Consider the following 230,686-nt stretch of genomic DNA (forward strand, 5'->3'; position numbering starts at 1 on the left):
CACCTAATAAGTATTTATGCCATATTTTCAATATCTATATCCCCCACGAGTATTAGTATGCATTAAAATCACATAATCAATTGTATATGAATTCTTCCCTAATACCAATCAATTACGTGTATATATAACTTTGTCATTTAAAAAATAACTTAACAAATCAAATTTATTATTAATATCACAGTGCCAATAGTGCCGAAAGTGCCACAGCTTCAGCCCAAAAACAATTCACATTCAATCGTCCAATTTGTGACCACCAGTGACCGATTAATCATCACAAATCGCCACATAGACACAAAAAATCCCTGACCTCAATTACTCGAGATCAGGGATTTTCTATTGGTTATATCAATTAAGATTAACCTAATTTGTTTTTGCTTTGTACTTCAAGCTTGTCATTGAAGTCGTAGACAACTGGTTGACCAGTAGCCATTTCAAGGTTGATGATATCTTCATCAGAAATACCTTCAATGTACTTGCTCAATGCACGTAATGAGTTACCGTGGGCAGCAATAATAACATTCTTGCCGTCTAGTAATTTAGGTGCGATTTCGTCTTCCCAGAAAGGCATAACTCTTTCAAGAGTTACCTTAAGGTTTTCACCACCAGGGATGATGTGTGGATCAAGGTTAGCGTAACGACGGTCGTTAGCAGCTGAACCTTCATCGCTTGCGTCCAAAAGTGGAGGCAAAACATCGTATGAACGACGCCAAATATGAACTTGGTCTTCACCAAATTTTTCAGCGGCTTCAGCTTTGTTTTGTCCTTGCAAAGCGCCATAATGACGTTCGTTTAAACGCCAAGTTTTAGTTTCTGGAATCCAGAGTTGGTCTGAGTATTCCAATGCATAATGTAAAGTCTTGATGGCACGAGTTAATACTGAAGTGAAGGCATAGTCGAATTCAATACCTGCTTCTTTGATTAACTTACCAGCGTTTTGAGCTTGCTTAACACCTTCATCACTTAAATCAACGTCAACCCAACCAGTAAATTGGTTAGATAAGTTCCATTCACTTTGACCGTGACGGATCAATACAAGTTTAGCCAAAATAATTACCTCTTTCTTTTATCTCTACCTTTGTAATTTTACACCAAACGACCGCATTTATCGACCTCGAATTCTAATTTACCTATTCAAGTAATTTTCTGTCTCTTCTGAATCCGTGGTGGTATTGCACACCTAGAATGTCCAAGAAGAAAGTAAATACAGGTACCCCACAAATTAATCCCCAAACACCAAAGAAATTTTCACCTATCAGTAAAACCACAAAGGTATAAAAGATTGGTAGATTAGTTCGTGACGACATGAATTTAGGATTCAAGACGTAAGCTTCTAATGCATGCACGATAATAATTGTCACAATTAGGTAAATAATATCAGTAAATCCACCAACTGAATATCCCACTAAGGAAAGTGGAATCAAAGAGATAATCACTCCTGCAACTGGAATTAAACTCAAGATAAATACCATGAGGGCAAGAACTGCCACTTGAGGAAGTCCCATGACGATCATCACAACTGTTGTGATGGCTGTGTTAACCAAAGCGATGAAGAATTGCGCTTCAATAACCACACCAAAAGTTGCGACGAACTTACGACCAAAGTATTCCAAATCTTCAAACAACCAACTTACATAACTGTTTTTGAATGATTGTGAGAATTGCACCATTTGTTTTTCTTCGATACTGAAGAAGAAACTTAGCATAAGTGATAGGAATAATGTCACTCCCATTGTTGTAACGGCAGTGATGGAATGCCAGATCAGTCCCACACCATTTTTGACCGAACTTAAAATATGACTCTGCTGAATCAACTGATTAATCCAGCCTAGTGTTTGATCATCAGGTAAATTCTTTGGATTAGAATAGAAATTAATGACATCTGAAGTCGATCTAACAGTTTGCACAGCTAACTGTGGAACGTACTTAGTAATTGCCGAGAATAAACCAACCACGACAATTAAAAAGACAATTGTGACAATCAAAGCAGATGGTAATTTAACGTATTTTTGGACAAACTTGGTAAGTTTAGTGACTAATAAACTAAAGATGAACGTCAATAAAATGATATTCATCATACTTCTGAGAACCACCAAAATGGCAATTGCTGCCAGTAAAACGACGATTCTCCTTAAAGGAACATTCTCTATAAAACGCTTATACATATGCAGTAAGGTTCTCCTTATTTAAGGGTTTGTTTAGCGTAATTAGTTACTGATTGGTTCTTTTCACTAGCACCTTTAATCAGGTTTTTAACATCTTGATCACTCATAGCACCAGTATCAAATCCAGCTTGTTGTAAATCTCTTCTAGCAGTATTAACTTGAGCGTTGGTGATTTCTTGACCATCAATTTCATTTTGGCTGGGACTAACTGTGAACTCATTGGAACCTTTGTAGTTATCAGCCTGTTTTTGCTCACTAGGAGTTAAGCTAGCACTTGATGAATCAGGGTTAGTGTTGGTATTTGATTGATTATTAGCATCAACATTAGGATCAGCAACCGAGCTACTTGAATCATCATTCTGGTTCAAAGTACTTGAGCTATTAGGTTCACCATTAATTGCCTTATTGTTATCATCCCGAAGCTTCTCAGCTTTCTTCAAGATGTCTTGGTAATAAGTTTGATGAATGTATTTATCATTAAAGATTTGATCCAAACTAGTATTAGACTCCATATACTGACCCTTACCTGCTTGGTCTAAAGCCTTATTGTAAACTTTGTTGTATATCTTAATGTTTCCTTGGACTATCTTGATTGTTGATAAATTAGACTTGGCCCGATCAATCAACTGTTCGTTACCATTATTGGTATCGCGAACCTCAGTAAATTGTTGTTTAGAAACACCAAATTTACGATCACTCATTGATTTTTGAGCTGAAACAAAGGTTTGTGTTTGATTAAGCAAAGTTGTTGCTTTCTTGTCATTTTGCTTACGTTTTAAAGCATTGGTAAATGCTGTTTCCGCATCAGTATAATTCTTGTTCGAGATGGCAGCATTTCCACGGGTCATTTGTTGATCATATAGCCGATTATTCTGAGAATGACGCGCATATGCGTATCCTCCAATTGAACCAGCCACAATGATTGCTACTATAATCCAAATCCATTTTTTCAAATCGATACCCTCCCATGTAAACCAATTTGAATTCATTATAACATTTTTAATTCAATCATTTGTTTAGAAGCGTATAATGTCTTTTGTATCGAAAAAGAAAGGAATAAGATCATGCTTGAAAAGAAATTTTACGAATCATTTTTAAAAAACTCCTTCAATATTCCAGTTAAGATTACTTACTGGGATGGCTCCACATCAACTTACGGAAGTGGTGAGCCACAAGTAGCAATCAAATTTAACGAACCTATTCCAATCAGACAGATTCTTAAGAATGCTTCAATTGCTCTTGGAGAAGGATACATGGATGGTAAGATCGAAATCGATGGTAGTATCGAAGATCTTATTACTTCTGCATATCAAAGCGCTGACAGCTTCTTGAAAAACAAGAAGTTCATCCGCTACTTACCTAAAGCATCCCATAATGAAGAAGCAAGTAAAAAAGATGTCCAGGACCATTACGACATCGGTAACGACTTCTACAAATTATGGCTTGATGACACAATGACTTATTCATGTGCTTACTTTGAGACTCCAGAAGATGACTTAAAGACAGCCCAAATGAATAAAGTACATCATATTTTGAAGAAACTTGATCCTAAACCAAGAAGAACTTTGCTTGATATTGGTTGTGGTTGGGGAACTTTGATGTTAACTGCTGCTCAAGAATACGACTTGCGAGTTGTTGGAGTAACCTTAAGTCAAGAACAATATGATTACGTTAATTCTGAAATCAAGCGTTTAGGTCTTGAAGATGTTGCTGAAGTTAAGCTAACTGACTACCGTGAATTAGGCGATGCTAAATTCGACTACATCACTTCAGTTGGTATGTTTGAACACGTTGGTAAAGAAAACCTTGGTGAATACTTCAAGTGCGTTAACCATTACTTAACTGATGATGGTGTTGCCTTGATTCACGGAATCACTCGTCAACAAGGTGGAGCTTACAATGGTTGGATCAACAAATGGATCTTCCCAGGTGGATATGTTCCAGGTTTAACTGAAAACATGGACCACATCATTGAAAATGGTCTTCAAATTTATGACATGGAATCACTTCGTCGTCATTACCAAAAGACTACTGAAATTTGGGACGAAAACTTCCTTGCTGTTAAGCCTCAAGTAGCAGAAATGTTTGATGATAATTTTGTTCGAATGTGGGACTTATATCTTCAAGCATGTGCCGCTTCATTCAAGGCTGGTAACATTGATGTTATCCAATACTTGATCACTAAAGGCGCTTCTGGTCACGACTTACCAATGACTAGAGAATACATGTACAAATAACATTTCAATAGTTAAATACGAAAAGGCGTTAGCTTAGCTGCTAACGTCTTTTTTGTATAAAAAAACAACCATGATAAATATCATGATTGCTATTAATTTTATTGGAACTGCATACCACCATCGACAATCAATGTTTGACCAGTAACATAATTTGAATCTGGTCCTGCTAAGAAAGCAACTGCATTGGCAACATCTTCTGGTTCAGATAATCTACCAAGCGCAATACCATCAGAGAATGTTGACATACCCCATTCGTCGCTCTTGCCGGCATTTTGGCCAACTTCATGAGCAATATCAAACATCATTGGTGTCTTAACGATTCCGGGTGCGAATGCGTTAACAGTAATGTCTTCATCAGCTAAATCACGAGCAGTTGTCTGAGTGATTCCACGAATTGCAAATTTAGTTCCCACATAAAGTGCCAAGTTAGGGTTACCAACAACCCCAGCTTGTGAAGTAGCATTGATAATTTTACCGCCATGACCTAGTTCTTTAAATGCTTTGTGGGCAGCTTGAGTTCCCCATAAAACACCACCAACATTAACTTTGTAAACCCAATCGAAATCTTCTGGAGTAATCGTGTCAATTGGAGTGGTTGGTCCTAAACCAGCGTTATTAACGATAACGTTAAAATCACCAAATTCTTTAACCGTTGCATCAACTGCAGCAAAAACTTGATCTCGTTCAGCAACATCGGCCTTGATAGCAATTGCCTTGCCACCATTACCATTAATTTCATCAGCTATTTTTTGAACCTTGTCCAAGTGACGACCTACTAAAGAAACTGCAAATCCATCATTAGCTAATCTTTCAGCGATTGCTTGACCAATTCCTTGGCCTGCACCAGTTACCATTGCTACTTTTTGTGCCATGAGAAAATCCTCCATTTGTTTGTGAACTTTTTAACTTGCTTTCAATAATATATTCTTTTCTATCATGAAAATCAATCCATAATATTTCGGAGGTCATTTTCATTTTTAAAAATACTAATTAAAAAAGCAAGTCCCCCTACTTAGGAAACTTGCTTTATCGTTATAATTTATTATTTAGAAAAACATTGCAAGAATAAATACGGCTGCAAGACCTAAGACAACAGAAATCGTCATTGATCTCGTCCAATAAGCAATTGCAATTACTAAAACAGCAGCAATTAACTCGGGGGTTTTATCCACAATTGAGATTTGGTAACTAGGATTAATAAACAGATCCTTTACAACCAGTGCGGTAAATAAAGATACCGGCACGTAAGTCATCCACTCATTAAACCAAACGGGAATTTCCCGTGTTCTGAAGAACAGCAATGGCAATAATCGTGGTAAAAAGGCAACTGCAAAACACGCAAGTATTAACCAAAAATGTTGAGTTGTACTCCATTCCATAACTCTGACTCCTAATCCTTAACGTCCTCAGGTGATCCTGCTGGATTCTTCATCGATCGAAGAATCTTACTTCTGGGATGATTTTTTCTGATTGTTGCTTCCAGAGCAAAACCGATGAAAGATGCAATCAATGTTGAAATCACTAATCCAAGAGTTGTTTTAGTGATAGCCATACAAATTGCTGCCAAAATTCCTGAAATAATACAGATGAAAATGATTAAGCCGTTCTTTAACTGCATCACAATCATATACAAGAATAAAGCTGTTAATGCAAAATGCACCACAGTCAAATTGATGGTAATTGCACTACCAATGATACTCCCAATAACGTTGCTGACAGTCCAAAACGCCAGTGTGTAATGCTCAACATTTAAAGCATCACGTGGCGTGAAGTTCTTATCAGTTGAAAACTTTAAGTAATTGATTGCGTAGTTCTCGTCGTTCATCGATGCCGCAAATATGGTCGTAAACCCTAGCGACTTTCCATGAAGATACTTCGATAAACTAGATCCCAGCAATGCATATCGCAATTCTAGGAAAAACAACATCAAGACAACCGAATACATAGGTGCATTCGTTGCCAATAGCGAAGCAATCAAAAATTGCGCTCCTCCTGAAAATACCAATACTGATACAAGAGCAGTCATATAAATATTAAACCCGGACGCGTGAAGTAAAATACCACACGCTAATCCGATGGGTATGTAACTTAAATCAACTGGTAATGAAACATTTAGTATCCGTCGCCAATAGGGCAACTGTTCATCAGATCTAGCCATATTCTTAGCCAATAGGATTCCTCCAATAAAAAATTGAAAATAGAGTCAACGTTAAAAAAATGAATCCAACTTACATTATATTGGAAAATTAAGAAATAATAAACCTCTTATCCAGAATTTGCACTTTAAAACAAGTTTGCAACCGCTCTAAACATTTGTACAAACACATTTGCTTTATCAACTTTTTTCGTTGGTGCTAAGGCAATTGTAGCAGTTTTAGGGCTTAAGTATGTGATTTTTCTTCCATTTATCAATAAATTTACTTTGGCAACCGCTGAGTTAACCGTAATTGGCGCTGAAAGTTGCTTATCTTTTTTCACAAACTTTCCCGTGACTTTAACTGATTGCTTGGGTACCCAAATCCATCGAGAATGCAACGTTCCAACTTTAACAGTTTGATCCTTAGCGTTTTTAACAAACACTGTTTTGGCATTGGCAATGGTAGCCTTGCTACTTAGTTTCATTGGTCTATTATTAGCCACAACCTCACGCAACAATTTCGCAGTTTGAATAAACCTTGCTGGATCTGTTGGTGAAGTGTTTCTGGCATGTAAGATGACAGTTACGATTCGGCGATGCCGATTAGTAGCAGAACTAACAAATGAAGCCCCTGCCTTATCTGATGTCCCAGTTTTAAGACCAGTAACCTTAATACTTGGAGATACTTTATCATTTCCGAGCAACTCATTGTGGCCCTCATACTGGGCACCAGCAAATGTATAACTAGTTTGCGAAGTAATCTTAGTTACGCTGGGAAACGTCTTCAATAATTTAGCAGCAATCTGACCTACACTTTGTGCCGACATCATGTTTTCGGCATTCGGTGAAACATTTTTTAATTCCAAATCACCCATCAGTTTATTAGGCAAACCAGCCGCATTGTAGAACTTGGCATCATTGATACCCATTGATCTAGCAGTATCTTGCATCACTTGATTAAATTGTTCTGGTGAGCCTGCAACAGCATTTCCTAACGTGATTGCTGCGGCGTTTGCTGATGAAATCAGGGCTGCTTTCACTAATTCTTTAACCGTATATGAATTACCAGCAACTAAAGGTACGTTGGTTAATTCTGCTCCAGTACTGAGTTTAGCCAACTTGGAATCGATTTTAACTCGAGTATTCCAACTCAATTTATGCTCAGCAATTCGCTGATGAACAATATAAACTGTCATCAATTTAGAAATGGAAGCAATGGCTAATGGTTGCTTGTCATTCTTAGCATATAAAATCTGACCTGTGTCAGCGTCAACAGCCAAAGCCGCCTTCGCTTGAATCGGTGACTTTGGGTCAATTGCTTGGCCGTTCGCCTGAACCATCCCTGGTATCAAGCCAATAAAAAAGATGGTCGCAATAACTGTTACCATCGATTTTAACGTTAATTTTTTATTCATTATTACTCCTTAACTACGAAAGCATTTTAGGTTTATCATACTTTAATTTTTCACCTGGCTTAATTGGCAAATGAATTGAAAAGATCGTAAATTCATCATCTGATGTGACATCAATATATCCACCATGTAGGTCAACAATGCTTTGAGCAATCGCCAATCCCAATCCTGAACCACCAGTGTCTTTGTTTCTAGATTCTTCAACTCGATAGAATCTTTCAAAAATTTGATTCAACGCTTTTGCTGGGATCTTAGGACCATCGTTTAAAACATCAATTTTAGCCTCTTTATCTGATACAAACTTCGCCCTTAAATAAATGTTTTTACCGCCAACACCGTATTTAATAGCATTGGAAATCAAATTATTAAAGACCCGCCCTAACTTCTCAGCATCAGCATCTATAAACATCGATTCCTGTGGATCATCTGTGGAAATCTTCAATCCATGTTTTCCAGCATCTAATTCAAATGCTGCCACCAACTGTTCCATCATCTGCGTCAAATCGATCCGAGTATAAGATAACTTAGTATCGGCCTGCCGAACTTTGGTGTACTCAAATAGATTATCAACCAACGACTTCATTTGTTTAGCCTTTAAATACGCAATTTCAGTGTACTTAAACACATCATCAGTGTTGCGGTACTGTTTATCTTGAATCAGTCCCAAGTACCCTAGAATCGACGTTAACGGCGTTCGTAAGTCATGACTAACGTTGGTTATCAAATCATCCTTAGACTTTTCAATAGCCCGTTCATCATTCAGTGACTCAATGACACTATCAACTAGCGCGTTGACACTATCAACCACGGACTGCGTATTTCCTGATAAATGAAAATTAATTCGGTGATCTAAATGACCATTTGCAATATAATGCAATTCCGAAATAATGTGACGCAATTCCATTTGATGGTATCGACGAATCAAACGCCAATAGACAACCGCCGCATCAAAAACCAGCATTAGGATAATGAAGATATTTTCCCAACTCCAAATTCGATAATGCGCAGGGCCAATCAAAATCGATCGCTTAATAATAAAGATTCCGTCTCTCAGACCTGGATTAGCTTCAATTGATTGGTTAATCACGATGATAATTGACAGGTTCAGTAACATTAGCAGGATGACCGTGGTAATTCCTTCGACGATCAATTCAGTTTTTTCACGAGCAGTCAATTTCATGACAGTTCCTCCCGGCTAATGGGCTTCAACTTTATAACCGACACCCCAAACAGTTTGAATAACCTTCTCACCGTTAGTAGCTTCTTCGATTTTATCCCGCAAATGACTCACGTGGACCATAACAGTCTTAGCCGAAACGATACTTTCTTGACGCCATACTCGTTCAAAAATTTCGTCAGCTGAAAAGACCCGGTTAGGATGACTAGCCAACAAGTATAAGATTCCGAACTCTAAGGCAGTTAACTGGATTGGTTCCCCAGTAATTGTCTTAACTTCGTGAGAATCCTTGTTGATAGTTAAAGGTCCGATGTCCAAAATATCTGGCGTATCATCAGTGACATGCTCTTCAGCTCTTCTAAGTAATGACTTAACTCTAGCCATCACTTCAAGAGGATTAAATGGCTTAGTAACATAATCATCCGCACCACTGATCAATCCTTGAATCTTATCCATATCTTCAGTCTTAGCTGACAAGATAATGATTGGAATCTGTGAATCTTTTCTAACTTCCTTAACGACTTCGATACCACTCATCCCCGGCATCATAACATCTAAAATCATTAAACCAATGTCAGATTCAGTCCTTAATCTAGTTAAAGCTTCTTCACCACTATTTGCGGATACTGGTTCATATCCTTCATTTCTAATATAGATTTCAAGCAATTGAGCGATTTCTTTGTCATCATCAACAACTAAAATTTTCATGTTTTTACCTCTCATTTGAGTTTAAACTCATATTCATGACGCTAATAACCATAGTTTACACTATTTAGAATAAGCAACAATGTTTATTCTAACAAGTAAAGGTAAATTTAAACAGGCAGTCGATCTTGTGTCAACATCTCTTGTATTATTTTGGCCACAGTTATCGTCAAATTCTCCTGGGCATTTGCTTTCGGATCACCTAATTCCGGGCTTACTTGAATTTCCTCAATCTGATTAAATCCTTGTTCATACAAGCCCTCAATACCTTCACCAACCCGACCGCCGATCCCTAAGATATAACTAGTGGATGCTTTTAACCGTGCTTGTTGAGCGACGATACTTGGTGCCTTACCGTATTGAGTTTGGGAGTCAATAGAGCCTTCACCAGTAATCACTAGATCGGCATCTTGTACGGCATCCTCAAATGACATTTCTGACAATATCAACTGAATGCCAGAAGTTAATCTTGCATGCAAACCAGCAACCAGCCCTGCGCCTAATCCGCCAGCTGCACCCGCACCGGAAACATCATTGATCTCGATTCCCAAATCCTTACGGATGACGGCACTATAATTGACCAGCGCTTGATCTAGTCGTGCGACCATCGTGTCATCAGCTCCCTTTTGTGGGCCAAAAACAACTGAAGCCCCTTCTGGACCAGTCAATGGGTTGGTTACATCTGTTGCTCCGACAATCTCCACATGCTCGAATCTTTGATCAATGTCACTGACATCAATCTTAGCTAATTGGGCTAATCCTAATCCACCCCTTGGGATTGGTTGTTGGTTACTATCCAATAATTTAACTCCCACCGCAGTTAACAGACCGGCACCACCATCATTAGTAGCACTACCGCCAAGTCCGATGATAATTTTAGTCACTCTATGATTCAAAGCATCAAGAATCAATTGACCGGTGCCATAAGTATCGGCCACACCGACTTGTGGATGCTGAAAATCAATGAACTCAAAACCACTAGCAGCCGCCATTTCGATCACAGCTGTTTGACCATTATCAATTAGACCATAGCTTGCAGAGACTATCTCGCCAAATGGATTCTCAACTTGAGCAGCCACTCTACGACCGTTTTTAGCTCTAATCAATGTGGCGACAGTCCCTTCTCCACCATCAGCCAGTGATAGTAAGCAATAGTCTGCATTGGAAAGGACTTGCTCACACCCTGCCTTAATCGCTTGTGCAGCTTCTTCAGCAGTTAAATACCCCTTGTAAGAATCTGGAGCAATCACAATTTTTAATGAATTTTTGTCTCGCTTAGCAGTGTCTTGATCCATGATCTTCTCCAATCAACACGATTTAAAGTTAACTATTCTTCTATAATTATAAACACTCTTTTTATAAAACAAAAATGGGTCCAATAAGCATCTGATCGATACTCACTAGTCCCATAGTTTATTAATGGTTAGTTTACTTTTTATAGTTTGGTGCGGCTTTAATAGCTGCTAAATCATGTGGATGAGATTCGATCAATCCGGCATTTGAAATTTCCACGAATTGAGCATGATCATTTAGGTACTGGATATTGTTTGCGCCAGTATATCCCATTCCTGAACGTAAGCCACCAATCATTTGGAATGTAATATCCTTCACGCTACCACGATATTCAATTTCGCCTTCAATACCTTCTGGAACTAACTTGTTAGCCTCATTGACGCCACCTTGGAAGTAACGGTCAGATGAACCATGTGATTGGCTCATTGCAGCAACAGAACCCATACCACGATAGGCTTTGAACTTCTTGCCATTTTCTTCAAATACTTTACCCGGTGCTTCATCAGTTCCGGCCAACATGCTACCAAGCATAACTGCGTTACCACCAGCAGCTAAGGCCTTAACGATATCTCCAGAATACTTGATACCACCATCAGCAATGATAGGTTTGTGCCATTTTCTAGCAACCTCAGCTGAATCATAAATAGCAGTTAGTTGGGGAACTCCAACTCCAGCGACTACTCGAGTAGTACAGATAGAGCCAGGGCCGATTCCTACTTTAACAACATCAACACCTGCTTGAAACAAAGCTTCTGTTCCTTCAGCAGTGGCTACGTTACCGGCAATCAAAGTAGTATCTGGATAATGTTCACGAATTTCAGCAATTTTTCTCAAGACACCAGCCGAATGACCATGCGCAGTATCAATGACAATGGCATCAACTCCGGCGGCTAAAATGGCTTCTGCACGATCAAATGTGTCAGAAGTAACTCCGACTGCTGCAGCTACTAAAAGTCGGCCTTGATCATCAACTGCAGCGTTTTCTGCAATATCATTAACTTGCTTAACTTTAGCAACTTCTTCAGCTTGAGCTTCAATACTTAAATTCTTGTGAATTACTCCTAATCCACCAAGGTTGGCCATAGTGGTGGCCATTGCAGATTCAGTGACTGTGTCCATTCCGGCACTAATAAACGGAATATTTAATTTAATGTTGTCTGCTAATTGGGTTGAAAGATCCACCTCATTAGGTAAAACATCACTAGCTGCGGGAACCAATAAAACGTCATCGAAAGTGTAACCCTTATTTCCAAACTTATCATTCCAACTAACCATTTAATTCGCTCCTTTAAAAATATAATTGTTTAAAAATATACCACCCTCAACCAGCCACAACAAGGACAATTCAAGAATTCTAATTGTTATCTAATAAAAAAGCATCCCAACGATAATTAATCGTCAGGACACCTTTACAAGAGCAATTTAATTTTTAGAACAAACCACCAGTAATGTTAAAGCGACGTTTTACATAAACACTACCACCGATTGAGATTACTCCAAGAGCAATATATACATATGAATTAAGAATTGGGTTGATAGCATGTGGAATCAATCCGGCAACGAAGAAGACTGCCATCCATAATACAAAGAATGCGGCAATGAAAATAATTCTGATTGGTAATGAGTATTTATGTTTAACACCTGGGGCAATCAAAACGGTCATCAATGGAATTCCTAATCCAGCAATAATTGAACTTAAGATAATTCCGCTGATTCCCATCGTAGTGGCTTGAGCACTCTTAGAGAAGAGCGCAGTTACACCATACAATAAAGTAAAGATGGTAAAGAATAATAGTGTGTTATATCCAGCATTTGGCCAGTAATCCGTAATTGGGTCAGCAGCTTTCTTAGGTGGATTAACCACACTATCAATCTTTTGGTCAACAGTTCCCCAAAGGTTACGGGCAGTCTTACCACTCTTTTGACCAGTAAGTAAATCCTGAACCATTTGATTGATCAATTCAGTCTTTTGTTCATCTTTTAGCTTAGTGTTTCCAAGTGCTTGGCTAAATTTGAACATGTACTCTGCATTCCGCTTGGTAAGTCCAATATTATCAAACTGAGAATGGACGTGTTCAGCAGTCCGGTTACGGTCTTGTTGAACGTGTGCATTTCGCTTTTCAGTATTTTCAGTCAATTAAATTCGCTCCTTAAAATCAATTATTAAACGTTGAATCTAAATTCAACAATGTCACCGTCTTGCATAACGTAGTCTTTACCTTCAAGACGGAGTCTACCAGCTTCCTTAACGGCAGCTTGAGTCTCATATTTATCCAAATCATCAAATGCCATAACTTCGGCACGGATAAATCCTCGTTCAAAGTCAGAATGGATAATTCCGGCAGCTTGTGGTGCTTTAGTACCAGACTTGAATGTCCAAGCCTTAGTTTCTTTACCACCAGCAGTGAAGAATGTTTCCAATCCTAATAATTTGTAAGATGCGCGGATCAATCTGTTCAATCCAGGTTCTTCAACACCTTCAGCAGCCAAGAAATCTGCTTTATCGGCATCGTCTAATTCAGCGATTTCTTCTTCAGCTTCGGCAGCAACAGCAATTGCTTCTGCACCTTCTGAAGCAGCGAAGTCTTTGATCAACTTAAAGTACTTAGAATTTTCAGGGTCAGCCATGTCATCTTCGGCAATGTTAGCCACGTAGAGAATTGGTTTTGATGTTAATAAGAATAATCCCTTAACGATTTTTTCTTCATCTTCATCAAATTCAATGGTTCGAACTGACTTACCGGCTTCAAGAACTGGTTTGATTTTTTCTAGAACTGCTAATTCAGCCTTAGCTTCTTTATCAGAACCCTTAGCAGCACGTTGAACTTTAGCCAATCGCTTATCAACGGCGTCCAAATCAGACATCCCTAATTCAAGGTTGATAGTATCAATATCATCAATCGGATCAATTTTACCTGAAACGTGAGTGATGTTGTCGTCATCAAATGCCCGTACTACGTGAACAATGGCATCAACTTGGCGAATGTTTTCCAAGAACTTGTTACCAAGTCCTTCACCTTTACTGGCACCCTTAACAATTCCAGCAATATCAGTAAATTCAAATGTTGTTGGCACCACTTTATCAGCTGGAATCAATTCTTGAATTCGGTCTAATCGGGCATCGGGAACTTCAACCATTCCCACATTAGGATCGATAGTGGCAAATGGATAGTTTGCCATTTCGGCTCCGGCTTTCGTAATCGCATTGAATAAGGTTGACTTACCAACGTTTGGTAATCCGACAATTCCTGCAGTTAATGACATATTAGTAAACTCTTCTTTCTAAATTTTAGTCTTCAGCTTTTTCCAAAATCTTTTTAAGCTTCTTATCAAATTCCCGACGAGGAAGCATAACAATGTGCTGACAACCAGTACATTGAATCTTAATATCGGCCCCCATCCGGATAATCTCCCAACGATTAGTTCCACATGGATGAGGCTTCTTCATTTCAACAATATCGTGCAATCCGTACATAAGGATCATCCTTTCATATCACTAATCTAAATTAACATCCATCATTTCAAGAATTCGATTTAAATCATCTTCTGATGTATAGGCAATCTCAATCTTACCGGCACCCTTTTTTCTCGGAGCGGCGTTGATAGCCACATTCGTGCCAAATCGATCTTGCAATTGATGCTCAGAAGCTTTAACAAACGGTGATTTACGGACCACCTTTTTCTTCTTCGCACCTTTTTTACCATTAAGTTTGTCAGCAGCTTGTTCTAATTGACGAACTGTCAAAGATTCACTAACTGCCCGCTTAGCTAACTCAATCATGTCTGGTTTGCTCTTAACTGACAACAATGTTCGAGCTTGACCCATTGATAACTTCTCGTCATCCAAAAATTCTTTGATAGGTTGAGGTAATCCCAAGATTCGCAAATAATTGGCAATGTATGGTCGACTCTTACCAAGACGCTTAGCAACTTGTGCTTGAGTTAAATCAAGTTGAGTCATCAAAGTCTCATAGGCTTGAGCTTCTTCCAAAGTAGTTAGATCTTCACGTTGCAAGTTCTCTAAAACTGCGATTTCCATCATTTCTTCTTCGTTCACATCACGAACGATTGCAGGAATGGTCTTTTGTTGAGCAATTTTAGAAGCACGGAGACGTCGTTCACCAGTTAGTAGCTCATACACTTCCTTATCAGGATTAGGTTGTCGAACGATGATTGGTTGAAAGACCCCGGAGTTTTTAATTGAAACTGCTAGATCTTCCAACGCTTTGGCATCGAATCGATGACGTGGTTGATAAGGATTGGGTTTGATGTTGTTGATGTTAATATCGATAACTTTTTCTTTACTTGTATCAACGTTATTATCTTCAAACAACGCTTCAATTCCTTTACCTAACCCACCCGTGATTTTCTTACTTGGCATGACGAGCAAGCACCTCCTCTACTAACTGCATATACGTTTGTGCTCCTTTTGACTTAGCATCGTAGTCAATGATTGGCAATCCGTAGCTAGGTGCTTCAGATAACCGGATGTTTCTCGGAATAACTGTCTCATATACTTCATCTTCGAAGTATTTTTGAACTTCATTCTTTACTTGAACTCCTAAGTTGGTTCTGGAATCATACATGGTCAATAATACACCCTCAATTTTTAGATCCTTATTGAAGTGCTTCTTAACCAATTCGACTGTGTTTAATAACTGACTTAACCCTTCCAAAGCATAGTACTCACTTTGAACTGGAATCAAGATCGAGTCACTCGCAGTAAATGCATTGATTGTGATCAATCCTAACGAAGGTGGACAATCAATCAAGACAAAATCATATTCAGACTTAACCTGGTTAAGGGCTTCTCGTAAACGAGTTTCCCGCGCCATTTGTGGTGTCAATTCAATTTCGGCACCCGATAATTGAATGGTGGCAGGCACAATATCTAGTCCCTCACGCTGAGTTTGAAGAATTGTTTCTTTCATTGGCACTTCATTGATCAAGACATCATAGACATCCTTTTCAATATCCGGCTTAGAAATACCTACTCCACTAGTAGCATTGCCTTGAGCATCAGCATCGATGATCAAGACCTTTTTACCTGCGGCTGCTAATCCAGCTCCCAAGTTAACAGCAGTAGTTGTCTTACCAACTCCACCCTTTTGATTCGCAAGCGCAATTACAATCGTCATTCCAAATTCCTCTTACTTTTTTCCTTGACCCAAAGGTTCTTTAGCAGGCGTACCCGCTTTTCGTGGATACTGCTTTGGGGTTGGTTTTACTTTATTAATTACAATAATATGGCGGGACTCATCAGTGTCAGCCAAATCAAATGAATGATCTGATGCCACTTGGCCACCTAACAATTGAATTGCTCGATCAGCATCACTCAACTCATCTTCTGCTTTGGCCGCCTTCATTGCGATCATCTGACCGCCAACTTTAACAAGGGGCAAGCAAAATTCGCTGAGGACCGATAAACGAGCAACTGCTCTGGCAGTTACAATATCATATTCTTCACGGTGTGGTGATTTTTTGCCACCAAATTCTTCCGCTCTGGCATGGAAAAGCTCCACTCCAGTCAATCCTAATTTCTCAACTAATTCAGTCAAAAAGTTGATTCGCTTATTCAATGAATCAACAATCGTAACTTTTAATTGTGGAAACAAGATTTTTAACGGAATACTAGGGAATCCTGCCCCCGCACCAACGTCACAAATAGAAAATGGCTCTGTCTGGATTTGTGAAACAAAAAAGGCCGGCGTGATCGAATCATAGAAATGCTTAAGATAAACGTCTGGCTCTTCAGTGATTGTCGTTAGATTTACATGTTCATTAACTGCTACTAATAGCTTGAAATAGGCTTCAAACTGGGATAACTGATCATCAGTTACCTCAATATTCTTTGCTAGCAGTGCTGCTTTAAATTGCTCAATATTCATAAATTATTTCTCCTGGAATTGTGAAACAAGTTTGTTTCACGACCTACTAATACTTTACCGTAAATTACGCTTTCATACAAGGTTTAGCGGTAAATTGAATAACAAAACGACAAATTAATAGTATACATTAATTTCGACGAAAATAAAAAGACAACTTCACTAATTACGCGATTTCGTAATCATTTTGAAGTTATCTTTTTATCTTATTTTACTAGTTGGTTATTTCGATGGCCAGTTTGTTTCACGTGCTCATCGTTTAACTGCACTAAGAAATTAGCAATTTCGGCCATTGATTCGGTAGTAACGTATTCATATTGGCCATGGAAATTATCACCACCATTAAATAAATTAGGTGTTGGAATGCCCTTTTGAGTTATGAAATTACCATCAGTCCCGCCTCTAAACGGAATTATATGAGAGTCAATATTGGCTCGTTTCATCGTATCTAATACCACATTAATGATATATGGATTAGCCTTGATGCGCTCCCAAATATTTTGATACTGCTCGGTGATCACCAACTGAACTCTTGTCCGATCTAACTCACTGTTTACATCGTTCACAATTTTCTTCAGTAAGTTTTCTTTTTCAACAAACTTGTCATTATCAAAGTCACGAATAATAATCTCAAAATGAGCTTTATCAATCGTTGCCTCAAGATTAGTCACTAAGAAGAATCCTTCATGACCTCGACTCTTTTCTGGGACTTCATCTTTAGGCAATTGACTAATGATCTCATTGGCAATAGTAATGGCATTAGTCAATAATCCGTAAGCATCCCCTGGATGTACCGCCGTTCCTTCCACATCAATTGCTGCCTGTGAGGCATTAAATGTCTCTGGCCTAATCTCACCTAAATCACCATTGTCTAGCGTATAGGCAAATTCAACTGGAAATCGCTCAACCGGAAACTGCTTAGCACCTTTGCCGATTTCCTCATCAGGACCAAAACCAACAAACACTGGACCATGTTTTACTTCTGGGTTGTCTTGATAGTACTTCAACATTCCAATGATTTCGGCGATTCCTGCTTTGTCATCAGCCCCTAATAAAGTTGTCCCATCTGTGGTAATTAAGGTCTCACCTATATGGCGCTTCAGCTTTGGAAATTGTTCAGAAGATAAAGTGATATTCTCTTCAGCATTTAACACAATTGGTTTGCCATCATAATTTTTGTGAACCTGAGGGTTGATATTTTCGGCATTAAAATCTGCAGTATCTAAATGTGCAATATAGCCGATGGGAGTCACGTCTGCATCCACATTGCTTGCAATGCTGGCGATCACATAGCCACTTGGCTCATCAAAAGCAACTTGGGATAGACCTAATTGTCTTAAGTCATCAACAATAGCTTTAGCTAATTCAACTTGACCAGGTGTTGTTGGCGTATCAGTAACGGCTGGATTCGAACGAGTATTTACTCTCGCATATTTGATAAATAATTCTTGAATATACTGTTGATCAATTTTCGTCATTCAAAATCATTCCTTAGTTTTTGATATAAGCTGTTTTCCAATCAAAAGGTACACCAGCTGGGTTATAAACAATTCCTTTCACATTTGAACGAATCAATTGTGGTTTAGCTTGTTGGAACAATGGCACAGTTCCTTGATCGTTCATCAACACTTTTTCAGCTGATACTAAGTTTTGCCAACGTTGTTCAGGCTTATTAGCATTTTGATTTTCTGATTCTGATATTTCCTTATCAAATTTTGCACTGACATAACCAGAAGTATTATAACTAGCACCCTTCTCGTAGACATCCAAGTAATTAATTGGGTCAGCAAAGACTGATTGCCAACTTTGAACAGTTAATTGATAATTCTTAGCTGCTTGGCGAGAAATCAATTGTACAAACGGAATTGATTGGATGGTTACTTTGACTCCTGGCAATTTCTCTAAGCTTGATTGTAAGAATTCGGCAACGTCCTTACTACTATCAGTATCTGAAACTAATAATGTCAAATTAAGCTTGTTAACACCAGTTTTAGCATATCCTTTTTTCAACAGTTGCTTAGCTTGAGTTAAGTTGTATGATACGGCGCTTGGAACTGATGCTTCTTCATCAAATGCTTGACCCGTCTTAGGGTTGTTACCCATGTTTGCTGGTACAAATCCTTTGGCTGGTTCTGAACCATCTTGAAGGACATCCTTAGTTAGTTGCTTACGATCAATGGCCAATGAGAACGCCTTACGAATATCAAGATTCTTAAAAGCCTTCACCTTATTTTGATTCAATTCCAATCTCGAAGTGGCAGTTGGAAGACGTTTTACAAAATCAGGATTATTTTGATTATTCTTCACTTGTTGGCCACTTAGTAATGTCTCGTCGACTTTCTTAGAGCTATAAAGGTTGTAACTAGTTGTGGTGCTTTCAGCTACTAACTCATTGATTTTGTCTAGCTTAACTGCTTTCTTATCCCAATAATCATTGTTCTTAACTAACGACCATGACTTGTTTGTACCATTCCACTTCTTTAAAACGAATGGTCCGTTGGAAACTGTATATTTGGCAGAAGTGCCGTATTTCTTACCATACTTATTAATCGCATTTTGGTTAACCGGGTAAAACAGTGGCCAAGCTAATAACTTTTTAAAGTATGTCACTGGTTTGCTGAGGTTCACTTGTAACTTGTAGTTTGACAAAGCCTTAATTCCTAGACTGCTAACTGGTTTTTTACCAGAATTAACAGCTTCGGCATTCTTAACTTGATATAAGTAAAAAGCATCCTGCGATTCAGTCCTAGGGTTAACCGTTCTACGCCAAGAATTAACAAAGTCCTTAGCTGTCACAGTTGAACCATCTGACCATTTAACACCCTTTCTTAAATTAAAAGTGTATGTCTTTCCACCATTAGTGATCTTAGTTTTAGTTGCTAATGCGTTTTGAGGAGTCCCAGACTTGTCTAGACGATAAAGGCCTTCCTGTGTATTCATCAATACATTAAATGATAGTGTATCGGTAGCTTTAGACAGATCAGCTGTTGCTAGCTCGCCATTTTCTGTCCAATTTAAAATTTGACTCTTACTTTTGGAATTATTTGATGCTGATTGACTACCACAGCCGGCCAGAACTAACGCTAATGTGGCAAATGACACCCCAAGTACCTGTTTTTTATTCATAATAACTTCCTCCCAAATTTTTTAGAAACAAAAAATCCCCTAGTCCAATGAAGGACTAAGGGACGTTATTAACGCGGTACCACCCAAATTCGTGTAGACAAACTACACCTCTAAGAAACCTATTGATTTCCGGCGATATAACGGTCGCACCCGAATTGTTAGCGATAACCAGCAACTAACTCCAAGCTCATTTTCATCAATAATGAATTCAAGACTTTCACCAAACGTCCCTCTCTAGGCAATTCGTTATTGATTACTATACTCTTCACAGTCGTTTCTAATCTATATTTAATGTTATAATCCAGTTCACAGATATTGTCAACGAATTTTTTATTAAAAAGTGCCACCCACATCATTACTAATCATTGAGATAATAAAAGCCCTTTAAATCAGCCATACTGATTTAAAGGGCTTAATAACATCTTATTTACGATTAATAATTAATTGCTGCGACTTCTTCTAAGAACCATTTGTTGAAGGCAGCTGAGTCAATATCAACACATACGTCAGCATTTGTTTCGCCATCATGGTAAGCACCACGAATGTCACCAACGGTTTCACCGATGGCTGGGCCATCAGTGATTACGTCGATCCACATTGCTTCAGTAGTAATTGCTTCTGGGTGAAGTAAATAGAAGATTGTATTCACATCATGCATGGCAATTCCGGCTTCACTGTTATCACCATCATTACTGATGATATCATGCAACATCTTACCGGTCTTGTTCATATGCTCTAACTTAGAAAGTGATTCAGGAGTTAATAACGCCTGCATCGTAATATCTAAGCCGACCATAACAATTGGAATACCTGATTGGTAAACAATCTTAGCAGCATCTGGATCAGTGAAGACATTGAACTCAGCAGCTGAGGTCATGTTACCTAAGCCAAGTGAACCACCCATTGCGACGATGCGTTCGATGTGGTCTTTAACTTCAGGATGTTCGCTAAATAGTAAAGCGATGTTCGTGTATGAGCCAGTTGGAACCAATGTAATTGGTTCATCACTACTCATAATTTCATCATGAAGTGCTTCAACAGCGGTTTTGTCTAAAGGCTTTGGCAAGTCTTCAGGAAAATCATAGCCGGGCATTCCTGATTCCCCGTGAATCCGAGCAGCGTCTTCAAATTCTTTGATCAAAGGTTGTTTAGCTCCAGCGGCAACTGGAACATCTTTGTTAAAGAACCGCAAAATCTTTTGCGCATTTTTAGTTGTTTTATCAACTGTAACGTTTCCGGCAACTGTGGTAACAAGTCTTAAATCAATCTCTGGATCATTTAATGCCATTGTCAATGCAGCAGCATCATCAATTCCAGGATCAGTATCCATAATAATCTTAATTGTCATCAGACAAATCCCCTTTGTAGATTATTTATTTAGTACTCAACTTTATTAAAGAATTGCGCTTAGCACTAAATCACACAGGAACAATATTCCTAAAAGGTATGTTGCCCCACTTAGTTCATCAGCTCGTTTAGCCGCAATCTTTAATAATGGATAAGCCACGAATCCGAATGCTAATCCTGTTGAGATACTAGTGGTGAATGGAATCAATACCACAATCAAGAACGCTGGAAACCAATCGGTAAAGTCATACATATTGATGACACTTAACTGATTCATCATTAAGGCACCAGTAATAATAATAACCGGAGCAATCGCAGCTTGTGGAACATATGATAGCAACGGAATGAAAAACATTGAGATTGCAAACATCGTTCCGGCTACGATTGCCGTGATACCTGTTCGTCCACCACTTTCAGTAGCTGAAGCACTTTCGGCCGCAGCAACGGTTGGACTAGTTCCCATAATTCCTGATAGGAAGGCAGTAATTGAACTAGCTTCAAAAGCCCGCTTAAATTTTCCATGATTAGGAATAATTCCTTCAAGCAAACCCATTGATTCAAACACCAAAATCATGGTCATCGAAAATACCGCTAAGATAAACGGCACCGTCAAGGCGTGACTAAAATCGCCCTTGGCAAGGATATGAGTGTACTTGTCAAGATCAATAATGGAGACTTTAGGGGTCGCCTGATCCTTAACCTTGAAGATAATACCTAAGATCGTTGTGATGGCAATTCCGATAAAGAAACCACCCGTCACTTTTCTCACGAATAAGAACAAGGTTAAAATCAAACCGAATAAGGCCAATAAAGCAACTGGTTTCGTTAAATCACCAACTGCTAAAATCGAATTACTTCCGGCGCGAATCAAGCCGGCTTTTTCCAGACCAATCTCAACTAAGAATAGCCCAATACCAGCCGTAATCCCCGCCTTCAGCGTCTCTGGAATCCCTTTAGCTAGGATTTCACTGACCTTAGTAAAAGCAATCAGGACATATATAATCGATGAAACCATCGAGATTGCCACGGCTTCTTGCCATGATAATCCCATGTTAACGACGACAGTGTAAGTAAAGAACGCGTTAACTCCCATTCCAGGAGTCAAAATTACTGGGGCATTCGCCCAGAATCCCATGATCCAACAACCAACAAAGGATGACAGAATCGTGGCGAACACACTTAGATTCGCGGGAATCCCCGCATCTTTTAAAATCATTGGATTAACAATGATGATATAAGAAATCGCAAAGAATCCAGTGATCCCAGCAATAATCTCTCGTCTCAACACTTGCTTATCAGAAAATGCTTCCCGTAAAGAAAGCTGATTAGCTCTCTCTAACTGTTGTTTGTTATCCAAAAATAAAACCTAACTTTCTAAAAATTAGCTATTACCAAACAAACAATCCAACAATTCCGGCAGACATCAATGAAACTAAGATACCTGAAAGTAACATCGTACCAACGTTCTTACTAATCAAGTTGTTCTTTTCACGATCAACGATTCCCTTGAAGGCACCGATGATCATACCAGTAGTTGAGAAGTTAGCAAATGATGTTAAGAATACTGTTAATTGTGCTTGGTAGTGAGGTGCAAAGATCTTCGTGTTGTTAATTGTTCCGGCAATCTTACCCATAACAACGAATTCGTTAGTAACTAACTTAGTTCCCATTAATTGAGCGAAGTCGAAGGCGTGAGAAACATCGAGACCCATTAACCATGCAAATGGGAACATGATGATACCTAAGATATGTTCCAAAGTTAACCATGGGTTGAATAGTTGCAATACTTTATCGATCAAAGCAGCTAAAGCAACGAAGGCAATAACATTGGCAGTGATGATTAAGATCAAACGACCGGCACCTAAGATAGAGTCACCTAAGAATGAGAAGAATGGTTCTTTGTGACCATCAGGAGTAACGTCACCTGCAGCTTCTGCAGCAGCATTTGAAGAACTCATGTTAGCAATAGTATCTTCTTCAGGAGTAACTTTAACTGGGTTAAGCATATTAGTAATAATAATTGCATTCATAACGTTCAAAGGAATCGCAGTCAAAACATATTGACCAGGAACCATTTGAGTATAAGCACCAATAATTGAAGCAGTAACACATGACATTGACATTAAGGCAATAGTCAAATTACGACGAGCACTCATTTGCTTTAATTGAAGAGTTGAAACGGCGATGGCTTCAGTGTTACCTAAGAACATCATTTCAACAGCAAAGAATGATTCGAATTTTGGTTGGCCAGTGATGAATGAAAGACCACGACCTACCCACTTGATGATCCATGGTAAAACGCCGATATAAGTTAAGATATCGAACAATGGAACAATCATCAAGATTGGAAGAAGCGCACTGGTAACAAAGTCCATTTGTTTAACGTTAACCCAACTAGGAAGGGCAAACGCAATACCTGTATATGAAACTTGAACTAACCAGTTGAACCCATCAGCAGCAGCCTTAACGGCATCACGTCCCCATGAGAAACTAGTAAGGATCCAGGCGAAAACCAAGTTGATTACTAAAACAACAATAATTGAGCGCCAGTTAATATTTTTCTTGTTTTGTGAAAATAGGAAGGCAATTCCCATATACACAAAAATACCAAGAATATTGACTAATAAATACATTTCATTATCCTCTTTTCGTTATAAATCAGTAATAAATAAGTGCAAAACCAGTTATCGCTATCCCCCTTATAATTGAATTGGTTTTTATTATTAAACCCAATAATTAGTGCGAGCTATAAAAGCTCACGAAGAAAACTGTGACCGATATTGTTATCAGCCACTTGGACATTGAATAATTCGGCAACAGTTGCCCCAATGTCACCCAGACTTCTACGGATACCCAGTGACTTTCCTGGTTGACCGCCAGGATTATATGCAATCAATGGAAGATATTCTCTAGTCACTGTTAGTGGTGATTGCATGTCGTTGGCAAATGATGATGTAATCAGCAGCAGGTCCGTGCTGTACATTTCATTCATCACCCGTTGAATATTTTGATCAATCATTTCTAGTTCATTCCGGTATTCTTCTTTCTTACCTTGATGAGCTAGTTGATCCAACGTCGACATTCGTGCATAAATCAGTCCTGGTCGCGGACTGATTGCCTCGCGATGCAATGCCCACCACACCGAAGTATCATCATTAACGTGCACGTTCTGTGCACGAAGCTGATTGGATAAGTAACTTTGATAATTTGCCAAAACCAACACAGTATTTTCGACTGCGTTAACTTCCACAACAGAATCCAATATACTGGTAGTTCTTTCTTCAGCTTGATAATCAAGCATCTCACGCAAACCGCTATTCACCTGATTGTTAGGTGCAGCGATTTGAATCTTGCCGTAGCTACCGAACGGATTATCAACTATTGGAATCTGTGAAATTGGATTTTGATACCGAATGTTACCTAAACCTAATTCAGTCAAAGCAGGAACTGTGATTTGTGTAGAATCATCTGCCAACAAATGGCCTAATGTATCAGCGCCGACTGAATCAAAACGGTTAGCATCCGCACTTTCTCCAATTCCCATTGAAGCCAAGTCTAGAATAATTACTCGCTTGATCTTCATAAATTAATCTTCCCCAATCATCTTCAAAATATGTACATGATACTTCAATCTTAAATATTAGAATACCTCATACTCTAACTCAATGTAAATAGAATAGTTTCTCTGAACTTGTTGAAAATACATCCATGCCAATAATGATTGCGTTTTCATAATACCAAAAAATAAAAGGGTTTACAACCCACCATAATGGATTTTAAACCCTCTTACTTTTAGCCCCTGCCAAGGACCTAAATTATATCATAATTTTTTTAATTATTTTTGAAGCGCCTTAATTTTGTCTAGGACATCATTAAAGTGATCAACTTTTTGCTTGTAGTCATCAATGCTGTTTGGGAACTCTGAATTAAATTCATCCAATCCACGCATTGCAAAGACTGATTCGTAAGCATAAACATCTTCATAAGCTTTAGCAAAGTCAGCAAGTAAACTATGATACTCTTCTCCAGCTAATTGCAAAGCCATTTGAATAGCACGGAAATCAGTATACGCTAGTTCAAATTGCACGGCCACTGCACGAATAAAATCATGTTGAGCTTGGATGTGTAAGAAATGATGATTTACTGACCAAGATAGCTTATCAATTGAGTCTTTAACGTCTAGCATTATTTGGCCCCCTCACCTAAGTCGAGGAAAATACCGCCTTCAAGCAATTCGTTAACAAACTTAGGAACTGTTTCAGTACGGCTCCAGTCACGTTGTAATTCGCAAGCTAATTGAGCGATTGAAGTAGGTTGAGCACCTGCTTGGGTAACACGTTGAATAGCAGTTTCGTGAGCAATCTTTGAAGTACCACCAACTGCATCAACAACTGGGAAGACTTCGTATCCTTCCTTTAAAGCATCCAAAGTTGGGAATGTTAAGCAAGCTTCAGTCCACAATGCTGCGATAATAATCTTGTGGCGACCAGTTGCTTTAACTGCATCGTTAAATTCTTGATCTTCCCAAGCATTAATTGAAGTTCTGTCGTAACTGGTTACCCCTTGTAGTTGTTCCTTAAGTTCTGGAACAGTTTCTTTGTTTCGTCCAGTCTTAACGTTAACCGTTGATAAAATTGTAGGAATGTTAAATGCATTGATCAACTTTTGAGTAACAACAATGTTTCTGATCAATGTTGCCCGATCGATTGAGTTAATTGATTCAATCTGAGTTGGTTGATAATCAATTACACAGAATACTGAGTCATCAGGATTAATTAAAATGTCACTTTTACCATCACGTTTTGCCATACTTGTCATAATAAAATCCCCCTATAAATTAATTGTTACATTTGCTACACCACTAAGATAATTTATATCATGTTGTAATGCAATTGAAAACGCTTATTAATTTTTTGGGGCACAAAAATAGACTTAAGTTCTACTGTTTTCAAACTTAAGTCTAGTCAATCTGTGGAAGGGTTATCTTTTGGGGTTACGACCTGCTTATAAATTAATGAAATGTTCTATCGCCTCTATTTTATATCTTATTGATCGGCTACCGATGCAAATTTTACGCGACACTGATGCTAATACATTCGCCGTTAAACAACCTTAATCGAACCATCGTACGAAACACCTAAACGACTTGGAAACGAAAGTTATTTTAACAATCTACTACAAGCGACTTCTGTGAATATATACTCTAATATTACTTCTTGTAAGTTTTCAATAGTAGATTTCCTGACCCAGCTAAGTGTAAGCGACCTCGGTAAATTGTATATTTGTAGTTTAATTATATCCAGGTATTAACGCTTAGCTTTGAAAATAACGCCATTTCAATCTCAAAAGTAAATCCAAACATGTTAAATTTTCAAATTACAATTTTGTTAGAAAACGTTCAAAGCTGGTTGTGAACCCCTGTTACTTTGAATCTATTTCCCTTCCTTGACTATATAATATCATACTTGTAAGCGTTCGCAAGTATGAAGCTCACTTTTTTAACAAGTTAATAATTAAAATTATCGTTCCTATCAAAACCCCTGCTAACAGTAGGATCCAGCCGATTACTAAAAACCACGGAAGTTGATGTAGAACCCCGACTCCATCAGAATATCGACTAACTTGACTGATAACAATACTGGCCACTCCAATGACTATTAAAATAGTTGGCATATATTTTGGCACTTCATCATCTCCAATTGTTTTTGATATTAAAAAAGCCTCAAGAAGCTAATCGCTTCCTGAAACTTCACTGTCTAATGGAAAATAAACCTTAGTGGATCAAATATTACAAAACCCACCACAACGATTCCAATGACAATCATTGATACAATAACTGGCATTGATTCTGAAACGGTAGTCGCACCTTTATCGGTAAAATTATAATTAACTTTTTTTGTAGGCGTTGTTATAACAGCTTTCTTGCCAGAGGCCGTGACAATTTTGCCTTCCTCTTTTTGATTAGTTTGAGCCTTTTTATAAAATGCGTTGTAAAAAGTGTTCATACTAACCATTTTAATTTTGTTGTTGGCAGCTGTTTTATCGTTACTGACTTTAAAGGCTGAACCTAGTGGGTTTCTAATACTCTTTTTAGAATTACCATTAACTTTTCCTAATCCTAGTTGTGATAAATATTGATTGGCAGAAAGTTGGCCAGCATTCCCTGTAGTTTGTTCAAAGGCTTGTGCTTGGCTTTCGCCCATAATCAATGACACAGAATAATTTGACGCTGTCTTGACGCCACTTACTGGCATCATTCGATTAACTGGTTCGTTACTGCCGGTTAGAGTACTACCAGATACTATCGGATTAGCTACTGGGTTAACAGCACCTTCTCCATTAGATCCTGTAGCAACTGACCCGGTGCTTCCAGTTCCATTAGCTGGTGTTTCTGTACTAGTACCTGCCGGTGTTTGATTACCAGTTTCAGTAGTATCACTATCGCTGTCGGACTGATTACTAGCATCATTTTTACCAGATGAACTACTATCCTGGGATACAGAGTTATCCGTAGTAGGCTTACTTGCAACAGTTGCATTCGTACTATTTGTGGTGCTTGTAGCTGTATCATTTTTCCCCTTGCTAACAACCCCCTGATTGCTAGCGTTAGTTGAACTAGAAGTAGAGTTACTATTTACTTGATTGTATTTCATTTTTTTTACTGCTGTGCTAGTGGTCCTGCTTGCTGTTGCATAAGCATTACTCACCATCTCCCCCGAGTTGACTGAGCAAAGTAATAATGCAGCGGTAGTAGAACCAATCAAAAGAAATTTTTTGAGATGATTCTTCATAACAATCCCCCCTCGGAACGTTATACCTGTCCAGTTGGATATTACAGTAAAATCAGGAAAAATTCAAGTAGTTACCGAAGTTTTAAAAGCATGTAACCCCAATGTTACATTTCAGTGATATCATTTTATTTGCAAACAGAATTTTGAGGGAGAATTTATATACTATGAGAAAATCAATTGTGTCGATAGCATCACTCGCTATCACATTAATGGCTGTGGGAACTGCCACTACGAGTGCAAAAGCAAAATCTACCACAAAGACTACTACTTCAACTAGTTCAAAGAAAAGCTCTACTACCGACAAAAGTAAGGCCAAGCCTGAAGTAAAGCCAGCTCAAATCGTTCAAACATATGATATTGATCAACCATTACCATATCATTTAAAAGCTGGGTATGTTTATACCAGTTCAACGTTACAAAAACAACTTGGTAATGTTAAAACTTTAGGCACCACTACCTGGTACGTCACTGGAGCTGCCAAAATTGATCGTTCTTCTCAAGGAAGTGGCTACTCAAAATTTTATCAAGTAAAAAGTGGTAATGGTTCTCAAACCGGTTGGGTCTGGAACGGTAACCTACAACCTATTTCGGAAGGAACATTTAACATTGCTATGAAAAACAGTGACTACTTTAACAAGCAAAACATCATCACCATGGGAGATTCAATTACCCGTGGATATGACGGTTACGAAACATTAGATGGTTTGGGTTACCCAAACTGGTTAGCTAGATACCTAAACACAAATGTAACCAACGTTGGTTATAACGGGGCTTTCTTAGTATCTACAGAAGATAACCAAACTACTGGTGATTTAACTACCACTGTTGACTCCACTAACTTTAAAAATTATGGAGTAGCAACTATCGCTTATGGTACTAACGATTATGGTCACACCGATTCAACACTCGATGCTATTCAAGATACATTAGCTCAAAACATTCAAAAAATGCAAAGTGAAAACAAGAACTTAATTATTTATGGAATTCTGCCATTAACTCGTTACGATAAATACGGAGCTAATTCTGATGAAGTTATTGCCCAAGGTGGTTACTCAATTAACCAGTTAAGAGATGCTGAGGCTGAAGTATACAAACGTTATAACATTCCATACCTTGACTGGCGCTCAGTTGATCCCAACTTAATCACTGATAGTAACCATGAAAGTCGCTTATGGGACGAAAGACTTCACCCATCAGCTAAGACATACCAATTAATGGGCCGCGATATTTCTAAGTTTATGATTGATAATTTTCCTAAGGATCGTATTCCAAAGAAAACCACAACTAAAAAGACAAGCAGTACTTCTAAAAAAACAACTAATAAGAAAACTGCCACCAAGAGCAGTGCTACTAAAACAGCTAACGTCGCTAAAAGTGCTAAGAAATAATATGATTAAATAAAAGGCCTTCATTATTAAATGAAGGTCTTTTATTATACAAAAAAATCACCAGTCAAATGACTGATGATTTTAATATATTATTCATTTGAAATTATTGAGTAATTTGGTTCAATAAGCTATCAATTGAAGTAGTTGATGAGGTGAATGATGAGTCTGCAAGTGCAGTACCGTTATCATCTGTTCCAGTTATTCCCTTTACGACTGAATAAAGGTTGCTTAAGTCATTTGGTTGATATGTGTTTTTATCAGTACCTTGATTCAAGAACACTTTGGCAGCAGCCTTGTCAGCCGCGCTAGCGTTATCTGAAGAGTCAAATTTAAAAGCTTTAGTGGATGTAACTGTGTAAGGAATGGTTACTGTACTGCCTAACTTAACGTTATTAGGCAATGCAGATGCTGAAGTAGAAATTTCAACCACTCTATAAGAAATAGTTCCACCAAGAATGCTATTAGCAAGATCGCCCAAAGCACCACCAACACCTGAAAGAATACTACTTAGTCCGGAACCAGTATCAGAACCACTTAACAATGAACCTGCAGAACCTAATAATGAGGTTAAATCACTTGAACCACCTAGAGAGTTGGTCCCACCAAACAAACCAGCGATATTAGGTTGGCCGGTAGCAGAGGCTGTTGAAACAGTTTGGTTAGTATTCAAGCCCGTGTATTCTAGAACATAAAAATCATCTAGACCGGCTGATTTAAGTGCATCAAAGATTTGTTGATTGGTAAATGTTGCACTTTGACTAGTAGCATTAGTTGTTGTAGCAGCAGCTAATTTTTGCAATTTAGCACTCATTTTTTCGGTAACTTTACCTGTTGTACTATTAAGTCCACCAGTGACCACAGCATCTTGTCCAACTGGATCACCTGGTAATGAATTGTAACTCTTAGTGTTTACAGTAACAGAGTATTGTGGAGCAACACTAAACAAGTTAGCTTGATTCTTAGTTACTGTAAAGTTCACTTCTCCACCATATTGTGCAGCAGCAATAGCAGCGTTGTTGGCTGAAGCATCGGAAGGTGCACTATATCCAGAAGGAATTGCACTAACAACTTGACCAGAAATGCTAGTACCTAGGTAGTTAGCAGCTGATTGAGTTTGATAGTTAGGGTTAGTAAATGTTTGTGATGACACAGTGTTACCGTCACCATCTACATAATTAACTTTAACTTGGTCTTTGTTGACTACTGATTGACCTGCTTTAACCACGTCAGAAGCCTTGATCCAACCATTAGCCGCTGGTGTATTAGCATCTTCAACGAAGTAGTATGTGGCATTACTGTCACGACCATTAGTCTTAGTACCAATTCCAGTTACTTTCAATGAATCGTTAGTAGAAGCTGATGTTGACTTGGTATTTCTACCGACTTTATACTGTGTCCAGTCTGGTTGAGTGTATGTTAAAGGTGTTGATTTGAAATTGTAAGTTGCACCAGAAACATCGCTAGATACTGATCCTTGTTTAAAAGTTTGAGTATAGTTCAAACCGCCGCTCACTGATTGAGTATTAGAAGCAGCATTGCTCTTACCAACGTAAATCCAGCCACGATAATGTTTATCAAAAGATACAACCTTCATGTAGTAAGATCCATTGCTTAATTTAGCAACACGGTATCCACGGAAGTAGCTTTGACCTGAATCTCCTTTAGTACGAAGTCCTGATAAAGTTGTTTTGCTGGCAACAACTCTAGCACCCTTCAATGCTCCGGCTTTGTTGTACAATGCATTGCTACCATTTGCTAAATAGTTACGTGAGTTGACGTTGTTGCTAAGGGCACGGTTAGATGTCACCTTAACACTAGCGGCATGCGCTGGTGTGTTTGTTGCAACAAATGCGCTTACCCCAAACGCAGCAGCACTAAATAAAAGAGCTTTTCCAAATTTGCTTTTCATATATAATTGCCTCCAATTTATTATGTAACTGTAACACCCCATATTATATAATACTTAGCAACTTATGAATGTTACGGTTGAATATCATTTGGATAAAATTACAAGTACAACTTAACACTATTGCAATCAAAAAATATGTACAAAAAAAGCATTCCCGAAGGAACGCTTTTTTCTACAAACTGTAAGTTAATCTTATAGTCCGTTAGTTGCGATGAAGTTAAGGATAGCTTGTGCAACATCGTTACGTACAGTGTATGCGTAGTAACCATCAGCATTAGCATTCTTGTCATCGATAAGTGAAGTCTTTGTAGCCTTAACATATACAGTGCTTGGTTCGATTGAGTATGATAAGGTCAACTTGTCACCGTAGTGAACAGTTGTAGGAAGAGCTTCAGTATCCAAGTTGAACTTCATGTAAACACCAGTTGGGTCAAGGTTATCGATCCAGTTACCAGCAATACGAGGAAGAACAGTTGGTGTGATCTTCATGTAAACAGTCTTAAGACCATCTTTGTCCAATGCGGCAATTAACTTGTCGTTTGAAAGAACATTAGCCTTGTCGCCCTTAACAGCAGCGTCACGGTTGAATGTGTTTACACCGTTAGTGTAGTTAACGTTTGAGTTAAGTAATAAACGAAGTCCTGAGTAGTTACTGAAGACTTTGTTCTTCTTTTGACCTGATTGGTCGTAAGTAGTGTAGTTAAATACAGAACTTACCATAGTTTGGTTAACACCAGTTGAAGTTTCAGGAGTTGCTGAAGCTTCCTTAAGTGATGATTCCATTACCCAACCATTAACTGAAGGGTTCTTAGCATCGTTAACGTATACCCAAGTGTCGCCTTCACGAGTACGCTTAGTAGCTTTGCTCAAAGTGAAAGTGTCGTCGGCGTATGCTGAAGTATCAGTAGTGTTACGGCCAACTTTGTATTGAGTGTATGCAGGTGCCTTGAATGTTTGTGATTCAAAGGCAGTACCTGGGTTAGCTAATTTGTATGTCTTAGCAGTTTGATCTGCAGTTAATGCAGTATCAGTAGTGGTGTCAACAGCCTTTAAGCCGCCAGCAACGTTCTTGTAGTTAGAACGAGGATCAGTCTTACCAACATAGATCCATCCACGGTAAGTCTTGTCAAAAGAAACAACCTTCATGTAGTATGAACCGTTGCTTAATTTAGCAACACGATATCCACGGAAGTAGTCGTTACCCTTTTTAGAGTTTGAAAGTGAGCTCATAGTTGCAGTAGAAGCAACTTGGCGAGCACCCTTCAATGCGCCTGCTTTAGTGTATAAAGCATTTGAACCAGTAGGTGCATAGTTACGAGTTGTAGCAGTTGAAGCTGATGAAGCTTGGTTGAAGTTAACTTTGACACTGGCAGCAGATGCGTTAGTAGCACCGGCAGCAGCAACAAAACCTAATGCAGCCAAACCTACGAATAATGAACGTTTAACGTTGTTTTTCATAATTCGGTTTTCCCCTCTCAATATATAAAGATTAAATTAGACGCGATATGTAATCATTCGCCCCTTCGAATAGTATATTAACATTGCTATTTCGAAATGTAAACAAAAAGCATAATCTTTTTGTCCCCAAAACTATTCGATATGGGATGAAATGCTACGGTAATACTTCATTAAATTCGGTATCTAAGCCTCTATATAAGTATTATGACTTATATGTTGGTCGAATCAACATGCCCTTTTAGTTTGATTTAGTCACAAAGCAGTAAATAAATTAACAAATCTGTAACACAAATGCCCAATGAATATTCACACAAAGTTAACTAAAAGTTCACAGCATGCCAATCCTGTTATAACGACTATCATACGTAGCTGCCATCGAATTTAATAAAGAAAAAACGTAGCACGATTCTGTGATCTAAATAATCACACTCACGTTCTACGTATAATATACACACACCGTTATCTAATCGTCAACTTTTATTCACAAAAAATTCACATTTAGATCTTATTTAGTATCGTGCAATTGATCAGCTGGTGCAGCTGCAGCTCTTCTAGCTAATACAGTTACAGTCGAACCATATTTAGCATTAGCAATCGCACTATAATTAGCACTTTGTTGTGTAGCAGTTAAAGACTTGTAAGTATATCCTGGTGCATATGCACCGAGTTTAGCTTCATCACTTGAACCATTACCTAATTCAGTAGTAACAAAGTCAGCAGGACTAGACAAGTTAGTCTTAGTATCAGTTAAAACTACATTAGCTGCTTCATAGCCTGAATCAGCATCTACAATTTTGGCATACACAATATTGTTCGCATTTTGATCTGGAACTGGAACTTCTTCAATCACAGAACCAGCATAAATCCATCCCTGAATCTTACTATCATTATTGTTAACAATGTAGTAGTAAGGTGTACCTTCACGCTTCATTTCCAAAGCTTTGGTAACAGTAAAGTCTTCGCCACCATAAGGTTCAGTATCTGTAACTACCTTTTCTGCTCTATATTGTGAACGATAAGGTGCATTCCAGATTACATTTTGAGTTCCAGGATTAGTTAAACGAACTGTTTTAGTGCCTGGTAAGCTGGTTTCTCTGGTAGTTTCAGTTTGTTCTAAACCACCGCCAACTTTTGACCAGTCAGAATCTGGGTTGCTCTTACCTACATAAATCCAGCCACGGTATTTGTAGTCAAATGATACAACCTTGGCGTACCATGAACCGCGATTTGTTTTGGCAACTTGGTAAGCTCTGAAGTAATCTTTAGAATTATTCGAATTCTTCAACTTGTTAAGAGTTGATGTTGAAGCAACTACTCTAGCCCCTTTGAGAGTCCCGGCTTTAGTATAGATTGCATTAGTTCCAGTTGGTACAAAATTTCGATCAGTTGCGGCAGCCTTAGCAGCTTTGTTGACAGTTACTTTTACTGCTGACTTAGCGCCGACAGTTTGTGTGGCAACGGCACTTGCAGCAGTCCCCATTGCAAAGACTGTTAGGCTAAGTAGTAAAGTGTTGCGTAGCTTAGTATTCATATAGTTTGTTCCCTCCCGTTATTTAATACAAAATTAATTATAACTCTATAAATATGAATAAGAAAATCTAAGATAATAATTTCACAATTATTTCACTTTAAATGCACAGTTTTTTTCTAACAAAAAGCGTCTACTAATTTTTATTAGTAGGCGCTTTGCTGTCATTCGTTGGTCCGGAATCTTTGCAGAATTGTAATAGCTACAACCACCAACACAGATCCAAATAGTTCAACGATATTAAATTCCAAATGCAAGAACATTAAGCTCAAAATGAATGTAACCACAGGCTGGACAGCATCTAAAATACTAACCACCGCAGAAGGAGCAAATTCCAAACTGTTCAATAGGAGCAAAAATGGTAAAATCGTTCCTACCACTATGACCGTGCTCATAGCTAGTACCGTGCTGGTATGAATTGGTGGCACGTTCGTCCAGAAAGGATGCCGAATATTAAAAAACAAACTTCCGATAATCAATGCCCAACCTAAGACAATAATTGGTGAATGATCCTTGGTGACTGGCTTAGGCAATACGACGTAAAAAGCAGCTGTCAACCCAGAAAAGATCCCCCAAATAAGTGCGTTGGTTGGAATTGACAATTCGTGGATATTCCCATGCGTAATGGCTAAAAATACTCCGATCATTGCAATAATAAACGCGATCACATCACTGCGTAATGGAACCTGTTTTTTAAAAATTAAACTTCCAAGGACAATAAACAATGGGCTGAGATATTGCAAGATTGTTGCAGCGGCGGCATTACCTGTTTGCACTGCGAAATAAAAAGTATACAAATTAGCCATCAGTCCAAAAATTGCATAGGCCAATAACCAACCTACCGTCTTCCAAGACTTAAACACATCAAAGATTTTCAAGCGGTACTTAGCAAAACTAATTATCAATAAAATTAGCCCGGCAAAGAATGTTCTGGTTGATAGATACCAATCTGCTGGAATGTTTTCACCCTGAGAAATAACTTGTAACACCGTCCCAGAAATTCCCCAAAAAGTTGAAGCCAACAGTGCCAGAGTAATTCCCTTACCAACATGATTCTCTAATATTTTATTTTCCATATTCATCACCATAAGATATGTAATTTTTCAAAGTATAAACTGCAACCAGCATATCATATCAAATAAAGATTAGAATTATGGTCTAAATTTCCTTACATTTTTTTAATATACAAAGTAAAAAGCTTTCTTCTATTATAAACAGAAGAAAGCTTTTGTGTTATAGATTAACCAACGTAGTTAGTATCACCTTGTGCAGGTGCAACTGGTGTAACTGGTGCTTTAATAACACTACGATCAAAAATCAACTTAATCGTATCGCCATACTTAGCATTTGCATTAGCCTTTTTGGTTTCTGTTGCATCGTATGTGTATGCATAAACGTTACCAGGAGTACCTGAATCTTTTCCGTAATAATAACGATTTGCTTCACCCGTAAATACAGAAGATAAGTTATCAGTATTGAATGCTTGGCCAACAGTACCAGTCAAAGCTTGTTGCTTAGCTGTAGTTAAGTTAGGATACCCATTTGCCAAGTCAGTACTCTTCAATGGTGAGTAACTAGTACTATTACCAACATTAAATGTAACTTTAGATGTGGCTGCTTGTTGAAGTTGTACTCGTAAAGTACCACCGTAAACTGCTGAACCAGCAACGTATGAGCCGGCATTGGCAAGCATGTATCCAGCAGGAACATTAGCTTTTACAAAATCAGTTAATGTTTGCTTATCAGTATTAGCAGCTGTGCTTGATACAGGATTGCCTTGCTTAGCTGTTGTATCAGTAGTAACAAATGTCTTATCAGCACCAGCAATATCATTGTTGCTACTATCAGTGTACTTAACTGTCACACTGTTATTAACAGTTGGAACATTACCATTATTGACTTGAGCAACATTGCCTTTGCTTACCCATGCGCCATTGATGTCTTGGTTAGATGAAGAAATTTGATACCAAGTGTCGCCTTCACGTGAACGTGTTGCGGCAGCATTAATAGTAAATTCAACATTCTTGTATTGATCAGAATTAGTGATTAATGAACCATTAGAATTCTTGGCACGACCTACTTTATATTGAGTACCGGCTGGTTGGCCGTACAATACTGTGTTAGCTGAAGCATTGGTATTAGTTAAAGTAAATTTAGCAGTTGCTGATGGTGCAGTTGCTGTCTTAGTAGTTGCGTATTGAACAATTCCACCTGCAAGGGTGCTAGTGCTCTTACCGCCATAGATCCAACCACGATATTGACCATTAAATGATACAACCTTGTAGTAAACTGATCCACGGTTAGTAGTAGCTACTTGATATGCACGGAAGTTATCATTAACAGAACTTGATCCATTAGCTAAACCTCTCAAAGTAGTTTTTGATGCAACAACGCGGGCACCCTTTAAAGTACCAGCTTTAGTATATAAAGCATTAGTACCATTAACGGCAACATTACGTAAATTAACATCACCAGTCATCTTGTGATTACTAGTAACTCTAGCATATGTCTTTGCAGATGCATTGGTAGCATTCATTGTTTCAGCAACAGCTACGAAACCAAGTGCAGCCATACCAACAAACAATGATTTTTTAAGTGTGTTTTTCAAAATAATCCCCCAAACTTTCTATATTAGGTTGTAGCAACCTCAAAGTTCGTAATAAGCATATCACTAAAAAAGAAGATTTTAATTACCAAACAACTACAATCATGATGTTTAATTACCCCAACATTACAAACCGAAAACAATCCCTTTAAAACCCAAATTTTTTCTAAAGGTATTTAACATTTAGTTATTACTATTACGATCATCTGGACAAAATAAAAAGAAGATGGTGCTTCAAGCCATCTTCTTTCGTCTAATTTATCTTTATATTGAGTTTTAAGATGATGCTTCAGGTCATCTTGATTGATCGTCTAATTTATCTTTATATTGAGTCTTAAGATGATGCTTCAAGTCATCTTAAGTATTACCTAATTTATCTTTATATTTAACTTCAAAATGGTGCTTCAAGCCATTTTGAAATATTTTTATACCAATTCTATTGAGAATTTTTCATGACTAGCTAATACTTGCAAATACATTCTTCCAACTGTTAGTTCCAGAAGCTGGTTGAATCCATTTTCCTAAAGGTACTTTCTTCTTCTGTACTGAATAATTAACATTCACATTTGTGCTTCCGACAGTTAAATCTCCAGTAACATCTTTGTAAGTGTAGTGCCAGATTTCATATTGACCATCAAATGCAGGAATTTTCAATCCCGAATCTGTGACAAATTGTCTGAATACAACTCCGTTTTGATAAACAACATAGAAATCAGTTAAACCTTGATCTGATAATGCATTTTTAATTGCAGATTCGGAAACCTTTTGACCACTATCACCCTTTATATTGCTTAAGGCATTGGATTTCAAGGTTGGTAAATTATTTGCAATAACGCTTGTACCATTATCTGAATATCCAAATGCATTCTTATCAATTGGGGCCTCGCCCGCTTCGGTATCAACTATTCCTCCAGGAGCTGCAGTTGAACTTGTGTTCAATGTAATATTACTAAAAGCTTGGTTTGACGACTCTGGTGTAACAGTCACATTAATCGTTCCACCCGTCGCAGCTTTAGAAAGATCAGTTTGTTGAGCTGGAGTTAACTTACCATCACTGTTTAACTGGTATCCCGTACCAGCTAATGTTGTAGCAGCTAGGCTTTCAATTCCTTTAATATGTTGTTCTGGCAACACTGTACCATTTCCCAATTGAGTATTCTTTGATGCGCCAGGTACTTGATAATTTGCGACCTTAATTTCGGTACCCGTATTAGTTACAAATCTAATTTGAACGCTATCGTTAGGAATTGGTGCCTCAGCATCTGTCAATCCAGATGCTAAGATCCAGCCGTTAGCAGCACTGTTCTTTGAATCAGTTGCCGTAATGTGAACCCAAGTATCGTTTTCACGAGTTCGAGTACCAACCTGATCAATCTTAAAGGTGGCGTCTTTATATGGAGTTGAGTCTGTAATTTGACGACCAACTTTATATTGAGTCCATGAAGGTTGTTTGTAAGTGACTGTCTTGTCATTATTAGCAGTTCCTACATTGGCAATCTTATAGGTACCGTTTCTTTGAATATCCGTCAAAGTACCATTTTTGAAAGTTTCATATTGGTTAATTCCACCGCTAAAGTTGCCAACTGTTTTACCACCATAGATCCAGCCACGATAAGATTTATCAAAAGCTACAATCTTGTAGTATACCGATCCTCGGTTAGTGGTTGCTACTCGATAAGCTCTAAAGTTCTTTTTAGAACTATTTGAATTAACCAAATTATTTAGAGTTGTTGTAGTAGCAACCTTTCTGGCACCTTTCAAAGTTCCAGCCTTGTTATACAAAGCATTTGAACCATTAAAGGTAACGTTTCTAGTAGTTGCATCTGTTGTTAATGTCTTGTTCGAAGTAACTTTTGCATAGGTTTTTGCACTTGCATTATCTGAGTTAACTGCGGCAATACCAGCTAGCATTCCTAATGATGCAGCTGAAATTAAAATTGTCTTTTTAATGTTCATGTAGTTAGCCTCCTAAAAGTTATTGAGTTTCATTTACGAGTATTAATTTACCACCTTAACTAATCATTATCAACTAAAACGAATTTGAAATAAAAACATTACTATTTAGTTCATACTTTATTCATATTTAGAATTCCATTTAATTATTTGGCATCCAAATCTACTATTATATACAACAAAACTGATTCTTTGTTTTCTGATAAATGCTCTTGTATGATATTAGTGTGATGCAATTAAATAACCAAATTGGAGGAATCTATATGGCAACTTATGATTATGATGTTTTATATCTAGGTAGTGGACACGGAACTTTCGATGGTGCCATTCCATTGGCCCAAACAGGTAAAAAGGTCGGAATCATTGAAAGTCGTTTGATTGGTGGAACTTGTCCTAACCGCGGCTGCAATGCCAAAATCATTCTAGATGCTCCCGTTGAACTACAACGAGCATCAGAAAGACTAAAAGGAATTGTGGATCCTGTGCCAACAATTAATTGGAAAGAAAATGTCGAACATAAACAAGAGGTTATTGATAAACTACCAGTAATGATCAGCGGTGCGATTGAATCAGCTGGTATCGATATCATTAAGGGATATGGTACTTTACTTGATGCTCATACTATTGAAGTCGATGGTCAGCCTCACACAGCTGAAAAACTAGTTATTTCCACTGGGTTAAGACCAAATAAACTAGATATCCCCGGCACTGAACTCTCTCACGATAGTGAAGACTTCATGAACCTAAAGAAATTACCAGAACGAATCGCGATTATTGGTTCTGGATATATTAGTCTGGAATTTGCTACCATCGCTAATGCTGCCGGATCTAAGGTTACTGTCTTCATGCATGGTGACCAAGCATTGCGTCAATTCAATCAAGATTATGTTACTGCTGTAGTCGATGATCTTGAACGACGAGGAGTAAAATTCGTTAAATTTGCAGGTGTCTCTGCATTTGAAAAACAGGATAAAGAATTTGTTGTTAAGTATGCTGATGGTCAACAAAAAGTTGATTGGATCCTTGACGCTACTGGTAGAATTCCAAACGTTGAAAACATAGGGTTAGATAAAGTTGGGGTCAAATACAACAAACACGGAATCGAAGTTAATGATTATCTACAAACAACAGTTGATAATATTTATGCTTCTGGTGACGTAATTGACAAAACTCAACCAAAATTGACTCCAACTGCAATCTTTGAATCAATGTACCTAACCAACCTATTATCGGGTCAGACTGACAAACCAATTGATTATCCTGTCATCCCTTCAGTAGTCTTCACATCCCCTAGAATTGCAAAAGCTGGGGTTTCAGTTGAAGAAGCCAAACAAAAGGGCTACAAGATTGTTGAAAATCATCTAACAGATGAATGGTATCGTCAGATCGACAAACAAGATTTAGTTGAAAATGCCTTCATTTATAATGAAGAAAACCAAATTGTTGGGGTAACTGAAGTCAGTGAAAGAGCTGATGATGTTATCAACGCAGTGTTACCACTTATTGAATTCGGCTTGAGTGATGAGCAAATTGGTCGACTAGTTTACCTATTCCCATCAATTACCGCATCCACCTTGTCTCATCGTAAATAGCACACCATCTAGTAGTGGGAAACTTGTTACAATACTATATCAAGTGTAGAATGAGTTAAGAGTCGTTCCCCCGATGACTCATCATAATTTCCCACATAATTATGAATTGCCACCAAATACCTTTTGTTTGGTGGCTTTTTTTGTTTCTTAACTCCTTCACAGTTAATTACGTAAAACATTTGATTTAACTATCCATGATATGAAATAATAATTGTAAACGGTTTAGGGGGCAACGCAATGGCCGAACAACGAATTGGACAATTAAATACTGGTCGCAAAACCGATGGGAATCTAAAAAAATTTAAACCAACTACTGGTTATGATTTAAATGGTAAACGAGTATTAATGGCAGGATATGGCGATCATAAAGCGGTCGCCGAAGAAGTTGTCCTTGCCCATAATGGTAATGAGCTATGTTTATATGATGAAAAAACTCGCGGTAAAGGAATTCAAACTAACTTAAGCAAAGCCATTACCCATGCCGACATTGTCTTAATCATGTTGAATTCAGTTAGTCACAACACAGCAAATCACGCGATTTCAATTGCGCGAGAACAACACAAGCTGGTTGCCGCAACCAACATGAACAGTCCACTAGCAATTGAGCAGGCTATCAGTCGTGCAATTAATCATCAACCAATTTATGTTCCATCACATCATATCGTTGAGTAACAATAAAGAAAAAGCAGTCACCATGAATATCATGGTGACTGCTTTTTTATGCTGATGTTATTTCCAAATAACGAACTTCTTGCTACCAGTTACATATTGACCATTTGATAATTGATAACGAGTAGTTAATTTGTAATTTTTGACAGCTTTAACCTTTAATACACTGCCCTTTTTATAGAGTTTCGACTTACCAGACAATTTTACGTTTCGATAAGTCTTCACGCCATTCTTATTAATCACAATAATTTTTTTATTTTTAGGGACTGATTGATAGTACGCTTTTACAACATACTTTTGATTAGCTGTAATGTAACCTGTAGTTCCTTTAATATACTTCCCAGTATATGGGTTGTATTGCTGAACATAGTATCTTAAGTTTCCTTTAGCATCACGCTTGTAATTCTTAACCACAAATTGTGGTCGATTAACACGCGTTGTTTTAGCATACCCTTTAATTCGTTGACCCTTACTAAAATTAGCACTCTTGTACAGATAAAATCCTTTAATACCGTACACTGATTGTCCTTTTACGGCAGCCCAATTTGGCATATCTCCGCTTTCTGCCGGTTTATTTGGATTGGTACTACCACCTATACCCGGATTACTTGAGTTAGTATTACCTCCACCTACACCTGGATTGCTTGGTTCCGTGGTACCGCCACCGTTACCTGGATTACTTGGTTCGGTACTTCCGCCACTGTTACCTGGGTTGCTTGGATTGGTACTTCCGCCACTGTTACCTGGATTACTTGGTTCGGTAGTGCCACCGCCAGTTCCTGGGTTACTTGGTTCGGTAGTGCCACCGCCAGTTCCTGGGTTACTTGGTTCGGTAGTGCCACCGCCAGTTCCTGGGTTACTTGGTTCGGTACTTCCACCGCTGTTACCCGGATTGCTTGGTCCGGTACTTCCGCCACCATTACCCGGATTACTTGGATCAGTATTGCCACCACCGGTTCCTGGATTACTTGGATCAGTATTGCCACCACCGGTGCCTGGTTCGCTTGGATCAGTGTTGCCACCGCCAGTTCCTGGATCTCCCGGTTCGGTACTTCCACCACCGGTTCCTGGATTACTTGGATCAGTGTTGCCACCACCGGTGCCTGGATTACCTGGTTCACTCGTTTCTACCTTCTTATAATAGAAAGTAATGTTTTGCAACAAGTCCCCATTTAATGTGGCTCCGTTTTTAATCGTCAATATATGAGTGGTTGAATCATATTCAGCTGGTCCTTCGACATGGTCCAATTCATAACCATCAATTGATTTAGGCTCAATAGTTGCCGTGGTATCACCTGTTGGATTAATTGGCGTATTCAACGTGCTTGTATCCGCTACCTTGTTCCCATCCGTATCCATGTAGTTAACATTGGTTACGGCCACTGGATGTAGTGTCAACGTGTTAAACCTAACATTAGCTGATGCTTGTGAAGCGTATGAATCACCAGATGAAATTGATAAGTTCATATAATTACCATATAGATTAATTCGATCTGAAAAATCATAGGTATCCGTGGCAATCACCTGGCCGCCACCATTTGTTTTCAATGTATAGGTTAATTTATGAGTACTGCCATCGTATAAGATGTCTAATGGTAACCAATCACTGTCGCCTAGATTATTCTTGCCGACTGCTTGTGCACCCTTGCCACCCGTATTAGTGTTATCGATCCACTGCTTAGCATATCCATTGGCAGGACCTGTTAGGGTATCACCACCACCAGAATTAACATTATCAAAGTCATGCTCATTACCGTCATAATTGTTCTGGAAAAATGAAATATATGGATCAGTAGACGGATCCTTGTAGCTTCGGGCAAATTGATTATCACTATTATGGTAAGTATCCAACGTCACTCCAAAGGCTCCCTGAATACCACCGATTCCCATCCCGGATCCTGGGTTACCAACCACCGTTGGATCGCCTGGACGAAAGGCAAAGATAATTCCGTCACTCTTAGTACCAAAAATCGGTCTTTTAGAAGCCAGGTTTACGTCAACTGATAGTTCAAAACTCTTTGACATGTCAATATTACCGTTTAGATATACTGAACCGGCTTCTGCACTACTAAATATTCCGGCATTTCCTGGCACCAAATTAACTTGTCCAGCTGTATTACTGATGCTTGCCTTACCAGTTGTAGTAAATAAGTTATTTAACTGATCTCCAGATAAAGTAACTGAACCTGCATCACTATCGCTTGAAGTAGCCGTGGTATCTGCCAAGACATGGTGCGTTGGTACAAAGCTTGTTCCAGTAACACCTACGAATAAGGCAGCAGACATCATCAAAGTTAATTTTAATTTTTTATTCACTTAATTACCCCCAATAAAATATGTCGGTGATTAACTCCTATCTAATCGCCCAAACAAAGAAACACTAAGCAGTCATATCCTTCTGACTGCTTAGTGGTATGAAATATTCAGCAAAAATTACTGATATTACTTACCGTTGAAAATTCGTTACATAAAAAAATCCCTGATTAATTAATCGTTAAACAAATTTACGCCATTAACTATTAATCACAATATGATATTTTACCAGATAGAAAAATATGTGCTACTACTTTGAACGTTTTGCAATTAAATTTCACACAACTAGAAGTAAAAGCAGGCATAAACGCTTGTTTATCAGCGTTTATGCCTGCTTTTGTGTTTTCATTTTAATTTAATTCTCTCATACTAATTGAGTTAAGACCTTCAAAACATTCGTTAATGAGACACGCCGTTAATTAATCACTTGAACATACTTACTGTTTCCAGTAATATACCCGCCCGATACTCGGTAACGGAGTGTGCCGTACTTCGAAACGTTTTGGTTATTTGAGTATTCATAACGAATTACCTTAAATACTTGGTTTCGTTTAAAACTACGATTCTTTCTCGTTAAATTAACGGTCTTGTATCGCTTAACACTAGTCTTTGCCTTAACTTTGGTTGGTTGTTTGTGACGGCCCATATTAACTAACTTTCGGTTAGCCGTGATGTATTGGCCATTACTTAAAACAAACCGAGTTGTTAAGTTGTGACGTTCAATACTCTTAACGTTCAAGACAGTTCCCTGCTTGTAATTTTTCACTTTACCAGTCAGGTTCTTGTTCTTATATGATTTGACTCCTTTGGCGCTGATGACAGTAATCGTGGAGTGCTTAGTCTGGTAATATACCGGACGAACATAATCCCACTTAGCAGTAATGTAGCCAGTCTTACCATCTGTCTTACTAAAGTGGTTCACATCTTTAACTTGGTAGCGTAGATTACCAGCCTTGGAACGGGCATAACCAGTAACCACAAACATTGGTCGGTCAATCCGGTCCTTAGCAACATGGTGAGCAGTTCGATCAACTTTTCTAAAGTTGGCATCCTTATATAGGTAGATATTCTTTAATGAATAAACTACAGTATTCTTAGGCGCAACTTCTCCGCCACCTGTATTGTTTTCATTCCCTGAATTGTTGGGATCACTAGGGTCACTTGGATTTGATGGATTGCCTGGTTGGGATGGATTGCTTGGATTGCTTGGATTTCCCGGGTTACTTGGGTTACCAGGATTTCCTGGATTAGTTGCCTTATCTTTAATGTGCAAGGTCACTACTTTTTCCTGTCCATCAGAAGCTTTCAAAGTAACCTTGTAGTCACCGGCCTTACTGAAATCAACTTGGCTATAATCTGGCGTTACAACGAGCCCCTTACCATCAGCGTCAGTAGCTACTGCCTTAAAGTCATTAGCAGTTGGCTCCGGATCGCCCACAGTCATAGTGAAGTCGTCCCCATTAATGCTCTTCTTGTTATCAAGGACCGTCAAAGTCACTAGTTTGTCTTGACCATCAACAGCGACCAAATCAACTTTGTACTGGCCAGCTTTGTTTAAATCTGCATCGCCAAAGTTAACAGTGACTTCCTCTTCATGCCCATTTTTATCAACAGCTTTGGCATGAAAATCATCCGCAGTTGGCTTAGGATCACCCACATGGATAGTTAAATCATCGCCATCAATACTAGCTTCACTTTCCAGTACTGTAACGTATACAGTTTCTTTTTGACCATCAGCCGTTGTTAAGTAAACTGGATATTTACCAGGCTTGGTGTTATCCACAGCGCTTTTATCAATAGTTACATCTTCTGACTTACCATTAACGTCCGTAGCTTTAGCATTGAACGCAGAATCTTCTGGTACCGGATCATTAACGTAAATCTGCACATCATCGCCAGTTAAAGTTGGTTGTTGACCCATAATATACGGAATAAAGATAGTCGCTACTGGGTTGCTGGTCTGGCCAGATGCAAAGTAGTTTGCAGCCATAAAGTATTCATAATGTTGTTTAAACACATTGTAAGTTGGATACGCACTACCTAGATTAGGATCAAATACCTGATTTTTCGTAATGGTATAGTTTAATCCCGTCGACCCGTCAGATACCGATGATCCGGCGTTATCCCAAATCATGATTCCTTGTTTCTGTCCAGTCGTAGCTTCCATTGTCACTCTACCAGCGATTCTAGCAGTGTTAAGAGCGACTAGCTTACCAGTTTCACCACCAGGAAGTTTAATTGGTGAATCCAGATGATAGTTGGTTGGCAAAGGCTTGCTTGGATCAATGTACACAGGTGGTAATGTTACCCGTTGATTTAATACTCCGTTACTAGTTACGGTTGGATCGATTTGTCCTGTAGAGTCACCTTTGGAGGGACCAGTTGGATATGTGTGATCACCAGTATACTGAGCAGTATTCAAAGGAGAAAAATCTGTAATCGAATTCCAAGCGATGTTCAGATAAGTAACTTTCTTCAAATTGACCAAAGGTTTAACATCTGAAATTTGATTACCTGCTAGTTCAATATATTCTAGGTTAGTTAAGTTAGCGATTGGCGAAATATCAGTGATATTGCCTTGAAAGGCACCATGACCCCCATTTAAGTTTTGCCGTAAAACTAGATCTTTCAAGTTAGTGGCATACTGCAATCCTTCAAGTGAATATTGTGATCCATCAGCGTTATATGTCTCATACTTAATAAATTCGGAACTTCCTAAGCCAAAAGGAACTTTCCAATAATTATCGACATATGTCAATTTTTGCATATCATCTTTAGTAATATCATTGACGCTGTTATAGGTCTTACTCTTGTCTTGAGCTTGTAACATCAATAACACTAAATTTTGTAGCTTGGTGTTAGGCATCCAATCAGAAATTGATTCATCCGCTTTAGACTCTTTATTGCTAGATGCAGTAACATCTTGACTATTTTGATTTTCTGTTTGTTGGGTTGCAGCCTGAGCAGTAGTAACCAATGATGATAACTGCTGCTGATTATCAATAATCGACCAGCCACCAAATCCTAAGGCCAGTCCAGCACCAAACAAGAATATTTTTTTCTTTGTATATGCAGTTTTCGCTTGCTTTTCAGTTGATAGCATAAGACATCTCCTATTAATTGTGTCGTAAGTAAAAGACGTAAACAGTTAATAACGTTAACCTTATTTCCAGAGATTATTCTATCATATTAAAAAATTAATACCACTAAGTTGAATGTTTATCATTAACGGACAATAATGAAAAAATAAAATCCGGTAGAATGCAGTTAAATCAGCATTCCCACCGGATTTTAATTATTAGTGTTTATTATTTATTGTATTCTTAACATGCTTGGTATGCGACCAGGTCGTTTGATCATAAAATGTAAATAGTCCTGCCATTTGAGATATGAAGTAAGTAAGTGAGAACCACATTAATGCAAACACGGCTTTGATAGTTTTGAGAATTCCTAAATGACCATCTACCATTATCCCGTAAATCATCGGAATAAACCCATAGATTACGACAAAGAAATTCAGGATAGTCAATGGAACGACATAAACCTTGGCCCATTTAAAAAACATTATCCCAATTGCATTATTCTTATAAACACTCATCATAATTAATCCATTGATAACCAGTGCGACGGCAACATTAACTTGCACGTTTAGTCGCATAGAAAATAAATAATTAAGTTGATCCAAAAATCTAAGCTTGCCTGTTTTGAAGAAATCAATTAGCAACTTAGAAAAGTTATGAAAGGCCACATACCAATGTCCTCTACTCCAACGATATCGCTGAATTAAAGATTGTCCCAGGCTTTCAGGCTTTTCGTCATAAATTCTCGTGAAATGATTCCATCCAACCATGCCACCAGATTCTACTATTCTAATTTCCATTTCCAAATCTTCTGTCAGACTATGAGAACGAAATCCGCCATTATTAGCTAACCATTCTGTTGAAACTACAAATCCTGTTCCACCAATACTATTTGGCAAGTGCAATCGATATTTCGACAATTGAAACATCCGGTTCATAGTCCAATATGAAGCGGCATACCCCAAAGGCTGAAACTTATCGGTGTTCTTACTATCTAAGTAAGTTTGTACAGCATCAAAATGATGTTCTAATAATTGTGAATTTAATTCTGTAAAGATATTATTATCCACAAAATTATCAGCATCAATTACCAATACATAATCATATTTTTTATAGTCATAATCATCAAGTGCATATTGTAATCCTGCGGGTTTACCGATTCCAATTCTGGGATGCTTATTAAGCGAAGTATCTATGACTTCGGCACCCTCTGCCTCGGCAATTTTAGTAGTTGCGTCCGATGATTGATCTGAAACAACCACAACTTGATAAAGATCCTTAGGATAGTCTACCCCATGCAAATGTTGGATAGTAGCACCTATAACATTTTCTTCGTTATGTGATGGAATTAGGATTAAAAACTTTAATTTTGGTTCATGAATCTGATAATTTCTGGTTGCTTTTTTGTATCCAAAAATAGATAAAAACATATAATAAAAAATCAGTGAATACGTCCATAAAGCTACCATTCCTGCCAGAATCTTGATTATGATGAGCATAATCTCCCCCAACAGACCTGGTTGTACCAGCAAATAAGTCGCAATCACTACCGCCAAAGCCATAATTACCAACGTCAACGTTACATAATGTCGCCGATTACTATGAATATTCATTTATTCCCCCAGAAGCATACTAAAGAAAAATTACTTCAATAAATCCCCCATTGATAATTAATCTTTATCTGCTTTATTGTACAAAACTTTCCCCTTATCAACTTTGAACAACGGTTTCTTACTCTTGTCCGTCCGAATCTTGATCTTGGAATATTTTTTATTACCATAAACACCGTCGAACTCTTTAGACTTCTTAACTGTCTTATTGACCAACCGCTTCCAATCCGGATTAGTCTTAATGTTCTTCAGTGCTGTACTCTTATATGAGATTTTAATAGTAGTGCCTTTTTTCTTGCTTACCGTAACTTTAGGATGCTTACCATAAGCTGTCTGCCCTTGAAACATATCCAAGTGCATTTCTTCTTCAATCTTGTGGTGACTAGGTCCATCTTTAAGCGTCGTGACTTTAGCAAATCCCACAACTAATAGGAAGGCAATCAGCATCCACATCAACTTTTTAGCTGATGATGGCCCTTTACCGTTATTATTATTTTGCTCACTTCGTGTTAGCGAATCATTTCCATCCATTATTGGCTGAGCTGCGCCACAGTATGGGCAAAATCGTGAATACCCAGGAATAGTGCGACCGCATTTTACACACACTTTATCTTCTACACTCATGGTTTCCCTCCAAAATTATCATCACTTATTATTATACCCAAGTTTTCCTATTTTGCAGATGATATTTGTGTGTCATTTAACATGTTTTACTAATCATTGAATTAAAATTTATTGAATAAATTGTTTTACTTTAATCCAAAATATGCTATTCTTTTATCTTCTTATTAAAAAATTGCTAATGATGATGATTAGCAATTAAAATAATTAATTTACATCTGGAGGATTTTTTTATATGAGATTTTCTCATTACTTGAGCCAGTTGGCCAAGCAATATCACGAAAACCACATAGTAGACATGAAACGCATCAAGCTGAACCACATTGAAGGTAAGGCCCGCGCCACCGATATCGATTGGCGTAATGTATGTATGCTTTGGCATCTAGGTAACTCACGCTACCCGACCGCAATTTTAGATCGGCAACAAGGACTGTACGCAGTTCCTGATAAGCCAAGTAATCTAATAAAGCAATTATTGGATAGAAGACCATTAGGATGTCGAAGAATCACGACAGCCATAACCAAGCACGCCGGCGTGAAGAATTACGTTCCGAATGTGCAAGGCAACTTCTGTATCTCACCGTTAAAATCGGAGGATGGCAAGGAGCAATCCTGGATTGCTTTACACCAAATCGATCAATATAAAGTTGGCAACCAAGTTGATACTTCATTAGTGCAATTTAAGGGTTGTAAAGAATTGGTATCATTACCAACTACCCACAACTTTATTCATAAACGGGAACAAGATTGGTTTGCCATTAAAGAATTCCAACAAACAATATTAAATACAGTTAAAGCATCGTTTGATGCCAAAGCAATTAGTAATTTTGAACTGGTTCAATATCAAGATATTACCGCCGAAGTTCGCAAATTCGAACAAGAAGCAATTGCAGAATGGACTGCTAAAGTCCTGAAATACGTTGGCTTTGATGAACAGACATTAGCTCCTAAATTAGACGAATTAATGAAAGAATTCGAAGCATAAAAAATCACCCTTACTGGTTAATCCCTTTAAGGGGATACATATTTAATAATAAATTGATTAACTTTAGAAAACAAAAAAGCATTCCTTATGGAATGCTTTTTAAAATTATTTATAAATCGCAACTAATTTCTTGTTAGCTGAAATGTAGGTTCCATTACTTAACTTGTAACGCATTGTTAAGTTATGAACTTTTTGGCTAACTACACGAACCTTGGTGCCGTACTTGTAATGTTTTGCTTTGCTAGTCAAATTAACGTTCTTGTAACCATTAATACCCTTCTTGTTAATTACCTTAAAGTATTTAACCTTCTTGGTTGAATAGTATGCAGGAACGACGTTCTTCGTAGCTTTAATATAACCAACCTTACCATTGGTTTTCTTGTTTGAGTTAACAAACTTAGCATTGGCATCACGCACTTGGTACAAGAGTCCATTCTTAGAATCAACGATCCTAGTTACCACAAACATTGGTCGTTGTTGACGTGTACCTGCTTTATAGTAGATGCGTCCAGACTTACCAAGACTAGTAGTCTTGTACAAGTAACCGCCCTTGTTCATAATCACTGCAATGTTCTTTTGAATAGTACCTGGGTTAGTTACGTTGCTGTTACCAGAATTATTTGATCCACTGCCCGGGTTTGATGGATTAGTCACATTACCATTTCCAGTGTTATTAGAACCAGTTCCTGGATTCGATGGATTAGTTACATTACCATTTCCTGGATTGCTACTGCTGCCACCACCAGGAGTAGTTACTTTAATAGTCTTCCGAATATCATTATAACCATCTTGTGAATAATGGTATGTCACATTATAAGTAGTACCTGGCTTAGTGTTAGTCAAATTACCATCTTTATCAATTGTAGCTCCACCATCAACGGTAACAGTTAAATTCCCCTTATTGTTATCCCCTGAGTTGAAAATGTCGCTATTAGTTAATTTCTTATCTTGATTTTCTTGATTTGGAGCATACACTACAAGATTATTTAATGCATTCCATTTGCCGTCAGCATCGTTAGTATTAACATTATCGGTATCAATTACTTGTAATGCTTGAAAGTTGATATCTCCTAATCCATTGTGATTAAGGAGTTGGTTAAATGATGTTTTATTACCATCACCATCAAGGACCGTTGTGGTATCAGTACCAGGGGTTGATGCTGAAGGCTGAGTGGTAAACGCAAAGTCTTTTCTCATAACACCATTTTCATCGGATGGCACAGTGTAGCCATTTGCTTGTAACATATCTTTAATTGATTCTTGGTTACTTGCATCTTTCATGGCATTAATATCTACATAATAACTGCCACCTTGATATAGGACTGGATCATTTGCCTTGCCGAAACCTTTGTTGGTGTTGTCAAATGTGATTTCATTTGCAGCACCAATCTCAGGCATTTGTGATTGGAGATCCTTAACCTGTTTAAAGGTCTGTGTCCCTTTGTCATAGGTAGTGATTAAATATTTACCATTTGCAAGGTCGTTAACACTCTTGTATAGAATATCCCTGAAATCAACTTGCAACATAGTTTGACCATATGTTGTGTAATCGATAATATTCCACTGGTCCTCTGGGTTACCTGCAGTTAATTTAGCAGTATCAACCTTCAATGGAATCGTCACTGTCAGGCTCGATTTAGGTTGAATTTTTGTCTGAACGGTTATTGTCTTTGCATCCCCACTAATGGTAACTCCATCCGGAGCTTGAAATTTACTAGTATCAACTGAAGTGGCATAAGTGTTCGGAGATTGATTTAACGGAGTAGATATAATATCAAAAACTGACCATTCCGTTGTCGAATTATTGGTTAATTTAAACTCGGCATTATAAGAATCTTTCTGTACCAAAGTCTTATCAACATTGGCAAAATCAACGAATACTTTAGCATCTTGCGCATTTGCTATAGCGGAACTGTCCCCAACGTTCACACTGAATGTTGCAAAATGGTCGCCATTTGAATTGGTAGGAAGAACTTGAGTTTCTCCCCCAGTAATTGCGTTATCAGTTGCTGTTGCATCAGCTCGACTGTTAGCACCTGAAATAGCAACCCCTGCGATAACTAATAGTAAAGTTAAAACAAAAGTCGCCAATCGCTTAACAAAGTAATTTGAATTCGTTGTTTTCATTTTGTTTCCCCCTATAATATTAAATTTCACAATCACACATATTCTTCCACTTTAAAAACGTCTTGGTATATTACTATCTAAGCATCCCCTTTGCTTGATAAAGTATACGGTATGTATCATTCAAATAAATAACCCCGTATCGCAATTTGACACTTCGTAACTATACCACCATTTAAACAAAGTAGGTTGGTAAATGCACATTAAATTTATTAAGGGTAAGTTTTAAGTATAATAAAGGGCCTTAATTTGCAATCAAATTAAGGCCCTTTATTTATTCATATAAACAATTTAAAACATATTGTTTTCACGTATTATACAAAGCATCTAAATCTTCGCATTCACAATCTTCACACCATGAACAGTGGAACGATTTGGTGAAATGTATTCTTTATTAGCAGTGATGTACTTACCATTAATAAACTTGTAACGGTAATTAATGGCACTATTCTTGTCGATTCCAACCACTGTGAACGTTGGTGCCTTAGTAATCGACTTCATAGCGTATCCCTTAATTCCGTTACTGGTATAAATATAACTTTAGAGCTACAAACTAAGATAATAAAAAATCTCGAACAACCAACACCACCGCTAGCCATTCGAGATTTTCTAATAAATATTAATTATTTAAATTGTTCATACAGTTGCTTAACATTCATTTTATCCGCACCCGCACTACCATTGATAGTAAATTGTTTACTTGGATCACCTGCATAGTACAAGAGTAAGAAGTTATCATCACCGAATTTGCTTTGAATAGCTGGAGCTGGCGCCGCATTATTTACTCCTGCATATGCTCCTGGAGCATAATTATCCCCGCTTGGTTGGGTATTAGAAATTTGATCTTGAGTCAATTCTGATTTGTATGCAATTAGAGATACACCAGCCAATGAACTCTTAATTGTCCCATCATCATTGAAATCACCCTTACCTAATAATGCACCAGTATCAGTTCTTTCAACATAGTAAAATTCATTTGCTCCGTTCTGTTGCAAAACATTGAATAATTGAGCAGCAGTTAAAGTAGTTCCTTTTTCACCACGAAGCTGATCAGCAATGTTTCCAGTAATTGTGGTTGCACTAACTAATTTATCACCAGAATAAACTGTATCTGCTGGAGCAACTGGATTCGTACCGTTCTGAACTGGTAATCCAAGTGCTATCTGATTAGCACTTGCAAAAGGTACAAGTACTGGTTGAGGAGTTGGCGCCACCGTGATTTCAGATGTCTTGCCATAATTGGCCATCCTTAGCGCCAGACTGTTGGCAACAATCTGTTGATCAGTTAAGCCAGATATTCCATAATTACCACTAATTCCGGCATCACTTAACATCTTTTGATAAGCCGCAGATAATCCCGTGTCATTGGCAGTATGACCATCAATAATAGTCTGACCGTATTTATTGGCAATCGTCTGAGATCCAGTCGATTCACTAGTCTGCTTAGGTAATGTTAGAATACCTAAAACCTGTCCTTCGGTACTCTTAATTCTAATTCTCACAACTTCCTCAGGAATTGGTAATACAGTCACATCACTCTTTTTAATCCACGCACCATTAATATCATGATTAGTTGGATTGCTAATCTGATACCAAGTCTCGCCTTCTCGGGTTGTTGTAACTGCATGAGATAAGGTAAATGTCGCATCATTGTACTTCGATGCATCAGTAATTATCGGTCCATCACCATTTTCTCGAGCCCGACCAATCTTATATTGTGACCATGCCGGTTCAGAATAGAAAGTTGTATTACTTCCGCTGGCCACATTACTCTTTAATTGATAGGCAGTCTTGTTATCAGCTTGACTATCATAAATTGCATTAGTCGTCGAATAAGCCTTCAATCCAGCATTAAACTGGTTAATTATCTTACCACCATAAATCCAGCCTCGATACTGCTTATCAAATGAAACCACTTTATAGTATACCGAACCACGATTAGTAGTGGCCACTCGATAGGCGCGCCAATTCTTTTGACCTTGCTGACTACTTTTTACAATATTCAACGTAGTTTTTGTAGCAACAAGCCGAGCACCCTTTAAAGTGCCAGCCTTAGTATATAAAGCATTGGTTCCAGTCACATTAACATTGCGCTCACTACCTGCCATGCTCATTACCTGGTTCGAAGTAACTTTTGCATATGTCTTTGCGGATACTGATTGATCACTAATCACACCTTGAACAGTAGCTAATCCAACTGTTGCAAGACTGATCAATAGAGTGTTTCTAAAATTATTTTTCATGTTCTTCACCCACTTTGTTATGAGGTTGTTATTTACCATTTTTAGTTTACAAAATAGCTCAATTTTTATCAATTTATTAGCATACATGGAATAATAACAAAAAAACACCTCACAATTATTTGCGAGATGTTTTTTATATTTATTTAAAATCCAGAGTTATTATAAATCCTATTTGAATATGCCAGCTAATCCTCCGGCAAGTGCTCCGGCTGCAGAAACTACATCGGTTATTCCTTCGGCTATACCACTGAATATTTTGTTGGTTGAATCATTTGGCTTAGTTGTATCGCCTGGTTTGGTTGTGTTACTGCCTGTATTTCCTGTGTTACTGCCTGTGTTGCCTGTGCTACTGCCTGTATTGCCTGTGCTACTGCCTGTATTTCCTGTGTTACTGCCTGTATTTCCTGTGTTACTGCCTGTATTTCCTGTGTTACTACCTGCATTTCCCGTGTTACTACCTGCATTTCCCGTGTTACTACCTGCATTTCCTGTGTTGCCTGTATCATCAGCCTCAGGGTGTGATTGTAAGTAAGTGAAGATTTGTTTCCAAGTAGCTCCTTGACTCTGACCCATGCTACTTGGATCGCCTTCATACTTAGTAACGTTGTAATGAATCTCAACGTTGATATTGTCAGCAGAAGTTCCAGTGATTGTCACACCAGAATATTCATAATGCCACATTTGAATACTCTTAGCAGGCAGTGCTTGGTCTTTAGTTAAGAATGAATAATGATTGACTGCATAAAAATCAGTTAATCCTTCATTATCAAGGGCAGCCTTAACATTATCATTAGTAACTGGAGTTCCTTTTGCTAGTTTGAAGTCACTGACAAATTTATTTTGGGCATCAACATAAGAATGACGTGCACCGTTTCCACTAGCGATATCCGCATTATCTGACTTCAAAACATCTCCAGTAGCACTTGGAACTGTCTGCCCATTGCTACCTTTACTTGATGTATCAAACGTTGCAGTCTTAACTGCTTGAACCGATGGAGCTGGTGTAGGTGTACTTGGTGTTGTTGGGTTGCTTGGTGTTGTTGGATTTGATTTTGATGTCGTTGGTGCTGCTAATAGATTAGATGCTTGAACCCAAGCACCATTGATATCAGCATTTGATGAATTAGTAATTTGATACCAAACTTCATGACTTCTTGAATTTTCAGCAGAGCCACCTAATGTAAAAGTAGCGTTCTTATAAGCTGTTGCATCAACAATGATACTGCCAACGCCGTTAACTTTGGCACGGCCAACTTTGTATTGAGTCCAAGCTGGAGCTTTGTACAATACGTTGTTTTCACCTGCAGCCAAACCAGTTAATTTGTAAACTGTCTTATTGTCAGCCTTACCATCATTATAAGTACCGGTAGTTGCAAAAGAAGTTAATCCCCCGTTAAAACGGTATGTGCTAGTTCCCCCATAAACCCAGCCACGGTATGATCCATCAAAAGAAACAATCTTATAGTAAACAGCACCTCGGTCAGTAGTGGCAATTCTGTATGCACGCCAGTTATCTTGGCCCAGGTTACTAGACTTCAAGTCAGCAAGTCTTGCAGGTGAAGCAAGTAATTTTGCGCCCTTGGTAGTTCCAATCTTGCTATATAGTCCATTATTACCAGTCACATTAACGTTTCTCGAACTAGCTGGAGTTACCATTGATCTGTTAAGCGTAACCTTTGCATAGGATTTTGCAGATGCTGATTGAGCATTCATAATACTTGGTAATGCAAGCGCACCAAAAGTCATTGAACTAATTAATAATGCGTTTTTGAAATTAATCTTCATATTGTTTCCCCCATCGGTAATACTTTCTTCTTTCAACACCCTAAGTTTACAAAAATATTACAAATTAATCAACATAATATTATAAAATTAGTTCTATTTAATTATAGTTAATATGATGAATCATCTTTTAAAGTCAGTGTTAACGCGTATTCACCGCATAAGTGATAATTCACTCATAAATTCATGTTTACAATAGTATTACAAATTAATCAACAGGTGGTTATACATTTAGTTATTTTTGATTATAATTAACGTTATTAAGTATTACGATTAATCAGCAATCTCGCGCTTTGATGAAACGATAGCTTAATTTTGCGCTAACCTTCGTCACAAGAAGACGAGGGTTAGTCAGACACTGCATGTAGGCGTGAAAAACACAGCAAGTTTGGCAAGGATAACTTCCGTGCTTACCGTGTTGCTACTACTAACCGTGGTTCAGTTTACTACAAGATCGTTTCATTCAACGGCCAATACCGTGGATGGATCTATGGTGGTAAGAGCACTTCAGCATTTGCATAACTGACAAGAAAACTTTTTTCATAAATAATATTAACCAAACGAATTATGTATTATCAGCTCAAGGCACGCAAAGTTTCTATGACATTTATGAATAGCGTTAGTGCATCAGGAACCACTCAAACCATTACTAGCGTTCCTTATTTTACAGAAATAAGGTAAAAATCAGTCATATTCATTAAAAAATTTGACTTTAACAGTGCCCTAATTTGCCAGAACTGTCGCCATAGCTTAATCGCAGCTAACTAACAATGAGACAGTTTTTTAATTATTTGATAACGATAACTTCAGATGACGCAAACAACTAGTTAATTATCATTTAAATATATAAAAAATAAAAAGGATTCGTGTATGTATTACCACGAATCCTTTTTAAATAATACTGTTAATATTAGTTAATAGTTTCTGTTGAGTTAGCAAATGCGGTTGCAACATCACTAACAGTTGTTGAAGTACTCTTCAAAGCACCAGCAGTTACTTGTCTAGTTGATAATGAGTAAGGAAGATTGATGCCCTTACTTGTATCAATTTTGAAACTGCCGTCGGTATTTTGAGTGTTACTGATAGGAGCAGCGTTCTTAGCAAAGTCAGTTGAATTGAAATCAAGTTTTTGAATGTAAAGAGCTTGTGTACTATCTAATTTTGAAAGATCGTTTAAGCTAGTTACGTATGGTCCACCAACTACTTGAATAATGTAGAACGAATCAGCGCCTTGAGCTTTAAGAGCAGCATTAATTGCACTTAGACTAACGCTTCCACCATTAGCTCCAACTGTATTTGCATCAGATGAAAGTGCAGATACTACTGAACTAAGTGACTGGTCTTTAACAGTATTAAATGAAAGAGCATCTTTATTTAATTTGTTATCGGCAGTATAGTCAGCATCCTTAGAACTCTTAAACATGAAAGCAGTTGATGAGTTCTTGAAGTAGTTTGCAGTACCAATGTTCTTAACATAGTAATTTACAGTATTACCATATTGAGCATTGCTAATAGCCAACTTATTAGCATTAGTTTGTGAATCGGTCAAACCATTAATTCCAGTTGAAACATTTGCATCAGTATAACCAGTAGGAAGTTGTGTAGATAATCCTAAGCTGTTCACAAAGCTAGGTGCAGATACAGTTAAGTATGAGTTATTAGTCTTAACTAAAGTTGAACCAACTTGCTTGCCAGTGTCAGCATCGATGAACTTAATACCAACTTGGTTTTGAGCGATTGGTGTTTCAGCAGGAGTAGCAGCAACTACGTCGCTAGCCTTAACGTAAGCACCGTTTAAATCAGCATTAGTTGAGCCGATTTGGTACCAAGTTTCGCCCTCACGTGAAGTAGTAACGGCTTTGTTAAGGGTGAAAGTAGCATCCTTGTAAGCAGCAGTTGAGCTGATTACTGAACCGTTAGCAGCTTTAGCGCGGCCAACTTTGTATTGTGACCAAGCTGGTTGTGCGAATAAAGTAGTGTTTTCAGTAGTGCTAGTTGAAGCAAGCTTGTATGCAGTCTTGCCATCAGCCTTAGCATCGTTAGCATCTTGAGTAGTAGCGTATGAAGCGATACCACCAGCAAATGCTGAAGTGCTCTTACCACCATAGATCCATCCACGGTATTGGCCGTTGAATGAAACGATCTTGTAGTAAACTGAACCACGGTTAGTAGTAGCAACACGGTAAGCACGGAAGTTATCCTTGCCTAACTTGCTGTCCTTAAGACCTGCAAGAGTAGTAGTTGTTGCTTTAACTTTAGCACCCTTCAAAGTACCAGCCTTTGTGTATAGTGCGTTTGTGCCGTTAACGTTTACGTTACGTGAAGTAGCGTTAGTAGTTAGGGCTTGGTTTGAAGTAACTTTAGCGTATGATTTTGCTGAAGCATTAACTGAACCAGCTGCTGCAACGAAACCTAAAGCTGCCAAACCGACGAATAATGATTTCTTTAAACTTGACTTCATTATTGTGTATCCTCCAATATAATTTTATTTACCGCTTTGTGTGAACGGTACAGTTGATTCAGTTAGTTAGAGGACAATCCTCTTACTTGAACCGAATCAACTTTACTCTTTGAAGTATATAGCTATATATCCAACGGCGCAATAAATACGGGTCAAATTCACGGATTTGTTATGATAGTAATCTTTATGTAATATTTCACAAAATGCCAAATCAGTTGACATATAAGGGTTCACGGACTAGTTTAAAGGTAAATTAGGATGCACTCGTTAATAGTTAACAGGCGCCATTAGTTTTGCGAAATCTATTAAAAATACCCTATTCAACCCCTTGTGGCAGGCACTTACTTTCATTTAGTTAATGCCGTTTTGGTTATAGGTACTATAAAAAATGCCTGCAAGGAATTAACCTCGCAGGCATTTCTATTTAGATATTTTTTTAAAACGAATTATAAATTTAAGGTAGTTACTTTGTCTTAAAGACGGTTATCAAAGATAGTGTTACGCATAGTTTCTGAATAACGGGCAGCCACTGGCTTAACGTACGGGTTAGTCCCATCCTTATCAAACATTTTCAAAGCTGCGATTTTGTTCATTTGTGCTAGGGCAACTTTATCAGTTAGACCATCCTTGGCATAGTTCAATTGCAAAGTCTTGATTTTATGGTCGCTTGATTCAAAGATTAATTCTAATTTACTCATTAATTATTCCTCCAGAATTCTTATTCAACACCAACGTGATCAGTAGTTGTAACAGTTGCATCAATAATGCGGTCGCCAGTCAATTCTTTTAAGACTCCGGCAAAGCCGACAACTTGTTCTGCTGATACGTTGCGAGTCAGGTTAGAGAATGAGCGCTTAACACCCTTCTCATATCCGTCTCCAACGAAAGTATAAGTTACGTTTGACTTCATCCAATCTCTATTTAACATTGTATGACTCTCCTTTATTAATTGATGTAAGTAATTGGCCAACCCTTACATCTACTAGTAACGAAATAAGGTGGCAAAAGTGTAAAGCTAAATTTCAATGTTTTTCGCTTTCTGCAATACACTGCGTTTCCACTTATATACAGTCGGTCGACTAACACCATATTGACTGGCAATCTCTGTGGCGTTTAATCCATATTTGTATGCTGATAATAGATATTGTTTTTCATCTTGAGTGCAGATGTCCATCAACTCGGCGAACATTGTCTGGGTCTCACACTCAACTTCATAACTGTGATTAGTTGGTAACTCGAACAGCTCTTCTTCATTTCTGGCTGAATCATCCGGAACATACTTATGGTCATTAACTGACGATTGCTTCCTTAAATAGTCCAGCATTGACCAGTACACCTTTTGATAGATAAAGACTAATTTTTGTTTTTCTGTAGTCGCTGATGTCTTCAGGTAGGCGTGCACAAATACTAATCTGCCTTCTTGCACCATATCATCGTAGTATTCTTGGTTTGGTTGAATGTGCAATCTGCGCAGCACACCAAAGATGACGACTTCATGGTCGCCCTCTGTTAAGAATTCAAAAGCTTCATTATATTGTTCGTTAGTTATCTCGTGATTCATCTTGGAATCTCCTCATTGAATGAATTGATCCAAGGGCCCTTGTCACAAGATATAAGTATGCCAACGAATTAGTGGGTGAACCACCGGGTAGTTTTTGATGAGATAATCGTTGATGTAGTAACGTTTGCGTGATTTTAGTGATCCAGAAGTCGGCTAGTTTTTCTCATAATGATAGAAATAATCAAGCGGGCTAACTAGTTCACTTATCTAAATTGTCGGGGTATCATAAAGAGCATCAGAATAATGTTTAGGGGGGATTATCGTGAGTGATTTACGGAAGAATCCGTGGCTGGGATTAACAGCCATTGGATTATTAACTGTCATGGAGAATATCGATGCATCGATCGTTAACATTGCGATGCCGATTATTTCCAAGTCATTGCACGTTCCATTAAGTCAAACAGCGTATATTTCAATTATTTATATGGTAGTTTTATCTGGTCTATTGATTTCCTTTGGTCGTCTAGGTGACATTATTGGCAAGACTAAGGTCTTTAAGTCAGGAACCTATATTTTTATTCTGGGTTCCTTAATGGCCAGTATCAATTTAGGATTCGAATTCTTACTTGTGGCCAGGGTCGTTCAATCAATCGGAGCTGCAGCTACTTTGTCTAACAGCTATGGGATTATTTCTCAAATCTTCAATCCAACTCAAAGAGGACGGGCCATGGGAATCAATACCATCTTCATTTCAGCTGGTTATGTGGCAGGCCCTGCACTTGGTGGTCTGTTACTACAAGTGTTTCCATGGAATTCGATTTTCATTATTAACATCCCTATTGGTATCGTCGCCATTATCATGAGTTGGTTGTTCTTAAACTTAGATGATGACACCACAAAGAATGGTAACTTCAAGTATGACTATGCTGGATCAGTATTATTGTTTGTCAGCATCGCCCTCTTCTTTACCGCACTGGAAATGGCACAAAGTATCGGATTTGGTAACCCAATGGTAATTGGGCTCTTTGTTGGTTTCATAATCGCTGCTATTGCGTTTGTGTTCGTGGAACGCGATGTACCGGCACCGACACTAGACTTTTCGTTATTTAAAAACCACATTTATAGTTCAGCCTTATTTGTTGGGGCACTATCCCCAATCGTTAATTCGTTATTCAGTTTTATTTTTCCAATTTATTTACAAAGTTTTAGAGGTATCAGTGTTGGACTTACAGGAGCTCTAGTATTGATCTCGCCAGTAACGACTGCTTTTGCTGCCCCAATCGGTGGTCTGATTGGTGATAAGACATCCAAGGAAGTCATGATTATATCTGGATTAACTTTGATGTTCTTCGCTCAGATTGGTTTTTACTTCTTTGATGCACATACTTCAATTGCCTACATCGCCATTGCAATTATTCTCAGTGGTATCGGTACAGGAATCTTCATTGGACCCAATACCGCAACGATTATGGCACCTATTTCTCGAGATAAGTTAGGTGTTGCGGGTGCTTCACAGACGCTAGCAGTTAACTTAGGTAACATTATTGGTATCTCGTTAGCATCCCTAACCATCTTCACTACCATGAGTCACTTAGCCGGTTACAAAGTTAGCGGATATTTGCCAAGCCATCCAGAATGGTTTATCTATGGAACCCGATTAACTTTCTTAATTGCTGCTGGATTAATGGTATTAGGAATCGTTATTACGGGTTGGCGTGTGGCGAAAAAGATGCAGTAAATTACAATAGTATCTTGGAGAGTATTGATGCACTATCATCAATACTCTTTTTTACACAAAAAGCGATTCTTACCGGCTTTACACCGATAAGAATCGCTTAATATCTAAAAATTTATTTAACTGTTCTAACGTATTTATTATTAGCAGTGATGTAACCGCCAGCAACTACATAACGTTTAGTACCAGTATTGTGTCTACTGTATGGTTGACTATACTCATAACGCTTGACGTTGAGAATAGTGCCTTTCTTAATATTACGTTTTGCTTGAGATAAGTTCACTGAAGTATACAATTTAATATTCCGAATTGCCTTAACTTTCTTAACGGACTTAATTGTACCCATCTCAACTAATTTACGGTTACCAGTTACATAATGACCATTACTTAACAAGTAACGAGTGGTGAGATTGTGATTAACAAAACCAACCACTTTAAGAACTGAACCTTGTTTAAAGTTTTTAACTTTTCCAGTTAAGTCACTGCTCTTATACTCATTCACTCCACGAGGATTAATTACTGTTAGCTTACTATGCTTGCTCTGATAATAAACAGGACGAACATAATTTGTATTAGCGGTAATATATCCCTTCATTCTGTCTGTGGAACTGTGATGATTAACATCTCGAACATAGTATCTTAATCGTCCAGCATTATCACGAGCATAATCAGTTACAACAAACATTGGCCGATTGATTCTAGGCTTCTTAACATAGAAAGCTTTGCGATCATTCTTGTTAAAATTCTTGTTTTTGTAGAGATAAATGTGATTTAAAGTGTAAACCGCTTCACCCTTTTTGGCTATTAGGCCACCACCTGGATTTTCGCCCGGATTAGGGTTAGTTGGGTTAGTTGGATTTGGTTCTCCTGGCTTGCCGGGATTAGATGGATTACTAGGATTTGATGGGTTTGATGGGTTTGATGGGTTTGATGGGTTTGATGGGTTTGATGGGTTTGATGGGTTTGATGGGTTTGATGGGTTTGATGGGTTTGATGGGTTTGATGGGTTTGATGGATTACTCTTGGTCTTATATTTAAAAGTAATCTCAGCTGTGTTACCTTTTGGAACCGTCACTTTATTAGTTCCATCAACCGTATATCCTGAGATATCAGGAGCGTCAATCTCAGTTCCTGCAGGAACCTTGGTAGTTACGTCAGGCTTAATTGTTTTGCCATTACTATCTACATAGTGGACGATGACTGAAACATCATTGTCTTCATTAGGAACTTGACCATCATTTTGGTGATAAGGAACTTTGATTGTGCCACCATCATCGGGGATTGTAACGGTGTCATTATCCGCAGTCCAACCAGGCACATCTGGAACATTCACGGTGTCTCCCGGGGCGCCTGAACCTGTAATTGGACTTGTTCCAGTAATTGGATTACCGTCTTGATCAACTTCAATCAATGTATATGATACAAGATTTACATATGGTTGAATAACATCCCAGATATTGTAACTTGGATTAATTGAATTATCCGTATATCGATACCACATAGCTGTCTTAAATGGCAACTGTGCAACATTTATCCCATTATTGGTTGGATCACTGGTATAACCCACCTGTTGTTTAGGAAAGTTTGTGTAATGGATTTGCGCATTTACATTGTCCCAGCCACTTGGAGCAGCATCATCGAACACAATCTGAGATAATTCGTCAGATGGCTTAGGATGATTAGGATCTTCCGGTGCGTGAACGGCTACCAAACGATAATGGATTACTTTAGCACCATTATTTGCATGCGCTGCACTAAAGGTATAACCCTTTGGTAACCAATTCTTAAATGCTTCGTCAACGACATAACTTCCATCTGTTACCGTGGCCTTAGGTAACATAACGATTTGGCTAAAAATCGCAAAAGCAGATGTATATTGACTACTATCTAGCATGGACATATCTTGAATACAATTATACTGAAGTCTCAAAGCAGTGACGTTCTTTAAATCTTTCAAAGGTGAAACATCTTTGATTCGATTACCAACCAAAGATATTGACGTTAACTTAGTCAACGACTTAAGTGGTGAAATATCTTGGAGATCATTATAGAAGAAATAACTTGGATAGTTTAGATCAGATTGCAGCGTAAGCGAGGTAATATTCTTGGCATATTGAATTCCTTCAATAGAATAATTGCCTGGATTAAGACTACTGTCGGAAGTAGGTATCCCATTACCACCATTTTCTAGCGCATGGTAGCCACCGGCAGAATTACTAATTTCTTTTAGTTGAGCCATTTGTCCCCGAGTAATATGGCTACTATCAGTAATTCCAGCAATCTTCTCATCCTGTAAGTTAGCAAATACTAAATCTGCAAACCTCGGATTATCAAATTGGACAACCGTATTGTCATCGTTGTCTGCGTGAGCCACAATTGTGTTACTTGGCTGAGTTACTAACATCATTGGCACTGCGGCCGTTACGGTCAGCAACATCCCCATCAGTAATTTATACCTTCGTTTCATAAATAGATTACCCCCTATCGTTTTATGTACGCGCTTTCATTCTACATTACATACCTATATTAAGCAACTTCGTGTCAGTAATAGTTATTAATTGTATAAACAGAAAAACCTAGTCAGTTTACCTGACTAGGTTGATTGGTTGCTAATATTCTGCGTTCTGATGACTATTTACCTTCTTTGTTAGGATCATTGAACTCTGTGTCTGGCGACATGTCATTCCAAGTTGGTGCATCCTTTTTATCTTCAGACTTTTGATCCTCATCGTGTTGATTGTCTCGCATATCTTTAACATGTAGATCTTCAGTCTTCTTATCTTCTTCGTGCTTCTTGTCTTCTTCATGCTTTTTATCAGAAGGTATCACATCACTTAATCTTTCAATAATCTCTGTTAACTTATTTTCTTTTGCCATATGAGACCTCCGTCATCAAGCCTTTGACATGGATCTAGTAATGAAGGATACAACAATTACCACGATAATTGCTCCTACAATTGCTGGAAAGATTGCCATGCCTGCCAAGTGAGGACCCCAGCTACCTAGAACTGATTCACCTAACCAAGCACCAACTAAACCACCAATAATATTACCGATCCAGCCCATTGGCATTCCGCGACTAACAATTGCACCTGCGATTGCACCAATAATTCCACCGATAATTAATTGCCAAATTAAACCTAACATATTATCCACCTCTTCTTTCTTTTAGTATACCCATAGTTTAACATAGGATTTGAATTATTGTTTAGATAAGCTACTAATTAATTGAACTTTTTTATGAAGCTAATCCTTCCGATAGCCGGCCATCTTTTTCTTGAATGTAGCCTCCGTTATTCCGTTAGCCGCAAACGTAATTGCGTGCGCACCTGCCTCAATAGTTTCCGTGATCTGCTCATCAGTCTTACCACCTGACGCAATAATTGGAAAGTTAGGATGTTCATCCCCTAACTCTTCAACCACCCAACGGACAAGTTCAGACGTCTTCTTGCCACCGGCTACATTGAAAGCTGAAGCACCTGCTTCAATCTTTTTGAACAAATCAATCTGATCATTTGTAACCGTGTAGATGATTGGCACATCAATCGCTTCACGAACACTTGCGATGGTTTCATCAGTAGCTGGACTATTCAAGACCACGCCTTGAGCACCACCTTCTTCAGCGAAGAAACCATTGGTAGCTGAACGTAATCCTTTGGTTAATCCACCACCAATTCCTGCCAACACCGGAACTTTAGATGCTGTCGAAACAGCTTCTAAGATCTTGGTGTTCGGTGTCCACGGATATACCGCAAACACTGCATCGGCATTTGAATTAGCAATCACTGCCACATCAGTTGTATAGATGATGCTTTTAATGACCTTACCGTAAATTCTGATACCTGGAGCATCACGGATGGACTTTGGAGACTCCACGATATCTGATCTGAGTTCTGAAGATAAATCTGGAATTTCTCTTTTTTTAACCATCTCCCATCCTCCTTTACTCTTAAGCTTATCTTAATTATAAGTTATATCTCTTTTATTCTAAACATATAACTCTGGAAGTCACTTACTTAAGAGTTTCGTATAATGGCACTTATTTATGCTATGATTTACTTGTAAGTAATACATTTATAGGGGGATCATTATGAAGAAAGTTATCTTATGGGGAACTATTGTCTTAGGAATGTTTGGAATTTTGATGACGAGTAACGCTACAGCAAATGCGTCTACTTGGCACATTGGCGTACCAACCTTCCTTAAGTCAGGATTTTGGAAGATGAATAGGCCAAAGAATTCATATATTAAGTTCAGTAACGGAGGTATTTATTCCATTGCTAAAGAATATAATACCGATGGTTTTTACTGCGGAGTCATCGCCAATACTAGATATAAAAAAACTGGGAAGAATTATGTCATCGACTACATGATTTCCAAGAAAACACCAATTACTTCAACAATCCGCAGAATTTCTAAAAACAAGTCAACAATTTATACACATTCAAAAAATGATGGATTTGCTACTCATATCACCAGAGTCACGAAGCTACCTTAAAATTATATTGATTAACCGCCATACAACGGCTAATTATGTAGCTATTCGCTATGCTTAACTCATGAGCATATAGTCATAGGAGGATATTATGAAGAAAACTATTTTATGGGCAACTATTGTCTTAGGAATGTTAGGAGTTTTATTTGTTGGATCGCCAAGTGTGAACGCAGCTACTTGGCACCAAGGCGTACCAACCTTCCTTAAGTCAGGATTTTGGCATGAAAATAAACCAAAGGATTCATATATTAAGTTTAGCAATCGAGGGATATATTATATTTTTAAAGAAGACAATATTGATGTCTATGAAGGAATGGTTGCAACCGATTCTAGATATAAAAAGACTGGTAAGATCTATATAATCGACAACAAAATTTCTAAAACACGCCACATTATGTCAACCGTTCGCAGAACTTCTAAGAACAAAGCCATATTTCATATGAATGAAAAAGGCGGTGATCATATAAATACTCATATCACCAGAATTAGCAAGTTACCTTAAAACTAAACTTACTAACCACCATACAATCGCCGATTATTAGCAATTGTATGGTGGTTTTTTGTGATGAAAGCAATTATCAACAGCTTTTTATTGGTTAAACATCCCCACTCCTTTGAGGTATACTTAACTCGTAAGTAATCTAATCATAGGGGGAGAATTATGAAGAAAGTTATCTTATGGAGTACTATCGTTTTGGGAATGCTTGGAATTTTGATGACTGGTACAATGACTGCAAATGCAGCCACTTGGCACAATGGCGTGCCATCATTTCTTAAGGCAGGATTTTGGAAGGCAAATAAGCCAAAAAATTCCTATATTAAGTTTAGTAGTCTAGCCATTTATTATTCTGTTAAGGATAAAAGTGACGATGCTGATGAATTAGCTTTGTTTGGTGAAGTTTTTACAAATCCCAGGTTCAAAAAATCAGGCACACTATATGTAATTGATAACAGAACGTCTGAGGCGCAACACACTATTTCAACAGTTCGCCGAATTTCAAGAAACAAAGCCACCTTCCATCTGAATGAAAAATATGGTCCACATATAAATACTCATATTACCAGAATCACTAAATTGCCTTAAAAATATACTAACTAACCACCATCCAGTCATCGAGCATTAGTGATTGAATGATGATGTTGGTCATCAACGCAATTGGATTTTTTGAACTATGTTTAACTCATAAATAGAACATTTATAGGGGGAAGAATTATGAAGAAAGTTATTTTATGGGGAACCGTTATCTTAGGAATGTTTGGCACTTTATTTTTTGTTGAACCAATCGCAAATGCTGCTACCTGGCACAATGGTGTACCCACATTCCTTAAGTCAGGATTTTGGATGAAAACTAAGTCAAAAGATTTCTATATTAAGTTTAGTAACCGGGCTATTTATTATGGTGTTAAGGATGACTATGCCGTCGGAGTTCCTTTGGATAGTACCGTTTTAACTAATCCAAGATACAAGAAAACTGGTAAGTCATTTGTAATCGATAATAAAGTGTCCAAGCAACAAAATATTAGGACAACAATCCGTAAAATTTCGAAGAACAAAGCCACATTTTATTTTGGCGAAAAAAGTGTCCCAAGTAAGAATATCCATATCGTTAGAATCAGTAAATTACCTTAAAACTATATCAACTTGCCACCATACAATTGTATGGTGGCTTTTTGTTAGAAAAAATTATCCACCGTTTCTTATTGCCTAAACATCCCTACTTCTTTGAGGTATACTTAACTTGTAAGTAATATAATCATAGGGGGAGAATTATGAAGAAAGTTATCTTATGGAGTACTATTGTTTTGGGAATGCTTGGGATTTTGGCGACTAGCACCACGACCGCAAATGCCGCAACTTGGCACAAAGGAGTTCCAACCATTCTGAAAGCTGGATTCTGGAAAGACGAAGACAGCAAAGATTACTGGGGTTTCGATAATCATGGCGTATACTACATCGACATCAAGAATGTATACTCAACTAATCATCCAATGTATAGGAAATCAGGAAAGTCATACACCATAAAGAGTATGATGAAGGATCACAAATATACTTATTCAACCTTAACAAGAATCAACCATAATAAATTCAGATTTTATTATCCTCACGATCTAACCGATCATGATCTCTATTACACATATTTAAATCGAGTATATTCACTTAAATAAATAATCAAAGACGTATTCAAATCGGATACGTCTTTTTTCATTATATGTAGAATGATAGCCGACTAAGAAGTTGCTTAGCATTGTGATATTCTTAAGATGAAATTAATTTAATTATAGGGGGAGCATTATGAAGAAAGTTATCTTATGGGGAACCATTGTCTTAGGTATGTTTGGAATTTTTATGACAAGTAACACGACAGCAAATGCAGCCACTTGGCACGGTGGTGTACCAACATTTCTTAAGTCAGGATTTTGGAAGTCCAATAAATCAGAAGATTTCTTTATTAAGTTTAGTAACCCCGCCATTTATTTTATTTCTGATGAAGATAGTGTTGATATTTTTGATGGCGGAACCATAGCAAATCCCAGATACAAAAAAACTGGCAAGAAATATATCATCGATAATAAGAATGCCAAGAAACAAAATATTATATCAACTATCCGCAGAATTTCTAAAAACAAAGCCATTTACCATATGATTGCAAGAGGCGACGACAATATAACTACTCATATCACTAGAATTGCCAAGTTACCTTAAAACTAAACTCACTAACCACCATACAATTCTTAGTAATCGTATGGTGGTTTTTTGTTACAAAAAAATCACCCAACCAAAGTTGAGTGATTAATTATTAGTCTAGATTTGTTCTCTGAACATTTCTGAATTTTGAATATATGTGATTTCATCAAATGATATTCGCTGTTGCAATCGTTCGGCAAGATCTGAATCAATTTGCTTACTTGATAGTGCTTCTTGAATAAGCTCATATTCCGAATGGAAGGCCCGCATGAACATTTGATAAACGATATCTGGGTCAACATCCCCACTGTTAACTCGACGGTGACGAGTTCGGTAGAATCGACGAACGAAGTTCACTTCCATCCCGTGATCTGACTCATGATCCTTGAGAAATTCCATCACGGCGTCAAAGCCGGCTTTTTCAATTGGCAGGATATCTTCACCATGGTTTTTGAACTGTTGACGCCAATAGACTTCTTCCAACTCGATTGGAGCAGTCAAGAACGCATCCTGAGCTCTGTGAAGGTCCTTGTACATCTTTCCCATGTGCAAACCAAATCGAATTCTGAGCCAAACGTTCTTCCAGATCTTATTATCAGCTGAGAAGTTATTCAGTTCCAGGAATTCGAAGTAGTACTTCAATTCATCATCGGTAATCTTGCCATCATCGTGCATCTGTTGGATGGCTTTTCGTTCAACGTCGTATGCTTCCTTAGTGATTTGGCGTTGAACTCGGTGACTTGGTGATCCGTCTAAGACCAATTGTTGTTGTAAGGAATCAATAACAATTTGGGCAGCAGCCACATTTTCTTTTTCTTTAACTAAATCACTAATGGCCGCTTGAATCATCCGCTTAACCCACTTGTAACGTGGTTGATTAAGTGATTGAGTTGGGACTAACAATGGAATCAAGACAGTTGGCATAATCAAGCTAATGATGATAATCACTGCTGCCAAGAAGATTAACGGACTACGGAAGATGAATGGTCCTCCATTAATCATTAATGGCATTGAGAAAGCCAATGATAATGTAATGGTTCCATGCGCTCCACTGAGTGCCATGATCAGGCTATCCCGCCATGAACGCTCCTTATTGCCGTCGGTTCTCAATAGGAAGTGACTCCACAGCAGACGAACTACTAATTGAGCAATGTATAATGCCACCCCAATTAGTAATAAACGCCAAATGGCAAATTCAGACTGGGCACTGTAATGCATAGCTTGAATAACAGTTGGCAAGGATAAGCCTAAGAGGATAAAGACGATTCCTGAAAGCATCCCAGAGATAACTTCCCAAACGTTGCTAGTGACGATTTGCATTCTAGATGAAGTTAATCGTAACTTACCCCGTTCAGAGCCTTGAGCTAATCCAGCAGCCACAACAGCTAAGATACCTGACATACCGAATTTATCAGCTAATAGGTAAACCAAGAATGGTGTCAAAATCTGAATTGGCACCATGATAATTGGCGTATCGTCATGATTTCTAATCAAGAATAGTCGGGCACTAACGATGGCCACTCCTACCAGTGCACCAAATATTAATCCACCTATGAATTCCCACAAGAAAATCAGGATAGTATAGTTAACTGAGAATGAACCGGACATGTAGGCTCCAAGAGCCACATCAAACAACACGATACCGGCGGCATCATTGAACAATGATTCATTCTGTAAGATACCCATCTGCTCTTTAGCAATGGGACTACTCTCAAAGATTGAATTAACTGCTGAAGCATCAGTTGGCGTAACCACAGCCATTAATGCGAAGCTTAGGCTAAGTGGTAGCACCGGGAATAACCAGTGCAATCCAGTTCCGACGACTAGGACAGAAACTAAAACTAGCCCAACCGCTAACGATAATATGTTAACGATTGATCGCCCTATCCAAAGTCGTGAACTATTCTGCGCTTCGTTATACAGCAATGGCGATATGATAGCCAACGAAAATGTCGCTGGATCAATAACAAATCCACGATAAAAAGGTAAGATAGCAAAAATAATTCCAATTCCAATTAGAAAAAATGGTAGGGGAATTATCGTGATATGATTGGCCAAGATGTTCGCTAACACTACACCAGCCAAGATAATAATGATCAATAAGACTTGATCCATGCTTGAACCCCCCGAGTTTTTATATGTAATATGCCAATTAATTAAGCATATATATCTATTGTTAATTATACTAGCTTTACTAGTATCTGTTTAATTTAACTAGTTTTTGATTATTAACTCAGTACTTTGAGTTTCTAGTAACTAACCAAAAAGCCAGACCAACCGCCACCAAAGCTGAGATCAAAGCTAGTGCATTCAATAAACTACCCATGAAAGCTAACAACTGAACACCACTAAGCACTTTTAAGACGATGGAACATAGGATCAAGACAATGGCGATCATCTGCAGTCTTTGTTTATTCATCATAACCATCCTTTCGTTACTAATAGCTTAGCGTAATTTTTCAATATCGTCATCTATCTGTTTGTAAACAAAAAAGCTACCCTTTCAGGTAGCTTCAAATATTAATTATTTAATCTTATTTTTCGCCGTAAACCTTAGCAGTTCTAACCATGTTAGCAACAAATCCATATTCGTTGTCGAACCAAGTAGCAGTCTTAACAACTTGGAAGTCACCGTTTGAAGTTACTTCAGTCAAGGTTGGGTCAAAGACAGCACCATGAGTGTTGCCAATGATATCTGAAGATACGATTTCGTCTTCGTTCCAACCAAATGCTGCGTTACCTTCAGTGTATGGCTTGATAGCATCGTTTACTTGATCAGCAGTAACGCCCTTCTTGCTGAATACTGATACTAATTCGCAGACAGATCCATCAACAACGGCAACACGTTGTGCGTGTCCTTGAAGGTGTCCATCCAATTCTGGAATAACCAATCCAATGGCCTTAGCAGCACCAGTTGAATGAGGAATGGTGTTAGATGAAGCAGTTCTGTTAGGTCTGAACTTCTTGCTCTTAGGACCATCCAAAATCATTTGTGAACTAGTGAAGGCATGGATAACAGTCATGGTACCAACTTCGATACCGAATTCTTTGTTCAAGTAGTAAGCCATTGGTGCTAATGCATTAGTAGTACATGAACCAGCAGAAATGATTTGGTCGCTTGAATCAATAGTGTCATGGTTGACGTTGTAAACAACAGTCTTCATTGGACCAGCAGGAGCTGAAATTAAGACCTTCTTAACGCCAGCATCCAAATGAGCTTGTGACTTTTCTTTTGAAGTGTAGAAACCAGTACATTCAATTACCATTTCAACACCGTTGTTCTTAACCCAAGGAATTTGTGAAGCATCCTTTTCAGCGTACACAGGAATTTCCTTACCGTTAACTACGATACCATTATCAGTTGAGCTAACTTCGTATGGTGAAATACCATGTGTTGAGTCATATTTGAATAAGTAAGCAAGCATTGATGGAGTTGTTAAATCATTGATTGCAACAACTTCAAGTTCTGGATCATTAACTTCAAGAATTCTCTTTAATGTTAAACGACCAATACGACCGAAACCATTAATTCCAATTTTTACCATTAATATTCCCTCCAAAAAACCTTTTTAAATTACTAAACATGAATCTATGACAACTAGGATATTCACTAATCATCTTATTGTCGTGATTAGTATACAAAATTTTTCTGAAAAATGGTTAAATAAACCACTTTCAATTTGTAATTAACTTTGAGCTGGCTTTCTCATTTGCACAAGCCGATATAATTCAACAGCTAAAGCAATCACAGCTAATCCAACAGTAATCCAGAAAACATTGGCATAAGCACTCATGAAGTGGGCACCTAAAGCTGGTGTAACTCGCCTAGTTCCAGGCAATTGCATGAATAATGCTGATGAAGCAAAACTAATACCAATAGTCATACCCAAAGTTCTAGCAAATGAGTTAAATGATCCAGCAACTCCGTATAATGACTTATCAACGGAACTCATGGTCATAGCGTTGTTTGGTGATAAGAACAATCCCATACCAATACCGTTAATGACGACTGGGATAATGATTAGTGCAAGATTCAACTTAGCTGGGTACATTGCATAACCAACTTGAGAAATGGCTAAAATTATCAATCCCAAAGCAGTCAACATACCACGGTTCCAGTGATCAGCTAAGTATCCAGAAATTGGGGTAACGAATAACATAGTCAATGACTGAAGCATCATGATAAGACCACTGTAGAATGGTGATAATCCAGAGAAACTTTGTAGATAAAATGGCAATAAAATGTTTGAAACCGCGTTGATCAACATTGCTGCTAACATAACAACAATGGAGATCATGTAGGTTGAATTTCTAAGTAATTCTCTAGCAATCCAAGGCGATTTTGAGCGATCGTCTTGGTAAAATGAGTAAATTGTTAATGCGGCACCGACTACTAGTAAGACAACTGCTAACCAGATATTGCCTGTACCGCCTTGAAGCAAGGTTCCACTCATGAAGAAGATAATCATACCAATAGTAAAGATGTTTTGGCCAGTCCAGTTGGCACCTTTCATCTTTGGACGAATCTCACTGAACCCCCCCTTAGGCAATGGTAAGATCTTGAAACCGATAAATAGCACGATAATTCCTAGTGGCACGTTGATTAAGTAAATCCAACGCCATGAAGCGAACGAAATGATGAAACCACCTAGAGCAGGTCCAGAAATGGTTCCAACTGAAGTGAACATTGAAATAGCCGATAAAGCTTCCGCCCGTTTATCATTAGGAATATTTTCCGTTACGATCCCCATCGAGTTCGCCATAATCATAGCTGAACCCACAGATTGAACGAATCGACCGATTAAAATAATTGGATAATTAGGCGCGATTCCAGTAACGGCAGAACCGACTAGAAAAGCGACACCACCCCAAATAAACACAAAGTCCTTTGACACTAAATCACCTAAGTGACCAAATAGAACTAGTAAAATGGCAGTTGTAATCAACCCAATTTGTACGATCCAGGTTGATGCCCCACTACTGACTCCCAAATCCATCCCAATTTTGGGAATAGCCAAGTTCGTACTAGATCCAGATAATCCACTTAAAATGGAAAACAAGCCAAGAACGAAAATGATTTGTCTGCTACTAGTTTTCTTAGGAGCAGTTGATTGTGTTTGCATATTTATATACCCCCCTTACTAATTTCGATTATACCATTATCACTTAAAAATCTAATGGATATGCACCAGACATAAAAAGCCGGCGTGATAACTTAATATCACACCGGCTTTGAAAATTTCATTAATAGCTATTTGTTATTTTACACCATATTCATCCAAGAAAGCACTAAAAGGTTTCAAATCTTCAGCATAATAACGTTTCTTGAAGCGATCAATTGCTTCTGGAGTGTTATCTGCTGGATCCAATTCAAGCTTTTCAACAGGAATTGGACGTTCACCAGTGATTTGAACTTCGATCAATACAGGTTCATTTTGATGTTCAGTCATTTCTACAGCTTCATCAAAGGCCTTAGGAAGGTCTTCAACTTTGGTCACAGAAATTCCGTGAACGCCTTGAGCTTCAGCAATTTGGGCGAAGTTAATTCCACCGAGAGAGACACCGAAACGTTCTTGACCTTCATCTTCTTGTTCATCAACGATAAATCCTAATTCAAAGTTCTTGAAGACAACGTTAATAATTGGAAGATCGTACATCTTTTCAGTAATCAAATCTTGCATAACCATAGTTTGAGCACCGTCACCAGCAAGGTTAAAGACTTGCTTGTCTGGATGACTTAGCTTAGCAGCTAAAGCACCTGGAAGACCAGCACCCATAGTAGCAAATAATCCTGAAGTGAACCAACGTTGACGTCCAGTGTTCTTGATCAAACGAACAGCGTTTTGAGTAACATCACCAACATCGATTGAGAATAATGCATCTTCTTTAGCGATTCTGTTGATTTCCTTAAATACTGGTTCGAATCTAAGGTCGCCATCAGTCTTGTTCATCATCTTTTCATTGTATTCACGCCAGTTATCAGCGTTAGCAATGTTTGCTTTGTACCAAGCAGTTTCTGGTTCTTTTTCAGACATTTCCAAGAACTTCTTGATAGCTTTCTTAGCATCAGCATACATAGAAATTTCAGTCTTGTGACGTTTACCAAGCATAGCTGGGTTGCTATCGATTTGAATGAATTGTGCATCTGGATTGAAGAGAACTTCAGAGAATGGGAAGTTTGATCCAATGAACAACATCAAATCAGTTTCTTTTAAAGCCTCGTTAGCTGGTTTAGAAGCAACACGCATACCTGAACCCAATAGAGCTGGGAATTCATATGGGATGACGTCCTTACCTAAAGCAGCGTAGATAATTGGCATTTGTAACTTACGAGAAAGTTCCATCATGTCATCAGCAGCGCCACGAACACCTTGGCCCATGTAAATAACTGGCTTCTTAGCAGCCTTGATCATCTTCAATGCTGCAGCAACTTTTTCACCACTTGGTTCTGGAGCTTCAGCTTTTTCGAAGTTGGCAGCTGATGAGTAGTAACCATCAGCAGGAATTGGTTGACCAGCCAAGTCGTTAGGAACAACAACAAATGCTGGACCATGCTTAGCATAAGCTTGACGAATTGCTTCATCAACGACTTTTGGTAAGCTTTCTGCGGTAGTAACGGTACGGTTGTAAACACCGGCGTCACCAAATAATTGTGATTCGTCTTGTTCCTGGAAGAAATCTTGGTTCATGAAGTTGTGAGGAACTTGACCAACTAAGAATAGCGTTGGTACACGATCCATCATGGCATCATAAGCACCTTGGAACAAGTGGGTAGCACCAGGGCCTGCTGATCCAAAAGCAACCCCGATCTTACCAGTTACACGGCCATCATCCACGGCGGCTAAGCCACCTACTTCTTCGTGACGAACTTGGATGTAGTGAATATTACCGTTTTTTTGTTCTTCACGTAGAGCATACATAATGTTGTTAATACTTCCGCCAGGCAAACCATAAATATGATCTACGCCCCAGCTTTCTAAAGTTTTTACCATTGCAATACCTGAATCAATTGTATCTGCCATAATAAACTTCCCCCTTTGAAAACGTTATCTGTATACTTACAACTGAATAATACCGTTATCAAAATTAACTATCAACTAAAACGCACTTTGAAATAGTAAGCCAGCTATCATTGCTTAGTAGGTACAAATCAGATCTTAGCTCCCATCTCATCAATATGGCGGCGAACTTCATGTTCACGCTCTCGCTGCTTAAATGACGCACTATGAATCGTACTTCCAGGACGAGAAATTTTGTCATATAGTGGTTGAGCATCAAACAAGAAATTATTTGTCGCATAAACATAATCTGCGGTGAATAGTAAGTCTTCTGCAAGATCCAGTGTTTCGTCAAATCGAATTTGTTTATCACGAAGAATGCTGACACGAAAGGCTTTATTCCAGACGTAGCCACCAATTAAGTTACCTCGGGTATTGATGGAATCACAAACTTCTCGTTTTGATACTTCGATAAGTCCCTCATGTTCCAACTGACCCGCACCACGGAACCCCCAACGATAGCCGACAGTGACCATATCAATCTTAGGATCACTCATGCCAACCGCCATGACTTGCAAGAATTCTGGATCAACAATATCGTCGCCATCCACAAAGGTCAAGACGTTCCCCTTGGTTTCATCAATTCCCATATTGCGGGCCTTTGACACGCCAACGTGATCCTTTAATGCGATTACTCTGAATCGTGAATCTAATTTTTCATAACGCTTGGCCACCGTAACCGTTTCATCAGTTGAGGCATCGTCGACAACCAAGACTTCAAACTGTTGATACTTTTGATTAGCAAGTGCATCTAGGGTCTTACCAATATAATCCGCCAGGTTGTGAGTTGGGACAACCACAGTAATTAATACATCATCAGTCATCATTATTCCCCCTTAAATTTCAACCAAAATTGTACGCCAGAAAAGGTCAAAATCAACTAAAAAGGTTCTATTGCATATACCGGGTAACGATATCGGCAAGGACACTGGCAATTTTTTCTGGATCTGTTTTATAATCATGGTCTTCAAAGTCAAAGTAAAAATTAATGACGACTCCCACCAATGCCGCATAACTATGTTCAGGCGCAACTCCGCGAATACGAATAATGACCGGTCGCCAATGTTCATAAAATTCAGGATTTTGATTAGTCATGTTTCTTAAAACAGTGATTTTACTGCTATTGATCAATAATAATTTCACTTCTTGATGGTGGTCTTGAACGAATTTAAATAATGCAGAAAAATAAGTTTTGACTAACTGATGCGTATCTCCGAGTGAATCGCCACCAGTGACTGGATAGTCATGCTTGATTTGAATGATCTGTTTGATAGTATTTTCTTGAACTTTTTCTAACAGATCATACTTATCAGTATAGTAAGAATAAAAAGTTGTTCTGTTAAGACCAGCTTCATCTATAATCGATTTCACGGTTATCTTATCAATGGTTTGTCGATCTAATAATTTAAAAAGCGCGTTTCTTATCTTTATTTTGGTGCGCTGTACCCGCTTATCATTATCATTCATAAAAAATTATTCCTTTTTTTGCTAATTAACCAACATTATACTACATTGTGTTGTTGAAATGTTTTACCTAAATGCCTAGAATAGTTTTAGTGAAACGGTAAACCGTTTTTTCATAATTCCCACATACTAAAGACATCGTTTTAATTGTGATATTTGTAAAGACCATCAACGGTCAGTGATAACATGTCCATTGTGAAATCACTTATTCAATTGACGATACTTCCTTAATTTTGTTAGCGACCGGCTCCCCACCGGACATGTTTCGTCTATATCATATACGTTTCTGGAATGCCATCTCATTACCTACTTTCCAGAACTCCCCCAATTTATTTGATATTCTTTATAGTAATAACTATAGACACTACAAGCACTTACCGAAACAGCTAACAAAATGCAAGATAAATAAAAGCACTAGCGTGGATTCCCCTCCACTACTAGTGCTTTTTTGTATTCTAACTTAATTACTTACTACTTGATAATAAAGTTATGAATTAAGATTGGCGTAATATTTTGTTCGATAATCGCAGCAATGAACAACAATGGCAATACATATACTAACGTATCGATAGCCGTCGTTTTGACCATTTCACCAAAGGTCTCTGATCGTTGACGATGCCTTATAAATCGATCAATCATGTACCATGCCAGTCGAGCACTAATGGCCGCCGAAATAATTTGACCTGGTATCTCAAAAATTCCGTGAGGTAATATACCGAATAAAAATAACAAGATTGGCTGTGGCCCAATAGTTAGAACCGCACCAACAGATGATGCATTAAACAAAAGGAACAGATAGTACAGTGGAATTGGAATTAATCCTAAGACAATAATCGTCAAAGAACTACCGAAATTATGGAAAAATAATGGTAAAAAATTATGTGAACTAGCACCGCTACTATCGCCACTAAGTGAAGATGTTAAAAGATGTTTAGCAGCTTCAGTCGATGATGTTAATTCAATACCTGCATAGACAACAATCCAAATAACCACCATGATTAATAAGAACTGCCAAAAACGCTTGCGGTAATCTGTGTTGAATCTCCCTAAACTTTCTCTAATCATAATCTTCCCCTCCTTACATGTTGATATTATAAGACATTTTATGGCAAAACTTATGATTGATGCTCATCGTTTTCAGACTGAAGCCCAGTAAATATGCGTTGCATGTTTTCTTCAATACCAAATAATGCGTTAGCATATTGAGCTAATTCAGCGGCATATTGGTCAGCCTTTTCCTGATCTGCAAAGCTTTTATAGCGTAAATCATGTTCTAGACTGGCCCAAGTATCCATCCCTACTGTCCGAATCTGAATCTCGACGGGGGCTTCTTGAACTCCTTCATCTTGAAAGACTGGGACTGATACGATCAAGTGATAGCTACGGTAGCCATTAGGTTTAGGATGGTTAATATAATCTTTTTCTTTGATTACTGTCACGTCACTTTGCTTGACCAAGGCATCACGAACTTTAATAATATCATCGAGATAATTGGTGATTACTCGAATTCCAGCGATGTCGTATATGTTGCCAAATAGATCGTTGGTGTCTACCGGAATTTGTTTACGAGAAATTTTGCCCAATAAACTGCCTGGTTCTTTCATTCGCTCTTCCATATGATGAATGGGATTGTGATCAAAGTTAGCTGAGTATTCGTCGTCCAGATTTTCTAATTTTGTGCCAATTTCATTTAATGCTGAATGTCTTAATAAATATAATTGACTGATTTTGCGGATGCTTTCATATCCTTGAGCCAAGCCAGCATCACGGAATTGTTTTTCGTACTTTTTAATACTAAATAAATTTGACCGCTGAATAATCATCGAGTCGACCTCCATATTTTTAACATACTGTCTGGTATTTATTACGCCATCTATTGTATACTTTAAATCTCGTCTTTTTTAACCATGAAGGAGGAATTTATGCAAAGTTTTAAAACAAGAAGCTTCATCCTTGTCGCCATAGGCTTTATTTTAGGGATGAGTGAATTCATTATGGTCGGAATTTTAAATGACCTTGCTAGCAGCTTTCATGTTGGTATTGCCAGCGTTGGATTATTAGTAACATTATTTGCAATTGTTTATGCACTAGCCACACCAATCTTAACGATTATGGTTGGTTCACATCGCCTATATCGCGTGATGATATTATTATTAATTATCTTCATTGCTGGCAATGTGATGACTGCCGTCGCTCCCAACTACCTAATTTTAACGATTTCTAGAATTTTGACCGCCGTCGTTTCCGGCATCACCGTCTCCATTGCCATCACTTACTCAGCAGTAATTGCCCCCAGAGAAAAACGAGCTTGGTTGGTATCTTGGGTCTTTTCAGGATTCAGCATTGCTTCAGTTTTTGGCGTTCCACTGGGAACTTGGATGAGTGGCAAATTCGGTTGGCGAACAGTTTTTTGGCTAATCGTTGGAATTTCAATTTTATTTACTATCCTATTTTCCTTGTCCTTGCCACGAGATGTTCGGCAAGGAAAGATGGATCATTTTACACAGCAACTAGCCATTTTTAAAGACCGCCGTATCTTGTTGGGAATTCTCTTGCCCACTTTAAATCTGGCTGGAGTGTATGTAGTTTACACCTATTTGAGACCGATTATCGTCGAAGGGATTAATTTTCCAGGAGCCTTTGTGACACCCATTTTGTTTGTCTATGGATTCGCATCATTAGCAAGTAACCAAGTAAGTGGTCGCATCGCGAACTATGATGGATTGACCACGATGCAGAAAATATATGTATTGCAAATTGTCGCACTGATTGCCTTACCACTTTTATTCAAACTACAATGGTTAGCGTTAGTTGCACTAATTATTCTTGGGTTTACTATGTATTTACAAAATTCACCTATGCAGCTATTTTATTTAGAAGTGGCCGAAACTGACTATCCACAATCAATCGTCATGGCCTCTTCTCTAAATTCAATTTTTAGTAATCTGGGAATTGCGATTGGCTCAGCCACTGGTGGAGTGATGGTCAGTTCCTTGGGGTTGCCTTCACTGGGATTTGGTGGTGCCTTTTATACAGTATTAGCACTAATTGTGTTGGTAACACTAAACCACGTTCGCAATAAATAACTTATTAACCAAAATAAAAACTTCCGAATTTTTCAATAAGAAAATTTGGAAGTTTTTATTTTTTATCATGATTCGTGATCATGTTTATCACTTTTATCCCGTTTTTTCTCTGACTTTGGTTCGTTCTTTTTAGCCCATTCATCACGTGTTAGCATGTCTTGAACAGTCAAATCGATTTTGTCGACCTTCATGTTAGTCATTTCTTCAACTGAGTTAGTGATCTTTTGAGACATCTTGTTGAATACTTGTTCAGCGTTGCGGCCGTATTCTAAGATGGCATTGATTTTTAACTCAACCCGGTTATCATCTTCGTTCATATTAACGTCAACGCCAGCTGTAGGATCGTCACCGCTAGAAAGTTTGTCAGTCATCTTTTCGAAGACGTTACCTTCTAGGTCTAATACTCCATCAACTTCGCAAGCTGTTTTACCAGTAATTTTAGCAATTACATTATCATCGAAAACCATTTTAGTTTCTGGCATGTTAGTAGTTGTGTTGTTTGACATAGTATATTCTCCTTTTCTAAGAACGTTATTATGAAGTTTCTTCAGTGCTCAATGCTGAATTTGGTTTACCAGAGTTACTATCCTTCCACTCTTTTTTGCTCATAACTTCATTGATGTGCAAGTTCAGTTCTATAACTTTGAGTCCAGTTAATTTTTCAATTTCTGCGCTAACTACATTACAGATTTGGTTGAACATCTCACGGATATCATGGCCATATTCAACAGTGGCGGTCATATCCAAGGCTACTTGCTTATCACCAACATCAGCGGATATTCCTTGGGTAGGGTCACTCTTACTACGGAAACGATCAGTTATATTACCAATCACACCACCATCGAATGACAAAATGCCCTCGATATTTCTGGCAGCTAGGCCGGCAATCTTTTCGATAACTGAATCTTCAAAAGTTAAGTTTGCTTGTTCAACTGTTGGGTTTTGCATTGCAATTCCTCCCATCTTCTACTTTCTTTCAATGTTCAAGGCTGACATCGTGGAATCGAGTAACTGTCTAAGAATCACCCGTGAATATTTAGCAACCAAATATCCAACGATTCCAATTAAGCCCACTAGTAACGCATTTAAGAATCCAAACGCTACCCAGACCGTTCCAAATATCATGGCGATCAATGCGCCACTTAACTCGGTATTCATCGCAATCCCTCCTTACATAACCTTTAAGCGTTGCGTCGATTTGCTAAGAGGAACTAACCGCACCTTAGTTTTACTGGGAATCCCCAGATGTAAAGCGAGACAGTTATCAACAACTTGCTGAATTTTCTTAGCAACTGTTCGATAATCATCATCACTCAAGTTAATTGCCTTCACGTTCGCTTTAACACGTTGGCCAGAGCGATTGATGCTCACCTTAGTTTCAATATTTCCAACTAGGTTGCTATCAGCAATCGTTTGATTGACCATTTGTTCCAACGAATCTTTTGAGACAACTAAGTTCCCCTGATTACTGCGAAATTGCAGATCTTTTTGGGTCGTCCGACTAATTCCTAACAGGCCGAAAATAATCAATACTAACAAGATTGTCATTCCTGCTAGCACCAAGGCTGTGATCTCTGTCGCACCTTGATTATTGATCCACGCTGTTTCAAACCATTCGGACAGGTACGGAATGTGTACGATGATTGAAATAAACCAGACGGCTTGGACTAGTGCAACTAATGAAATTATGCCAATAATCCATTTAATATACCGATTCATATTTCGCTCATCCCTTCCCTAAAATCATTGATCAAGAATTCATAACTTCTTGATTACCCAAAAGATAACATGGATGTAATGCTTATCTCAATATATATGCCTACAATAAAAAACGCTTTAAAGTCTTTACACATCGAGACTTTAAAGCATTTTTAAAAACTAGTATTTAGTTCCTAGGGCCTGAATAAATGTAGTTAACAATATCAAAGCTCCTCCGATAAGTTCTACTGAAGTTAACGGTGTTCCTAATACCGTCACGGCAAGAATTGTAGCAGTTAATGGTTCAAAGGCTCCTAACATACCAGTCGTAGTCGCCGAAATGTATTTCAAACTACTGAGATAAAAATAATAGGTGAAGACAGTTCCGACCACCACGATAATGGCCACCCAGAATAACAAGTCAGGAGTTAATGGAAGCCCACCAGTATTCGTAAATGTGTTATAAAGAAATGGCAGACCACCTATCAGCATTGCCCAACCAATCACGAAACGTGCGTCATACTTTCTTAGCAAATGGCGAGGCATTAATGTATAGACCGCTGTGGCCACCCCGGCCATAACTCCCCAAAATAGTCCCCGAGGCGTCAACGCTAATTGATCAAAATGACCATTGGTAGCTAGCATGAATGTCCCCAGCAGAGCAATTACAATGGAGATCGTATCAATTCGGCGCGGAAGTTTACTACTAATAATAGCTACATAAATAATAATGAAGAGTGGTCCAAGGTTTTGTAGCACGGTCGCCGTTGGCGCATTGCTATAGTTAACGGCGCTGAAGTAACACAGTTGTGAAGGCATCATCCCTAATAGACCAAACAAAATCAATATAATCGTGTCATGCCGATTTTTAAAAATCTGTAGTACTTTGGCACCATCAGTAATGAGCGACCAGATAATTAGAAATGATCCGGCGAAGAATAACCGTACACCCACTACCCAGACTGGGGATGCGTGGTAAGTGGTAAATACATATTGAGCGATAGTTCCAGAAACGCCCCACAGGATAGCTCCCAGTACAACATAAAAGATGCCCTTTGCGGAATGATTATTGGTAGTGGTCTGCATGTTTTAGCTCCAATCGAAAAAAGTTATATAACTAGCCTATCTGAAAACTAAAGCATCTGCAAGGTATCCTAAAAAATCATAGCCAATCACATATAATGTCATATCTGATTATGAAAATTATTTAGTTTTTTTATTTTCTTGGTTTATGGTCATAATATTCCCAAAACGCCAACCATGCGCATATTAAAAATAAGCCAAAAAATATCATAGGGACACTGAATAATCCAGAATCATAATAATTAATTACGCTATCATCACTATCATAATTTTGTGAAAGCTGGACTATAAAAGTTGTCAATAAACCCCAACAAAGAAATTTGACTGCATAATCAATGTATTTAATCATTGTATCTCCCCCAAAGATAATCAATTAATTAGAAGCGTAAAAATAGAACACACCTATAAGCATAAGAAGAATAATAATTATCACGATAAATAATAATACCTTCATCGATTGCTCAAATAGTGAGCCTTTCATTCTATCATCACCTAACTATATTTTTGAATCGTATTTGTATTAATATTATTCACTTTTAGTTATAGCACTGTGAATTTATGAATCAATAATATACTCGGGCACAAAAAAAGACCGATAAGATTAATCGGTCTTTTTACGTATTTAGTTAAGTGGCTTGCTTGAAACCATCAACTCAGGTGGCCAAAGAGCAAGTAAGTAGCCATAACCTTCTTGGTCAAAAGCTAAACTTTCAAACTCACGTTTAGAATTGAATGCTTGGTAATGAATATCGCTAGCACCAAACTTACCTGAGCGAACCAAGTTAGCTGGAATTGAAGTTAGGATATCATCTGAAACAAAGTATACTCGACCATTTGCAGGGTTAACAGAAACACCTTGGTTAGTATCTCCACCACGATTACCTACATATGATGGACTAGCAGCAAACTTAACTGAGTTTTCATCTAGGCGTCCGTAGAATAACATGTAACCATTACCCATCTTACGACCCCAGTATGCATTACCGTCATTATCGAAGGCAAGTGTGTGAAGTTGTAAGTTAGAAGTCTTAGAACCATTGTTATGAAGCATCTTGAACTTGTATTGACGAATTGGCTTCAATGTATTTGGATCCATTTCCATCACCACATTGTCTTGATCGGTCTTTAAATCTGATAATGTGTTATCTTCTGCAAGATAAAGATGTTGATTTTGTGGATTAAATGTCAAAGTTTGTCCATGACCGATATTAACTTGTGGTGAAAGTTGAGCGGTCTGAGCAATATCAACATATTTAAACATATCAGGATTTTCGTCCTTAACTGCATCAACCTTAGTTTGGTGACCGTCGATTTGGCTTTGGATTGAGCTAAGTTTCTTGTCATAAGCCTTAACCTTAGCTTTATGACTTTGATATGACTTCATCCATTGTGCCATCTTGGTCTTAGATTGTTTAACAACCTTCTTGGCATTTTGACGAGTCTTGTAAGAGTACTTAGCTGAAGTTAATTTCTGATACTTATTACGCTTATTCTTCCAAGAATAATACCATTTCTGAGCATTTTTTTGCCAGTTTTCTTGGTTATCTTGGTAAGATTTATTCTTGTTTAAAGTATTAGTTAATGACTTAATAGCGTCAAAATCAGATTGCATCTTGCTGTAAGCTGCATCGTATTCTTGATTATGTTGCATTCCTTCATCAGTATATGGATTGAAGTAATCAAATGAACGCCATAGAGCATTAATATCAGTAGTAACACCTAACTTAGCCAATTTTGTTAAGTCGAACTTAACAATGGCACCATAGTTAGTATTACTTCCGTTAGATTCAACGAAGTAAATGTTGTTACTGTTATCCAATGCAACAGATTGGAAGTTTCCATGTTGGTAATTAGAAACGTTAAATCCATCTGGCAAGAAGAACTTAGTAGTGAACATGTTGCTTTGTGAACTTCCAGAAATAGTTTGGTAAGTGTTGCTTTCGTTAATTCCGGTTGGATCAAGCTTGTACTTAGTGTACTTGCGACTTTTGTTTCCTTGCGGAGTATCGTTATTAACGGTGTTAAGTGATTCTTCACTATAATCCGTTAGAACATTTCCAGCATTAACGGTCTTAATGCTACCAGCATTACCTGGTGCATCAATAACGTCGGCTCGAACTGCTGATGCTCCCGCTAGTCCTAATGACGTAAATAAAATAGTCATTAAAACTGTTTTCTTAAACTGTATCTTCATTCAAACCCCACCTCATTTTTTAGACTTACACGTTAAGTGTAAACGTTAACTATCTGAAAGTAAAAGTATAGTGTTGCATTTTAAAGGAAAAGAAAAAAAGTAATCCCAATGTAATATGAATTACTTTATAGAAACATTATTAATAATTGATTTTCTTTAATCGCTTAACGGTTCGGCGAATGTCAGTGCTTTGAGCAATCACCGAAATAACTGAACTACCTGCCACACCTGTGTGAGCCAATTCTGCGACGTTGTTTTCACTAATGCCACCAATAGCCACAATCGGATATTGACTATATTTAACCAGCTCTGCAATTCCGTCAGTACCAATGACTGGATCCGCATCATCTTTAGACTGGGTTGGAAAAACGGGACCGCTTCCCAGATAAGCTAACTCAGATAGCTGATTAGCGGCCTGGACTTGGGCAATCGTATTACACGAAAGACCGATAAACATTTGCTGACCAATTTCAGCAATCACTTGGTTAATTCTTTCATCCTTTTGACCAACATGAATCCCATCAGCCTTCACTTGTCGAGCCAGAGCGACATCATCATCAACGATGAAGGGTACCTGATACTGAGCACAAAGTTGCTGCAACTGCTTAGCCATTGCTAATTTGTCGTCACCAGTTAACGCATGTGTACCCTTTTCACGAAATTGAAAAGCAGTAATGCCAGCTTCAAGGGCCTCGGTTAATACCGAGGGTAATGTCTTCGTGGCATCCTTAATATCTTGAGTGCCACAAATGAAGTAGGCTGTCAGCATTGACCGTTTAAATTTCATCGTCATTGGCTTCTCCTTTAACATGAGCCCAGTGATTCAATGGTCCATGACCATGACCGACTTGGATGCCCTGTTCAATCGTGGCAGAAACATATTCCTTACCGATTCGAATGGCATCTTCAACTGACTTGCCCTTAGCTAATTCAGAGGTAATGCATGAAGAAAGCGTATCTCCGGTACCATGAGTGCGGTTAGTATCCACGCGGGGACTTGTCATCCAGAAACTGTCGCCATTTTCTAGTAAAACAAAGTCTGATGATTCATTGTCATCAGCTTCATGACCACCTTTAACTAACACATTTTTGGCACCCATGTCTTGAAGTTTCTGTGCTGCAACTAACATATCGTCAGAAGATTCAATCTGCATGCCAGTCAATTCAGCAGCTTCAGGTAAGTTGGGCGTTAAAATCGTGGCCAACGGAACAAGCTCTTGCTTAACAGTTTGAATGGCATCTTCTGAAAGTAATCGTGCACCACCCTTGGCAATCATAACTGGATCCACGGTTAATGGACCTAGATCATACTTCTTCAGATTAGCGACGACTGCTTTGACTGATGGAACGTCTGCCAACATCCCTGTTTTTGCCGCACGAATCTTCAAGTCATCAGCGACCGCTTTGAATTGTTCATCAATCAACTTTTCAGGCATGGCCATAAAATCTGCCACCCCAATGGTGTTTTGGGCGGTTACCGCCACAACAACGGCTGCTGAAAACACATGACGTTCCTGCATAGTTTTTATATCGGCCATGACTCCGGCACCACCACCACTATCAGTACCGGCAATCGTCAAAGCTTGAATCGTATCATTTATCATATGCTTAACACTCCTTAGTCAAATTGGGCTGTGTGTTCAACATCAGCAACACTAATCAAATGCAGTTCATCAATCAATTGAGGACCAAATGAGCCAGCCAATGGAACCTGCATCTGATTGGCCACTATTTCACCAGCAGTTGCAAATACCGTTGCTGCTACTTGGGCAGCCTCAAAGTAATCATCTTCAATGGCCACAAAAGTACCAATAATGCTGGAGAGCATATCCCCTGAACCCACATGAAGTTTGAATAAATCAGTGTTGTTATAAACTCGAATGACCGCTTGACCGTTAGTAATGATGTCGGTCTTACCACTGAGCACAACCACGCAATTGCGTTTATTTGCCAAAGCCTTGGCAATTGCTTCTAGATCAGCATCGCCTTCCCCAGCATCAATTCCCTTAGCCTGCCATTCAACATCAGCGAGTGCGGCAATTTCACCAGCGTTACCACGAATCACAGCGACATCAACATTATCTAGTAGCTCATTGCAACGATCCAATCGATATTTCACTGCACCAACTGCCACAGGATCCAACACGATTGGTTTGTGGTATTGGTTCGCGAATTTAGTGACCGCAGCAATCTGTTTTAACTGACCCTCAGTAAATGCTCCTAAGTTCACGGTTACCGAATGGGAGATGTTGACCATTGCTTCGGATTCATTTTCTTCTTCAGACATAATTGGTGAAGCCCCAATTGCGTTAATTCCGTTAGCCACATCTTGGACTGTCACGAAATTGGAAATATTAAATGCAATGGGATTCTTTTGCCGTAATTTATCTAACAATTCAATTTTCATATGCGCTCTCCTTAATAAAAATGCCGTCGCCCAGACATTGCGTATGGACGACGGCTTAAAAAGTCGAGTGACACATTCCCTACGCAAGTGTTGGCTTACAGGTTCAAAGGGATCGAGTTGTTCAAACTCATCTCAGCTGCTATGGCAGCACCCCTAGTGTTTAACTAGTTATTCTATTTATACTATAAGATTACTTGGTTTCTGTGCTTGGGTCAACTTGATTGCGTTGAGACTTTTCTTGGTTGACCATTCGTTGGGCCATAATGCGGACCTGTTCCATCAAAGCATCAAATGCCTTATCTGGCAAAAGACGTTTTAACATAATCGATGCTTTGGCACCATAGCCACCACTGTATCTGGCTTTAGGCTTGGCAGAAAAGGCTGCTTGATCAACCATTCGAGCAATTACCATCGGTTTAGATGCATAACGATATGACAACTCGAAGAAGTCAGCTAACCGACGACTAGCACCAGCATAAGGACCATCACTAGAACTTTCTTTTAACTTATTCATAGCGATAGAACTCCAATTTGATTCAATAGCACCGGGTTCAATTACGACCACATCAATGCCAAATTCTTTTAATTCTTCTCTGATTGAATCACTCATTCCTTCAATCGCAAATTTAGAGCCAACGTACCAACTACCGAGTGGCATCCCTGTCTTACCAGCCATTGATGACATATTAATAATTCGGCCACTGCCTTGTTTACGCATGAATGGTAGAACTGACTGAATCATTTTCATGGCTCCAAAGACGTTGACCTTAAATTGATATTCGCCATCTTTAAGCGGTACTTCTTCCACAGAACCGAACGAACCAAAGCCAGCATTATTAACCAAAACATCAATCCGACCAGCATCCGCATAAATATTTTGGATAGCTTCATCAACACTGTCATAATCAGCTACATCTACATATCCAGTCGTAATACCTAGATCATCTAAATCATTCATCTGATCTACGCGGCGAGACAAAGCATAAACTTGCATTCCATTTCGTTTGAGGTGTTTGGCGATTTCTTTACCGATACCTGAAGAACCGCCCGTCACTATTGCCACTCTTTTTGTCATTAAGTACGCCCCCTAAATTATTTTTACTACGTTCATAATACCATTATTTATGATAGCGTTAACTATTTAGAATTTTAAACTGAATAGTTGAATTTTAAATTTGTTAGGAATAAAATTTTAGTATCAAATTTAAGGAGGAAACAAAATGTCATTAACTGATACTTACACTTTGTACAATGGAGTGAAGATTCCTCAAGTTGGTTTTGGAACCTGGCAATCTGCTGATGGGGATGAAGCCTACCAAGCCGTTAAATGGGCTCTTGAAGCAGGTTATCGTCACATTGATACTGCTGCTGCGTACGGCAACGAAGAAAGCGTGGGCAAAGCCATTAAAGATAGTGGTATTCCCCGTGACGAATTATTTATCACTACTAAACTATGGAATGAAAACCATGGCTATGAAGAAACTAAGCAAGCCTTTGGTGAGTCTCTAGAAAAATTAGGTTTGGATTATGTTGACCTTTACCTAATTCACTGGCCAAACCCAGCTAAGTTCCGTGATAACTGGAAGGAAGCTAATGCTGGTAGTTGGAAAGCATTTGAAGAATTCTACGAAAACGGTACCGCTAAGGCTATCGGAGTTTCAAACTTCAGACCTAAGCATTTGGACGCCTTGTTAGAAACTGCTAAGATCAAGCCAATGGTCAACCAAATGTTCATCAACCCTTCAGACATGCAGCCTGGAATTGTTGAATATAACGATGATCACGATATCTTGACTGAAGCTTACAGCCCTCTTGGTACTGGCTCAATCTTCAAGATTCCTGAATTAAAGGATATTGCTGATAAGTACGGTAAGTCACCAGCACAGGTTGTTCTACGTTGGTCTCTTCAACATGGCTTCTTGCCACTACCAAAGTCAGTTCACCAAGAATACATCAAAGCTAACACTGACATCTTTGATTTCGAACTTACTGAAGATGATGTTAAGACCATTGATGGTTTCCATGGTAAAGCTGGTTTAGCAACTGATCCAGATACAACCAAATTCTAAACTTCATTTAAACAACACTTAAAGTCCGCTGAGGTTATCTCAGCGGACTTTTTTAATGCTGTGCCAGAACTGAAATGTTAAAATGTGTTATCATGTCTTATACTGCTTACGATTTTATATTAAGGAAGATTTAATGGAAAACTATAATTCATCATTTTACGAAACAGACGATGTTCGGGTTGATCCCGGGCAACAATTCAATCTCAAAATTAAACGTTTAGGGATCAACGGTGAAGGAATCGGCTACTATCAACATAAGTTAGTCTTCGTTCCTGGCGCCCTCCCAACTGAAACAGTCACAGTAGAAGTTCAAAAAGAACTCAAGAACTTCATTCGTGCCAACCTGGTAAAAGTCTTAGAATCCAGTGCAGATCGAGTAGAACCTGTGGACGATTACGCAAATAACGTTGGTGGTTTCGAATTAGAAAACCTGTCTTACGACGCTCAATTAAAGTTCAAGCGTGACATCATTGCTGAAACTTTGGAAAAATTCCAACCAGAAGGCTACAAACGCTATAAATTATTACCAACGATTGGAATGGACACTCCAGTTGGTTATCGAAATAAAGCAACTTTCCAAATTCGCGAACAAGACGGCAAAATAGTAGCCGGTCTTTACAAGTCACGGAGCCATGAAGTGGTTGATTTAAAAGAATCTGCGCTTCAACACCCACTGACTATGAAAGTCATGCGAGCAATTGTCGACATGATTCAAGAATTAGGCATTCCAGTCTATGATGAAGAAAAGAACTCCGGCATTATCAAAACTGTTGTGGTTCGTGTTGCTGCCGCTACTAACGAAGTTCAAGTTACCTTCATTACTCAAAGTAAAAAATTATTAAAGAAGCATCAATTAATCGAACGCATTCATGGAGAATTACCAGAAGTTGTTAGCATCGCTCAAAATGTTAATCCTGGTGAAACATCCCTCGTTTGGGGTGATGAAACCATGGTAATTGATGGCAAAAACACCATCACTGAACGCATTGGGGATGTTAACTTCGACTTATCCGTGCGAGCATTTATGCAGTCCAACCCATACATGATTCCTGCTTTGTATGACGAAGCTTTCAAGGCTTTGAACTTACGATCAAAGGACCGTGTCGTTGATGCCTACTCTGGAGTTGGAACCATCGGTTTGACTATCGCCAAAGACGTCCGAGAAGTTCGGGGAATGGATACGATTGCTGAAGCAGTTGAAGACGCTAACGTCAATGCCATTAAAAATGGGATTATGAATGCTAGTTATGAAGTCGGCAAAGCTGAAGAATTACTACCAGCTTGGATTGAAGAAGGTTTCAAGCCGGACGCAATCATTGTCGATCCGCCACGTACTGGTTTGGATGATGCCTTGATCGACACCATTTTAAAGACAGAACCTAAAAAGTTCGTTTATATTTCATGTAATCCATCAACTCTAGCCAGAGACTTAGTTCAATTAACAACTAAGTATCGGGTTGAATACATTCAATCCGTTGATTTATTACCACAAACTGCCAGAATTGAATGTGTTGTTAAATTCATTAAAAGGTAAGGAGTCGAGTAAATGAGAAATCCATTTGGTAACGGAAACGATGACGATGAGAATCAAAATATGATTCCCATTCCACCTAACTATGCCACTATCACTAAACCAGAAACTGGCGAAATTAGAATTGCCAAAGTTGGCTTTTCATTTACTAGTTTACTGTTTAACGTTTGGCCATCTGCTTTTAGAGGCGATTGGTACAATTTATTGTGTATGCTAGGAGTGCAATTTGCACTTTCAATGGGCTTAGTCATGTGGTCTCCAATTCCCCTAAACCAGATTGAACCAATGGCCAACTGGGCCCTTGGAATTCTCTGGGGATTCTTATACAATATGATGTACTTCAAACACAAGTTCAACCAAGGATTTGTTCCTGCTGATGAACGATCAAAACAGTTGTTAATGCAGGCTAATTATTTAAAGGCTGATAAATAAAGAAAAGCTTCACTACTTTTAAGTAGCGAAGCTTTTTTGTTATTGATTATCAAATTTTTGATACAACTTATCAAAATTAATTGTTCCTAGACCAGTAGCCTGATTATATAACTTACCTGGTTGGCCTGTGTAATAAAGATTATTATTGTTCTTATCACTATCTAAGACATTAAATGGGGTATCTGGTTGAACCGCAAACCGATAAATTTGTGGATTCCAGAAACCGACTGGTTGAGATAACTTACTATTTAAATCTGCATTAGCTGCAGCGATTTGTGGGGAAGCAAAACTAGTCCCACCATCAACCATCCAGGTAGTTTTATTTTTACCCTTCTTATTTGTGAATGTGGCCACTGTTGCATAACCGGTACGAATATCTGAGTTAGCTGAAACATCAGGCATATTGCGACCAGAACGCTTGCCAGTAATCATCTGTGGATCGTGATTTAACACAAAACGACCATCTTTATAACTCAGTAATTTAATCGCTCTGAACGTGCCAACTCCTGAAACACCAGCTTGGTATCCTGGAAGAGGATTTAAAGTTGAAAATCCGCCACCGCCGCCGGCAAACATACCAGCCTTTAATTCAAGACCATCAAGACTGTAAGTATCCCCCCAAGCTCGTTCTTGTTGAACGTTAATCAACTTACCACTAACCACACTTTCATATGGCAGTGTGGTTCCACCAACATCAGTTACATACGGTGAACCAGTTGGGAAGTCATGCTGTTCTTTACCACTTAATGAGTTGATATCATATGGTCCGTGATCTCCAGCAGCATTGAACACAGAAATTCCTTGTAAAGCCGCCTGCTTAAGTAATTGGTTAAACGCATTGTTATATTGCCGAGTAGTACCACTTTCACCAGCAACATACTTTAATCCTTCGGTACCAGCACCAAAACTAGTTGATATTTGTTTATCAATATTGTCATTGATTGCCTTAGCAAAAGTCGTATATAAAGCGGCATTGCCAGTGATATTATCATTGACTGAATCACCGATATACACATCAATGTTAGCCTTAGGTGCAACTGAACTAGATTGCTCAACATCTAATGAAACCTCAAGTTGACCAATATACCTGTCTGTCGATACCCTTCGACTATAGATTTTATTCATTGCCGCCGCTGATGAATAAACATAGTGATTATGAATACGACTAGTGTCTCCAGATAACCCATTTTGTTTCAGATAACGACTTACATCGGGTTTACGATAACTACTTAGAGCAATTAAACCGACAGATTGACCAGAACCATCAGCACCGTTATTGATCATATTGGTTAAATTATACCGATCAGTAAACTTCTTAGCACCATATTTTTTAGAAAATGTAGTGGCACTTTGGTTAATATTAGGCTTTTGATCAGTTGGTTGAACATGGGTAGTGAACTTACCGGAAGTCTTGCCCTTTGGCCCTTGTAAGCCAATTACTGTCAATGTCTGGCTGCTTAATGACTTAGGTAAAGAAGTTTTGGTATAAGTATATGATCTATGCTTCGCATTCTTAGCCTTAAAAGCCTTAATTAAGTTACTCCGAGTCCCAGTGACTGTGAGCACTAAATTACTGTTAATCGCTTTAGAAGATAAATGATATTTTTTAAAGTATTTTTGAAACTTATTAACGGTTGCGTTACTTTGACCATAATTTTGTTTGAATTGATCGGTTGATAAATACTGATGATACAGTGGCGAATTAGGATCAGTAACATCAAGGACACGATTCGTTAAATCACCGGAATTTCGCGCTTTTAAAACTACCGTTGTTGTCGTAGTCTTTGCCTTAGCAGCATACGCAACACGGTTGGCCGAAATTACCCCCAGTAGAATTGGCACCACAAATAATGGTGCCTTAAGCATTTTTTTATTCATTATCATCGAACTCCCCTAAAACGAATTTAATACATTCAGTTTACCACGTTAACTTAATTAGTATGCCAAATGAATCCCCGCAATTTCTGCTTTCAAATGATCTATATCACCATCGCAACGAAAGCCCGCAATCATCAGTGCATGTTCATCGTCAATCAATTGTTGCATATGTGGCTTAGTGGCCTCAAATGGTGTACTGGAACTGGTAGAAAATGCGACAATTTTTTTGTCGGCAAAACTAAACTTATCAAATAACGAATCAATAATCCGCGGTGGCTCCCCCCACCAAGTCGGATATCCAATAAAAACAACATCATATTGATTTATATCATCGATTGCAGTTGCAACCGGTGGCATTAATTGCAATTCTGTTTCGTGCTTAGCAATTTTAAAGTACTGGTCAAAATCTTCTGGATAAGGATTTACCGGCTTAATTTTCTGCATTTTACCGCCAGTAACATCTTGAATTTGTGTAGCAGCACTTTCAGTGTTTCCTGATAATGAAAAATATAAAATCAAAGACTTAACATCTTGCCATTCATTTTCAGCCATCAATACCCCTCCTTATTACATGATAACGCGTATCTGATACCGCTTACCTAAATCTTAGAATACCATGAATAAATTATCAACACTCGATTAACAATTAATAGAAGTTAATTAGTTCATTCAATGTCATTTCATCTGGAGTGACGTGGCAATTACAGGCAACTACCTGCACGCCAACCGCTTGTGCTTCAGCAATTGCCGTAGCTAACAATGGTGCTAACGGTTCGTTAATTCTCATCTGGTGAACATAATCCATTTGAACAACAAAATACAAGTAGGCATCACTTCCATTTTTGGTTGCCTCAGCCAATGTGTGAACGTGTTTGACTGCTCGAACCGTTGGTGCATCCGGAAATTGAGCTAAGCCACCATCTTCTAAGGTCACTCCCTTAGTCTCTAACCAACAATCTCTACCATCCTGAGTTTCGCCCCAGAAATCAATTCTAGAATCAGCCAACTTAGTTTCAGGTTTGAATCGTTGTAATGGTTGGATTCCTGGTACAACAAGTGAGTTACCTAGCGTCTCTTTTACCACTGCATTGGGTGCTTGACTATCAACGTTGACCCAGTGACCCAGTTTATTAACTGCCACTAAATCATAGGATGTCTTGCGATTAGGATTGTCGCTAAATACTAGACTGACTTCATAACCTGGTACTAAAAGTTCATGATTACGGCCAGTATTCTTTAAGTGGGCCTCGACATCTTGACCGTCAAGATCACAAATTACCGTGAAGCGATTAATTTTTTTAACGAACCTAGCAAGATGAAAATTGGCGTATTTCATCGGTAACCTCCAAAGATTTCTTCTTAATTATTTATTATACGCTCATGCCTATCCTAATGGCTTTCACAGCGTTTTCAAAAGCTAGCAAACGCTTTAACATCAATACTTTTATGTAACAAAACCAATACAAAACGAGCAAAAGGATTGCATATTTTCTGAAAATAGGTAGACTAGCAAAAGTGATTTTTTTAGGAGGAAATTTAATTTGTCAATTACTAAAATTTTGCGAAGCGGTAAAGATAACTTTTTAAAGTTCATTAATACCCTCGCCGATATTTTTGTCCCAATCATTCCCGCAATCGTGGCGGCCGGTTTATTAATGGCCCTTCACAACGTGTTGACTGCCCCCCATTTATTCTCAGCGAATTCGCTAGTTCAGATGTACCCGAATATCAAAGGGTTCGCTAGTTTCATTAATACGATTTCAAATGCTCCATTCACATTTCTGCCAGTATTAATTGGCTTTGCTGCCACCAAACGGTTTGGTGGTAATCCTTATTTAGGAGCTGCTATGGGGATGATGATGGTCTCACCAGCACTTGTTAGTGGTTACGATGTTAGTGCTGCTGTTGCCAACCATACCCTTGGTTACTGGAACTTTATGGGACTTCCTGTTGCTCAGGCAGGATATCAAGGTTCCGTAATTCCGATGTTAGCTGTGGCTTGGATCTTAGCAAAAATTGAAAAATGGCTTCACAAGAAAATGCCAGAAGCTCTTGATTATACCTTTACTCCACTAATTGCCGTTTTGGTAACTGCCATTTTGACATTTATCATCGTCGGCCCAGTTATGAGAAGTGTCAGCGATGGGATTACTAATGGTCTATTATGGTTGTACAATACTACTGGTCCTATTGGAACCGGTGTCCTTGGCCTATTATATGCACCATTAGTAATTACTGGTTTGCACCAAAGTTTTCCAGCGATTGAAACTCAACTGATTGCTAATATCAAGCAAACTGGTGGGAGTTTTATCTTCCCAATTGCTTCCATCTCAAATATTGCTCAAGGAGCATCCGCACTCGCAGTGTTCTTCTTAGCAAAAGACAAGAAGCAAAAAGGCTTGGCTTCTTCTGCTAGTTTCTCAGCTTTACTGGGAATTACTGAACCCGCAATGTTTGGAGTTAACTTGAAGCTGAAGTTTCCATTCATATCTGCAATCATTGGTTCAGGAATCGCATCAATTTACCTTGGTCTCACTCACGTGTTAGCTGTTTCAATGGGATCCAATAGTGTGCTCGGATTTATCAGTATTGCCACTAACGCAATCCCATCATTCTTAATCGCGGCTGTGATCAGTTTCGTGGTTAGTTTCACGTTGACCTACGTTCATGGACTTCGTCAAACTGAAGATATTTTTGCGGCAATGATGGCTGCAGAAACTGCTCCAGAAGTTGAGACTGCTTAATTTACTGTCATGCTAAAATTCAGCATATAAATATCAACAAGTAATGCATAAATTCACTTTGTAATCAAAAAGATGGAAGTTTTCTTAATTGAAAACTTCCATCTTTTTATTTACTCACATAAGGGACATGTGCCATCTGTGGTACTTCATCCCAAGGAACTGGATATCCAGCACCATGCGCACAAAATACTGAATCTGGGGTGTTAGCCAAATCACTAACTGGTTGATAGCCTTCGCTTTCAACCACTTCTGCCTCGTTATGAGCAGGTCGATAACCATCCACCACACAATCAAGTTGGCCTTTACCATGCGTATAAGCTTGCACGGCTCGCGGATAATCCTGCATTTCAGATACAGGCGCAGTACCTATCAGTACAGCCATCTCGCCTGTCGTTGTTGGTGCTTCAAACTGCCCACTCATTGCTTGAATATCAGTCATTGCCCGGCCGATTTGATCTTGTGGCACCATCAATCTAAATCGATACCAAGGCTCCAATAGCTGAGCATTTCCGGCTTGTCGGGCCATCATTAATCCTTGGCGAACTGCGCGCCAAGTAGCTTCCTTAAAATCGCCACCAACTGAATGGACGATGCTAGCTTTACCGGCAACCAAAGTTAACTTCACATCAGTTAAGGGTGCACCAACCAGAACACTAAGTTGGGTTTTAGCCTGCAAATTACTAATAACCTGATGTTGCCAATTTTTACCAAGTACATCAACATCACAATCAGTCGCAAAAGTTAACCCAGTTCCAGGAGCTGTTGGTTCCATTAATAAATGTACTTCAGCGTAGTGTCGAAGTGGTTCGAAGTGTCCGACTCCTTCAACTGGCTGAGTAATAGTTTCTCGGTATAAAATGCCACCTTCATCAAAGTCGACATCTAAGTCAAAGCGATCATGCAGCATTTGTTTCAACACTTCTAGTTGAATCGTCCCCCTCAATTGCACACGAATTTCTTGTAATTGTTCGGACCAAGATACTCGCAACAATGGATCTTCATCCTCTAATTCACGCATAGCAGATAATACAGAGTGAACTTCTTCATTTTGTAAGTTCACGGCATACGTCAATACAGGTTGCATCGTTGGTAGTTGAGAATCGCGAGCTGTCCCTAGTCCCTGACCAGGAAAAGTATCCTTCAATCCTGGCACCACGACTATATCACCAGCAGCAACTCGCGGAACTACTTCATATTTTGTCCCGTTATATAACCGTAACTGGTTAACCTTTTGTTCTGGTAGAATCAATTCTTTAGTTGCTAAAGTTCCACCTGTCATTCGCATCCAAGTCAAACGCTCACCATTTGCATGAGATATTTTAAAGACGCTGGCGGCAAAATCTTCTTCATAAACAGTCTCCTGCGTCCATTTTGCCAACCCCGCTAATAAGTTATCGATTCCCGTCATCTTTAATCCTGAACCGAAATAAACAGGAAAAACTTGTCGATTAGCGATCATGTTCTTAATCACACCATTATCAAGGTCGCCACTATCCAAATAATTGGCTAGCACATCGTCATCTTGTAAGGCAATCTCTTCTGCATCCTCAGCTGGAACTGTTTCTGTATCCCAATCAAATGGCAAACTGCCAGCTGATAAAGTCTGTTGTAATTGGTTGATAACATCATCCCGATTAGTTCCAGGAGCATCCATCTTGTTCACAAAAATAAACGTGGGAATATTGTATTGTTTCAATAGTCCCCATAGCGTTTGGGTATATCCTTGCACACCGTCAGTAGCTGAAACCACCAAAATAGCATAATCTAACACACTTAAAATTTGCTCAGTCTGAGCCGCAAAATCCACGTGACCAGGAGTATCCAAAAGAGATACATATAAATCATCATATTTAAAATTAGCTTGATGAGAAAAAATCGTAATTCCGCGCGCTTTTTCTAAATCATCAGGATCCAAAAAGGCATCCCCGTTATCTACTCTACCGAGTGTCTTTAGCGCCCCAGTTTTATAGAGTAGTGCTTCTGACAGCGTGGTTTTCCCAGCATCAACATGGGCCACGATTCCTGCCACAATTTTCTTCATAATCATGGTTCCTCTTTTCGTTTCGCAACTGTCGGTTAACCGAACATTTTCTTCCGTACATTGTATCATGTTTCCTTAACTAGACATAAAAGAACCCTCGGTATCATAAATGACACCAAAGGCTCTTTGCTGTTGGGAATTACTCCCGTTTTAATTGTTTTCGTTCAAACATGACCTTGGTAAACCAAGACATGGCTCCTGACCACAGAACCATGGCCACCATCATACGCCAAGGCACTAAGTGAGTGCCTTGAGAATCAGTGTAACCTAAAATATATTTCATGAAATTAGCCACCCAAGTTGCGGTTTGGTCACTAACCTTAAACATGTTAACGGCGAAAGCTAGGATAACAAATAAGAACACTGGCACAGCGATAAAAATCACTCGTTGAATTCGTTTTGAAAATAACGACATTAAACTACCAATGGCAAGACCAGTTAGTGCGAATGCAAGAATCCATAACCAACTAAATACGAAGTTGGTGGCTCCTGCTAGAAAATAATTGCTAAATGTGGATTGATACATTGATGTGAAAACATTAAAGTTCGGCGAATCACGGAATGGTTGTGTCAACACGCCGAAAAGCAAATTAACCGTATTGGCGATCAATGTAACAAGTATTAATGAAATAACTTCTCCCCTAAAGAAAGTTATTCGTGAAATTCCGTTTTGAATCAGTAACTTGAAGTTAGTGTAAGTTAACGACGAGATCACAAAAACAAACGCTGTAACTAAAAATCCAATTGGAGTACCAGCCAGTTGATCAGTGAATGAAAAGTCTTGAATGGTACCAGTGATTAAGGCTAATAATGCCGGTAATATCAACATTACTACGATAGTCCATAAGTACATTTGTCCGACCAAAGAAATCTGGTGTTCAAACAAATACTTACTAACTTGTTTAACTTTCATTAGTAGCTCCCCCCATTTCCTTGAATATTAGTTAAAAAGATAAATAGTTTTTGTAGATCAAAACTGCCAACCTGCACTGTATCAGGGATTGGTCGATCATCGTTTAAATTACCAAACACATAATTAGTTTTCAAATTACTCATTTGCTCGCTGCCGATAACGTTTAAACCATTAGTGTATTGGTCAACTTCTTCAGATGGGCCGACAACTGAATGATTTTTGGTCAAGATACTTTCAACTGATTGATCTAGCAGTACGTGCCCCATATCGATCATCACAACATCACTCACGATGTTAGCGACTTCTTCAATCAAATGAGTTGAAATGATAAAGGTTCTTGGACGATCTGAGAAGGTCTGAATCAATTCACTATAAAAGAGTTCTCTGTGATTAGCATCTAGTCCCAAGACCGGTTCATCTAACAGAATAAACTTAGCCGGAACTGACAATGCCACGATGAGTTTAAAAATTGAATTATAACCGGTTGAAAGCTTACCAAACTTTTGATTAAGATCTAAGCCAAATTTGGTAGCGAGGCTTTCTGCTAATTCGTGATCAAATCCGCCATATAGCAATTCAGTATCCTTCATAATTTTGGTTAACTTATCACCATCATTATATAAGTCGACCTCACTCATCAAATACATCATGCCAAGCTTACTATCATTATCAGCAACATTTTCTGAATCCATATGAACTTCACCACTATTGGCAAAGATTCGGTCAGTAATAATGTTTAATAACGTCGATTTACCAGCACCATTTCGGCCAAGCAAACCATAAATTTTCCCCTCTTCAAACGTCAAACTAATATCGCTTAGGACATTATGTGATCCGAACGCTTTAGAGACGTGATCAATCGATAACAAACTCATTCAGTAAAACCTCTCTTTATTTGATTTATTAAATCTTCCTCGGAGATATTCAAACTCTTGGCTTCAGTCACCAAGCTTTTAACGAAGTTATCATAGAATTTACTTCGACGATCTTCAAGAATCTTTTCTCGAGCGCCAACTGTAACAAACATTCCTAAGCCCCGACGCTTTTCAATCAATCCCTTATCAACAACCATATTCATTCCCTTTAACACGGTGGCTGGATTAATGTGAAACTCTTTAGAAATTTCAGTGGTTGAAGGAATCTGTTTGCCCTCATCAAAACCACTAGTAACGATGGTTTCTTCAATTTGTTCTGCAACTTGCCGATAAATCGGCTCCGAACCATCGAATGAAAACTGCATGTGATCACCTCAGTTACTTTTTAATTTTAGTTTTCGGAACTACGAAACTCTGATAAATTTTAATCGTGACAATATAGTATACGCAATATAAAACTAAAAATGCAATAAGTGACCAGCCAAAAACTGGGTACGGTTGATCAAGCAAACCGCTCTTAACAAACAATTGTAGACCAAACGCAACATCTATAATTCCTAAAATCGCTGGTAGTACGAACAGTCCTAAAATTTGTAAATTAATTGAACGTTTAGCAACTGAACGACGGGTACCAATTTTATTAAGCATCTCGTAACGTTTGATATCAGTCGAAGTACCGCTAAGAATCTTAAACATCAAGCAACTAGCTAACATAGCTAAAAAGGCGATTCCTAAGAAGATACCCATAAATTCAAGACTACCAAGTAATGATTTTAAGACCATGTAGTTGGCGAAGATTCCACCAAACGGAATACCACTTTTGTCTCCACTAGTCTTAGTCTGTTCATTAGTGATTTTAGTTAAGGTGTCGTAATTAGCATCCATGTCCTTAACTTTGACCATCTTCAAATCTGCGCTGTTAGTTCTCAAAGTGGCAAAACGGGTACCGCTAATCAACTTAATGCTTTTAGCCATTTGATCAGTTGGTGGTAACATTCTCACAATACTACTCTTGGCATTGTCATTTTGATTGACTTGCTTAGCAGTTAACTTAAGAGTCTTGGTCTTAGCAAAATCAACCTGACCATCTTTAGTAGATTTAACATCCACATATGCATAAGGTTTTTGGTTGACGTTATCAGCATTAAAGTAGAGAACATTGCCAACTTTTTTATACTGATAATTAGTAGTCTGCTTATTATCTAACTCGGTGATCCAGTGGTTAATTTTAGCACTCGGATTTTTAACAGCCACTGCATATTCACCCTGGATGTGGGCGATTTCTGGAATTCGTTGTGCAAATCCGACACCAACTGTGATAGCTCCTAAAGCTAAAGCGAACAATAATGAAACTACTGAAAGAATCTTAGTAAAATCATTAATTCGGAATTTAAGTTGGGAAATGGTAAATGTGTTTAATCCCTTAGCAGCCAAACTAGATTTTTGCAGACCATTTAAGATGGCCACAAAGAATGAATTAAAAACGAAATAAGTTCCTAAAACAATCGTGACTAAAGCTAATGGGATGGCAATTGATTTCAGTTTTTGAATTTCATACATTGAAACATAGCCAACAACCAAGAAAATAATCCCTAGAATAGCTTCAACCCATAAAACAGCCTTCTTTGGTCGCTTCCATTTAGTACTTGACTCTGACTTTAATAAATCTAATGCAGATGACTTAACAAATGTCCGGTGATTAAATAGGCCAGAAATCAAGAATAGTAACATGAAAAATACGAAAGTATAGATGATGGCTTTAGGATAAAAAGCTTGGAATCCACTTGCAGGGATCGCTAACTTATCAAACAAATAACCGCTTAACAATTGTGTGATTCCAGTACCAAGTAAGACACCAATGAAAGTACTGATAAATCCGATAGTCAGTGTTTCTAATGTAATCAAGCGACCAATTTTTCTAGGTCGGGCTCCCAACATCATGAAGACTCCGTAATCATGCTTTCTCATGGTTAATAGGAACGTGTTCGCGTATGAGACGTAAACCAAAGTTATCAACGCCAACAACACAGCACCGAAAACGAATACTAACTTGGCACTTTGAACTGAAGTGCTTTCAACAAACTTATCATTCGTTGAAATAGCTTCAAACATGTAGAAAATTGCTGATGCCATTACTAGTCCCGAAAACAGCACTAGATAATCTTTAAACCGTGAACGAATTCCGGTTAGTGAAAGTTTAAATAACATTTCTTTATCTCCTTACGCTTATTGTTCAAACGTTCCTAATTTTTCAAGAATTTCACGATAGAATTCTTGACGATCACGACCCCCAGCCTTTAGCTCTTCACCAATCTGACCATCTCTAATGAATAGAATGCGCTGGCAGAAACTTGCTGAGAACGGATCATGCGTTACCATCAAAATCGAAACACCTTGTTCGTTGATATGTTGTAAAGTTTCCATTAGTTCACGGGCATTGTTAGAATCAAGCGCTCCTGTTGGTTCATCACCAAAGACGATTTTAGGATCAGCTACCAATGCTCTGGCAGCAGCCACTCGTTGTTTTTGACCACCAGATAGTTGATTTGGAAACTTAGTTAGTAGGTCATCAATGTTTAATTTCTTAGCTGACATTTCAATAGCTAATTGGATTTGCTTAGGTTTGGCACCTTGAAGTGATAATGGTAATCCGATATTTTCACTGACGGTCAAGGTTTCAATCAAGTTAAAGTCTTGAAAGATAAATCCTAGTTGTTGTGATCTAAAATCAGCCATTTGATTAGCTGATAATTTAGTAACATCTTGACCGCCGATTTCAACTTGGCCGCTAGTTGGTTGATCTAGAGTGGCTAAGATATTTAATAACGTGGTCTTACCAGAACCAGAGGCTCCCATGATACCAACAAATTCTCCTTCGTCAGCGTCAAAGGTAATTCCCTTAAGTGCTTCATATGGTTTTTCAGTTTTTTCACCATAAGTTTTATGAACATTGTTTGTAGTTAATATTTTATTTGTCATCTAATTGACCTCCATGTTGGTTTGTTACTTATGTAATTAACCATACATGTACGAAAGTAATAAGTCAACCTATTTTATTTTAGTGCACAAAAAAACTGCCATTAGCTTTGTAAGAAGCCAATGACAGTTTCATTTAATTACTGATTAATCAACCTTGAATGACCTGGCAGCATTCACTGCTTGTTGCCAGCCACTATATAATTTAATTCGTCGCTTATCATCCATGTTTGGATCGAATCGACGACCAGTTTCCATTTGTTCTTTAATCTCATCAACGCTATCCCAGTACCCGACAGCGAGTCCGGCTAAGACCGCAGCACCAAATGCAGTGGTATCTTCATCCTGGGCTCTTTGAATTGGAATATTCAAGATGTCGGCTTGGAATTGCATTAAATAGCTATTCCGTGAAGAGCCCCCATCTGCCATTAGGCTAGGAATCTTCATCCCCGTATCTTTTTCCATGGTATCGATAATGTCCTTCGTACCGTAAGCAATTGATTGCAATGTCGCTTTGACGAAATCATTTTTAGTGGTTCCTCTGGTCAATCCAAAAACAGATCCCCGGACATTTTGATCCCAGAAAGGAGCCCCCAAACCATTAAACGCTGGAACGACATACACTTCATCGTCATCGCTTGAATTCATGGCTGCTTGACGTGATTCAGGAACATTGTCAATCAATCCCATACTGTCAGCCAGCCAACTCATAGCTGTTCCGGCAGCAAAAATAGAACCTTCCAAGGCGTAGTTCAAATGACCGTTAATGTCATAAGCAATGGTCGTTAACAAGTTATCATCTGATAATTCTGGCTTCTCACCTGTATTCATCATGATAAATGCACCATCACCATAGGTGTTTTTAACCATCCCTGGTTCAAACGCCAACTGACCGATCAAAGCTGCCTGCTGGTCTCCGGCAATTCCGGCGATAGGAACTTCAATACCATAGAATTGGAAGTTTTCAGTGACACCATAAACCTCACTGGAAGTTTTAACTTCTGGTAGCATCTGCTTAGGAACATTCAGTAGTTTTAAAATATCTTCATCCCACCGTAAGGCGTGGATGTTGAACATCATCGTACGACTAGCATTAGAAATGTCAGTCACGTGAAGCTTACCACCAGTTAATTTCCACACTAGCCAAGTGTCAACGGTTCCAAATAATAATTCGCCCTTCTCGGCTCTTTCTTGGGCTCCATCTACATGATCTAAAATCCAACGAACTTTGGTTGCTGAAAAGTATGAATCGATAATCAAGCCAGTTTTCTTGTGGAATAGATTACTGTAACCGTCGTCTTTTAGCTTTTGGGCGAGCTTAGCAGTCTGCTTTGATTGCCAACCAATCGCATTGTAAATTGGCTCACCAGTTTCTTTATCCCATATAATAGTAGTTTCACGTTGGTTAACTATGCCAATTCCAGCTAAATCTTCTGGATGAATCCCCGCATCAATGAACGCTGAAGAAATCACGTTCAACACTGATGTCCAGATTTCATTAGGGTCAGTTTCAACCCAACCGCTTTGAGGAATAATTTGCTCAACCGGTTTGAAGGCTTCAATAACTTTCCGACCACTTTGGTCAAAAATCATTGCCCGTGTACTAGTAGTACCTTGGTCAATAGATAGTACATATTTATTTTTATCAGTTAAAGCTGACATCCGCTTTCCCCCTCCAAACATTATCTGTCGTCTTAATAATGAATAATACCATACATAGTAGGTCTTAAGACAGAAAATAAGCGTTTACACACATAAAACACACTATGAACTATACCACAGTACATTCTAAGGTACAAACGCCTATTGTTTAAACAATCAGTTGACTATACCAATTATCTTTTGACAAGAATTGAGATATCAGTATCATCACTAGGATTCAAAGTCTCGTTGTAACTATAATCGGCCTCTTCAAAATATTTCTTAATTTCTGAATTAATTTCATCGAGTGGCCGTACATCCCCATCTTGGCGGTGAATTAAAATTGAATACTCTTTGTTATCATCGTCGGTATTTTCGAATTCATATAAAACATCAACGGTATTTAAAATTTCTTGAATCATTTGACGTTCAGTCATAATAAAGCCTCCCACAACATATTCTTTCTTTACTTTAGTCTTATTTGGCAAAAATGTTAACGCTTTATATCATTTATTTATCAAATTGGCTGAATTATTTACTTTAAGCCTGAAAAGACTATACTTAATACTTATTAACTATCGAGGTGATAAGAATGAATTCAACTTCTTCTCGACTCACAAGTCAGCTTATGGATGCTTACTTACATCAACAAATGGTATCCATTGAACTAACCAATCGTCATTTATCAGGGCTTGTAGTTGGGGTTCAAAATAACGAATTATTCATCAAAGGACCAGCTAACCAGATTACCAAACTTTCACTTGATAAAGTGAAGTCAGTAACGGTTCTTCAATGATCAAAACTTGCAATACTGGAGAAGTAATCAATGGCAAAAACCAAAGATCTTAATCAACGACTTTATTATCTTGGATTATCCCTAATCATTAATTCAGCAGGGAATGCGCTGGCAATCTCAACGAATCTAGGGAGTGCTGTTTGGACTGCTTCTGCAGTGAATTTGTCAAATTTAACAGCTGTATCATTAGGTACCACTCTGTTTATTTATGGGGTAGTCGTGACATTACTCAATCAGCTGCTCTTAGGAACGTTTGACCGGAGAAGATTCTTTTCCAATTTAATCTTTACGGTACCATTTTCGTACTTAATCGCGTTATTTCAATTTATCTTCAAGGAATTAGGAGTTCCAACATATGATTTTGCGATTCGAATTTGCTTAGACGTTCTGGGACTGTTCATGGTTGCAGTGGCGGTCTCACTGTACTCCCGGGCGAATTTATTCATGCACCCAAATGATGATTTGACCTACATCATCAGGTTCAAGTATATTCATGGCAATCCAGTTCTTTCTCAATGGGTCAGTTACCTGCCACCAGTATTAGTGATTTTAACCTGTTACTGGTTAGCCGGAAAAACATATGCCGTCGGATTTGGGACCATCTTCGCCCTCCTGTTTCAAGGAGCAATGATGGGGTGGGCTGATACCCATGCATTCACCAAGCTGAAACATCATATTGATCTGTAGATACTAAAAAGTGGGCCAGTTAAAAGCTGGTCCACTTATTTATTAGCGATAAATTTAGTTACTTGCTTGTTAGTTTGCTTTGTTTCCCGTAATGCGTGCCATAAAATATATTCATGAAAGGCCTCAGAAAATTCCACGACTGTGACACTAGTTTTAGCTGCTTGCCTTAACGTAGCAACAAATCGTTCATTATCTGGAACCAGCATCTCGTTAGCACCATAAAACAAAATGACATTGAGCCCAGTTAAATTATTTGGGTCAAACAAATCAACTGTGTCGCCTTTATCCAAGCCATCAATAAATTGCTGGCCAATGGTTTGTAAAACGTCTAATTCCAAAAAGACATCGGCATCATCACGTTTTTGAACGGCCAAATTGGTCAATGTTAAATCAATCCACGGAGAGATGATGATAGTTTTATCAATCCAAACAGAACGACGACTAGCTACTTGGAGCATTAAATAGGCACCGGCAGAGTCACCAAGCATATTGATTGGTAGATCCGTCAGCATGCATTCATCAAAAGCTTTGATACAAAAATCAATCATTTCACTAGCTTTATGGGCCAATAACAAGGGGAAATCAATGATTTTCAGTTGAGAATTTGTTTTTTTAGCTATATTAATCGCAAACGCTAGTTGATCGTCATTCAGTGGTACTGTGAATGCGCCCCCATGAAAATACACCAGCTGGCTACCCGGGTCATCAACGACATTAAATGTCACGATACGACCATTATCAATTTCTTGAACATCAACACTTTCTGCTGATTTGTTGGTTAACCAATCACGGTTCTGGTTAGGCATTAAAAAAAGATGAGAAATATTGGCTTTATATTGCTCAATTTTCATTTTATGTATTAGTCTTCTTGAACGAAAGCTCATTGCTGACACCTCCAAAGGTATACCGCTTACATAAATATACCACTATTAGATATTTTTGTCTGATTTTCATAAATTCACAAAATCTTCACAATTCGTTCATAGTTAAGCAACATTTAATCTATATCATCCTTTAATGAAACAGAAGCACATGTGCATCTGTGTGGTTATAAATTAAATCCCCCTTTAATTTATTACTTTTATATTCATATTCTTCCCCTAGAATATAGGTATCTTGAAGATAAGACATCCCCGTGTCTTATCTTTTTTTGTGCCCAAATTTTGAACAATTATCATCTTCACAAAAAAAACATATTTTCATCGTTGTTTGTTAACAGTTATTGTGTATTATTTAAATCATAGAGAAGATGATCAATTATAAATCCATCTTCTTTCCCCCATATCGTAACAAACTAACCCCCCATTAATTTGTTGCATCGATATATTCCCCTCAGAATATAGAAAATAGACATACTTAATCAAACGGATAAGACACCCCCATGTCTTATCCGTTTTTCATTACTATTATAAAAAATAACCGATTCTAGGTAATTATGCACACCTAGAATCGGTTATTTTTTAGTTAAAAACACGTTCTAAAATCTCATCGACATTGCGAATATGATAATGATAGTCAAAAGCATCAGCGATATCCTCTGGAGATAACCGGTCAGTAATTGGCTGACTAGCTGTTACCAATTCAATGAATTGAATCTGTTCATCCCAAGCCTTGGCCGTTAATGGCTGGACTAGATCATAAGCGGCCTCTCTGGTAAGACCACTATCGATCAGTTTTAGCATAACCCGTTGGCTATAGATTAATCCATAGGTTCGGTTCATATTCTCCTTCATAGTTTCTGGAAAAACGTCTAAATCAGCGATTATTTTAGTGAAGCGGTGAATCATATAGTCAACTAACATTAGAGTATCTGGAATGATGACTCGCTCTGCTGAAGAATGAGAAATATCTCTTTCATGCCATAACGCAACATCCTCATATGCAGTCACCACATGACCCCGAACAACTCTGGCTAACCCACAGATGTTTTCAGAACCAATCGGATTGCGTTTGTGAGGCATCGCAGATGAACCTTTTTGACCGGGATTAAAATGTTCTTCGACCTCATGAATCTCAGAACGTTGCAACCCGCGAATCTCAGTCGCAAATTCTTCCAGACCGGTCGCAATCAAAGCCAAAGTAGCAATGTAGTTGGCATGTAAATCACGCGGCAATATCTGAGAAGTGATTTCTTGGTTTCGAATTCCCAGTGATTGGCAAACATATTCCTCAACAAATGGTGGAACGTTCGCAAATGTGCCAACTGCTCCCGAAATTTGGCCGACTTCGACTTCCTTAGCAGCAGCTTCAAACCGTTCTTGGTTCCGTTTCATTTCCGAATACCAACGAGCAAGTTTTAATCCAAAAGTCGTGGGTTCTGCTTGAACCCCATGTGTTCGACCGATCATAACGGTATCTTTGTACTGATAGACTTTGTCTTTAATGACGGCCATCAGATCAACGATGTCTTGGCGAATAATCGCATCCGCTTGCTTAATTCTCACACCATAAGCAGTATCAACAACGTCTGTGCTGGTGACACCATAATGGATCCATTTACGTTCTTCACCAAGTGATTCAGAAACGTTTCTAGTGAATGCAACGATATCATGGTGAGTCACGGATTCAATATCTGCGATTTTATCAACATCAAATTTGGCATTCTGCTTAATCTTTTCAACGTCGGTTGCTGGGATCCGTCCAAGCTTAGACCATGCTTCATCAATGGCAATTTCGACTTTCAGCCAAGCCGCATACTGATTCTCAAGGGACCAAATGTGGTTCATTTCTGGACGCGAATATCTATCGATCATAGTTAATCCTTCCTCTTGCAGTCTTAATATCTTGATATTAACATATCGTTCATGTTTTATCTACATATCATCATAAATTAGAAATTATATTCTTATTTTTTCGTACAAACACGAACGATTTATGGATACGATATGGAAATTATAAATATTTGAGGTTGATTATTTAATTTCCTCCTGCTAACATATAAATTGCTGGGTCAGTTGCTCAGCAATAAAATTTAGAGGTGTTTAAATGTCATCTATTGTAATTGTTGGAAGCCAATGGGGCGACGAAGGAAAAGGTAAAATCACTGACTTTTTTAGCCAAGATGCAGACATTACCGCACGGTACCAAGGCGGCGATAATGCTGGACACACCATTGTCTTTAACAACGAAAAATTCCACCTGCAACTTATTCCATCAGGAATCTTTGACAAGGACAAAACTTCAATCATCGGTAATGGTGTGGTTATCAATCCCAAATCATTAGTTACTGAAATGGACTACCTCATCGATCACGGTGTTTCTGTAGATAACTTACTAATTTCTAACCGTGCTCATGTCATTATGCCTTACCATATCCTACTCGATGAGCTTCAAGAAGAGCATCGTGGTAACAAAATCGGTACCACTAAAAAGGGAATTGGACCTGCATACATGGATAAATACGAACGAATCGGCATTAGAATCGCTGATTTGATCGATAAAGATGAATTTTACAAACGATTAAAAACCACTCTCTCAATTAAAAATGAATTATTAACTAAACTCTATGGTGTTGAGCCGCTCAGCTTTGATGCGATTTACGAAGAATACATTCAATATGCTGAACGCATCAAAGACCATGTAATTGATTCTTCTTACATGATCAACAGTGCCTTAGATAACAATCAAAACGTACTTTTCGAAGGTGCCCAAGGATCAATGCTGGACATCGACCAAGGAACCTATCCATTCGTTACATCATCTAATGCTAGTGCAGCTGGTGTTGCTGCTGGTGCTGGCGTGGGTCCTAATCGAATTAATCACGTAATCGGGGTCTGTAAAGCATATACCTCTCGCGTTGGCGAAGGCCCTTTCCCAACAGAACTTCATGATGAAATCGGCAGTCATATCCGTGAAGTTGGTCATGAATATGGTGTCGTAACTCACCGCCCCCGCAGAATTGGTTGGTTTGATACCGTAGTGTTACGACATTCTGCACGAATTAGTGGCTTTACCCACTTAGCATTAAATTCACTAGACCTACTTTCAGGAATCGATACTTTAAAAATCTGTACTGCCTATAAACTAAACGGTGAGATTATTGAACATTATCCAGCTAGTCTAAGTGAATTAGATATGTGCGAACCGGTATACGAAGAACTTCCCGGTTGGCAAGAAGACATCACTAATTGTCACACTTTTGAGGAATTACCCATAAATGCTCAAAACTACCTTAATCGAATCGCTGAGTTGGTGAACGTCTCATACGCCACTTTCTCAGTTGGACCAGATCGTAATCAGACTAATGTCGTTAACAACGTTTGGAATTAATTCAGGAGGAAGCTAACTATGGAAGCATTTGACTACGAAGACATTCAATTAGTACCCGCAAAGTGCATTATTAAGAGCAGAAATGAGGCCGATACTTCAATCAAATTCGGTCCGAAAACGTTCAAGATTCCAGTTGTTCCAGCCAACATGGAAACGGTAATGAACGAAGACTTAGCAATTTGGATGGCCAAAAATGACTACTTTTACATCATGCACAGATTCCAACCCGAAACTCGAATTGATTTCGTTAAAAAATTACACTCAATGGGTCTTTACGCATCAATCAGTGTGGGTATCAAAGATGCTGAATATCAATTTATTGACGAGTTAGTAGCTGAGAATTTAAATCCAGAGTATATTACCATTGATGTTGCCCATGGGCATTCGGATTTTGTTATTGATATGATCCATTACATCAAGAAACGGTTACCAGAAACTTTCTTGATAGCTGGGAACTTAGGGACTCCTGAAGCGGTTCGCGAAATCGAAAACGCGGGTGCTGATGCCACTAAAATCGGTATCGGTCCTGGTAAAGCCTGCATCACTAAACTCAAAACTGGGTTTGGAACTGGAGGTTGGCAATTAGCTGCTTTGCGTCTGTGCTCTAAAGCTGCTAAAAAGCCGATGATTGCAGACGGTGGTATCCGCTTTAATGGTGACATTGCCAAATCAATTCGCTTCGGAGCCTCCATGGTTATGATTGGTTCCATTTTAGCTGGCCATGAGGAGACACCTGGTAACTTGATCAGTATTGACGGTAAAAGATACAAGCAATACTGGGGATCGGCTTCTGAGCGTCAAAAAGGTGCTTATCGGAATGTTGAGGGTCGCCAGATGTTAGTACCATACCGCGGTCACTTGGCAGACACTTTAACTGAAATGCAAGAAGATCTGCAATCATCCATCTCATATGCTGGTGGCAAGCAGTTAAGTGACATTACTAAAGTTGATTATGTAATCGTTAAAAACTCTATTATGAATGGCGACTAAATGTAATCACAAAAAAGGTTCTTCCCGTAGAGGGAAGAACCTTTTTCAATTTATTATAATTCTGATTTTTCGACGCCGACTTCTAGTTCATGAATAGGTTTTCTGAACAATCTTCGCATCAATGGTGTAAAAATAACTAGAATAATTCCCATCAAAAAGAGAATCCACAAGTCATGAAAATAAATTTCCCAATCAGGGCCAGCAATTGATTCCCTAAAGGCACTCACCGCATAAGTAAATGGCAAAAATTTAGCAAAGTTAGTTAGGCCATTCGGAATAACTTCAAGCGGATAAAGCCCTCCAGTCCCAAAGATTTGTAGAATCATCAACAGGACCGCGAACACCTTACCCACGTTACCAAATGAAAAGACTAAGCTAAAAATTATCATTGTAAATACAAATGCCGTGAAGAAGTCGATTCCCATAAAGGCGAGCAAACTGCGTGGTCGAATTCCCAACCATAATATCTCACCAATTAACGTAATTAGCGTCTGGGTGAATGCGATACTCAAATATAGTAGGAACTTTCCACCATAGGTCTGATAATAGTAGATTTTATTTTCACGCATAGTCTTACCAGCTGGATATCTCCAAGCAACTACAGTTGTTAATAACAGAATACCAATCCAAATCGACAAAACCGTATAGAATGGAGTGGCACCATATCCAAAGACACCCATGTTATACAACTCTTTAGTTTGAAGCTTAATTGGAGTTGCTAAAATGTTGGAGACATCTGGACTAGTTTCTAACAGCCCTATTAATTTGTTTAAATTCTTATTGTTAATAAAGCTAAGTTGCTGATCAAGACCGTTTAATTGTGCTTTAATATCGTTTAACTTAGTGCTGATTGAATTGACTTGATTAATCGACAAACTACTGATAGAACTGCCTGCGCTTTGTAATGCCTTTAACTCAGGAATAATTTCCTTTAGTGAAGCAATCAATTCAGCATTTCTTGATGAATTACCATCTGCAGCATCTCCAACTGCATCTAGGCTATCTGTAGCAGAACTAGCACTAGCTGCTGCCGAAGTTAAATTGTTCTGAATCTGTTCATTCAACTGATTAATTCGTTTAAGTAGTTTCGATACAGAAGAACGACTAGTACTTTTAGCACTAACTTGATCCAAATACCTTTGTTGTTGCTTTATGCTCTTCTTAGCATTCGTAAAATCTATGACTAATCGGTTAGCTTGGCTGTTAGGGATAATTGAGTTAACCACATCAAATACCCTTATTCCATCGTTTAAGGCATTAATTAGCGTATTACCCGCGGTTTTAGTAGCTGCCACTTGGCTTCTAATTAAACTAGGTGAACTATCAGCATTAAGCGAACTAACATTTGATTGCAACGAATCAGTCGAACTTTGCACAGAATTCAAAGCGTTATTGACGCTATTCTTCGTGGCATCAGCATTGTTTTTGGCAGTGTTCAATAGATTTTGCTGCTGAGTTAAGACGTTGCTTAGATCATTGATCTGACTAGAAACCCGCGGTATACCGTTTTTAACGGTCGCCAAATAGTTTTTCACATCTTGAGAATTCTTATTCACTCGTTTGAGTTGATTGTCAGCCTTTCTAATAGTAGCCATCGAATCATTAAGTGAATCACGAATTCCAAGAATTCTTGATTTATTGGCGCTAACATCAATGCCGGTTTTATTTAGTTGTTTTAAAATCATCCGACCACTTAGCTGGGTAAAACTACTACGAATTTGCTCCGTCAGGGTATCTTTAGCCTGACTAGTGATTTTAGTTGCAGCCGGATTTAACTTTTCGTTAGATTTATAAACAACCGTCGGCTTTTGCGGCGCATCACTTGCCAGTGATCCCAGACGATCAGAAAAATCACTGGGAATCTCGATCATGGCATAATATTTCCCCTGATCCAATCCATTATTGCCGTCCCAATCGTCAGTAATTACCCATTTAACATCATGGTTTTTTTTCAATTGACCAATGATTTGCTTACCAATATTCATATTCTTACCGTTAATAGAGCTACCTTCATCATCGTTGACCACCGCGATTGGCAATCGGCGAATATTTTCAGTAGAATATGGATTCCATGATGCTTTAATGTTTAAAAGTGCGTAGGAAGCTGGCACCAGACAGAAAGCCATGATAGTGATTAACACCGGTTTACTGTGGATTATTTTTGAAATGTCTTTTTTTAATAGTTTAAAAATAGTTGACATAGTCCCTCAAACTTCTTTTATGGTAACAGGTTCAAAATCATCTGAATAAAGTTAGCCACCTGCTGAGTGACTTGGTGGATACTTGTAACGGTTGTATAAGTTTTATTGATAAGCGATTGCGTTAATTGAATAATCTGCTTACCATCTTGAAGTAAAATTTGGTTAATTTCTTTGATTTTTTTGACATCACTAGAATTGTTGAAGGTCTTAGCAAGACTATTCAGTTTGTTAACAACTGAGGACAGTGAATCATGATTATTAATGGTCTCTAACAACTTAATCACGTTTTGACGATTCTTTGATGAAATAGAATTAATCAATGAAACAATTCTTCGTAATTCTGAACGTTGTTTGCTAAAATTCAGTAATGGCACGAGATTACCACGCCAAATCCAGCCCTTAACCTTACCGTTACCATTTTTAACATAATAATAAACAGCTGAATTACCATTAGCTCTTCTAATAGTTGCGGAACGATAAGTGTAAAATGTTGTTGTAGGATAGTTATCTGCATTGTGAGCCTTTTTCGTTAACTTAGCTGACGTATACATGTAACCATTCACGGCACGATTACTAGATTTTGCCATTTTAGTATTACGAATGACAGTGACCCCTTTTGACTTCGCAGCAACTGAAACGGTTGAGAGACTAATAACTCCCATCAATATACTAAAGAATAGTGCGATATTTCTAATAACTTGCTTCTTATTCAAATAGTTCACCTCATTTTTAGTTTAGCACCTAACTTAGACGGCGCTTGTTAATAGTTAACGTATGCATTACTATATAATATAACCCATTTGTAAATTGAACAATACCTTTTTAATAGTTTAGAATTCCGAGGTTCTTATTAATGATCAAAAATATCCGCTCAATATACTTAAGAGATTTAAAAGCGATTTTCAAACATAAGGCAGCATTGCTCACGATTACTGCACTCTGTGTGCTTCCAAGTTTGTACACGTTGGTTAATGTTGGTGCTATCTGGAACCCTTATAGTACAAAGGAAACCGGTCAAATCCCAGTTGCTGTCGTAAATCAAGATGCTGGCTCAACATTAAACAACCAAAAACTAAATTTCGGTTCTCAAGTTATCAAAACACTTAAATCCAATAATAAAGTTGGTTGGCGTTTCGTGGACAAAAATACTGCTGAACATCGATTGAAGCAAGGAAAATACTACGCGGAAATTATCATTCCAAAGGATTTCTCATCTAAGCTAGCTAGTGTAACTACTGGTAACCCACAAAGAGCTAAGGTAGTCCTTAAAACTAACACCAAAAACAGTCCTATGGGAGTTAAAATTACCGAAACGGCTGCCCAAACATTAGTCACTGAAATAAAAAATAAATTCGTTTATCAGATTAACGAAACTGTCTTTTCCTATTTAAATAAAGCTGGAAATAAGTTAGGAAATCAGCAAGCAAACATTCTTCAACTAAAAGATTTGATAATCTCATTGGATGACGGAATGGATTTAGCCACTAATTCTCTGTCGACAATTGGTGATACAGCAACCGGAATGGCAGCTGCTTTGTCTGAACTAAAGGCATTCAATACTGCAACACAAGGTAATAATACTCTACAGACTATCGCAGATATCAACGGGTCTGGGTTACAGTCAGCTAGAAGCTCATTAAACTCGGCTGCTGACAACGTTAAGGATAACATAAATCAAGTAACTACCAGACAATCACGTTTGAATCGACTTTATAGTCAATTAAGTCGAGCAATTGACCAAAACAATCGTTCCAGGGTAGCAAGCCTATCTCAATCAGCAAAGTCGGAGATAGATATTTTAAAAACACAAACCAAAATATTGGCGGCTTTTCTTAATGCGCTTGGTAGTAATAACCCACAAATTAATAGCTTAAGTCGGCAATTAAATAACGCCAACAGTCATTTGAATTCTGAAGAAGCAGCAATTAGGTCACTGGAATCGTCAGTCGGCGGTTCAAACAATGCAGTGCAATCCGCTATTAATCGTGCTATCAGGACTAATCAGAAAGTCAATAGCGATCTTAATGCCAACCTAAACACTTCTATTAATAGTGCAACCGGATCAATCGACAGTGCGGTAGCCAGCATGATTCATAGTTCTCAGCAAGCTAGTACCATTCTGGGCAGTTTTAATCGCGTTAAGCAGCTTAACAATGAAGCTCTTGACAATGCCATTAGCGGCAATAAACTAATTGCTAATTCAGCTAATAAGCTATACAAACAGCTTCTCACTAATCGTGGCATGATTAACAAAATTAGCAGCCAGTTAAAATTAACAAGCGATGGCGATATAGCTAAAATTCTGAGCATACTTCAAAGTAATCCAAAATTAATGGCTGGCAACTTAACTAGCTTGTTCAACGTAAAAACTGAATCAATTTATAGAGTCGCTTCATTCGGTGAAGCTTTTGCTCCAAGTTATATGGCAATATCGGTATGGGTCGGTTGTACAATGTTAATTTCAGTTTTAAAGACCACCATTCCGAGAAAGGGTAGATTCAAAACCTTTACTCGCCACGAAGAATATTTTGGTAAGATGTTCTTATTTTGGACTTTGTCATTAGTCCAAACATTTATTATCATTACATCATCCCTGTTTATCCTTCACATACATGTCGCCAATATGTTTATGATGTATATCGTTGGCGCGTTTGTTTCAATCACTTTTTCAACAATGATATACACTGCTTCATCGTTGCTTGGTAATCTTGGTACTGCCTTAATGGTAATGATGATTGCATTACAACTGGCAGGTAGTGGTGCCATGTATCCAGTTCAATTAAATCCACTGTTCTTCAGAATCATCCAGCCCCTATTCCCATTCACTTATGGTGTGGGTGCCTTCAGAGAGGTTATAGGTGGTATTAATATTTCCAGTCTTACTGTTGATTTCTTCTTCCTGACAGTCATGTCTGGAATCGCAATCTTAATCGGTTCCATTCTTAAAATTCGTATCGTCAAGATATCTGATAATTTGCACCAAGCCTTCAAAGATACTGGCATTGGCGAATAAAAATGTAGGTACAAAAAATGGTTACGCACAATTGCGTAACCATTTTTTTAATATAAATAAAACTAATTATTTCTACTTATTAGTACCAACCATGAGCTTCCCAAAATGACTTGGCGTTGCTCCATGATCCGTACCGGTTGTTGACGTAATTGTTAGCAACCTTTTCTTGATTAGCTGGTGAAAAATCACCTTTCAAATATGCAGCATCTAATTGATATCTGCCAATATATTTACCGTTTGTCACACCATATGAACCTCTTGATTCATGATAAGCAATCCAAGCTTTTGGTGAGCCATCTGCAGCTTGTTGAGCAAGCTGATCAGCTACCTTAACAGAAACTGCAGCTGTTTGGTTGTAAGTATTAACCTTAGGTGTTGCTGGCTTTGACACTGGAGCTTTCTTAACTGGTTGTTGATTAGTTAACTTTGCAGTTTTCTTAACACCGGCAAGAACATTGAGCTTTTGACCTACCTGAATCAAGTTGCTTTCAAGATTATTGGCTTCTTTAATCGAATCTACTGAAACATCGAATCTTTTAGAAATCCCATCAAGGGTATCGCCCGATTGAACCGTAACGGTAGTTGCCTCTCCAGCGGTGAAGCCTCCGAGGAAGAGTAGTGCAACGAACGCTGCGAAAATAATAGAAAATAATTTCTTCAAAATATACACTCCTATGACTAGATGTTAGTTGATTTTTTAAGAACAACGGACAACATACTATAGGATAATTATTACTATAAAATTTCGCTAATGTTAAAAAAACAGGCTAAATTGTCATGTGTGTAACCAATTTGCAACAAAAAAGATGTGATTATTGGTCCGTGGTACCACTTTCAAACCGACAGTGGCACATTATTTCGCCTTGTCACCACTTCGCTTAATTCCAATGCCAGTGTAACCACTTAAAATTGAAAAAATTGGTGAAGCTAAACTAAAGATTACAAAAGGCAAATAACTTAATGTGGAAACCTTTAATGCATTGGCGGCAAAAACTCCGGCAACTCCCCAAGGAATTAAGTAGTTGATTACAGTCCCTCCATCTTCCAAGGCACGACTCAAACTAACTGCAGCAAGTCCTTCCCTTTCAAATGTCGCTTTGAAGGCATTTCCTGGGAGAATTACTGAAAGGTATTGTTCACCAACAAAGATGTTCACACCAATTCCGCTTAAGATAACAGCTAAAATCAATGAACCAGTTGATTTCAGGCGTTTTGACAATGGAATCATGATTGAATCAATGATTCCAAACTTCATCAAAAGACCACCTAATGCTAAGGCACAGATAATCAAACTAACTGTGGCCATCATGGAGGCCACTCCACCACGACTTAATAGTGCATCCACTGCTTGATTACCAGTATGGGATACAAAACCATTACTCATGATATTAACTACGTCAGCAATTTTGGTCTTTGGTGCAGAAATGAATAGCATCCCTGTTGCCACCACAATGTTAATAAACAAAGTAAAGATTGCTGGAATCTTGATCCAAGCACAAATGAACATCAAAGCGATCGGTAAGAATGCCCAAGCTGAAACGCTAAAGTGGCTAGTTAAAGAATTAACTGTTTGATTGATGGAGTGACTAGAAAGTGCCTTGCCACTTTGGCCAATTAATATGAAAACTACGAAAGAAGTTAGCCATGCGGGAATTGTTGACCACATCAAGTTTTTAATATGTGCGAACAAATCAGCGTCAACAACGGCAGATGCTAGGTTAGTAGAATCTGATAAAGGTGAAGTTTTATCACCAAAGATAGCACCTGAAATAATAGCACCAGCCACCATTGCTGGATTCATGCCCATAGTTATACCCATACCCATAAAGGCAATTCCAACAGTTGAGATAACCGTAAAGGCACTACCAATTGCCGTGCCGACAATTGTACAAACAATAAATACTGAAGGTAAAAACCACTCAGCTGAAATCAAATGGAAACCAAAAACCATCAAGGATGGAATAACCCCTGAGGCGATCCAAGTACTGATCAAGATTCCAATCAAGATGAAAATAAAGATTGGAATAATTCCTGTTTGGATACCATTCACGATTCCATCATTTATTGAACTCCAAGAAAAGTGACGAACTTTAGCCCAACAAATCAATAAAAAAATGACCAATAAAATGGGAATTTCAGGAGATAAAGCTAGCTTGATAACACTAAATCCCATGATCAATAGCATAACCACTAAAATAATTGAACCTTCCATGAGGCTCACTTTCGATTGAGTCTGTTCTTCCATATCTATCCCTCCAGGATGTTATTAACTAGTTTTTTGAATAAAAAAAGTCCCTACTGCAACAAAAGTTACAGTAGGGACGAATTAATTATCCGTGGTACCACCCAAATTAAGCCAAATAAATTAGCTCACTCACTAGATGGTAACGGTTCTAGTTATTTTCCGAATGACATCCACGGTATTTGGTTTAACTGCCCTGACCGGTTCGCATCAACCACCGGCTTTCTTACGCCCAGACAATCAAACTACTTAAATGTGAATTCGTCATTAATATGTTTATGATAATAACATTAAAAATTTTGAGAGTCAACTATACTTCTAATTGCCGTTCCTTAAAGAATTCAAGTGGATAATAAACTTTTCCACCCTTATTATATAAAGCACCATCACGCAATAATTTAATTAAATTAGCATTTAAATTAATGGATAAAGTTGAGTGAATATTAAAATTATCAGCAAAGATATACCCGTTTTCAGTAAAGAAATCACTAAAGTCAACGGCACTCATGGCTCCGTAACCAGCTAATCGAGCTCTAGATTCCATTTCCATCAAGACCTGTTGGCCAATTCCTTGACCTTGATATTCTGGAACAACACTTAGTTCTACAATTGAGGTAATCCCAAATGGTTTAGCGTTATCGCCAACGGTCACTTCAATCATCATCGCATGACCTAAGATATCGCCACTGGTTGTTTTAACCACTATTTCAAAATCATCACGATACTTGGCATATTCTCGTAGGCGGTTAACCATCGCGATTTCATCACCATCATGATTTTCACTACCGTTACCATATCCTTTGGCTATCACCTCATCAATTTTATGATGATCATTTGGAACAGCTGTTTCGATTGTATATTGCAAATCCATTCATCTCTCTATCTGTGTGATTACTAATGATATATAATTATCAATAAACTTAACTGAAAGCAGGTATCCCCTATATGAAAAACAAAACCAGATGGACACTTACTGGTATTTTAACATACTGTCTTTTTGCTGCGATCACTTTCGGATTTAATTTGTTATCTCCATCCAGAATTGGTGTGACTTGGACCGTTTTTTGGTACATTGCCGCTGCATTGATCATTTATTACCTCTGCTTTAAAAACTACGTCTTTAGAAGAATGCTATACAATGCGCGTCAGTTACATATGACCAAAGATGAACTTGCTGAGATGTTACCAGATATTAAGCAAAGCCAAGACATCCCTAATCCTCAAAGGCATCAACCATTCAGCCCGCTATTCACATTCTCTCTGCAAAACTTGGATAAATTAGATCAAGAATTACAAAAAAAAGCTACCGAACATGGTATTGAACCTTATGAATAAAGAAAACAGGCATCAACTCTTAGAGCTGATGCCTGTTATTTTAGTTAGCTGCTTTTACTTCAGCTAATTTTTTATCTAAATAGGAAGCTAATTTTTCCTTGGGGTAAACACCAGTAACCTTTTCCGTGGCCTTTCCATTTTTAAAGATTACTAAGCTAGGAATACTCATCACCTTATATTGTTCAGCAATATCCTGGTTTTGATCGACATTCATTTTACCAAAATGAATCTGGCCATCATATTGAGTTTCCAAATTTTCTAAAACAGGATCCATTATCTTACAAGGCCCACACCAAGGAGCCCAAAAATCAATCACTGTTATTTCATTGTCTGTTTCTTGCTTAAGATTGTCCCGAGTTATTGTCACGCTCATGTTTATTCTGACTCCTTCTAATAAAGTGAATTGCAATAGTAATTGCAATAGATAATAACACAATTATTCCAAACCAAGTGGCAGGAATTTCAATATCGATTGCAGGAATTGATAGCATCAACTTAATCGCAATCAACGCAATCAATATATATGCCATAGTCTGTAATTCAGGAATTTTAGCCATTAATTTCATAATCACTTCAGCTACACCCCGCATTGCGAGAATTCCAATCATCCCTCCAATTAAAACGATAACTGGGTTAGATGAGATCGCCAATGATGACAAAACCGAATCAATAGAAAAGACGATATCCATAAATTCAATTTGAATAACTACTGACCAAAATAGCGAAAGCTTACCACCACTTCGCAATTTGCGAGTATGAACAACTTTTGTCTTCCGGAAATACGTCCAGACCAGGTATAACAAGTATAAACCACCGATAATCTTGATTTCCCAAAAGTTGATGAGATATGTTCCGATTCCAATAATTAAGAATCTGAAGATATATGCCCCCCACAAGCCATAAAATAATGACTTTTCCTGCTGACTCTTAGTTGGCAGGACTTGGGTCTGAGCAGCTAAGACAACAGCATTATCAACTGATAATAAGCATTCAATAATCACCAGCGACAATATAATCAGCCAATCAGCTGAAGATGTAATAACCATTTCCCAATTATGAACATCAAAAAATGGTCCATATAATTTATCTAGTATGCCCAATGCGCGAACTCCCTCTCAGATAAGTGATATTAATTCATTTCAACAAAATTAATTTTATCATTGATCTCAAAAAATCGTGGTGTTTCTGCCGTAATCATTTCAGATGTTAGCTTAATTTTGATGATTTGTTTTTCCGAATAAGATTGATAGTAAAGCGTCCGACTCTCAGAACACACCGCAGCGCGGTAAACCGAATAAGTTGGTTGATGCTCACTACTCTTAGGAACGTTTACTGAATCCAAAATATGCCAACAATTATCAACAGCGTCTGCTTCATTGTCAGGTAGATCAATCCGTTCCTTCAAATATGCAGCGCGAATAAACCGAGAACCAGGAGTGTACGAACCTGGAGGAGTCATTTTGCCAGACACCTTACCAGTAGTCACCCTTGGTGCATTCAATGGAACGGTCCGATTATTAAAATCACTAGTAAAATCAACATAATCCCCTAGTCGATCAATCTGGCGTTGGAAGTGATTAGAATTAGTGACGATTCCTAAAGGATTATCAATAACTTCAATGGGTTGCGTAACTGGTTCGATAACCACTATTCGACCTGTGGAATCACTAGCTGCGAAGTGCAATTCTGAATGACCATACTTTGTTAAGCTGTAATTATCAGCCATCAACTCAATTTGGTCAATATGAGAAATAATTTCTTCAACTGATTTAAATGTCGATAATAGATAGTAGGATAATTCAAATGGTGCGAGATGAACCTTATCACTTGTCGGTTCGACTGTTAGATTTGAACCATTGGTAAAAGTCAGCTTTTGTACTGCTAGACCATATTCATTCACGCCGTCCGAAATATCAATTTCATGGTCATGTTGACTACCTGAACCTAAAACAGCATATTGACTAATGAATTCATGGTTATCAAATACAGATTGCCAATGAAAACTTCTGGGAACTGCCACTGGTTTAGCTCCTAATCGTGGCCAATCCATTGTTCTAGCCAGTACATGGGCACCATCTTGCTGTCCAATTTGAAAGACACTCGTACACAAAACCGATCACCTCCAAAAAAATTTCGAACAAATATTGATATTTTGTTAACGATTATCAAAATTTACTTAAGCGCTTTAGTGTTAAATGGTATTCTTAATATTATAGTTATTTTTAAAAACATTCTAGGAGACCGATTAAATATGAAGCAAATCATAAAAAACTTACATAACAATCGCGTATTTACGCTAATAGTATGGTTAATAGCCGTCTTAATTGCAATTATTTCAGCTCCCAACATCACTAATTCTATTCAGCAATATAACGAACCGCCACTGGCTTCAAATTCTCAACCGATAAAGGCGCAAAAAATCAGGGATAATTGGGGATACAACCTGAAAGATACCATCACTATGAATTTAGTGTATCAAAATCCCAACAAAAAAATTACCAATAAGCAGCAACAGCAGATTACCAATAAGTTAGCCTCATTGATTAAGCACCAATCATATTACAACATTAAAAAAATAACTACTATTAACACTAATCTACAAGGAAAGCCCGCAATGCTTTCAAAAGACGGATCCACAGAAGTCGCCACCATCCAAATTGCTGCTAATGGAAACAGTCTAAGAGTCCTAACTGATCAATTGACTGAACAAGCCAAAATTGCTGGACTTAAATCATACATAACTAGTCCTCAAATTGTTCGAGACGTTAACAACGCTAAGATAGCTCAAGTAACTCAAATCAGTTTGATTGCCTTGTTTATCGCCGCTACATTAATCATCGGCATTTACTTACGTTCGGTTTTAGCCGCTCTAATTTCATTTGTGGTCTTATTCTCATCGTTTGTTACTACCTATAGTCTAAGTCTTCATTTAGCTAGTCATTTTAATTGGCCATTCTCAGAATATTCAGTCTTAGAAATTGGAATTGCTATCTTGGTAATTGGAACAATCTGGAATATTTACATTCTCAGACGCTTCGGTGAATTACTAAAAAATCAGCCGGAATCGCACTATTCTACCAAGCAAACTATTGCGGATATTCGCTTCCCAGTAACTATCGTGGGGTTAGTCCTAGCATTAATTTTTGCTTGCACTAGCTTCATTAACTTCAGTGAGGTCCAATCATTATATGTCTTAGCTTTAGCATATGTCATTTTGATTTTAGCAGTCTTAACATTGATGCCTGTATTCATGGCTGCTTTGGGTGAGAGTATCTTTTGGCCTAGCGTATCAACTGGCAAAGTTGGTAAATCAAGGTATTTCGAAAAAGCCGCTGCTTTCTCAATGTGGCAACCTTTTGCAAGTTTATTACTAGTTCTTTACCTGACTCTACCCTTTATTTACTTCTTCAATAACCGCCTAGACTATTCACCAATGACCAATCTCACACAGCAAACTCAAGCGATTAAGGGTGCCCAAACGTTAGATGCTCACTTCACCCCTGGAATGTCGACTCCAGTCACGGTCTATATTCAAAGTAAGACACCGCTTAATAATGAAAAAGATCTTGGGACCATCGATACATTAACAACTAAGTTAAAATCTACTAACAGCGTTAACTCAGTTTATTCATTAACTCAACCCGGTAGCATGCCAATCGAAAAGTATTACGTCGCCAATCAGTTACAAGCTATTGCTTTTGATACGAAGCAAGCAACCGGCCAGTTAACTAAGGCATCTCTTGGAATCAAAGCTAACGCCCAAAACTTAGATTTGGCTAACTTACAACAACAAGTCAAATCCATGCAGGCTATGGTGGCGCGAAGTAACAGCATCGTTAATCGAAGCAGTAATTTGTCAAACCAGGTCAGCCAAGCAACTAGTTCAGTGAGTCCAACTGAACGACGAAGTGCATCAAGAAGAATTCGCCAATATCAAAACCGCATTAATTCCTTAAATCAGGAACTGCAATCAGTTCAATCAGGACTAAATCAATTAGTGACCACCGGTCAAGCGATTCAAAGCTTTAGTCAAAGCAATTACACTTACTTGAAAAATTACCGTGAACAAATCAAAGAAGTTAACCGTCAGTTAAAAGTCGCCAACCGTAGTGTGGTAGCTTCCAACTCGCAACTTAATAGTATTTATGATTATCTTGATGGACTGCAAAACTCACAAGCAGCTAATGTTTACTTCATTACCAAGCAACAATTACAAGGGAATGACTTCAAACAATCATTAGCCAACTTTGCTAGCCAAGATCAAAAGACTACGATGTTACAAGTTGTCTTCAACAAGACGACCGATAATGGTAATAATCGTAAACGTGTCGATCAGTTACAACAACAAATCAAATTACAACTTAAAGGAACTTCGCTAGCTAACGCAAATGTGGCCATCGATGGTGAACCAGTAGTTGAATCGACTGTTGAAACCAAAATGAACAATAACTTTGTAATCTTCATTTCCGTAATGATAATCGGACTATTATTAAGTGTCTTCATCCTTAGTCGAGCTATTTTACAGCCACTTTACTGGACCGCAGCTTTCGTTGCTTCAGCATTTACAGGCTTCCAATTAGCTTATATCACGATGCATTTTATAGCCCATGTAGACTCATTTGACTGGCAAGTGCCAATTATTGCAGTTGCCATCTTGACCGCGATGGGATCATGGCAAATCATTAGTTTAGGTTTGTCACTACGGTACACGGAATTACCGTTACTAGATTGGTTAATTCCAACTGTTAAGAGCTATGGAACCATCGTTCTTTACATTCTGTTAGTTGTCGCAGCGATTGCCATCTCATTGACATTTGGCGCTTCAAATGCCTTAATTGAAATCGCATTGATAGTCATTTATACGACCTTAGCTTTCTACTTTGTGTTACCAATGATTATCGTTTCGCTTGGAAAATTAGCGGTAACCTTGCCAAATAAAGACAATATCATCAAAAATAAGTAGTTTTTACTAGAAAACACTCCGTTTTGTTACAAAAAACGGAGTGTTTTTGTTACGGCGTAAAACGCTGTTATATCAACATTTACAAAGGCTGCATTAAAATGATTGTGAACTATGTTGCAATCTGAAAAATTCATTTAACTGCTTTGATATTATTTTGTCACACTTATGAAACATTCTATTGGTATTCTATTCATTGTTAAATACGAATAGGAGTTGTTGAAGAAATTATGAAATTACATAAAAACATTTTATTAAGTCTAGTAGCATTATTCACATTATTAACTGCAGGTGCTTTCCAAATCGATGCCAGTGCAAAAGCAAAGGCTGATACGGATGACACTATTACTTATTCACAAGTTTACAACACAGCTAAAGCAAAACTTGGTTCACCATACATATGGGGTGCAACTGGTCCTACAGGATTTGATTGTTCTGGATTCACTAGCTACGTTTACAAGCAAGCTGCAGGTGTTACCATTGCCCGCACTGCTCAAGCACAATACAACACCAACAAACATGTTGCTTACAAGAACATTCAAAAAGGTGATTTAGTATTCTTTGGTGGCAACGCTGCCTCAATCTCACACGTTGGTATGTACATCGGTGGCGGTAAGATGATCGATGCTCAAAACCGCGGTGTGATTACTGAAAACGTTAAGGCACCATGGTGGCACTACGTTGGTTCAGCTCACGTTACTGACCTTGACTAGTATTTAACATAATCTAACAACAACTAAATAAATAATAAAAAGTACGTATGACGGAAGGTCATACGTACTTTTTATTTATCTATCTTTTAAGTTCCATCATTCGATGCCTTATCCCAGCTTCTACAAATGGTTCTGAGGTAACCGCAAATCCCAGCTTTTCGTAAAAACCGATTGCCGTTTCTTGAGCCCCTAAATAAAATTCAGTGGCACTGGCGAACTCCGGTGCGGCAAGGACGGCTGTAATAACCTCTCTAGCGATTCCTTGGCCACGATAAATCTTGAGAGTAGCTACCCGTTGAATATGAACGCGGTGATCCTCTAGAGTCCCTCTAGCAGTCGCAGCAGGTTTACCGTCAATGTAGGCTACAAAATGAACAGCATTGTCATCGCTGCCATCAAACTCAAGAGCTGGAACTACTCCCTGCTCTTCAATAAACACAGTTTTACGAATCATTCTAGCATCATCATATGTCTGACTAGTTAAGTCAGTCGTTGTTTTAACTTGCATCATAATACCTACTTTTTATTGTATGCGGTGATTTTGGCTTCATCGCCGTTAATCTCTAACTTAGTTAAGCTACCGTTGTCTGGTCGCTCAGAAATGTCATATTGTCCATTACCATAACGTTCAACCAAGCTTAATAATGTATTTCCGTGGCTAACTAACAGAACGTTATCGCCGTCAGAAATATCTGGATTTTGTTTGATCAACTCTATACCCGCGTCGACCCGTTGCCAGTATTCATCGTTATTTTCGGCTTGATGAAATGGATCGGCTTCTTTTAAGAGATCCTTCGCCTTGCCAATCGAATATTTGGCAACAATATCTTTAAATGTAGGCAAGCCATGTGGCGCACCAGCTAAATACCAAGCTTGATCCATATCAGTTCCTTCAAAGTAACCATAAAATTCCTCACGGAAATGCATGGATGGATTGGCCTTTTCAATGCTTGATGCCCGATTCTTATCCAAAATAATTTGAATGGTATCCATTGCCCGCGTTGTATCACTACAGTAAGCAGCTGCAAACTTCACGTTCGCCAACTTGTCTCCTGTATCCACAGCGTTTTGAATTCCTTTTTCTGTTAGTGGTGAATTACTCCATCCCTGTAACTTATTATATATATTGAAGTATGTTTGACCGTGCCGCACCATATATAACGTGAATTTCTTTGACATCTAAATCACACCCCTTACTTTTCTAACTCAAGTATAACAACTATCCCAAATTTTCGGGCTTAATCAGTTAAGATTTTGGCAAGGTTATAAAATTAGCTTAACTTTCGTTATTACTCTGGTAAGATGTAACAAGTAAACAACATTGAAGGAGCACCTGTTTTGAAATATATAACAAACATCCTGAAAAAAGGTAACACTCGACAAGGATTTTTGGTTTTACTATCTGTCTTATTTTGGGTAAAAACAATGATCGCGTACTTTGTCGACTTTAAATTAGGCATTCAAAACCCTTTCCAATTTTTGATTGTACTGATTAATCCAATTGCCACAACGACATTATTAATGAGCATCCCACTATACTTTAAAAGAAGCCGGGTCTTTTATCCGGTTGCAATGTTAATTGACATCTTGCAAACCGTTCTTTTATATCTGAATGTCATTTACTTCCGTGAATTCACTGACTTTATGACTGTAAGTACAATGACGGGATATTCTAAAGTTAATCAGGGCTTAAGTGGAAGTTCCATGGCGCTCACTAACTTTCACGATATTCTTTATTGGATTGACATTGTTGTGATAGTAGTTTTAATGGCCTTCCGAAAGGTTAAAATCGATCACCGCCCATTAAATAAAAGAGTCGGACTTGCCACTAGTTCTCTAGCAGTCCTTTTATTCACAGTTAACCTGTCTTTAGGTGAAATGGATCGTCCCCAATTGTTAACCAGGACGTTTGATAGAACCTACATAGTTAAATACCTTGGGTTAGACGCTTTTACCACTTACGATGGTCTAAAATCTCAACGAAGCAATGATTTGCGGGCAACTGCCACGAAATCTGAATTAAACGACGTGCTTAAGTTCACTCGTTCGCACTATGCTAAGCCTAATCCGAAATACTATGGAATTGCTAAAGGCAAAAACGTAATCGTCATTCATTTGGAAAGCTTCCAACAATTTTTGATTGGCCAAAAAATTAACGGTCGCGAAGTGACTCCATTTCTAAATAAGTTATATAAAAGTAAGTCGACCTTTGCCTATCGGAACTTCTTCCACCAAGTTGGCCAAGGTAAGACCTCTGATGCCGAAAACATGCTTGAAACTAGTACTTATGGTTTACCTCAGGGTTCACTGTTCGCTCAACTAGGTAGTGACAATGTTTTCCAAGCCGCACCCGCAATTCTTAATCAACGGGCAGGTTATTCTAGTGCAGTGTTCCATGGGAACGTAGCTAGCTTTTGGAACCGAAATAATGTTTATAAAAACATGGGTTACCAAAACTTTTTTGATGCTAGTTACTTCAACACCACCGGTGACCGCTCACTAGGGTATGGTTTAAAAGATAAACTATTGTTCAATGATTCCATCAAATATCTGCAACATCTGCAACAACCGTTTTACGTTAAATATATAACTGTTACAAACCATTTCCCATATGACCTGGATAAAGAAGATACCAACTTCAAAACAGCCAACACGAGTGACAGTGCAGTCAACAACTACTTCTTAACGGCCCACTACCTTGACCAATCAGTCCATGAGTTCTATAACTATCTTAGAAAATCTGGATTATTAAAACACTCAATGATCATCTTATACGGTGACCATTACGGAATTTCTGATTCAGAAAACAAGAGTTTGGCCAAGGCAATCGGTAAAAATCCTGATACTTGGGACGACTTTGACGACGCGCAAATGCAACGGGTCCCATACATGATTAATATTCCTGGGATGAAGAAAGGCTTTATTTCTAATACGTACGGTGGCGAAATTGATGCCTTACCAACCGAAATGCATTTATTAGGAATCAGCACCAAACGCTACGTACAATTTGGAACTGATCTGCTCTCTAAGCAACATGATCAAGTCGTTGCTTTCCGTAACCAAGACTGGGTCAGCCCAGCCTATACTTCAATATCTGATACGATATATAATAACAAGACTGGTCAAATTGCTAATTTAACTAAGAATCAAAAGAAGGCAGTTAAACGAGATGAGGATAAAGTTCAGAAAGAACTGTCATTATCTGACTCACTCAACTCAAAGAACTTGTTAAGGTTCTACCATCCAAAAGATTTTAAGGCAATTGATCCTAGAAAATATAATTATGCCAACAGCTTAGCGAAAGAAGTCAACATCGAGAAAAAGCTAGGTAAAAAATCGAAGAGTTTGTATTCTGAAAACGGTGATAAATCAACTTATGGTCTATACAAAACCAATGCTCCTGAAATCCACCACAAGTCCACTGATTCAAACCGAATTAAAATCACCAACCCAGATGCAACACACGAAAGTTCTCGGTAATCGAGGTTAGTTAACATGAAGCTAAATGTAAAATCAGGTACCATCCTACTTTATAACATTTTCTTGTCGGCACTGGCCCTCTTCTCGATGGGTCTGACCGCTCTTTCATTGATGAGAATAATTTCCCTTCATCATGGAATATTTAGCATACTTTTTTTTCTAACTTGGATAGTATTCTTCTTCGATTACGTAGTTCGTTTTTGGTTTGCCAAATCAAAAAAAGATTTCTTAATTCAAAATATGTTTGATTTGATTGCTTTAATTCCCTCCCATCCGGTATTTGCGTTTTTCCGGATTTCAAGAATTATCCAAATCATCCGCTACTACCACTTATTTTGGAAACTCGGTTGGTCAGGCAAGTTCACTAAAAGCTTTCATCGTTTCTTCTATGACACTGGCTTTATTTACCTACTATCAATTAGTTTGGTAATTGTGATATTTAGTTCTTTGATTTTTGCCGCCTTTGAACATGATTCACTTGAAAAGTCACTCTGGTGGGCCATCACCACTGCCACTACCGTTGGTTACGGTGACGTAACGCCAACAACCGGTGGTGGAAAAATCATCTCTGCTGTCCTAATGCTCGGCGGAATTGGTTTTATTGGTTTGTTAACATCGACCATTACTGACTTCTTCACAGATCAAGACCAAGAAGATGAACAAACTAAGAGTATCCAACAACTAGCAAATCAAGTTGAGCATCTTTCAAAGCAAGTTGCTAAGATGCAAAAAACTTTGAATGCCAATCAGGGTAAGCAACCTGCCAAAAAGAAACACAAGCCTAGTAAATAGGTTAAATACAAAAGTCCCACACCTTTTATTGAGGTGTGGGGCTTTTAGTTTACGTATAAAAATTATCTCTTCATTGATGTGCTATGGACTGGTCCTCGTCGATCAGGATAAATACTACTCATTGCTGCATTAACGGCCTGTGGTGCTTCACCAAAGCCGGTGGCAATCAATGCCTGCTTAGTATCATAATCAGCAACATCACCAATCGTAAAGACATTTTTGACATTAGTTTTACCACTAATGCCACTGTTTATTTTTCCACGACTGCCCTCTGGATGAACATCCCAACCAGCTAAAGCATCATCTTGAGCAATAAAACCATAATTAACGACAATGTCGTCGACGTTCATAGTTTTTTCTTCATCGCTTTTCATTTTTTTAGCGGTAATTTTAACTTGTTGGCCATCATGATCTAATTGACTGATCAAATAAGGCGTTACCGGTTCGACTTTGGATTGTTCCAGCAAGTCGACACTATGTTCCATAGCCCGAAACTTATCGCGGCGGTGCAGCAAATACACTTGTTTAGCGACTGATTCTAGTAACAGTGCCTCATCAATTGCCGCATCCCCACCACCAGCAACCAAAACAGTTCGGTCAGTGAAGTGCCCTAAATCTTTCACACTGTAAAACAGGTTTGTACCTTCAAACTCTTCACTATTATCCACCGCTAGTTTACGAGGATTAAATGCACCCACCCCTGTGGCAATGATAATAGCCTTAGACATACTGCTTCCTTGATTAGTGACGATTTTAAACTCATCACCAACCTGCTTAACATTTTGCACAGTCGTGTTCAATTTGACTTCTGTATCAACCGTCTGTAATTGTTGTTCCAGTTGAGACACCAATTCTCGACCTTTAATTTGGGGATAACCACCAATGTCCAGAATTGTCTTTTCAGGATATAACGTAGCCACTTGGCCACCCAACTCAGACAGACTTTCTAGAACCTGAGTCTTGGCATTTCTCAACCCAGCGTAGAATCCCGCGAACATTCCAGTTGGTCCACCACCAATAATAGTAATATCGTAAATTTTATCGTTATCCATAATCTTCATCCATCCTAATTACTTTTTAATCGTTTAATGATTCTGCGACTAGCTTTTTTATTCGTAATAATCTGCCCTTGTAGCGTCTTAACTTCACGTAACCCGGCATCAATCAATATGGTTATTGTAAACCAGCCAATCACGACGTCAATTAATTCTTGACCTAACGACACCCACATTGTGGAGTTGGGAATGTCCCAATCCCAGAATGTATGTAATGCAATCACTAACAATAAGAACACATCAAATCGTGGATTAGTAAAAAAATTAACTATTGTAAATGGCTTTTTCCGAGTTTTGCCCAGAATAACAGCTCCACCTACAATAGCTGCCCAAATCGTATGAGTTCCAAAAGCTTGGAAACTTCGAGTAAAGATAGTAAACAAACCATATTCACTGACATATCCAGAACTTTCAAACACCGAAAAACCCGCTCCAATGGCCGCACCGATTAGTACACCATTAAATATATAATTGACTCGGTACCGATTAATAAACAGAATAATGACTAATGCTTTAGCAACTTCTTCGACAAAGCCAACTAACAACGCATTCTCAATACTAACTGAGGTCTTGATTGGCAATGCTAAGTACAAGGTCATTGTAACTAACAGCGACATGATTCCCCCCACTAAAAAAGTGGTCAGCAATTGCAAGATAGAGATATTTTGATAAACATTAATTTCAAAAAACATCATCAGTAATGAAAAGGGGACTGCCAAAGAACCGATAAAAATCATTCCTGGAATGGCTTTGTCACTTTTGAATAAATATAATAGCAACATCAACATAGAAAAACTAATAGCTAAAACTAAAAATATTCGTGAAAAAAACCATGGTTTAACTGGTCGACTAGAGACCTTTTTTAGGCTCGGTGTTGTGGTTTTAGTACCAACAATAAATAATTTGTCGGCTTCATCCTGTGTATGACGTTTAAAGACCTCAGAAAACATTTTTGATAGATGAATTTCGACAGTTTCATCGTTATTTTCACCTAAGTGTTTGGCAATATTATCATCTAAATTGTCGTAATTTCTTTTAACACCAGTCCAGACGAACGAGCCAACTTTGCGACATGCATTAACAAATTTACTGTCCATAAAGTACCCCCTTAATCCTATTAAGATTAAACTAGAAATTAAATTGATTCAAGCCGAGCGCCGATTGAGTTTTTATAAATTATCGAGTATGATTAAATAAAGGGTTTTCATCCTTGCTATAATTATAATCGGAGGTATTCTTAATGGCCCAAAAGAAAATGATTCTCGACCTTGATACTGGTATCGATGACGCGATGGCAATCGCTTATGCAGTTGCATCTCCAGAAGTTGATTTAATTGGTATCATTGGTTCATACGGTAATGTGTACGTGAAAGATGGTGCAATTAATTCACTTAAAATTCTAGAATTGCTTGGTGCAACTGACGTTCCAGTTTACGTTGGCTTATCACATTCTTCAGAATCAGATCATTTTGACCGGATGCCAATTTCTGCCCAAATTCATGGTGAAAATGGTATCGGAGAAGTTGAACTACCAGAACCAACTCGTTCAGTTGAAGATGGTGACGCAATCGACTTCTTAATTGATTCTGTCAAACAGTACGGTAAAGATTTAATTCTCGTACCTACTGGACCATTAACTAACCTAGACGCCGCAATCAAGAAAGACCCTTCAATTACCAGCGAAATTGGTAATGTTACCATCATGGGTGGTGCTTTGACCGTTCCAGGTAACGTAACTAACGTTACTGAGGCAAACATCCAACAAGATGCTGCTGCAGCCAACCGTGTGTTTACTAGTCCTATTCATTTAACTATGGTGGGATTGGATGTAACCCTTAGAACTCTTTTAACTAAAGATGAAACTCAACAATGGCGTGACTTAGGAACTAAGTCAGGTAAAGCATTCGCTGACATTGTTGATTACTATATTAAAGCATATGAAGTAACTAGTCCCGACCTCCATGGTTGTGCATTGCACGATCCATTTGCAGTTGGAGTTGCTATCAACCCTGACTTCGTACAGTGTCTCGACCTTAACATGTACGTAACCACAGACGAAAAATACTATGGTAGAACTGTTGGCGACCCTGCTCGTCTTTCAGAACCTGACACAAACGTCAAAGTAGCCGTTAACGCAAATGTTGATGACTATCTAGCAGAATTTATGCGTCGTTTAGGCGGATTATTCAAAGAAAACTAGTTTTAAGCCAATCAAAAAGGAACTGTTGCATTAACTTGCGATAGTTCCTTTTTTAGCTATTAAAATAATTTTTGAGTATCTTCGCGATTCAAAAATGCGGCAACACCATCTTCGTCATTTGACAATGTTGTGACATTACTAACATCCTTAACATCGTCAGAAGCATTGGCCATAGCAACACCTATACCGGCCTTAGAGATCATTCCTAAGTCATTAGCAGCATCACCGAAGGTCATTAGTTGAGAGAAATCCCAGCCAAAGTGATCAAGCAGATGTTCTAATCCAACCACCTTATCCATATCTGGAGCCAAGAATTCCATAATATGTGGTTGTGAACGAACAATGTGGTAAGCGGCTTTTACTTCTGGAGTTAATTCTGCTTCATACTTATCCAATAATTCAGGTTGATCACAAATCACAGCCTTCGAATATCGCTGCTGAGCATCCAACTCAGAAAATGGTAGATGATCAAATTTTAATTGGCCATGAAACTGGGCTTCATAAAGAGATGGTTTCAAGTCGGTAATTGAATAAACCTGTTCAAAGTTCAGGATATCTAGTGGCGCATTCACTTTGGTTGCAAAGTCATGTAATACCTGCCACTGGCTCTTAGTGACTCCGCTCTTAGCCAATTCACCCTTATCTTGGTTATGAACCACCAGAGCACCATTGAACGTAATAGTATAGTCTTGTGATTCTAATAGGTCCAGCTGTTCAATCAAATGCCAGATTGCATTGATCGGTCTGCCGGTACAAAGAACGATTTTGATACCTTGGTGATGCAATCTTTTTAAAGTTTCCTCATTAGTTTTAGAAACGGTTTTCTCGCTGGTCAATAATGTATTATCCAGGTCGAGGGCAATCATCTTAATCAATTTTACGTCCTCCTCGTCTTACTAGAATAATTGTACATCTTGTATCAGCTTTATGAGCGGAAATTTTATTTTTAGGCAACAAAAAAACGCCAACAAATTCATGTTGACGTCAATCTACTGATAACCAATCAGTAATGTACGAGCTAGCCAATCATTTGTGATTCTAGCTCTCGAAGTTCGGCTTCTCGAACACTACGAGGTAGAAATCTTCTGATTTCTTCTTCGTTAAAACCAACTTCAATTCGATTCTCATCGAAGATAATTGGTCGCTTGATCAAATCAGGGTACTTAACAACAAGGCTGACCAATTGTGATACTGATAAGTCATCCAAATTTAAGTTCAACTTCTTATAAATGTTAGAACGAGTGGAAATGATATCTTCGCTACCATTTTCGGTTAAGCGTAATAACTTCTTAACTTCGTCCGCACTTAACGGATTTGAATTGATGTTTCTTTCCTTAAATTCAATGTTGTGCCCCTTCAACCATGCGCGTGCTTTACGACTCGATGCACTGCTTTGTGCTACATATAAATTTAACATTTATATCCCCCCTATGGTTTTATAAACAACATATCCTCTGCAGATAATATTATCACAACGGTAATAATTGTCAATACCGTTACTTACTTTTTATAATTGAAATTTTCACAAATAGTCAACTGTTATTCAACATATTTTTGCCTTATAATACTAATAACAAACGGTTTAGGAGGCACCTTCAATGGAAGCGTTTTATTCTGTAACATTATTGATTGTTGCAGCATTAATTTCAAACATAATTTCTTCAACATTTGACAAAATTCCCTTAACTTTTTTCGAAATTGCAAGCGGTTTTGCACTTTCTTTTCTACCCATATTTCACAATTACTCACTGGAACCAGAAATGTTTATGCTATGTATTATTGCTCCCATGTTGTATATGGATGGTTCTAGAACTGACATGAGTCGGTTCAGAAATTCACTGGGGCAATTATTCTCGATGGCAGTCTTTTTAGCCATCGTAACTGCTGTGATTATGGGATTCGTTTTTCATGCATTGTTACCAATCGTACCAATCACATTATCAATCGTATTAGCAGCAATTATTACACCAACTGATTCACTAGCCTTTTCATCAGTTACTCAAGATATCAAGATTCCAAAAGATGTTTCCGGGGCATTGGAAACTGAGTCATTATTTAATGATGCATCAGGAATCGTAATCTTTAACTTGGCCATCGTCGCTTACGTAACTGGTCAGTTCTCTCTGACTAGTGGCTTATCAAACTTCGCTATCAGTTTTTTTGGCGGTATTATTGTTGGTTTGATTGCCGGCAGAATTTTTTCATCACTACAAGATTTTTTGATTTCCAAATCAATGGATACGTCGACTGTCCTGCTTCCTCTAAGCCTAATGTCTCCAATTGCCATCTATTTAATTGCAGAGTGGTTCCACGCTTCGGGAATTCTGGCTGTTGTCTCCGCTGGAATTTTACAAGGATTATTCTCAAATCGACTTCGCTTAACAGCAACAGATGTTCAATTAGTGATTAACTCCAGCTGGCAGGTCGTTAATAATCTGCTTTCTGGCATCGTGTTCGTACTTTTAGGAGTCACTATTCCAACTGTCATTTCTCAGATGACGTCCGTAACTAATCATTTATTAGTTGAATTGCTATTATTATCCGTTGTTTTATACGTTGGTATGCTAGTTATCAGATTTTTATGGACGCGCTTTAACTTAGTAAGATTGCAAACTGACCATCCTGCCTTTAATTCAAGTAAAGATTCATTCATCGTTGCAATCGGTGGCATTCACGGAACTATCACACTTTCAATGGCACTTTCAATCCCATACACTCTCAGTGGACGGGCCTTTCCGTTTCGTGATGAAATAATCTTTGTGGCAACAGTCGTTATTCTCCTAAGTCTAATTGTTCCAACTATTATTTTGCCATTAATGCTTGATCGAAAAGCTAAACCAGACGAAGCCACCTTTAACAGCTTTCGCAATCAAATGGTTGACTACGCCTCTAATCGTGTCAAACAGGCACCAAACATCGAAATTGCTGATAGAAATTACGTTCTCGATATGCTTGCCAGTCAGAAGAAGACCGGTCATACTGATTCTAAAAAAATCAGGGTAATCATGAACGAGATTAATAACATTCAATATCAAGCCATGATGGATTCTTTGGGAAACAGCGAGACTGATAAGCGAATTGCAAATATGCTTAGTCGCAGATTTGTCGCCAACCCAGACACCAATGGTGGCTTTGGCCAAAAAATCAAGTTGACGCTTCGTCTACTCTCATCTAGAAGACGATCAAAAAAAGTTAGGCAGAAGATCACTGATTACCGGAATTCTGTTGCCGCAAAAAAACAATTACCAGAACCCAATGGTGATAACACTCCAAATAACAAGAATGCCCTATTTACTAGTCGGGTTGAATTCAGCAAGCGGATTGGTGAACTCCGCCAGAACATTGATGATATTTCATTTAAGCGAACTAATGAATATTTGGACAGTATTGAAAGTGACGATAACGTCAGTGAAGTTGCATTTGCTAGATCCGCTGTTACTTTCAGACGAAATCGTGGTAATTCACAAAATACAGCTTATCAAAAAGACTTACTAATCACTGCCTTGCAATACGAATATCAATTTGTTTCAACACAATTTAAACAGGAAAAAATCGATAAGACTCTTTCTGATAGACTTAATCAAAGTATTGCCACTGATCAAATGGTTTACCTTCAATCACTTGATGGAGATTAACAAGAATTCAAAGTGAATTTTACAATATTCACAATGTTATATATACTAGAATTCATAGATAATCTGCGGGTGAAATTATGAAAATAACAATTCTTTGTACTAGTGATACACATGGATTCATCGAACCTACCAATTATGTGGATAAAGGCTTTACTAAACCGTTTGGTATTGGTAAGGCATCAAGTGCCATTCAAGCATACAAAATGGCCCATCCAGATGAAAAAATTATCGTCATCGACAATGGCGATTTTTTAGAAGGCTCTCCTTTATCATACTTTGTTGCTAAAAAAGCCGATTCGGCTGATCAACACATCTATAATCGATGTTACAACGATGTTGGTTACCAATTGGGAACTATTGGCAATCACGAATTCGACTACGGTTTGAATTATTTAAAGGATGTTATGAAGCAGTCCCAACGCCAATTTATTTGTGCCAACATCGTTGATCATAATAATGAACCTTTCTTGGGTAAACCATATGAAATTGTTGATTTTGGGCCGTGTAAAGTTGGCTTCTTAGGTCTGAGTACGACCAGCACCAAAAAGTGGAAAAACGTCAACGAGTTAGATGACTTTAATTTGATTTCTGAAATCGACACTGCCGCTAAATACATTCCAGAAATGAAAAAGCAGGCCGACTTCATAGTTGCTGTATACCACGGCGGCTTTGAGCGTGATCATACCGGAACTTGGACCGATATTAACCCAGGTGAGAACAAAGGCTACGATCTACTAGAAAATTTTCCTGAAATTGATGCAATGATTTCTGGCCATCAACACCGCAAAATTGCCGGTCATTTATTCAAAAAACCAATCATTCAGCCCGGTTCTCGCGGTGAATTTGTCGGCAGAATCACACTGAATATCTCGAACTCTGATAAACGAATTACCAAGGGTGAATCTGAACTGATCAGCGTTGAAGATTATCCAGTTGATCCACGAATTGGCAAAGCCTTAGATCCATTATCAAAGGACGTATCCCATTGGCTAGATCATCCATTAGCTAGAATCAAGGGTAACCTATCCTTTGACGATCCATTTTCTGCACGAATTCAAGATTCGGCTTATATGGAATTCGTCCATAAGGTCCAGATGGACAAAATGGGAGTCGATATATCTGCTACGGCCCTGTACAATAACGAAGCGCACGGGTTTTCTAATCCGATTACCATGCGCAATATCATTACCAACTATGTTTACCCAAATACCTTAGTGGTTTCCGAAGTGTCCGGTGAGGACATCAAAGATGCCTTAGAAGTCTCGGCCGAATACTTCGCACTCAAAGGTGGCCGCGTAGTGGTAAATGAAAAATTCATTTTTCCGAAACATCGCTATTATAATTATGATATGTATGAGGGAATTGACTATACCTTGGATATTTCAAAACCAATTGGTAAGCGAGTTACCAAGCTAAGTTACCACGGTAAGCCAATCTCACCCGATCAAAAACTAAAGGTAGTTCTTAACCGTTATCGAGCAACAGGCGGTGGCCACTACTCTATGTTTACAAAAGACAAAATTATCAAAACAGATGACACGATTATTTCACAAATTTTTCTCGAATATTTACAAAACCATCCCGTTATCGAAGCGACCAATAACCAAAATTTCCAAGTCATTCCAGATAATAAATAAAAAATCCCTTATGATCAAATAGCTTACTAGCTACTGAATCATAAGGGATTTTTCTTTATGCCCGTTTCTTTTTCTTCTTCTTTTCAGCACCAACATATGACACTGCTTTGAAGCTTCTAATCAAAGTTACCTTGATCTTACCAGGATACGTTAACTCATTTTCAATCTGATTGCTAATTTGTGCGGCAAGTTCCTGATTCTTCTCATCATTGATCTGATTAGGGTCAACCATAACTCGAATTTCTCGACCAGCCTGAATAGCAAAACTATCTTTGACGCCCGGCTTTTGCCCAGCAATCTTCTCTAAGCTACGCAATCGATTGATATATTCTTCTGCAGACTCACTTCTAGCTCCTTGACGACCACCCGAAATGGAGTCACCAGCAGCAACTAAATTAGCGATTGGCGTTGTAACGTCCACATCACCATGGTGAGATGCGATTGAATTAACAACCTGTTCATCTTCATCATATTGTTGAGCGATTTGAACACCCAACTCAACGTGGGTACTGTCAATATCATGGTCAATTGCCTTACCAATATCATGGAATAATCCTGCTCGTTTGGCGATTTGAACATCTAAACCAAATTCAGCAGCTAATATTCCAGCAATCTTAGCAACTTCGATTGAGTGGGTCAAAACATTTTGACCATAACTAGTCCGATACCTTAATCTACCAATTAATTTCATTTCATCGGGATGAACGAAACCAATGTGTAAGCTGGTAGCAACATCCTCACCAGTTTTTCTGATTTCACTCATGAGATTACTTGAAACCGTGTCGACTTGTTGTTCGATGGTTTGCGAGTTTATCTGTCTGGTAACCATCAGATTACCAATAACTGTTCTAGCGATTTCTCGGCGTAATGGATCTGAAGTCACAACGTGCAACATCAACGGTTCATTACGATCAAAGACAATATCGACACCAGTTAAGGTTTCAATATACCTTAAATTGATATTTTCTTTACCTAACAGCTTTTGCTTAGTTCCCTGGTCAGGTAGAACAACCGAATGCTCAACGTGTTCACGAGGATAATCAACGGGGCCTCGTTGAATTGCATCGTCAGCCAACTGCTTAGCCATCTTAGGTGCAATAACTTTGGCTTCATCGTTTTGATATCTAAGTTCAACTTCTCGTTCGCGATCTAAATCTATTGCTAATTGATCTGTGATCTGTCTAGCGGCTTCTTCATAACTTAAATCACCGTTATCTTGAAGCACTTGGCGCCGTTTGTTAGCTAGTTGCTCAGCCTGAACAGCTAATTTATCAATTTCAGTCTGGATATCATCTAACTCAGATTGGCGCTCAGCTAGTTCATTATGCATTTTATCTAAACGTTGTTTAACCTGTTCAACGCCATTGGTACGTTGATCAATTCGTGACTGGCGAATTCGGTTATCTGCTTCGTAGCTATCAAGTTCTTCATCAATAGATGCTTGATAATTTTCAGTCTCTGTCTTGCCGTTTGTAACGACTTCTTCAGCGACTTGTTTTGCCTCTTTTTCAGCAGCGTGAACCATTTGTCCCGCTTGCTGTTGGGCCTGTTGAATTGCTTGGTCATGCTTTTTTTGTTCGGACTTTTGTCCAACGATTCCAGCAATCACAGCAACAATAACAGCTAATATAATTGTTATTACCAACTAGGCACCTCCCTTCTGAAAGCTTCAACCCTAATTATAACAACTTTACTAACTTTTTTCCTACCTATTTAACGTACTTAGTTAGAAACTGACTAACCTTCTGTGTGTATAAGTCCGGATTCTTTTCATAAGATTGCGCATGGCCCGCCCCTTTAACGATTAGCAACTCTTTAGGACCTTTGGTAGCGTGATATAGTGGATAAACCATTCGAGTCGGCACGAACTGATCTTCAGAACCATGAATAAACATCATTGGTCGATGATTCTTCTTTACCTGATTAAGTGAGCTAGCCTCTTTAAAGTTATATCCATCCTTAACTTGAGTAATGCCACTAACAATGTCAACTAATGGGAAACGTGGAACTACCGGCATATGGTAGAGTTGCTTAGCTTGATACTCTATCTCATCATTAGCACTTGTATAACCACAGTCTTCAACGAATGCTTTAACTTGACGAGGTAATTTAGTACCACTAACCATCATAGTAGTGGCGCCACCCATGCTGACACCAAACATAACGATCTGTGAATTATTACCATTGCGTTTAATAACCTGTTTGATCCATTTATCATAATCTAGGCGTTCAGGCCAACCAAAGCCAATATATTTACCTTGGCTATCACCATGTCCCCTAGCATCAGGCAACAAGACGTTATAGCCTAACTTATGAAACATGTATGCATATGCGAACATTTTATCTTTGTTACTCATAAACCCATGGGCAACCAACACTGTTTTATTAGTCTTGGTAGCTGCAGGAATATAATTGGCATCCAATCGTAAATTTTGCCCAGCTGAAGTTTCATACCAACGCTCTTTGGATACTGATTGATACCATTTATGAGCAGGATAAAGCGGATTACTCTGTTTAATCGGCTTATCTTTTGCTAAAAATGTTTTAGGTGCAGGCACGACTGCCACTTGATAAAAATACATCCCTGCTCCGAATAATCCAGCAGCAACTAATGCCAGTGCTGACAACCCAACTACCATTAGTCGTCTTCTTTTCTTCATCTTATACTCACCCTTTTCAAAATTTATACCGACGATAATAATAACACATCATCCCGTTAATCAAATGGAAAATTTTTGTGAATGCCTAATTTGCAGTATAATAGCATTAACAAGGATGGTGATTATATATGTTTTCTGAACGATTACGGGCATTGCGAACAGGCCAACATTTAACCCTCGAAAGCCTAGCGACCGAACTAAATGCAATGTTTCCAACTGATAAGCAACACGAGAACACTCCAGCACAAATCGGCAACTGGGAACGCGGTGTCCGCACCCCTTCTTACCTTGAGGTGCAGAAGTTAGCTAAATTTTTTGATGTCACCATGGATTACATTACAGGACTATCCGAAAACACAGCATATGACCTAGGCCGGCTCTTTATCTCTGATAAAGATCTCACCTTTAATGGTCAATTAATTTCATCTGCCGACCGTTATGAGGTCTATCAGCTAATCGCTGGTTACTTACATGGCCGAGATAACCGCACGACAGAATCAACTCATCAACAAGGTAACCAAGAACAACTAAACTTGAATATCAATGATAAATAAGGTGCAATTATGCTTTCTAACAAACAAAAGAAAAAGTTATTAAAGAAACATTCTCAAGCTAAGCCAATGTCCAAGGAAACTGACTACATCTCTAAGCTAAACTACTACCGTGAACTTTATACTGACGTTCCCGAAGTAGTTTTTTTAATCAACAACATCTTGCAAAGTGATCGCCTGATCAAAGCAGGTATGCTACCACAAGATTTACCAGAACTGATACTACCCGATGACATTCAAGACCAAATATTTGCCATCGTAAATGCCAAATATGCCAAGGGCGATCCTGCAGGTGACCACCTGTGGAATCAATTAACGAATGAATTGCCAAAGGCTGATAAACTACTACGTTCATATCGGGATTATCTGGAAGAAACTTATGGCATGTGGGCATATATTTCAGCCCCATTTGTCAAAGCTATCGCCGATTATGTCGGTGATGCAGCCGTTCTCGAAGTTATGGCGGGAAATGGTTACATTTCTCGAGGATTGCAAAACTTAGGTCGCACTGTTTACCCAACTGACAGTTTGGCTTGGGAAACCGAAAACCAGACTGGTAACCACCAAGTTATCGATGTTGAAAAATTAGATGCCATCAGTGCAATTCAAAAATACAGCGATAAAGTAAAATATGTGATTATGAGTTGGTCTCCTGACAAAGATACGATTGACATGAAAATCTTAAATGAAATAAGAAACGCCAACCACAATTTAACACTCATTGTGATCGGCGAAAAAAATGGTGCTACTAATTCAACTGAATTCTGGCAACAGGCTAACTTTATCGACCAACCCGCTGCAAATAAATTAAACGAACATCATCAACCATTTGATTTGATCAAAGATCAGGTCTACCTAGTTGACTGATTTTAGGTAACGGTAATTTATTAATAAAACTTTTTTTAGGGACTCTGCTTTCAAGTTCAAGCAAAGCCTTTTTTTGTTGCTCCCCACCTCGATACTGACCAGCAGTACCATCGGCTTTGACGATGCGATGACAAGGAATCATAATCAACACAGGGTTAAGGGCAACTGCGTGAGCAACTGCTCTAACAGAATTACGATTGCCGACCTTATCGGCTAAATCACCATAACTGATAGTCTCACCGTAGGGAATCTTAGTAATTTCGTTCCATACTAATTGTTGAAATTCCGTTCCTGCATTGGTCACATCGATAGGCAAATCAAAATGACGTTCTTTACCAGCGAAATAATCCTCAAACTGTTCGCGGTAAGGAGCAGTTCTTTCATCATCATATGTGAATTCCACCTGATATCTGATATCAGGATAGAAATCAAACATTTCAGATAATCTTTTACCTGGACTTGAAACAAAGCTGATTCCCGCTTCGGTCACAGTGAAAAAGAACTTAGTGTGATCAATTTCAACACTATCCCAGTAGATTTTCTTCATATCATAAGTCTCCATTTAATATTCTGTAATCATTCTAGCATGAAACTTATTTTTTGGTGCAATTCAACTAATTAATAGTAAAAAGGGGTGGAATAAATTCCACCCCTTTTTACTATTAACAGACTACATATTCAACATAATCTTACCAACCAATAATCCATAAATCGCGTATATTGCCCCCAGAATAATCAAAATTGCGACAACTCGTTCGACTGGGCCAAAGATTTTTTCTGCGTGGTTATCTTTCTTCTGGAGAATCCAGTAAACTGGAATCCCAGCAGCAAACAAGATGCAAGTTAGCAGTAAGAATTTAGGGCCAGCGGCAAATAATAGCCACAATGCATAAACACTAGAAATCAAACCAATAACAATATTACCAATTCTACCTGCAGTCCCCTTAGATTCGTTCATTGAGAACTTCAATTGATAGAATGCTGAGAATGCGTATGGAATTAAGATTGCTGCACTAGAAACTGAATAGAAGAAATTGTAAGCTTGCGCAGTGATCAAGTATGAGAACATAAAGATTTCAACTAAAACGTTCGTAAATAGTAATGAGTTGATTGGCGCACCGTTCTTGTTCTCCTTAGCAAAGATCTTAGGGAAGCTTCCTTGTTTTGCAGCTTCATAAGGTAATTGACCGGCAAACATAGTCCATGATAACCAAGCACCAACAACTGAGATGATAAGACCAAGGTTAACAACAACTGCCCCCCACTTACCAACTAAGCTTTCTAGTAATTGAGCCATGGCAGGTTGTGATAGATGTGATAATCCACTTCTGCTCATAACACCAAATGAGAGCAAGGTAATTAACATGTAGATCAAAATAACGGTAATAATTCCTAAAACAGTTGCTTTACCAACATCAGAACGTTTTCTAGCTCTTCCTGAGAAGACAACCGCTCCTTCAATTCCGATAAATACCCAAACAGTAACTAGCATAGTACTCTTAACTTGAGACATTACGCTGCCCCATTCAAAGTTACCACTAGCAGTGTTCCAGAAGTCCATCGTGAACATGTTAAGTTTAAAAGCAAATAAAACAATAATTACAAATAAGAAAATTGGAATTAACTTAGCGACCGTAATCACTGTGTTAACAAACGATGCTGACTCAACACCTCTTAAAATCATAAAGTGACAAGCCCATAAGATAAATGATGCGGCCACGATCGACCAGATGTTTTGACCGTCTTTAAAAATTGGTAAGAAGTAAGCCACGGCACTCATTAGTAATGTTGCATAACCTACGTTACCTAACCATGCTGACAGCCAATATCCCCAAGCTGAGTTGAATCCCATATATTTCCCAAATCCAGCTTCAGCGTAACTATATACCCCGGCATCAAGATCGGAACGTTTCATTGTTAAGTTTTGGAAGGTCAATGCTAACATAACCATACCAATAGCAGTGATGACCCACCCAATGATGATTGCACCGGCACCAGCGCCTACAGACATATCATGCATCAGGTTGAACACCCCACCACCAATGATGGATCCAACAACCAATCCGATCAGTTCAATTAAACCTAATTTACCATCGTGTTCTTTCATTTCTTCACTCCCTAACTGAGTTTCCTCGATTATTCATTCATCAGGATTCGAAAATGTTTTTTACCATACAGAATTTTTTGCTCACTCACCAATTCTGATACCATCTGACTTGTCGTTTCCCTAGTAGTCCCACTGATCTTTGATAATTCAATCAATGTCATTGGGTAAGGAATTAGGATCGTACCATCTGGTTGTTTTTCACCAAGCTGCTGACCCAAAGCTTCGATTGCACTCTCGACCCGTCGTTTGGCACTAGTAGTTACCATTTTTCGAAGTTGAATTTCAGTCGTATTAATAATCTGACCCATTTCCTGAATAACGGAAACCATCATATCTGAATTCTTTTTTAGTAGCTTCTCAAATAGCTTCATCGGCATGATTGCGATTTTAACTTCCGACATTGTTTCGGCACTATAGTTGTACGTATCACCTGAGAACAAACCGATAAAAGGAAAAGTCTTATTTTCTCTGATGTAGAAGTATAACTTTTCGTCACCATTTTCATCGTAGTGCAATGACTTCACGATACCAGAAATAATCAAATAAAAATTATTGCGGGGATCACCCTGGTCAAATAAAACTTGGCCACGATGATATTCCTTGATAATCGTTTGGTCGACGAGCTCATCTAAATCTCGCTGGTTTAACCCAGCAAATTCAGGATGGTTTTTAACTTTGAGTAAGCATTCTGCATAATCACTTTTAGATATCATTTTCGGATTCTCCAGAACAATTTATTATGTTGCTTTCGCAACACGGACGCTAACTAATTAGTTAATCTGCACTGATAATAGTTCCAGAACCATCATTGATAAAACCATCAATGTTATCGAGCGCAGTAACTACAGCTTCACTCTTAGTTGCTTTAACAAAGTCAATCGCAGCTTGAACCTTTGGTAACATACTACCTTTAGCAAATTGATCTTCGCCAATGTATTTCTCAAGTTCAGAAACAGTTACATGCTCCAACTTCTTTTGATCTGGTTGATTGAAGTTAACGTAAATATTTTCAACTGCAGTAAGAATAATCAATGCATCTGCACCGACCAATTCTGCCAATTTTTCACTAGCAAAATCCTTATCAATAACTGCTTCACGGCCTTCAAGATTACCATTTTCAGTAACGACTGGGATACCACCGCCACCAACTGAAATTGGCACGATACCAGCATCAACTAATGTGTTAACTGCTTTAGTTTCCACAACGTTGATTGGTTTGGGTGATGGAACTACCCGACGATAGCCACGACCCGCATCTTCAACGAAAGTGAATTCTGGATTAGCAGCTTTTGCTTCATCAGCTTCTTCTTTAGACATGAATGGTCCAATTGGTTTACTTGGATTAGTAAATGCAGGATCATCTGGGCTAACCTCAACTTGAGTAACAACTGTAGCTACAGTCTTATCTATGCCCTTCTCCTTAAGTACTCGGTTCATAGCATTTTGCATCCAGTAGCCGATACTTCCTTGAGTCATTGCAACAGCAGTATCAATTGGCATTTCAGGATTTTCTGGTGTGCTACCACCGGCTTGTTGAAGAAGTAAGTTACCAACTTGCGGACCATTTCCGTGAGAAATGATCAATTGATCACCATTTTCAATAAACTTAACTAAGTGTTCTGCAGTATCTAAAAGTGCTTTTTGTTGGGCACTAGCTGATGCATCCTTTGATAAAATTGCATTTCCACCAAGTGCAACGACGATTTTTCTTCCCATTCTGTTCTTCCTCCAAAATCAATAATTTAATCAAAAAGGGACGGAATTTAATATCCCATCCCTTCTTTGAAGTGATCCTCTTTCGAGGTGCGCTCTTGTTATTAAACCTTAGGGATGAACATGTTTCCTAAAGTTGCTGCCATCATGGCCTTAATTGAGTGCATTCTGTTTTCTGCTTCTTCGAATTGACGAGCATACTTGCTAGTGAACACTTCATCTGTAACTTCCATTTCAGTGATGCCATACTTCTTCTCAACATCTTGTCCATATTGAGTTTCAGTATTATGGAAAGCTGGCAAACAGTGCATGAAGATCAATTGATCATCAGGAGTACCAGTTGCTTTAAGTGCTTCCATGTTTACTTGGTAAGGCTTCAAGAGGTTAACTCTTTCTTCCCAGTTATCTTCACCCATTGATACCCATACATCGGTATAAACGATGTTTGAACCAAGCATACCTTCTTTAACATCGTCAGTAATCAATAGCTTTGCACCAGATTTATCAGCAAAACCTTTGGCGATATTTTGAATTTCTTCTGTTGGGAACAAACTCTTAGGGGCAACGATATGAACGTTAACTCCGAGAATGGCACCAGTAACTAATAATGAGTTGGCAACGTTATTACGGCCGTCACCCATAAAGGTTAATGTTAAGCCCTTCAATGTACCAAAGTTTTCCTTCACAGTCATGAAGTCAGCCAACATTTGAGTTGGGTGCCATTCATCAGTCAAACCGTTCCAGACTGGTACACCACTATCACGAGCAAGAATTTCAGCATCGCTTTGTTTGAATCCTCTAAATTCGATTCCATCAAACATACTACCAAGAACCTTAGCAGTATCAGAAGTACTTTCCTTCTTACCTAATTGAATATCATTTTGACCCAAATATTCTGGATGGGCACCAAGATCGATTGCTGCAGTGGTAAATGCAGAACGCGTTCTAGTAGATGACTTTTCAAAAAGTAATGCGATGTTTTTACCTTCTAGGTAATGGTGAGGAACACCAGCCTTTTTTAGAGCCTTTAAGTGTAGACCCAAATCAATTAGATATTCCAATTCTGCTGCAGTAAAGTCTTTTTCGGCTAATACGCTACGGCCTTGAAATACGCTTTGTTTAAAATCCTTATCAATCATGTGCGGAATCTCCCCTTAAATATCAGTTTTATTTAGTTAAATCTTCACGAACGATTGGGCAACTCATGCAACGTGGACCCCCACGACCCCGTGATAATTCACTTGAAATTACTTCAAGCACTTTAAGGCCATGTTGTCTTAACAATTCATTAGATACGTAGTTACGGTTGTAAGTTACTACGACACCTGGAGCAATTGCTAAGGTGTTTGAACCATCGTTCCATTGTTCACGTCCAGCGATGATTGGGTCACCATTACCAGTTGGAATCAAGTCAAGATCATCCAAATGTAATGCATCTTTTAATACTTGTTTTAAATCAGTACGGTGTTGAATGTGAATACCTTCGTCACCTTCACCAGGAGTTAAGGTGTAAGTGTCAATATGACCACCTTCGCCAAGAATTCCTGGATGAACTGTAAATTGATCGTAATTAATCATGGTAAATACAGTATCCAAATGCATCATTGCATGGTTATGTGGGATACGAATTGCGATAACTGTGTCGTAGTTGCTTTCATTAAACAAGTTACGAGCGATATCTTCAATTGCATCAGCTGAAGTTCTTTGTGAAACCCCAATTGCCATTACGTGATCATTTAGAACTAATTCGTCTCCACCTTCGATACGAGTACTGTGGTTACGGTCACGCCATACATGTATACCTTGGTTAGCGAAACGTGGGTGATGTTCAATAATAATTTGATTGAATAATGATTCTCGTTGACGAGCAGCGAAAGTCATGTGATTGATACTCAATCCTTCACCAATAGTTGCTGATGGATCACGAGTAAAGTAGAGGTTAGGCATTGGATCCATATAGAATTCATAGTTTTCATTTTCTGCCATACTTTGTAAATCAGTTGGCACAAAATCTATTTCATTCTTACGAACACCTTCCATGATTTTGTTAACCATGTCTTGGTTATTCATGCTTGCAAGATATTCCTTCAATGCATCATGGGTTGAGCCTGCTGCATATCCAGATTCAGTTAGCATTTGTTCCAAAAACTTGTCTTTTAATTCAGCACCACCAGCATCGAGTGCTTCTGCGGCTAATTTTTCAAGATAGAGAACTTCTACGCCGTTATCACGAAGTGTGTTGGCAAAGTAGTCATGTTCCTCTTGAGCTTTTGGTAAATATGGTATGTCATCAAACAAAAGTCTTGGCATCATGTCAGGTGTGAAGTTTTCGATTTCACGACCTGGTCGTTTTAGCAAAACAGTTTTTAACTTACCGATTTCCGAAAAGTTGTGAATTGGACTTGTCATATTACTGCCTCCTGTTCCTTATTTACTACAAACACATCATAATTCTTTTTGAAACCGCTATCAAGGAAGAACTCTCAAATGAAATGAGAAAAAACTCTCAAAATTAAGTCAATTCGCATATTCATCAAAAAATTTGCAGATTAATTCACATAATCAGCGCCTATTTAATTTTTATACATATTTTTTTCTTCAAATTAAAAAATAAGTTTTTGATTAGATTTTAAAAAGCTTATTTAATAGCATATAAAGCGATTACACAATTAACTAGCGTAATTTAAAAAAGGTTATTTATACCGTCTATTTAATATTATTCAAAAAATAATCACAAAAAAAGTGCCTTTTTCGTATGGAAAAGGCACTTTTCACTAACTTCGTTTTTAGTTATACATCAAGGAATGTATACTTTTCGACAATTATTCGGCGGTAGGAATCATCAATTCTGGGTTAACGCGTTGCATGAAGAAATCATGGACCTGAGTGGCTTCAGGCTTACCAGGACAAAAGATAACGATGGTATCATATCCTGCCAAGGTTCCAGTTACGTTATCTAACTTAAGATCATCCAACACCGCAGACAATGGGTTAGCATAACTTGGCTGAGTATGAATCACGTTTATGAATTCAATCTGTTTAACATCAGTTACGGAACTGTTAATCATACGATTCAACCGTTCCAATTCATTTTGATTACCTGACTTAAACACCATATAGCGGGCATTCCCTGAGCTATCAGGTTGCTTAACAATCTGCATTTCTCGGATATCCCTAGACAGAGTCGCTTGAGTTACACTAATGCCAGTTTCTTTAAGCTTACTCATCAATTCTTCTTGAGTAGTAATTGTATATTGATTAATAATCTGTTCAATCTTTGCTTGGCGCGATTCTTTCTTCATTTACAATGACCTCCGAAGGTTGATTATTAAATATTAATTGTTTAAAAAAAGCAATTCATTAAATTATCCTGCATATCCTTACTTCTAAATAATAGAACAAACCGCCCTTCATTACCATTTCATTTTCGTAACTAATTAATATTTAACAACTTGTTCCGGACTCTCGTTATCCAAATCGCACTTAGCCCCGGCAATCGTAATCGTAGTACCTGTACCACTCAATAGGCTAACATGAACTTCATGCTCATAAATAGTAAAGATGTATTCACTATCATATAGGAAGATTCTGAATTTAACACTATTCCAACGCGCAGGTAACTTAGGGTTCATTGTGAATGTACCGGCGTTATTGATTACCCCAGCAAACCCGTAGAATACGCCTTCCCATGCAGCTCCTAAACTCCCAGCATGAATGCCATTCGCAGTATTATGATGAGAGTTCAAAATATCAGTTTGGATAGCTTGCGAAAAGAAGTTATAAGATTGATCTTGCTTACCAACTCTTGCAGCTGCAATGGCAAATACTGCCTGTGACAAACTGGAGTCATGCGTGGTAATCGGTTCATAAAAATCAAAATCCCTCATTAATTCGTCCTCACTATATCCAGATGGAAAGAGAACATCAGCCAAAATGGTATCAGCTTGTTTATTAACCTGGCTGCGGTACAACATGAGTGGATGATAATGAAGTAATAATGGAAAGTCATTGTTGTCGATTTTGCTAAGATCCAATTTATTCATCTGTTTGAAGTTTTGATCCTGTAATTTGACCTTTTTCTCGTTATCAAATGGCAAGTACATCAAGTCAGCCGCTTCTTTGATACGGTTAAGTTCTTTAGGAGATAGTCCTAAACGCTTGGATAATTCAGTATTTTCAAATCGTTTAGCATATTTTTGAACCATTCTAAAGTTGAATTTAACCATTTTATTAGTGAAGTAATTGTTATCCACAACGGCACTATATTCGTCAGGACCAGTAACCCTGTTAATGACAAATCGTCGCTGATCATTAATCTTCGCAAAATTACCCCACTCCATGTAAAAACGGGCAGTCTCGACAATAATCTCATAGCCATAATTATCTAAAAAATCATCGTCTCCTGTAACTTCATAGTATTGTTCGATGGCATAGGCAATATCAGCATCAATATGAATTTGGGCGGTACCTGCTGGCCAATAGGCACTAGCTTCGACCCCATTAATTGACCTCCAAGGATACATAGCACCACCCTTGAAGCCAAATTGAGTAGATTGCTGTTCCGCAACACTCAGAGTTTCATATCGATACATCAAAATCTTTTTGGCTAATTCCGGATTGGTGTAAATGAAAAATGGCAACATAAAAATCTCAGTGTCCCAGAAATAATGCCCACCATAACCATTTCCAGACAATCCTTTGGCAGGAATGCTAGTGTGTGAATCTTTACCAGCTGATTGATACAACTCAAATAAATTAAATCTCAAACTTAGTTGCACTTCGGGATCGCCATCAATCTCCACATCACTATGTAGCCAAAAAGTTTGCCATACCTGAGCAGACGCCATCAATTCTGATTTAAAACTGGTATTTTTAATGTCTTCATTTAATTTAACCAAATATTGATCAGCATACATCTGAGCGTTAACTAGTGGATATACGGCACCAATTGAGAACAAAAATTCAAATTCTTTTTGTGTACCTTTTTTACCAAAGTAAGTAGCATGGTATCCCCAGTGATTGTTCTCATCTTTAAAGTAAGTTAGCTTAGGACCACTACCATTAAATGTTAATAAGGATCCTTGCTGACTTTTATACGTGGTTAACAAATAACTTGGTTGTTCGTAGCCATCCAAAAAGTCCAATTGCAAATGCCCTTGTGATTCATTGACGCGCACGTCTGACACTGTAGAACTAGTCTTTTGATTGACGTAGTCATGAACCTTGATTACTTCAACTTCATCGTCAAAGTTAATGGGAACGATACCATACTTAATGCCATAAACATTAGCTGCTTCCACGCTAGCAAAGCTCTCAACAATCAGATTAAAGATTTTACCTTGAGGAGTCGTAACGCTAAAAATTTCGTGCAGCATCCCTGTCTGCATATCCATGTTCTTATCGACAGTATCAACTTTGAAATAATTAACCGATGAATCTTCATCCCCAATTTTTATTCGAATATATCTGGGATCACATAGCCGGTTGATAACTTGATCATTAACGGGATAGCCAGTGTATTTTTCACCATACTGGATCTCATAATAATCATAAAATCCATTAATAAATAAACCCGGTGTTCCTCGGTAATTTGGATTGTTTCCTTGGAGTGGGTTTGAGTCTCTAACACCAAAATGTCCATTCGCAACGCTAAAAATCGTTTCTAGATATAACTGTTCTTTTGATTTGAGATTTTGTAAATGGATTTGAAATTCAGGTCGTTGTTCAATTCGCATTTCCATTCTCCTATTTTCTACTTATTTACTTATAAACCTAGTTAACTAACGATTAAAATGCAATGATTTAAGCTTAATTTCAATAAAAAAATCCTTACTAATTAAAGTAAGGATGTCAAAATATATTAAATTTACCAACTAGCCTTTTTAACACCAGGAAGTTGCCCTTCATGAGCTAACTTTCTGAAGTTAAGTCGAGACATGTGGAATTTGCGCATGTATGCATGAGGCCGACCATCAATCTCATCTCGATGATGGATACGTGTTGGTGAAGCATTTCGAGGTAGTTTACTTAATGCGGCATAATCGCCTTTAGCTTTAAGTTCACGTCTAATATCAGCATACTTAGCAACAGTTTTTTCTATTTTGAGTTCTTTTTGAATCTTAGATGTCTTTGCGATGAGTAAGTACCTTCCTTCATAAATAGTATTAATTACCATTTAAATATAACATTAACTTACTTTTTGTCAATAGAAAGTAAAAGATTCATTTGCAGAGTCCTCTGAAATGAATTAATAATGTTAATCCTATATAATATGATTAATTAACATTATAAGTTTTTGAATTAAAGAATTGTTTCCAAAGGAGAAATAAAGTATGAACAATAAATTACTTTCATTTCTGCAAGAAATCAAAGCTCAGGGAAATATGTCAAAAGCTGCCCAGGCACTATTCGTGACACAACCTTACATCAGTCGAGTAATCAAAAACTCTGAAGATCATTTCGGAGTAAAATTGATCAATCGTTCATCTCATCCTCTACAACTAACCTATGCGGGTGAAAGGCTTTTGGATTTCTTACAGGAAGAATCACAGTTACAGGCTAATTTGGATCGTGAAATGACCCACTTATCTCAATTTAAGTACGGGCATTTAACTATCGCTTCCAATGAGGCTGTGTCAAATGATGTTTACAAGCCAATCTTACTCAGATTTTACGAAAAATACCCAGAAATCCACGCACAAGTCATTTCAACTTCCAGTAGCGAAGCCGAACAACGCCTAACTGCTGGGTCCCTTGATTTTTTTGTTGGAGATCCAATTAAAAATCATAAAATTCAGTATTTACCTGTAGCAAATATCCCTTTAACATTAATAATTCCAAGTAATTCTGCAATATATCAACCTGATAAAACATTCGTTGATTTTAGCGACCTAAATCTGTCAAAGATAGCTGATGAATCGTTCATCAGCATTCCAAGAAACAACGCATATCATCGCTTAATTGCTAGTTTTTTAAGTCGCCAAGGCGCATCAGTTGAATACAGTATTGAAGTTCCAGATATTAGTCTTGCAGCTAGCTTAGCGCTCAACAATCTTGGACTTTCGATTATTCCAGAACCTTACGTAAAAAGTATCAAAACCGCATCACTTGATAATTTAAATATTGCTAGAATTCCAAACGAAACCTTAACAGCTGAATTTGGTATTTCCTATGTTAAATCCAATTTAACAGCTGAACCAGTTGATGACTTAGTAAATATCATTTCAAACGTATTTAAGGAAATTACCGCTAAATAAAAAGATTCACCTCACTAAACAGAGGCGAATCTTTTTTATTTATTAATCTTCAGAAACTACATTTTTTAAGTTGGTATTATTCAATAAAATATTTAAGATGACTGCGGTAAAACAGCCAATCACCATTCCGTTACTCATGATAACTTGAACAGATGAAGGTAGGTATTGAAATAGTCCTGGTTGAGTAGTCACACCGATTCCCATTCCGACAGAGATAGCGATAATTAAGAGGTTGCGCATGTTTAAGTCAACGGCAGATAACATCTTAATTCCTTGCGCACCAACCATACCAAACATAATCAGCATTGCGCCACCCAAGACTGAATTAGGAATCAAAGTTGCCACGGCACCAAACTTAGGAATCAATCCCAAAATCATTAACATCCCTGCAGAATAGTAAATGGGAGCTAACTTTTTAATCCCTGACAACTGCACGATACCAACGTTTTGAGAGAAAGTTGAGTATGGGAAGGTATTAAAAATTCCGCCCAAGATTGCGGCGATTCCTTCAGAACGGTATCCGCGAGCTAAATCATCATCAGTTAATTCTCGCTTAGTGATATCTGATAAAGCAAAGTAAACCCCTGTTGATTCAATCATACAGGTCAATGCAGCTAAAATTAGTGTGGCAATTGATGACCATTCGAATTTGGGTGTTGAAAAATAAAATAACTGCGGTAATTGCACCCAATGAGCTTGCCCAACTGAAGCAAAATCAACAGCTCCTAAACTAATCGCTAATAAAGTACCTAAAATAATTCCAATCAAAATCGCAATTTGCTTCATGAATCCACGTGCCCAAATATTAAGCACAATAATGACTAATGCGGTAAATGAACCAATCAACAAATGTTGCGGATCTCCAAAAGCCTTAGCAGTTGGATCACCTCCGCCGATATTTTGAAAAGCTACTGGCATTAAAGTAAAACCAATCAAAGTGATTAATGAACCGGTAACAACTGGTGGAAAATACTTGCGCAATTTAGCGAATTGCTTGGAAATCAGTAAGATAAATAGTCCCGCAACGATAATACCACCATACATATATCCTAAACCAAAGTTCTTACCAATCGATTGCAGTGGTGCCACATATTCGATAGCACATCCTAGCACGACCGGTAACCCAATGCCCGTAATTGGTGTTCGCCTAATTTGCAATAAAGTGGCGACACCACACATGAAGATATCCATTGAAACTAAGTATGTCATTTGCATGGCATTAAATCCTAGTGCGGTTCCGATTAGCAGCGGAACTAAAATATCTCCTGAATACATTGCCAATAAATGTTGTAATCCAAGAAGTGCGTTCCGAAGTTGTGAATCTGATTTGGGACTCGATACTTTATCCATTAGCTTCCACCTTTTCTACATCTTTTAAATTACGTTTAATCTTAACATCTGAATTCGTCTTTCACAACCTAAATCTTAATATTAAACGTTTTCAAAACAAATTCGTTCGTATTTAAAGGGTTTAAAAGTATTTGAGGCTAACATTATTCTATATTATGAGGTGCAAATGTAATGAAATAAAAAAATCGCCTGACTATTTAGAAATAATCAGACGATTTTTATTAATATAATTTACTTTTTAGTACCAACCATGTGATAACCAATGACGCTTGGCATTTACCCAACTACCATAACGGTTACTTACGTAACGATCAGCAGTCTTTTCTTGGTTAGCCTTTGAGTAATCACCATGTAAGTATGATGATGATAATTGATAACGACCAATATATTGTCCATTACGAGCACGATATGAACCACGTGATTCACGATAAGCAATCCATTCTTTAGCTTGCTTATTAGCTTTTGACAAGTTTGATTTGTATACTTTACTGGTCTTTGCGCTGGCTACTTCTGGAGTCACAACGCTTTCGAATGTGCCAAACAAAGTTAAGGCACTCATTAAAACAACAACTAATTTCTTGAAATTCATAAAAATAATTTTCTCCCTTAAGTTATTCAACGAGTACTAACTTACAATATTGGAATTACAACCAAGTATCTAAAAAGTTACATATATATTAATCATTGACGAAAATACGTAATATTCACGACATATAAGCAACTAATATCCGGTCAAACTCGCATTTAACAACGATATTTCCTATAATTAAGGCGATATTAATTTATTTTGGAGGGATATTATGAGTGACCAATTTAACGACATTACTAAAGAAGGTTATCAAATAATCGAACAAGAAATTGCTAATTTAAAAGCATCCCGCCCTGCCAAAATCAAAGCGTTAGCTGATGCGCGTGCTTTGGGAGACCTTTCCGAAAATGCTGAATACAGCTCTGCTAAGCGTGATTTACGCCATCTTGAAAGTCGTTTACGTTTTCTAACCAAGCAATTACAATATGCCAGAATTTACGAACCTAGTGACCAAGATATCGTCGAGATAGGCAAAACTGTTACCTTTGAGTTCACTGATACTCATGAGATTGATAGTTATCAAATCGTTGGCACTCCAGAAGTTGATATCGATCATGACAAAATATCCATTGCTTCGCCGATCGGTAAAGCTTTATTAGGTCACAAAACTGGTGACACAGTCAGCGTGACTGCACCAAACTCTGAATATCAAATTACCATTATAAAAATCACACTTAACGGAGGATAAAAATGTCTCAGTATTTTCAAGTTATCATGACGGCCGCTACGTCGTTTCCATTTATCGCATTCCTACTTACGTTTCCGGTCTTGCTGATTAACTATCATCGCTATGGTTCCATTTCTAAATGGAGCATCTTCATGACGTATACATTCATATTTTATTTAATGTGTGCGTACTTCCTAATAATCTTGCCATTGCCCCCATTGAGCTATGTTGAACATCTCACGACCCCTCGATATAACTTAAGACCATTTGTATTTATTTTAGAGTTCATTAGGGACAATCCATTATCTTTATTTCATCCGCGCACTTGGTTGCCAGCGATTGAAGCCCCAACTGTAATTCAGCCATTATTCAATATCTTTTTGACAGTTCCATTCGGTTTTTACCTTCGTAATTATTTCCACCGCGGAATCAAGCAAACTTTACTATTATCATTTTGTTTGTCCTTATTCTTTGAATTAACCCAATTAAGCGGCCTCTACGGAATCTATCCGCGTCCCTACAGACTATTTGATGTTGATGATTTAATGTTAAACACCTTGGGTGGTGTAGTGGGTTACTTGGTAGCCAAACCACTTGTTAAATGGTTACCGTCAAAAGAAAGAATCTTGCAGACCGCCTCGGTCCGGTCACAAACTGTTTCAATTTTTCGAAGAGCAGTTGGATTTGGTTGCGACATAATCACATTATTTATGACAATGTTATTGATCAACCTATTTCCGGTCTTCAGCAAAGCCACTAGTGAAATTGCCATTGTTTTAGCAATTATCGTGCCACAAATTATATGGCAAAAAAGTTTAGGGATGGCTTTGGTCCGCATCAAAGTTACTAATGCCATTGGTAATAGACCTCAGTGGTGGCAAATTGTCGTCCGCAACTTACTGGCCTATGGTGTTACTGGAGGTCTGATAATGATTGAACTGCAATTAATGGATTCCGATATCGCGATTTCTGCCACGCACCTGAGTTGGATTCATATATTGATTATCGGGTTAACGATTCCGATTCTCTTAATTATCATTGATTTTATAATGGAGATGTTTTCGAAAACGCACCAGCTATATTTTGAACGATTCAGTGGTACCGATACTCGGAACACATATGAAAATTAAACTATAAAAAGCCAGTCCACAGATTAATCTGTGGACTGGCTTTATTTATCATAGAAACTATTTTGTAAACATCTTTTTAATTCCCGAAATAACGAACGTTGGAATCGCTGATATGATAATGATTCCTACATATAGTGAAACTGTCAACGGAGCAGTTCCCATAACTTCATTGAAGAACGGAATTAAAGTAACTAATACCGATGAAGTTGCAGCAAAACCAACTGCATACGTCAATCGTGAATTTGAAAATGGATTTCTGTCATATAACGTCTTAGCACTTCTAGCGTCATAAACATGCCACAATTGGCCAAAGACTAATGTTAAGAATGCGATAGTTTGCGATTCAGCGACTGAATATCCGCTACTTGCGGCCCAAAGGAATGCTGCGAACACCAAACCACCCATGACGGTTCCTCTAAATAGCACGCGTCGGAGCATTCCGTTAGCTAAAATCGATTGGCTAGTATCTCTAGGAGCACTGGTCATCATGTTAGCTTCGGCCTCATCATACCCAAGAGCAAATGATGGCATTGAATCACTAACCATGTTGACCCACAACACCATTAACGCTGTTAACGTTGGGGTCACAGCTGATACTTCCCCAATCGTAGTATTGATCAACACTACTCCAAGTAATAGTGACAATACTTCGGCCACATTAGTTGTTAATTCGTGACGCATAAAGTTCAAAATGTTGCTGAAAATCGTTCGGCCAGATTCAACCGACGCTTCAATAGTCGTGAATTTATCATCCAACAAAATCAAATCGGCTGCGTCTTTAGTAACTTCAGTGCCATTGATTCCCATTGCGATTCCAATGTCTGCAGCCTTTAAAGCTGGAGCATCATTGATCCCATCACCGGTCATCCCGACAACTTGATGTTCACGTTGTAATTGTTGAACGATTCGTTGTTTGTGTTCAGGGGATACTCTGGCATAGACCCGAGTATCTAAAACTTTGCTCTTTAATTCATCATCGCTCATTGCTTCGATCTCACTACCAACGATCACATTTGCATTATCGTCTTTGATAATGCCTAAACGTTTGGCAATCGCCTTAGCAGTAGCCGCATGGTCACCGGTGATCATAACCACTTTGACTGAGGCCCCATCTAATTTACTGATGGCAGCTTTAACCTCTTCACGTGGCGGATCGATAATGCCGGCAATTCCTAAGAAGCAAAGGTCTTGTTCCAATTCTTCTGCAGAACCGTGTAAAGCCTGTTCTTCAGACACTTCGCGTTGTGTTAATGCAATCGTTCTTAGTGCATCATCCGCGAAGCCTAAGATTGTTTGATCAACTTCTGTGGCGATTTCTTGATAATCCACTTGCTTACCGTCCACTAACGCACTGGTAGTTTTAGTTGCCACTACATCAGGAGCACCCTTAGTTAAACTGTAGAATTTATCATCTTCTTTGATAACAACCGTCATCATTTTTCTAGTACTGTCAAAAGGAATAACTCTCAATACATCAATGTCTCGATCAGTTTCCTTTTCCATTAAACGGTCTCTAGTAAAACCAGCCTTTTGAGCCATTACGACCAACGAAACATCAGTTGGGTTACCAAATGGACGCCAATTCTGATTTTCATCAGGTTTGATTTCAGCTTCATTGTTAAGGGCCGCTACTTCGAAGAACCTGCGGTACTCATCAGAAGATTCGACGACTTTACAATCCTCGTCTAAGATATCTCCGACGGGAGTATAGCCATTCCCTTCAACGTAAAATTTATGGCGATTAGTATAAAATCTAGTAACCGTCATTTCATTTTTAGTCAACGTCCCAGTTTTGTCAGAAGCAACGTATGTCGTTGCTCCCAAAGTCTCCACACTACTAAGTGACTTAACTAATCCTTTTGATTTAGCAAGTAACTTGGCACCAACAGTTAGCACAATGGATAGCACAACGGGCATGGCATCTGGAATCGAAGCCACCGCAATAGCAATTGCAGTCGATGATATCCCAGCGATATCTGAAATCGTAATCGTACCCATATTCATAAATTGTTTAGTTAATTCAAACCCAACCGTGAAGACAATTATCCCACCAGCAATCAGCATTAATTTCTTACTTAAATCAAACACTGATTTTTCGATAGGTGTCTTTTGATCATCAGCCGATGTCATTAAATCAGCAATCTTACCAAGTTCTGTATCCATACCAGTAGCCACGATCACACCAATTCCGTTACCATTAACCACCATGGAACCGGAGAATCCCATGTTAGTCCGGTCGGCTAATTCTGTGTCATCATCAAGTGCATCAATGGTTTTATCAACAGCATCCGATTCACCTGTTAGTTGTGATTCATCAACTTGTAACTCAGCAGTTTTAAAGAAACGCATATCGCCTTCAATAAAATCACCAGACTTAACGCTAACAATATCCCCAGGAACTAGTTCATCAGTTTGAATTGAAGACCAACTTCCATCCCGCAGGACGTTTAAGTGTGGTTGGCGCATATCTCGCAACGCATCTAAAGATTTCTGTGCGCTTCTAGTTTGATGAAATGTTAACCCACCATTAATAAAAATGATGATTAAGATAGCCACTGCTTCATATAATGAAGCAACCGCATGTTCAGAATTTCCTGAATTAAATTCATAAAACGAGCTAAGAAACGCAATAACAACTGCCACCATCAAGATAATAATTAATGGTTCTTTGAAGCTTTCCAGAAACATTGCTATCGCAGATTTACTTTTATTTTGGGTAATTTCATTTGGACCGTAAGAATCTATTCGTTTACTTGCTTCAGTATTTGTTAGCCCAGTAGATCTGTTTGTACCAAGCTCTGAGATAACTGAATCCGTACTTTTGGAATACCAGTTCATATAAACCCCTCCATTTATTTCGATAATCAATCTGTTATTAAAATGATAACAAATCTACCAAATCATGTCATGGATTATCAACCGGAACTTCTTTGATAACTGCTGGTAAAACTTTTCTTTATGTAAAGAAAAAAGCTTAAGAACAATGTTCTTAAGCCATATTAATCTTTAATTTTATTTCGACGATAGCGATAGTAGATGGTAAACCCAACTACAACGATGGCAACAATCAATATGATTACTAACCACCCGTCGACAATATTTAAAATTTGTTGCCAAGCCTGACCAGCATAGTGGCCGATCAAAATTAAAACTGTGTTCCAAATTAGGGTTCCCAGAATAGTAAAACCACTAAATTTAATGAATGGATAGTTAACCATCCCAGCAGGAATTGAAATTAAGCTACGGACCACTGGCACACAACGACCAAATAAAATGGCCTTGCCACCGTATTTAGAAAAAAAACGAGCGGCTTTTTCAATATCGCCGCTTTTTAAATGGATGATTTTACCAACCCTACCAGACACAATTTTTTCTAACTGTTGAACACTCAACAACCGGCCAACGCCATATAAAGCAACTGCACCAATATATGCGCCGACCGTGGCAGCAATAATCGTCCCACCAATATTTAGCTCACTAGAAAGAGTTAGGTACCCAGCAAATACTAGGACCAATTCTGAAGGGATTGGTGGAAAAATATTTTCTAAGGCAATGAGAAAAATAATTCCCCAATAACCATATTGATTAATCAATTCGATAATTTGAGTTTGGCTCACTAATAGTCTCCCTCTTGTCATTTTAATTTGTAATTATAGCATATCTAATTAATAAAAAACTTCCACGACAACTCAATTAAATACGACTATAATTAGAACTTGAAAGGACTGATATATTTGAAAACAATCAAACTTGGTAACACTAATTTTGAAGCTTCTCAAATCGCTCTAGGAATCATGAGAATGGCTGGTCTTGAAACCAGCAAGGCTGCTGATGCAATTAATGCCGCAGTTGATACGGGTATTAATTACATTGACTCTGCCGATATTTACGGTGATGGTCAATCAGAAACCAAATTCAAAGAAGCCCTCAAACAGACGAATATTAGTCGTGACAAATTATTCATCCAATCAAAGGGTGGCATCGTACTTGATCCAAAAAGAAGTCACGATGGCTTAGTATTTGGTGCTCGTTACGATTTTTCTAAACAACATATCATTGACTCAGTCGATGGAATCCTTGAAAGATTAGGTGTCGATTACTTAGATTCATTCCTACTTCACCGTCCAGATCCATTGATGGAAGAAGCAGACATTTCTGACGCCTTTGATACTTTACAACGCGAAGGAAAAGTTCGTCACTTCGGTGTTTCAAACTTTAACCCTCTACAAGTTGAATTAGTTCAATCTTGGGTCAGCCAACGATTGATCATTAACCAACTGCAATTTAACGTTGTTCATTCTGGAATGGTAACCTCTGGGATGCACACTAACATGATCGATGACGGTAGTATTGACCACGATGGTGGTTTATTAGAATATTCTCGTCGCAAACACATGACGATTCAAGCATGGTCACCATTTAACTATGGCTTGTTTGACGGCATGTACATTAACGACCCTAAGTACTCTGAACTTAACGACAAGTTACAAGAACTTGCTGATAAGTATGGTGTTTCTAAGAACGCTATCGCAGTTGCTTGGATCGTTCGTCACCCTGCTCAAATCCAAGTATTACTTGGAACTATGAATCCTGAACATATCGTTGATAGTGCTAAGGGTGCTGATATAGAATTAACTAAGCAGGAATGGTATGATCTATACTTTGCTGCTGGTAATTATTTACCATAGGATTTTATAATTAATCCGTGAATGGCTAAGAGCTGATTTAATAGGCTCTTAGCCTTTTTTAGTTATTGCTGGTCCCGTAGTTTGCTGGTATGGTTAATTAAGCATATTTATTAAGGGGAATCATCATGGCAAAGAAACGTAATTCTTATCGTAAACGAACAACTCAAGGCACCCTTGGCGCCATCGTCATCTTAATTATAGTCTGGTTACTAAACGGCATGCCTGGCGGTGATTTGTTCAATAATTCATCAACTGAACAGGCCAACCGTGCCTCTGTAGAATCAACAAGCAAGTTGGCCAACCTGACATTTAAATCAGGTGATGATAGTGTGGTTTATATTAACCATGACCATGCCACACTTAATCCTAATGACTGGCAGACGAACAAAGTTGATTATCAAAACCTTGATAGTTACAACAGAACCAGTAACGCCAACGTGGCTTACTTGGAAAATAGCAACCTTGCGTCAGATAGCAATCGACAACGTCAATACGTCAAACCAACTGCTTGGCACCAAAAGTTCGTTGATGGTGACCCAATTATCAATCGTGGCCATTTAATTGCTTACTCATTATCGGGTGGCATCAATTCAGACGGTCAATATACCCACACAAATGTTGGTGATCAAAATAATCCTAAAAATTTGTTCACACAGACTGCATTTTCAAATCAAAAAATCCAAACGATTTATGAACAGAAAGTCCGACAGGCATTATATGATCACAAACGAGTAATCTTTTATGCTCGGCCAATCTTTAGGGGCTCTGAGTTAATGGCTCGTGGCATCCATCTACAGGCTGTCAGCACCGACAAAAGTTTAGATTTCAACGTTTATTTGTTTAACGTGCAACCTAAAGTCCAGTTCGATTATCAAACTGGGCGTTCTACAATTGATCGAAATTTCAAAGTTGCTGAACCAACTAATTAACTAAAATAAAAATGCTGCAATGTTTTGCATGAGGCTCATTTGGAGCGCCAGCAAAATTTTGCAGCATTTTTTATGATCAATCATTAAGCCCTTTGTGCACCATCAACAACGAATTCGGCTCCATTAGCAAACTTAGATTCATCACTACCTAAGTAAACACAGATTTCACCGATATCCTTTGGTTCACCCATGTGACCCATGGGAATCGTGCTAATGATTTGTTCTTTATAATTATCAGGAATGATATTAGTATCAATCCAACCTGGATGAACTGAGTTCACACGGATGTTTACCTTTTGTTGAGCAAGTTGTAAAGCAGTCGCATGAGTCAATAATCTAGTACCACCCTTAGTGGCTGAGTAAGCTGGATTCAATGGCAAGCCAACTAAACCAGCAACTGATGAAACGTTGATGATTGAACCATTACCATTGTTAGAATCCTTCATGGCTTTGATACCATATTTTTCACCTAAGAAGTTACCGGTTAAATTAATATCAATAATTTTTTGCCAATCTTCAAGTGACTGGTCCTCAATTTTAGAATTAGTACCACCAATTCCGGCATTATTGACCAAGATATCTACTTTACCGAATTTTTCGATGGTCTTAGCAATTGTGTTTTTCCAAGAGTCTTCATCGGCCACATCTTGTTGAACAAACAATGCCTTGTCATCACCGAATTTTTCAACAGCTTTCTTACCACCATCAACATTATGGTTAGCAGTCAAAACAACTTTGGCGCCTTCACGGACGTAACATTCTGCGATACCTAAACCGATACCAGCAACACCACCGGTAATAATTGCTACTTTATCTTTTAATCTATCCATAATTTATCCATCCCTTCAGCACAATATAAAACGTTTACAAGATTAGTATAGAGATGAAATTTTCAAATAACAATTAATACATCTTGAAATTATTTCCGTACTAAAACTCACAAACGTCGTTTGATGATAAAATTAATTGACCGATTCAATTATTAAGGAGTAAACACATGCCAACAATTACATCGATTATGAGAACTCAAGCTGAGGATCTTTGGAATAAGAGTTTCAACCATCCTTTTATCAAGGAACTTTCAAAAGGTACCTTACCAATGGACACTTTTCGTTACTATTTGAAACAAGACCACTATTACTTAAATAATTTCAGCATTCTGCATAAAAGAATCGCCGATAAAATCGACGAGCCACAAATCAAGCAATTTTTAATTGCTGGCTCTGAGGGCCTTAACGATGGTGAAAATGAAATTCGCGAAACTTTTTTCAAGGAATTAACGATTACCGCTGAAGAAATGGGCACCACCCCAATTGCGCCTAATGCATACAGTTATGTATCGCATATGTATCACGAGTTAAATGAGGGCACCACCGCCAGTGCGTGCACCGCACTTCTACCATGTTACTGGTTGTATAACGAAATCGGCAAACAATTAATTGCAGATGGTTCGCCAATCGAACTTTACCAACAGTTTATTGAAACTTATGACAGTCCTGAATTCACTGAAGCCACCAACCAAATGATTCAAATAATAGACCAATTCGGTGAACAGGCAAGCGACGGTGAGCGTCAACGAATGATTACCGCCTTTGTTCGTAGCAGTTATTACGAACTTAACTTTTGGGAAATGGCTTACGTTCACGAAGAATGGCACAACTAAAAAAAGCTTGGAAAGATTAATATCTTTCCAAGCTTTTTAAAATTCAGTAACTGTTTGAACTGTGTAGTTAGCACTTCCTGATAATAATTGTGAAACTGGGCAACGACCTTCCGCCTCTGTCACCATTTGTTTAGCGGTATCTAGATCCACCTTAGGAATGCGAATTTTGGCATTAACCAAAAACTCATAATGAGCCCGTTTGCCGATAAAGGCCACGTCAACGTGCACCTGAGCTGAATGTTCCAACTTGTTTTCATTCTCAATTGCTTCCAAAGTAGATTTTAAACAAGTAGCTAATGACATCCCTAGTAATTGTTCTGGATTAGATCCAGGACGATCATTTAAAGGACTGCTAGTCTTAACCACAATACCATCAGGAACATATGCATATCCTTCCAAACCAGTGTCATTTCTTGCCTCTGTGACGTAACTTGCTTCATTCCATCGTGGATCCATAAATTCCGCCTCCATTGCTTTAGTTACCATAATTATATGCTTGCATTGGAACTAAGCAATCAATCAGCAGGTTGTAGTTTGATAACTTCTTTATTAACTATCCGCTTAATAAATTCTTGATCATGGTCAATAATCAGCATTGGCGGATTATATTGTAGAATTAGTGATTCAATCTGCTGTCTAGTAATAATATCCAGATAGTTTAGCGGCTCATCCCACAAATACAAATTAGCTTCTTCAACTAAGGACCTCGCAAGAGCAACCTTGCGTTTCTGGCCCCAACTCATTTCTGACAAATCATGAGTAAAAGTTTCACGTTCAAATCCTAGTTTACGCAACATATTTAAAAACTCAGATATTTCAATACCCGCCTCGGTGGCGTATTCGTTAATATCACCACTGATAGTTTCAAAATCTTGGCTAACATAAGAAATCTTAATTCCCGATGCGGAAGTGACTTGTCCGGAAACGCCAACAGTGGCGTCCCCTAAGATTCCCTTCACGATTGTTGACTTACCGAACCCGTTGGGAGCAGTTAAGGCTATTCGGTCGTGATTCTGGATGGACACATTGATGGGCTTGTTTAAGGGATGGTTATTGCGAGATACTTGAAAATCATTCAATTGCAATAATGGTTGCTTATCCAGTGGCACAAAGTTCATCGTTAACTCAGGTGAATCATCCAAGTTTTTAAGTAACGATTGTTTCTCAGTGATTTGTTTTTCAGTTCTTTCAGTGATGCCCTTAGAACGTTTCATGATCTTAGCTGCTTTATGTCCCAAGAATCCCTTATCTAAATTTACATGGCCTTGATGTTTATAAGCCGACTGAGACTTCTTGCTTTCCGTTGATTCAGACCACCGCCGGCTCTTATCAGCAGCTTGTTTAAGTCGATTGATTTCGCCTTGAAGTTCCTGTTTCTTCTGCATTTCTGCTTGATTCTGCTGATCAAAAGCTTGCTGCCAAGTTTCGTAATTGCCATTAAATAACTGAATTTTTGAGCGATCAATCGATATCACGTGGTCAATCACTTGATTAATAAATGCTCGATCATGGCTGATCACAATAAATCCTTGCTTAGATTTTAAATATTCAGCAACCACTTGGCGACCCTCACTATCCAAATGATTAGTTGGCTCATCAATTAATTGAAAGCTATCATGATCACTAAATAAAGTTCCCAGTAACACCTTCGTCTGTTCTCCTGGACTAAGCGTCACAAACGGCCGCTCTAAAACTTCTTGATTTACTTTTAATTTATCTAGTTCAACTTCTACCCGCCAAAAATCGCTGAAGGTCAGGTTTGATATTCCCATAAGAACATCCCGCGTAATCATTTGCTCATCACTAACTGGTTGCGGAAAATAATTAAATTTTAAGTTCGTCGTTATCTTCCCTTGAGCTTTTAATTCGCCTAATAAGATTTTTAAAAAAGTAGTTTTCCCACGACCATTGCGGCCGATTAAACCTAATCGCCAACTTTCATCAATCGCTAAATTTAAATGATCAAAGATTGGGTCAGGCATGCTGTCGTATCTAAAATATAAGTCATTAATAATAATATTTCCCATTTTGTCTACCTCGATTCCATTTGGTAAACAGGGAGTTATCCCATAGTACACAAAAGGACGCACCACTTGCGTGCGTCCCTTCTTTTTACGCAGAATTGACATGCAAATCGTTACAGAATAACCCCTGCTTAAATACAGAGATTCCTATTCTTAAATTAACGATTAACAATTTTCAATCCCACACACGTCCCTTCATTTTAAAAGTATTATAACTGATGACTGTACAATAATGCAACTACTCAAAAGACTAAGGGGTAGTATTATTTTTTTAATCAGTTATAATAGATATGGAAAATGAAAGCGCAACCATAACTATGAAAACAAGCTTGTGGATAGTCGAGTTGCGTCATTCTGCCAATATCTTTTGAGGGGAAGCGTAATTATGGACAAAAACTTATTAATTTCATTAATTGGCTTATTCACATTGATTTTTGGTACGATTTTAGCATCGATTGTTGCAACTTGGGGGATTGGTCAAATGTTACCTGAATTGGGAGCATTTGTAGTTTCTGCCTTTATCGCATTGGGGATTGCTAAAGCATCTCACCTGAATTTCAGGAACTAATCAAAAACACTATCAGATTCAAAACGAACCCGGCTAGCGATAATTGCTATGTGGGTTCGTTTTTAGTTATTATATTTGAAAAGGAATATACTAGAATCACTAATAATTGATAACTACTGGGGGAATTTGCTTTGTTTATTCATCAAATTAACGATTCACTGGCGCTGAAGTTTCCAAGTATTAACGATGCAGCTGATCTTTACGAGCTAGTTGATACAGATCGTAGAATACTTAGTCAATGGCTACCTTGGACTGAGCAAATGATGTCAGTTCAAGATGAGACTGCATTTTTGGATTACGGCATCAAACAAATGGCTGAAAGAAAATTCTGGTTTACCCTGATTATGGTCGATGGTGAAGTAGCTGGAATGATCGATGTTCATTCAATAGATGAAGAATATCATCGTGGTGAGATCGGTTACTGGCTAAGTTCTCGTTTCCAGGGTCAAGGTGCCGTCACGGAATCATTGGCGGCAGTCGAAGAAATTGCCTTCAATGAATTAGGAATTCATCGATTAGAACTACTGGCAATGGCGACTAATACCAAAAGTCGGGCTGTAGCTGAACGGCGCTTCTTTCACCAAGATGCCGTCTTAACCGATTACCTAGTAAATAATGGTGAATACGTTGACGCTGTACTTTACTCTAAAATTGCCCCAGCATAAAAAAGACCGGCCAGAATTTATTTTCTGTCCGGTTTTTAATTAACGACCAAAGATTAAAGTAATTAGCAAAATGCCTGCGGATATCAAGATTGTTTTAGCCCCTAAGTAAGGCAAGAAAAATCCGCTCAAAACGGCACCAATGACAAATGATAAGAGGATCAAGCTCATTTTACCTGCAGTTGCTCGGGCTTTTTGATCACCCGTGGTCAAAAAATCAAATCCGGATTCAGCAAATGTGCGAATGTTTCCAGTCATCATTAACGATGTGAAGGGCTTACCCTTCAACATCCTAAACTCTTGTAATTGAGCAGCTGCCGCAATTGATAGCAAACCAGTAATAATTAATCTCGGAAGCACTGGTGCTAAAAATGCCACGGCTGCAAACATAATAATTTCATAAATCAAGGTTAACTCTTGCCGTTTCAAAGCAATTTCACTTGGATAATGTTGCTGAATAACTCGCATAATGAATACCCCAAGCATGAACATAACTGCTGAGAATAGTTCCAAACCAGCCTGGGAAAATTGACCACTCCCAATGTGAATTCCCATCAAAATTAAGTTCCCAGTTTGTAAGCCGGCGAAAACACCGCCGTTATAAAGATAAGAGTAAGCATCTAATGCCCCGGCGGTTGCCGCTAACATCATGCCAGCAAATAATTTTTGATAAAATTCTTCATCTTTTTCCATCTGTTTGACTTCTTCCGTTATGTAATTGCGACATTATTATACCGATATTTATTCCGTGCGCCAACGAATTCACCTGCTAATTTATATGTTAAGCTTCATTTATTGTTTGAATGCTATAATTGTTGCAAGATTATTAACTAGAAGCAACAATTCTAATTTCAGTGAACCCGGAGGTTTTACCTTGAAAGATTTAAAAATTCTCGTAATTGAAGATGATGAAGATCTAGCCCAAAGTTTAAAATTATTCTTGGATGATTTGGGCAACGTCACTCTTAGTAATGATGGCTTTGACGGCCAAATGCTAGGAGAAGACGGTATCTATGACCTCGTCGTCCTAGACTTAATGCTTCCAGAAATCAGTGGATTTGAAATTCTCAAGAAATGGCGCACCACTGATAAATTAGATATGCCTGTCCTAATTTTAACAGCTAAAGATACGCTAAGTGACAAGGTCCACGGCTTTCAACTCGGTGCTGATGATTATTTAACTAAACCATTTCACCGTGAAGAGTTACTTTTACGGGTCAAAGCCCTGCTTCGCCGTTCCGGACGCATCGGTGACGAAAATCAATTAGTCGTTGGCAACTTTACTGCCAATCTAAAAAATCGCACAGTAACTCTAAGCGATACCGAGCTCGATTTAAACGGTAAAGAATATGATCTATTGATATATTTCTTACAAAATCCGGAAACTATCATTACCAAAGAACAGATTTTTGATCGCCTATGGGGATTTGATTCTGATACCGCCCTCTCAGTGATTGAAGTATATATGAGTAATTTACGTAAAAAAATTAAACAAGCATCAGATATTCAACCTATCAAAACAATTCGTAATGTCGGGTATATCTTGGAAACGGAGGCTTAAATTTGTCACGTAAAGATCCACAAACTAAGCAACAGCGCTCTTTCTTTATTAAAGAATTATTTGCCTTTGCGCTGTTATTTATTTTACTGGGATTCACCGTTTATAGTATTTTCCAAAACTCTGTTTTTCAAAATATTAATCAAGGGTTAGTCAACCAACGAACTCAAATTCTTAACAATGAGTCCCAGCCTACTATTAAAATCAATCCTAACAAGGGAACCGCCAATATATCACCATCAATCGGTGGCCCTTTTAGATCAACAACCATTGTCTTTAATTCTAAGGGAATTATTATTAATAAGCCCATGTTAGGAAATCATTTTTACTCACTGATTAAAAACATTCAGTTAGATAAGACTCAGACTGATAAAGTCTACGACATGACGATTGGATCACAGAACTTTACCAGTCATTTCCGAACGCTGTTAGTTAAAGTACCAAAAAGCAACCCCAATCCTTTATATGCAGGAAATTACGCAATGATCGTTGAGAACGTTGATGCAGATTTATTGGCTCTGAAGAGTTTTGAGCGAGCCATCTTAATCACGATCATATTCTTCTGGATTCTGGCTATATCCATCGCTTACTTCTTATCACGATCAAGCATGAAGCCCATCTTAACATCGTGGAAAAAACAACGTGATTTCAGTGCCAATGCCGCGCATGAATTACGAACTCCACTAACTGTCATCCAAAACCAACTCGAATTTATGCTGACAAAACCAAATGATAAAATTTTAGACCAAGCTGAAAAAATTTCCACATCATTAAACAGTGTTAATCAATTGCAAACATTGACTGCACATCTGTTGACGCTCTCTCGTTCTGACGCCGACACGGTTCAAGTAAATATGCAGTCTCAATTATTAGAACCATTTTTCAAGGAAGTTATTACCCCTTACCAAGATGTCGCTGCCAGTCAAAGTAAAACTTTAACTGTTGCAGTCGATGCCCCAGGAGCTGGAGTATTTGATAGTGGCCTAATGCGTCAGTTAATAGTAATTCTTGTTGATAACGGATTAAAGTATAGTCCTAAAGATGGTACGATTGGCGTCTCAGTTAACCGAATCAAAGATACTTTAACTATCAAAGTAAGTGACAATGGTCCAGGCATCCCTAATGAAGATAAGAAACGAGTATTCGATCGCTTCTACCGCACAGATAAATCCAGAAACAGCAAGACTGGTGGTAATGGTTTAGGTTTAGCAATTGCTTCCACAATCGTTAAGCAGCATCATGGTAAAATTGCGGTCCATGATAATCAGCCAACAGGATCAATTTTCGAAGTTAGCATTCCTTTGAAGAATCATAGTACGAATTTGACGACAAAATAAAAGCACATCTGCCACTACATATTATTTATGTAATGGCAGACGTGCTTTTTAATTACTATTCATGTGCAGCATGTGTTTTAGACTTGGCATTATTTTGTCCATAATACGCATTAGCACCGTGTTTACGATAATAATGTTTGTCTAATAAATATTGTGGGACATGGCTTTCATCTCGGGTAAGTTGTAAATCATGATAAGCAATCTCTGCTGAAACTTCTAAGACTTTAGCATTATATACTGATTTATCAGGAGTGGGTCCCCATGAAAATGGTCCATGCTGACTGACTAAAACAGCAGGAACAGCGTCTGGATCTAATCCTCGACGGGCAAATTCATCCACAATGACTTTTCCAGTGTTTAGTTCATACGCTTCTTCGATTTGTTTCTTTGTTAAAGCAGGGGCCGCTGGTATATCTCCGTAAAATGTGTCCGCATGTGTAGTACTTACGGCTGGTATATCCATTTTAGCCGCTGCAAAAGACACAGCCCATGGAGAATGAGTGTGGGTAATTCCACCGATGTTAGGAAAATGATTATATAAATAAGTATGTGTAGGGGTATCTGATGAAGGATTCATATCCCCTTCCACAACTTTACCATCTAGATCAACAACAACCATATCTTCTGGTTTCATTTCGTCATATTCGACTCCTGATGGCTTGATGACAAACAATCCCTTTTCCCTATCAATTCCTGAGACATTTCCCCAAGTGAATGTCACTAAACCAAGTTTAGGTAACTGCATATTTGCTTCATAAACTTCTTGCTTAAGTTTTTCTAGCATAATTTTAACTTTCCTTTTCTATAAAATCATTAAACCTGCGTTAGTTTAAACTGCCAAACTCCGCACCATTATTTATTCATTTTCATTGATTCCACAGCGTTTTGTTCAGCAGGTAAAGCTGCTTTGTAGTTATCAATAAATTTGTCATATCCAGCAACGCTTTCTGGAACCGGATTAAGAGTGGCACCTGTTGCATCTTTAAATACTTTATTTTCAAGGTAGCTTGAGAGACTCTCACCGGTCTCTTTATTAACCGCATAAAGCGCGAGAATTGCCATACCCCAAGGTCCGCCTTCACCAGCGTTGTCCATAACCGTAATTGGCGTATCTAAAGCATCGGCTAGAACTTGCTGAGCTACTACGGGCGTTTTGAACAAACCACCTTGTGCAATTAAGACATTAGTTTTGATGTGTTCTTCACGTAGTAAAATATCCATACCAATTTTCAAAGGTGCAAACGCTGAATACAACTGTGTCTTGATAAAGTTAGCTAGATTCATTTTTGCATCTGGTTTTCTGACAAACATTGGTCTACCTTCAGGAACACGAGTAATATTTTCGCCAGATAAATAACTGAAGTTAACTAATCCACCAGCATCCTGATCACCTTTAACTGATTCAGAAAATAGTGTTCCGTATAAATCGTTAGGACTCAATTGAACACCTAATAATTTTGAGAATTCATTAAACAGTGAAACCCAGGCATTAATATCCGAAGATCCATTGTTAATGTGAACCATTGCCACTGGAGCTCCATCAGGGGTAGTGACAATATCTATATCTCTGTGAACTGATTTCATTGGTTCATCCAATACAACCATCGAAAATGCTGAAGTACCTGCTGAAACATTCCCTGTCCGAACCTTAACAGCATTAGTGGAAACCATTCCTGTACCAGCATCACCTTCAGGGGGTGCAATTAATGACCCTGCTTCAAGTTGGCCTGAAGCATCAATTAATTTGGCTCCATCCCGAGTTAATTGACCTGCAGTGTCTCCAGCAAGCAAAACATCTGGTAATACATCTTGTATATCCCATGGTCTTGCTTTAATTAGATCAAGGTCGTTAAACTTTTTCAGCATCGATGTATCATAAGTCTTTGTATTATTATCTATTGGAAATACACCTGAGGCGTCCCCAATTCCTAGAACCTTTTTACCAGAAATTTTCCAAGTTACATATCCTGCAAGGCTGGTAATAAAGTCAACATCATCGATGTGTGATTCATTGTTCAATACCGCTTGATATAAATGTGCAATACTCCATCGTTCAGGAATATTGAAATCAAATAATTCAGTCAATTTGTCAGCGGCCTGACCCGTAATGTTGTTTCTCCAAGTTCTAAAAGGAACAAGTAACTTTCCATTTTTATCAAATGGCATGTACCCATGCATCATTGCGCTAACGCCAATTGAGCCAATATTTTTTACATCTACGCCATAACTATCATGTATTTCTCGGGCCATATTTGCATAGCTAGTTTGAATTCCATTCCATACTTTATCTAAAGAATATGTCCAAATACCATTGTCTAGTTCGTTTTCCCAAATAAAGTCGCCAGAAGCAATCGTTTGAAAGTCGTCAGTGACTAGAACTGACTTTATACGAGTGGATCCCAGTTCAATCCCCAAAGAAATGTTTCCGCTTACAATTTTGTCTTTTAATTGTTGTTTATCCATTTTATTTTCCTCCACAACATTCCCAGAACTTGTATTACAACTGTAAGTATAAAATATTTGTACGTATAAATCAATTAATATCGAAATTCATTTGACAAATTACGCATTTTTTGGAGCTCTCTTATGTATGGCAATAGACAAAATTTAATAACACAAAAACAAACCAGCGTAAATTTGGACCCATCTTAAATTAAGTTATTTTTTAACTAGCTTGTTATTTAACATTCTTTTCGAAACATCTGTTATACTTTGAATGGATTCACTAAAGACCATTGTTGGCAACGTTTATAGTTGCTTTGATCTTTGAATTTGTGAGCCTTACGATTAGTTTTTAGTTATTCCCGTGGAACAATAAGAAACTAAATGCACCGTTTGAAAATATATGTGGTTCTTTTGATTGACATAGTTCGTAGCTATTGGTATATTATAGCTAATGTGATTTAGGTTCGAGTTTTTAAGGTCTTGTTTTATTTTTATGAAATAACTTCCTTGGAATTACGTACAACTAGATACATTAACAAATTTTTTTATCGCGCAACTGCGCAAGGAGGTTTCATATTATGAAACAAGGTACTGTTAAATGGTTTAACGCTGACAAAGGTTACGGATTCATTACTACTGACGACGGTGACGTATTCGTTCACTTCTCAGCTATCCAAAAAGACGGCTTCAAGTCATTAGACGAAGGCCAAAAAGTTACTCTTGACGTTGAAGACAGCGACCGTGGACCACAAGCTGCTAACGTTAACGTTGTTGAAGACTAATAATTCAACATCATCTAAACCAGTGATTATTCACTGGTTTTTTTGTACATAAAAATATCTTTAAACACCAAAAGGCCGATTTGCATTCACGCAAATCGGTCCTTTTTTATGTCATTAATTTATTCTATGTGTCAGTTTGAATCTGAAATCTATGTGCTTATTCTATGTGATCAATTATTATTTTGCCGCTACCAATGATTTAACGTAACTATCCACATCAAAGGTACCAGAAAATTCTGATAAGTGAACTAAATTTCTCAAGAAATCATGTGTCTTGGCTTCATAGTGATACTTAGTTCCTAAATCATAAATATATCCATTTATATAATCAACTTCTGTTGGGCGGTTCTTTGAGATGTCTTGATACATTGATGGAAAATGAAGTGGATTGGAAACTTCACTAACATATTGAATAGTTTCCCATTCTTCTTGTCGGGTATTCAAAAGAGTAATACCTGCCCGCTCACAAACATCAAAAGCTTCATCGATCAGCTGAACTCCTAACTTGCTAGCAACATCAGATTGAATAAATTCACCCATTCGGATCTTAAACATCGTACATAGCGTGTTAATCACTGAATTGAAGATCACTTTAGCCATTAATGTACCTAAAAAGTTAGTCGTCAAATTAGGATTAAGATTGGCTTGTTGAAATTCATCAACGATCTTATAAGTCATTTCATCAGGTTTTTCTGTTTCGTTGGCAATATTCATTGAACCAGCACCTGATTTACCGATGAAATCAACATCCCCCGCTTTATTCAACACAGTCCCAATCAATGCAGTTCCACCAAGGACCTTTTCTTTATCGAAATACTGATTGATTTTTTCGATATGCCCCATCCCGTTCATGCACGAAACCACGTACTGACGATCATTAAAAAATCGAGAACTTCTTTTTAGCATCTCTGCTAGTCCATGTTGTTTCGTGAAAATAATCAAAACATCTGGATCACCATCATAATCTTCAGGAAAATAAATATTGACTGGCACTAATCGTTTATCTTGCCCATCACGAGAAACATAGACCCCATTCTGCTCGTGAATGGTGTTAACTTGTGGTTCCCAGGTATCAACGAAATCAACGTCGAAGCCAGCATCCTGAAGTAACACACCATATCTTAAACCCATTGCTCCTGCTCCTAATACCGCATACTTCATATATTCGATCTACCCCTTCTGAACATCTAGACTGATTGCCTAAAATTATTTAATATTCGTATTATGAGATTTAGATTATAAAATGTCAACAAAAATTAGTTTACGATGTGAAAGTGCGTCCGTTTAAAAACTTATGTAAACTATCGACTTTCACATTAAATGTTAGATTATAAATATTAAAGTTATTCAATAATAAAAAGCACTGATTATACAATCAGTGCTTAACTATTTAAAAATTGATTTAAAAAATTACTCAATTGTTTAAAATCAATATTTCTTAATTTACCTTTTTTAATAGCATTTTCAATATTCACTCGGGACGGTGCCTTGCCTATCAAGGCATTCTCAACTTGTTTTAAATCCCCGTCGACTGAAAAATCAGGATTGAACTTCAGGTGAACGACTTCATTGTGAGTAGTGGTGTAATTAATGCCCAATCTACCATCAGCAAACTCTTGAGCAACATAGTGATAATAGCCAGGATTACGACCATAATTCCATTCATCAGTGCCGTATGTTTCTGCCATTCGTTGATCGATGATTTCCCAATCCTCATCAGTCATGTGGTAAACCTCAATGTCATCTAGATCATCAACTTCAAAGATTTCCTTCAATAAATATTCACGTAAGCCTACAATATCCATTGAATCAGGTAAAAAGTCCTTCAAGTTAACTACTGGGCTCCGTCTAGAAGCCACTCCCAAGCGCTTGGCCTGTTCTGATTCATCTTCTGTCAGACTTTCATGAGCATCATCTAGATTCAAGTCATACATAATGGTTCCACCGGCTGCCAAGCTGCGGCCATTTTTAAACATCGTCATTCCTGAAAACTTTTTGCCTTGAAAAATCAGGTCGCTGCTGTTTTCCTTCATCTGCACATCAAGACCTAATTTACGTAAAGCATTTAAGACAGGTTCTGCAAAATAAGCGTAATTACCAAATTCAGAATCATCATCGATCAAAATATTCTCGAAAATAATATTTCCCAAGTCATGGTAAACTGCTCCCCCTCCAGACGTTCTCCGCACAAGCTGAATATCATGTTGATGAAGAAAATCAACATTGACCTCAGCCCATACATTTTGATTCTTACCGATAATCACTGAAGGTTGATTAATATACATCATCAGCCCATGTCCAGGTAACTTTTTCTCGTTGACAAAATAGTTATCTAAGGATTGATTAACGCGCGCATCAAAAACTGGCTCCCCATTTCTGCTGGTATCAATTAAATACATGATTACCACCCCTTTAATTAAGTTATGTTTCTATTATACGTTATAATTAGGGTAAACATGATAATGAGGTGACTAGCCATGGCTAAAAAATCGTTATGGGAAAAGATAAAAGGTTTGTTTTCTAATCATTCAGCAACCGCTGCATCACAAGTTAAAGATGGTATATTGTACGCACCCCAAGCAGATGGAACTTATTTACTCAGCATTGATAAATCAGTTTTTGAGCAACTTGGCCAAATTACCTTCGCTGATTTTCCGACCGATCAAAGCAATATTGACGTTGATGACGACATTCTAGATATTGAGGGCGATAAATCCGTTGAAACATTGAAGTCACCAATTGCTGGTAAAGTTTTGAAACGCAACTTCGAAATTGGCCAGGATATCGATCAGTTAAACCAAGCGGATCCACAAAAAAATTGGATTATGACAATACAACCTGCAAATTAATAATGCAGATACTTAACATATAAACTTACTGAACTATAATGGAGTTGTTAGGAGGTAAGTATTTATGGCAAACACAACAGCTGAATCTGCATTCTTAAATGTACCAATGAATGAAGGATTTGATTGGAGTGATAGCACGGTGCCAGTTCGTGATGCTCTATGGAACCACTACATGGAAAACAACGGACACGATACTAACGCCACCGAAAAGGACATGGAGAAGTATTTATCAATGTCCGAAGATGACATTAAGTCAGACGTCGAAAAACTATTACACAACTAAAATTACTAAATAAAACAACCAGCTAATTATATTAGCCGGTTGTTTTTTAGTTCTCGAATAAAGAGATTAACTCATTCTTTGTTAATCGTTGTTTTTCTTCATTATTTAGATCAACTTTGATTTGGCCATCTTGAACCATGATCAAACGATTGCCATAAGTTAAGGCATCTTCGACTTTGTGGGTAATCATTAATGAAGTTAGTTGTTGTTCTGTAACAACTTGGTTGGTCAACTCCATCACTTCAGCGCTAGTTTTAGGATCGAGAGCAGCTGTGTGTTCGTCTAATAGTAATAATGCTGGCGAACTAACTGTTGCCATTAATAATGACAGTGCTTGCCGTTGTCCACCAGATAAATATTTAACTGGCGTATCAAGACGATTCTCAAGTCCCATTTGTAAACTAGTCAATTTCATTTTGAACTCTTGACGTTTCTTTTGGGAATTGAAAAAGCGGAGATTAATGCGGCCATTTGCTTTTTCAGCTACTGCCATATTTTCATATACTGTCAAATCACCTGCAGTTCCCAGCTTTGCATCTTGGAATACTCTCGAGATCCATTTCGATCGAGAAGAAATCGATTTGTTAGTAATGTCATTGCCCATAATCTTCATCGTGCCTGCATCAGCTTTTAAATTACCGGCAATCACGTTCAACAAAGTGGATTTACCAGCCCCGTTATTACCGATTACTGAGATAAAATCACCAGGGTGAATATCTAAACTGACGTCTTTTAAGATATGCCGCTGATTTTCCGTACCTGGGAAGAAAATTTTATGGACGTGCTGCATTTCTAAAACAGAAGAACTATTCATTTATCTTCACCCCTGACTTTAAATTAATTTTTTGAAGGTAACGTTTCAATTGTTGTCGAGAACGATATTGATTTTGAATCATTGGCAATACGATTACGATAACTAAGATGATTGCCGATAAGATTTTCAGATCATCTGGTGATACCCCAACGTTCATTGCTAACGTCAATAACACTCGGTAAACGATTGCTCCTAATACCATAGCGGTCAATCGCCAAACCATTTTCTTAGCAGGGAGAATTATTTCTCCAACCAATACGGATGCCAAACCAATGACGATGGTGCCAATTCCCATACCAATATCTGCGAATCCGTTACTTTGAGCAATCAGTGAACCGGAAACAGCAATCAAACCATTGGAAATTCCGTAACCTAAGATGATGGTCCGATTTGTTTTGATGCCATTTGCTGCACTCATCGTGGCATTATTACCAGTAGCTCTTAGAGCCAGACCACTTTGCGTTTTGAAGAATGTTACCAATAAACCAACCACTACTGTACAAATGATCAGGCCAATGATAATTGTTTGAACCGTAACGTCCCAAGTTTCTGGAAGGTAACTAGTTAACACCCGTTGATCTAATAAAGGAATGTTAGCTTTGCCCATAATATGCATATTAATGGAATACAGCCCTGTCATAGTCAAAATACCAGCTAATAAAGAGGGAATGTGGAGTTGCGTATCCAACAATCCGGTGACCACACCAGCTAAGAATCCAACAACGAATCCGCATAACATAGCCACGATTGCTGATTGTCCTGACAACATTAATTTAATAGTGACCGCTGCACCCAGCGGGAAACTCCCCTCAGTGGTTAAATCAGGAATGTCCAAAATTCGAAAAGTAATAAATACCCCAATCGTTAAACACGCCCACATCAGTCCCTGTCCAATACCATCAATAATCATTTATGCTACCTTCCTTTCGTTTCTCGTTCCTATGGTTCTTGAATCTTTGCTGGGTCGATTCCCAATTTTTTAGCCCGTTCGTTGTTCACGTATAGGCGCAAAGTCTTTGATTTTTCCACTGGCATATCTTTAGGATTCTTTTTATCCAAAATCACCTTGGCAGCCATCTTGGCGGTTTGTTTACCTAAGTCGCGATAGTTAATACCATAAGTCGCAGTACCACCATCTTGGGCCATTTCAATCGAACCAGTCACAACAGGTAATTTCTTTTCGCCAGCAACCTTACCAATAATCTTCATTGAGCTAGCCATTAAGTTATCAGTTGGTAAGTAAAGGCCTGAGATTTTGTTACTTAGAACACTTAGTGCTGATTGAACATCGTTTGATGAATTAACACTGATCACCTTTAACTTCAGATTATTTTTCTTAGCATATTGTTTAGCCATGTTTACTTGAAGTCCTGAATTTTCTTCAGATGAGTTATACATAACCCCAATTGGCTTGTTGTTCTTAGTCAAACTCTTTAATAACTTCAATTGCTTATCTACTGGTCCAAGATCCATTGTTCCAGAAACATTGGTGCCTGGTTTTTCAGTGCTCTTAACCAATCCGGCTGATTTCAAATCAGTAACGGCGGTTGTAAGAATTGGTGTCGTCTTAGTCTGCTTAGCAACGGTTTGTGCTGATGGTGTTGCGATAGCCAAAATCAAATCTGGCTTTTTTTGAACGATTTGACGACTCATAGTGTTCAAGTTAGCTTGGTCACCTTGAGCATTTTGATAGTTAAAAGCAACCTGCCACTTAGGTTGTTTGTCTTTAATTTCTTTGGTTAATTCACTTTCAAACCCTTTTCGAGCGGCGTCAAGTGAACCATGTTGAACGATTTGTAAAACGCCCACGTTAACTGTTTTGTCTTTAGATGCCGATGATGAACAACCTGCCAAAGTAAGTGCAATAACGGGTAGAGCGATAATTCCCAATAATGATTTTTTCATGATAAATTCCTCCCAAATTTTAAGAAACAAAAAAACCAGCTAGATAAAGTTCATCTAGCTGGTACGGGCCCGTTATTGTCCCAGCTAGATCAATCTCGTATCTAACTGGCAGATTATTTCATGTATAAAAACACCTTAGCCATTTGATTAGATACGAACGCAGTGCGTGAGCGTTCGTATCCAAGTTGTCGAATACAAACGCTATCTAAAGAAAAAGCTAAAGGCAAATTCATTATTCAATTGTGTGTATTTAAGTTTTTGCATAGTTGCAAACCTCCACAAATGATTAAAACTAATTTAACATTAAATGAGAAAGACTGTCAACATCAATTTAAAATTTGATTTATTTGGACAACCTATCACAATGACAGTTTTGTTTGTGCTTCACTAACTAACTGTTCATCCAAAAATTCGCTTGTAAAGCGTTGCAATGGTGTGTAATCATGGCGATCTTTAAATTTTACAGGGATCGATTTTACAACCGCCACCAACATATTGTTTTCAGTGATAAAAATTTGACCAATACCTTTTGGCTTACCCTTGGTATGCTTACCCGTACGCCAACTATGTAGTTTAAACTCACCGCTATCATCTCGCTTGATAACATACTTTCCAGAATCATCGGTGGTTACTGGCACACCAATGTATTGGAACACTTCATACTGATTTTTCAAACTTGTACCTCATTTCGTAAATATGAATTGTTTATGAATATCTAAGAATTATTAATGAATATTTAAAACTAATCACTTATCAATACTATAATCAAAGGTGGAATAATTAAAGAGGTGATACTAACTATGACTAACATCAAAATTGTGACAGATTCTGCAGCTTCTCTGTCTCCATCAACTATCAAGGATTTGGACATAACAATTATTGATCTGCCAATTTTTATTAACGGTAATCTGTATGGTTCTGTTAATAATATCCCTAGTGATAAATTTTTACATTTATTAGGTCACTGTACCACAACACCAACCATCGGACCCGCCAACGTCAAAGACCTGACCAATTTATATGATGAGCTTGGAAGAGATGGTAGTCAAATAATCTCAATTCATCTTAGTAGTTCACTCACATCAACATTTAAAACCGCTCAGGTGGCAGCTAAGGCATCTAAAAGCTATGTCTCGGTTCTGGATAGCCGAGCGACTTCAAGTGGCTTAGCCTATCAGGTAACGAAATTTGCTGACTATATTAAATTACACTATCCCATAGATAAAATCATTAATTTATTAAATAATCTTCGTCAACGGACTCGAACATATTTTTCCGTGGCCAACAATAATCAGTTGATCAACCAACAATTAATTAGTAAGTTCCGAGGTAAAATTGAACAGAGATTCAAAACCTCATATATTTATCAATTTACCAACAATAATTTTGATTTAATGATGCGCAGTCGATCAGTCGACAAATTTTGGGACAACCAAATTCAAAAAATGCACAACGAAAATATCGTCAAACTATCAGTACTTCACGCTGGAAATTCGCAATGGGCCAGCGTGATTCAAGATGTTTTAGCAACCGAATTTCCATTCATTAATATCGAAATTCATGTCACAAAACCAGAAATGGCCTGCTTTATGGGCCTAGGAGCAACCGGAATCACTTACTTGTTAGGATAAAACAAAAAGCACCTCCAGACATTTTTTATGCCGGAGATGCTTTTTTAATTATTCATCTGTACTCTTTTTGACATGTTTCTTGTTTAAATTAAACAGATTACCAAAGTAATTATCATAAGTTAATTTATTTAAGCTTGGTAACGATACTGGGATAATGATACCAATAATCACGATACCAAATATCAAACCAATGGCAACTTGAATCATAGTTAAGACACCTGACATTGTTAGTGCAAGGCTACCGACAATGACTACTGACATTGCCAGCATAATCATTGTGCCAAGTTTACCAACAGAAGATACCATTTGATCTGCAGTAGCTGGTTGCTTAGCCTGACGATTGGTAATGAATACCGCTAAGGCGAAGTTCATTAAGAATGCAAACAATAAAATGAACAATGCTACAGGAGTTACTGAAGTTAGCTGACTTTGTTGTAAGAAACTGTGACTGAACCACTTGCTAAATCCAAGTGACATGAAGTAAGCAATGAGGCCAATATTGCCAACGTATGCAGCTTGTAGGATTGAAGCAGAAACTAGCATTGATAGGACAATTAAAATTCCTGCAAAAATCACTGTCATTTTGACGAAGTTAGCCTTTGAAATTGTCTTAGCATTTGCCAATGTTGCGGGAACTCCACCAACTACCACTTGGGCATTCTTTAGAGTAGTTCCAGCAAAGTTGTTTTTCATTTGTGAGCTAATTTCATTTACATAATCCATAGCAGGTTTGCCGTTAGGATCATTCTTTAAAATTACGCTAATCTTAGCAGTTTTCTTGTCATCAGAAAGATAGCGTTTAATTGATTGGCGGAAAGTACTACTCTTCAAAACATCCTTTGGAATGTAGAATGTTTGGCCAGCAGGTGACTTAGCCATCTCGTTAAGGAAGTCTCGTGACTGTTTAATTTCCTTAGTTGAGCTCTTAACCTGTGTGCCATAACCCTGAATTTTTGATTGAAGGGCTGCTAATTCCATTCGGAATTGTGAAACGCTTTGAGTGGCACTATCTGTTTGACTAGTAATACCGTTCAATGCACTGTTGATCTTATCTTGTTGTGCCTGGTCAGCGGTTGCCCGTTGCAATGCTTCTTCAACCATGGCCCGTTGATAACGATTCATTCGTTTGTGGTTGCTTTGGCTTAATTCTGCTTGCACCTGATTAACAACTTCAGTTGGTGTCTCAGTCACATTATTAGCAGCGTTATAAGCTTGGATTTGGCTAACTCGATCAGCAATCGTTGTCACTGAACGGTCAGTTTTGGTCAATGGGCTCTTACTGATTTTAGTTGTTTTAAGTCCCTTAGCCACACGATTCAATGAACTCATATTAGTGTCTAAGCTACCTGTCACAATTTGTAATTGCTCTTGCATATAAAGTTGTTGTAGTGGTTCGCCTTCAGGTTGAGTAACTGAATTAATAGCACTAACTTCTTTATTAGCAGTTAATTGATTTGAAACTCGATCAATTTCTCTAAGATCAGCATCATTGTCTAATTTATGGTCAGCTTTAATGTACACAGTGATTGGTTCAGCAATTCCTGCAGGAAAGTGATTCTTGATGACCTTGTAACCATCTTTAGCAGATGATGATTTAGTTGATATTTCTATTGTAGGATCAAACGAAACTGGTCCCTTACTGTTAACAACAAATGGAATAGCAATCAAGATTGCTAAGACCAAGGCTACCAGTGGATACTTGGCAGATTTGCCGGCTAAGAAATTCCAACTTCGGTTATAATCATGAGCTTTGAGATTGTTTGAAGGTAAAAACACCCTGTTGCCAAGCCAATAAGTAAAGAATGGCAAGAATGTTAATGTAGCAGCGAGCAAGATGATGATTCCGATACCTATACCAGCAAATGATTGGACCAATGAGTAGTTAACGAATCCTAATGAGCCAAACGCAATTGCCAGTACTCCAGCCGAAACTGCGGTCAACTGAGTAAATCTCTTTTGAACCGCAAGACTTGCTTCAACGCCATCTTTACCAGCAACTAATTGGTTCTTAAAACTATTAAAGTAAAATAGTGCATAGCCTGTACCCAGTGTGGCAAGGACTAACATCAATCCTGCTTGAGTATCTCTTGAAATTGGTAAGCCATACTCTGAAGCTAAACTACCAATTGCCCAAAGAGAAACAATATAAGCAAAGGATGTGGTCAATACTGAGATCAGAGGAATAATTACTGAACGGAATACCACAAGTAGCAATAACAAAATAAAAATAGCGATAATAACTGTCGCTTTAACTAAGCCATTACGAGCTGCGTTATTTGTATCTCTTTGAATGGTTTTAAAACTAGTAACGTATGTTCTCAATGAAACAGTTTTGACAGCTTTTTTAATTTGGTTATTCATGGTTTTAACCGGAATGGTTTTATCCACGTCCAAAATTACTAACTGAGTGGTTTGATCCTTAGCAATTAGTTGTTTCTGTGCTGATAGGCTGTCATTAGGCGTAACCATTGATTCAACGCCTAATTGCTTTTGAGATTTTTTTAATTTTGTAAGAGTGGTGCTCATGTTAATAGTTTGTTGAGAATTAAACTTACTACCTGAATTAAATACCACGACTAATCGACGAGTGTTTTGCCCAGATTTATGAAATTCACTGCCAATGCGACTAGCTACCTTACTCGACATGGAGCTAGGTATCCGCGTGTCCCCTTTTTGATTTACTAAGTTAGTGAATCTTGGCATAAAGCTAAAGCTCACGATAATCATGATTACCCAAGCAATAACTACCCCAATATATCTCTTGAAGTACTTATTCATATTTCTTCTCCTTAAATAATTGCTACAAAAATTGCCTTTAAAGTAATAAATGCCAATCATTAACTGGCAACGATTGGCATAATTTTTATGAAACGTATTTAAATTAATGTTAATAATACTGCCTAAATACCAGCAGTTTATGAAAACAAACCATTAATCCACGTAAAATTACTTCTCTAACACAAATTATAATTGAGATTGGCAATAAGTCAATCTGATATTAATTAAGTTACTACTAATAGAAGCGTGATTTAACGACTACTTTCGCGAATTACTAATTCATTTGATACAATTATCTTTTCAGTGGTCTGCTTATCATTATCAATAGCATCTTTGACCATATTGATTGCTAAGACGCCCATTCTCGTGGTTCCAACTTTAACTGAACTAAGGGCCGGAATGACATATTTCGCAATTGAAGTATCATTAAAGCTCACTATGCTAACATCGTCGGGAATTCGTTTACCAGACTCCATTAGAGCCTTCTCAGCACCTACGGCCATTGCATCATTAGAGACATATAGTGCCTGTGGAAATTCATTTCCTAATTCCTTGAGTTTTTTCAAAACCAAGTCATGTGCCTCATCCATTGTGTAGTCAGCAGTCAAAATATTTTGGGCCTTGAATAATGATTTGTTTACTAGATATTTCTTGAAGATCTTGGCCCGTGGATCTGCAATTTTAAGTTTGCCGTCGCTCGTCGTTTCTGTACCTGAGAGCATACCAATATTAGTAATGTCGGCATCGATAAAATGATCAATAACTTTTTTAGTGGAATTCTCAAAATCAGTCACAACACAGTCATAACCCAAAGCTAGCGTGTCAAAATCGACGAACACTATGTTATTCGATTTTTTAGTCAACTTTTTGATTTGATCATCACTATATTTACCAATCGCAATAATTCCTCTGACATCCCCAATATCATTCAGCGAATTGTCAGCAAAATACTGCTGAATTCTCAGCCCCTGTTTACTGGCAGCCTTTTCAGCACCCATTCTAATCGATAGATAATACAAGTCGTCCAGTTCTTGAGCTTCTGTATACCATTGCACGATAGCAATAGTATTTTGGGTGGCTGTTTTGCGGCGATTTTTAGTGTAAGACACCGATTCAGCAACTTGAAAAATCTTTTTTCTAGTCGCATCACTAACTGACAAAGTCTTATCATAATTCAATACTCGCGATACAGTTGTAATCGATACCCCTGCTTTTTCGGCGATATCTTTAATGGTTGCCATGTTCTTCATATCCTTCGCTCATTATTTTACTAAAATAAATATATTTTGTTTACTCAATTAAGTCAAGTTTTTGTAGTACTTATAAGTATTTCGCTCTAGTAAAATCATTGACTAACCAGAAGTGAATTTCTATAATTAAGCTAATACTAATTAGGAGGCCGTACTCGTGAATGATTACGAAGCTCTATATAAGAAATGGATTGAACAACCTAACTTACCAGAAAATTTAATCAATGATTTAAAAACTTTAAAAAACGATGACACTAAACGTGAAGATGCCTTTGCAACCCCACTATCTTTTGGGACTGCTGGAATGCGTGGGCTTCTGGGTGCCGGAATCAACCGAATGAACATTTATACAGTTCGACAGGCAACCGAAGGGCTAGCTGCTTTTATGGACACATTGGATGAGGCCACTCGTAACCGAGGAGTCGCTATCAGCTTTGATTCACGCTACCATTCAACTGAATTTGCTCACGAGGCCGCTCGAGTACTTGGCGCCCACAATATCAAATCATTTGTTTTTGATGATATGCGCCCAACACCTGAATTATCATTTGCCGTCCGCCATCTCAATACTTATGCTGGCATTATGATTACTGCTAGTCATAATCCAAAGCAATATAACGGTTTTAAAATTTACGGAGAAGACGGTGGTCAAATGCCGCCAAAGGAATCTGATTTGATTACTTCATATATTCGTAAGGCTGATGATGTGTTTGCAATCAAAGCCACTCCAGAGCAAGACCTTCGCGAACAACACATTATGACTTTGATCGGTGAAGAAGTGGATGTAGCTTACCTTGACCAAGTGAAGACAGTCAACATCGATTCTGAACTTGTAAAAACAACTGGTAAAACCATGAAGTTTGTCTACACCCCACTTCACGGAACTGGTCGTGTAATTGCTCGCCGTGCCTTAGAAGCTGCTGGTTTTAGTAACTATTCCGTTGTGCCAGAGCAAACTATTGCTGACCCTGAATTTTCAACCGTGCCATTTCCTAATCCAGAGTTTCCACAAGCCTTTGACCTAGCTAAGCAACTTGGTAAGAAGGTCAACGCCGATGTACTCATTGCAACCGATCCAGATGCCGATCGTCTAGGTGCTGCTGTGCGTTTGCCAAATGGTGATTACCAATTACTTACTGGAAACCAAATTGCTAGTGTCTTATTGAATTATATTTTGACTGCTAAGCAAAACTCTAACACCTTACCTGTTGATGGCCGGGTCGTTAAATCAATTGTTTCTACTGAGTTAGCAACCAAAATCGCCTCTTCATTTGGTGTTGAAACTAAGAGTGTGCTAACAGGATTCAAGTTTATTGCAGAAGAAATTCATAAATACGAAACTAATCATAACCACACTTTCTTATTTGGTTTTGAAGAAAGTTTTGGTTATTTAATCAAGCCATTCGTTCGTGATAAAGATGCCATTCAAACAGTTTTATTACTTGCTGAAGTTGCCGCATACTACAAGAGCCAGGGAAAAACTCTTTATGATGGTGTTCAAGAAATGTATCGCAAGTATGGCTACTTTACTGAAAAAACTATTGCCAAAGAATTTGATGGCCTTGACGGTAAACAAAAGATGGCCCACATTATGGACCAATTAAGAAATGAACCGATTACTGAATTAGCTGGTCATAAAGTTATCCGCCACGCTGACTATTCAACTGCCACTCAGACTGAAGCAGATGGTTCAACTACTCAAATTGATTTACCAAAATCAAATGTTCTCAAATACTGGTTTGATGACGAAACATGGTTAGCGGTTCGCCCATCAGGTACAGAACCTAAGATTAAATTTTATCTAGGCTTCGTTGATACCAGTGAACAAGCAGTAACAACAAAACTAGATGAATTTGAACAACAACTAGATCTTAAAATTAATGACTTAATTAAAGATTAAAAATAAAAGCCCATAATTCTATTCAGAGTTATGGGTTTTATCTTTCATAAAAACTATGACAAGAGCAGTCAAACAAATAATTTAAAGTTAAGTTATTTCTCAGATTTCATCTTATCAAAAGTATCGTGATAAAATAAACCTAACACTAAGACTTATTCGTCTGGAGGGATTCGTATGGAAAACAAACAAGTCGATGTAATTATCATCGGTGCTGGTCCTGGTGGATTGGCCGCCGCATATCAGCTTGCTAATACTAAATCAGTTTTGGTAATTGAAAATGATTTATGGGGTGGTACATGTCCAAACCGTGGTTGTGATCCAAAGAAAATGTTGTATAGTGTCGTTCATACAAAGCAACAGGCAGCTGACCTAGCATCCGTTGGTTTACAGAGTGATTCAAAAATCGACTGGGAATCCATGATGGCCTTCAAGACAAGCTATACGGAAAAAGTTCCTTCTGGAACCCTGGATGGTCTTAAATCGACAAAAATTCTGACGGAACATGGTCAGGCTAAATTTATCGACCAAGATACGATCATGGTTAATGAAACGAACTACCAGGCAAAGAAAATTATCATTGCTACCGGTCTTCACCCTGTAACGCCTGAAATACCTGGAAGTGAGTACATTCACACCAGTACTGATTTCTTGAGTATGCCTCACTTACCTGAAAAAATCGCCTTTTTAGGTGGTGGCTTCGTGGGTATTGAATTGGCAAACATTGCCGCAGAATCTGGAGCAGAAGTCCATTTGATTCAACACAACCACCAGATTCTTAAGGCATATCCTGAAGAATTAACAGAGCAGCTGGTCGATTCAATGACTAAGCACGGGGTTAACTTCCATTTCGATACAGAAATTAGTAGTATCCAGGAAAAGGCCGATGGTAATTATGAATTAACCGGAAACAACGATTTCAACCTTGAAGTTGATGAGGTGTTTACTTCAATGGGCCGCCAACCTGAACTAGATTCACTGAACCTTGAAATTCCTGGAGTTACCTTTGATAAACGCGGTATTCAAGTCAATGCTTTCATGGAAACTGCCAATTCTAACGTATATGCAATTGGTGACGTGGCTAATAAGTCGATACCAAAACTTACTCCTGTTGCGTCATTTGAAGGAGCTTATGTTGCCGACCGAATTCTTAGCCAATCAGACGAACCGATTGATTATCCAGCTATTCCTCAAGTTGTCTATTCTTCACTCCAACTCGCTAGAACCGGAGTAACACCACAGGAGGCTCATGATAATCCTGATATGTATGTCGTCAAGACTGCTAAAGCTGGTAGCTGGTACACATTTAATCGAATCCAAGATTCTAACGCTGTCATAGTTACAGTTTTGGACAAAAAAAACAACACCATCGTCGGAGCGACAGTATTGTCGAAGATTGCTGATGAAATTATCAATTATCTAACTTTCGAAATTAATCAGAGAGCCGATAAGCAAGCAGTGGATAAACAAATTTTAGCTTATCCTACCCCTGCCTCTGATCTAACATATTACCTTTGATACTCACGGAAGTCGTTCATGCTTCTTAACAAGTCAGCTTGATTGAGATAGCCCACTGAACCATCTTCGGAATCAATTTCAACTTCACCAACTTCATTGATAATATCTAATACATCACCCACCGTAGCGGTTTCCTTAATCTTAGGCACTGCAACGGTGGTTTTTTTAGTATCTGTAAGATAACCCAGGAGCTTAAGCTTACTTAGATAAACTCCATAAATGTCATATGCTAACGAGTTAGCAAACATTTGCGAAACAAAATCATTGGCTGGTGAATTAACCACTTCATCAGGGGTGCCAACCTGCTCAAGATTACCCTCTTGCATGACTGCGATTCGATCCCCTAATTCTAGGGCTTCATCCATGTCATGGGTAACGAAAACAATCGTACTATTAGTGTTTTCATGAATTCGTTTAACTAGGCTACGTAACTGTCTCCTGGCAATTGGATCAAGTGCACTAAAGGGTTCGTCCATCAATATTAATTGTGGGTTAGCCGCAAATGCTCGTAAAATACCGATCCTTTGTTGCTCACCACCGGAAAGTTCTTTAGGATACTTAGACAAATATTGTTTAGGATCCATATCAACTTCTTGTAATAATTCTTCAGCCAGCGAATTAGCAGTCTTATTGGACTGACCACGCATTTCAGGAATCAACGTAACGTTTTGTTGGACCGTCATATTTGGAAACAATGCACTACCCTGTAAAACATAACCGATCGACATTCGTAATTCTCGTAAATTATATTCCATGCTACTTTTGCCCCGGAGCTGAATTTCTCCAGACGATGGATCAATTAAACGGTTAATCATTCTTAAAGTCGTGGTTTTTCCACTACCTGAAGCACCAACCAAAACAAAAAACTCTCCTTTGTTAACTTGGAAGGAAACATCATTAACGCTTATCTGGTCATCGAATCGCTTAGTAACATGATTAAATTTTAGAATTGGTTCTGCCATGATTACTTCCCTCCAATCAAGTGTTGAGACACCAGGTAATTCTTTGCAACAGTTGCGGCTGAGCGCTTTTGAACGTTAACCTCGTAATTCATTTGTTGCATATCTTTTTCGCTAATTTTGCCAGCTAATTTATTCAACGCCTTAATGATCTTAGGGTTATTCTTAGCAAAGCTGTCTTTCATTAAAGGTGCGCCTTGATAAATTGGGAATAATTGTTTATTATCGCGAAGCGCAACCAAGTGATATTGCCTAATTTGTGAATCAGTTGAATATCCGTCAGCGATGTTGACAGCCCCTTTATTGAGAGCTTCATAACGCAAATCAGGATCCATCGACTGATACTTCATCTTCAAGCCATAAAGCTTCTTGATTCCTCGATACCCATCTTCACGATCAATGAATTCCAAATCAAAGCCAGCATTTAGTTTATTACTAATGCGGCGAAGATCAGAAATGGTCTTTAGGTGATATTTAGCCGCGAAGCTTTTCTTAACCACCAAAGCGTAGGTGTTGTTGTACTTCATTGGTTTGGCAAAGTTCATTCCAAATTGAGATTTAAGATCATTTTTAGCAGTGCGATAAATTTGTGGCGCATTCATATCTTGAACCGGTCGATTTTCCTTTACCAATCCCTGCAAAACTGTCCCAGTAAATTCAGGGTACATCGTAATTTGATTAGATTTAAGAGCATTAAATAAGAAACTGGTTTGACCAAAATCAGGTTTTAAAGTGACCTGAACTTTTGGATCACTATTTTGAATTAAATCTCGGTACATATTAATTAATATTTCAGGTTCAGAACCCATCTTTCCAGCAATGGTAATGTTCGGTTCATTTTTTTGTAACCCTTGATAAGTTTCAAATCCAGCAATCCCGACTACTAGTACGCCAAGCGATATTAGCATAGTTCGCAATCTCACCCGCTGGAGCAATTGAATTAGGCCACTAAATATTACAGCAACTAACGCAGACGCAATAGCACCAATTAAAATCAGTGAATTATCGTTTCGACTAATTCCCAGTAAAATAAATGTTCCCAGACCACCGGAGCCGATCAATGCGGCTAAAGTAGCGGTCCCGACAATTAGAACCATGGCTTGACGAACCCCGGTTAAAATAACTGGCATGGCAATTGGCAATTCAAATCGTCTTAGTTTTTCCCAACGGGTCATCCCAAATGCATCAGCCGCCTCTTCAAGTAAGCTATCAATTGAGGAAAGGCCAACGAATGTATTCTGAAAAATTGGAAAAATAGCATAAGTTACCAATGCGATAATCGCTGGAACCTGGCCAATGCCCACGAACGGAATTAACAATCCCAAAAGGGCTAGGGACGGAATCGTTTGTAAAATTCCGGCTATCTGGTTTAATAGTTCCGCGATTCTTTTATGTTTTTGAACTGAAATGGCTAACGGGACTGCAATGATAATTGCAATCAACAATGAAACGACAGATAACCAGATGTGTTGGCCGGTTGCTTGCCATAAATCGCTGCCACGTTCAGACAAGGTCTTTAATAAAGTACTCATCTTGTGTCACTCCTTAAAAATAAAAAAACCAGATTGACTGGCTTTTTTCTCGGCTATACTTCACCAAGATTATTAAAGTATTCTACGCTAATATCATCGTCATCGATAATCAATTTAGTAACACTCCCATTGGCAGTGGCTTCACCTATATCTAAATCTGGTGCGTAACGATCGACGATTGAACGAATGGTCATTCCGTGAGACACAATTAAAATTTGGTCACCATCATGCGTGTTTTCTCTGATTTTGTCGAAGCCAAAATTCAGTCGTTCCCAGAACATAGCGTTGTTTTCAGCGTGATTATACAGATCGGCTCGGTGAATCAAATCACGAGCCCTCTCTAAACCGAAGTTCTTTAGTACTTCGCTCTCAGTACTTTCTTGAACTTGAACTCCGACAAATTGCCACATTTGGCTCAAATCACTACCTTCAAAGTAGCCATGAAACTGTTCCCTTAATTCGGGGTATTGATAACTAACAATATTCATGTTGTTAGGGTTTTGTTTTAGTATCAATCTTTCAGTATCAATGGCTCTTCCAGAATCACTGCTAAATGCTGCAGCAAATGGAATGTCTTTTAGTCGTTTGCCGGCATTTTTTGCATCTTCAATACCTTTATCAGTTAATGGTGAATCAATCCATCCTTGTACTCGATTATAATAATTTAAATATGTTTGACCATGGCGAACCATATAAGCTGTTACAGTCATCTTAAATCATCCCACTTCCTGAGTTTATTAACTCAATTATAACGTAATAAAGAATCAATGCATGTAGTTAGTCTGTGAACTACATGCACTAGGTATTTTTCTCCTGTTATCACCTAATTTTGCTCCATCGAAGAATAATTTAGTTGTCTCGCATAATAAACTGACAGACACACTAATAACATATCAGGATACAAAAAATAGTGTTCCTTTAGCCATTAGCAACTAGAGGGACACTATTTAAATATAGTATTCAATTTAGTAAGTTATAAATTCTGGTTATCCATGGGGATACTGATGGCCAATTTCGTAAACCATCTCTGGTTCTTGACTGATTCTGACGTTTTTATTCATATCATCGATGAGCATCATTTCTTCATTTGTGAGTTCAAAATCATAAATGGATCCATTCTCAATGATTCTATTTTCATGCACCGATTTAGGAATAAAGGAAATTCCTCTTTGCAAATGCCATCTTAAAATAATCTGAGCCGTAGACTTTTTATGATTGTCAGCAATTTTAATTAACGTTGGATCATCAAAAATTCTCCCTCTTCCTAGCGGAGCCCAAGCTTGAGTAACAATTTGATTATTTTTATCAAACTCAACCATCGCCGCCTGAGATAAATATGGGTGATTTTCAATTTGATTAACAACAGGCATCTCATTCGCCTTAGTTTTTAAGTATTCCAAATGAATCATGCCATAGTTACTAGTACCAATTGACTTTACTAATCCCTCTGATTTTAATTGTTCAAAGGCTTTCCAAGTTTCAAAAAAATGTTGATGGATTGGCCAATGAACTAATAATAGATCAACATAATCTAACCCTAACTTTTTTAATGATTGCTCAAATGACTTCATTACGCCATCATATCCCTGATTCTCTTCGGATATCTTGGTGGTAATAAATATTTCATTTCTATCAGCATTAATACTTTGTAATGCTCGACCGACAGCTTCTTCATTGCCATACATCTGAGCAGTGTCAAACAACCGATAACCAAATTTATATGCTGACTGAATTGCGTTAATTGCTTGTTCTTCGTCAGTCATTTTGTATACACCTAGTCCTTGAATAGGCATTTTATTACCATCAGAAAGTTCAATTCTACTTCCTATACTATAATTACTCATCAAATGTCCTCCACTTAACTAAATACGTTTAATTATTCGTGCGGGGTTTCCACCAATCACAACGTTATCACCGAATGATTTAGTTACAACTGCACCTGAAGCAATTGTAACATTATTTCCAATGGTTACGCCCGGCACAATAGTTACCCGACCACCAATCCAGACATTATCTCCAATTCTTACAGGTTTAGGAAACTCATAATTATCATTTCTTAGTGTTGGATCTAGTGGATGATTAACAGAATAAATATGAACGCCTGGTCCGATTAAACAATTATTACCTATTGTGATTTTACCCACATCGATGAATACACAGTCATAATTGGCAAAAAAATTATCTCCAACTGAAATCGTGTACCCATAATCACATTTAAAGTCAGGCTGAATCTCAATATTGGTACCCGTATTAGAAAAAATTTCTTTTATCAATGCACTAGCCGATTGAGGATTGCTCTTAGCCTGATCGTTAAATTCATTTACTCGCTTACGATTATTTATACGATCCTGCACTAATTCAGGATCATTATTTAAATATCGTTCATTATTCAACATTTTTTCTTTTTCTGTTTTATTTACCACTGCTTGTCACCTCATAATAGCAAAAGAACGCTTCTTAAATCAGAGGCGTTCTTTAAATGCTATATTTCTTGAAATTATTCGTTAATATCTTGGAATTGTAAATCAAACATTTCTGCTAAATCAGCAATTTGTTGTTCTCTGTTTTCACCAAAGATAAGAACTGTGTGGTGACCACCACCATACTTAATCCATTGAGTAGCACCATGCTTTAAGCCAGTTTTTGGAGTCCACATTTGTTTTGCAACTGGAAGATGTGGAGTCTCTTTAGGAGCTTTATTAGCAGATACTGGATAACCAATCATGTGGTATTCTGTACCAAAATCAGAGATAGTTACATCGTAAGCATCTCCTTCGCGTCCAGTAAATACAAGACGTGCTGGATCATCTTTGCCACCAATATCCAATGGATGAACTTCAACTCTAGGTTTATCTGAGGCAATTGTTGGATCAACTTCCAACATGTGTGATCCAAGAATGGCTTCTTTGCCTTTTTGTAGTTCCAAAGTGTAATCTTCCATAAATGCTGTCAATTCATTATGGCTCATAATCTTCAATAGACGACCAAGGGCTGCTGTCTTCCAGTCACCTTCAGCACCAAATCCATATCCTTCAGCCATCAATAATTGAACAGCAAGTCCAGGTAGTTGTTCCAAACCATAAAGGTCTTCGAAATTAGTAGTAAATGCTGAATAATTACCTTTATCAAGGAAGTTCTTAATTCCGAAATATTCACGGATTTGATAGCGAACAGAGCTTTCATATTTCTTTGAATCGTTATCGCCTTCAACAAATTCATATTCTTTTTGTAGTTCAGCGTATTTATGATCAATATCACTATCTGAGACCGCGTTAACTTCTTGAACTAAGTCGCCAATACCAAAGTAATCCACAGTCCAACCGAACTGGATCTGTGCTTCAACCTTGTCACCTTCAGTAACAGCCACGTTTCTCATGTTATCACCAAAACGTGCCACTTTAATCTTGAAGCTTTCGTTATAAGCAACAGCTACGTCTTCCCAATCAGCAATCTCTGATTGAACTTCTGCGTCGCCCCAATATCCATAAACAATCTTGTTATGTTTTTGTAAACGAGAATTGATAAATCCATATTCACGATCCCCATGAGCGCTTTGGTTAAGGTTCATATAATCAAAGTCAATTGTTTCATATGGAATATGATCGAGATATTGAGTTGCAAGATGTAATAATGGTTTTTGTAAAATTTTTGTACCACGAATCCAATTTTTTGCTGGTGAGAAAGTGTGCATCCAAGTAATAACTCCAGCAACCTTATCGTCATAATTAACTTCTTTCATAAGGTTTGTGATGCTGTCAGCAGTCGTTGCAACTAGCTTAAACACTACCTTATAAGGTAACTTACCACTTGCATTTAATTTATCTACGATGTCTCTTGCATCTTTTTCAACTGATTTCAATTGTTCTTCACCATATAGGTGTTGACTACCAGTTACAAACCAAAATTCATAATCAGGAACTTTTAACATAATAATATCTCCTCTACACATATTTTTTATGAATCCCACGTGCATTAATGGAATCGCTTACAAGCATCAGTATAAAATATTTATACGCATAAATCAAGATAATAATTATTTATTAGTACAATATTTTCCTGCCAGGCATTTTTATACAAAAAATTATGGTATTCTTAAGATCAAAAGATGTTCTTATTAGATTGGAGAGGTAATTTATGAAGTCTGAAAAAGATAAGTTTTTAGCCGGTGAACCTTACAATATCATGGATCCTGAATTAGCTGCTGAAGAAACTAAAGCTAGACGATTATGTAAGCAAATTAATGATCTAGATGATTTAGAAGTATCCAAAAAGGACAAACTTATACGTGAATTGTTCGGTTCAGTAGGAACCAAGCCCTGGATTCAACCGAATTTTAGGTGTGATTTTGGATATAATATTCATGTTGGTGATAACTTTATGTGCAATTATGACAATGTGATTTTAGATATAGCTCCTGTGACTATTGGAGATCATTGTATGCTCGCACCACACGTTCAAATCTATACTGCTTTTCATCCTAAGGATCCCCGGGAAAGAGCCAACTCTATTGGTTTGGGAAAGCCTGTAACAATTGGGAATGACGTTTGGATAGGTGGCGGCTCAGTCATTCTTCCTGATGTAACACTAGGTAATAATGTCATTGTTGGCGCAAATTCAACAGTTACAAAATCATTTGGCGATAACGTAATTATCGCTGGAAATCCGGCCAGAATAATAAAACAGAATGTGTCCCCGTTCAATGAATAGATTAATATTAGACAAAAACAGCAACTTATCCTTGATATTCCGGATACGCTGCTGTTTTTGTCTAATATGAAAATAGATCAGAATATAATTAACATGTGATCTGTCTCTGCATTAAATCTATTTATCAACCTCAATTTTTTTAACTGAATTACGTTCTACAAGCTCAGCATCTAAAATATTAGGCTTAACTTCTTCCTTATTAATCATCGATAGCAGTAGTTTAGCCGCTACAACTCCCATTTCACGCTTGGGATGAGCCATGGTTGTTAGGCTAGGATTAATATGCTTAGACAACTCATAATCATCAAAACCAACAACAGATATTTCATCAGGCACAGATATCCCCATATTACTTAGCAATCCTAAAACCTCTATTGCTAACTCATCGTTATAGCAAGCAATCGCAGTAGGAACAGAGCTACTCTCACTCGAAATGCGTTCTTTTACTTGCTTCAAAACCGCATCGATATCGTCATTGGAGCGATACATCATAATGTCGCCTAGCGAAGCAATATTGGGTCTATTTTGATAGGCTTTGACAAACCCGCTCATTCTGTTAACCCCTTGCCGATCATCCACTTGATATATCCCCATCACTTTTTCATGACCATTATCAAGTAAATACTCAACTAACTGTCGCTCAGCGATTTCGTCATTCAGTTCGACATACGGAGCAGATAACTCGTCGTAATGTGAGTTAATGAAGACAACGGGTTTTCCAGCTTCTTGAATGGTTTTATAAACATCTAAATTTGGGTTATCCAACGTACTTTGCGTTGGTTCAACAATGAATCCCGCCACGTCATTATCTAACATGTTTATCAAACTTTGTCGTTCTTTATCATGCTGATCATGGGTATTCCCTATTAAAACGGACATTCCTTCATCCGATACCACTTGATCTATACCGCTGATAATATTTGGAAAAATGTAATCAGCAATATGTGTTGTTACTACACCTATTGTCCTCTTCAACTTAGTATTCTTATCTTTATTAATCCAATCGGCGACGTACATCCCTCCGCCCTGGATTCTTTCGATGTAGCCCTCATGCTCTAAATCTCCCATAGCTCTCCGAATCGTATATCTACTTACATCAAACCTAGACATTAATTCTGACTCTGTTGGCAATTTATCGTGAATCGCATATTGACTATTTACAATATCGTGTTTAAGACCACTCTTTACTTTTGAATATTTAGTTTCCATAAAAAAAAATCCCTGTCATTACATATTTTAATACATAATATTATACCATTCATAAAATCATTAAGATGTTTTTTGATTTTATTATATTTCGACATCAAAATATTTATACGGATAAATAAACATTACACATTGCACTACTCCATGTACAAGAATTATAATGTATTTAAGCGTTTTCATAGCGCAAAAACTATTTTAGAAGGAGAATACTATGAAATTTAATAAAGAGTCTTTCGGTTCGTACAAAGGAATGCCTGTTAGCAAGTACACCATTACAAATAAAAATAACGTATCAATCTCAGTTTTAACTTTAGGAGGCGTCCTATACGAGTTCCTTGTCCCAAGCACGAATAATGCTGATAGAAAAAATATCATAGTAAACTTCAATAATGCTGAAAATTACCTAGATAATCCATTCTACTTCTGCATGGCAATAGGTAGAACAGCTGGCAGAATAACAAATGGTACTTATGAATTAAATGGAAAAACATTTCACTTAGATCAAAATGAAGGAAATACGACTCTTCATGGTGGTTCGCATGGATTTTCATCATTTATTTGGGAAGGATCAACTGACAATAACAGCATAATCCTTACAAAACATATTAATTCCTCTGATGATTCATTCCCTGGAAATTTAGACGCAAAAATAGAATATTCGTTATCTGATGATAACGAATTAACTATTAAGTACACAGCAACCAGCAGTGAAGACACTCTATTTAACCCAACACAGCACATCTACTTCAATCTAGGAAATACAAATAATGTTCTAAATCATGCCCTTCAAATTAATTCAAGTAATCATTTGGATTTGAACAAAGATGATAAGACACCAACCGGAATGTTTTTAAACGTTGAATCTACTGTTTATGATTTTAACAATCCTCAAAAAATCGGCGATGCCGTCAAGAATAAAGAGACACAAACCGGTAGCGCTTTTGATGACGTTTTTGTAATCAACGAACACCAATCAAATGAACCAATTGCTGTCCTAAATGACCCAGAAACCCAAAGAAGCGTAACAATTAGTTCTGATCGAAATGGTTTGGTTGTATTCACACCTGATGACTTAAGTTCTATGAGCTTTAAAGATTACGGAATTGGCAAACCTTATATGGGAATTGCGTTAGAAGCACAAAACCTACCTGATGCTGTTAATCATGAAGGCTTTGGCAACATTGTTCTTCCTGCAAATAAAGAAACTAGTTACTCAATTTCGTACAAAGCAAAGTTTTAAACATTAAAAAAATGTATATAACAAAAACCATCTATTAATCAAATGATCAATAGATGGTTTTTGTTATTCATATGATTATTCGAAATTTTGAACGAGTCGTAATAATTACGAATTATTTACCTGTTCCTTGTTCTTCAATTTCCTCAAGGGAACGTCCACGTGTTTCAGGAACACAGAATTTAGTGAAGATAACCCCAAAAATACAAATTATACCAAAGATGGCAAATACAGCCTCTTGTGGCATTGCAGCCGTCATCAATGGGAATAAAAGTCCTACTAGCCAAGAACCAATCCAGTTAAATGACGATGCCAAACCTGATGCACGACCCCGAATTGCAAGTGGGAAAATTTCCCCTACAATAACCCAAGTAAGTGGGGCCCATGTGAATGAGTAGAAGGCAACATATATACATAAAAATACAACAATCATCATTGGACTAGTGTTTGGCATCATCCAATTAATTATGGCTGGAAGCAAGAATGACAGTCCCATAACGGTACCGCCCATCATAATCAAAGTACGTCTATTAAAACGATCAGCAATTGCGATATACAGCAATGATCCAAGTACCAAAATGACTCCTTGAATGATTGGCCACATTAAAGCTGAACTTGCAGCATTACCCGTCGCCTTTTCAACAATAAGAGGAATATAATAAAAGATTGCATTTGCACCTTGGAATTGTTGGAACGCTGCTACCCCAATTCCGGCAATAACTAAGTATCTATATTTACCGCTAAATAGAGTAGCCCATGATGTTGACACAGCAGCATTTTTTTCATCTTTAGCTGTTTCTTTGATATCTGACAATTCTTTATCAATTTCTGTGTCATCTTTACGAATGTAAGTTAATACTTTACGTGCTTCATCTTCATGTCCAGTCCGAACAAGAAAACGTGGTGATTCAGGTAGTTTCAAAACACCGAAATATAAAATAAGAGCTGGAACTGCAGCTAAACCAAGCATTAATCTCCATGCCCAATGCTCAGGCAAATCTTTAAGCAAGAAATCAATTATATATGATAAAAGCATACCTGAAACAATCATTGTTTGATTCAATCCAGATAATTGGCCCCTAAATTTTGCGGGAGCCATTTCTGACATATATGCTGGAACCAGAGCCGATGCGGCACCCACAGCAGTTCCCAAAAAGATTCTAACAATTATTAAATAAATTGCTCCATTATGTGGAGAAACTCCTGACAAGAGAGAACCAACAACAAAAATTAATGCTGAAATAAGAATCATTCGCCGACGACCAAGTCTATCTGACAATTGACCAGCTATAGCTCCACCAAAAATAGCACCGAACATAACTGCAGAAGTGATCCATCCTATGACACCGGCACTATTCTGTAATCCCCAATCTATTTGCAAAAAGGGCAATGCTCCGGTCATTACACCAATATCATACCCAAAAAGAATTCCTCCAAAGGAACCAAAGAAATATATAAAACCACTTGGGATCTTTTTTTCTTTTTCCATAACTATTCTCCTCAATATATTTTTGATCAAATCAATTGAAAATATTATGGCCATAATATTTATTCGCGTAAAACGTCACTGAAATGATAGGAAATACCGCTATTTTGCACTCCACAACAAAATGTTAAAAATTTTAGATAACGCTTACATTGACTATGTTATATTATTTGTACGTATAAATCAATGAAATGTTTAATATTTATAAGTACCATTTCCGTCAAAAATACTTATTTTCAAGTGATATACTAGAGAAATATTTTCTACGATTTTTTATACGTACCTATAATTATTGGGGTTTTGGTTTTTAAAAGATTGAATTATTTTATAAACAAAAAAAGCCCTGATCAAAAAGATCAGGGCAAATAATTTCACTTATTAAAAGATAATTCCGTTAACTAATCACTATTTTTGATAGTCGTAAACATCCCTAACCATTGCAATCTCTTCATCGGCAGGAATTAAAAATACCTTCACTTTCGATCCAACAGCGCTTAGATCACCAAACTGTTGCGCCTTATTTTTTTCTTCATCTAATTCAACACCAAACCAACGTAATTTTTTACATACTTCTGAACGAACCCATTCATCATGTTCGCCAATTCCTCCGGAGAAGACGATTGCATCCACGCCATCCAATTCAGTGATATACGATGATGCATACTTAATAACACGATTTAAAAACATGTCTAATGCTAACTTAGCTTGTGGATCAGATGATTCTTCTAGATCACGCATGTCTGAAGAAATACCCGAAACGCCAAGCATTCCTGATCGTTCGTTGAACATTTCAATAACTTCATCAGCTGAAGCACCCATTCGTTTCATTAAATATGGTACCAATGCAGGATCAACATCCCCCGCTCTAGTTCCCATTAAAAGCCCGTTCATAGGTGTGTAACCCATTGAGGTGTCATAACACTTCCCATCTCTTTCGGCTGCAACAGAAGCCCCTGAGCCCAAATGAAGCGTAACTAAATCAGCTTTATCAGTCCCCAACATTTTCATGGCTTGTTGAGTAGTGTAGGTGTGATTAATTCCATGTTCACCATATCTTTGAATACCAAATTTTTTAGTTAATTCATGAGGGATTCCATATTGACCATTCATTGCTGGAACATCATGGAAGAATGCACTATCAAAAACTGCGTATTGTGTCGCATCAGGTAATATTGAAGTGACGATATCAATATATTTGGCTTCACTAGGGTTATGGATTGGAGCGATTTCGCCAAGTTCAACAATCCGGCTGAGTGTTTCAGGAGTAATCTTGGTGACCTTATCAAAATCATTGGCTCCCGCGACAACTCTATGAGCAACTACTTTAATATCGCCTAGGTGATCGATAACATGGAGATCTTTTAAACGATTCAACATAATTCCAGCAGATTTGTCGTAACTAATATTATCTTGTTGGTCTTTAAAAACTTGATTATCGCCATACTTAATTTTCACTTTCGATCCTGGCATATTCAATCTTTCAATTTCTCCGGCTGCAAGGACATCTTCGTTAGGCATTTCAAACAACTTAAACTTCAATGATGAGCTTCCTGCATTAACAATCAATATTTTCATGGTCTTCTGGTCCCCTTTAATCATAGATTATGATATCTATATTAAACCACATATCCAACCCAATGAAAAACGCTTACATACTAATTTAATTCATGTTTGAAAATATATCCAAAAATAAAAACAGCACCTCATTAATGAGACGCTGTCATTAGTTTTAATTATTTTTTCATGTCCATTGCGTGGCCACCGAAACCGTTACGCAATGATGAAACTACCTTACCGGTAAATGTGTCATCTTGTTCTGAGTAGTTACGAACAAACAATGAGTTAGCAATAACAGGAACTGGAACACCAAGCTTAAGAGCTTCTTGGATAGTCCACTTACCTTCACCAGATGAATGCATAACACCAGTGATGTTTTCCAAGTTTGCATCTTTAGCAAATGCTTCTTCAGCAAGTTCCATTAGCCATCCACGGATAACTGATCCATGTGACCAAACCTTAGCAACTGCTTCGTTATCGTATTCAAATTGACTGTTTTGAAGAACATCGTATCCTTCACCAATAGCTTCCATCATACCGTATTCAATACCGTTATGAACCATCTTAAGGTAATGACCTGAACCTGGTTTACCGGTGTATAGGTAACCATCTTCTTGGGCAATTCCTTCAAATAATGGTACTAAGTGTTCAAACGCTTCTTTACTTGGTCCACCGATCATAAAGTTACCACCATTTAAGGCACCATCTTTACCACCTGAAGTACCACAGTCAAAGAAGTTAATTCCCTTAGCAGCAGCAATTTCGTTATGACGTACTGAATCTTCGTAGAATGAGTTACCACCATCGATTAGGTAGTCACCAGATGAAAGAAGACTAACTAATTCTTCAACAGTTGAGTCGGTTGGCTTGCCAGCTGGAACCATGATCCAAACAGTCTTAGGAGCTTGTAATTTGCTTACAAGGTCTTCATTACTTGTAGCAGCAATCGCACCTGCTTCTTCAGCAAGCTTAACATTGTCAGCGTTCAAATCGAATGCAACAACTTCATTTCCGTTACGAATCATGTTCTTAACTAAGTTAAGACCCATTTTACCTAAACCAATCATACCAATTTGCATATTTTCTTTCTCCCGTTCTTAAAAACATCATATTTAAATACTTCCAAATATGATTATATATCTTGAAAATAATTTTCACAAGGGGAAACTTAAAAAACACAAATATTTTTTACGTGCTCGCAGAAAGGCGTTAAATTGGGAATCCTTAGGTTATATTCTCAAATACAAGCTTGACACTTTTTGAAATTAATTTACATTTTGACGACGATAAAGCCTTACTACAGCAGTGATTATAGTCAATCCGAACATCATAATTGAAATAATTAAGCCTACTTTTAATCCACCAGCCTCATATTTAAAATGAACTCTATTATTGCCTTGTGGTAATTCAACACCCATTAATCCATCAGCAACTCGAATTACTTGCCCAGGTTGACCATTAACAGTGACATGCCACCCCTTATCAAAAGGCATACTCATAAATAAGATTTGATTTTTCTGCTTTACTTGAATCTCTCCAGCAAAGTCGTCTCCTTGATAATTAATGTTTTTAGGATTATCAAATTTAAGGGTGCTAATTGGTGCATTAGTCGCATCTCGATCAAATGCAAAATTATCAAAACCAGAAACATCATTTTCTATTCCTGATAAGGAATTGGGAGAAACGATTTTAACAGAATACTGTTCATTGTATTTCTTGCTTCCCAATGGAATAACTTCAGTTCCTAATCCACTGTAAATTGGTGAGATAAGGTTATCGTTTACGTAAATACTGATTCCTTGGAGACGAATGTTCGGAATATATAGATATTGTGAGCCATCTGTCCGTGCAGTAAATTTCATTTCATAAGTATATGGGCCACTGCCTAATTTATTTACCGATAGGATCCGAGGGGCTTTGAAGTATTGATAATTTTTTCCGGATTCAATTTGGGCAACTCGATTCAAGTTTTTAAAGACCATACCTTTTTCAAAAGTTAAATTCTTAACCTCATCATTCATCATAAAACCGATTGAAGGGACTTTATTATTTTGAACGGTTGAGCCTTGATGCGGATCGACCGTAATAATGTTGCGCACCCCTAATATATGATTAGTAACTTCTGTCCCCCCGAGCATGTCAATTCGACGAATATTCCTAGTTGAAAAGCCGAGATTTTCGAGGACATAGTGGGTCTGTGAATTTAGTGTGGAACTGTACGAACCGATTCCACGATTTTGAAAGATCAATGAATCGTTATAACCAGAATATGGATTAGGATACAAAGATTTAAACGCTTGATTAACAACCAGTGACCGATAAACCCGACCATTTTCAATACTGTCAGATTCATCACGATTAATTATTTTGGCACTGTAGTTGTAAGCATCTGCATAATTCCGTTGATTCATGAATGTAGCTCCGCCAGTGGATAGAACGAAATTGGTCCCCATCTCAAATATCACAAGTAAGAACAATAAATTTCTCTTGTTCTTTGACTGAATGGTCATCCCTGCCATTAAAATCGATGTAATCACAACAAACACAAAGCTGACTAACAAATGCCAGTTATTAACAGAAAATTGAATATTATTAATATTAAACACGCGGATGATTTCGCTGAAAATGTTGGCACATATGTAACCGATTACCAAACTGATCACAACATACTTTGTCGATCTAGTGACTAGTTGCCGATTCTCAAAAACATTTTTAGTATATGCTTCAAAACCAAACATAATAATCAAGAAACTAAGCATGTAAACCATTCTAAATGGAAATCCTGCCGGCTGCTGGAACATGTGCCAAATCGTATTGAATGGCAAAATCCACATACCTAAGAAACTAGCGGTTAGTATGAAGCCAGCTGCCTGCTTACTTTGACGGCTAATTTGTTTAGATAGGAAATAACAAATCAATCCAATGATGAACAATGTGCCACTAAACACACTTGGATCATGAAATAACCTATCGTTAAAATTATTAGCACCGACGCCCAAATTAGTTAACACACTTGGCCCGAAACTAACAATTGGGATAAAACTTTTTAATTCAAAACTACCTTTACCAGTAGTCATCATAGCAAAGCCGGTTGGAATCAACACGATCGCAGACATACCACCTGCTAAGAGAGAATACCAACTAAACCTCCCAATAACTTGTTTTTGAGTTCCGGCAAATTTAGTGAATTTCATTCCCTGAGGTTTTTCATTGATCAAAAGATATACCAAGTACAAAACCATGAATATACATATCATGTAACCCATATAGTAATTAGTAACTATCGTGTAAGTCAGTGTGAACACATAAAGCCACACGCGATTCTTTTTGACTAATCTTTCCAAACTTGCGACGACGATTGGCAACATAATTAAGGCATCAAGCCACATCAAGTCGTAAAAATACATTGCCACGAATCCGCAAAGACCATATGCCACCCCTGCGGCAATCGTCATTAAGTCGTACTTTTGATATTTTCTAGCAAGAAAAATACTCATTGATATGTTGGCAAAAATGATTTTCAACCAAATAATCAAATCAATCGCAACTGGTAATTGGGCATTTTTAAAGAAAACAATAATCAAGTTAAACGGACTTAGTAAATAGTAAGAATAAATTGGAACAGCACTATCACCGATTGAAACCAAAAATGAGTAACTTGAAAAATGAAGATGAAGCAACTGTCTTCTTAGCTCAGTAAAAAATTGCAAGTACTGAGTGGCCAAATCACTAACCAAGAAGTTTTTGGGACCAAACGGACTAATATGAAGAAGCCAAAAGATAATGGCCATTACAACTATTGGAGTGATGATTGCTTTAAGATAAAATGATTTTTTTCCATTTAATTTATTCATAAATATTGTCAAACTCTTCCCATGATTTTTAATGCTTTTCTATTGTACCTGATATTATTAAGAAACAACACGTCCAAGCGAACGGTTTATTCATTAAATACATCGTGTTTTATATTACATTATTAACTATTATTGAAACAATTGACGAATAAGAACGATAATTTACAAAATTTATAACGAATTAACGACATATAAAATAAAATTTTTAAATATATTGTAGTTTTAAACCCTTTTATTAAAGGGATTTACAATCGATTTTTTGCCATGCAATCTTTTTTAACACTTCTGAAATAGCCTTGATATTGTTTAGTAGCATTCATCCCATATAATGTGCCTTGTATCTTTTAGAGGAGGATCACTTAAATGACAATTAACTTTAAAAAATTTGCTGGAATATTCATGGGAGCAATGGCAGCTTTCACTATTGGCACTACTGCCTATGCTAGCAAAACTAAAATCGCTGACGTTTCTCAATATCAAGGCAACATTAACTGGAGCAAAGCATCCAAAGAACTAAAGATGGTTATCATCAGAGTTCAACATGGTGACACCGGTGATGCTGACTTTAGAATTGATACCAAAAAAGACGTCAATGCCGCTGGAGCTTATAAATACAAAGTTCCCTTTGGTCAATACGGATACGCAGAATTCAGCAGTGTAGCCGACGCAAAAAAAGAAGCTCGTGACTTTTACAAGCGCAGCAGCAAAAAAGCTAATTTCTATGTATTAGACAATGAACATCGTAAAGGTAAAGGTAGCGAACAAAGTTACGTTAACGCTTGGTTATCAACCATGCGTTCATTAACTAACAAACCCTTAGTTTATTATTCATACCAAAACTATGTAAACACTTATAAGATAAATTATTCTAAGTTCGATGGTTCATGGATCGCTAATTATTCTACTAAACCTAATGTTAAAACTGACTTGTGGCAATACACATCAACCGGTCGGTTAAGTGGAATTTCTGGTAACGTTGATTTAAGTAAGGCTGTTACTAGTAAGGTGGCTAGTTGGTATAGCAATGCCAGTGCTCATGTAACTCCAAGTTACTTCACCAGCTTACCAAACAGCAAGAAAATCACTGTTACTAAAGCAATTTACCAATATTCAGACAAGAATTTTAAAAATCGTGTTAAAAAGATTTCAGCAGAAACTAGTCTTTCAGTAACCGACGTCGTGAAGTCCGATGGTAAAGCTTATAGATTCCAATTATCTAATGGCAATTACATCACAGCCAATAAGGCATACATTCACTAGAGAGTCAAAAAGGAGAATTTAATATCGTTTTCAATAAAATCATTAAAACTATTTCTAAAACATTGTTATTTGCTGCAACAGTTGCTTTAATGTTGATTGCTATCAATCCTTCATCAAAAGTTTCTGCTAATAGCAACAGTACTTCATATGATTCTGTTCTCAAAACTGCTAAAAAGCATTTAGGTGCTCGTTACGTTTGGGGTGCAACTGGCCCTACTCGTTTTGATTGTTCAGGATTTACAAAATACGTATATAAAAAATCCATCAAAAAATCAATTCCACGTACAGCTCAACAACAATATAATCATACAAAAAAAGTTTCTAAATCAAACATCAAAAAGGGTGATCTAGTATACTTTGGTGGTAGCAAACATAGCATCTCACATGTGGGAATGTACATTGGTAACGGTAAAATGATTGACTCTCAAAATCGGGGTGTCGTCGTTGAAAAAGTTTATGCTCCTTGGTGGCACGTGGTTGGTTTCTCAAGACCAGTTAACTTAACTTATTAATACAATGCAAATATTAAAGCCTGATATTGGATTCATTTATCCAGTATCAGGCTTTTTTGCACTTATTTCAATTAATCAATCAAAATCCTTCCTAAAATTCATCATTGACTAAACTATATATAATTTTCATATGATTTCTTAGATTGAAAAACTTTAGAATAATACACAAAGCTTCACTAAATTGATTACATATTAAAAATCAAAAAAGGAGATAATAATTCGGTAAATCACCAAATTATTATCTCCTAAATAGTAATGTAACTTTTTATAGATCTTGATTCCCACGAAACTTTTATTTTAGGTGAAATTTCATTGTTTTATAAATCAGGATAAAATCTTTCCATTTTCATCTCGTTCACCAGCCTGAACAGGATCCTCTTTCTTCAAGAAGAATAATGCGAACACTGTAATGATTAACACAAAAATTCCCATGTAAATATATGTGTGTTGATAGCCAATGCTATCATATAAATTACCAGCTAATGTTGAAAAAATAAAAACAGAAATCTGTTTAGCAAAATTAGAAGCCAATGCATAAATGGTAGCATATAACCTGATATCAAATGCACCTGCTATATACTTCATAATTGAAGTTAACAATAATGGCATTTCTAAGCCTGCTAACAAACGGAATCCAACTACCCAGATCCAATTTGGAGATAAAGCTGAACCAATTATTCGTAAAGCCGTAACAAGCCCATAGATAACTAAACCGTTTCTGGAACCAATTTTATTTATAATCCAAGGCATTGGGAACATTAATAAAAATTCAATGGCAGTTTGGCCAGATGTCATGTAACTGTATACAAGCGTACTTTGAGCCGCCGTATGGAAAAATGTTTTAAAGAAGATAATAAACTGCTGATCAAAAACATCATATAATGCAGATGCACCCATGTAAAAGATTGCTAACACCCATAAATTTTTAATTTTGAACACTGATAAGACCGTTTTCCAGTCCAATGAATCAGAAGTATCACCTGCAACATCAGCATTGTCCATGTTGATTTTATCAGAAAATAATAACAAGCAAACCAAAATAATTGCGGCAATAGTACAAGCCCAGAATATCGAGTTAGGGCTCCAAATAAATAAACGTCCTGCGACTAACGAAGCAACAACGCCGGCAACTGAACCACCAACCCGAGAATGTGCATATTCGAAGTGGTTAGCTAAGCTAGCCCTTTGAACATATTGCTCAATAACTGATACTCCACCATTTAAAATAAAACTAAGAAATGCACCTGTTACAACAGCAACCAAAACTGAATTAACATGCATCAATGGTAAGAATGCCCATTGGAAATAAGGGCCCACAAACATTCCTGCAACTGCAATAGTTAAAATTAAGTTCTTTTTAAATAAAAGTTTATCAGATATAACGCCGAAGAATGGTTGATAGATTAAAGATATTCCAGCCATCATTGAGAATACCATACCAGACTGTACACCATTAAGATGTCCGACTTGCTCCATCCACAATGTTAAGTATCCATAAACTACTGCCCAAATGAAAAAATAACTAAAATGAGTAAATGGGAAACCCCAGAAGTTCTTTTTTTCATTTGTAACTGGCATTTTGTTACTACTAAGATCTTTTGTATCCATGTTCAGTCTCCTCCTTCACATTATTCGTAGTTGTAAGGCAGTGGTTTGCCAAAGTTTGGTGTTCCATCATCATTCCATGAAAATGATTGGACTTTAGTGTGTCTATTAGGATCGTATAAAGGATCTCCCTTAATATCTGTATAATCACGACAATGGTAGACTAATATGTCAGTCTCATCATCTTCTGCCTTAGTGAACGAATTATGTCCTGGTCCAAATTGATGCTCTTTTAAGTCACTCTGAAATACTGGCTTATCCTTCTTTATCCAATTACTTGCATCTAACAAGTCGGCATTATCTGGAATGCTGAGCATTCCCATACAGTAATTTTCATCCGTTGCGCTTGCTGAATATGTTAAAAAGTATTTATCATTCCGATGAATGATTGCGGGTCCTTCGTTAACAGCAAAGATTTTTGTTTCCCAATCATATTCAGGTTTGGAAATCATGATTGGATCAGTTTTTAGAGTCCAAGGATTTTCCATTTCAGAAATATATAAATTAGTATTTCCAAAAATTTTTGGATCTTTCTGAGCCCAAACATAGTACAGTTTGCCGTCACGTTGAAAACAAGTTGCATCTAAAGCAAACGTGTCCATAGGTGTCTTAATTTGTCCTCTTTCAACCCAATCATCTTCGCTCCTCATCGGGTCAGCATTATCACATTCAATACAAAACATTCTATGCTGGAACATACCATTATCATCAAAATCCTGAGTTTCAGCAGCTGCGAAATAAATAAACCATTTCCCATCAATATAATGAATTTCAGGAGCCCATATCAATTGGCTCATCGCACCACTATCGTGTTTACGCCAAATTGTTCTGGGAGCAGCGTGTGCCAATCCTTCAAGTGTTTTTGCTCTTCGAATTTCAATCAAGTTGTAAGCAGGAACCGAAGCAGTGAAATAATAAAATCCATCCGTATGCTTATAGATGTATGGATCCGCTCTTTGCACTATTAATGGACTTGAATATATAGTCATTTAAACATCCCCTAGTTATTTTCTATTGAATCTTGTGCACAAGCATATAGTATTATTCAATGTAACCGATTACAATATTTTTAGTGATGTTTTTTACAAAAAGAGCTTATGATAAACATTTATATTGTTTAATCGCGGCTAAGTAACCGCATACATTTAAAATGATTAACATTTTTATTATCAAAACAATGATGTATACTAATTATGATTCCGTTCCTAAAACATATACATTTACTTATAGAAAGGAAATTGAAATGGATTTAGATATCACCAACAGTTCTTTGAATACTTATAAAGCGTTAGCGAGTGATGTTCGGATAAAAATCATTCAAGAACTTTCTCACAAAAGAATGAGTGTGCAGGAGTTATCTGAAAAATTAAATCTCAGTAGCACGATTACCCTCATGCATTTAAATAAACTTGCTGAAGGAGAAATAATTGGATTCGAACGTCACGGGCACAGTAAAGTATCATATTTAAAAGTGGATAACATTAACATTCATTTCCCCACGCCTATATATCCGGCTTTTGCGGTCTATGAAACTCAAGTTCCCGTGGGACAATATACTAACTATTCTGTCGTACCTTCATGCGGACTGGCGGGTAAAAGCGACTATATTGGAAAAGTGGATAATCCATCATATTTTATGAGCCCTGAAAGAATTGGTGCCGGAATGATTTGGTGGAACGATGGATTTGTTGAATATCAATTTCCTAATTATTTAGAAGAAAACGATCATCTTGAAATGATTGACCTATCAGCGGAACTAGGGTCGGAATTTCCTTTTTCAAATAATGTTTGGCCTTCAGATATAACTGTTTATATTAATAATGTTGAGATAGGTACTTGGACAAGTCCCGGGGATTTTTCCGATATTCGTGGAAAGTTCACCCCTGACTGGGTTCCAGACAATGTTAATCAGTACGGAATACTGAAGACGTTTAGAGTTACTGACCATGGTAGTTACTTAGACGGGCAGCCCTTCACTGAAGTATCAATTAAAGATATTGATTGGAGTACCCCTACTTTCACAGTACGGTTCCAAATAAAAGAAGATGCTAATCATCATGGTGGATGTACTATTTTTGGGCAGGGCTTTGGTAACTATGATCAAGATATTAAAATGAAATTATTTCATAGCTAATTTTAGAAAGAAGGTCTATGTATTGAATAACAAATTAAAAATGAGGGAATTCATCCTCACTTACTTAAGTACTCAAGCAAATAAAATCAACCTTCAAATTGTAAAGAATCTAATTAATTACGGCAAAAATAATAATTTTACTGCGACCAGTATTCTTAATGAATTATTTGAGATGGATAGCAAACATTCTGGTTGGCTAAACGCCACGATTGAAATAGATTATGTAGATGGTGTTATCTTATTTAGCAACCACGCTACTGAATGGCTGTCACCAAGCGGGTATTCGTATCTGCATGAGATCCAGTCATATAAAGAACAAAATGATTTTAATTCTAGCAAAGAGCACCTAACAAATAAATTTGAAAAAGAATTGAACAGTCTTTTAAAGACTAAGGTTAAACTAAAAAATGAACATGATAAAGTAACCCTTCAGGAACTTATCATAGAGCTTCGCCATAATTTAAATCAAAACGATCACGATCAATTAAAAATTAATTCACTAAAGAAATTCAAACCCTTTGTTTCTGATAATTGGGATACTTTATCTGAACCAATGAAACCAATACTCGTCGAACTAGCCAATCGTTTTTTATTTAACATATACAAATAAAATGATAGTTGCGGATTAAAGTCAAAAAAGATACAAAAATAGCCTCCTTTTTCTCAGTATTCAATCGAAAAAGAAGACCATTAAACGTCAGTTTATTTTATTATTCAGTTACGTCAGATGAGAATTAATTTTTATTACACGTTTTCACTGTAATAACATGTAATAATACTAGAAACTAAACTGATCAACTACCTCAAAACTAACTTCTTCGTTACCTTTAAGCAATTTGGCAACTGGGCATTGATCTAATGCCTCAGCGACCATCTGTTTACCCTTTTCATTATCAATCTCATGAAACATAATTTGGCATCTAACTACAAACTTGTAACCCTTAGTATCCTTAACGATATCAACTCCAGTATGAATAACACTGTCGTGTTTTAATTGATGTTGTTCTTCGACAATACCAATTGTCGCGTTAAAACAGGTACTAAGAGCAAAACCAATGAATTGTTCTGGGTTAGTTCCGGGACTTTGAACCAGCGAACTGCTAACCCCTAAGGACAGGCCTTCGTTACCACGTACATAGCTTTGACCAGTTAGTCCACGTTCATTAACAACCTCAGTATGATAAAGTGATCCTTCAACAGCCATAATAATTCCTCCTTAATTAGCAACATAGTTCAACCTAATCATATGTTATCCAAATGTTAGATGCCATTATTTTGACTAATTAATTAACCAACTTTATTGAGAGTTTAATCGACTATGTTTTAATCCGTAACTAAAGTAGAGAATCAATCCAAGCGCAAACCAGATAACTGACGCAATCCATGTTTCCACTTGTAATTGTGTCAACATCAATAGGCATAGTAACGCTGATATGATAGGTAGCCAAGGATAAAATGGTACTTGGAATCCTTTAGAGTTATTGATTTCTTTGTTCCTTCTCAAAGGAATTATTCCGATTGAAACAAACAAGAATGCAATTAAAGTACCAATATTAACCAAATTAGTAAGTTGCTCCAAGGGAACAAACCCTCCCATGAACGCAATAATGACGGTGATAACCAGCATACTATTTCTAGGTGTCCCCTTTTCATCGATTTTACCCAAAAACTTCGGCAACAAACCATCTCGACCAATCGAATAAATCAATCGCGACGAACTGTAAATCATCGTGACCATCATAGTAAACATTCCAGCAAGAGCACCTAAAGAAATAATTCCTGCGGTCCAATTCTGGTGGACCAGATTCATGGCAAAAGCGACAGGATCTGGCACATTAAGTTTGGAATATGACACCATTCCAGTTAAGACGATGGCTACTCCAACATATAACACCGTCGCAATAACTAACGTGCCAATAATTCCAATTGGCATATTCTTTCGTGGATTCTTAACTTCAGCGGCTGAACTTGAAACCACATCAAATCCTAGATAGGCAAAGAAGACTGCAGCAGCTCCGTGAAGAACTCCACTGCCACCAAATGGAAAGAATGGTTGCCAGTTTGAAGGTTTAACAAAAAATGCCCCAACGACAACAAATAAAATAATAATTGCAATTTTAACGATAACAATAAAATTATTGATTCTTACTGATGAACGTACTCCGTGATTCAGCATCAAAGAGATAGCAATAACCACCAAAACAGCGATCCAATTACCATAACTCTTGTTAGCAGGATCAAACGGACCAACAATCGATGCTGGAATATTAACATTAAAGCCGCCTAAAAACGACTTCAGGTACGCTCCCCAAGCACTAGCAACAGCGGCTACCGCCAACACATACTCTAAAATCAGTGCCCAACCGAGAACCCAGCCAATAACTTCACCAAAGACTAAATTCCCGTATGAATAAGCGCTACCCGCTACAGGTAAAGCAGACGCAAATTCTGCGTAACACATTGCCGCAGTGGAACAAACTACAGCTGCAAGAATGAACGACAACATCGTCGCTGGACCAGCCTTAGTTGCTGCTACTGTTCCTGGCAAAATAAAAATACCCGTTCCAATAACTGCACCAATTCCCAATGAGATTAAGTCAAAGGCTGTCATGGTCTTACTAAATTTTTTGTCGGTCTCCAAATACCGGTCGATTTTTTCTTTCCGAAAAATTCGCGAACCAAGTGACATTGGTAGTTCCTCCGTTTTTCATTAAATTATAATGAGATTAATATTGTTTCATTTTAACTTTCGGAACTAGTAAAAGTCAATTTAAGGCCAATACGAATAGAAAATAAAAAAGCCAACCATTAAAATGGTTGGCTTTTTACGGCGCTTATTACTAAGCGAGTTCCTTGGATTCCACAATCCTCTAGAACCAAACACCTGCAGATCCGTGCAGAAATGTGTCCCGCTCAAAATATCACTAAAATCGCTTGCGCGAACAGCCGAAGCTGCGTGATCTCTCGACTCATCGCATGTAACAAACTATACAGCAAAATTATGAAAAGTGCAATTACTTTTTTTCATTTTTTGCTTGAGATTTATTTTCAGTGATTTGTTCGGCTTTTTCAGAAATCCATTTAGTTATGAATTCTAAATAATTATCCGGATCGTTAATTAAATCATCAGCTGATGCAACCTTATCAATTCTTAGGCCTGACCGATTAACATTTTCAGATGTCACTACCAAATAAACATTAATTGGCAAACTATCTTGATCTGAAATCATCTTATCGATTCGGTCAATTTCATCGAGAGGTAAATTAATTAAATTACTTTCCAATCTAAACATTGAATCATCATCAGTTAAATTAATAGCGGAAATCACGGCTTGCTTACCAGATTGTAAGCCACTAATGATTTTATCAACCATTGACTTAACTTGGCTATCACTGATGCTCAATAGCTCAGCCAGCTTCATTTTCAACTGATCACTAGAATCAGTGTTGCCTGACTTAACTTCCTCAATAAACGTTGATACCTCAGCGTCCATTTTTTAATCACCCAATTTCTTTATTGTGCTTATCTGCTCGGCGTTTTAACATATCCGTTTGCAGTACCGCTCGCATTCTAAATGCTAACATGTACCAATATACATTAACAACAATTCCAAAAATAACAAGGGCTAATACTAACAACCGCAACAAAATATTTCCATCGCTGCCTTGGACTAAAGTAATCCCCATGCCGACAAACCCCACAGAGTAAATTGCGATGACTACTGATAAAAGATAGTAACTAATTTTAACTTTTAAGACGGCTAAGATTAGTGTTGCAGCATAAAATGCAATCGCAATATAGGTCACTTGCCACATCTCAGACATAATCACAGGTCGATCTAATTTCATCCATTTCAAAGTCATTAGCGCATTAGATGCAAGAAAAACAACTAATGAAACGATAGCCCAGTAAATAACCCGTTTTTCTTCTTTTTTCATTGAATCCTCCAAATAAAAAAGATAAATTCATCCTGAATTTATCTTTTTAAGTCTAACTCAAGTCTACCGTAATTATTCTTATTAGAAAAGCAGATCTAACAACTCATCCTTGGAGATTCCGTTAAAGTATTGGTTAACATCCACGTCATTAAGGACTTGTTCTACTTCAGCTCGTTCAAATTTAGTTCCAACTAGTTTATCAGCTAAATCTGCTGCATCCTTAGGGCCAAAGAAGTCACCATAGAACTTAGCAACCGTAATCTTACCATCATCAACGACAAATCTAGCATCGATAGTTCCACTAGTGAAATGTTGTCGTTTCTTAACTGTGAACTCTGGTGAATTACCATAAACCCAATCCCAGTTATCAAAGATTTCGGCATTGATCTTATCAATTCCCTTTTCATCTTCAGGAGTTAACTTGTATTCTTTGTCCTTAATTTCATCTGTGTTATTAACATGGAATAATTCTCTTAATAATTCATCTCTAAATTGTGGTGTGGTCATATCTTGATACTCTGATGACAGGTATGGTCTCAGATTAGTAACTCGAGAACTAACTGATTTAATTCCCTTTGACTTGATCTTGTCCTCTGGAACTGTCAGAGCATTTGGTAAGACACTCAGATCAACATCTAACATCAATGTTCCGTGAGAGAATGTCTTACCATTTTTAGTGTACATAGCGTTACCTGAGAACTTTTTACCATCTACTAAAATATCATTTCTTCCAGAAACTTCGGCAGTAGTTGCGCCCATCCGATGTAATGCATCTACGACAGGTTGAACGAATGATTTGAAATCACCAAACTCTTCGCTGTCACTATCGACCACGAAACTAAAGCATAGGTTACCAAGATCTTGATATACTGCTCCCCCACCGGAAGTTCTTCTAGTAACGACGATACCGTGTTCATCAACATATTGCTTATTGATTTCTTCTAAAGTATTTTGGTTACGGCCAACGATGATGCATGGGCCTTCAATGTAGAACAAAAGTAGCGGTTCATCAAATTTTTTTTCGTTCATCAAATATGTCTCAGTTGCTAAATTAAGACGAATATCGTTTGATTTCATAATGTGATAGTACATGAGAAAGCCCCATTCCTAGTCTATTTTCAATTAATCATAACACCTAAAGAAAGCGATTTCAAATTAGCTTAAAATCAATGAAATGGGTTACATTTACCACGGACAATGTTATAGTTTAGATAACAACATAATTCATTTAGGGGTGATTAGCATGGCATTAAACAAATACAATAACATCTTAGTACCTGTCGATGGTTCAGCAGTTACTGAAAGTATTTTAAATCGGGGAATCGAAATTGCTAAGGATACCGGGGCCCACCTCGACATCCTAAATATTTTGGAAGTTAATCAATTCAATCAAACTTATGGATCAGCAGTGAGTGGTGATGTTGTTTTCAAACTAACTGAAAACACTGAAAACAAACTTAACCAAATGAAAGATAAAGCAATCGCTGCTGGTGTTGATGTTGATATTCATATTAGATTTGGTAATCCTAAACCAATCATTGCCCGTGAATTTCCAAGAGACCATAACAATGATTTAATTGTAATTGGCTCTACTGGATTAAGCGCCGTTGAACGCTTAATTGTTGGCTCGGTAACTAACTTTGTTGTTAGAAATGCCGTTTGCGATGTTTTGATTGTTCGTCCTAAAGACGAAAATAAATAATTTTAAATAAAACAATTAATAAGGGAGCAACCGAAGCGCATAAGCTCGGTTGCTCTTTACTTGTACATAAGGAGTTTTGAATGAAAAATGAGTGGCACTACAACCTGACCGTCCCACAATCAATGGACAATGTTCCTTTAAAAAGGCTGCTTGGCGAATATTATCGCCTACCGAAACACTTGATTTATAGCATAAGAAAAGCGCAAAGAGTTACTGTTAATTCAAAGTACCAACCAGTCAATTTCAATGTCCATTTAAATGACCAGATTGCTCTAGATTTCATACCAGCAGACTTCGTTAACCCGTTTCCAAACGTTGCTGTTACCCACAATAAAAACATTGAAATTCTGTTTGAAACTCCCGATGTTATCGTCATCAACAAACAACGCGGAGATAAAACGCATCCTAATCAGCCTGGAGAAAACGGCACTACGATAAATCAGCTAGCTGGATATCTTCAAAATCAAGAAGTTCTTCCTTATATGATTCATCGCCTAGACATGGAAACCAGTGGAGCAATCATCTTCGCTAAGTCCCCGGCCGCTGTTCCTCCTTTAGTCGATGACATTCGCCATAAGGTGACTCAAAGAAGCTATTTATCTTGGGTTCATGGCACTTTTAGTACTGAATCAGGCATGATTGATATCCCTATTGGCCGAGATCCTCAGGATAAACGAAAACGCAAACCTGACGAAATTACCGGACAAAAGGCAATTACTCATTATCAAGTTTGCGAATCTTATTATGGATATTCACTTGTTAAAATCAATCTAGAAACTGGGAGAACCCATCAAATTCGGGTTCACTTGGCATCCATTGGTCATCCTCTGGTAGGAGATCCGCTATACGCAACCGATAAATTCGAAAACCTACTGTTACATTCGGAAACGGTAACTTTCAAGCTGCCTTTCTATCAAAATGTGGTCGCAGTCAAAGCCCCTATTCCCAGTGACTTCTCTCAATTTAAGCAATATATCAATAATCCTAATGATTAACTTTGCTTATGATCATCCAACATATAGAATGCCGTTCCAATCACTAACATGATTATGATTAGTAACCAAACTTTTGCCGCAACACCAGTTGCTAGGTAAACACATAGCAAAACTACAACGATTGGAATAAGCTTACCGCCAGGGACATTAAATCCGGGCGATTTGGTCTTTTGAAAATGCATTACTGACAAAGCAGTTGGGATATATTGAATTAATGAAATCAATACGACACATGATACTAAGAAGATATAATCACCAGTCAAGAACAGTAACGCACTTAACACAGCAGTGACGATTATTGCTAGCCAAGGCACTTGGCGTTTATCATCTTTGCCAAGAAATGATGGCAATAATTTATGCTTGTTTGATAAAGAATATGCAATGTACGGTGTACTAAACGATACTGAAAAGGCTACCCCTAAAATTGAAATCGCCATTCCAATAATGATGACTACAAAACCAGTCTGGCCAAACACTTGACTGAATGCAGTTGCTAAAGGTGACTTAGCATTAGCAATGGCTGGTCCTAATAATCGAGTAACTGAAAATTGCACTAATGAATAAATAATTCCCACAGTCACGATCACTGAAATTAATGCCCGTGGTAGATTCTTTTCTGGATTTTGCATATTGGCAGCAGCAATTGGCAGGAATGAAAATCCACTATACATATAAAAGGCAGTGTTAAAAGCTGAATTAGGTTGAAATTTAACCGAATCACTCACGATATGCACTGAACCCCTACTAATCTGCCAAGCAGCTAAAGCAATAAATGCCACCAGGATGACGATTTTTATTGCCGATGAAACGTTGTCCGAAATCGAAGTAACTCCCGATCCTAGCAAACATATACCTGCTAATACTGCGATAATGGCGATTCCTGTAATCTTGTAAACCGTTGGATCTTTAAAAGAAGGAACCAATGTCATCAATATGTTTAATAAAGCCGCTACTTCAGCAGAAATCGTAATAATTCCTTGAATCCACGAAAAAAAACCAACCTCAAAACCAGGGAACCGACCAAACGCATTATAAGAATACAACCACGCGGCTCCATCACCTGTTGTTCGACTTGCCATATCGGCATAACACAATGTAATCAATAATGTTGCTAAGGCGGCTAAAAAAATAATCAAATACCCTTGATTACCAGCCGTTTTATATATTTGATTTGGTAACAAGAAAATTCCTGAACCAATAATTCCATTAATACCTAATAAATAAATTGAACCAAATCCCATTTTCTTAGCATTATCACTCATGCAAACACCTCCGTTCTCGCTTATAACTTTATTTTAGCCTACTTTATTCGATTTAATTACTAAAACGACTTCTTTAAATATGCAAGAAAATTATCATAAAACATGTAATTTAACCTAATTGTTAATCAATTCTAATCAAAGTAACCGCTTCTTTATACATTTCAGTGATAAACTTAAATGGTAGAGTTGGTTGTGTACTATCAAAACATACCGATTGTCCTATCGATGTCGATGTCAGCTTTACAAAATATCAATTAGCGAGGATTGAAACAAATGGCACAATCGAAAAAAATTAAGACCGTAAGTCTAATTCTGATGATTTTCACCACCATTTATGGTTTTGCAAATACTACTGTTGCGTTTGACCAAATGGGATATGCCAGTATTATCTGGTACGTATTAGCAGCAATCTTTTTCTTTCTACCTAGTGGTTTAATGTTTGCAGAGTACGGATCAGCATTCAAAGAAGCTAAGGGTGGTATTTATTCATGGCTAGCAGGATCCATTGGTGAAGAATGGGCCTTCATTGGAACATTCATCTGGTTATCATCTTGGATTATTTGGATGATGTCAACAGCATCCAAAGTTTGGATTCCTTTTTCTACCTTTATCTTTGGAAGTGACCAAACGCAAACTTGGAGCTTCTTTGGTTTTAATGCTACTGAGACTGTCGGAATTTTAGCAATCTTTTGGATTATTGTTGTTACTATATTCGCTGTTCACGGAATTGATTCAATTTCCAAAATGGCTTCAGTGGGTGGCGTGTTCGTCATGATACTTACAGGTGTTTTTGTCGTCTTAAGTCTGTTAGCATTATTTTTAAACGGCGGACACCTTGCCCAACCAATCAATGGTATGAGCAGTTTCATTCATTCACCTAATCCAGAATTTCATTCTGGATCAGCTGTGCTTAGTTTCGTCGTTTACGCAATTTTCGCATATGCGGGTAGTGAGTCTATGGGTGGAATCACAGACCAATTAGATAAGCCTGAAAAGACTTTTCCTAAGGGAATTATCATTTCAACCATCGTGATTACATTTACTTACTCAATTTCAATTTTCTTATGGGGAATCACTACCAATTGGGTCAAAGTTCTTGGAACTAAGGGAACAAACCTTGGAAACATCACATATGTGTTAATGAATAATCTTGGAGTGTATATTGGACAATCATTTCATTTATCGACCCAAACTTCATTATTACTCGGAACTAGTTTAGCCAGACTTGCTGGATTAAGTATGTTCATGGCTTACTTAGGTTCATTCTTCGTCTTGATTTACTCGCCACTTAAATCATTTATTTTAGGATCAAACAAATCATTTTGGCCAGCCAGAATGACTAAACTAAATAAAGCTGGTATGCCTGCTTTTGCAATGTGGATGCAAGCAACTATCGTATGTGTCTTTATTTTCTTCGTTGCTTTCGGTGGCTCAGGTGCCAAACAGTTCTATACAATTTTGACTGATATGGGAAACATCTCAACATCATTCCCATACATTTTCTTAATTGGTGCCTTTCCATTCTTCAAACGCCGCACTGATATTGAAAGACCATTTGTTTTCTTCAAAAATCGAACAATTACTAATATCATTGTCGCAATAGTTTTAATTGTTTTAATCGGTGGAATTGGTTTTTCAGCCGTTCAGCCATTCTTAGATCACGATTACCAAACTGGTTTCTGGACCATTGGTGGACCGATCATCTTCGGACTGATTGCTTGGTTATTCTTAATTCAAGCCCATCATCGTCAATCTAATATTTCAAGATAAAAAAAGCGGATGAATTTTATTCATCCGCTTTTTTAATACTCAGGTTGCCACTGACTTAATTCTATTCGTTTATTTATATCACTAGGCTGACAATCACTAACCCCTTTTTTAACAGCATCCTGAGCAACAGCAATAGCTACTGTCTTAGAAAATTCGCTTAATTTAGATACGGGCGGCAAGACAGCCGCACCAAGTTCAGTTGATGCAATCGTTTCGCTAAGTGAGTGGGCCGCCGCACTGATCATTGAATCTGTCAGTCGATGAGCAGACACAGCAATTGTTCCTAAGGCTAATCCTGGATAGACCAAGGCATTATTGGCTTGACCAATTTTATAGATTACTCCATCAAATTCAACGGGTTCACTTGGAACTCCAGTGGCTACTAAAGCTTTACCTTTTGACCATTGGATAATATCAGCTGCTTGCGCCTCAAGTAATTTTGTTGGATTTGAGATTGGAAAAATAATTGGCCTTTTTGTATTCTTTGTCATTTCTTGAACAACATTCTCATTAAATGCTCCAGCAACAGTTGATGTACCCACCAAAATTGTTGGCTTAACAGCCATCACAGCTGATTCGAGATTGTCCAATTCATTTGAATTATTGAATTCTGAACGATTTCTGGCAAAAGGCTTTTGCTCAGGAGTCAATGTCTTATCGTCATCAAACAAAAGTCCTTGTTTATCAACCAAATAAAAATGTTGCTTAGCTTCTTCTTCTGAAAGTCCTTGCAAGATCATTTCATCATAAATTCTCTTAACTATACCGGCACCAGCAGTTCCCGCACCGAATGACATGTAAGTTTGTTCTGTCAACTTTTCACCAGAAATTTGCAATGCACCTAAAATACCAGCTAACACAATTATTCCAGTGCCTTGGATGTCATCATTGAATGTAGTGATTTTATTACGATACTTATTCAGAATTTTAGCGGCATTACTTCTACCAAAGTCCTCCCAGTGCAAATAAACATTTGGAAAGAGACTTTCTGTTTGGGATACAAACTCATCGATGAATTCATCGTATTTTTGGCCCTTGATTCGTAAATGACGATTCCCCAAATACATTGGATCATCCAGCAAACTTTCGCGATTAGTTCCAGCATCAATAACAACTGGTAAAACTTGACTAGGGTCAATACCAGCTGCGGCAGTATAAACCATTAATTTACCAACGGAAATATCTACTCCTTGAACACCCCAGTCACCAATTCCTAGGATTCCTTCAGCATCGCTAACAACAATTAGACGAATATCTCTCCCATTAGCTCCATTTTCAAGAGCAGATTTAATATGGTCTGGATCATCAACAGACAGAAAAATAGCACCTTGCGGCTGAATAAACTGATGGCTATATTCCTCAATTGACTCAGCAATAATCGGATCATAAACGATTGGCATAAATTCTTCCAAATGCTGACTAAATAATTTGAAAAACAATGTGCGATTTTCGTTAAAAACCTGCATCAACAATTGTCGTTTGGCAAGTTTGTTTTCCTTTGATTGAAATTGTTCATAGATTCGTTCTGCTTGTTCTTCGATTGTTTGAATTCTCGGTGGGATAAGTCCATTAAGTCCTAACTCATCTCTTTCTGCTTGAGTAAAACCAGTTCCTTTATTTAAAAAAGGGTTATTTAAAACATTTCGAGCCTTCATTTTTATACCTCTTATAACTTTAGAATATTTTCATCCTAATCCGATATAAAAATTATAGTCAAACATTCAAGATATGATAAAATTTATTTATAACGAGGTGTTGAATATGCAAACGAAAGACTTAGACTACTTTATTAAATTGGTTGATGAAAAAAACTACTCCCGGGTAGCTAATGACTTTAACGTTTCTCAACCAACTATTTCATATGCAGTTAAAAGACTTGAAGAGGCTTTGGGGGCCAAATTGGTGCTCAATGACCCTGGCCACCATACTTTGAGTATCACTGATGCTGGTCGGCAGTTCTATCAACGAGCACAAGTTGCTACTCATCAACTAGAACTGGCTAAATCAGAAATTAAGAGTGCCTCATTACCAAAAATCAGACTCGGTCTACCTCCAATTTTAGGAACATATTTTTTTCCAAAATTTGTTACTACTCTGCAAAACCATCAACTCCTAGACAAAATAGATGCTTACACGACAGGATCATCTGAAGCCCTTCAAGATTTGTTGAATGGCACGATAAATATGGCCGTCCTTGGTTCAACTGACCCACTCAACGCTAGTGATTTAGAAACCAAACTGTTAGCCGAATTTCCATTCGTAATCGTGGCGCCAGAAAATAGTTCATTTGTTGGTGATTCCATTTCGTTTAAAGATGCCGCTAAAAATGACTTCATCACCTTTGAAGAAGGCTTTGTCCATAATCGGGTCTTCTCACTACTTGAGCACTCTGTAGGCGTCAATCCAAATATCATTTTTAAAACTACTGAAGCGGAAATTTTAAAGCGGGTCGTTGCCGCCGGTGGTGGAATTGCGCTTTTAACCAAGCTAGCTGTCACGCCAAATGATAAACTGAAGGTATTAACACTAACGGATTCATTCATCCCCACATTTAAAATCTATGTAACCTTTAGAACCGGATACGTTTTGGATGAGAATGAGGCCGCCTTTATTGACATCATCAGTAACTTTTAGTCTTCAAGGAGGGCTACTATTATGACCACACTATTGCAAACACACTCTGCAACTGAGTTGTCTCAAATGATTCGTCAACACGAGATTACTTCACTTGAATTGGTTAATGAATTATTGGATACCATTGAGAAGAGAAATCCGAAGTTAAACGCTGTCACGTCAGTCTGGCCAGAATATGCACGTGAACTGGCTACTACCTTTAAAGATACTGGTCAACCATTTGCCGGAGTTCCAATTCTATTAAAAGGATTAGGACAAAGTCTAGAAGGCAAACCAGATACAGGAAGTTCAAAGTTACTAAAAGATTCGATTGCTCCTATCACTAATAATTTCGTTCACCAAGTGTTGGAAGCTGGATTTATTCCTGTCGGAGAGACAAACGCCCCTGAATTTGGCTTTAAAAACATTACTGATTCTGAACTGTACGGGAATGCCCATAATCCTTGGAACCTAGATTACTTTTCTGGCGGTTCTTCTGGTGGTACCGCTGCTGCAATCAGTGATAATTGGCTGCCAATCGCCACTGCTTCTGACGGTGGGGGTTCAATCAGAATTCCAGCATCATTTTCTGGCGTAATTGGTTTTAAACCCACCCGTGGTCGTGTTCCAGTTGGACCAGGTGAATGGCGAGGATGGCAAGGAGCAGCTATCAATTTTGCCATTGCTAATAACATTCAAGATATTGCGGCAACTCTAGATGCCCTTAGCGTGGTTCAATTAGCTGCGCCATTTCAAGTGCCATTACCACAAACTCCTTTCGCTGAAATTTATGAAGCACCGAAAAACTTAACTATTGCCTTCTCAACTGAATCACCGGTTGGGACACCAGTTTCCGAAGATGCCGTAAATGCCGTGAATGAAGCTGTGAACTTCTTAGAATCTCAAGGCTTCAACGTCGAAGAAGTTTCTGCCCCGGTAGATGGCATCAAATTAATGCAAAGTTACTACCAAATGAACGCAGGTGAAACTGCCACTATGTTTGATTCGATGGGCCTTGATGATCAAATTATCAAACAGAATGTTGAACCACTGAGTTGGGCATTGGGGTACGCGGGACGTGGAGTTTCAGCAGTCGACTACAGTAGTTCCCTGACCTTCTGGGATAACGTAGGTGCAGATATGGATGAATTTAATACGAAATATGATTTGTACTTGACCCCCACGACAGCTCACACTGCTCCTAAAATCGACGAACCCCTAGTATCAACTGAAAATATGAAAAAGCTCAAACACATCGAGGATTACGATGCCAAAGAACAATTACAAATAATCTGGGATCAATGGTTGCCAGCCTTAACTCTTTCTCCGTTTACTCAATTAGCTAACATCAGTGGCCAACCTGGTATCAGTTTACCAACTCACATTAGTAAGAATGGCTTACCCTTAGGAATCCAATTCATGGCCCGTAAAGGTCGTGAAGATCTGTTGCTTTCGATTGGGAAACTATTTGAATCAGCTAACAAATTTAAAATGCTAAACAGCCAAAATTAATTAAAGACACAAAAAAGCGTTAAGTTTATAACTTAACGCTTTTTAATAGGAATAAATCAACCAAGTAAGAAATTACTTGTTAAGGCCTTCCCACTTCCAGTTAGTAACTTCTGGTAAGTCAGTACCTTCTGTATGAGTATATGCAGTATGCTTATCAAGCATATTGTTCATACGTTGAATGAAGTAACTTCCCTTAACTGAATATTCAGGAATGTCTTGAATAGCTTCCTTAGCTAAGTTGAAACGATCCAACTTGTTCAATACACGCATATCGAATGGTGTGGTAATATCACCATTTTCACGGTAACCATGAACATGCAAGTTGTGGTTGTGACGATCGAAGAAGAGGTCTTTGATCAAGTCTTCGTAACCATGGAAGGCAAAGACGATTGGCTTGTCAGTAGTGAACAAGTTATCGAATTCTTCATCGCTCATGCCACGAGGGTCAATCTTAGGAGAACGAAGCTTTAGAATATCAACAACATTGATGAAGCGAATCTTCAAATCTGGGAATTCTTTATTAAGAATTGAAATGGCAGCAAGAGCTTCCAAGTTTGGTTCGCTACCAGCAGCAGCGAAGACAACATCAGGTTCTTGACCTTGATCAGTAGATGCCCAATCAATGTAGCCAAGACCATTGTTAACCAAGTTAGTAGCTTCTTCCATTGAGTACCATTGCAAACGTGGGTGCTTTGATGTAACGATCAAGTTAATCTTTTCTTCACTAGCGAAGGCAACATTACCAACAGCAAGCAAAGTGTTAGCATCAGCTGGCAAGTATTCACGAATAAACTCAGGCTTCTTTTCAGCCAAATGAGTAATCATTCCTGGATCTTGGTGAGTGTATCCATTGTGATCTTGCTGGAATACTGTTGAAGTATCAACAAAGTTCAATGATGGATAGTGGTTACGCCAGTTTTGTTCTGATGCTTTTCTTAACCACTTGAAGTGTTGAGTCAACATTGAATCAACTACTCGTCCAAATGATTCATAAGTAGCAAAGAATCCGTGACGACCAGTTAATACATAGCCTTCGAGCCAACCTTCGGCTTGATGTTCTGATAATTGTGAATCAATAAGTCGACCACTATTTGCCATGTTTTCATCAAATGTTGGGTGTATATCTTCTAGCCATTGACGTTTTTGATCATCAATCAAGCTGTATAGACGGTTTGACTTAGATTCATCAGGACCAAATGCACGGAAGTTAGTTGGGTTAAGTCTTGCAACTTCATCCAACCAATCTGACCAAACAACCATGTCTTGGCGTTCTTCAGTACCTGGTTTATCAAATTTAACAGCGAATTCTTTTACATCTGGCAATACTAATGGTTTAGGAGCAATTCCTCCATTAGTGATTGGGTTAACTGACATTCTTTGGTCGCCCTTAGGTGCAAGTGCACGGAGTTCAGGCTTCAAAGATCCATCATCATTGAATAATTCTTCAGGTTTGTATGACTTCAACCAGTCAACTAACATATCGGCATGGTCCATATCATTAGAATCGACAGGAATTGGAATTTGGTGAGCTCTGAATGAACCTTCAATTGGTTCGCCGTTAAGATCCTTCTTAGGACCAGTCCATCCCTTTGGTGAACGGAAGATGATCATTGGCCAGTTAGGCAATTTGACATTGTCGGGAGTCTCGTTTTCACGAGCATTCTTTTGAATTGATTTGATTTCTTCAATCACTGTGTCCAATGTCTTTGAGAAGTCTTCAGCAACCTTCAAATGATCAGTATCTGCATCAGCTTCAACAAAGTAAGGCTTCCAACCCATACCACTAAAGTAGCTAGTAAGTTCTGGATCACTCATTCTTGAAAGAATGGTTGGGTTAGAAATCTTAGCACCGTTCATGTTAATGATTGGTAATACGGCACCATCAGTGATTGGGTTGATGAATTTATCTGAGAACCATGATGTAGCCAATGGTCCAGTTTCAGCTTCACCATCACCAATTTCAACAGCGGCAATAACATCAGGATTATCTAAGATAGCCCCAACACCGTGTGAAAGTGAGTAACCAAGTTCTCCACCTTCGTGAATTGAACCTGGGGTTTCAGGAGCAGCGTGAGAAGCCACACCACCTGGGAATGAGAATTGCTTGAATAGCTTAGCCATACCCTCTTCATCTTGTGTGATGTTTGGGTAAATGTCTGAGTATGAGCCGTCAAGATATGAGTTAGAAACCATAACTTGGCCACCGTGACCTGAACCTTCAATATAAAACATATTTAAATCGTACTTATTAATAACCCGATTTAATTGAGCATAAATGAAGTTTTGAGAAACAATAGTTCCCCAATGTCCAATAGGCTTAACCTTAACATCTTCAGCCTTTAGAGGTTCTTTCAACAACGGATTGTTACGTAAGTACAACTGACCTACTGAAAGATAATTAGCAGCACGCCAATACTTATCAACCAGTTCCAAATATTCTTTGGAATCGTAATCTACAGCCATGAATTAACACTCCTTCTATTTAGCATCATTGTGTAACTGAGCACTTCAAAAAAGGATTATCTAACCAGAAATAAAACATCTTTTTTTGAGTACCTACACGTTCATATTATGAACGTTTACATTTTATTAGTCCAGTTATTGACCGGCTCAAAGTAGAAAAAAATCAGGTCAAAAGTGACCTGATTCTACATCTCGCCGTCAAGGTTGACGAACGTATTATAATTTAAATATTTATAGTGAAGTCGCATATTAGATACTTCAACTGGAGTGCCATCATCTAGGAAGAAGATACCTTCCATCATCCCCACTGGCTCAAAATCTTTTAGACCAAGTAGTTCATGATCTTCGTCATTAGATGGTTCCGCCTTGATAGACATAAACGACTTGGTAACTGACTTACCCGCTGTATCTTCGAAATAATTGAAAATCGATTCTGCAACGACCGCTTTTGTTAGTTCCGGCGCAACTTTAATTGGGATATATCCCTGTTCAATCATAAATGGATGATCATCAAATGTTCTCAGCCGCTTGATTTGATAGACAAAGTCACCTGGATTTAGAAACAACTCCGTCTGTAATTCTTCATTGGCTGGTATGACTTGAAAATCTAATAATTTAATTTGGGGAACTTGGCCATCACTCTTAAAACTATCAGTGATTCCCAAGTTAGAACCTTCATATTGAAAAATTGATTCATTTTTTTGATACAGAGGATTAATAAAAGTTCCGGATCCTCGTTTTTTGAAAATGATTCCCTGATTAGCAAGCACATTAAGAGCTCGTTTAACTGAACTTCGGCTCACTCCATATGATTCACTGAGGCTTCGTTCATCAGGTAACCGTTTGTTGTCAAATTCATTATTTTCAATTCGACGTTTCAAATCGGTCATAATATTACGATAAACTAAATCCACCATTTTTTCTCCTTATTAACGTGTTCAATTGAACCTACCAATGGTAAAGTATACCAGATATTACAACGAGACTATAAGTAAAATAGCTAGTCGATGTGATAAAATTATCTCGAGGTGTTTATAAATGTCAAAAAAGAAACAAAAGAAAGTTCATAAAACATTAGTTGAACAAATTCTCGACAAAAACAAAGTTCCATTTGAGCAAATGGAATTCCCAACGCATCAAGATGGGGACGTCGCCCAACTCAGTGTTGATCATATCGGTCAAGACGAGCACACGATTTACAAGACTCTGGTTCTAACTGGTAACAATACCGGTCCAGTGGTTGGCGTCATTCCAATAGACGAACATTTAAGTTACAAAAAACTAGCCAAGGTTTCTGGAAACAAAAAGGTAGGCATGGTGCCACTCAAAGACCTTCTCAAAACCACAGGATATGAGCACGGTGCTAACACACCGATCGGAATTTGGGAAAAGTTCCATTACCCAATATACATTGATTCAGTAGCCAAAGAGATGGGCGAAATTATTGTTTCCTCAGGACAAATTGGTAGATCAGTTAAAGTAAACGCGGAAGATCTTGCCAAGCTAGTTGACGCTGACTTTGCTGATATAAAGGAATAGTCAATGCTTATTCAAGTAATCAAAAATGTTTTGTTGATTCTCGGGCTCCTTTTGGGAGTACCTTTTTTATTTACAATTATTTTGTCAAAACTAAATCGAGAGACTAAAAGTATTGTTAGTTACCGATTTGGCAGTAAAAGCCAGGTAATCATCGGTAGCCTGGGAATTATTATTCATGAGGCTTCCCATCTACTGGTTGCCTTACTTTTTGGGCATCATATCGTCTCTATGAAATTAATTAAATTTCCATCATCCGATGATTCATCCCTAGGATACGTCAATCATAGTTGGAATCAACGCAATATTTACCAACGAATGGGCAATTTATTTATTGGCATCGCGCCCACTTTCGGTTGCTCACTAACCATGTTGTTGGCTTATCGAATATTATTTCTAATCAGCTTTAATTCGGCCTTACTAGCTATCAGAGCTGAAAACATTCAGTTATTTTCGTTTCCTGATTTTAGCATCGTTAACTATTTAATTTTCTTAATCCTGGCAGTTACCATTTGCGTTGGTGGGTTTGATCTTAGCTCAGCCGATCTTGATAATTCCAAAAGAGGATTATTGCCAACTGTCATCGCTCTTTCATTAATTACAATAGTAATCAGTCTGACCCCGTTATTTTCAAATGTTGTCGCGGCCATTAGCCACTTCACGATTGGACTGACCGTCATACTTGTTTTCAGCTTAGTCATCTCTATTATCATTAACGGAATAGCCAAATTACTTTAATTATTTTTTACCATTCCATTCATCGTAAAACTCGTCCAAAAAGTCTAGCATCACTTGTTGGCGTTGTTCTGCAAGTTGTTTTGCGGTTTCTGTATTCATTTGATCCTTTAACTTGAGTAATTTTTCGTAAAAATGGTTAATAATCGTGTTCCGTTTTCGATATTCCGATTTATCCATTTCTTTTCTAGGCATAATTCTAGGATCATACATGATTTCACCAAAATGACCGCCAAAATAAAATGTCCGAGCAATTCCAATCGCACCAATGGCGTCTAATCGATCGGCATCCTGTACGATTTGTCCTTCAATAGACAAGATGTGCTTTGACTTAAGATTGGCACTGTAAGACATATTTTCAATAATATCAAACATTGCTTTAGTAAAGGCATCATCATATCCTAACTCAGTTAATTTGGACTTAATGACTTGTTTTTTGGCCTCGGGATTATTAGTTACCTTATCGTCGATAACGTCGTGCAAATATGCTGAAATCAAAACCAGCTCTTCGTTTGCTTCTTCACCAGCTAAGAT

At 37.9% G+C, this 230,686-nt stretch carries 209 protein-coding genes, 1 riboswitch and 1 other annotated feature (2 of these 211 only partly in view); of the genes, 61 read left to right on the forward strand and 148 right to left on the reverse strand.

Annotated features, from left to right (window positions below; genetic code table 11):
• From O0236_RS08940 to O0236_RS08955, 4 genes are all read right to left on the reverse strand, one after another.
• A protein-coding gene (locus O0236_RS08940) for a BspA family leucine-rich repeat surface protein (RefSeq protein WP_268913548.1) crosses the window boundary here: on the reverse strand, positions 1 to 31 show its 5' end (the start). 1,808 nt of this gene lie to the left of the window's left edge; the window shows 31 of its 1,839 coding nt (coding positions 1–31); it begins with the start codon at positions 29 to 31; its stop codon lies beyond the left edge, outside the window.
• A gap of 324 nt (positions 32 to 355) precedes the next feature.
• On the reverse strand, positions 356 to 1,045 hold the full coding sequence (locus O0236_RS08945; protein WP_268913547.1) for a 2,3-diphosphoglycerate-dependent phosphoglycerate mutase: 690 nt from the start codon (positions 1,043 to 1,045) through the stop codon (positions 356 to 358).
• An 82-nt stretch (positions 1,046 to 1,127) separates the two neighbouring features.
• Positions 1,128 to 2,168 (reverse strand): AI-2E family transporter, encoded by a 1,041-nt coding sequence (locus tag O0236_RS08950; protein WP_268913726.1) that lies wholly within the window; start codon positions 2,166 to 2,168, stop codon positions 1,128 to 1,130.
• 11 nt (positions 2,169 to 2,179) lie between these two features.
• Positions 2,180 to 3,115 (reverse strand): hypothetical protein, encoded by a 936-nt coding sequence (locus tag O0236_RS08955; RefSeq protein ID WP_268913546.1) that lies wholly within the window; start codon positions 3,113 to 3,115, stop codon positions 2,180 to 2,182.
• Between the two features lie 111 nt (positions 3,116 to 3,226).
• Between O0236_RS08955 and O0236_RS08960 the strand changes: the two genes are divergently transcribed.
• Entirely contained in the window at positions 3,227 to 4,399 is a 1,173-nt protein-coding gene (locus tag O0236_RS08960; RefSeq protein ID WP_268913545.1) for an SAM-dependent methyltransferase, read from the forward strand.
• Between the two features lie 98 nt (positions 4,400 to 4,497).
• Here the strand turns inward: O0236_RS08960 and O0236_RS08965 are convergent, their stop codons facing one another.
• The 24 genes from O0236_RS08965 to O0236_RS09080 all read right to left on the reverse strand — a co-directional run bounded on the left by O0236_RS08965 (position 4,498) and on the right by O0236_RS09080 (position 28,272).
• Entirely contained in the window at positions 4,498 to 5,271 is a 774-nt protein-coding gene (locus O0236_RS08965; RefSeq protein WP_268913543.1) for a (S)-acetoin forming diacetyl reductase, read from the reverse strand.
• 174 nt (positions 5,272 to 5,445) lie between these two features.
• Complete coding sequence (locus O0236_RS08970) at positions 5,446 to 5,778, reverse strand: AzlD domain-containing protein (protein WP_268913542.1); 333 nt, start codon at positions 5,776 to 5,778, stop codon at positions 5,446 to 5,448.
• A gap of 11 nt (positions 5,779 to 5,789) precedes the next feature.
• Positions 5,790 to 6,557 carry an AzlC family ABC transporter permease gene (locus O0236_RS08975; protein ID WP_268913725.1) on the reverse strand — a complete coding sequence of 256 codons (768 nt, stop codon included), beginning with the start codon at positions 6,555 to 6,557 and terminating at the stop codon, positions 5,790 to 5,792.
• A gap of 125 nt (positions 6,558 to 6,682) precedes the next feature.
• Positions 6,683 to 7,951: a D-alanyl-D-alanine carboxypeptidase family protein gene (locus O0236_RS08980; RefSeq protein WP_268913541.1), complete on the reverse strand. Its 1,269-nt coding sequence runs from the start codon at positions 7,949 to 7,951 to the stop codon at positions 6,683 to 6,685.
• Between the two features lie 13 nt (positions 7,952 to 7,964).
• A complete protein-coding gene (locus O0236_RS08985) occupies positions 7,965 to 9,128 on the reverse strand; it encodes a sensor histidine kinase (RefSeq protein ID WP_268913540.1) in 1,164 nt (387 codons plus the stop codon).
• 15 nt (positions 9,129 to 9,143) lie between these two features.
• A complete protein-coding gene (locus O0236_RS08990; protein ID WP_268913539.1) occupies positions 9,144 to 9,833 on the reverse strand; it encodes a response regulator transcription factor in 690 nt (229 codons plus the stop codon).
• A gap of 107 nt (positions 9,834 to 9,940) precedes the next feature.
• On the reverse strand, positions 9,941 to 11,125 hold the full coding sequence (locus O0236_RS08995) for a glycerate kinase (protein ID WP_268913538.1): 1,185 nt from the start codon (positions 11,123 to 11,125) through the stop codon (positions 9,941 to 9,943).
• Between the two features lie 133 nt (positions 11,126 to 11,258).
• The gene (gene guaB / locus O0236_RS09000; protein WP_268913537.1) at positions 11,259 to 12,398 is read right to left on the reverse strand and encodes an IMP dehydrogenase; all 1,140 of its coding nucleotides are present in this window, start codon (positions 12,396 to 12,398) and stop codon (positions 11,259 to 11,261) included.
• A gap of 154 nt (positions 12,399 to 12,552) precedes the next feature.
• Positions 12,553 to 13,260 (reverse strand): DUF1129 family protein, encoded by a 708-nt coding sequence (locus O0236_RS09005; RefSeq protein ID WP_268913536.1) that lies wholly within the window; start codon positions 13,258 to 13,260, stop codon positions 12,553 to 12,555.
• 26 nt (positions 13,261 to 13,286) lie between these two features.
• A complete protein-coding gene (gene ychF / locus O0236_RS09010) occupies positions 13,287 to 14,387 on the reverse strand; it encodes a redox-regulated ATPase YchF (protein ID WP_268913535.1) in 1,101 nt (366 codons plus the stop codon).
• A 25-nt stretch (positions 14,388 to 14,412) separates the two neighbouring features.
• On the reverse strand, positions 14,413 to 14,598 hold the full coding sequence (locus tag O0236_RS09015) for a DUF951 domain-containing protein (RefSeq protein WP_268913534.1): 186 nt from the start codon (positions 14,596 to 14,598) through the stop codon (positions 14,413 to 14,415).
• Between the two features lie 21 nt (positions 14,599 to 14,619).
• Positions 14,620 to 15,504: a ParB/RepB/Spo0J family partition protein gene (locus tag O0236_RS09020; protein ID WP_268913533.1), complete on the reverse strand. Its 885-nt coding sequence runs from the start codon at positions 15,502 to 15,504 to the stop codon at positions 14,620 to 14,622.
• Positions 15,494 to 16,261 carry a ParA family protein gene (locus tag O0236_RS09025; protein WP_268913532.1) on the reverse strand — a complete coding sequence of 256 codons (768 nt, stop codon included), beginning with the start codon at positions 16,259 to 16,261 and terminating at the stop codon, positions 15,494 to 15,496. Before O0236_RS09025 ends, O0236_RS09020 begins: the two co-directional genes overlap by 11 nt.
• A gap of 12 nt (positions 16,262 to 16,273) precedes the next feature.
• A complete protein-coding gene (gene rsmG, locus O0236_RS09030) occupies positions 16,274 to 17,011 on the reverse strand; it encodes a 16S rRNA (guanine(527)-N(7))-methyltransferase RsmG (protein WP_268913531.1) in 738 nt (245 codons plus the stop codon).
• 203 nt (positions 17,012 to 17,214) lie between these two features.
• Entirely contained in the window at positions 17,215 to 18,486 is a 1,272-nt protein-coding gene (gene pepT / locus O0236_RS09035; RefSeq protein WP_268913530.1) for a peptidase T, read from the reverse strand.
• Positions 18,487 to 18,499: 13 nt separating this feature from the next.
• Positions 18,500 to 20,134, reverse strand: a complete 1,635-nt coding sequence (locus O0236_RS09040) for a peptide ABC transporter substrate-binding protein (RefSeq protein WP_268913529.1) — start codon at positions 20,132 to 20,134, stop codon at positions 18,500 to 18,502.
• 55 nt (positions 20,135 to 20,189) lie between these two features.
• Positions 20,190 to 20,412 (reverse strand) — a binding site (T-box leader).
• A 155-nt stretch (positions 20,413 to 20,567) separates the two neighbouring features.
• Positions 20,568 to 21,482, reverse strand: a complete 915-nt coding sequence (gene rihC / locus O0236_RS09045) for a ribonucleoside hydrolase RihC (protein WP_268913528.1) — start codon at positions 21,480 to 21,482, stop codon at positions 20,568 to 20,570.
• Positions 21,483 to 21,527: 45 nt separating this feature from the next.
• Positions 21,528 to 22,838, reverse strand: a complete 1,311-nt coding sequence (locus O0236_RS09050; RefSeq protein ID WP_268913527.1) for an NCS2 family permease — start codon at positions 22,836 to 22,838, stop codon at positions 21,528 to 21,530.
• A 31-nt stretch (positions 22,839 to 22,869) separates the two neighbouring features.
• Positions 22,870 to 24,114, reverse strand: coding sequence for a NupC/NupG family nucleoside CNT transporter (locus O0236_RS09055; RefSeq protein WP_268913526.1), 1,245 nt, complete (start codon positions 24,112 to 24,114; stop codon positions 22,870 to 22,872).
• Between the two features lie 113 nt (positions 24,115 to 24,227).
• The gene (locus O0236_RS09060; RefSeq protein WP_268913525.1) at positions 24,228 to 25,064 is read right to left on the reverse strand and encodes a phosphopentomutase; all 837 of its coding nucleotides are present in this window, start codon (positions 25,062 to 25,064) and stop codon (positions 24,228 to 24,230) included.
• Between the two features lie 252 nt (positions 25,065 to 25,316).
• On the reverse strand, positions 25,317 to 25,667 hold the full coding sequence (locus O0236_RS09065; protein WP_268913524.1) for a hypothetical protein: 351 nt from the start codon (positions 25,665 to 25,667) through the stop codon (positions 25,317 to 25,319).
• On the reverse strand, positions 25,667 to 26,299 hold the full coding sequence (locus tag O0236_RS09070) for a hydrolase (RefSeq protein ID WP_268913523.1): 633 nt from the start codon (positions 26,297 to 26,299) through the stop codon (positions 25,667 to 25,669). Before O0236_RS09070 ends, O0236_RS09065 begins: the two co-directional genes overlap by 1 nt.
• 672 nt (positions 26,300 to 26,971) lie before the next feature.
• Positions 26,972 to 27,166: a DUF3955 domain-containing protein gene (locus O0236_RS09075; RefSeq protein ID WP_268913522.1), complete on the reverse strand. Its 195-nt coding sequence runs from the start codon at positions 27,164 to 27,166 to the stop codon at positions 26,972 to 26,974.
• A 71-nt stretch (positions 27,167 to 27,237) separates the two neighbouring features.
• Positions 27,238 to 28,272, reverse strand: a complete 1,035-nt coding sequence (locus O0236_RS09080; protein ID WP_268913521.1) for a hypothetical protein — start codon at positions 28,270 to 28,272, stop codon at positions 27,238 to 27,240.
• A gap of 164 nt (positions 28,273 to 28,436) precedes the next feature.
• On the opposite strand from O0236_RS09080, the gene O0236_RS09085 reads away from it, so the two are divergent.
• Positions 28,437 to 29,660 carry an SGNH/GDSL hydrolase family protein gene (locus O0236_RS09085; protein WP_268913520.1) on the forward strand — a complete coding sequence of 408 codons (1,224 nt, stop codon included), beginning with the start codon at positions 28,437 to 28,439 and terminating at the stop codon, positions 29,658 to 29,660.
• Positions 29,661 to 29,763: 103 nt separating this feature from the next.
• Here the strand turns inward: O0236_RS09085 and O0236_RS09090 are convergent, their stop codons facing one another.
• The 6 genes from O0236_RS09090 to O0236_RS09115 all read right to left on the reverse strand — a co-directional run bounded on the left by O0236_RS09090 (position 29,764) and on the right by O0236_RS09115 (position 39,116).
• Complete coding sequence (locus O0236_RS09090; protein ID WP_268913519.1) at positions 29,764 to 31,569, reverse strand: hypothetical protein; 1,806 nt, start codon at positions 31,567 to 31,569, stop codon at positions 29,764 to 29,766.
• Positions 31,570 to 31,761: 192 nt separating this feature from the next.
• A complete protein-coding gene (locus tag O0236_RS09095; RefSeq protein WP_268913518.1) occupies positions 31,762 to 33,027 on the reverse strand; it encodes an S-layer protein in 1,266 nt (421 codons plus the stop codon).
• 505 nt (positions 33,028 to 33,532) lie between these two features.
• Positions 33,533 to 34,558 carry a hypothetical protein gene (locus O0236_RS09100; RefSeq protein WP_268913517.1) on the reverse strand — a complete coding sequence of 342 codons (1,026 nt, stop codon included), beginning with the start codon at positions 34,556 to 34,558 and terminating at the stop codon, positions 33,533 to 33,535.
• A gap of 161 nt (positions 34,559 to 34,719) precedes the next feature.
• Positions 34,720 to 35,631 carry a DMT family transporter gene (locus O0236_RS09105; RefSeq protein ID WP_268913516.1) on the reverse strand — a complete coding sequence of 304 codons (912 nt, stop codon included), beginning with the start codon at positions 35,629 to 35,631 and terminating at the stop codon, positions 34,720 to 34,722.
• A 164-nt stretch (positions 35,632 to 35,795) separates the two neighbouring features.
• Positions 35,796 to 37,163, reverse strand: a complete 1,368-nt coding sequence (locus O0236_RS09110; protein WP_268913515.1) for a hypothetical protein — start codon at positions 37,161 to 37,163, stop codon at positions 35,796 to 35,798.
• Positions 37,164 to 37,616: 453 nt separating this feature from the next.
• Positions 37,617 to 39,116 (reverse strand): surface layer protein SlpB, encoded by a 1,500-nt coding sequence (locus O0236_RS09115; RefSeq protein ID WP_268913514.1) that lies wholly within the window; start codon positions 39,114 to 39,116, stop codon positions 37,617 to 37,619.
• 260 nt (positions 39,117 to 39,376) lie between these two features.
• On the opposite strand from O0236_RS09115, the gene O0236_RS09120 reads away from it, so the two are divergent.
• Positions 39,377 to 40,705 (forward strand): dihydrolipoyl dehydrogenase family protein, encoded by a 1,329-nt coding sequence (locus O0236_RS09120; RefSeq protein WP_268913513.1) that lies wholly within the window; start codon positions 39,377 to 39,379, stop codon positions 40,703 to 40,705.
• 237 nt (positions 40,706 to 40,942) lie between these two features.
• Complete coding sequence (locus O0236_RS09125; protein WP_268913512.1) at positions 40,943 to 41,377, forward strand: DUF2325 domain-containing protein; 435 nt, start codon at positions 40,943 to 40,945, stop codon at positions 41,375 to 41,377.
• Between the two features lie 57 nt (positions 41,378 to 41,434).
• Here the strand turns inward: O0236_RS09125 and O0236_RS09130 are convergent, their stop codons facing one another.
• The 4 genes from O0236_RS09130 to O0236_RS09145 all read right to left on the reverse strand — a co-directional run bounded on the left by O0236_RS09130 (position 41,435) and on the right by O0236_RS09145 (position 49,001).
• The gene (locus tag O0236_RS09130; protein ID WP_268913511.1) at positions 41,435 to 43,690 is read right to left on the reverse strand and encodes a lectin-like domain-containing protein; all 2,256 of its coding nucleotides are present in this window, start codon (positions 43,688 to 43,690) and stop codon (positions 41,435 to 41,437) included.
• 412 nt (positions 43,691 to 44,102) lie between these two features.
• Positions 44,103 to 46,790: a DUF5776 domain-containing protein gene (locus O0236_RS09135; protein WP_268913510.1), complete on the reverse strand. Its 2,688-nt coding sequence runs from the start codon at positions 46,788 to 46,790 to the stop codon at positions 44,103 to 44,105.
• A gap of 195 nt (positions 46,791 to 46,985) precedes the next feature.
• A complete protein-coding gene (locus O0236_RS09140; RefSeq protein WP_268913509.1) occupies positions 46,986 to 48,380 on the reverse strand; it encodes a glycosyltransferase family 2 protein in 1,395 nt (464 codons plus the stop codon).
• A 57-nt stretch (positions 48,381 to 48,437) separates the two neighbouring features.
• Positions 48,438 to 49,001, reverse strand: a complete 564-nt coding sequence (locus tag O0236_RS09145) for a zinc ribbon domain-containing protein (protein ID WP_268913508.1) — start codon at positions 48,999 to 49,001, stop codon at positions 48,438 to 48,440.
• A gap of 232 nt (positions 49,002 to 49,233) precedes the next feature.
• Here O0236_RS09145 and O0236_RS09150 point away from each other — a divergent pair, with 232 nt between their 5' ends.
• On the forward strand, positions 49,234 to 49,983 hold the full coding sequence (locus O0236_RS09150) for a competence protein ComK (RefSeq protein WP_268913507.1): 750 nt from the start codon (positions 49,234 to 49,236) through the stop codon (positions 49,981 to 49,983).
• Between the two features lie 105 nt (positions 49,984 to 50,088).
• Here the strand turns inward: O0236_RS09150 and O0236_RS09155 are convergent, their stop codons facing one another.
• The 8 genes from O0236_RS09155 to O0236_RS09190 all read right to left on the reverse strand — a co-directional run bounded on the left by O0236_RS09155 (position 50,089) and on the right by O0236_RS09190 (position 60,154).
• A complete protein-coding gene (locus tag O0236_RS09155; protein WP_268913505.1) occupies positions 50,089 to 52,110 on the reverse strand; it encodes a DUF5776 domain-containing protein in 2,022 nt (673 codons plus the stop codon).
• Positions 52,111 to 52,434: 324 nt separating this feature from the next.
• On the reverse strand, positions 52,435 to 52,641 hold the full coding sequence (locus O0236_RS09160; RefSeq protein WP_268913723.1) for a DUF5776 domain-containing protein: 207 nt from the start codon (positions 52,639 to 52,641) through the stop codon (positions 52,435 to 52,437).
• Between the two features lie 89 nt (positions 52,642 to 52,730).
• The gene (locus tag O0236_RS09165) at positions 52,731 to 54,350 is read right to left on the reverse strand and encodes a hypothetical protein (protein ID WP_268913504.1); all 1,620 of its coding nucleotides are present in this window, start codon (positions 54,348 to 54,350) and stop codon (positions 52,731 to 52,733) included.
• 168 nt (positions 54,351 to 54,518) lie between these two features.
• On the reverse strand, positions 54,519 to 56,135 hold the full coding sequence (locus tag O0236_RS09170) for a hypothetical protein (RefSeq protein WP_268913503.1): 1,617 nt from the start codon (positions 56,133 to 56,135) through the stop codon (positions 54,519 to 54,521).
• Between the two features lie 907 nt (positions 56,136 to 57,042).
• The gene (locus tag O0236_RS09175) at positions 57,043 to 58,593 is read right to left on the reverse strand and encodes an S-layer protein (protein WP_372791323.1); all 1,551 of its coding nucleotides are present in this window, start codon (positions 58,591 to 58,593) and stop codon (positions 57,043 to 57,045) included.
• 473 nt (positions 58,594 to 59,066) lie between these two features.
• Positions 59,067 to 59,291: a DUF2922 domain-containing protein gene (locus O0236_RS09180; protein WP_268913314.1), complete on the reverse strand. Its 225-nt coding sequence runs from the start codon at positions 59,289 to 59,291 to the stop codon at positions 59,067 to 59,069.
• 20 nt (positions 59,292 to 59,311) lie between these two features.
• Positions 59,312 to 59,521, reverse strand: coding sequence for a hypothetical protein (locus O0236_RS09185; protein WP_268913315.1), 210 nt, complete (start codon positions 59,519 to 59,521; stop codon positions 59,312 to 59,314).
• An 87-nt stretch (positions 59,522 to 59,608) separates the two neighbouring features.
• Complete coding sequence (locus O0236_RS09190) at positions 59,609 to 60,154, reverse strand: sigma-70 family RNA polymerase sigma factor (RefSeq protein ID WP_268913316.1); 546 nt, start codon at positions 60,152 to 60,154, stop codon at positions 59,609 to 59,611.
• 262 nt (positions 60,155 to 60,416) lie between these two features.
• Here O0236_RS09190 and O0236_RS09195 point away from each other — a divergent pair, with 262 nt between their 5' ends.
• The gene (locus O0236_RS09195; RefSeq protein WP_268913317.1) at positions 60,417 to 61,832 is read left to right on the forward strand and encodes an MFS transporter; all 1,416 of its coding nucleotides are present in this window, start codon (positions 60,417 to 60,419) and stop codon (positions 61,830 to 61,832) included.
• Between the two features lie 112 nt (positions 61,833 to 61,944).
• On the opposite strand, the gene O0236_RS09200 is transcribed toward O0236_RS09195, so the two are convergent.
• The 4 genes from O0236_RS09200 to O0236_RS09215 form a co-directional block, all read right to left on the reverse strand.
• A complete protein-coding gene (locus tag O0236_RS09200; RefSeq protein WP_372791327.1) occupies positions 61,945 to 64,296 on the reverse strand; it encodes a DUF5776 domain-containing protein in 2,352 nt (783 codons plus the stop codon).
• Positions 64,297 to 64,460: 164 nt separating this feature from the next.
• Complete coding sequence (locus tag O0236_RS09205; RefSeq protein ID WP_268913319.1) at positions 64,461 to 64,706, reverse strand: hypothetical protein; 246 nt, start codon at positions 64,704 to 64,706, stop codon at positions 64,461 to 64,463.
• A 15-nt stretch (positions 64,707 to 64,721) separates the two neighbouring features.
• Positions 64,722 to 64,976: a GlsB/YeaQ/YmgE family stress response membrane protein gene (locus O0236_RS09210; RefSeq protein WP_268913320.1), complete on the reverse strand. Its 255-nt coding sequence runs from the start codon at positions 64,974 to 64,976 to the stop codon at positions 64,722 to 64,724.
• Between the two features lie 99 nt (positions 64,977 to 65,075).
• Positions 65,076 to 65,759 carry a hydrolase gene (locus tag O0236_RS09215; protein ID WP_268913321.1) on the reverse strand — a complete coding sequence of 228 codons (684 nt, stop codon included), beginning with the start codon at positions 65,757 to 65,759 and terminating at the stop codon, positions 65,076 to 65,078.
• A 160-nt stretch (positions 65,760 to 65,919) separates the two neighbouring features.
• On the opposite strand from O0236_RS09215, the gene O0236_RS09220 reads away from it, so the two are divergent.
• The 6 genes from O0236_RS09220 (at position 65,920) to O0236_RS09245 (ending at position 69,028) form a co-directional block, all read left to right on the forward strand.
• The gene (locus tag O0236_RS09220) at positions 65,920 to 66,327 is read left to right on the forward strand and encodes a hypothetical protein (RefSeq protein ID WP_268913322.1); all 408 of its coding nucleotides are present in this window, start codon (positions 65,920 to 65,922) and stop codon (positions 66,325 to 66,327) included.
• A gap of 88 nt (positions 66,328 to 66,415) precedes the next feature.
• Entirely contained in the window at positions 66,416 to 66,826 is a 411-nt protein-coding gene (locus tag O0236_RS09225; RefSeq protein WP_268913323.1) for a hypothetical protein, read from the forward strand.
• A gap of 159 nt (positions 66,827 to 66,985) precedes the next feature.
• Entirely contained in the window at positions 66,986 to 67,408 is a 423-nt protein-coding gene (locus O0236_RS09230) for a hypothetical protein (RefSeq protein WP_268913324.1), read from the forward strand.
• Between the two features lie 129 nt (positions 67,409 to 67,537).
• A complete protein-coding gene (locus O0236_RS09235) occupies positions 67,538 to 67,954 on the forward strand; it encodes a hypothetical protein (RefSeq protein ID WP_268913325.1) in 417 nt (138 codons plus the stop codon).
• A gap of 140 nt (positions 67,955 to 68,094) precedes the next feature.
• Positions 68,095 to 68,490 carry a hypothetical protein gene (locus tag O0236_RS09240; protein ID WP_268913326.1) on the forward strand — a complete coding sequence of 132 codons (396 nt, stop codon included), beginning with the start codon at positions 68,095 to 68,097 and terminating at the stop codon, positions 68,488 to 68,490.
• 127 nt (positions 68,491 to 68,617) lie between these two features.
• Positions 68,618 to 69,028 (forward strand): hypothetical protein, encoded by a 411-nt coding sequence (locus tag O0236_RS09245; RefSeq protein WP_268913327.1) that lies wholly within the window; start codon positions 68,618 to 68,620, stop codon positions 69,026 to 69,028.
• 99 nt (positions 69,029 to 69,127) lie between these two features.
• Here O0236_RS09245 and O0236_RS09250 read toward each other — a convergent pair whose 3' ends face one another.
• The 9 genes from O0236_RS09250 to O0236_RS09290 all read right to left on the reverse strand — a co-directional run bounded on the left by O0236_RS09250 (position 69,128) and on the right by O0236_RS09290 (position 79,355).
• The gene (locus O0236_RS09250; protein WP_268913328.1) at positions 69,128 to 71,125 is read right to left on the reverse strand and encodes a cation:proton antiporter; all 1,998 of its coding nucleotides are present in this window, start codon (positions 71,123 to 71,125) and stop codon (positions 69,128 to 69,130) included.
• Between the two features lie 118 nt (positions 71,126 to 71,243).
• Positions 71,244 to 71,429, reverse strand: a complete 186-nt coding sequence (locus O0236_RS09255; protein ID WP_268913329.1) for a hypothetical protein — start codon at positions 71,427 to 71,429, stop codon at positions 71,244 to 71,246.
• A gap of 115 nt (positions 71,430 to 71,544) precedes the next feature.
• Positions 71,545 to 72,555, reverse strand: coding sequence for a type I glyceraldehyde-3-phosphate dehydrogenase (gap, locus tag O0236_RS09260; protein WP_268913330.1), 1,011 nt, complete (start codon positions 72,553 to 72,555; stop codon positions 71,545 to 71,547).
• A 141-nt stretch (positions 72,556 to 72,696) separates the two neighbouring features.
• Positions 72,697 to 74,133: an MFS transporter gene (locus O0236_RS09265; protein ID WP_268913331.1), complete on the reverse strand. Its 1,437-nt coding sequence runs from the start codon at positions 74,131 to 74,133 to the stop codon at positions 72,697 to 72,699.
• A gap of 135 nt (positions 74,134 to 74,268) precedes the next feature.
• A complete protein-coding gene (gene spxB, locus O0236_RS09270; RefSeq protein WP_268913332.1) occupies positions 74,269 to 76,032 on the reverse strand; it encodes a pyruvate oxidase in 1,764 nt (587 codons plus the stop codon).
• Positions 76,033 to 76,160: 128 nt separating this feature from the next.
• On the reverse strand, positions 76,161 to 76,892 hold the full coding sequence (locus O0236_RS09275) for a glycosyltransferase family 2 protein (protein WP_268913333.1): 732 nt from the start codon (positions 76,890 to 76,892) through the stop codon (positions 76,161 to 76,163).
• Positions 76,893 to 76,959: 67 nt separating this feature from the next.
• The gene (locus tag O0236_RS09280; RefSeq protein ID WP_268913334.1) at positions 76,960 to 77,535 is read right to left on the reverse strand and encodes a TetR/AcrR family transcriptional regulator; all 576 of its coding nucleotides are present in this window, start codon (positions 77,533 to 77,535) and stop codon (positions 76,960 to 76,962) included.
• Between the two features lie 468 nt (positions 77,536 to 78,003).
• Complete coding sequence (locus O0236_RS09285) at positions 78,004 to 78,597, reverse strand: stage II sporulation protein M (protein ID WP_268913335.1); 594 nt, start codon at positions 78,595 to 78,597, stop codon at positions 78,004 to 78,006.
• Between the two features lie 50 nt (positions 78,598 to 78,647).
• Positions 78,648 to 79,355 carry a GTP pyrophosphokinase family protein gene (locus O0236_RS09290; RefSeq protein WP_268913336.1) on the reverse strand — a complete coding sequence of 236 codons (708 nt, stop codon included), beginning with the start codon at positions 79,353 to 79,355 and terminating at the stop codon, positions 78,648 to 78,650.
• Positions 79,356 to 79,454: 99 nt separating this feature from the next.
• On the opposite strand from O0236_RS09290, the gene O0236_RS09295 reads away from it, so the two are divergent.
• Complete coding sequence (locus O0236_RS09295; protein WP_268913337.1) at positions 79,455 to 80,618, forward strand: MFS transporter; 1,164 nt, start codon at positions 79,455 to 79,457, stop codon at positions 80,616 to 80,618.
• Positions 80,619 to 80,683: 65 nt separating this feature from the next.
• Here O0236_RS09295 and O0236_RS09300 read toward each other — a convergent pair whose 3' ends face one another.
• The 10 genes from O0236_RS09300 to O0236_RS09345 all read right to left on the reverse strand — a co-directional run bounded on the left by O0236_RS09300 (position 80,684) and on the right by O0236_RS09345 (position 89,075).
• The gene (locus O0236_RS09300; protein WP_268913338.1) at positions 80,684 to 81,124 is read right to left on the reverse strand and encodes an Asp23/Gls24 family envelope stress response protein; all 441 of its coding nucleotides are present in this window, start codon (positions 81,122 to 81,124) and stop codon (positions 80,684 to 80,686) included.
• A 28-nt stretch (positions 81,125 to 81,152) separates the two neighbouring features.
• A complete protein-coding gene (locus tag O0236_RS09305; protein ID WP_268913339.1) occupies positions 81,153 to 81,566 on the reverse strand; it encodes an Asp23/Gls24 family envelope stress response protein in 414 nt (137 codons plus the stop codon).
• An 18-nt stretch (positions 81,567 to 81,584) separates the two neighbouring features.
• A complete protein-coding gene (locus tag O0236_RS09310) occupies positions 81,585 to 81,776 on the reverse strand; it encodes a hypothetical protein (RefSeq protein WP_268913340.1) in 192 nt (63 codons plus the stop codon).
• A gap of 12 nt (positions 81,777 to 81,788) precedes the next feature.
• Entirely contained in the window at positions 81,789 to 82,337 is a 549-nt protein-coding gene (amaP, locus tag O0236_RS09315) for an alkaline shock response membrane anchor protein AmaP (protein ID WP_268913341.1), read from the reverse strand.
• 159 nt (positions 82,338 to 82,496) lie between these two features.
• On the reverse strand, positions 82,497 to 83,402 hold the full coding sequence (locus tag O0236_RS09320) for an EamA family transporter (RefSeq protein ID WP_268913342.1): 906 nt from the start codon (positions 83,400 to 83,402) through the stop codon (positions 82,497 to 82,499).
• A gap of 619 nt (positions 83,403 to 84,021) precedes the next feature.
• The gene (locus tag O0236_RS09325; RefSeq protein WP_268913343.1) at positions 84,022 to 85,593 is read right to left on the reverse strand and encodes a hypothetical protein; all 1,572 of its coding nucleotides are present in this window, start codon (positions 85,591 to 85,593) and stop codon (positions 84,022 to 84,024) included.
• 139 nt (positions 85,594 to 85,732) lie between these two features.
• Positions 85,733 to 86,386, reverse strand: coding sequence for a thiamine phosphate synthase (thiE, locus tag O0236_RS09330; RefSeq protein ID WP_268913344.1), 654 nt, complete (start codon positions 86,384 to 86,386; stop codon positions 85,733 to 85,735).
• A complete protein-coding gene (gene thiD / locus O0236_RS09335; protein ID WP_268913345.1) occupies positions 86,370 to 87,197 on the reverse strand; it encodes a bifunctional hydroxymethylpyrimidine kinase/phosphomethylpyrimidine kinase in 828 nt (275 codons plus the stop codon). The genes thiE and thiD overlap by 17 nt, the downstream gene beginning before the upstream one ends.
• A 14-nt stretch (positions 87,198 to 87,211) precedes the next feature.
• A complete protein-coding gene (thiM, locus tag O0236_RS09340; protein ID WP_268913346.1) occupies positions 87,212 to 88,000 on the reverse strand; it encodes a hydroxyethylthiazole kinase in 789 nt (262 codons plus the stop codon).
• Between the two features lie 58 nt (positions 88,001 to 88,058).
• Positions 88,059 to 88,165, reverse strand: a riboswitch (TPP riboswitch).
• Positions 88,166 to 88,190: 25 nt separating this feature from the next.
• Complete coding sequence (locus tag O0236_RS09345) at positions 88,191 to 89,075, reverse strand: oxidoreductase (protein ID WP_268913347.1); 885 nt, start codon at positions 89,073 to 89,075, stop codon at positions 88,191 to 88,193.
• 145 nt (positions 89,076 to 89,220) lie between these two features.
• On the opposite strand from O0236_RS09345, the gene O0236_RS09350 reads away from it, so the two are divergent.
• The 3 genes from O0236_RS09350 (at position 89,221) to O0236_RS09360 (ending at position 92,032) form a co-directional block, all read left to right on the forward strand.
• Complete coding sequence (locus O0236_RS09350; protein WP_268913348.1) at positions 89,221 to 90,069, forward strand: aldo/keto reductase; 849 nt, start codon at positions 89,221 to 89,223, stop codon at positions 90,067 to 90,069.
• Positions 90,070 to 90,202: 133 nt separating this feature from the next.
• Positions 90,203 to 91,603, forward strand: coding sequence for a 23S rRNA (uracil(1939)-C(5))-methyltransferase RlmD (gene rlmD, locus O0236_RS09355; RefSeq protein WP_268913349.1), 1,401 nt, complete (start codon positions 90,203 to 90,205; stop codon positions 91,601 to 91,603).
• 12 nt (positions 91,604 to 91,615) lie between these two features.
• Entirely contained in the window at positions 91,616 to 92,032 is a 417-nt protein-coding gene (locus O0236_RS09360; protein ID WP_268913350.1) for a hypothetical protein, read from the forward strand.
• Between the two features lie 39 nt (positions 92,033 to 92,071).
• Here the strand turns inward: O0236_RS09360 and O0236_RS09365 are convergent, their stop codons facing one another.
• The 3 genes from O0236_RS09365 to sfsA all read right to left on the reverse strand — a co-directional run bounded on the left by O0236_RS09365 (position 92,072) and on the right by sfsA (position 95,246).
• Complete coding sequence (locus tag O0236_RS09365; protein ID WP_268913351.1) at positions 92,072 to 93,910, reverse strand: protease pro-enzyme activation domain-containing protein; 1,839 nt, start codon at positions 93,908 to 93,910, stop codon at positions 92,072 to 92,074.
• Positions 93,911 to 93,967: 57 nt separating this feature from the next.
• Positions 93,968 to 94,462 (reverse strand): flavodoxin, encoded by a 495-nt coding sequence (locus tag O0236_RS09370; protein ID WP_268913352.1) that lies wholly within the window; start codon positions 94,460 to 94,462, stop codon positions 93,968 to 93,970.
• 94 nt (positions 94,463 to 94,556) lie between these two features.
• Entirely contained in the window at positions 94,557 to 95,246 is a 690-nt protein-coding gene (gene sfsA, locus O0236_RS09375; protein WP_268913353.1) for a DNA/RNA nuclease SfsA, read from the reverse strand.
• 205 nt (positions 95,247 to 95,451) lie between these two features.
• Here sfsA and O0236_RS09380 point away from each other — a divergent pair, with 205 nt between their 5' ends.
• Positions 95,452 to 96,654: a PTS transporter subunit EIIC gene (locus O0236_RS09380; protein ID WP_268913354.1), complete on the forward strand. Its 1,203-nt coding sequence runs from the start codon at positions 95,452 to 95,454 to the stop codon at positions 96,652 to 96,654.
• Positions 96,655 to 96,760: 106 nt separating this feature from the next.
• On the opposite strand, the gene O0236_RS09385 is transcribed toward O0236_RS09380, so the two are convergent.
• The 8 genes from O0236_RS09385 to O0236_RS09420 all read right to left on the reverse strand — a co-directional run bounded on the left by O0236_RS09385 (position 96,761) and on the right by O0236_RS09420 (position 105,537).
• Positions 96,761 to 98,695 carry an elongation factor G gene (locus tag O0236_RS09385; RefSeq protein WP_268913355.1) on the reverse strand — a complete coding sequence of 645 codons (1,935 nt, stop codon included), beginning with the start codon at positions 98,693 to 98,695 and terminating at the stop codon, positions 96,761 to 96,763.
• 139 nt (positions 98,696 to 98,834) lie between these two features.
• Positions 98,835 to 99,608 carry an ABC transporter permease gene (locus tag O0236_RS09390; protein WP_268913356.1) on the reverse strand — a complete coding sequence of 258 codons (774 nt, stop codon included), beginning with the start codon at positions 99,606 to 99,608 and terminating at the stop codon, positions 98,835 to 98,837.
• Positions 99,608 to 100,483, reverse strand: coding sequence for an ABC transporter ATP-binding protein (locus tag O0236_RS09395; RefSeq protein ID WP_268913357.1), 876 nt, complete (start codon positions 100,481 to 100,483; stop codon positions 99,608 to 99,610). Before O0236_RS09395 ends, O0236_RS09390 begins: the two co-directional genes overlap by 1 nt.
• Complete coding sequence (locus tag O0236_RS09400; protein ID WP_268913358.1) at positions 100,480 to 100,848, reverse strand: GntR family transcriptional regulator; 369 nt, start codon at positions 100,846 to 100,848, stop codon at positions 100,480 to 100,482. Before O0236_RS09400 ends, O0236_RS09395 begins: the two co-directional genes overlap by 4 nt.
• Before the next feature lie 13 nt (positions 100,849 to 100,861).
• A complete protein-coding gene (locus tag O0236_RS09405) occupies positions 100,862 to 102,691 on the reverse strand; it encodes an FtsX-like permease family protein (protein ID WP_268913359.1) in 1,830 nt (609 codons plus the stop codon).
• A gap of 18 nt (positions 102,692 to 102,709) precedes the next feature.
• Complete coding sequence (locus O0236_RS09410; protein ID WP_268913360.1) at positions 102,710 to 103,462, reverse strand: ABC transporter ATP-binding protein; 753 nt, start codon at positions 103,460 to 103,462, stop codon at positions 102,710 to 102,712.
• 144 nt (positions 103,463 to 103,606) lie between these two features.
• Positions 103,607 to 105,121, reverse strand: coding sequence for a glycerol kinase GlpK (gene glpK, locus O0236_RS09415; protein ID WP_268913361.1), 1,515 nt, complete (start codon positions 105,119 to 105,121; stop codon positions 103,607 to 103,609).
• Positions 105,122 to 105,294: 173 nt separating this feature from the next.
• Entirely contained in the window at positions 105,295 to 105,537 is a 243-nt protein-coding gene (locus O0236_RS09420; RefSeq protein ID WP_268913362.1) for a hypothetical protein, read from the reverse strand.
• A gap of 155 nt (positions 105,538 to 105,692) precedes the next feature.
• On the opposite strand from O0236_RS09420, the gene O0236_RS09425 reads away from it, so the two are divergent.
• Positions 105,693 to 105,896: a hypothetical protein gene (locus O0236_RS09425; protein ID WP_268913363.1), complete on the forward strand. Its 204-nt coding sequence runs from the start codon at positions 105,693 to 105,695 to the stop codon at positions 105,894 to 105,896.
• Positions 105,897 to 105,926: 30 nt separating this feature from the next.
• A complete protein-coding gene (locus O0236_RS09430) occupies positions 105,927 to 106,583 on the forward strand; it encodes a YczE/YyaS/YitT family protein (RefSeq protein ID WP_268913364.1) in 657 nt (218 codons plus the stop codon).
• A 35-nt stretch (positions 106,584 to 106,618) separates the two neighbouring features.
• On the opposite strand, the gene O0236_RS09435 is transcribed toward O0236_RS09430, so the two are convergent.
• Both O0236_RS09435 and purB read right to left on the reverse strand, forming a co-directional pair.
• A complete protein-coding gene (locus O0236_RS09435; RefSeq protein ID WP_268913365.1) occupies positions 106,619 to 107,467 on the reverse strand; it encodes an alpha/beta hydrolase fold domain-containing protein in 849 nt (282 codons plus the stop codon).
• 576 nt (positions 107,468 to 108,043) lie between these two features.
• Positions 108,044 to 109,336, reverse strand: a complete 1,293-nt coding sequence (gene purB, locus O0236_RS09440) for an adenylosuccinate lyase (protein WP_268913366.1) — start codon at positions 109,334 to 109,336, stop codon at positions 108,044 to 108,046.
• 232 nt (positions 109,337 to 109,568) lie between these two features.
• On the opposite strand from purB, the gene O0236_RS09445 reads away from it, so the two are divergent.
• On the forward strand, positions 109,569 to 110,852 hold the full coding sequence (locus O0236_RS09445) for an adenylosuccinate synthase (protein WP_268913367.1): 1,284 nt from the start codon (positions 109,569 to 109,571) through the stop codon (positions 110,850 to 110,852).
• An 18-nt stretch (positions 110,853 to 110,870) separates the two neighbouring features.
• Positions 110,871 to 111,842, forward strand: coding sequence for a GMP reductase (locus O0236_RS09450; RefSeq protein ID WP_268913368.1), 972 nt, complete (start codon positions 110,871 to 110,873; stop codon positions 111,840 to 111,842).
• Positions 111,843 to 111,895: 53 nt separating this feature from the next.
• Here O0236_RS09450 and O0236_RS09455 read toward each other — a convergent pair whose 3' ends face one another.
• Together O0236_RS09455 and O0236_RS09460 are read right to left on the reverse strand one after the other, a co-directional pair.
• On the reverse strand, positions 111,896 to 114,043 hold the full coding sequence (locus O0236_RS09455; protein ID WP_268913369.1) for a YhgE/Pip domain-containing protein: 2,148 nt from the start codon (positions 114,041 to 114,043) through the stop codon (positions 111,896 to 111,898).
• A gap of 17 nt (positions 114,044 to 114,060) precedes the next feature.
• The gene (locus O0236_RS09460; RefSeq protein ID WP_268913370.1) at positions 114,061 to 114,756 is read right to left on the reverse strand and encodes a D-alanyl-D-alanine carboxypeptidase; all 696 of its coding nucleotides are present in this window, start codon (positions 114,754 to 114,756) and stop codon (positions 114,061 to 114,063) included.
• Positions 114,757 to 114,896: 140 nt separating this feature from the next.
• Between O0236_RS09460 and O0236_RS09465 the strand changes: the two genes are divergently transcribed.
• On the forward strand, positions 114,897 to 117,056 hold the full coding sequence (locus tag O0236_RS09465; RefSeq protein ID WP_268913371.1) for a YhgE/Pip domain-containing protein: 2,160 nt from the start codon (positions 114,897 to 114,899) through the stop codon (positions 117,054 to 117,056).
• Positions 117,057 to 117,135: 79 nt separating this feature from the next.
• Here O0236_RS09465 and O0236_RS09470 read toward each other — a convergent pair whose 3' ends face one another.
• The 3 genes from O0236_RS09470 to O0236_RS09480 form a co-directional block, all read right to left on the reverse strand.
• Entirely contained in the window at positions 117,136 to 117,717 is a 582-nt protein-coding gene (locus O0236_RS09470; RefSeq protein WP_268913372.1) for a LysM peptidoglycan-binding domain-containing protein, read from the reverse strand.
• 192 nt (positions 117,718 to 117,909) lie between these two features.
• The gene (gene nhaC / locus O0236_RS09475; RefSeq protein ID WP_268913373.1) at positions 117,910 to 119,301 is read right to left on the reverse strand and encodes a Na+/H+ antiporter NhaC; all 1,392 of its coding nucleotides are present in this window, start codon (positions 119,299 to 119,301) and stop codon (positions 117,910 to 117,912) included.
• Between the two features lie 307 nt (positions 119,302 to 119,608).
• Positions 119,609 to 120,169, reverse strand: coding sequence for a GNAT family N-acetyltransferase (locus tag O0236_RS09480; RefSeq protein WP_268913374.1), 561 nt, complete (start codon positions 120,167 to 120,169; stop codon positions 119,609 to 119,611).
• A gap of 74 nt (positions 120,170 to 120,243) precedes the next feature.
• On the opposite strand from O0236_RS09480, the gene O0236_RS09485 reads away from it, so the two are divergent.
• Positions 120,244 to 120,633 carry a hypothetical protein gene (locus O0236_RS09485; protein WP_268913375.1) on the forward strand — a complete coding sequence of 130 codons (390 nt, stop codon included), beginning with the start codon at positions 120,244 to 120,246 and terminating at the stop codon, positions 120,631 to 120,633.
• 40 nt (positions 120,634 to 120,673) lie between these two features.
• Here the strand turns inward: O0236_RS09485 and trxA are convergent, their stop codons facing one another.
• From trxA to O0236_RS09500, 3 genes are all read right to left on the reverse strand, one after another.
• Positions 120,674 to 121,006: a thioredoxin gene (gene trxA / locus O0236_RS09490; protein WP_268913376.1), complete on the reverse strand. Its 333-nt coding sequence runs from the start codon at positions 121,004 to 121,006 to the stop codon at positions 120,674 to 120,676.
• Positions 120,975 to 121,679: a TerC family protein gene (locus O0236_RS09495; protein WP_268913495.1), complete on the reverse strand. Its 705-nt coding sequence runs from the start codon at positions 121,677 to 121,679 to the stop codon at positions 120,975 to 120,977. The genes trxA and O0236_RS09495 overlap by 32 nt, the downstream gene beginning before the upstream one ends.
• Positions 121,680 to 121,762: 83 nt before the next feature.
• On the reverse strand, positions 121,763 to 122,743 hold the full coding sequence (locus tag O0236_RS09500; RefSeq protein ID WP_268913377.1) for a linear amide C-N hydrolase: 981 nt from the start codon (positions 122,741 to 122,743) through the stop codon (positions 121,763 to 121,765).
• A 141-nt stretch (positions 122,744 to 122,884) separates the two neighbouring features.
• On the opposite strand from O0236_RS09500, the gene O0236_RS09505 reads away from it, so the two are divergent.
• Both O0236_RS09505 and O0236_RS09510 read left to right on the forward strand, forming a co-directional pair.
• Entirely contained in the window at positions 122,885 to 125,596 is a 2,712-nt protein-coding gene (locus O0236_RS09505; protein WP_268913378.1) for an MMPL family transporter, read from the forward strand.
• 227 nt (positions 125,597 to 125,823) lie between these two features.
• The gene (locus O0236_RS09510; protein ID WP_268913379.1) at positions 125,824 to 126,306 is read left to right on the forward strand and encodes a C40 family peptidase; all 483 of its coding nucleotides are present in this window, start codon (positions 125,824 to 125,826) and stop codon (positions 126,304 to 126,306) included.
• A gap of 79 nt (positions 126,307 to 126,385) precedes the next feature.
• Here O0236_RS09510 and O0236_RS09515 read toward each other — a convergent pair whose 3' ends face one another.
• Positions 126,386 to 126,814: a GNAT family N-acetyltransferase gene (locus O0236_RS09515; RefSeq protein ID WP_268913380.1), complete on the reverse strand. Its 429-nt coding sequence runs from the start codon at positions 126,812 to 126,814 to the stop codon at positions 126,386 to 126,388.
• Positions 126,815 to 126,822: 8 nt separating this feature from the next.
• Positions 126,823 to 127,485 (reverse strand): histidine phosphatase family protein, encoded by a 663-nt coding sequence (locus O0236_RS09520; protein WP_268913381.1) that lies wholly within the window; start codon positions 127,483 to 127,485, stop codon positions 126,823 to 126,825.
• A gap of 159 nt (positions 127,486 to 127,644) precedes the next feature.
• Between O0236_RS09520 and O0236_RS09525 the strand changes: the two genes are divergently transcribed.
• Both O0236_RS09525 and O0236_RS09530 read left to right on the forward strand, forming a co-directional pair.
• Complete coding sequence (locus tag O0236_RS09525) at positions 127,645 to 129,786, forward strand: LTA synthase family protein (protein WP_329608920.1); 2,142 nt, start codon at positions 127,645 to 127,647, stop codon at positions 129,784 to 129,786.
• A gap of 15 nt (positions 129,787 to 129,801) precedes the next feature.
• Entirely contained in the window at positions 129,802 to 130,578 is a 777-nt protein-coding gene (locus O0236_RS09530; protein ID WP_268913382.1) for a potassium channel family protein, read from the forward strand.
• A gap of 62 nt (positions 130,579 to 130,640) precedes the next feature.
• Here the strand turns inward: O0236_RS09530 and O0236_RS09535 are convergent, their stop codons facing one another.
• Together O0236_RS09535 and O0236_RS09540 are read right to left on the reverse strand one after the other, a co-directional pair.
• Positions 130,641 to 131,633 carry an NAD(P)/FAD-dependent oxidoreductase gene (locus tag O0236_RS09535; protein ID WP_372791814.1) on the reverse strand — a complete coding sequence of 331 codons (993 nt, stop codon included), beginning with the start codon at positions 131,631 to 131,633 and terminating at the stop codon, positions 130,641 to 130,643.
• Positions 131,634 to 131,644: 11 nt separating this feature from the next.
• Positions 131,645 to 132,730, reverse strand: coding sequence for a PrsW family intramembrane metalloprotease (locus tag O0236_RS09540; RefSeq protein WP_268913384.1), 1,086 nt, complete (start codon positions 132,728 to 132,730; stop codon positions 131,645 to 131,647).
• 143 nt (positions 132,731 to 132,873) lie between these two features.
• On the opposite strand from O0236_RS09540, the gene O0236_RS09545 reads away from it, so the two are divergent.
• The gene (locus tag O0236_RS09545; RefSeq protein ID WP_268913385.1) at positions 132,874 to 133,833 is read left to right on the forward strand and encodes a nucleoside hydrolase; all 960 of its coding nucleotides are present in this window, start codon (positions 132,874 to 132,876) and stop codon (positions 133,831 to 133,833) included.
• Between the two features lie 59 nt (positions 133,834 to 133,892).
• Here O0236_RS09545 and O0236_RS09550 read toward each other — a convergent pair whose 3' ends face one another.
• Positions 133,893 to 134,699, reverse strand: coding sequence for a Cof-type HAD-IIB family hydrolase (locus tag O0236_RS09550; RefSeq protein ID WP_268913497.1), 807 nt, complete (start codon positions 134,697 to 134,699; stop codon positions 133,893 to 133,895).
• Between the two features lie 152 nt (positions 134,700 to 134,851).
• Complete coding sequence (gene spx, locus O0236_RS09555) at positions 134,852 to 135,250, reverse strand: transcriptional regulator Spx (protein WP_268913386.1); 399 nt, start codon at positions 135,248 to 135,250, stop codon at positions 134,852 to 134,854.
• Between the two features lie 181 nt (positions 135,251 to 135,431).
• Here spx and O0236_RS09560 point away from each other — a divergent pair, with 181 nt between their 5' ends.
• Positions 135,432 to 137,468: a cation:proton antiporter gene (locus O0236_RS09560; protein WP_268913387.1), complete on the forward strand. Its 2,037-nt coding sequence runs from the start codon at positions 135,432 to 135,434 to the stop codon at positions 137,466 to 137,468.
• Between the two features lie 77 nt (positions 137,469 to 137,545).
• Positions 137,546 to 139,105, forward strand: coding sequence for a bifunctional metallophosphatase/5'-nucleotidase (locus O0236_RS09565; RefSeq protein ID WP_268913388.1), 1,560 nt, complete (start codon positions 137,546 to 137,548; stop codon positions 139,103 to 139,105).
• A gap of 55 nt (positions 139,106 to 139,160) precedes the next feature.
• On the opposite strand, the gene rny is transcribed toward O0236_RS09565, so the two are convergent.
• Together rny and O0236_RS09575 are read right to left on the reverse strand one after the other, a co-directional pair.
• Positions 139,161 to 140,750: a ribonuclease Y gene (gene rny, locus O0236_RS09570; protein ID WP_268913389.1), complete on the reverse strand. Its 1,590-nt coding sequence runs from the start codon at positions 140,748 to 140,750 to the stop codon at positions 139,161 to 139,163.
• 64 nt (positions 140,751 to 140,814) lie between these two features.
• Positions 140,815 to 141,765, reverse strand: a complete 951-nt coding sequence (locus O0236_RS09575; RefSeq protein WP_268913390.1) for an alpha/beta hydrolase — start codon at positions 141,763 to 141,765, stop codon at positions 140,815 to 140,817.
• A gap of 128 nt (positions 141,766 to 141,893) precedes the next feature.
• Between O0236_RS09575 and O0236_RS09580 the strand changes: the two genes are divergently transcribed.
• Both O0236_RS09580 and O0236_RS09585 read left to right on the forward strand, forming a co-directional pair.
• Positions 141,894 to 142,319, forward strand: coding sequence for a helix-turn-helix domain-containing protein (locus O0236_RS09580; RefSeq protein WP_268913391.1), 426 nt, complete (start codon positions 141,894 to 141,896; stop codon positions 142,317 to 142,319).
• Between the two features lie 9 nt (positions 142,320 to 142,328).
• A complete protein-coding gene (locus tag O0236_RS09585; RefSeq protein ID WP_268913392.1) occupies positions 142,329 to 143,183 on the forward strand; it encodes an SAM-dependent methyltransferase in 855 nt (284 codons plus the stop codon).
• Here the strand turns inward: O0236_RS09585 and O0236_RS09590 are convergent.
• From O0236_RS09590 to rpsN, 9 genes are all read right to left on the reverse strand, one after another.
• A complete protein-coding gene (locus O0236_RS09590) occupies positions 143,155 to 143,730 on the reverse strand; it encodes a methylated-DNA--[protein]-cysteine S-methyltransferase (RefSeq protein ID WP_268913393.1) in 576 nt (191 codons plus the stop codon). The two genes, O0236_RS09585 and O0236_RS09590, sit on opposite strands and share 29 nt — an antisense overlap.
• A gap of 123 nt (positions 143,731 to 143,853) precedes the next feature.
• Positions 143,854 to 145,290, reverse strand: a complete 1,437-nt coding sequence (gene arcD, locus O0236_RS09595) for an arginine-ornithine antiporter (protein ID WP_268913394.1) — start codon at positions 145,288 to 145,290, stop codon at positions 143,854 to 143,856.
• A 29-nt stretch (positions 145,291 to 145,319) separates the two neighbouring features.
• Positions 145,320 to 146,003: a Crp/Fnr family transcriptional regulator gene (locus tag O0236_RS09600; RefSeq protein WP_268913395.1), complete on the reverse strand. Its 684-nt coding sequence runs from the start codon at positions 146,001 to 146,003 to the stop codon at positions 145,320 to 145,322.
• A gap of 61 nt (positions 146,004 to 146,064) precedes the next feature.
• Positions 146,065 to 147,006, reverse strand: a complete 942-nt coding sequence (gene arcC, locus O0236_RS09605; RefSeq protein WP_268913396.1) for a carbamate kinase — start codon at positions 147,004 to 147,006, stop codon at positions 146,065 to 146,067.
• Positions 147,007 to 147,107: 101 nt separating this feature from the next.
• Entirely contained in the window at positions 147,108 to 148,139 is a 1,032-nt protein-coding gene (argF, locus tag O0236_RS09610; RefSeq protein WP_268913498.1) for an ornithine carbamoyltransferase, read from the reverse strand.
• Positions 148,140 to 148,170: 31 nt separating this feature from the next.
• Positions 148,171 to 149,412 carry an arginine deiminase gene (gene arcA / locus O0236_RS09615; RefSeq protein WP_268913397.1) on the reverse strand — a complete coding sequence of 414 codons (1,242 nt, stop codon included), beginning with the start codon at positions 149,410 to 149,412 and terminating at the stop codon, positions 148,171 to 148,173.
• 413 nt (positions 149,413 to 149,825) lie between these two features.
• Positions 149,826 to 150,305, reverse strand: a complete 480-nt coding sequence (argR, locus tag O0236_RS09620) for an arginine repressor (protein WP_268913398.1) — start codon at positions 150,303 to 150,305, stop codon at positions 149,826 to 149,828.
• Positions 150,306 to 150,440: 135 nt separating this feature from the next.
• The gene (locus O0236_RS09625) at positions 150,441 to 152,738 is read right to left on the reverse strand and encodes a glycoside hydrolase family 65 protein (RefSeq protein ID WP_268913399.1); all 2,298 of its coding nucleotides are present in this window, start codon (positions 152,736 to 152,738) and stop codon (positions 150,441 to 150,443) included.
• Between the two features lie 131 nt (positions 152,739 to 152,869).
• Positions 152,870 to 153,139, reverse strand: a complete 270-nt coding sequence (rpsN, locus tag O0236_RS09630) for a 30S ribosomal protein S14 (protein WP_329608921.1) — start codon at positions 153,137 to 153,139, stop codon at positions 152,870 to 152,872.
• Between the two features lie 196 nt (positions 153,140 to 153,335).
• Here rpsN and O0236_RS09635 point away from each other — a divergent pair, with 196 nt between their 5' ends.
• A complete protein-coding gene (locus tag O0236_RS09635; RefSeq protein WP_268913401.1) occupies positions 153,336 to 154,259 on the forward strand; it encodes a LysR family transcriptional regulator in 924 nt (307 codons plus the stop codon).
• A gap of 42 nt (positions 154,260 to 154,301) precedes the next feature.
• On the opposite strand, the gene O0236_RS09640 is transcribed toward O0236_RS09635, so the two are convergent.
• Both O0236_RS09640 and O0236_RS09645 read right to left on the reverse strand, forming a co-directional pair.
• Positions 154,302 to 155,609 carry a nucleobase:cation symporter-2 family protein gene (locus tag O0236_RS09640; protein ID WP_268913402.1) on the reverse strand — a complete coding sequence of 436 codons (1,308 nt, stop codon included), beginning with the start codon at positions 155,607 to 155,609 and terminating at the stop codon, positions 154,302 to 154,304.
• Between the two features lie 238 nt (positions 155,610 to 155,847).
• Positions 155,848 to 156,198, reverse strand: coding sequence for an aggregation promoting factor surface protein (locus O0236_RS09645; RefSeq protein WP_268913403.1), 351 nt, complete (start codon positions 156,196 to 156,198; stop codon positions 155,848 to 155,850).
• A gap of 211 nt (positions 156,199 to 156,409) precedes the next feature.
• Here O0236_RS09645 and greA point away from each other — a divergent pair, with 211 nt between their 5' ends.
• Positions 156,410 to 156,886 (forward strand): transcription elongation factor GreA, encoded by a 477-nt coding sequence (gene greA / locus O0236_RS09650; protein ID WP_268913404.1) that lies wholly within the window; start codon positions 156,410 to 156,412, stop codon positions 156,884 to 156,886.
• A 2-nt stretch (positions 156,887 to 156,888) separates the two neighbouring features.
• Positions 156,889 to 157,995, forward strand: a complete 1,107-nt coding sequence (locus O0236_RS09655; protein ID WP_268913405.1) for a VanZ family protein — start codon at positions 156,889 to 156,891, stop codon at positions 157,993 to 157,995.
• A gap of 57 nt (positions 157,996 to 158,052) precedes the next feature.
• On the opposite strand, the gene O0236_RS09660 is transcribed toward O0236_RS09655, so the two are convergent.
• Together O0236_RS09660 and O0236_RS09665 are read right to left on the reverse strand one after the other, a co-directional pair.
• Complete coding sequence (locus tag O0236_RS09660) at positions 158,053 to 160,833, reverse strand: cation-translocating P-type ATPase (RefSeq protein ID WP_268913406.1); 2,781 nt, start codon at positions 160,831 to 160,833, stop codon at positions 158,053 to 158,055.
• 161 nt (positions 160,834 to 160,994) lie between these two features.
• Positions 160,995 to 161,612, reverse strand: a complete 618-nt coding sequence (locus O0236_RS09665) for a DedA family protein (RefSeq protein WP_268913407.1) — start codon at positions 161,610 to 161,612, stop codon at positions 160,995 to 160,997.
• Between the two features lie 117 nt (positions 161,613 to 161,729).
• Between O0236_RS09665 and O0236_RS09670 the strand changes: the two genes are divergently transcribed.
• Both O0236_RS09670 and O0236_RS09675 read left to right on the forward strand, forming a co-directional pair.
• Entirely contained in the window at positions 161,730 to 162,683 is a 954-nt protein-coding gene (locus O0236_RS09670; RefSeq protein WP_268913408.1) for an aldo/keto reductase, read from the forward strand.
• A gap of 125 nt (positions 162,684 to 162,808) precedes the next feature.
• Positions 162,809 to 163,612, forward strand: coding sequence for a DNA/RNA non-specific endonuclease (locus O0236_RS09675; RefSeq protein ID WP_268913409.1), 804 nt, complete (start codon positions 162,809 to 162,811; stop codon positions 163,610 to 163,612).
• 83 nt (positions 163,613 to 163,695) lie between these two features.
• Here O0236_RS09675 and O0236_RS09680 read toward each other — a convergent pair whose 3' ends face one another.
• Complete coding sequence (locus O0236_RS09680) at positions 163,696 to 164,445, reverse strand: glucose 1-dehydrogenase (protein WP_268913499.1); 750 nt, start codon at positions 164,443 to 164,445, stop codon at positions 163,696 to 163,698.
• 164 nt (positions 164,446 to 164,609) lie between these two features.
• Between O0236_RS09680 and tenA the strand changes: the two genes are divergently transcribed.
• Positions 164,610 to 165,275 carry a thiaminase II gene (gene tenA, locus O0236_RS09685; RefSeq protein WP_268913410.1) on the forward strand — a complete coding sequence of 222 codons (666 nt, stop codon included), beginning with the start codon at positions 164,610 to 164,612 and terminating at the stop codon, positions 165,273 to 165,275.
• A 36-nt stretch (positions 165,276 to 165,311) separates the two neighbouring features.
• Here the strand turns inward: tenA and O0236_RS09690 are convergent, their stop codons facing one another.
• Both O0236_RS09690 and abc-f read right to left on the reverse strand, forming a co-directional pair.
• Complete coding sequence (locus O0236_RS09690; RefSeq protein WP_268913411.1) at positions 165,312 to 165,731, reverse strand: OsmC family protein; 420 nt, start codon at positions 165,729 to 165,731, stop codon at positions 165,312 to 165,314.
• A 59-nt stretch (positions 165,732 to 165,790) separates the two neighbouring features.
• On the reverse strand, positions 165,791 to 167,302 hold the full coding sequence (gene abc-f / locus O0236_RS09695; RefSeq protein WP_268913412.1) for a ribosomal protection-like ABC-F family protein: 1,512 nt from the start codon (positions 167,300 to 167,302) through the stop codon (positions 165,791 to 165,793).
• A gap of 382 nt (positions 167,303 to 167,684) precedes the next feature.
• Between abc-f and O0236_RS09700 the strand changes: the two genes are divergently transcribed.
• Positions 167,685 to 167,867 (forward strand): hypothetical protein, encoded by a 183-nt coding sequence (locus O0236_RS09700; RefSeq protein WP_268913413.1) that lies wholly within the window; start codon positions 167,685 to 167,687, stop codon positions 167,865 to 167,867.
• 131 nt (positions 167,868 to 167,998) lie between these two features.
• A complete protein-coding gene (locus O0236_RS09705) occupies positions 167,999 to 168,532 on the forward strand; it encodes a GNAT family N-acetyltransferase (RefSeq protein ID WP_268913415.1) in 534 nt (177 codons plus the stop codon).
• Between the two features lie 39 nt (positions 168,533 to 168,571).
• Here O0236_RS09705 and O0236_RS09710 read toward each other — a convergent pair whose 3' ends face one another.
• On the reverse strand, positions 168,572 to 169,222 hold the full coding sequence (locus tag O0236_RS09710; protein WP_268913416.1) for a YoaK family protein: 651 nt from the start codon (positions 169,220 to 169,222) through the stop codon (positions 168,572 to 168,574).
• Between the two features lie 181 nt (positions 169,223 to 169,403).
• Between O0236_RS09710 and O0236_RS09715 the strand changes: the two genes are divergently transcribed.
• A complete protein-coding gene (locus O0236_RS09715; RefSeq protein ID WP_268913417.1) occupies positions 169,404 to 170,090 on the forward strand; it encodes a response regulator transcription factor in 687 nt (228 codons plus the stop codon).
• Between the two features lie 2 nt (positions 170,091 to 170,092).
• Positions 170,093 to 171,424 carry a sensor histidine kinase gene (locus O0236_RS09720; RefSeq protein ID WP_268913418.1) on the forward strand — a complete coding sequence of 444 codons (1,332 nt, stop codon included), beginning with the start codon at positions 170,093 to 170,095 and terminating at the stop codon, positions 171,422 to 171,424.
• Between the two features lie 55 nt (positions 171,425 to 171,479).
• Here O0236_RS09720 and O0236_RS09725 read toward each other — a convergent pair whose 3' ends face one another.
• Together O0236_RS09725 and O0236_RS09730 are read right to left on the reverse strand one after the other, a co-directional pair.
• Positions 171,480 to 172,208, reverse strand: coding sequence for an L-ribulose-5-phosphate 4-epimerase (locus O0236_RS09725; RefSeq protein WP_268913419.1), 729 nt, complete (start codon positions 172,206 to 172,208; stop codon positions 171,480 to 171,482).
• 68 nt (positions 172,209 to 172,276) lie between these two features.
• Positions 172,277 to 173,887 (reverse strand): xylulokinase, encoded by a 1,611-nt coding sequence (locus O0236_RS09730; RefSeq protein WP_268913420.1) that lies wholly within the window; start codon positions 173,885 to 173,887, stop codon positions 172,277 to 172,279.
• A gap of 560 nt (positions 173,888 to 174,447) precedes the next feature.
• Here O0236_RS09730 and O0236_RS09735 point away from each other — a divergent pair.
• Positions 174,448 to 174,651, forward strand: a complete 204-nt coding sequence (locus O0236_RS09735; protein ID WP_125008494.1) for a cold-shock protein — start codon at positions 174,448 to 174,450, stop codon at positions 174,649 to 174,651.
• A gap of 177 nt (positions 174,652 to 174,828) precedes the next feature.
• Here the strand turns inward: O0236_RS09735 and O0236_RS09740 are convergent, their stop codons facing one another.
• Both O0236_RS09740 and O0236_RS09745 read right to left on the reverse strand, forming a co-directional pair.
• Positions 174,829 to 175,812: a ketopantoate reductase family protein gene (locus O0236_RS09740; RefSeq protein ID WP_268913421.1), complete on the reverse strand. Its 984-nt coding sequence runs from the start codon at positions 175,810 to 175,812 to the stop codon at positions 174,829 to 174,831.
• Between the two features lie 221 nt (positions 175,813 to 176,033).
• Positions 176,034 to 177,050 (reverse strand): biotin/lipoate A/B protein ligase family protein, encoded by a 1,017-nt coding sequence (locus tag O0236_RS09745; RefSeq protein WP_268913422.1) that lies wholly within the window; start codon positions 177,048 to 177,050, stop codon positions 176,034 to 176,036.
• A 78-nt stretch (positions 177,051 to 177,128) separates the two neighbouring features.
• Here O0236_RS09745 and O0236_RS09750 point away from each other — a divergent pair, with 78 nt between their 5' ends.
• Both O0236_RS09750 and O0236_RS09755 read left to right on the forward strand, forming a co-directional pair.
• Entirely contained in the window at positions 177,129 to 177,500 is a 372-nt protein-coding gene (locus O0236_RS09750; RefSeq protein WP_268913423.1) for a glycine cleavage system protein H, read from the forward strand.
• 64 nt (positions 177,501 to 177,564) lie between these two features.
• Positions 177,565 to 177,783 (forward strand): hypothetical protein, encoded by a 219-nt coding sequence (locus tag O0236_RS09755; RefSeq protein ID WP_268913424.1) that lies wholly within the window; start codon positions 177,565 to 177,567, stop codon positions 177,781 to 177,783.
• A gap of 46 nt (positions 177,784 to 177,829) precedes the next feature.
• Here the strand turns inward: O0236_RS09755 and O0236_RS09760 are convergent, their stop codons facing one another.
• From O0236_RS09760 to O0236_RS09775, 4 genes are all read right to left on the reverse strand, one after another.
• Entirely contained in the window at positions 177,830 to 178,597 is a 768-nt protein-coding gene (locus O0236_RS09760) for an ABC transporter ATP-binding protein (protein WP_268913426.1), read from the reverse strand.
• Complete coding sequence (locus O0236_RS09765; RefSeq protein WP_268913427.1) at positions 178,590 to 179,507, reverse strand: ABC transporter permease; 918 nt, start codon at positions 179,505 to 179,507, stop codon at positions 178,590 to 178,592. The genes O0236_RS09760 and O0236_RS09765 overlap by 8 nt, the downstream gene beginning before the upstream one ends.
• A gap of 29 nt (positions 179,508 to 179,536) precedes the next feature.
• Entirely contained in the window at positions 179,537 to 180,502 is a 966-nt protein-coding gene (locus O0236_RS09770; protein ID WP_268913428.1) for an ABC transporter substrate-binding protein, read from the reverse strand.
• Positions 180,503 to 180,861: 359 nt separating this feature from the next.
• Positions 180,862 to 181,176, reverse strand: a complete 315-nt coding sequence (locus tag O0236_RS09775; protein WP_268913429.1) for a hypothetical protein — start codon at positions 181,174 to 181,176, stop codon at positions 180,862 to 180,864.
• Between the two features lie 126 nt (positions 181,177 to 181,302).
• On the opposite strand from O0236_RS09775, the gene O0236_RS09780 reads away from it, so the two are divergent.
• The gene (locus O0236_RS09780; protein WP_268913430.1) at positions 181,303 to 182,133 is read left to right on the forward strand and encodes a DegV family protein; all 831 of its coding nucleotides are present in this window, start codon (positions 181,303 to 181,305) and stop codon (positions 182,131 to 182,133) included.
• Between the two features lie 48 nt (positions 182,134 to 182,181).
• On the opposite strand, the gene O0236_RS09785 is transcribed toward O0236_RS09780, so the two are convergent.
• Both O0236_RS09785 and O0236_RS09790 read right to left on the reverse strand, forming a co-directional pair.
• Positions 182,182 to 184,911 (reverse strand): MMPL family transporter, encoded by a 2,730-nt coding sequence (locus O0236_RS09785; RefSeq protein WP_268913431.1) that lies wholly within the window; start codon positions 184,909 to 184,911, stop codon positions 182,182 to 182,184.
• Positions 184,912 to 185,162: 251 nt separating this feature from the next.
• On the reverse strand, positions 185,163 to 186,152 hold the full coding sequence (locus O0236_RS09790) for a LacI family DNA-binding transcriptional regulator (protein WP_268913433.1): 990 nt from the start codon (positions 186,150 to 186,152) through the stop codon (positions 185,163 to 185,165).
• Between the two features lie 166 nt (positions 186,153 to 186,318).
• Here O0236_RS09790 and O0236_RS09795 point away from each other — a divergent pair, with 166 nt between their 5' ends.
• On the forward strand, positions 186,319 to 188,061 hold the full coding sequence (locus O0236_RS09795; protein ID WP_268913434.1) for a phospho-sugar mutase: 1,743 nt from the start codon (positions 186,319 to 186,321) through the stop codon (positions 188,059 to 188,061).
• Positions 188,062 to 188,235: 174 nt separating this feature from the next.
• Positions 188,236 to 189,576, forward strand: a complete 1,341-nt coding sequence (locus O0236_RS09800; RefSeq protein WP_268913436.1) for a dihydrolipoyl dehydrogenase family protein — start codon at positions 188,236 to 188,238, stop codon at positions 189,574 to 189,576.
• On the opposite strand, the gene O0236_RS09805 is transcribed toward O0236_RS09800, so the two are convergent.
• The 6 genes from O0236_RS09805 to araA all read right to left on the reverse strand — a co-directional run bounded on the left by O0236_RS09805 (position 189,567) and on the right by araA (position 195,995).
• On the reverse strand, positions 189,567 to 190,538 hold the full coding sequence (locus tag O0236_RS09805) for an ABC transporter ATP-binding protein (protein ID WP_268913437.1): 972 nt from the start codon (positions 190,536 to 190,538) through the stop codon (positions 189,567 to 189,569). The genes O0236_RS09800 and O0236_RS09805 overlap by 10 nt on opposite strands.
• A 2-nt stretch (positions 190,539 to 190,540) precedes the next feature.
• Positions 190,541 to 192,067 (reverse strand): ABC transporter permease/substrate-binding protein, encoded by a 1,527-nt coding sequence (locus tag O0236_RS09810; RefSeq protein ID WP_268913439.1) that lies wholly within the window; start codon positions 192,065 to 192,067, stop codon positions 190,541 to 190,543.
• A 53-nt stretch (positions 192,068 to 192,120) separates the two neighbouring features.
• A complete protein-coding gene (locus tag O0236_RS09815) occupies positions 192,121 to 192,777 on the reverse strand; it encodes a histidine phosphatase family protein (RefSeq protein ID WP_268913440.1) in 657 nt (218 codons plus the stop codon).
• 276 nt (positions 192,778 to 193,053) lie between these two features.
• The gene (locus O0236_RS09820) at positions 193,054 to 193,911 is read right to left on the reverse strand and encodes an aldo/keto reductase (RefSeq protein WP_268913442.1); all 858 of its coding nucleotides are present in this window, start codon (positions 193,909 to 193,911) and stop codon (positions 193,054 to 193,056) included.
• A gap of 18 nt (positions 193,912 to 193,929) precedes the next feature.
• Positions 193,930 to 194,463, reverse strand: a complete 534-nt coding sequence (locus O0236_RS09825; RefSeq protein WP_268913501.1) for a sugar O-acetyltransferase — start codon at positions 194,461 to 194,463, stop codon at positions 193,930 to 193,932.
• Positions 194,464 to 194,564: 101 nt separating this feature from the next.
• The gene (araA, locus tag O0236_RS09830) at positions 194,565 to 195,995 is read right to left on the reverse strand and encodes an L-arabinose isomerase (protein ID WP_268913443.1); all 1,431 of its coding nucleotides are present in this window, start codon (positions 195,993 to 195,995) and stop codon (positions 194,565 to 194,567) included.
• A gap of 206 nt (positions 195,996 to 196,201) precedes the next feature.
• Here araA and O0236_RS09835 point away from each other — a divergent pair, with 206 nt between their 5' ends.
• Entirely contained in the window at positions 196,202 to 196,774 is a 573-nt protein-coding gene (locus O0236_RS09835; protein WP_268913444.1) for a sugar O-acetyltransferase, read from the forward strand.
• 117 nt (positions 196,775 to 196,891) lie between these two features.
• On the opposite strand, the gene O0236_RS09840 is transcribed toward O0236_RS09835, so the two are convergent.
• On the reverse strand, positions 196,892 to 197,983 hold the full coding sequence (locus O0236_RS09840; RefSeq protein WP_268913445.1) for a GntR family transcriptional regulator: 1,092 nt from the start codon (positions 197,981 to 197,983) through the stop codon (positions 196,892 to 196,894).
• 208 nt (positions 197,984 to 198,191) lie between these two features.
• On the opposite strand from O0236_RS09840, the gene O0236_RS09845 reads away from it, so the two are divergent.
• Positions 198,192 to 199,220: an aldose epimerase family protein gene (locus O0236_RS09845; protein ID WP_268913446.1), complete on the forward strand. Its 1,029-nt coding sequence runs from the start codon at positions 198,192 to 198,194 to the stop codon at positions 199,218 to 199,220.
• 112 nt (positions 199,221 to 199,332) lie between these two features.
• On the opposite strand, the gene O0236_RS09850 is transcribed toward O0236_RS09845, so the two are convergent.
• The 4 genes from O0236_RS09850 to O0236_RS09865 all read right to left on the reverse strand — a co-directional run bounded on the left by O0236_RS09850 (position 199,333) and on the right by O0236_RS09865 (position 206,114).
• Positions 199,333 to 200,706, reverse strand: coding sequence for a sugar porter family MFS transporter (locus O0236_RS09850; protein WP_268913447.1), 1,374 nt, complete (start codon positions 200,704 to 200,706; stop codon positions 199,333 to 199,335).
• Positions 200,707 to 201,108: 402 nt separating this feature from the next.
• On the reverse strand, positions 201,109 to 202,278 hold the full coding sequence (locus O0236_RS09855) for an acetate/propionate family kinase (protein WP_268913448.1): 1,170 nt from the start codon (positions 202,276 to 202,278) through the stop codon (positions 201,109 to 201,111).
• A gap of 158 nt (positions 202,279 to 202,436) precedes the next feature.
• Positions 202,437 to 203,339, reverse strand: a complete 903-nt coding sequence (gene gnd, locus O0236_RS09860; protein WP_268913449.1) for a phosphogluconate dehydrogenase (NAD(+)-dependent, decarboxylating) — start codon at positions 203,337 to 203,339, stop codon at positions 202,437 to 202,439.
• Positions 203,340 to 203,525: 186 nt separating this feature from the next.
• Positions 203,526 to 206,114, reverse strand: coding sequence for a YfhO family protein (locus tag O0236_RS09865; protein WP_268913450.1), 2,589 nt, complete (start codon positions 206,112 to 206,114; stop codon positions 203,526 to 203,528).
• A 363-nt stretch (positions 206,115 to 206,477) separates the two neighbouring features.
• Here O0236_RS09865 and O0236_RS09870 point away from each other — a divergent pair, with 363 nt between their 5' ends.
• Both O0236_RS09870 and O0236_RS09875 read left to right on the forward strand, forming a co-directional pair.
• Positions 206,478 to 207,374, forward strand: a complete 897-nt coding sequence (locus O0236_RS09870; protein ID WP_268913451.1) for a GH25 family lysozyme — start codon at positions 206,478 to 206,480, stop codon at positions 207,372 to 207,374.
• Between the two features lie 89 nt (positions 207,375 to 207,463).
• Positions 207,464 to 207,886 (forward strand): C40 family peptidase, encoded by a 423-nt coding sequence (locus O0236_RS09875; protein ID WP_268913453.1) that lies wholly within the window; start codon positions 207,464 to 207,466, stop codon positions 207,884 to 207,886.
• Positions 207,887 to 208,210: 324 nt separating this feature from the next.
• Here the strand turns inward: O0236_RS09875 and O0236_RS09880 are convergent, their stop codons facing one another.
• Both O0236_RS09880 and O0236_RS09885 read right to left on the reverse strand, forming a co-directional pair.
• Positions 208,211 to 209,494, reverse strand: coding sequence for an oligosaccharide MFS transporter (locus O0236_RS09880; protein WP_268913454.1), 1,284 nt, complete (start codon positions 209,492 to 209,494; stop codon positions 208,211 to 208,213).
• A 20-nt stretch (positions 209,495 to 209,514) separates the two neighbouring features.
• Positions 209,515 to 210,480 carry a glycoside hydrolase family 43 protein gene (locus O0236_RS09885; RefSeq protein ID WP_268913455.1) on the reverse strand — a complete coding sequence of 322 codons (966 nt, stop codon included), beginning with the start codon at positions 210,478 to 210,480 and terminating at the stop codon, positions 209,515 to 209,517.
• 254 nt (positions 210,481 to 210,734) lie between these two features.
• Here O0236_RS09885 and O0236_RS09890 point away from each other — a divergent pair, with 254 nt between their 5' ends.
• The gene (locus tag O0236_RS09890) at positions 210,735 to 211,625 is read left to right on the forward strand and encodes an ArsR/SmtB family transcription factor (protein ID WP_268913456.1); all 891 of its coding nucleotides are present in this window, start codon (positions 210,735 to 210,737) and stop codon (positions 211,623 to 211,625) included.
• Positions 211,626 to 211,647: 22 nt separating this feature from the next.
• On the forward strand, positions 211,648 to 212,235 hold the full coding sequence (locus O0236_RS09895) for a hypothetical protein (protein ID WP_268913457.1): 588 nt from the start codon (positions 211,648 to 211,650) through the stop codon (positions 212,233 to 212,235).
• 168 nt (positions 212,236 to 212,403) lie between these two features.
• On the opposite strand, the gene O0236_RS09900 is transcribed toward O0236_RS09895, so the two are convergent.
• From O0236_RS09900 to O0236_RS09920, 5 genes are all read right to left on the reverse strand, one after another.
• Positions 212,404 to 212,829 (reverse strand): OsmC family protein, encoded by a 426-nt coding sequence (locus O0236_RS09900; RefSeq protein ID WP_268913458.1) that lies wholly within the window; start codon positions 212,827 to 212,829, stop codon positions 212,404 to 212,406.
• A gap of 93 nt (positions 212,830 to 212,922) precedes the next feature.
• Positions 212,923 to 214,314: an APC family permease gene (locus O0236_RS09905; RefSeq protein WP_268913459.1), complete on the reverse strand. Its 1,392-nt coding sequence runs from the start codon at positions 214,312 to 214,314 to the stop codon at positions 212,923 to 212,925.
• Between the two features lie 325 nt (positions 214,315 to 214,639).
• On the reverse strand, positions 214,640 to 215,119 hold the full coding sequence (locus tag O0236_RS09910; protein ID WP_268913460.1) for a hypothetical protein: 480 nt from the start codon (positions 215,117 to 215,119) through the stop codon (positions 214,640 to 214,642).
• Between the two features lie 7 nt (positions 215,120 to 215,126).
• A complete protein-coding gene (locus O0236_RS09915) occupies positions 215,127 to 215,564 on the reverse strand; it encodes a hypothetical protein (RefSeq protein WP_268913461.1) in 438 nt (145 codons plus the stop codon).
• Between the two features lie 81 nt (positions 215,565 to 215,645).
• Positions 215,646 to 216,656 carry a lipoate--protein ligase gene (locus O0236_RS09920; RefSeq protein WP_268913462.1) on the reverse strand — a complete coding sequence of 337 codons (1,011 nt, stop codon included), beginning with the start codon at positions 216,654 to 216,656 and terminating at the stop codon, positions 215,646 to 215,648.
• 151 nt (positions 216,657 to 216,807) lie between these two features.
• On the opposite strand from O0236_RS09920, the gene O0236_RS09925 reads away from it, so the two are divergent.
• Both O0236_RS09925 and O0236_RS09930 read left to right on the forward strand, forming a co-directional pair.
• Positions 216,808 to 217,266, forward strand: a complete 459-nt coding sequence (locus O0236_RS09925) for a universal stress protein (RefSeq protein WP_268913463.1) — start codon at positions 216,808 to 216,810, stop codon at positions 217,264 to 217,266.
• An 80-nt stretch (positions 217,267 to 217,346) separates the two neighbouring features.
• A complete protein-coding gene (locus tag O0236_RS09930) occupies positions 217,347 to 218,261 on the forward strand; it encodes an RluA family pseudouridine synthase (protein WP_268913464.1) in 915 nt (304 codons plus the stop codon).
• Here the strand turns inward: O0236_RS09930 and O0236_RS09935 are convergent.
• Positions 218,258 to 219,523 carry an APC family permease gene (locus O0236_RS09935; protein WP_268913465.1) on the reverse strand — a complete coding sequence of 422 codons (1,266 nt, stop codon included), beginning with the start codon at positions 219,521 to 219,523 and terminating at the stop codon, positions 218,258 to 218,260. The genes O0236_RS09930 and O0236_RS09935 overlap by 4 nt on opposite strands.
• Before the next feature lie 273 nt (positions 219,524 to 219,796).
• On the opposite strand from O0236_RS09935, the gene yjeM reads away from it, so the two are divergent.
• A complete protein-coding gene (gene yjeM, locus O0236_RS09940; RefSeq protein WP_268913466.1) occupies positions 219,797 to 221,293 on the forward strand; it encodes a glutamate/gamma-aminobutyrate family transporter YjeM in 1,497 nt (498 codons plus the stop codon).
• Positions 221,294 to 221,325: 32 nt separating this feature from the next.
• Here the strand turns inward: yjeM and O0236_RS09945 are convergent, their stop codons facing one another.
• Entirely contained in the window at positions 221,326 to 222,954 is a 1,629-nt protein-coding gene (locus tag O0236_RS09945) for a malolactic enzyme (protein ID WP_372791818.1), read from the reverse strand.
• A gap of 100 nt (positions 222,955 to 223,054) precedes the next feature.
• Here O0236_RS09945 and O0236_RS09950 point away from each other — a divergent pair, with 100 nt between their 5' ends.
• The gene (locus O0236_RS09950; RefSeq protein WP_268913468.1) at positions 223,055 to 223,927 is read left to right on the forward strand and encodes a LysR family transcriptional regulator; all 873 of its coding nucleotides are present in this window, start codon (positions 223,055 to 223,057) and stop codon (positions 223,925 to 223,927) included.
• A gap of 18 nt (positions 223,928 to 223,945) precedes the next feature.
• Positions 223,946 to 225,418 carry an amidase gene (locus tag O0236_RS09955; RefSeq protein WP_268913502.1) on the forward strand — a complete coding sequence of 491 codons (1,473 nt, stop codon included), beginning with the start codon at positions 223,946 to 223,948 and terminating at the stop codon, positions 225,416 to 225,418.
• Positions 225,419 to 225,490: 72 nt separating this feature from the next.
• Here the strand turns inward: O0236_RS09955 and O0236_RS09960 are convergent, their stop codons facing one another.
• The gene (locus O0236_RS09960) at positions 225,491 to 227,881 is read right to left on the reverse strand and encodes a phosphoketolase (protein ID WP_268913470.1); all 2,391 of its coding nucleotides are present in this window, start codon (positions 227,879 to 227,881) and stop codon (positions 225,491 to 225,493) included.
• Between the two features lie 185 nt (positions 227,882 to 228,066).
• Positions 228,067 to 228,798, reverse strand: a complete 732-nt coding sequence (locus O0236_RS09965; RefSeq protein ID WP_268913472.1) for a GntR family transcriptional regulator — start codon at positions 228,796 to 228,798, stop codon at positions 228,067 to 228,069.
• A 121-nt stretch (positions 228,799 to 228,919) separates the two neighbouring features.
• Between O0236_RS09965 and ybaK the strand changes: the two genes are divergently transcribed.
• Entirely contained in the window at positions 228,920 to 229,420 is a 501-nt protein-coding gene (ybaK, locus tag O0236_RS09970) for a Cys-tRNA(Pro) deacylase (protein ID WP_268913473.1), read from the forward strand.
• Between the two features lie 3 nt (positions 229,421 to 229,423).
• Positions 229,424 to 230,155: a hypothetical protein gene (locus tag O0236_RS09975; RefSeq protein WP_268913474.1), complete on the forward strand. Its 732-nt coding sequence runs from the start codon at positions 229,424 to 229,426 to the stop codon at positions 230,153 to 230,155.
• Here the strand turns inward: O0236_RS09975 and O0236_RS09980 are convergent, their stop codons facing one another.
• Positions 230,156 to 230,686, reverse strand: partial view of an HD domain-containing protein gene (locus O0236_RS09980; protein ID WP_268913475.1) — the 3' portion only. 111 nt of this gene lie beyond the right edge of the window; the window shows 531 of its 642 coding nt (coding positions 112–642); the start codon falls outside the window, past its right edge — the gene reads right to left on this strand; the stop codon is at positions 230,156 to 230,158. It abuts the gene before it with no gap.

Source organism: Lentilactobacillus sp. SPB1-3 (assembly GCF_026913205.2).
GTDB lineage: Bacteria > Bacillota > Bacilli > Lactobacillales > Lactobacillaceae > Lentilactobacillus > Lentilactobacillus terminaliae.

Coding starts and splice junctions, on each gene's coding strand:
- O0236_RS08960 (WP_268913545.1), top strand. CDS start 3,227: ATGCTTGAAAAGAAATTTTACGAATCATTTTTAAAAAACTCCTTCAAT.
- O0236_RS08965 (WP_268913543.1), bottom strand. CDS start 5,271: ATGGCACAAAAAGTAGCAATGGTAACTGGTGCAGGCCAAGGAATTGGT.
- O0236_RS08970 (WP_268913542.1), bottom strand. CDS start 5,778: ATGGAATGGAGTACAACTCAACATTTTTGGTTAATACTTGCGTGTTTT.
- O0236_RS08975 (WP_268913725.1), bottom strand. CDS start 6,557: ATGGCTAGATCTGATGAACAGTTGCCCTATTGGCGACGGATACTAAAT.
- O0236_RS08980 (WP_268913541.1), bottom strand. CDS start 7,951: ATGAATAAAAAATTAACGTTAAAATCGATGGTAACAGTTATTGCGACC.
- O0236_RS08985 (WP_268913540.1), bottom strand. CDS start 9,128: ATGAAATTGACTGCTCGTGAAAAAACTGAATTGATCGTCGAAGGAATT.
- O0236_RS08990 (WP_268913539.1), bottom strand. CDS start 9,833: ATGAAAATTTTAGTTGTTGATGATGACAAAGAAATCGCTCAATTGCTT.
- O0236_RS08995 (WP_268913538.1), bottom strand. CDS start 11,125: ATGGATCAAGACACTGCTAAGCGAGACAAAAATTCATTAAAAATTGTG.
- guaB (WP_268913537.1), bottom strand. CDS start 12,398: ATGGTTAGTTGGAATGATAAGTTTGGAAATAAGGGTTACACTTTCGAT.
- ychF (WP_268913535.1), bottom strand. CDS start 14,387: ATGTCATTAACTGCAGGAATTGTCGGATTACCAAACGTTGGTAAGTCA.
- O0236_RS09015 (WP_268913534.1), bottom strand. CDS start 14,598: ATGTACGGATTGCACGATATTGTTGAAATGAAGAAGCCTCATCCATGT.
- O0236_RS09020 (WP_268913533.1), bottom strand. CDS start 15,504: ATGCCAAGTAAGAAAATCACGGGTGGGTTAGGTAAAGGAATTGAAGCG.
- O0236_RS09025 (WP_268913532.1), bottom strand. CDS start 16,261: ATGACGATTGTAATTGCGCTTGCGAATCAAAAGGGTGGAGTTGGTAAG.
- rsmG (WP_268913531.1), bottom strand. CDS start 17,011: ATGAATATTGAGCAATTTAAAGCAGCACTGCTAGCAAAGAATATTGAG.
- pepT (WP_268913530.1), bottom strand. CDS start 18,486: ATGACGAAAATTGATCAACAGTATATTCAAGAATTATTTATCAAATAT.
- O0236_RS09040 (WP_268913529.1), bottom strand. CDS start 20,134: ATGAATAAAAAACAGGTACTTGGGGTGTCATTTGCCACATTAGCGTTA.
- rihC (WP_268913528.1), bottom strand. CDS start 21,482: ATGACAATTAAGATTATTATGGATACTGATCCTGGAATTGATGATGCT.
- O0236_RS09055 (WP_268913526.1), bottom strand. CDS start 24,114: ATGTATTTATTAGTCAATATTCTTGGTATTTTTGTGTATATGGGAATT.
- O0236_RS09060 (WP_268913525.1), bottom strand. CDS start 25,064: ATGAAGATCAAGCGAGTAATTATTCTAGACTTGGCTTCAATGGGAATT.
- O0236_RS09065 (WP_268913524.1), bottom strand. CDS start 25,667: ATGCTAGACGTTAAAGACTCAATTGATAAGCTATCTTGGTCAGTAAAT.
- O0236_RS09070 (WP_268913523.1), bottom strand. CDS start 26,299: ATGACAAGTATGGCAAAACGTGATGGTAAAAGTGACATTTTAATTAAT.
- O0236_RS09080 (WP_268913521.1), bottom strand. CDS start 28,272: ATGAAGAATCATCTCAAAAAATTTCTTTTGATTGGTTCTACTACCGCT.
- O0236_RS09085 (WP_268913520.1), top strand. CDS start 28,437: ATGAGAAAATCAATTGTGTCGATAGCATCACTCGCTATCACATTAATG.
- O0236_RS09090 (WP_268913519.1), bottom strand. CDS start 31,569: ATGAAAAGCAAATTTGGAAAAGCTCTTTTATTTAGTGCTGCTGCGTTT.
- O0236_RS09095 (WP_268913518.1), bottom strand. CDS start 33,027: ATGAAAAACAACGTTAAACGTTCATTATTCGTAGGTTTGGCTGCATTA.
- O0236_RS09100 (WP_268913517.1), bottom strand. CDS start 34,558: ATGAATACTAAGCTACGCAACACTTTACTACTTAGCCTAACAGTCTTT.
- O0236_RS09105 (WP_268913516.1), bottom strand. CDS start 35,631: ATGGAAAATAAAATATTAGAGAATCATGTTGGTAAGGGAATTACTCTG.
- O0236_RS09115 (WP_268913514.1), bottom strand. CDS start 39,116: ATGAACATTAAAAAGACAATTTTAATTTCAGCTGCATCATTAGGAATG.
- O0236_RS09120 (WP_268913513.1), top strand. CDS start 39,377: ATGGCAACTTATGATTATGATGTTTTATATCTAGGTAGTGGACACGGA.
- O0236_RS09125 (WP_268913512.1), top strand. CDS start 40,943: ATGGCCGAACAACGAATTGGACAATTAAATACTGGTCGCAAAACCGAT.
- O0236_RS09135 (WP_268913510.1), bottom strand. CDS start 46,790: ATGCTATCAACTGAAAAGCAAGCGAAAACTGCATATACAAAGAAAAAA.
- O0236_RS09140 (WP_268913509.1), bottom strand. CDS start 48,380: ATGAATATTCATAGTAATCGGCGACATTATGTAACGTTGACGTTGGTA.
- O0236_RS09145 (WP_268913508.1), bottom strand. CDS start 49,001: ATGAGTGTAGAAGATAAAGTGTGTGTAAAATGCGGTCGCACTATTCCT.
- O0236_RS09150 (WP_268913507.1), top strand. CDS start 49,234: ATGAGATTTTCTCATTACTTGAGCCAGTTGGCCAAGCAATATCACGAA.
- O0236_RS09155 (WP_268913505.1), bottom strand. CDS start 52,110: ATGAAAACAACGAATTCAAATTACTTTGTTAAGCGATTGGCGACTTTT.
- O0236_RS09165 (WP_268913504.1), bottom strand. CDS start 54,350: ATGAAAAATAATTTTAGAAACACTCTATTGATCAGTCTTGCAACAGTT.
- O0236_RS09170 (WP_268913503.1), bottom strand. CDS start 56,135: ATGAAGATTAATTTCAAAAACGCATTATTAATTAGTTCAATGACTTTT.
- O0236_RS09175 (WP_372791323.1), bottom strand. CDS start 58,593: ATGAAGTCAAGTTTAAAGAAATCATTATTCGTCGGTTTGGCAGCTTTA.
- O0236_RS09180 (WP_268913314.1), bottom strand. CDS start 59,291: ATGAGTAAATTAGAATTAATCTTTGAATCAAGCGACCATAAAATCAAG.
- O0236_RS09185 (WP_268913315.1), bottom strand. CDS start 59,521: ATGTTAAATAGAGATTGGATGAAGTCAAACGTAACTTATACTTTCGTT.
- O0236_RS09190 (WP_268913316.1), bottom strand. CDS start 60,154: ATGAATCACGAGATAACTAACGAACAATATAATGAAGCTTTTGAATTC.
- O0236_RS09200 (WP_372791327.1), bottom strand. CDS start 64,296: ATGAAACGAAGGTATAAATTACTGATGGGGATGTTGCTGACCGTAACG.
- O0236_RS09205 (WP_268913319.1), bottom strand. CDS start 64,706: ATGGCAAAAGAAAATAAGTTAACAGAGATTATTGAAAGATTAAGTGAT.
- O0236_RS09210 (WP_268913320.1), bottom strand. CDS start 64,976: ATGTTAGGTTTAATTTGGCAATTAATTATCGGTGGAATTATTGGTGCA.
- O0236_RS09215 (WP_268913321.1), bottom strand. CDS start 65,759: ATGGTTAAAAAAAGAGAAATTCCAGATTTATCTTCAGAACTCAGATCA.
- O0236_RS09220 (WP_268913322.1), top strand. CDS start 65,920: ATGAAGAAAGTTATCTTATGGGGAACTATTGTCTTAGGAATGTTTGGA.
- O0236_RS09225 (WP_268913323.1), top strand. CDS start 66,416: ATGAAGAAAACTATTTTATGGGCAACTATTGTCTTAGGAATGTTAGGA.
- O0236_RS09230 (WP_268913324.1), top strand. CDS start 66,986: ATGAAGAAAGTTATCTTATGGAGTACTATCGTTTTGGGAATGCTTGGA.
- O0236_RS09235 (WP_268913325.1), top strand. CDS start 67,538: ATGAAGAAAGTTATTTTATGGGGAACCGTTATCTTAGGAATGTTTGGC.
- O0236_RS09240 (WP_268913326.1), top strand. CDS start 68,095: ATGAAGAAAGTTATCTTATGGAGTACTATTGTTTTGGGAATGCTTGGG.
- O0236_RS09245 (WP_268913327.1), top strand. CDS start 68,618: ATGAAGAAAGTTATCTTATGGGGAACCATTGTCTTAGGTATGTTTGGA.
- O0236_RS09250 (WP_268913328.1), bottom strand. CDS start 71,125: ATGGATCAAGTCTTATTGATCATTATTATCTTGGCTGGTGTAGTGTTA.
- O0236_RS09255 (WP_268913329.1), bottom strand. CDS start 71,429: ATGAATAAACAAAGACTGCAGATGATCGCCATTGTCTTGATCCTATGT.
- gap (WP_268913330.1), bottom strand. CDS start 72,555: ATGGTAAAAATTGGAATTAATGGTTTCGGTCGTATTGGTCGTTTAACA.
- O0236_RS09265 (WP_268913331.1), bottom strand. CDS start 74,133: ATGCAAACACAATCAACTGCTCCTAAGAAAACTAGTAGCAGACAAATC.
- spxB (WP_268913332.1), bottom strand. CDS start 76,032: ATGGCAGATACAATTGATTCAGGTATTGCAATGGTAAAAACTTTAGAA.
- O0236_RS09275 (WP_268913333.1), bottom strand. CDS start 76,892: ATGACTGATGATGTATTAATTACTGTGGTTGTCCCAACTCACAACCTG.
- O0236_RS09280 (WP_268913334.1), bottom strand. CDS start 77,535: ATGAATGATAATGATAAGCGGGTACAGCGCACCAAAATAAAGATAAGA.
- O0236_RS09285 (WP_268913335.1), bottom strand. CDS start 78,597: ATGATTAGAGAAAGTTTAGGGAGATTCAACACAGATTACCGCAAGCGT.
- O0236_RS09290 (WP_268913336.1), bottom strand. CDS start 79,355: ATGATTATTCAGCGGTCAAATTTATTTAGTATTAAAAAGTACGAAAAA.
- O0236_RS09295 (WP_268913337.1), top strand. CDS start 79,455: ATGCAAAGTTTTAAAACAAGAAGCTTCATCCTTGTCGCCATAGGCTTT.
- O0236_RS09300 (WP_268913338.1), bottom strand. CDS start 81,124: ATGTCAAACAACACAACTACTAACATGCCAGAAACTAAAATGGTTTTC.
- O0236_RS09305 (WP_268913339.1), bottom strand. CDS start 81,566: ATGCAAAACCCAACAGTTGAACAAGCAAACTTAACTTTTGAAGATTCA.
- O0236_RS09310 (WP_268913340.1), bottom strand. CDS start 81,776: ATGAATACCGAGTTAAGTGGCGCATTGATCGCCATGATATTTGGAACG.
- amaP (WP_268913341.1), bottom strand. CDS start 82,337: ATGAATCGGTATATTAAATGGATTATTGGCATAATTTCATTAGTTGCA.
- O0236_RS09320 (WP_268913342.1), bottom strand. CDS start 83,402: ATGCAGACCACTACCAATAATCATTCCGCAAAGGGCATCTTTTATGTT.
- O0236_RS09325 (WP_268913343.1), bottom strand. CDS start 85,593: ATGAAGATACAGTTTAAGAAAACAGTTTTAATGACTATTTTATTTACG.
- thiE (WP_268913344.1), bottom strand. CDS start 86,386: ATGACGATGAAATTTAAACGGTCAATGCTGACAGCCTACTTCATTTGT.
- thiD (WP_268913345.1), bottom strand. CDS start 87,197: ATGATAAATGATACGATTCAAGCTTTGACGATTGCCGGTACTGATAGT.
- thiM (WP_268913346.1), bottom strand. CDS start 88,000: ATGAAAATTGAATTGTTAGATAAATTACGGCAAAAGAATCCCATTGCA.
- O0236_RS09345 (WP_268913347.1), bottom strand. CDS start 89,075: ATGACAAAAAGAGTGGCAATAGTGACGGGCGGTTCTTCAGGTATCGGT.
- O0236_RS09350 (WP_268913348.1), top strand. CDS start 89,221: ATGTCATTAACTGATACTTACACTTTGTACAATGGAGTGAAGATTCCT.
- rlmD (WP_268913349.1), top strand. CDS start 90,203: ATGGAAAACTATAATTCATCATTTTACGAAACAGACGATGTTCGGGTT.
- O0236_RS09360 (WP_268913350.1), top strand. CDS start 91,616: ATGAGAAATCCATTTGGTAACGGAAACGATGACGATGAGAATCAAAAT.
- O0236_RS09365 (WP_268913351.1), bottom strand. CDS start 93,910: ATGAATAAAAAAATGCTTAAGGCACCATTATTTGTGGTGCCAATTCTA.
- O0236_RS09370 (WP_268913352.1), bottom strand. CDS start 94,462: ATGGCTGAAAATGAATGGCAAGATGTTAAGTCTTTGATTTTATATTTT.
- sfsA (WP_268913353.1), bottom strand. CDS start 95,246: ATGAAATACGCCAATTTTCATCTTGCTAGGTTCGTTAAAAAAATTAAT.
- O0236_RS09385 (WP_268913355.1), bottom strand. CDS start 98,695: ATGAAGAAAATTGTGGCAGGAATCGTGGCCCATGTTGATGCTGGGAAA.
- O0236_RS09390 (WP_268913356.1), bottom strand. CDS start 99,608: ATGAAAGTTAAACAAGTTAGTAAGTATTTGTTTGAACACCAGATTTCT.
- O0236_RS09395 (WP_268913357.1), bottom strand. CDS start 100,483: ATGAGTTTGTTATCGATTGATCACGTCTCTAAAGCGTTCGGATCACAT.
- O0236_RS09400 (WP_268913358.1), bottom strand. CDS start 100,848: ATGCAGTTTTCATTCGATGGTTCGGAGCCGATTTATCGGCAAGTTGCA.
- O0236_RS09405 (WP_268913359.1), bottom strand. CDS start 102,691: ATGTTATTTAAACTTTCACTAACCGGAATTCGTTCACGGTTTAAAGAT.
- O0236_RS09410 (WP_268913360.1), bottom strand. CDS start 103,462: ATGACAAATAAAATATTAACTACAAACAATGTTCATAAAACTTATGGT.
- glpK (WP_268913361.1), bottom strand. CDS start 105,121: ATGTCAGCTTTAACTGATAAAAATAAATATGTACTATCTATTGACCAA.
- O0236_RS09420 (WP_268913362.1), bottom strand. CDS start 105,537: ATGACTGAACGTCAAATGATTCAAGAAATTTTAAATACCGTTGATGTT.
- O0236_RS09425 (WP_268913363.1), top strand. CDS start 105,693: ATGAATTCAACTTCTTCTCGACTCACAAGTCAGCTTATGGATGCTTAC.
- O0236_RS09430 (WP_268913364.1), top strand. CDS start 105,927: ATGGCAAAAACCAAAGATCTTAATCAACGACTTTATTATCTTGGATTA.
- O0236_RS09435 (WP_268913365.1), bottom strand. CDS start 107,467: ATGAGCTTTCGTTCAAGAAGACTAATACATAAAATGAAAATTGAGCAA.
- purB (WP_268913366.1), bottom strand. CDS start 109,336: ATGATCGATAGATATTCGCGTCCAGAAATGAACCACATTTGGTCCCTT.
- O0236_RS09445 (WP_268913367.1), top strand. CDS start 109,569: ATGTCATCTATTGTAATTGTTGGAAGCCAATGGGGCGACGAAGGAAAA.
- O0236_RS09450 (WP_268913368.1), top strand. CDS start 110,871: ATGGAAGCATTTGACTACGAAGACATTCAATTAGTACCCGCAAAGTGC.
- O0236_RS09455 (WP_268913369.1), bottom strand. CDS start 114,043: ATGTCAACTATTTTTAAACTATTAAAAAAAGACATTTCAAAAATAATC.
- O0236_RS09465 (WP_268913371.1), top strand. CDS start 114,897: ATGATCAAAAATATCCGCTCAATATACTTAAGAGATTTAAAAGCGATT.
- nhaC (WP_268913373.1), bottom strand. CDS start 119,301: ATGGAAGAACAGACTCAATCGAAAGTGAGCCTCATGGAAGGTTCAATT.
- O0236_RS09480 (WP_268913374.1), bottom strand. CDS start 120,169: ATGGATTTGCAATATACAATCGAAACAGCTGTTCCAAATGATCATCAT.
- O0236_RS09485 (WP_268913375.1), top strand. CDS start 120,244: ATGAAAAACAAAACCAGATGGACACTTACTGGTATTTTAACATACTGT.
- trxA (WP_268913376.1), bottom strand. CDS start 121,006: ATGAGCGTGACAATAACTCGGGACAATCTTAAGCAAGAAACAGACAAT.
- O0236_RS09495 (WP_268913495.1), bottom strand. CDS start 121,679: ATGGTTATTACATCTTCAGCTGATTGGCTGATTATATTGTCGCTGGTG.
- O0236_RS09505 (WP_268913378.1), top strand. CDS start 122,885: ATGAAGCAAATCATAAAAAACTTACATAACAATCGCGTATTTACGCTA.
- O0236_RS09510 (WP_268913379.1), top strand. CDS start 125,824: ATGAAATTACATAAAAACATTTTATTAAGTCTAGTAGCATTATTCACA.
- O0236_RS09515 (WP_268913380.1), bottom strand. CDS start 126,814: ATGCAAGTTAAAACAACGACTGACTTAACTAGTCAGACATATGATGAT.
- O0236_RS09520 (WP_268913381.1), bottom strand. CDS start 127,485: ATGTCAAAGAAATTCACGTTATATATGGTGCGGCACGGTCAAACATAC.
- O0236_RS09530 (WP_268913382.1), top strand. CDS start 129,802: ATGAAGCTAAATGTAAAATCAGGTACCATCCTACTTTATAACATTTTC.
- O0236_RS09540 (WP_268913384.1), bottom strand. CDS start 132,730: ATGGACAGTAAATTTGTTAATGCATGTCGCAAAGTTGGCTCGTTCGTC.
- O0236_RS09545 (WP_268913385.1), top strand. CDS start 132,874: ATGGCCCAAAAGAAAATGATTCTCGACCTTGATACTGGTATCGATGAC.
- O0236_RS09550 (WP_268913497.1), bottom strand. CDS start 134,699: ATGATTGCCCTCGACCTGGATAATACATTATTGACCAGCGAGAAAACC.
- spx (WP_268913386.1), bottom strand. CDS start 135,250: ATGTTAAATTTATATGTAGCACAAAGCAGTGCATCGAGTCGTAAAGCA.
- O0236_RS09560 (WP_268913387.1), top strand. CDS start 135,432: ATGGAAGCGTTTTATTCTGTAACATTATTGATTGTTGCAGCATTAATT.
- O0236_RS09565 (WP_268913388.1), top strand. CDS start 137,546: ATGAAAATAACAATTCTTTGTACTAGTGATACACATGGATTCATCGAA.
- O0236_RS09575 (WP_268913390.1), bottom strand. CDS start 141,765: ATGAAGAAAAGAAGACGACTAATGGTAGTTGGGTTGTCAGCACTGGCA.
- O0236_RS09580 (WP_268913391.1), top strand. CDS start 141,894: ATGTTTTCTGAACGATTACGGGCATTGCGAACAGGCCAACATTTAACC.
- O0236_RS09585 (WP_268913392.1), top strand. CDS start 142,329: ATGCTTTCTAACAAACAAAAGAAAAAGTTATTAAAGAAACATTCTCAA.
- O0236_RS09590 (WP_268913393.1), bottom strand. CDS start 143,730: ATGAAGAAAATCTACTGGGATAGTGTTGAAATTGATCACACTAAGTTC.
- arcD (WP_268913394.1), bottom strand. CDS start 145,290: ATGAAAGAACACGATGGTAAATTAGGTTTAATTGAACTGATCGGATTG.
- O0236_RS09600 (WP_268913395.1), bottom strand. CDS start 146,003: ATGATATCTAAAAGTGATTATGCAGAATGCTTACTCAAAGTTAAAAAC.
- arcC (WP_268913396.1), bottom strand. CDS start 147,006: ATGGGAAGAAAAATCGTCGTTGCACTTGGTGGAAATGCAATTTTATCA.
- arcA (WP_268913397.1), bottom strand. CDS start 149,412: ATGACAAGTCCAATTCACAACTTTTCGGAAATCGGTAAGTTAAAAACT.
- argR (WP_268913398.1), bottom strand. CDS start 150,305: ATGAAGAAAGAATCGCGCCAAGCAAAGATTGAACAGATTATTAATCAA.
- O0236_RS09625 (WP_268913399.1), bottom strand. CDS start 152,738: ATGCGAATTGAACAACGACCTGAATTTCAAATCCATTTACAAAATCTC.
- O0236_RS09635 (WP_268913401.1), top strand. CDS start 153,336: ATGAACAATAAATTACTTTCATTTCTGCAAGAAATCAAAGCTCAGGGA.
- O0236_RS09640 (WP_268913402.1), bottom strand. CDS start 155,609: ATGGATAAAGTATCGAGTCCCAAATCAGATTCACAACTTCGGAACGCA.
- O0236_RS09645 (WP_268913403.1), bottom strand. CDS start 156,198: ATGAATTTCAAGAAATTAGTTGTTGTTTTAATGAGTGCCTTAACTTTG.
- greA (WP_268913404.1), top strand. CDS start 156,410: ATGAGTGACCAATTTAACGACATTACTAAAGAAGGTTATCAAATAATC.
- O0236_RS09655 (WP_268913405.1), top strand. CDS start 156,889: ATGTCTCAGTATTTTCAAGTTATCATGACGGCCGCTACGTCGTTTCCA.
- O0236_RS09660 (WP_268913406.1), bottom strand. CDS start 160,833: ATGAACTGGTATTCCAAAAGTACGGATTCAGTTATCTCAGAGCTTGGT.
- O0236_RS09675 (WP_268913409.1), top strand. CDS start 162,809: ATGGCAAAGAAACGTAATTCTTATCGTAAACGAACAACTCAAGGCACC.
- tenA (WP_268913410.1), top strand. CDS start 164,610: ATGCCAACAATTACATCGATTATGAGAACTCAAGCTGAGGATCTTTGG.
- O0236_RS09690 (WP_268913411.1), bottom strand. CDS start 165,731: ATGGATCCACGATGGAATGAAGCAAGTTACGTCACAGAGGCAAGAAAT.
- abc-f (WP_268913412.1), bottom strand. CDS start 167,302: ATGGGAAATATTATTATTAATGACTTATATTTTAGATACGACAGCATG.
- O0236_RS09700 (WP_268913413.1), top strand. CDS start 167,685: ATGGACAAAAACTTATTAATTTCATTAATTGGCTTATTCACATTGATT.
- O0236_RS09710 (WP_268913416.1), bottom strand. CDS start 169,222: ATGGAAAAAGATGAAGAATTTTATCAAAAATTATTTGCTGGCATGATG.
- O0236_RS09725 (WP_268913419.1), bottom strand. CDS start 172,208: ATGCTAGAAAAACTTAAGCAAGAAGTTTATGAAGCAAATATGCAGTTA.
- O0236_RS09730 (WP_268913420.1), bottom strand. CDS start 173,887: ATGGATAAACAACAATTAAAAGACAAAATTGTAAGCGGAAACATTTCT.
- O0236_RS09735 (WP_125008494.1), top strand. CDS start 174,448: ATGAAACAAGGTACTGTTAAATGGTTTAACGCTGACAAAGGTTACGGA.
- O0236_RS09740 (WP_268913421.1), bottom strand. CDS start 175,812: ATGAAGTATGCGGTATTAGGAGCAGGAGCAATGGGTTTAAGATATGGT.
- O0236_RS09745 (WP_268913422.1), bottom strand. CDS start 177,050: ATGTATTTAATTGATACCAGCAGAAATGGGGAGCCAGTTTTTGATGCG.
- O0236_RS09750 (WP_268913423.1), top strand. CDS start 177,129: ATGGCTAAAAAATCGTTATGGGAAAAGATAAAAGGTTTGTTTTCTAAT.
- O0236_RS09755 (WP_268913424.1), top strand. CDS start 177,565: ATGGCAAACACAACAGCTGAATCTGCATTCTTAAATGTACCAATGAAT.
- O0236_RS09760 (WP_268913426.1), bottom strand. CDS start 178,597: ATGAATAGTTCTTCTGTTTTAGAAATGCAGCACGTCCATAAAATTTTC.
- O0236_RS09765 (WP_268913427.1), bottom strand. CDS start 179,507: ATGATTATTGATGGTATTGGACAGGGACTGATGTGGGCGTGTTTAACG.
- O0236_RS09770 (WP_268913428.1), bottom strand. CDS start 180,502: ATGAAAAAATCATTATTGGGAATTATCGCTCTACCCGTTATTGCACTT.
- O0236_RS09780 (WP_268913430.1), top strand. CDS start 181,303: ATGACTAACATCAAAATTGTGACAGATTCTGCAGCTTCTCTGTCTCCA.
- O0236_RS09785 (WP_268913431.1), bottom strand. CDS start 184,911: ATGAATAAGTACTTCAAGAGATATATTGGGGTAGTTATTGCTTGGGTA.
- O0236_RS09790 (WP_268913433.1), bottom strand. CDS start 186,152: ATGGCAACCATTAAAGATATCGCCGAAAAAGCAGGGGTATCGATTACA.
- O0236_RS09800 (WP_268913436.1), top strand. CDS start 188,236: ATGGAAAACAAACAAGTCGATGTAATTATCATCGGTGCTGGTCCTGGT.
- O0236_RS09805 (WP_268913437.1), bottom strand. CDS start 190,538: ATGGCAGAACCAATTCTAAAATTTAATCATGTTACTAAGCGATTCGAT.
- O0236_RS09810 (WP_268913439.1), bottom strand. CDS start 192,067: ATGAGTACTTTATTAAAGACCTTGTCTGAACGTGGCAGCGATTTATGG.
- O0236_RS09815 (WP_268913440.1), bottom strand. CDS start 192,777: ATGACTGTAACAGCTTATATGGTTCGCCATGGTCAAACATATTTAAAT.
- O0236_RS09820 (WP_268913442.1), bottom strand. CDS start 193,911: ATGAGTAATTATAGTATAGGAAGTAGAATTGAACTTTCTGATGGTAAT.
- O0236_RS09825 (WP_268913501.1), bottom strand. CDS start 194,463: ATGTTGAATAATGAACGATATTTAAATAATGATCCTGAATTAGTGCAG.
- araA (WP_268913443.1), bottom strand. CDS start 195,995: ATGTTAAAAGTTCCTGATTATGAATTTTGGTTTGTAACTGGTAGTCAA.
- O0236_RS09835 (WP_268913444.1), top strand. CDS start 196,202: ATGAAGTCTGAAAAAGATAAGTTTTTAGCCGGTGAACCTTACAATATC.
- O0236_RS09840 (WP_268913445.1), bottom strand. CDS start 197,983: ATGGAAACTAAATATTCAAAAGTAAAGAGTGGTCTTAAACACGATATT.
- O0236_RS09845 (WP_268913446.1), top strand. CDS start 198,192: ATGAAATTTAATAAAGAGTCTTTCGGTTCGTACAAAGGAATGCCTGTT.
- O0236_RS09850 (WP_268913447.1), bottom strand. CDS start 200,706: ATGGAAAAAGAAAAAAAGATCCCAAGTGGTTTTATATATTTCTTTGGT.
- O0236_RS09855 (WP_268913448.1), bottom strand. CDS start 202,278: ATGAAAATATTGATTGTTAATGCAGGAAGCTCATCATTGAAGTTTAAG.
- gnd (WP_268913449.1), bottom strand. CDS start 203,339: ATGCAAATTGGTATGATTGGTTTAGGTAAAATGGGTCTTAACTTAGTT.
- O0236_RS09865 (WP_268913450.1), bottom strand. CDS start 206,114: ATGAATAAATTAAATGGAAAAAAATCATTTTATCTTAAAGCAATCATC.
- O0236_RS09870 (WP_268913451.1), top strand. CDS start 206,478: ATGACAATTAACTTTAAAAAATTTGCTGGAATATTCATGGGAGCAATG.
- O0236_RS09875 (WP_268913453.1), top strand. CDS start 207,464: ATGTTGATTGCTATCAATCCTTCATCAAAAGTTTCTGCTAATAGCAAC.
- O0236_RS09880 (WP_268913454.1), bottom strand. CDS start 209,494: ATGGATACAAAAGATCTTAGTAGTAACAAAATGCCAGTTACAAATGAA.
- O0236_RS09885 (WP_268913455.1), bottom strand. CDS start 210,480: ATGACTATATATTCAAGTCCATTAATAGTGCAAAGAGCGGATCCATAC.
- O0236_RS09890 (WP_268913456.1), top strand. CDS start 210,735: ATGGATTTAGATATCACCAACAGTTCTTTGAATACTTATAAAGCGTTA.
- O0236_RS09900 (WP_268913458.1), bottom strand. CDS start 212,829: ATGGCTGTTGAAGGATCACTTTATCATACTGAGGTTGTTAATGAACGT.
- O0236_RS09905 (WP_268913459.1), bottom strand. CDS start 214,314: ATGTCACTTGGTTCGCGAATTTTTCGGAAAGAAAAAATCGACCGGTAT.
- O0236_RS09910 (WP_268913460.1), bottom strand. CDS start 215,119: ATGGACGCTGAGGTATCAACGTTTATTGAGGAAGTTAAGTCAGGCAAC.
- O0236_RS09915 (WP_268913461.1), bottom strand. CDS start 215,564: ATGAAAAAAGAAGAAAAACGGGTTATTTACTGGGCTATCGTTTCATTA.
- O0236_RS09920 (WP_268913462.1), bottom strand. CDS start 216,656: ATGTACTATCACATTATGAAATCAAACGATATTCGTCTTAATTTAGCA.
- O0236_RS09925 (WP_268913463.1), top strand. CDS start 216,808: ATGGCATTAAACAAATACAATAACATCTTAGTACCTGTCGATGGTTCA.
- O0236_RS09930 (WP_268913464.1), top strand. CDS start 217,347: ATGAAAAATGAGTGGCACTACAACCTGACCGTCCCACAATCAATGGAC.
- O0236_RS09935 (WP_268913465.1), bottom strand. CDS start 219,523: ATGAGTGATAATGCTAAGAAAATGGGATTTGGTTCAATTTATTTATTA.
- yjeM (WP_268913466.1), top strand. CDS start 219,797: ATGGCACAATCGAAAAAAATTAAGACCGTAAGTCTAATTCTGATGATT.
- O0236_RS09950 (WP_268913468.1), top strand. CDS start 223,055: ATGCAAACGAAAGACTTAGACTACTTTATTAAATTGGTTGATGAAAAA.
- O0236_RS09960 (WP_268913470.1), bottom strand. CDS start 227,881: ATGGCTGTAGATTACGATTCCAAAGAATATTTGGAACTGGTTGATAAG.
- O0236_RS09965 (WP_268913472.1), bottom strand. CDS start 228,798: ATGGTGGATTTAGTTTATCGTAATATTATGACCGATTTGAAACGTCGA.
- ybaK (WP_268913473.1), top strand. CDS start 228,920: ATGTCAAAAAAGAAACAAAAGAAAGTTCATAAAACATTAGTTGAACAA.
- O0236_RS09975 (WP_268913474.1), top strand. CDS start 229,424: ATGCTTATTCAAGTAATCAAAAATGTTTTGTTGATTCTCGGGCTCCTT.